Origin of the sequence: Herbaspirillum lusitanum (genome assembly GCF_046025995.1) — a bacterium.
Taxonomy (GTDB): domain Bacteria; phylum Pseudomonadota; class Gammaproteobacteria; order Burkholderiales; family Burkholderiaceae_D; genus Herbaspirillum; species Herbaspirillum lusitanum_A.
This window is the reverse complement of sequence record NZ_JAQQFM010000001.1, coordinates 1-227955: the sequence shown is the minus strand read 5'-3', so window position 1 is coordinate 227955 and position 227955 is coordinate 1. Positions and strand designations below refer to the sequence as shown.

The window sequence follows — 227955 nt, the reverse complement described above, 5'->3', positions numbered from 1 at the left end:
AAGGCGGCGGTCATGATTTCTGCACCCATGGCCGGATGCACGCCCGAGATCGGCGCGAACAACACCCCGGCCAGGGCCGCCAGACCGACGCCCAGCATCACGATGGCGGTCATGTAGGGTTGCAGCTTGATGCCGAGCACCGCCACCATGTCGGGTTTCTGTACGCCGGCGCGCACCACACGGCCGAACGAGGTCTTGTTGAGCAGCAGCCAGATCAGCGTGAGCGCGACGATCACCGCCACCAGCATCAGCAGGCGGTATTTGGAATACATGAAATCGCCGACCATGATCTGGCCCTTGAAGGCCGTGGGAATCGAGGCCGGCAGCGGCGAGGCGCCCCAGATGATGCGGATCACCTGCTCCGCCACCATGGCCAGACCGAAGGTCAGCAAGAGGCTGAGAATCGGATCGGCGGAATAGAATTTGCGCAGCAGAAAGCGCTCGAACAGAATGCCGAGCACCGCCACGATCAAAGGCGTGGCGATCAGCGCGCCGCCGAAGCCGAGATATTTGGTGATTTCCACCGCGAGGTAGGCGCCGATGGCATAGAAGGCGCCATGCGCCAGATTGACCACGCCGCCCAGACTGAAAATCAGCGACAGCCCGAGCGCAATCAGCAGGTAGTAACCGCCGACCAGCAGGCCGTTGAGAATTTGTTCCAACAGAAAAACGATTTGCATTGCTGCTCCGAAGTGCGGAAGGAGAGAGCTCAATAAACGCGAGCAGGAATAGTGGGGAAAGCGTAGCGAGCGCGCCAAGGTCGGTTCGAGAAGCGCAGCCGTACGAAAGTACGGCGAGCATCGCAGAGCCAAGATTGGCGCGCGCAGTAGCTTTTGCCGCTATTCCTAAAAGGTGCAGGCGTTCTCTTGCATGGTCGGCGCCAGCACTTCCAGCGACTCATTGGCGCCCGGCACCGAAGGGCCGAGCAGCATGAAATCCCACTTGTCCTTGATCTGCGCTTTCGGCTTGGGCGTGACGGTGTACATCTCTTGCAGCAACTGATGATCCCAGGCGCGGTAGACGCCCTTGCGGGTTTTCAGCACGTCGACTTCGGCGCCCTTTTCGAAGTAGTCGATCAGCTTGGCGGTATCCAGCGACTTGGTTTCGGTGACCGCCTGCACGATAGAGCGGAAGGCGACGTATTCGCCCCATGCCTGGTTCTCCGGCGGCTTGCCGAATTTCTTGATGAAGGCGGCGACGAAGGCCTTGGCCGACGGGGCATTGACGTCGTGATGCCAGGTGGTCGGCCAGGTGCCGGCGAAGTTGTCGGCGCCGGCGCCCCAGGCCACGGCGGTGTCGAAACCGAACCCGGCAATCGGATAAGGCAGGCCGAATTCCGCGTATTGCTTGATGAAGTTGGTGATCTGATTGCCGGCCAGATTGGAAATCACCAGGTCCGGTTTGGCCTGACGAATCTTCAGCAGGTAAGGGCTGAAATCGGTGGCGTCGGTCGGCACCAGTTCATCATTGGCGATGGTGCCGCCGCTGGCCGTGACGAAGGCCTTGGCCGCGCGCAGCAGGTCGTGGCCGAAGGCGTAATCGGCCGACAGCGCATACAGCTTCTTGCCCTTGATCAGATTGTTCTGCACCAGCGAGCGGCCGCAGGCTTTCACATACGTCGAGTTGGCAGCCTCGATGTGGAACATGTATTTGTTGCAGCTCTTGCCGCGCAGCTCATCGGAGTTGCAGCCGGTATTCATGAACAGCTTCTTGTTGCGTTGCGCGACCTGCGCAATGCCCAGCGCCGAAGCCGAGGAGATCTCGCCGATCAGCACCGCCGCGCCGTCGCGCTCCAGCAGACGCTGGGCCTTGGAGGACGCGGTAGGCGGATTGACCGAGTCTTCCGAAATCAGGGTCAGCTGACGTCCCAGCAGACCGCCGGCCTTGTTCTGTTCTTCCACGGCCAGCGTGATGCTCATCACCGCGTATTCGCCCAGCGGGCCGAGGAAGCCGGTGCGCGGCGTCAGGTGACCGATGATGATCTTGTCCGACTGCGCCGTGACGATGGCGGGGAAGCCCAGCGCCGATGCGCCGGCTGCAGCGGCGCCGGCTTTCAGGATAGTGCGGCGGGTAGGGGACAGAACCTTGCTGCTCTTGTCTTGCTCCATGGTGCAAACCTCCTAATGGTCCGGCGCAAGCCGGGTGTCTCGATTTCTGGAAAACCGCTTATTGGTGTGCGGTCTGTAGTTTTGGAAGCGGGTGCTGCTGTTGGTACTCGTTGCTGTTGATGTGATGCTGCAGCTGAATCGGCTTGCGGCAAAAGATGGATCGCCTGGCGAGCGTAGCGGAACAGGCGGCAACGCAGAGCGCTGCGACTGGTCGCGGGCTCTGTGCTGCGGTGAAGATGTCTCCGTTCTGCGGTCGCCGGCGTTGGAATAAAACATCATTCCTCTGCGGCAATCCATTTTTTGTGCGTGCATGTCATTTATTTGACATGTGATCAAATGTATTCGATAGAATTTGGACGTGTCAACCTGCTTCTGCAATAAAGCAGGGTAAAGAAGCTGAGGGGGAATGAGCGTTTTGCCCGACATCGGCTCTTAGCCTGCGCCGGTGAGCGGTAAAGCGCCGCCGTCGCGCATGATGTCCGGGCGGCAATAACGTGCCTGCATCGGCAGCAGCGTCGTCTGCAACTGAGTTTGCCGGCGCTTTGCGCTTTTCCCGCTGCTATAATCCGCGACAATTTTCCGCCACCACGCCCATGGATCAAACCTTACTCGCCGACCTTTCCAACATGCGCAAGATCAAGCATGCGACCTTGTCGGAGCGCGTCTATGAAGATCTGTGCGAACTGATCCAGGCCGGCCAGGTGCGGCCCGGACAAAAGCTCACGCTCAAGGGCTTGTCCGACGCGCTCGGCACCAGTCCGATGCCGGTGCGCGAAGCGGTGCGTCAGCTGGCCGCAGAAGGCGCGCTGGAAATCCTGCCCAATCGCGCCATGCGCGTGCCGCTGATGACCAAGGACAAATTCCGCGAGCTGCTGAAAATCCGGCTGGCGCTGGAAGGGCTGGCGGTGGAGCATGCGGCGTCGGCCATCAGCGCCGATGGCCTCAAGGATGTCTCCGATCTGCATGACAGTCTGTGCGTGGAGATGCATCGCAAGAAGCCCAACGTGGACATCATCATCCGGCTCAACAAGGAGTTGCATTTCGCTGCCTACCACGGCTCGGGCATGGCGACGCTGGTGGCGCTGATCGAAGGTCTGTGGCTGCAGGTGGGGCCGGTGATCAACCTCGATCTGCGTGCCGGTTCGCGGCGATTGTCGGAGGCGCCGGCGCTGTTTCATCACGGCGTGCTGCTCAAGGGCCTGCAGGAAGGCTCGGCCGACAAGGCGAGGGAAGGATTGAGCGGCGATCTGCTCAGTGCCGCGCAGATGATACTGGCGGGCGACGGTCTGCCGGATTGAGTTGCCCGGAATCGTCTGAATGCCGGTGCAGCGCGCGCTGCACCGGATCATTCGCCGTCGGTGTGGATGAAAATATCCCGCCGCAGCCGAGCGTTCTGATAATTTTCAGAATTGCGCCTCGTGCGAGGCCGCATCGCCTCATGCATCCCGGTTTTCAACATCGAAAGTTGCTTGCAGCAAGGCCTGCTTGCGGCGGTCTTGCTGACGACGCACCTTCTGCCGCGCCGCATTGCCGCGCATGCCCAGGCTCAGCGCCAGCAAGGCTGCAGTCAGCGGCAACAGCGCCACCGCGCCTGCCAGAATATCCATGTCCGCGCGTTGCAGCACCTCACGCAGCGCCCCGGAAAACACGCACACCACCAGCGTCAAGGCAAACAGCAAGGCCAGCTTCGGCAGTGCATCCAGATTCTTGTCCAGAAATTTCAGTAGTTTGCGTCGCATGATCAGCTCCATAGAATCGAGAAGGGAAGAAGACTTATGGTCGCGATCACGAAACCGAGCAGGCAGAATCCGCTATACACCACACAATCAAATTGGACCTGGCTCATTTCGTTCTCCTGATTTCGTCACCGCTTGAATCAGGTATCGGATCTTGGCCGCGTAACTTGCGTGGATTTTCCGTAAAGATCGGTAAGTTTGGGTTGGGAAATGTAGGTCGCGCAATGACGCTATGCATGCCTGTCAACGTTCATCCGAAATATCTGCTTCCAGCCAAACTGCGGGCGACATAAAAGCATGGCTGCCGCGTCGCAGCAAATTTACCGGGGAGCTCCATCCATATTGATACAATGCCCGTTTTAATGCGTGGCGGGGCTCATGGATATTCTCTTGTTTATGGTCGATTTCATCATTCATATCGACCGGCATCTGGCCGAACTGGCGGCGGCTTACGGACCGTGGTTGTTTCTGATTCTGTTCCTGATCATCTTTTGCGAGACCGGTCTGGTGGTGACGCCGATTCTGCCGGGCGATTCGCTGCTGTTCGTGACCGGCGCGATTGCGGCCACCGGCGCCTTCGATATTCACCTGATGGTGCTGACGCTGATCGTGGCGGCGATTCTGGGCGACAGCGTCAATTATCAGATCGGCAAGATGGTCGGCATCAAGGTGTTCGACAAGCCGAATTCGCGCATCTTCAAGAAGGAATATCTGGACAAGACCCACGCCTTTTTCGAAAAGCATGGCGGCAAGGCCATCATCATTGCGCGCTTCGCACCCATCGTGCGCACCTTCGCGCCTTTCGTGGCGGGCGTCGGCGCCATGACCTATCCCAAGTTCCTGACCTATAACGTGATTGGCGGCGTGGTGTGGGTGGCGGCGTTTGGCTATGCGGGTTATTTCTTCGGCAACCTGCCTATCGTGAAACAGAATCTGAGTCTCCTGATTGTGGCGATTGTGGTGCTGTCGATCTTGCCGGGCGTGATCGAATTCATTCGCCAGAAACGACGCGCGAGCTGATCAGGCCTCTTGTTTCGTCTTTGCCGTAAAAAAAGCCACCGGAATTCCCGGTGGCTTTTTTCATGGCGCTGCACAGCCACGAATATCCTGCGTGGCTGTTTTGTTCCTTCATCCCTTCATCCCTTCATCGCCGCATAACGCTGATACACCTGCGGCGGCGCATCGCGCCTGACCAGCAAGACCTCGAAGGCTGCGCGTGCGCCGGGCCGTTGCGCGTCTTCCATGCCGGGCGAGCCAAAGGGCATGCCCGGCACGGCGAGGCCGACCGCTTGCGGTTTTTCGCGCAGCAGGCGCTGGATGTCGGCGGCCGGCACATGGCCTTCCAGGGTGTAGCCGCCAACGCGCGCGGTATGGCAGGAACCGAGCGCATCGGCGATGCCGAAGCGGCGGCGGTAGACGCCGGTGTCATCGACATTGCTGCTGCTGACCTCGAAGCCGCTGGCTTGCAGATGCGCGACCCAGCCGCTGCAACAACCGCAATTGGCATCCTTGAAGACTTCCACGCGCGGGCCCTTCTTGATGGCTGCCTTGTTTTGCGCAAGCGCAGGGCGGATCAATACATCGGCCGCGCTCAGCGTCAGCAGCATCGCGCCGGCGCCGCGCAGAAATGTTCTCTTGTGCATGTGTTTTCCTTTCCTTTTGAGCCGATCGGATCAGTGACGATGAGCAGGCGCTGCCGTCACGCTGACGCTGCCTTTCATGCCGGCATCATAGTGGCCCGGCTGCAGGCAGGCGAAGTCGATGACGCCGTCGCGGCTGAATTGCCAGATCAGTTCACCCTGCTTGCCGCCGGCCAGCGTGAGCTGATTGTCGTCAGCGTGTTCCATGTCAGGATATTTCAGCATGGCGGCGTAGTGCGCCTTCAATTCCTGCGGGGTGCCCAGCACCATTTCGTGTTTGAGCTTGCCTTGATTGATGATGTCAAAACGCACGGTTTCGCCTTGTCTGACCTTGATGGTCGACGGCGTGAAACGCATATCGTCGCCCATCACGATGCGGAAAGTGCGGCTGACCTTTGCCGCATCGCCGGCCTGGCCGATGCTGCTGTCGTCTGCCTTGCCGGCGTGTTCCATCTTCATGCCGTCCATCTGATGCCCTGGCATCTCGTGCCCCTTGTGCATCTCCGCCATGCCGGCGGCGCTTGCAGTGGAGAGTGCGCCGCAAAGTGCGGCGGAGATGGCGATGGCGAGGGTGATGCGTTTGTTCATGCTCATGTCCTTGTGTAAGTGTTCGATTCAGATTATTCAGTTCGGATTGCCTGGACTTGCTTCAGTGATGTTCATGCCCGCCGCGCCGCATCACTTTGACCGGCGCGCTCTGGTCGGCGGGAATCTGCTGTGTATCGGGCGCGCGATGCAATTGCGGCTTGCCTTGCGCCACGTCAGCCTTGCCGCTTTCCGCAGCATCGCCTTTCCATTCCCAGGCCACGCTGCCGGTCGGCGCCTTGTACCAGCCGGGGTCACGATAGTCGTTGCGCGCCAGATTGCGGCGCACCTTGACCACGCTGAACATGCCGCCCATTTCTATCGGCCCGTAGGGGCCGCGTCCGGCCGTCATCGGCAGTGTGTTGTCGGGCAGCGGCATTTCCATGTCACCCATGGCGCCGCCCTTGTCGCCCATCACCATGTAGTCGGGAATCAGCTTGCCGATCTTGTCGGCCACGTCGGCCTGATCGACGCCTATCATGGTCGGCACGCTGTGGCCCATGGCGTTCATCGCATGGTGCGACTTGTGGCAATGCAAGGACCAGTCGCCTTCTTCGGTGGCGTCGAACTCAATCGCCCGCATCTGGCCGACCGCAATATCAGTGGTGACTTCCGGCCAGCGCGAGGCCGGCGGCGTCCAGCCGCCGTCGGTGCCGGTCACGGTGAATTCATGGCCGTGCAGATGAATCGGATGATTGGTCATGGTCAGGTTGCCGACCCGGATGCGCACACGGTCGTTCTGCCGCACCACCAGCGGATCGATGCCGGGGAAGGCGCGGCTGTTCCAGGTCCACAGATTGAAGTCGAGCATGGTGTTGACCTTGGGTGTGGCGGCGCCCGGCTCGATGTCGTAGGCGTTGAGCAGAAACACGAAATCGCGGTCCACGCGCATGAAGTCCGGGTTCTTCGGATGGGTGACCCAGAAGCCCATCATGCCCATCGCCATCTGCACCATTTCGTCGGCGTGCGGGTGATACATGAAGGTACCGGCGCGGCGCGCGGTGAATTCGTAGACAAAGGTCTTGCCGGGCGGGATGCCGGGCTGGGTCAGGCCGCTGATGCCGTCCATGCCGTTCGGCAAGCGCTGGCCGTGCCAGTGCACCGAGGTGTGTTCCGGCAAGCGATTGGTGACGAAGATGCGCACCCGGTCGCCTTCCACCACCTCGATGGTCGGGCCCGGACTCTGGCCGTTGTAGCCCCACAGATTGGCCTTCATGCCGGGCGCGATTTCTCGCACCACCGGCTCGGCCACCAGATGGAATTCCTTGACGCCGTTCTTCATGCGCCAGGGCAGCGTCCAGCCGTTGAGCGTGACCACCGGCTGATAGGGGCGACCGCTGCCCGGTGTCAGCGGCGGCTGGGTGTGCGGGCTGGCCTGATGCGCGGCATCGGGCAACGCCGCCAGCGCGACCTGGCTGACGGCGGCGCTGCCGACCGCCAAGGCCGAGCAGCGCAGAAAGGCGCGGCGCTTCATGCTGGTGTCCTGAGTCATGGTTGTGTTCCTTGTGGGTTTTGCCGGACGTGTTGATGGGCGCCGTGAGTCGAATGAGGCGAAGCTTGCGGCTGCGCGGGATTGATAGTCGCGTCTGCTGTGCTTGCAGGGCTTACCGGCCTCACAGGCGCGATGCCGCCCATCGCCATCTGCAACTCGCTGTCGGCAATCCAGAAATCGCGCGCGGCTTCGATGGCGGCGCTGACGGTGGACGCCTGCTCGCGCGCGTCGGCCAGCAGATCGAAGACGCTGATCAGCATGCCGTTGTAGCGCAGCAGGTTCTCTTCCGACATGCGCTTGCGCAGCGGTACGATCTGCTGCTGATAGCTGCGCGCCACCTGATAGGCGCTGCGCTGGCTCAGATAGGCGCTGCGCACTTGCGAACGGGCCTCGTGCGCCGCGGCCGCAAGTTTTTGCGCACTCTGCATGTAGATCGCCTCGGCCTTGGCCACGCGCGCCTGGCCCCAGTCGAACAGCGGAATTTCCAGACTGACTTGATAGCCGATCTCGGGCGCCTTGCCGCTTTCCGAATTGCGCAGATAGCCGAGGTCGAGCACATTGATCAGGCGCGTCGATCGGGTCAGCCCGAGCGAGTCCTGCAAGCCGCTTACTTCCAGTCTGGCCGCCTGCACATCCAGCCGCTGATCCAGCGCCAGTTGTTCAGCCTCGTTTTCTGAGGTGAACTGCGCCGACTGTGGCGGCAGCGCCGGCAATTGCTGTTGCAGTCTGAGGGGAGGCTGCTGATTGCCCGATACCTCGCCCGGCAGAGGGCCGAGTGCGCGCAGCAAGGCTTCCCGCTCCAGCCCGGCCTGCTTGCGGGCGCGCGCCAGCTGGGCCGAGCTTTCGGCGTAGAACAGCTGCTCGCGGCTGGCGTCGAGCTTGCTGAAGTTGCCGCGTTGCGCCATCTGCGCGGCCAGCTCGTGTGCGGCTTCGGCGGCCTGATTGACTTGCTGCAGATAGTGCAGGCTTTGCTCGGCGGCGACGGCGCGATACCAGGCCTCGCGCGTCTGCGCGGCGGTGCGCAGCATCTGATCCGTCAGTTGCAACCGGGTCTGGCGAAAACGTCGCTGCTCGATGGCGGAGGCGGCCGGCATGGTCAGCAGATTCATGATCGCCAGCGACAGGCTGCGATCGATCTTGATGTCGCCGCCGGCATGTGTGCGCGAAAACGAAAAGCCCGGATTCGGCAGACGTCCGGCCTGCACCAGATCGGCTTCGGCAATGCCGAGCGCGGCATAGGACGCTTGCAGCGTCGGATTGTTGAGCAGCGCAATCTGTACCGCATCGTCGGCGCCGAGGCCGGCTTCCTTGGTGTTTTTATCCTGTTGCAGCAGTTCGCGCACGCGTTGCGCCGCGCTGTCGGCATCGGCGTCCGAGCGTATCCAGCGCGCTTCCTTGTTGATGCGTTGTTGCGCCGTCTGGTTGACGGCATCGAAGCCGCCATCGGCGCTGAAAGAGGCGCAGCCTGCCAGCAGCAGCGTCGTGGCGCAGACGATGGCGCATGCGGCGCGCGTGGAGGGTGCGACATGCCGGCCGGCAAGCGCTCGTGGTTTGCCGCGCATGGGCCGCGCGGCGGGAAGTGCATGATTCATGAGTGGTCCTCGGGCAAACGGGCTGGCCCGGCGCGCTGCTCTGATGCTATCGCCCGAAGTCGGCGGCGTGGAATCAGATCAGCGGCGGGTAGTCAGGCCATGAGCGCGCCGGGTAGCTCTCAGATGAGTAGATACAGACGCCTGGTCGTGCAGTGCATGCAGCGACAAGCTTGTTGTTTCAGTCTGGAGAGCGGACGGCGGCGCGTTCAGGCCGATGGCCTTGCGGCAGGATCAGCCGAGGAGAGAGGGCGGGCGTTCCGGATTTTCCGGGGTATAGCCGACGAAGCCCTGCGCCGGCAGCGTCAGGTATTCACCGGCAGGGAAGTCGGGCGAGGGCATGATGTTGTCGGCCAGCGGCAAGACTGCGCCAACCGAACAGACGGCGCAGGAGCTGCAGGAAGAATGGGAGGCATCGTGCGAAGTCTGATGCGATGAAGATGCGCTCGCGGACTTGCTGCCGGCGTCGGCAGCAGCATCCGCGTGATGCATCTCATGCATTGCGTTCACTTCATGCATGCCGTGCATGGAATGATCCATGGCAGCCATGGACGCTTGCGCTGAAACTTCATGCGTCATCGCCGCTTGCTGCGCGCAGGCCGATTGCAAGGCCGCAGCGAATCCCTGCACCGGGAGCGCGAGAGCCAGTAGCCAAATCAGCAGGAATTTTGCACGCAGAATCATGGCGGCGAGTATAGCATCCGAAATCCGGGGGAGAAAAAAGGGCGGGCGTGCCGCCCTGCAAACGGGTTGCGGATTGAGCCCGGACTCATTTCGCCGGCAGCGCGCGCACCAGGCGCAAACCGTTGAACACCACCAGCAGGCTGGCGCCCATGTCGGCGAATACCGCCATCCACAGCGAGCTCATGCCGGCCAATGCCAGCACCATGAACACCGCCTTGATGCCGAGGGCGATGCCGATGTTTTGCGTCAGTACCGCATGCGTCTTGCGGCTCAGGCGGATGAAGTCCGGGATCTTGCGCAGGTCGTCATCCATCAGTGCGACGTCGGCGGTTTCCAGTGCGGTGTCGGTGCCGGCCGCGCCCATGGCGAAACCGATCTGGGCCTGCGCCAGCGCCGGCGCGTCGTTGATGCCGTCACCCACCATGCCGACGTCGCCATGTTGTCGGTTGAGGGTTTTGACTGCATCCAGTTTGTTTTCCGGCAACTGATCGCCGCGCGCATCCTCGATGGCGACTTCGGCGGCGATGGCTTGCGCGGTGTGCGGGTTGTCGCCGGTCAGCATCACGACATGCACGCCCAGCGCACGCAGATCGGCGACCGCTTCCTTGCTGGACGGACGCACCGTGTCGGCCACCGCGATCAACAGTTCGACGCGTTGATCGCGACACAGCAGGGTGGTGGTCTTGCCCTGTTTCTCGAGCACTTGCAGCCGCGCTTCCAGCTGCGGGCTGCACATGCCGAGTTCATGTACCAGCCGGTGATTGCCCAGATAAAAGTCCTGAGCGGCGATGCGGGCCTTGACGCCGCGTCCGCTCAGGGCTTCGAAGTCTTCGGCTTCCAGCGCTTTCGGTACTTGAATTGCAGCGGGCTGCTGCGTCTGCTGTGTTTGCTGTGTTTGCCAGTGCTGCGCAATCGCGCGCGACACCGGATGGTCGGAGCGGGTCGCCAGCGCAGCCGCCTGCGCCATCAGCAAAGCTTGTCCGGCGCTGTCGTGCCGGCCTTCATCCAGCACGATCAGATCGGTCACGACCGGTTTGCCGAAAGTCAGCGTGCCGGTCTTGTCGAGCGCCAGCGCCTTGAGCTTGCGACCCTGTTCCAGATAGACGCCACCCTTGATCAGAATGCCGTGCCGCGCCGCGGCCGCCAGACCGCTGACGATGGTCACCGGCGTCGAGATCACCAGCGCGCAAGGGCAGGCGATCACCAGCAGCACCAGCGCCTTGTACAGCCATGGGTAGAACGGCGCGCCGGCCAGCAGCGGCGGCAGGGCGGCCACCAGCAGCGCGATCAGCACCACCGCCGGAATGTAATAGCGCGCGAACTGATCGACGAAGCGCTGGGTCGGCGCGCGCTGGCCTTGCGCCTGCTGCACGCTTTTGACGATGCGCGCCAGCGTGGAATCGCCTTGCACCGCCGTCACACGGAATTCGAAGGCGCCCTGTTCGTTGATGGTGCCGGCAAAGACCTGATCCCCGGCCTGTTTGCTGACCGGAATGCTTTCACCGGTGATCGGCGCCTGATTGATGCTGGTGCTGCCGTTCAGGATGACGCCGTCAAGCGGCACGCGCTCGCCCGGCGCCACGCGCACTTCGGCGTCCAGCGGCACCTTGGCAGCCGGCATGCTGCTCCAGCCGCTGCCGTTGCTGCCGCTGCTGCCGCTTGGGTCACGCACCGTGGCGACGTCGGGCGACATCGCCATCAGGCCGGCAATCGCATTGCGGGCCTTGTCGAGCGACAAGGCTTCTATCATTTCCGCCAGCGTGAACAGCACGATCACCACCGCCGCTTCCGGCCACTGGCCGATCACGGCGGCCCCGATCACGGCCAGCGACATCAGGAAATTCATGTTGAGCGAAAAATTACGCAGCGCGATCCAGCCCTTTTTCAAGGTGCCGAGACCGCCCAGCGCAATCGCCAGCAAGGACAGCGCGATCACCGCCAGCGAGCGCTCGTCGCCGCTGCTCCAGGCGATCACTTCCGAGCCCAGCGCGGCAACGCCGGCCAGACCCAGCAGCACCCATTTGCGGGTGGGAATGCGGTAGGCTACCGCTTGCGCCGCAGCGCCGTCTGCGCCGCCGGCGCTGCTGTCGAGCGAGTCGGACTTGACTGCTGGCAGCATGTCCAGTGCCTTGAGCGTGGCGACGATGGGGGCGATCGACGGCAACTGATGCTGCACGGTCAGCTCGCGCTGGATCAGATTGAATTCCAGCGCGCCGATGCCGTTCATGTTGGTCAGCCGTTCGCGGATCAGTTTCTCTTCGGTCGGGCAATCCATCTTCTGGATGAAGAACACCGCTTCTTCGCTGGCGCCGCTCAGTCTGGCCTGCTTGCGCGATGTAGGCATGGCGATGGCGGACTGCAGCGCCTCATGCGCATGCTCATGGCCGCTGCAGCAGGCGTCGTGAGCAGGCGCTTCGGCTGCATGGCTGTGTCCGGCATGTTGATGTTCGTGATCGTGCGCATGCGCGTGGCTATGCGCATGGTCGTGCTGATGGCGATCTGACATAAGGCTCTCTCCTTGCGATGCGGATATCCGCTGTCTGAGGTATATTAAAAACCCTGAAGTGACTACAAGGTCAAGCCGCAATATGAAGTTTTGTCAAAGCGGCAAGGAGAAAGCATGGATAGCTTGAAAATTGGCGAACTGGCCTCGCGCGCGGATTGCCCGGTGGAAACTATTCGCTATTACGAGCGGGAAGATCTCTTGCCCGCACCGAATCGCTCGCAAGGCAATTACCGCCTGTATGGCGATGTGCATGTGGAGCGCCTGCAATTTATCCGGCATTGCCGTTCGCTGGACATGACGCTGGATGAGGTGCGCGAGCTGCTGCGCCTGCGCGATGCGCCCGAGCAGAATTGCGGTGAGGTGAATGCGCTGCTGGACAAGCACATGGGGCACGTGGCTCAGCGCATCGCACAGTTGACGAGCTTGCAGACGCAATTGCAGGCGCTGCGCGCGCAATGCGACGCGGATCAGCCGGCGCGTGATTGCGGCATCCTGCAAGGCCTGGCGAATTTGCCGGATGACAACAAGCCGGTCAATCTGGGCAGCCACGGCGGCGGTTGTCACTGACACTATCCCAGAGGTCGTCCGGCGTGGCCGGGTAGGTTCAGATACCCCGGGAGCGCTCCGGATCAGCTTCTCGCGTGATGCCGGCCCAGCCAGTCCATGGCGACTTCAATCACGAAGTCCGGCTGCTCGCGTTGCGGGAAATGGCCGGCGCCTTCCACCAGCACGCGCTTGTAGCCGGCGCCGAACAGACTTTCCTTGTTCTCTGAAGTGACCGGATGATTGGCGCCGTCTTCGGTGCCGTGCAGCAGCAGCGTCGGCACCATGATGCGCGGCGTTTCCGACAACTGGCGATCGAGCGCATCGTAAGTCGGATCAGCCGCCGCAAAGCCCCAGCGATGACGGTAGGAGTGCAGGCAGATATCAACCCAGTCCGGATTGTCGAAAGACGCCGCCGTGTTGTTGAATTCGCTGTCGCTGAAGCGCCATGAGGGCGACCAGGTCTGCCACATGAAACGCGCAAAGCCGCGCCGGTCGCTGCGCAATTCATCTTCGCCGCGCGGGGTGGCGAAAAACCAGTGATACCAATAATTGCGCGACTGTTGCAATGACAGTTTCTGATCCGGCGTATTGGTGCCCCAGCCCACAGAGATGGTCACGCAGCAGGCGATTTTTTCGGGCGCCTGCGAGGCCGCGATATACGCAGCGCGTGCGCCCCAGTCATGTCCGATGATGGAATAGCGTTGCAAGCCGAGTGCATCGGCAAAGGCCAGCAGGTCGGTCCCGAGCGCGCTCAGCTGGCCGCTGCGCGGAGTGTCATCATCCAGAAAGCGGGTCGGACCGTAGCCGCGCAGATAGGGGCGGATCACGCGGTAGCCGGCGTTGCGCAGAGGCTGCAGAAAATGATCCCAGGTGCGCACGTCGTCCGGCCAGCCATGCACCAGCAGCACCGTCGGCGCATCGGCCGGGCCGCTTTCTTCGTAAGCGATGCGCAGCTTGTCGGTATCGATATAACTGAGGTGATTGGACTGAGGCATGGCGCACGTTCTCCTGTTCCTGTTCATTAACGACGGATTTCGGGGCGAGGCTGAAGCGGGTGATCCAAGATCGTGATCTTGCACTATGGCATAGCCAGACGATGTTAGCCGGGCGGGGGAGAACGAGAGTTGAAGATTACTGGCGGTGAGTGAAAATAACTCAAGTATGCTGCAAAAAAATCCCCGATTCGCATTGCCGTTCCGTTAAGCACTGAACGGCGTTTTGTTTGTTCTGTTGAGTTTCAATTCCGTTCGCCCTGAGTAGCTGCACGGCAGCGTATCGAAGGGCCGGCAAGAGCGCTGAAGCTTGCAGGCTGGCTTCGATACGGTCCGGTTTAAAAACGCGCTGAACTGAACGGGCAGCCCCGATGCGCATTGTGGCAGGCCTTCTGTCGCAGCTCAGCCGGCTATTTTTCCCAGAATCCTGTCCAGCATCCAACTGGTGTGCGCTGCCGTTCTCCCTGACGAAGGATGTTGCACACCGCCAGCCAGATGCTCGCGCATGTTGCCAACGTGATAAAGCTGGATGTTCTCCGGATGGTCTATCTGCACTTCCTCCACGCCGGCTGCCGTCGTCAGGAGCAGCGGCCGTTCTTCGAATACTGAAAATGCGATCTTGCCCCGGCTGCCGACGATCTCCACCCGGTCGGCGCGTTCGAAGCTGCCGAAATTCCAGTTGCCGCTGCCGGTCACGCCGCTGCGATACAGCCAGCTGGCGGTCACTGCATCGTGCGCCGAATACAGGCCTTGCTGATTGAGCGAACTGCCGGCGGCTTCCACCACCTCGCCGAAGAAATGTGTAAACAGATCCAGGCCATGGCTGGCCAGATCGTCGAAATAGCCGCCCGCCGCAATGGCGGCATCGGTGCGCCATTGATAACTGCCGCTGAGATCGAGCGGCGAGGGGGTGCGGTTCAGCTGCCAGTGCACATGACGCGGGGTACCGATGCGGCCTTGCTGCAGCCATTGCCTGACGTGCGCGAAACGCGGCAGCGAACGCCGGTAGTACGCAACGAACAAGGGCAGGCCGCGCTGTTCGAAAGCTTCGCAGATCGCCATGCAATCGGCGTAGCCGGGCGCCATCGGTTTTTCGATGCAGCAAGGCTTGCCGGCCGCTGCAACTTTCAGTGCGTAGTGCCGATGCGTATCGGGCGGCGTGGCGATGTAGACGGCGTCGATGCCGGCATCGCCGATCAGGGCATCGGCATCGCTGAAATGGCGCGGCACGCCATGCCTTGCTGCATAGTCGGCTGCCTTGACCGCATCGCGTCGCATGACCGCCGCGAGTTCGAAGCCCGGTGTTTTTTGATACGCCGGGCCGCTCTTCTTTTCCGTGACGGCGCCGCAGCCGATGATGCCCCAGCGGATTGTTTGATCTCTCATGTCTCGGCTCAGCTCAGGAGTTGGAGTTGAATTGTGGCCTTCACCGGAAGCGCGTGATCGCCCATGTTCACGCGTTTGCATGCATGTCGCAGCATGCTGAAGCAGCGCCATCCTGTGCGCCCAGCGCATCGAGAATCGGGCAATCCGGCCGGTTGTCGCCGTGGCAATCGTGCGCCAGTTTTTCCAGCGTCGATTTCATTGCCTGCAGCTCGCGGATGCGTTCATCGAGTTCGCGGATGTGGGTGTCTGCCAGTTGCTTCACCTTGCGACTGGGGCGCGACTGATCCAGCCACAGACCGATCAGATCGGCGATCTGCTTCATTGAAAAGCCGAGCTGGCGCGCCTGTCTGATGAAGCGCAAGAGGTGCACATCCTTCTCGGTATAGAGGCGATAACCGGCATCGGTGCGCGCCACCCTGGGCGTCAGCCCGCTTTCCTCGTAGTGCCGGATCATCTTGGCCGACACGCCGGAGGCCGCCGCTGCATCGCCTATGTTCATGCTCATGATGTCTTCCTTTCGCTACCTTGGGCCTGCGGCTGATGGTGTTTGCTGCCGGCCGCCTTCCAGCGCCTCAGCAGCAGCGCATTGCTGACCACGCTGACGCTGGAAAACGCCATCGCCGCGCCCGCCAGCATGGGATTGAGCAGGCCGGAAACCGCCAGCGGAATGCCGATCAGGTTATAGATAAAGGCCCAGAACAGATTCTGTCTGATCTTGCTGTAAGTGCGTCGCGAGATGTCGATGGCGTCGGCCACCAGCGCCGGATCGCCGTGCATCAAGGTAATGCCGGCGGCCTGCATGGCGACATCGGTGCCGGTCGACATGGCGATGCCGACATCGGCTGCGGCCAGTGCCGGCGCATCGTTGATACCGTCGCCGACCATTGCGATCACGCGCGGCTTGCCAGATGCGTGTGTTCCCGCTTTGCCGACGCGCAGCGCTTCGATGGCGGCGGCTTTGTCGGCCGGCAGAATATTTGCGCGAAAATCATCGATGCCCAGTTGCAGCGCTACCTGCCGGGCGCTGCCCTGATTATCGCCGGTCAGCATCACCGTGCCGATGTTCAGTGCGCGCAGTGCGCGCATCGCTTCGGCCGCGCCGGGCTTGATGCTGTCGCCGAAGGCCAGCAGGCCGAGCAATTGCATAGCTTGCCGGCTGCCGTCCGGTGCCGTTTCGGCGCGCGCCAGCCAGGACAGGGTGTTGCCTTGCTGCTCCAGCTGCTGCGCCAGCGCTTCGAGTTGCGGCGAGCGCGCTTGCAGCTCTTTCATCCAGCGGCCGCTGCCGAGGTAGTGTTCGACGCCGGCGATGCTGCCCTCAATGCCGCGACCCGGCATGCTGCGCGCGTTATCGGCGTGCAGTGCCTTCAGGCCCTCGGTTTGTTCTGCCGCCGCCAATACGGCATGCGCCAGAGGATGTTCACTGTTGGCTTGCAATGCAGCCGCCAGCGTCAGCACTTCATTCCGTGTCGCAGCGTCGTCTGCCGGTGTGTGCAGCGCGCTCAGTCTGGGTTTGCCTGCGGTCAGCGTGCCAGTCTTGTCAAAGGCCGCCAGATTGATCTTGTGCGCGATCTCCAGCGCTTCGGCATCCTTGATCAGGATGCCGTGCCGCGCCGCCACGCCGGTGCCGGCCATGATCGCAGTCGGCGTCGCCAGACCCAGGGCGCAAGGGCAGGCGATCACCAGCACCGCCACTGCATTGAGCACGGCTTGCTGCCAGTCGCCGTTGGCCAAGCCCCAGCCCAGCAGCGTCGCCAGCGCAATCAGCAGCACCACCGGCACGAACACCGCGCTGACCTGATCCACCAGCCGCTGGATCGGCGCTTTCGCGGCCTGCGCCTGTTCCACCATGCGCACGATCTGCGCCAGCATGGTCTCGGCGCCGATGGCGGTGGTCTCGATCAGCAGCACACCGTCGGCATTGATGGCGCCGGCAGCCACCTTGTCGCCGGGCTGTTTTTCCAGCGGCAGACTTTCGCCGGTCAGCAGCGATTCATCCAGATGACTACTTCCTTCGCGCACCAGGCCGTCCACCGGCACCCGTTCGCCGGCGCGCAGCAGCACCAGATCGCCGATCTTCACCTCGGCCAGCGGCAGCATGCGTTCAACACCATCGCGCCGCACCCGCGCCTGATCCGGCCGCAGTGCATTGAGTGCGGCAATGGCGGCAGTGGTCTGGCGTTTGGCGCGGCTCTCCAGCCATTTGCCCAGCAGCACCAACGTGATCACCACCGCCGCGCTTTCAAAATACAGATGCGCAGCGTGCCGGCCACCGCCATCGCCATGCATCCACCATTGATACAGCGAGAGTCCGTAGGCCGCGCTGGTGCCCAGCGCCACCAGCAGATCCATGTTGCCGGTGCGGGCCTTCAGTGCGCTCCAGCCGGCGCGATAAAAGCGCCGTCCCAGCCAGAATTGCACCGGTGTCGCCAGCAGCCATTGCCACAGCGCCGGCAATTGCCATTCGATGCCGAAGGGCATCAGCAGCATGGGCGCGATCAGCGGCAGACTCAGCAATGCCGCCAGCGCCACCGGCCACCAGACCGGCAGGACCCTGGCCGGCGCAGTCGTGGCGCCGCTGCCCGGCTCCTGATGCACGCTGGCTTCATAGCCGGCGCGGGCGACGGCGGCGATCAGGGTTGGCGTGGGAATGTCGCCGAGCAGGGAAATGCTGGCTCGTTCAGTCGCCAGATTGACGCTCACCGCGCTCACGCCCGGCACTTTTTTCAGGGCTTTTTCGACGCGGCCGACGCAGGAGGCGCAGCTCATGCCGGTTATGTCGAGTTCGGCATGATGCGGCTTGACGCTGTAGCCGGCCTTTTCGACGGCGGCCACCAGTTGCGCCGGCAATACCTCGGCGGCGGCAAGCGTGGTGGCGTGCTCGGTCGCCAGATTGACGCTCACCGTGCTCACACCCGGTACTTTCTTCAAGGCTTTTTCGACACGGCCGACGCAGGAGGCGCAGCTCATGCCTTCGATGTCGAATTGCCATTCGCGTAGCCCGGATGCGGCTGAATTCAGTGGGGAGGAAGAGGTCGCAGTGCTCATGGCGAGTGTGTTCCTTAAGTGGTCATGCCCACATCATGATCCTTCCCATCATGGTAAGGTCAAGCCATGATTGTCTCATGGCGAGTGGAATCAAGGGCTTGACCTTGCCATGGAGGGAAGCTTTAAGCTTCTTTCATCACGAATTTATCGTTTCATTTTTGTTGTATTCACTTTGAAGGAGTTCAGCATGCCTGTATTCAACGTCAACGACATGACCTGCGGCCATTGCGCAGGAGTGATCACCAAAGCGGTCAAGGAAGTCGACGCCCATGCCAGGGTGGATATTCAGATTGCCGAGAAGCGCGTGGCGATCGAGAGTACGGTTGCCGCTCAGCGGTTTGCCGAGGCGATTGAGGAGGCGGGGTACACGCCGGTGGCGGTTTGATGATTTGAATTGTTTGGGCGTCAATGTGGTTGCGCCGCACCGTGGACTCGTCTTCGGGATTGCTATTGGTCAACTCATTACGTCTTGGTTTCAGCGGATGCCGCCTCCCGATTTTCATTCGACCTGCAAGCGGCAATGGTTTATTTGCTGAGCAGGCGCATCGCCCGTTCCAGTCCGTCAATGGTCAGCGGAAACATGCGCTCGCTCATCAATTGGCGGATCAGTGCAATCGATTGACGGTATTGCCACAGGCCTTCCGGTTCGGGATTGAGCCAGATGTGGCGCGGAAAAGTGCTGGTGAATCGCTGTAGCCAGACGGCGCCGGCTTCTTCGTTGTTGTATTCGACCGAGCCGCCCGCCTGGGCGATTTCGTAGGGGCTCATGGTGGCGTCGCCGACGATGATCAGTTTAGTGTCGGGCGTGTATTTGCGCAGCACGTCCCAGGTCGGGAAGCGTTCGGCGTGGCGGCGGCGGTTGTTTTTCCACAGATAGTCGTAGACGCAGTTGTGGAAGTAGAAGAACTCCATGTTCTTGAATTCGGTGCGTGAGGCCGAGAACAGTTCTTCGGTGCGCGCGACGTGATCGTCCATCGAGCCGCCGACGTCGAACAGCATCAGCACCTTGATATTGTTCTTGCGCTCCGGCTGCATGCGGATGTCGAGATAGCCGGCATTGCTGGCAGTGGCGCGGATGGTGTCGTCCAGCGCCAGTTCTTCTTCGTGGCCCTCGCGTGCGAATTTGCGCAGACGGCGCAGCGCGACCTTGATGTTGCGGGTGCCGAGTTCGCGCTCGCCGTCGTAGTCCTTGTATTCGCGCGCATCCCAGACCTTCACGGCACTGCGATTTTTGCTCTCGCCGCCTATGCGTATTCCTTCCGGGTTAGTGCCGCCGTGGCCGAAGGGCGAGACGCCGCCGGTGCCTATCCATTTGCTGCCGCCTTCGTGGCGCTCCTTCTGTTCCTCCAGCAACTGCCTGAGCCGGTCCATCAGCTTGTCGTAGCCGAATTTTTCGAGCGCGGCTTTCTGCTCCGGCGTCAGCTCGCGCTGCATGCGCTTGACCAGCCAGTCCAGCGGGATCTCCGGATTCTTTTCGAACAGGGTTTCTATGCCCTTGAAGTAGGCGCCGAAGGCCTTGTCGAACTTGTCGAAATGGGCCTCATCCTTGACCAGCGTGATGCGCGCCAGATAATAGAATTCATCGAGCGAGGGCGAGATGACCTGCTTCTGCATGGCTTCCAGCAGCATCAGGAATTCCTTGATCGAGACCGGCACGCCGGCGTCTTTCAGGGTGAAGAAAAAATCGATCAGCATAGTGTTTGTGCTTGTGGTGGGGCTCAGCGCCCCAGCTTGTATTGCAGATGGCGGCGCACCGAAGGCCATTCGGATTCGATGATGGAAAACACCACGGTGTCGCGCAGCGAGCCGTCCGGCATGCGCTGGTGATTGCGCAGGATGCCGTCCTGCTTGGCGCCGAGGCGAGCGATGGCGATGCGCGATGGCTGGTTCATCCAGTGCGTGCGGAACTCGACCGCGATGCAATGCAGGGTCTCGAAGGCATGGCTCAGCAGCATCAGCTTGCATTCGGTATTGATGCCGCTGCGCTGGGCGCTGGCGGCGTACCAGGTGGAACCGATCTCCAGCCGTTTATGCAGCGGATCGGCATTCATGTAAGTCGTCATGCCGCACAGCGCGCCGGTGTCGTGCCGCCGCACCACGAAGGGCAACATGCTGCCCTGGCTTTGCAGATGCAGGCGCCGCTCGATTTCGGCGCGCATGTTCTCCGGCTTGGGCACAGCGGTGTACCACAGCTTCCACAGTTTGCCGTCCGACACCGCCGCGATCAGCGCATCGTGATGGTCCAGCGATAGCGGTTCCAGATTGGCGAACTGCCCCTTGAGCGTAATCGGCGTCAGAAACTGCATGGAAGTTCTCCGTGGTCGGCACTGCGGTCGTCAGGCGAGATCAGTGCATTGATTCAGCGATGCGATTTGGACATGAACACCAGGCGCTCGAACAGATGCACGTCCTGCTCGTTCTTGAGCAGCGCGCCGTGCAGCGGCGGCACTACGGCCTTGCTGTCCTGGCTGCGCAGCGCCTCGGGTGGAATATCTTCCGCCATCAGCAGTTTGAGCCAGTCGATCAGTTCCGACGTGGATGGCTTCTTCTTCAGGCCCGGCACGTCGCGCACTTCGTAGAACGTTTGCAGCGCCTGCGCCAGCAGATCGCGTTTCAGGTGCGGGAAGTGGACGTCGACGATCTGCTGCATCGTGTCCTTGTCGGGGAACTTGATGTAGTGGAAAAAGCAACGGCGCAGAAATGCGTCCGGCAATTCCTTCTCATTGTTGGAAGTGATCACCACCAGCGGCCTATGCTTGGCGCGCACCATTTCGCGCGTTTCGTAGACGTAGAATTCCATGCGATCGATTTCGCGCAGCAGATCGTTAGGAAATTCGATGTCGGCCTTGTCGATTTCGTCGATCAGCAACACCACCGGCTCATCGGCGGTAAAGGCTTGCCACAGCACGCCCTTGACGATGTAGTTGTGAATGTCCTTGACGCGTTCTTCACCGAGTTGCGAATCGCGCAGACGCGATACGGCATCGTATTCATACAGGCCCTGTTGCGCCTTGGTGGTCGATTTGATGTGCCATTGCAGCAGCGGCCGGTTCAGAGCAGCCGCCACTTCTTCGGCCAGCATGGTCTTGCCGGTGCCGGGCTCGCCCTTGATCAGCAAGGGCCGTTGCAAGGTGAGGGCGGCGTTCACCGCCAGTTTCAGATCGTCGGTGGCGACGTAGTTTTCGGAGCCGGTAAAGCGAGCCTGCTCGCGAGCGTGTTGATCGGGCATGGTGCAATCCTTGGTGGCGGGTCTCTGGAATGTGGGGCGTCTGGCGGGCGCTGCTCAGCGCTTGTTTCTGTATTCGCTTGAATTCGGCATGTGTAAATCCGCGACAAATTGTCGCCTTGTCATTCGCACGAAAATTTGTTCGAGTATAAGGGAAAAGTCATGGCGGCTCAGTGTCGGCGGATTTTGCAGGTCGGGCGCGTTTTTAACGTCTGCGGCATTGAATTTTGTGTCTTCAGCCGTATATGGGGGTTTCATAATAAGCAGGAGACAGACATGCAAGACAGATTGCAGAAGCAGCTTGTTGAACAGGTGCAATATTCCCTCCCCGATCGCAATGTCCGCAGCTGTCAGACTGAATTTTTCAGCAAGCGCAACCGATTGTGATTTCCGCTATCCAAGTTCGCTGATCGCGCCGGACTCCCGGAAGAGGCGAGCGCTTTGCAGACGCGTTTGCCGTGCGCGGATGATGGTCACAACATGCAGTTCCGATTTCTCCTGTCAGGAGTAAAACCCCGCGCAAGATGGCGCGCACGCTAAGCGGCTGCGCTTGACAGCTGTGGCGCGATTTCTCCCGACATCCATGTAACAAGACACCATGAAATTTCTGTTTTTGAAGATGATGGTCATGTGGCGCCGGTTGCGCAATGGTGCGCAGGCGCGTTACGCCGACCATAACGATTACGCGCCGCAGCTGGAAAAGCTGCTGCGCCGGGTCAGCCCGGATCTGAGCTGGTATGAACGCGCCAACTGGATGATCGATCTGGCCGAATGGGTGCGCCATCAGCCCAAGGTTTCGCTGCTCGACAAGGAGGCCTGGAACCAGGTCAAGCGGCAGCGGCTGGAGTTCATGCTGAGCTGGCTGGATCTGCATCGCGATGTACGCCGCACGGTGCAGATTGCACTGCAGAAGACCTTGCGCGAATCGAGCGGGCACGAGCTGTTTTCCGCTACCGGCTTGCCGCATGAACCGGCCTTCTTTGCCGAACTGTCGGAGCGCATCGCGCGCATGATTCTGCCGCGCCATCTGTCGCCCACCGATCTGTCCAGCCTGTTTACCGCGATGTTTCCGCGTGCCGACGACGCCGAATGGCTGCTGGAACTGGATAACGAGGTGCTCGGCCGTCTGTGGAAACTGGCTGCCGACGACGGTATCTCGCACATGTACTGGCAGCAGATCGAAGAAGCGATTACCTATCTGACCACCACCGTGGTGGCCGATGGCATCAGCCCGGCATTCCGTCAGCGGCTGGAGCCCAAGATGCCCTTGCGCGCGACGCCCTTCATGTCCTTGCGGCGCGAGATGGAAGCTTATCTGCAAGGCCCTCCGCACAACGAAGGCGCAGTGCGCAGCGTGCGCATGCTGGTAGCCGTGTGCCGCGCTCAGACCGATCGCATCTATGAACACCTCGACGAGTACGGCGTGTCGGTGAGTCTGGTGTACCGGCTGGAGCGCATGCGCGCGCAACTCAAGCGCATTGCGCGTCTGCTCGATCTGCGCGCAGCCTTGCCGGGCATTGCCGCAGAGACCGGTGCCGGGCGCGTGCAATTGCTGCTGACTGATCTGATTTCGGCGCATCACAACCGCTCCTCGGTGCGCGGTCTGGTGCGTCGCAGTTTTGCGTTGCTGGCGCGCAAGATGGTGGAGCGCAACGCCGATCACGGTGAGCACTACATCGCGCGCGACGGCGCCAGCTATCGGGCCATGCTGAAGGCTGCGATGTACGGCGGCGTGATCACCGCCGGCACGGTGCTGGCCAAGGTGGCGCTGGCGCGGCTGGGCATGGCGCACTTTTTTGAAGGCATGCTGGCTTCGCTCAATTTCGCCATCAGCTTTCTCTTGATTGCCGCCGTCGGCGGTGTGCTCGCCACCAAGCAGCCGGCCGTGACGGCGCCGGCGCTGGCCTCCAAGATGGGCGAACTCAATACTGTGGAAGGCTTGCGCAGCCTGCTGGGCGAAGCGGCCATGCTGCTGCGCTCGCAGGCCGCCGCCATCTTCGGCAACGTGATGGCGGTGGTGCCGACCATGCTGGCGCTGGCGGCGCTGGGCTGGTATGCCTTCGGCGCGCAAATGATGACGCCGGAGAAGGCGCATGCCGCGCTCAAATCGCTCTCGCTGATCGGACCCACGCCTTTCTATGCAGCGCTGACCGGCGTACTGCTGTGGCTCTCCAGTCTGGCCGCCGGCCTCGCCGACAACTGGTTTGCGCTGCGCCGCATCCGCGAATCGGTGGCGCATCAGCGCCGCCTGGTGCATGTGCTGGGCCCGCTGCGCGCAGAACGCTGGGCCGCATGGCTGGAGCGCAATGTCTCGCTGATCGTCGGCAACGTCAGTCTTGGCGTGTTGCTCGGCATGACGCCGGTGCTGGCGGTGTTTTTCGGGCTGCCGCTGGATGTGCGCCACGTGACGCTGGCCAGCGGTACGGCGGCAGCGGCCGCTTTCAGCCTCGGCTGGCCGGCGCTGAGCACGCCGGAATTCTGGCTGGCGACGGGCGGTATTCTGATGACCGGCGTGTTGAACGTCAGCATCGCCTTTACCTGCGCCTTGACGCTGGCCTTACGCGCGCGCGATGTGCCGGCGCGGGTGCGGCGCATCGTGTTTCGCGCGGTGCTGCGCCGTTTCAGTACGGCGCCGGCGGCGTTCTTTTTTCCTGAACGCAAGAAGGCCGGCAAGCCGGTGGCGGCCGGCAGCACACGCGTCGCCGGCATGCCTGATCCCGACAGCGTCGATGATGTGGATGACGACGAAGACGTTCAGGAACATCATCGCAGCGCAGGTTCGCGGCGGCCCTCATCCTCCGGCACCCAAGGCCGGCCGGACAAACATCAGAAGCCGAGCAAGGCCGGCGGCGAACGGCAGCACGAATACGAAGACAGTTGATCGCTGATTGTTCCTGATGACTCCTGACGGCAAGGCGGCAGCGTTTTCCTGATATTGCCGCCTTGCCAATACTCTTCTGCGGCATCGTGAATTTTGGCCGCTGCGAGCGTATCGCATCAGGTCGCTCTCATAGCGCGCCACTTATATCCCTCATCACAATTCATTGCGCAGACGGTTGTCCGGGCTGTGGCGATGTTGCATCGCGATGGCGGCGCCTTCTCCCGGTTCATGCCTGTTACCGGCGAATTTTCCAGTTTTTGATCTTGAATCGGTCTGATCAGGTTGCGCTGCAGCAGCCGCAATCGCACTCCGGAGCTGTTGTTGGGCGTGTTGCTGGCGCTTGGAGAGGGGCCGGGAGTTAAGTTAGAATCAATCGTTTTTTGCGTACGCAGGGGGAGTGGACGGAGACGCTTAAACCGAAGTGGTTGAGCCATAGCAGAACAAGCCAAACCTGCCGAAACTAGTTAAAAAATTAGCATTCGATTTTCGTTTAAGTCCAATTACTTAACCTGCGACCATGAAAAAACTATTCGTGCTTCTCGCCTTTGCAGGCGTGGCCGGCTTCGGCTCTGCCTCGGCTGCAGAGATTGTCGGCAACGCCAAGGCCGCTGAAAACAAGGTGTCGATGTGCATCGGATGCCACGGCATCCCCGGCTACAAAGCTTCTTTCCCCGAGGTTTATCAGGTCCCCATGCTGGGCGGCCAGTCGGAAAAATACATAGAGAATGCCTTGCGCGCCTATCAGAAGGGCGACCGCAATCACCCGACCATGCGTGGAATCGCCGCCAGCCTGTCCGATCAGGACATCGCTGATCTGGCCGCCTACTACGCCAAGCAAAAATAAAGGGAAGCACGATATGAACAAGATGCTGACATGGGCTGCGGCTGTTGCTACCACCGCGTTCGCCTTCACCTTTTCGACCACTGCGCTGGCCGGCGGCGACGCTACGATCGGCAAGCAACTGGTAGGCAAATACAATTGTGCGCGCTGCCATGGCGCCGATTTCAATTCGCCGACCGAGGCCGCCTATCCCAAACTGGCCGGCCAGCATGAGGATTACATCAAGCATGCGCTGACGGCCTATCGTCGCGGCGGCAACGCCGCCAACGGCCGCAACAATGCGCTCATGGCGCCTGAAGTGAAGCCGCTGAGCGACAGCGATATCAATAATATCGCCGCCTATCTGCACAGCCTGCCGGGGACGCTGGTGGTGCGCAAGTAGGCGGTCTGAACGGATAGGCTTGCTTGCTCGAGCTGAAAATGAAAAGCCACGCTGAGCGTGGCTTTTTTCGTTCCGCTTGCTTCCGGGACTTTGCTATTGCAGGCGCAGAATCAATGCTGAGCCCGGCGCCGCACGCTGTCGATATAGACCGTGGCATCCGGCGGCATGCCGCTGCGCTGGGCATTCCAGATCATCTCGCCCAGGCATTCCATGATTTCGTGATGTGCTTCGTGCTCCGAGCCGCGCCTTTGCGCCAGCAATTGGAAGGCGCCGCGTATGCCCGGTGGCTGGTCGATGGAGATTTGTTCGGTGATCGACAGATGCATGGACAAGTGCAGAAAGGGATTGGTCTGGCCGCGCTCGACCGAGTAATCGGCTGCCAGCGCCTCCTCAACATCGCGCAAGGCCTCGTGGTATTCGGGATGTTCCATGATCCAGTCGCGCGCGATCGCCTCGAGCGGAGTGAGAATTTCATTGCCCTTGTGCTTGCGATAGGCTTCGCAAAAGAAACGGCGGACATCGTGCTGCGAGGGATTGAACATAGGTGAACCGGAATGCCTTTGCGGGTGCGGACTTTTTGGAGTCTTCCAAAATTGGTCCAGAACAAGAGCTCTATTTTACCGAAACTTGCCATTTCCTGTGTCGCGCCGGCGGCTGCGGATGACGGTGTGCCTAGTGTTTCCGGGGGGATTTCAGGCGTGTCCCTGAGCAATGAAAACCGGATCTTTCATGATAGGATGGCGCGATCTTATGGAGGCTGATTTGGAAACACAAGACTTGTGGCTGGAACTGACCAATGCTTATAAAAAGCGCATTGAGGCATTGCTGCAAATGCAACTCTGCGAATATGAGTTGCTGAACCTGAAGCTGGCGCAATGGAAACAAAATCCAGGCGACACCTGGCTGACGATGACTGATTATGAGCCCTGGCAATCTGCGCTGAAGTCGCTGGAAGTCGCACAGCGCGAGCTTGATTTGCACATCAGCACGCGCGTCGAATAAATTTCCGCTCGCATGCCATACAAGCCGGCCGCCTCCTCTTCACAGATGGACGCGGCCGGTTTTGTTTGGTCTCAGATCCTGATGTCAGCGCCGTCAAACGGCATCTCAATTTGCGCCTCAACCTGGGCAGGCCTTGCTTCAGGCACCGATTGCATGCGCTGGCTTCACACTGATGCCGTCTCGTTTTTCACACATCATTCAGTCGCCATCGCAAGTCATGCAACGGTCATCTGAATTCCCAAACGGAAATGGTATGGTGCAGTAAGATTGCTGCTATCAACAGGGGCCGTCGGCGCAAGCGGCCGGCCCGGTTGCAAAAATATAAAGAGGGGAGGGAAGTGAATGTCCATAGCAAGACTTCGTGCCAGCGCCCTTGTTTTATGCCTGGCAGCGCTGCTGAGTTTCATCTTTGCCGCAAAGCCATTTGCGGCGCCGGCAGTCAAATCCAAAAAGACCGAAGTTGCCGCTCAGGCTGTCGAGCCGGCCTCCGATGACGAAGCGCCTGCCGTGCTGATCGGCTTTGCCGGCCCGTTGTCGGGCTCTGCCGCCGGTGTCGGCAAGAGCATGCTGAACGCGGCGCAGCTCGCTGTCGATGAAGCAAACCAGCGCGGTTTCCGCATCAAGGGAAAAGCCTACGTCCTCAAGCTGGTGATGCAGGACGATCATGCCGATCCGCGCACTGCTGAATATGTGGCCGGTTATCTCTCCAGAATGGGTGTGGTGGGCGTGATCGGCCACTGGAACAGTGCGGCCAGTCTGGCAGCGGCGCCGGTCTACAACAAGGCCGGCGTGATTCAGATTTCCGGGGCGACCATGAGCACGGCCTTCACCGGTCAAGCCTTTCCTGCGGTGTTTCGCACGATAGGCAATAACGACGGCGCCGGCGCCTTTGCCGCAGACTATGCCGTGCGCGAATTGAAGGCGCAGAAAATTGCGCTGATCGATGATCGTACGCCTTTCGGTCGCGGTTTCGCCGAGCAGTTCGGCAAGACTGCGCAACAGGCGGGGGCGGAAGTGATCGGCACTTACTCGGTGAGCGACAAGACCTCGGATTTCAATCAGGCCTTGCTGGATATCAAAAAGAAAAATCCTGATGCGGTGTTTTTCGGCGGCCTCGACTGGCAGGCAGCGCTGATGGCAAAGGCGCTCAGACGCTTGAAGATCGAGGCCCGTCTGATCGTCGCCAGCGGCAGCGTCGGCTTGCCGTTCCTGATGTCCGCCGGCCCCGATGCGAATGGCACCGTGGTGCTGGAGCCGGGCTTGCCGCTGGAACAGATGCCGGGCTGGAAAGGCTTCCGCCAGCGCTACAACCAGAAGTTCGATACCAATATCGATCTGTACGCCACATTTGCCTATGATGCCGCGCAGGTGCTGATCGCAGCGATGCGTCAGGCCAATTCGGTGGAGGCGCCCGTGGTCGCACAGGAGTTGCACAAGATCCGCTTCAGCGGCGTCAGCGGCATGATCAGTTTCAACGCCGATGGCGATTTGCGCGATCCGCGTTTCAGCATCTATGAAGTGAAGAACCAGCAATGGGTACCGGTCAAGCTGATCGGCTCGGACAGCCGCTAGCGCAATGAGCGGAGTGGCGCGGCGTCTGTCGTGCCGTCAAACGCCTTTGCTGGGCAGAGGCGTCTTCTGCTTGAATTCACACAGATCTGCGATCACGCAATTCCAGCATTGCGGCTTGCGCGCGATGCAGGTGTAGCGGCCGTGCAGGATCAGCCAGTGATGGGCATCCTGCCGGAAATCCGGCGCCACGAATTTCATCAGCTTGCGTTCGACCTCATCCACATCCTTGCCCGGCGCCAGGCCGGTGCGATTGGAGACGCGGAAGATATGCGTGTCGACCGCAATGGTCGGATGGCCGAAGGCGGTGTTCAGCACAACGTTGGCGGTCTTGCGGCCTACGCCCGGCAGCGCTTCCAGCTCTTCGCGCGTTTCAGGCACTTCGCCGTCATGCAGCTCCAGCAGCATGCGGCAAGTCTCGATCGTATTCTTGGCCTTGGTGCGAAACAGGCCGATGGTCTGGATATACGGAATCAGACCATCCACGCCCAGCGCATAAATCTTGGCCGGCGTATTGGCCACCGGATACAGCTTGCGCGTGGCCTTGTTGACCGAGACGTCGGTGGCCTGCGCCGACAGCAATACCGCGATCAGCAGCTCGAAGGGCGTACGGTATTCCAGCTCGGTGGTCGGGGTCGGATTGGCCTTGCGCAGGCGTTCGAAGATTTCGCGGCGTTTTTCTGCGTTCATGCTGGTGATGATTTTCCTGTGGCGGACTGCGGCTGTTCAGGTTCTGCAAGCGGCGGCGCGACCCTTACTTCCTTGCGCCTGCGCTGTTCTTGTTGCTTGCCTTGTTCGTCTTGATCGTTTTGCAATTTCTTCAGGCGCGCGCGTTCGATGGCGGCTTGAATGATGGCTTTCTTGCGATCCTGCTCAGCTTGCAGCTGCGGCGATTGCGCCGCCAGCGCCTCGACTTCCTTTAGCTTGGCGGCTGCCTTGGCCGCCAGGCGCGCGTCGTTCTCGGCCTTCTCGCGCTGCAGACGGGCGCTGCGGAAATCATGCTGGCGACGCGCCGCATCGGCCTGTTGCTGCGACCACGCATCCCAACCGCTAAGCCCGGGCGTGACCTCCACCATGCTGATGCAATCGACCGGGCAGGGCGCTACACACAGATCGCAGCCGGTGCAGGCGTCTGCCAGGACGGTATGCATCTGCTTGGCCGCGCCGACGATGGCATCGACCGGACAGGCCTGGATGCACAGCGTACAGCCGATGCAAGCCTGTTCATCGATCAGCGCGCGCGTGCGCGGCCGTTCTATGCCGTGGTCAGGGTTGAGCGCGATGACGGGGCGGCCAAGCAGGTGCGCCAGCCTTTGCACGCCCTGCATGCCGCCCGGCGGACATTGATTGTAGGAGGCTGCGCCGCCGGCGATGGCCTCGGCGTATGGCCGGCAGCCCGTGAAACCGCATTTCGTGCATTGGGTTTGCGGCAGCAGATCTTCTATCTGATCGGCGAGAGTGTGATTGGCGGTTGGCGACACGGGGATGAGGTTTGCAGGCAATCTGGATGCGTAAATCGCTATTATCCGGGGAAATGCCCGGCAAGTCATGCTGGCGCAATGTGGACGCCGCACGACCGTCGCCCAGGCTAAGCCGCATGCTCGTATTTCTTTGAACTTTGCCGCGCTGAAGGCATCCATTTTTCATCTGGTTTTCATGCGATGCCGATGGCGAAAATGCAATGTCTCTTCGGATTTCGCTTGTACGCCGCTCATGCCAATCGCTGCACGGCATTCGATGGACGTCTGGTCTTGCACCGTCTTCCATCCCACAAATAACAACTTCAGATAACAATGCTTCAGCACGCGCCGGCATGTGCGGCAGGTATTGCCTTTTCTGAAAGATTGCCATGTCCAACGCGGCCGGTCGTTCCCTCGAAGTTGATTTCTTTCGCGGCGTGGTGCTGCTGATGATCGTGGTCGATCATATTTCCGGCAGCATGCTGGGCCAGTTCACGCTGCAGCGTTTCGCCATATTCGATGCCGCCGAAGTCTTTGTCTTCCTGGCCGGTTACGCCACTGCCGCGGCTTACACCGGGATCGCGGCGCGGCGCGGCAACAGCGCCGCGCGCTGGCGTTTTTTGCAGCGCGGCTGGGAGCTGTACCGTGCCTTTCTGCTGACGGTGGCGCTGATGCTGGGGCTGGGCTTGCTGTTCAGCGCGCTCAAGCTGCATACGCCGACGATTGAATACACCGACATCAGCACCTTCATTGATGAGCCGCTGCTGATTGCCGGCGAGATGATCAAGCTGGCGCGCCAGCCTTATCTGTCCAGCATCCTGCCGATGTACATGCTGTTCGCGCTGGCCGCGCCGCTGATCGTGCCCGGCGTGCGGCGGCGGCCGCGCCTGACGGTGCTCTTGAGCGTGCTGGTGTGGTCAGTCGCACCGTATCTCGGCAAGTTTCTGCCGACGGTATATCCCAATAACGGCTGGACCTTCAATCCCTTCGCCTGGCAGGTGATTTTCGTGCTGGGCACGGTGTGCCGGATACATTCCTTCAGCGCTTACCATGGTGAGGATGCGGACGCTGTGTTACGCCGGCGCCGGCTTACCCGCTGGGCGATATGTTCGGCGCTGGCGTTTGTCTGTGTGCGTCTGTACTTCGAGTATCAGCCGGTGTCGCCGGCCTTCAAGCAAAATCTTTCATCTTTGCGCATCGGCAGCTTCATGACCATGGTGTGGCTGGCCGCGATGATGGTGCGGCGCGGCTGGATTGCCCGACTGGCGGAAAAGCTTCCGCTGGTGGTGATCGTCGGCAAGCACGGGCTGGTGTGCTTTGTGGCCGGCACCATGATTTCGCTGCTGGCCGACATCCTCTTGTATCTCGCCACCCATGGCGATCCGGCGCGCTGGGCCGGCTTGCTGGCCGATCTGTCGGCCATTGCGTCGATGCTGCTGATCGGGCGTATGGCGCAGGCCTGGCAAGAACATCGACAGCGCAGCAGGCATGCTCATCCATCCATGCGGACTGGCTGAATACGGCGGGGAAGAATGAGGAGAAGCGTAGCCGGCGCGTAACGCCGAGGCGCAGATCCGCGAAGGCGGAATCAGGAGGGGAATTGCAACGCTGACCTCCGGCTCCAGGCATCCGATCATCTGATCGGGAAGCCGGAGCCGGACTTCACAGACTCAGCTTATTCCAAGCACCTTCAGGCGCTGGCCTTGATGAACTCAGTGATTTTGGGACAAACCACTTCGCGCCAGCGACGGCCGGAGAAAATGCCGTAGTGACCGCATTTGGGCGCCGTGAAGTGCTGCTTCTTGCCCTTGGCAATGCCGCTGCACAACTCTTGCGCCGCCTGGGTCTGACCGGAACCGGAGATATCGTCTAGTTCGCCTTCGATGGTCAGCAGGGCGACCGACTTGATGTCTTGCGGACGTACCGGCTTGCCCTCGATTTCCCAGGAGCCGCGCGCCAGATCGTAATCCTGAAACACGATCTTGATGGTTTCCAGATAAAACTCGGCCGGCATGTCCAGCACGGCGTTGTATTCATCGTAGAACTTGCGGTGCTCTTCGGCCGACTCGTCGTCGCCGTCGCGCAGGTGCATGTAGAAATCCCAATGGCTCTGAGCATGGCGGCGCGGGTTCATGGCGACGAAACCGGCGTGCTGCAGAAAGCCCGGATAGACCTTGCGGCCGAAACCGGGATAGTTGGCCGGCACCGGATAGATTACGGTGTTTTCGAACCATGAATACGGCTTTTCAGTCGCCAGATCGTTGACTGCAGTCGGTGATTTGCGCGCATCGATGGGGCCGCCCATCATTGTCATCGACTTCGGCAGCTTGGGATCGTTGGCGCTGGCCATCAGCGCAATGGCTGCCAGCACCGGCACCGTCGGCTGACAGACCGAAATCACGTGGACATCGGAGCCCAGCGTGCGGATGAAGTCCTGCACGTAATAGACGTAGTCATGCAGATGGAAGGCGCCTTGATCCAGCGGCACCATGCGTGCGTCGGTCCAGTCGGTGATGAAGACGTCATGCTGTTGCAGCAGGGCGCGTACGGTTTCACGCAGCAGCGTGGAGTGGTGTCCGGACAGCGGCGCCACCAGCAGCACGGTGGGCTGCTTGAGCGCCGAAAACTGACGCGCGCTCAGATCTTTCTTGAAATGGATCAGCCGGCAGAAGGGTTTGGTTTCGATGATCTCTTCGACGATGCCGACTTTCTTGCCGTCAACTTCGACTTCAGCGATCTGGAATTCAGGTTTTTCGTAATCCTTGCCGAGGCGGTACAGAAGTTCGTAACCGGCGGCGAGACGCTGGGAAAAAGGCGTGTGAGCGAGAGGTGAAACCGGATCCGAAAAGAGTTTGGCCGAGGTTTCCGCCCATTGCATCATCGGGTTCAGAAACGCGCGATTAAATTCATGCAGTTCATAAAGCATAGCTAACCTTTACGCAAATTGCTGGCTGGCAATCAATCGAAGAATGTTGCCGCCGCCACGCTTGTGACGCGGCAGCCAGTGGACAACAAACGCGCGGAGAGCCGGTCGCGATGACAGACACTGCCCGTATGAAAACTGTTTGTTGCGGCGCAATATTGTAGCATGTCAGGCCCGCGCCCCTGTCCGCTGGTCTGACCAAAGTGGTGCAGGGCAGATGAAAGTTTTGAATGTCCGCATGCTTCCGATATTTAGGCAAAATTCGGGTGGAGTTCTTGTCAATCAAGACCTTGCAAAGAGGTTAACGTCCGCGGCAGGTCCCAACTTTAATTCATGCGCTGGAGCAATTTTTCGCCATTTTGGTGAGCGCTGCCCAATGCGGGGCTCGCATGCTGCGATGGCATAAAACCGAATTGCACAAACCGGGCGGCCATGAAAAAAGCCCCTGCAAGCAGGGGCTTTCTTTGTTTTGCTGACGTGCGCGGCCATGATGCGGGCGCTGGACAGATTGCTGAGCTGATCAGTCGAACACCGGCGTTTCCACACCGAGGATCTTGTGCAGCTTGGGCGAGGTGGTGGTGTACTGCATGTGAATCTTCTTTTCCGGGAAGATGTAAGGCGCAGCGCCGAAAGCGGCCAGCGCGGCTTCGTGGAAGCCTGACAGAATCAGCTTCTTCTTGCCCGGATATGTGTTGATGTCGCCCACGGCGAAGATGCCGGGAACGTTGGTCTCGAACTTTTCAGTGTCGACAACCTTGAGCTGCTTGCGCTCGATGTCCAGACCCCATTCGGCGATCGGGCCCAGCTTCGGCGACAGGCCGAAGAACACCAGCAACATGTCCAGCGGCAGGCGGCGGGTCACGCCGTCGGGGCCGGTCACCTTGATTTCGCTGAGCTTGTCGTCCTTGGTTTCCATGCCGGTCACCTGGCCGACCAGGAATTGCATTTCATACTGTTCGCACAGATCTTTCATCTTGGCCACGGAAGCCGGCGCTGCACGGAATTCTTCGCGACGGTGCAGCAGCACCACCGATTCGGCCTTGCCGACGAAATTGAGCGCCCAGTCCAGCGCCGAGTCGCCGCCGCCGCAGATGACGATGTTCTTGCCTTCGAAGAGGGCAGGTTCCTTGACGCGGTAGAACACTTGCGTACCTTCGAAGCGATCAATGCCGTCGAACTTCAGCATGCGCGGCTGGAACGAGCCGACGCCGGCTGCGATGAAGATGGTCTTGGTGATGAACCTGGTGCCGGTCGAGGTTTCCAGATCGAAACGGCCGTCTTCGCGCTTTTGCACGACGGTGACTTCCTGGCCCAGATGGAAGGTCGGTTCAAACGGTTCGATCTGCTTGAGCAGATTGTCGGTCAGTTCCTGACCGGTGCACACGGGCACGGCCGGAATGTCGTAAATCGGCTTGTCCGGATACAGTTCCACGCACTGGCCGCCGACTACCGGCAGGGAATCGATGACGTGCGCCTTGATTTCCAGCAAACCGAGTTCGAACACCTGAAAAAGACCGACCGGGCCGGCGCCGATGATCACTGCATCGGTTTCGATCGTTCCCTGAGCGGCAGCAATCTTGACGTTGTTTTCCATAGATTTCTTCAAATTCCTGTTTCAGTTGAGGGGGCTTTCACACTCAATTGGCTAGAGGCCGGAGCCGGTTTGCTGTAGAGATTGGTCATGCTGCGGTATCAGCCCGTCCGGCGATCCGGCGCAAAGTCCGGCAAATTCGGAGGCAGGCAGTCAGCGACAGTGAAAAGTTTTGCCGGATGCGTCCGGCGCAAGCCCGGGCTACAGACTGCGCCGGCAGCATCCGGCAGATGTCGATTTCGTTTTGAATAAAACCGACCTGGGCTGCGCGACTCGCTGGGAGGACTGCGCTGAATCAGCGGTCAGTCCATGCCTGGCGCACGCGGCCCGAAACCATCAGCGCTGGAGAAACTCCAGCTTGTTCTTGGCGTCTTTCCATTCTTCCGCTTCAGCCAGCGGCGGTTTGGTCTTGGTGATCGACGGCCAGTTACGCGCCAGTTGCGCGTTCAGGTCGATAAATTCCTGTTGGTCGCCGGGTACGTCTTCTTCGGCGTAAATGGCGTTGACCGGGCATTCCGCAACGCACACCGCGCAGTCGATGCATTCGTCCGGGTCAATCGCGAGGAAATTCGGGCCTTCGCGGAAGCAATCAACCGGGCAAACATCCACGCAATCCGTATAGCGGCAACGGATGCAGGAATCGGTGACAACGTGGGTCATAACTGTCCTATCTGTAAATTTTCTTAAAACCGATGGCTAACTGCGCCGCAATTGATGGCAATATGGCACGGTTAAAATTTGCTTGCAGCCTGACAGACAAGCTTTTCCGAGGTGCTGCAATCGGGAAAAGGCCGGATCAGCGCATCAGCGCCGGATCCGATCCGCATGCCGGACTTGAGCGGGGAGCGCGGACCAAGCATCACTTGCTTGTGCACCGTCTTCGCGCATCATGCCGGACAGTTGCAAAGCAAATTCTCCCCTTCCCGGGAAGTTGCCGTGCAACCGGCTGCAAAGCCTTGTATTTTAAGGTAATTCAACTTTTCTCACAAATGAGGCTTATACAGATTGCGTATAAGTAAATATGGATATTGGTGCAATAAAGGTGCGGCCCCTGCTGCGGCCTCTCTTAAAAGATTAAAGGACTGCAAAGCGTGAACGTGGTACGAGTTATCCTGAAATCCTGCTGCAAACCTCTTTTGCTGTCCCTGGCCGGTCTGGCGCTTCCGTTGATGCTGACCTCCGGCGTTGCCAGTGCTGCGGGCAACGGCGGCAGCAATCCCGAAGGCGCCCCCGTCAATAGCATCCGCATCGGTGAAATCGACAGTCAGAACGGTCAGGCGCTCGCCGGGCAGGCTTATCGCAACGGTGTGGCGCTGGCGCTGGCCGAGCTGAACGGCGCCGGCGGCATTGACGGCCGCCCGCTGGAACTGGTGGTGCGGGCCGATGACGGCAGCCCCGACGACGCAGTGCGCAACGCGCGCGAGCTGATTCAGAAAGAAAAAGTGGATGTGCTGACCGGCTCCATGCTGTCCAATGTCGCCTTGGCGGTATCCAGGCTGGCGGCCTCGCAAAAAACGGTGTTTGTCGTGGGCGACGCGCTGTCGGACGCCATCACGCTGGATCGCGGCAACCGCTACACCTTCCGCGTGCGGCCTTCGACCTATATGCAGGCGGCGATGCTGGCCGAGCAGGCGGCCAAGCTGCCGGGCCGGCGCTGGGCCATCATCGCGCCCAATTATGAATATGGCCAGAGCGCGGTATCGAGCTTCAAGCTGCTGCTCAAACAGGCCCGCCCCGACGTTGAGTTCGTGGCCGAACAATGGCCGGCGCTGGGCAAGCTGAAGGCTGAGGATGCGGTGCGCCTGCTCAAGCAAAGCCGGCCGGATGCCATCTTCAATGCCACGTTCGGCGCTGATCTGCAGCAATTCGTCAATGAAGGAAGTCGCCAGCAACTGTTCGGCACTGTCCGCGTATTCTCCATGGCGTCGGCCGATGCACTGGGTGCCGCCGGACACGGTGATCTGATCCGCAACTGGATCGCCATCGGCTACCCGGCCGATCAGCTTGCGACCGCCGAGCATCAGCGCTTCGTCGGCGCCTATCAGAAACGCTACAACGAACAGCCGCGCCTGTCGGCCATCTTCGGATACACCAGCATGATGGCGATTGCCGCCGGTCTGAAAAAGGCCGGATCGACCGACAGCGAAGCCCTGATCGTCGCCATGCGCGGCATGACCATGGATACACCGCTGGGCCGCATCGCCTTCCGCAGCCTCGATCAGCAGGCATCCATGGGCGCCTTCATCGGCACGGTGTCAGAAAAAGACGGCCATGCCGTGATGAGCAACTGGCAATTTCTGGACGGCGCGCGCTACATGCCCAACGCGGTTTACGTTCGAGGACGGCGTCCGGCTTCGGCGATGAAGTAAGTCAAGCTGAGGCCCGGCCTGCTGCGCGGGCCGGCATCTCCGCATGGCATCCGGCCTGAAAGACACCCGCGCAATTCCCTCCGCGCGCGGCGCGCTTCAAGTGCCGCAGAGCAAATCCGATCCGGGGTAATATAGGCCCTTCGCGCGGTATTCGACAGCGGCTCCCTGAGTGGGCGATGCGACATGCGCAGCAGGGCGTCGAATACTGAAATTCACCGGATACCAGGGGTCCCGTCGGCGCCCGATTTTCATGATCATCACATCCCTACTCGACACCGATCTGTACAAATTCACGATGATGCAGGTGGTCTTGCATCATTTCCCCGGAGCGCAGGTCGAATATCGCTTCAAGTGCCGCAACGAGAACATCGACCTGACGCCTTATGTCGATGAGATCCGGGCCGAGATCGCTGCGCTGTGCCGGCTGCGTTTTCAGGAAGCCGAGCTGGAATACCTGCGCAGTCTGCGCTTCATCAAGAGCGACTTCGTCGATTTCCTTGAGCTGTTCCACCTCAACGAAAAATACATCAGCGTCACGCCTTCGCCCACGCATCAGGGCGAGATCGACATCAGCGTCAAAGGTCCATGGCTGCACACCATCATGTTCGAAGTGCCGGTGCTGGCGATCGTCAATGAAGTCTATTTCCGCGCCACCCAGCGCGCTCCCGATTACGAAGAAGGGCGTACGCGGCTGCGCGAGAAGATTGCGCTGATCGCCGACGACCCGGCGCTGGGCGGCTGCAACATCGCCGATTACGGCACCCGCCGCCGCTTTTCGCGCAGCTGGCACGCCGAAGTGATCTTGGCGATGAAAGACACCATGGGCACCCATTTCGCGGGCACCTCGAACGTGATGTTCGCGATGCAGCACGATCTGACCCCGCTGGGCACCATGGCGCACGAATATCTGCAGGCCTGCCAGGCGCTCGGCCCGCGTCTGCGCGATTCCCAGACCTTCGCCTTCGAAATGTGGGCGCGCGAATACCGCGGCGACCTCGGCATCACCTTGTCCGACGTCTACGGCATGGACGCCTTCCTGCGCGACTACGACATGTTCTTCTGCAAGCTGTTCGACGGTGCCCGCCACGATTCGGGCGACCCGTTTGAATGGGGCGAGCGCCTGATCCAGCACTATCGCGACAACCGTGTCGACCCGGCCGGCAAGGTGCTGGTGTTTTCGGATGGTCTGGATTTCGACAAGGTCGCCGCGCTCTACATGCGCTTCAAGGATCGCGCCCGCGTGGCCTTCGGCGTCGGCACCAACCTGACCAATGACCTCGGCTACACGCCGCTGCAGGTGGTGATGAAAATGGTGCGCTGTAACGGCCAGCCGGTCGCCAAGCTGTCCGACACGCCATCCAAGAACATGTGCGACGACGAAGCCTACCTGGCGTATTTGCGGCAGGTGTTTGAAATCAAGGGCTGAACTTGCTCATGAGCCTGTTTGTTCCTGTACGGGATGATGCCGGCAAGGCCTCGTTTCAGGGATGTCCGCCGTGAAAAAACCAATGCTGTTCCGCCAGATGCATGTGCAGCGCTTGCGCAGCAAAATGGAGCGCGGGGGCTTTCCGCGTCTTTTCATGTTGCTGCTGATTGCCGTCACCGGCGGTGTGGGCTTCATTGCTTCTGCCCTGATGTTGCGTGCCGGATTCGACATCATTTGGGCGCGTTATCTGTGCGCCTTGCTGCTGGCATATCTGGCATTCGTCGCAATGCTGTGGATCTGGCTCAAGACGAGTCGACGCTTGTTTCGGTATGCCAGTGATTTTCCGGACATTTTTCCAGGGGTACGTTCTTCAGGCGCGCATGAATCGGACAACTTCGGCGGCATCGGCGGCAGTCATCAGATGGCAGGACAGGGCGGTACCTTTGACGGCGGAGGCGCGAGTGCCTACTTTGATTCCGGAGGGGGCGGTAGCGTCATGCCTGACGCCGGCGCGACTACCGATGGCGGATTGTCCGGAGTGTCGGATTTCAAAGGCACAGGCGATGTTTTGTCTTCATTTTCCGGCACCGACGAGGCGGCCGTTCCGCTGATTGTAGTGTTGGTGCTGGGAGCGCTTTTTTTTAGCGTGTTCTTAGTCTCGTTCTCGCTTCTGTATTCCGCTCCTGCACTGTTTGCCGAGTTGCTATTCGACGGTCTGCTGGCTGCCGGACTATATCGTCGTATGCGCCACAAAGTCGGCCGGCACTGGCTGGAAACGGCTGTGCAACATACGATAAAACCGTTGTTGTGCCTCGCGGTATTCGTGGTGCTGTTCGGCCTGGTGATTCCCTTGCTGGTGCCCGGCGCCGATTCTCTTGCAGATGTCTTGAACGCACTGCGATAACAGTTGAAATATTTTTAAGGCAGCCCCGTTTCTGTCGAAGCATCCGACCTAGCTGCTATAGTGTGCGCTCGCTTTCGCTTCGCCAACTCTTCCGTCACCGGGATAGAAATTGTCAAAAAAAATCTTTGTGATCGCGGCCGCCTGTCTGGGCTTCGCCGGTCTTGCCTTTCCTGCACTTTCCTTCGCTGCTGATCTTGACGGTGCTCAGCTGTCGGCTTTGTGGAGCGTGCCTTTCGTCGGCATTCTGCTGTCGATCGCACTCGGCCCTTTGCTGTTTGAGCATTTCTGGCATCAGCATTTCGGCAAGATCGCAGCGGCCTGGTCGCTGGCCTTTCTGCTGCCGTTTGCTGTTACATATGGCGGCCACGCCGCTGCCGCCGGCGCGGTGCATGCCCTGCTGGCGGAATACATTCCCTTCATCGCCTTGCTGACCGCCTTGTTCGTAGTGGCCGGGGGCATTTGCGTTCGTGGCAACCTGCACGGTACACCGGCGCTCAATACCGGCTTGCTGGCGCTGGGCACTTTGCTGGCCAGCTTGATGGGAACCACCGGCGCGTCGATGTTGCTGATCCGGCCGCTGATTCGCGCCAATGACAATCGCAAGCATCAGGTGCATCTGGTCGTGTTCTTTATTTTTCTGGTGTCGAATGCCGGCGGCTCGCTGACGCCGCTGGGTGATCCGCCGCTGTTCCTCGGCTTCCTGAAAGGCGTGGATTTCTTCTGGACGACTACCCACATCCTGCCGGATACCTTGTTCATCTGTATTTCGCTGCTGGCGCTGTTCTATGTGGTTGATCGCCACTTCTACCTTAACAAGGAAGAGGAATTCGCTGCGCAAAAGGATCCGACGCCGGATTCGGGAATCAGCTTCGACGGCAAATTCAATTTCGTATTGCTGGGCGTCGTCATCGCACTGGTGCTGATGAGCGGCTTCTGGCGTCCGGGCATCGAGTTTTCGGTGATGGGTACGCCGGTTGAGTTGCAGAATCTGTTGCGCGATGTGTTATTGGTCGGGGTAATTCTGGCTTCATTGTGGCTGACGCCGAAAAGTGCACGTACCGGCAATGATTTCAACTGGTTGCCGATTGCGGAAGTGGCAAAACTGTTTGCCGGTATTTTCATCACCATCATTCCGGTCATCGCCATGCTGCGCGCCGGCGAGTCGGGGCCCTTCGGCGCCGTGGTGCGCGCGGTGACCGGGCCTGACGGTCAGCCCAACGACATCATGTATTTCTGGGTAACCGGTCTGTTGTCGTCCTTCCTCGATAACGCACCGACCTATCTGGTGTTCTTCAACACCGCCTCGGGCGACGCGCACACGCTGATGACCTCAATGGCCAGCACGCTGGCGGCGATCTCGGCCGGCGCCGTGTTCATGGGTGCCAACAGCTACATCGGCAATGCGCCGAACATGATGGTCAAGGCCATCGCCGAAGATCGCGGCATCAAGATGCCATCCTTCTTCGGTTACATGGTCTGGTCGTTTGGCATCCTGATGCCGTTGTTTGTCATCATGACCTTCCTTTTCATCTGATCAAAAACTAGAGACAAAAATGAAAGCCAAGATTTTCGTAGCGCGTGCAATTTTTCCGGAAGTGCTGGAGCGCCTGGCGCAGCACTTTGACGTCGAATCGAATCAGGAAGACCGTATCTACGGTGCCGACGAACTGCGCCAGAAGGCGCAAGGCAAGGATGGACTGTTCACTACGCCGAGCGAGCCTGTGAATGCCGCGTTGTTTGCCGCCAATCCGCAACTGAAGGCGGTGTGCAACATGGCGGTCGGTTATAACAACATCGATGTTGCCGCAGCAACTGCGGCCGGGGTGATGGCGACCAACACACCTGAGGTGCTCAATGAAACCACCGCCGATTTCGCCTGGGCGCTGATGATGGCGACCGCGCGTCGCATCACCGAATCCGAACACTGGCTGCGTGCCGGTCACTGGAAAAAATGGAGCTACGACAGCTTTACCGGCCCCGATGTCCATGGCGCCACGCTGGGCATCATCGGCATGGGGCGTATCGGTCAGGCGATTGCCCGCCGCTCCATGGGCTTTGACATGAACGTGATCTATCACAATCGCTCGCAATTGAAGCCCGAGCTGGAAGCCCGCGCCAACAACGCAAAGTATGTCGGCAAGGAAGAACTGCTGCGCCAGGCCGATCACGTCGTGCTGGTGCTGCCTTACTCCAAGGAATCGCATCACACCATTGCGGCGGCCGAGCTGGCCTTGATGAAGCCGACGGCCACGCTGACCAACATCGCGCGCGGCGGTATCGTCGATGATGCAGCGCTGATCCAGACCTTGCGCACCGGCGGCATCGCAGCGGCCGGGCTGGATGTATTCGAGAACGAGCCGGCCTTCAATCCCGAATTCCTGAAACTGTCGAACGTAGTGCTGACGCCGCACATCGCCAGCGCGTCGACGCCGACCCGGCTGGCCATGGCCAATTGCGCGGCCGACAACCTGATCGCGGCATTGGCCGGGCAGACGCCGCCGAACCTGCTGAATCCGGATGTGGCGCGCAAGGGCTGAATACTTGCGCAGGCCTTTGTGTTGCAGGCGCTATGAACATCTGCATAAACAATAAAAAACCCGCTGATGCGGGTTTTTTATTTGCTGCCGGTTCCTGAAGGGAGTGCTGCGAATCAGAATCAGCCCTTGAGGTCCTTGAACATATCGATGTACTGCTGCTGTGCCTGTTCCTGCGCAGTACCTTTCACGGCTGCCCATGCATCCCACTTGGCGCGGGCCACGAAATCAGTCATGCCAGGACGTTCGCCTTGTACGTCGCCGTTGCTGCCTTGCTTGTACAGACCGTACATTTTCAGCAGGGTCATGTTGTCGGGACGTTCCGGCAGGGTCTTGGACTCCGCCACTGCGGCTTCGAACTGTTCTTTCAGATTGCTCATGGGTAACTCTCTCCTTCAGTTGGATCAGACTGCCAGCAATTCAACTTCGAAAATCAGGGTAGCGTTCGGCGGAATCACGCCGCCGGCACCGCGCGCGCCATAGCCGAGTTCGGCCGGGATGGTCAGCTTGCGTACGCCGCCGATCTTCATGCCTTGCACACCTTCGTCCCAGCCCTTGATCACATGGCCGGCGCCCAGCGGGAAGGCGAACGGGTCGTTGCGGTCCTTGCTCGAATCAAACTTGCTGCCGGCGCTACCGTCGGCGTTCTGCAGCCAGCCTGTGTAATGCACGCTGACGTGGCTGCCGGCTTTTGCTTCATCGCCCGAACCAACTTGTACTTCTTCGTATTGCAGCCCGGAAGCTGTTGTAACTGTGGACATTTTTTGCCTTTCTGCTTTCTGGTTTGAGGGATAGAGAGATGCTAATTAATGGTGTCGAGCAGTCGGACCAAAAAGCCCCTGGCGTGCGGGCCTGCCGTCAAACATGCAAGGAACACAAGGCGGGCGGCGCTTGCATTCGCATCGCGACGGTGCCGACAACCGTTTTTGTCTGGGCTTGATGGCTTCTTCTTGGTCTCGACATCCGCTCTGGTACCGGGTCTTGGCCGGAATGGATGGCAGTGTAAACCAAATTTACAGATCGGCGCAGCTTCTGTCAGCCGGAATGCCCGCCCACGCGTTAAGGAGGGCAGGGCGTGCGTCATGCACGATGAGATTGCAGTTTTTTAGGTAAAGTTCGTCATGATGCGTCGATTCGCTCAATTTTTTTCCGTGTCCGTGTTGGCGGCGTCGGCAATTGCTTCTGTTTCCGCTCCGGCTCAGGCCAATGTGGTGGTGGTGCTGAATTCGGGCGATGCCACCATCTCGTTGCTGGATCAGACCACGCATCAGCCGATCAATACCTTTTCGGTCGGCAAGGAGCCGCATCACCTGATGGCGACCCCGGACAACAAGTCCCTGATCGTCGCCAGCGCTACCGGCAATCAACTGCTGTTTCTGGATCCGAAAACCGGCCAGGTGCAACGCCAGATCCGCAATATCGTCGATCCTTACCAAATCGGTTTTTCGCCTGACCAGAAATGGTTCGTGTCGACCGGCCTGCGCCTGGACCGCGTCGACATCTATACCTATAACGGCAACGATCTGACACTGAGCAAGCGCGTGCCGCTGGCCAAGACGCCGAGCCATATCGCTTTCGACGCCGGCAGCACCACCGCTTTCATTACCCAGCAGGGCAGCGACGAGATCAGCGCCATCGACCTCGCCACCCAGCAAGTCAAATGGACGCTGCCTGTGGGTAAATTGCCGGCCGGCATCATGATGACGCCGGACAATAAATATCTGCTGGTGGGCATCATGGGCAGCGATTATGTGCAGGTGATCGACTGGCGCACGCAAAAACTGGTCAAGCAGATCCGCACCGGTGTCGGCGCCCACAATTTCCGCGCGCTGGGCGACAAGCGCTTCGTGTATGTGTCCAACCGCGTCGCCAACACCATCAGCGTGGTCGACATGCAGACCCTGGAAAACGTCGGCACCATCAAGGTACCGGGCGGCCCGGACTGTATGGAAGTGACCGAAGACGGCAAGACCTTGTGGGTCACGCTGCGCTGGATCAAGAAAGTGGCGGTGATCGACATCGCCAGCAAGTCGGTGACCAAGGTGATTCCGGTGGGACGTTCGCCGCACGGCATCTACTTCTATAATCGTGCTCCTGACGCCTGATTCATCGGCGTGAATCATCGGCGTGATTCATCGGCCCGATTTATCGATTCATTGCTTCACCGACATGCATGATGCTTAAAATACCCCTGCAGCGCCTTTCTCTGATCGTGACTCTGTGCGCCGCCGGCATCGCGGCGCAAGCTTTTGGTGAAAGCGCGCAAGCTGCGCAGACCGATGCCGGGCAATGCAAGGGCAGGATCTATCTGACCTTCGACACCGGCAGCCAGTCGCAGGCCGAACTGATCGAGCAGACACTCCAGCGCCACCACATCAAGGCGACTTTTTTCCTGGCCAATGAAAAGACGGTGAACGGCGATTATTCGCTTGATCCGGCCTGGGCGCCGTTCTGGAAAAAGCTGGCCGCTGAAGGGCATGCTTTCGGCACACACACCTTCGACCACGTCTACGCGGTGCGCGATTTGCCCGCCGGGAACATCGAAGTCAAACCGCAATTCGGCGCCAACGCCGGCAAGAAACTGGACTGGACGCCGGCGCAATATTGCAGCGAGATGCAGCGCGTGGCCCAGCGTTTCAAGGAATTGACCGGCAAGCATCTCGACCCGCTGTGGCGTGCGCCCGGCGGCAAGCTGACGCCGAATCTGCTGAAGGCCGGGCAGGCGTGCGGCTACGCGCATGTACCGTGGGCGCCGGCCGGATTCTCCGGCGACGAACTGCCGAGCGATAAATGGCCTAACGAGCTGCTGCTGCGCAAGGCGCTGAACGGCTTGAAAGACGGCGACATCTTCCTGGCGCACATGGGCATCTGGTCGCGCAAGGATCCCTGGGCGCCGGCCGTGCTAGAGCCATTGATCAGCGGACTGGAGAAAAAAGGTTTCTGCTTCGCCACCTTGCGCGAGCATCCGGCCTACAGTACGGTGTTCGGGCAAACGGCTGAGCCCTGAAGCGAATGCCGGCAGCGGCATCAGGATAAACTCAGGAACATTCGCAGTGGGTGCCAGTCGAAGCGGCGCATATGATCTATCCGGCAGGCAGCCTTAGGCAACTGCATGCAGGCCGGCCGGGAGCCGGAAATCGTCAACATGCCGGTGGGGCCGGCAGCTTGAGCACGGGGCAAGAACGATAAGAGTATTCACATGATTCAAACCATTTCCGATCTGTTCGCAAGCGCCCAGGGCTGGCTCTTCGAAACCATCGTACAGCCGCTGGTGTTTTACGTCGGCCTCGGCGAATTCGTCGAAGAAGCGTTTACCGGAACCGAATGGTTTCTGGTCGGCGTATGCGAACTGGTACTGCTGTTCATCGTGCTGCGGCCGCTGGAGTCCATGATTCCGGTGCATGCCATTACCGACAAGCGCGCGCGCTGGAACGACTTCATCTACACCCTGCTGCAGCGGCTCGGCGTCATCCCGCTGCTGGCGTTTTTCATACTCGATCCGGCCCTGTCCTATGTTTCCGAAATGCTCCATCTGGAAGGCTGGGGAACGTTCAATCTGGACGGTATCTGGCCCGGCGTGACGGATCTGGCGCTGGTCAGCTTTCTGCTTTATCTGGTGGTGCTCGATCTGTGCGAATACGCGTATCACTGGGCACAGCACAACGTGCGCTGGATGTGGGCGCTGCACAGTCTCCATCACAGTCAGGAAAACATGAATCTGTGGAGCGATGATCGCAACCACGTGCTGGACGATCTGGTGCACGGCGTCTTCATCGGCCTGGTGGCGGTGTTGATCGGTGTCGAGCCGTCGCAATACATTCTGCTGGTGTCCTTGTCGCGCATTCTGCAAAGCCTGCAGCACGCCAATGTGCGTATCCATTTCGGCCGCATCGGCGATCTGCTGCTGGTGTCGCCGCGCTTCCACCGGCTGCATCACGCGATCGGCATCGGCCATGAAAGCCGTGGCCGCAACTCGCTTGGCGGGCATAATTTCGCGGTGCTGTTTCCGATCTGGGATGTGATCTTCCGCACTGCGCATTTCGGCAAGGGCTTCGCCATGACCGGCGTGCGCGACCAGCTGCCGCCGCCGGCCGGCAAGGGCCGCGACTACGGCCGCGGTTTCTGGGCGCAGCAATGGCTGGGCCTGAAGCGGTTGGTTGAGTTTTCCAAAAGGCCGGTTCGCTGATGGGCATGTTGCTGGCTTCTTTCGGCCGCGCCCTGATGTCGCAGCTGCACATCAGGATGCTGCTGCTGACCATTCTGCCATTCGTGTGTTCGGTGCTGATCTGGGGCGTGGCGCTGTGGCTGGGGCTGCAGCCCATGATCGACTGGCTGCAAAGCTATTTCCTTGATAACAATATTTTCGGCGTGGCCGGGACGGTACTCAACTGGTTCGGGATGGGGGCGCTGAAAACTGTGATCGTGCCGCTGATCGCCATGTGGACCTTGCTGCCGCTGATGATTCTGACGGCGCTGATATTCGTCGGCCTGTTCACGATTCCGGCGGTGGCGCGCCACATCGGAGGCCGTCATTACCCGACGCTGCAAAAGAAAGAAGGCGGCAACTGGCTGGGCAGCCTGTGGACCTCGCTCTGGTGTTTCGCCCTGTTCGTGGTGGCCTGGATCATCACCTTGCCGGTGTCGCTGATTCCGCCGCTGGCCTTCATCGTTCATCCTTTGCTGTGGGGCTGGCTGACCTATCGCGTGATGGCCTACGACACCCTGGCCGACTACGCCAGCGTCGATGAGCGCCGCATTCTGCTCAAACAGCATCGCTGGCCCTTGCTGGTGATCGGCACTGCCGCCGGCGCCATGGGTGCAGCGCCGACGCTGCTGTGGCTGGGCGGTGCGCTATCGGTGATTTTCTTTCCGCTGCTGGCAGCCGGCGCGATCTGGCTGTACGTGCTGGTGTTCGTCTTCACCGGCCTGTGGTTTGAATACTATTGCCTCGAAGCCCTCAAGCGGCACCGCGTGCAAACTCCTGCGACTGAGGATGTCGTGACCGACGCCAGGCCGGCCTCGCCATTCAGCCGCAACAGAGGCGATGCCGACATCATCGATGTCGAGCCGCATTGATTGCTCCGCATGTGACGGCGCTTACCGGGCAATCGGTCCCCTGAAAATGGCGGCTCCGTGCCGGCATGGAGTGAATCGGGCATAATCCCCGGAGTTTGACCAACCCAGAAACCAGGCGGAACAGACTCATGGCAATTGGACTGATTATCATCGGCGACGAAATTCTTTCCGGAAGGCGCGTCGACAAACACTTCCCCAAAGTGCTCGAACTGCTGACCCAGCGTGGTCTGCAACTGTCCTGGGCAGAATACGTGGGCGACGAGCGCGAACGCATCACGGCCACACTGAAACGCACCTTGTCGGGCAGCGACATCGTGTTCTGCACCGGCGGCATCGGCGCCACGCCCGACGACCACACCCGGCAATGCGCGGCTGCAGCGCTGGGCGTGCCCTTGCAGTTGCATCCCGAGGCCAAGGAAAAAATCCAGGAGCGGATCGGCGACACCGCGCGCGAAGCCGGCATCACGCCTGACTTCAATGCGCCGGAAAATCTGCATCGCCTGAAGATGGGCGAGTTCCCGCAGGGCGCGTCCATCATCCCGAATCCCTATAACAAGATCCCCGGCTTCTCGATCCAAAACACCAGCGGCGAAGGTGCTCACTACTTTGCGCCGGGCTTTCCGGTGATGGCCTGGCCGATGTTCGAGTGGGTGCTGGAAACCAAGTATGCGCATCTGTTCCATCGTCAGGCCTGGTCGGAAAAATCGGTGCTGGTGTTTGAAGCAGCCGAATCGACGCTGACGCCGATGATGGAAGCGATCGAAGCCGAATTCCCGCTGGTCAAGGTATTCAGCCTGCCGCATGTGGGCGACGACAAGACACGCCGGCATATCGACCTCGGCGTCAAGGGCGACCCCGATCAGGTGGAACAGGCTTTTGTGAAAATGCAGAATGGACTGAATGCGCTGAAGGCGGAGTTTCATCTCCCCTCGTGATTGCTGTCCGGGCGATCGGCCTGGCGGTAAAGTTGCAGCTGTAACCCCGGTCGGCCTTGCAGTTCAGGCGCCGGTCCAATAAAAAAGCCGGGTCGGACATCAGTCCGACCCGGCTTTGGCATTCCGCTCTTCCGGAATTACTTCTTGGTGGCGCGCGTCGCCTTGGCCGTCACCTGTGTGACCTGATCGACCGCGTTGCTCACATTGGCTTCGATCACTTCAGCCGCCTGCTTGGCGCTCTTGCTGAACTGCTCGTAACTGGCATTGAGATTGCTGAAGGTCGACTTCAGCATAGAAATGGCGTTTTCTGAACCCGGCGGCGCATTCTTTGCCGCCTCGTCAATCATCGCGATCACTTTGCGATTGCCTTCGGCGATCTGGGATTCGGCAGTCTTGGTCAGCTCGGCCTGGGTGCCGGAGATGATGCCGCTCAGATGACGGCCGTAGGCGATCGACTTCTCGACGGCCGGTTGCGCCTGGGCGCTGCTCAGCGTGAAAAATTCCTGCGGGTCTTTGGCCGCAAACAGTTTTTGCGCCGTCCCCTGACTTTCTTCCAGCGAAGATTTGACCGCTTTCAGATTCAGCTCGACCAGCTTCTCCATGCCTTCGAAGGCCTTGCTCGCGAACTGGGTGTACATCGCCAGTTGGGCGTCGAAACCTGCTTTGGTGACAGCAGAGAATTGTTCGTTATACGTCGTCATATTAAAAGTCCTCTAAGGGTAAGGTTGTTAATGGATGAGTGACGATTGCTTACGGCGTGATCTGAAGCGAAAGAAGTGATCTCCGATGAAATTTCTTATTTGAATTTGATGCGTTGCACAATCGATTCTAATTTAAAAACAATCAATGTCAATGATTTATCCCCATGAAATTGACCTGGCGCAAGGCCGCTTTGCGAGTGCTGCAATCCACAAGCCGCAGCGGCTTTGTGGCGGATCGTTCTCGGCATAAGTCATCGTACAAGCGAGCTCCTGATCGCCCTGAGGATGGGCGCGGCATGGCCGTAAAAAATTTCAAGCAACGATGCGCGACGTTCGCGGCCGGTGCTGCTAGCATGGCTGCCTTTGTTGGGGCGGATGTCCGGCGCCGTCTTTGCGTAGCTGCTTTGCGAGTCTGAATGCGCCGGCCATTGCGATGACGCCGGCGTCCGATGACACTTCAATCGGCCGTCCGCCCAGCCCTTGCCGACTATTCAGAGAGCCGTTTTTGAAAGCTTTTTACAGCGACCATTTTGTCCTGCCGCTGCCGCCCGGCCATCGCTTTCCGATGCAAAAGTATCGGATGATCCGCGAGGGCGCCGCGCTGGCCGTACCGGATATTGAATTTCACGAAGCCGTGGCCGCCACCGATGGGGTGCTGGCATTGGCCCATCATCCCGATTACATCGCCCGCGTCAGCGCCGGCAATCTGGATCCGGCCGAGCAGAAGGCCATCGGCTTTCCCTGGTCTGCAGAAATGGTGGAACGCTCGCGCCGTTCAGCCGGCGCCACCATTGCGGCCTGCCGCGCCGCGCTGGAGCAGGGCGTGGCCATCAATCTGGCCGGCGGCACGCATCACGCTTATGCCGACCACGGCGCCGGCTTTTGCGTATTCAATGACGCCGCGATCGCCGCGCGCCTGATGCAGGCCGAGCGTCGCGTGACGCGGGTGGCGGTGATCGATCTGGATGTACATCAGGGCAATGGCACGGCCTCGATTCTGGCCAGGGATGATTCGGTCTTCACCTTGTCGCTGCATGGCAGCAACAACTATCCCTTTGAAAAAGAGCAGAGCGATCTGGACGTGCCGCTGCCGGATGGCGTCGGCGACGCCGAGTATATGGATGCGCTGCAGGCCGCCTTGCAGCAGATGCTGCAGGCTTTTCAGCCGCAGTTGCTGATCTATCTGGCCGGCGCCGATCCGCATGAGGGCGATCGTCTGGGACGCATGAAGCTGACATTGGCCGGGCTGGCCGCACGCGATGAGGCGGTGTTCGCGTTTGCGCAGCAGCAGAAAATCCCGGTAGCGGTTACGATGGCGGGCGGTTACGGCAAGAACATAGAAGAAACCGTCGCCGTTCACCTACAAACTATAAAACTGGCCAGTCAGGCGATTCATCGTATTGCGGCAAGCAGACATGGCTGATCTTTGGCATGCCGCGCCGATCAGGCAGGCAATTGATCGCAAGCTCATGCCAGCGCTTGCACATGCAGACTGCGCGCGACGATGATGGCGACGGTATTTTTACCGTCTCTGATATAGGCCTGAGACCGATTCTGGAAAAACCATGATGCGCATGACCGCCGGCGACAGCCGGCACAAACAATTATTACTGAGCCTGGTGCCGTTCGCCTTCGTGCTGATCTGGAGCACCGGCTTCGTGGTGGCCAAATTCGGCCTGCCATTCGCGCCGCCGATGACCTTTCTGTTTCTGCGTTTCGTCGGCGTGCTGCTGGTCTTGCTGCCGCTGGTGCTGATATTCCGTGCACCCTGGCCGCGCGGCCGCATCCGTCATGTGGCAGTGGCCGGCATTCTGCTGCAGGCCGGTTATCTGGCGGGTGTCTGGAGTGCGATCAAGATGGGCATGCCGGCAGGTTTGTCGGCGCTGATCGTCGGCATGCAACCGATTCTGACGGCATTTGCGGCTCCTTTCCTCGGCGAATCGGTGCAGAAGCGTCAATGGCTGGGGCTGGGACTGGGTTTGTGCGGCGTCGGCCTGGTGGTGGCCAACAAGATTTCGCTGATCGGCCTGTCGCCGCTCAGTATCGGCCTGTGCGTATTCGCGCTGTTGTCGATCACGGTTGGTACCCTGTATCAGAAGCGCTATTGCGCACACTTCGATTTGCGCACCGGCACCATGGTGCAATTTGCTGCCTCGGCAGTGGTCTTGCTGCCGCTGGCAATCTGCTTCGAAGGGCTGGACTGGCGACTGAGCCAGGTTGAATGGACTCCCCACTTCATCGCCGCCATGCTGTGGTCGGTGTTCGCATTATCGATCGGCGCCATCTTTTTGCTGTTTGCGCTGATCCGGCAGAGCGCCGCCACGCGCGTCACCAGCCTGCTGTATCTGACGCCGCCGACTACCGCCGTCATGGCCTGGCTGATGTTCGGCGAGGCTTTCAGCATGATCGGCATGCTGGGCATGCTGATTTCGGTGATCGGCGTGGCGTTTGTAGTGCGACGCTGATTTGACCTTGGACTGCGCCTGATCGGCGCCAGTTTTCGTCAGTGTCGTGATCAACGGCTTTCAGTTCGTCTCATCCTCCGCCGCAATCGCGCCCGGCATCAGCGTGATCAGTTTCAGATCCGGGCGATTGGCGACACGGAAATTCACTTGCTGAAATAGCAGCTCTCCCTGTACCGGATGACGAAAGCGGCGCTCGCCGCCTTCGCGTTCCACCACGTCCTGCAAACTCCAGGCATGTTTGAACAGGGCATTGCCGGCTGACAGTTCCTCCACCATGCTGGCGATCTGCGGATCGTCCAGCATTTGCCCGCAATCGGCGCGAAACTCCGCCACCAGCCGTCGCGCGCGCTGTTCCCAGTTGTCGATCAGGCCTGGCGACGCTTCACTGAGGAACATGAAGTGCAGCAGATTGAGATTGCCGTTCTTCACATTCAGCCAGCCGCTGAACAGCTTGCGCGCAGCGCTGTTCCAGGCGATGGCATTCCAGTAACGATCCAGCAGATATGCCGGCGCGCGGATGTTGCGCACCACATCCATGATTTCCGGCGCCACCGTCTCGTCGTCATGTTCGGGCGATACCGGATCTTTCTTGCCGGCCAGTTCGAACAGATAGGCGCGTTTAGCGCGCGGCAGATGCAGGGCTTCGGCGATGCGCGCCAGCGATTGCGGCGACACCGAATCGCTGCGGCCTTGTTCTATCCAGGTGTACCAGGTCACGCTGATGCCGCACAGCTGCGCGATTTCCTCCCGGCGCAGACCGGGCGTACGGCGCCGGCCGCCATGCGAAAGATGACCGAGGCCGGCTTGCGAAGGGGCGGTCTGTTCACGTTGCGACTTGATGAAATCGCCTAGCGCCTTGCGGCGGATGAGCTCGTTGTCCATGGATGGTGTTGTCGGGTGGGGGGGATGCAGGCCTTGCTGCAAGCTGTCTTGAGCCGGCTTGCTGGATGTTGCCGGCGTCCTTGCCAGTGTCAAGGTATTGGCTTTGGTAATAGTATAAATAGATAACTTGTAACAGGATAAAAATTAATTAAACTGGGCTTCCCACATGAAATAAACAACCCTCGGAGTCCATAATGCGCAGCCACAGCCAGGTCGTTTCCCAGCAATTCGGCACTACCGCCGCTTCTTATCTCACCAGTGCAGTTCACGCCCAGGGCGCGGATCTGCAGGAGTTGGCGCAGATCGCCGCGCAGATCGATCAGGCGCAGGTGCTGGATCTGGGCTGCGGCGGCGGGCACGCCAGTTTCGCAGTGGCGCCGCACGCGAAGAAAGTGGTGGCTTACGATCTGTCGCCGGAAATGCTGGGCGTGGTCAGCACCGCAGCCGCCGAACGCGGGCTGGATAATCTGGTGGTGCGCCAGGGCAGCGCCGATAAGCTGGACTTTCCCGATGCCAGCTTCGACCTGATCTGTACCCGTTACAGCGTGCACCACTGGCGCAACCTGCCGCAGGCCTTGCGCGAAGTATTCCGCGTGCTCAAAGCGGGCGGCCGTTTCATCGTGATTGATACGGCGGCGCCGGCCGATGTGCTGGCCGACACCTATGTGCAGGCCATTGAGCTGCTGCGCGATACCTCCCACGTGCGCAACATCAGCCTCAGCTCCTGGCGCAAGCTGCTGGCTGAGGCCGGCTTCCGTCTCGCGTCCGACAAGACCTGGAAGCTGCGTCTGGAATTCACTTCCTGGGTGGCGCGCATGCGTACGCCGGCCGACAACATCACGGCCATCAAGGCACTGTGGAACAGCGCGCCGGGCGAGGTGAAGACGTATTTCGAGCTGGACGATCAGTATTCCTTCTCGATTGATGTCGCCATGCTGGATGCGCGCAAGGGCTGAAACGACATCGTGCGACATGAAAAGTGACTGAGGGATGGGCGGAGATCGCTGCAACAGCCGTGAATCTCCGCTATCCCGCATCTTCTTCCCTTGGGCTGAAGCTGACGCTCTTCGCGCTCATTCTCTCTATATAAGCAAAAAGCGGGGGAGGAGCTATCGGCTGCGAACATTTGTATCCGCCGTCAACGGCGTCGCCGCTTGCGTCGTTAATTCGCTCAGCTCTGTCGAATATTTTCTGTGTTCGGCCTCAGCGCCACTTGTATTGCAAGCACGGTCAGTTCGATGAGCACGCTTTCCTCATCCTCGAATCCCATCCCAATGCGATTATCTGGCGCCGGTATTTGCCTCTGTTAAGGCAATGCAGCGCATGGTGCCCGCTTTAGACTGGTATCATCCTGTGGGCTTAAATTTTGTTGTTGGAGTGTGGGCCGGCTGTAAATCGCAAAAAAACTGTTATCTAAAAATAAATTTGCCTGAGTATCTGGGGAATCAGGCGAAGAAATTAAGTAGAAAGTCGTTTAAATAATTACGCTAACTACCTAATTCTCTTGCGAATTTTCCGCATTTTGCTACACTGCCAACAGTTTCTTGAACGTATTGCTTGTAATAAATTGGGGGGAGGTCCACCGATGCTTAAATCAGCGCTAGCTATTTTTACTACGCTACTTTTCACTGTTTCCGGTATTTCTCCCGTACAAGCTCAAACAGCTTCTACAAATACTAAGAAAACTTCTTCGAAAAAAGCTCCGGTCAAAAAGGCCGTAGTTGCCAAACGTCCTGTCACGCACAGCCGCGTCACCAAAGCCTCGCTCGATAATCGCGAAAAGCTGGTTCGCAAAGTCACCGTTGTCAAAGGCAAGCGCCGCGTTGCCTATCAGCGCGTCTCGGCTGCGCCGTCCATGCCTGTGGTGCCGCCGGTCATGACCGCCGGTGATCTGGCTGGTCTGAACCTGACGCAAGATCCTCTGGCATTGAAATCGAATGTGGCGCTGGTGATCGACCAGGCCAATTCGCAGGTACTGTTTGAAAAGAACTCCACCGTAGCGCTGCCGATTGCCTCCGTCACCAAGCTGATGACCTCGCTGGTGGTGGTGGAAGCGCGCATGAACATGGAAGAAGTGCTGACCGTGACCGACGATGACGTCGACCGCGAAAAGCACAGCAGTTCACGCCTGCGCGTCGGCGCCCAATTGTCGCGTGACGACATGCTGCACATCGCGCTGATGAGTTCGGAAAACCGCGCAGCTTCGGCGCTCGGTCGCAACTATCCGGGCGGCTTGTCTTCCTTTGTCGCAGCCATGAACGCCAAGGCGCGTTCGCTGGGAATGATGGATACCCACTACGTCGATTCGACCGGCCTGTCGAGCCAGAACGTTGCCAGTGCGCGCGATCTGGCCAAGCTGGTGGTGGCGGCTTATCAATATCCCATCATTCGCCAGTATTCGACCGACTCCAAATATCAGGTCGAGCCCAGCGGCCACGCGCTGCAGTACAACAGCTCCAACCGTCTGACATCGAGCAAGGACTGGGACATCGGTCTGCAAAAGACCGGCTTCATCAACGAAGCCGGCCACTGCCTGGTCATGATGACGCGCATTGACGGTCGTCCTATCGTGATGGTGTTCCTGGACTCCAAGGGCCGCCTGTCGCACGTCGGCGATGCAACCCGCATGCGCAAGTGGCTCACCGAAGACGGCCAGCAGAATCTGACCCGCGTCAAGATGGTGCGTGCTGATCAAGGCTGAGTTTGATGTCTTCGCCGGAGTCTGAACGATCCGGGCAATAAAAAAAGCGAACCGACGGTTCGCTTTTTTTACGTTTGAGCCTGTGAATCAAACTGCCAGCAGTTCAGCACGGCGTCCTTCAACAAGCACTTCAAGCCTGCCGGTCGTCGAAGCCCAGCGCAGTCGAAATCTGATGTGCGGTCGAGACCAGATCCTCCACCCATTCTTCCTGCAGGCGATCGGCCGGCGCCGAGATCGACAAGCCTGCGACCAGTTTGCCACTATCGTCGCGAATCCCGGCTGCCATGCAGCGCACGCCCAGTTCCAGCTCTTCGTTGTCGCGCGCATAACCCAGCGTGCGCACCATGCTCAGCTCACGCTCCAGCTTGGTCAGATCGGTAATCGAATTCTTGTTGTGACCAGCCAGGCCGGTCCGCATCGCATACGCGCGCACTGCCTTGGGGTCGTCGATCGACAGAAACAGCTTGCCGGTCGAGGTCAGATGCAGAGGTGCGCGACCGCCGATGGCACGCACCACCTGCATGCCGGAACGCTCGGAAAACGATCGATCGATATACACGATTTCATCGCTCTGACGCACTGAAAGGTTGATGGTCTGATGTGTCTTGCGATGCAGGGCGCGCATGAAGTCGAGCGCGGCTTCGCGCACGCTGAGGCGGCTTTTGACGACATTGCCCAATTCCAGCAATCGCATGCCAAGTCTGTAGGTACCCGGTTCGACGCGGTCGACGAAGCGCTTCACCACCAGATCGTTGAGAATGCGGTGAGCAGTGGACGGATGCAGCCTGGTAACGGCAGAGAGCTCTTTCAGGCTGACCGGATCGGGATAGGCCGCCAAGGCGTCGAGCAGCGACACCATGCGCTCGATCACCTGGATGGAAATGCTCTCTGTCTCGCCTGCAGCTTCTTTTTTCATGTGCCGTTTCGTGTGCGGTGACGCGCCGAAGGGCGCGTTGGTGCGTTGCGGTAGGGAATCAGGTTATACCACATTGTGAAAAAAATCAAAAAACGAGGCGATGTGAGAACGACGACCACGCTTGGGCAGAGCTGGAATATGTGTCCTCTGGCTAGCCCCCCGCTATATCACCGCCAGCCATTCCTAAATAGTTTATTGATCTAAAAGCCGCGCTCTATATTCGGCCGCGCTGTTCTTGCATATCTGTTTTTCGCATAACTAGAGAAGAAAGTATTCGTTCTTTTTTTGCTGCCTGCTAATTAACCTGTGCTCTCCATAAGAACCGACACAAAACGGGAAGAGAAAAAATGCTGAAACACTTCGTCAAAACGGTAGTTGCCGCGCTGGTGCTGTCACAAGCTGCAAGCGTCGCGCACGCCGCCGACCTCTCGCTGCTGAACGTCTCTTACGACCCGACGCGCGAACTTTACGCAGACTACAACAAGGCCTTCGCCAAGTACTGGAAGGAAAAGACCGGCGACAACCTGACCATCAAGGCATCGCATGGCGGCTCCGGCAAACAGGGCCGCTCGGTCATCGACGGCATCGACGCCGATGTGGTGACCCTGGCGCTGGCCTACGACATTGACGAAATTTCCGAGAAGGCCAAGCTGCTGCCGGCCGACTGGCAAAAGCGCCTGCCGCACAACAGCTCGCCGTACACCTCGACTATCGTGTTCCTGGTGCGCAAGGGCAATCCAAAACACATCAAGGATTGGGACGACCTGATCAAGCCGGGCGTGTCTGTCATCACGCCGAATCCGAAAACCTCGGGCGGCGCCCGCTGGAATTATCTGGCGGCATGGGCCTACGCGCTGAAGAAGGGCGGCAATGATGCCGCTGCGCGCGACTATATCGGCAAACTGTTCAAGAACGTGCCGGTGCTGGATTCCGGCGCGCGCGGCGCCACCATCACTTTCGTTGAGCGCGGCATCGGCGACGTCCTGCTGGCGTGGGAAAACGAAGCCCTGATCTCGCTCAAGGAATGGGGGCCGGACAAGTTCGATATCGTTGCGCCGTCGATCTCTATCCTGACCGAGCCGCCAGTAGCGCTGGTCGACAAGGTGGCCGACCGCCGCGGCACGCGCAAGGTGGCGGAGGAATATCTGAAGTATCTCTATTCGGATGCCGGCCAGGAAATCATCGCCAAGAACTACTACCGCCCGATCAACGAAAAGATCGCTGCCAAGTATGCCTCGCAATATCCGAAGCTGAACCTGATCACCGTCGACAACACTTTCGGCGGCTGGCAGAAGGCGCAGAAGGATCACTTCTCCGACGGCGGTACCTTCGATCAGCTGTACGTGCCGACGCGCAAGTAATTGCAGGGAGCTTCATGCGGCAGCCGCGCTCAATCCAGTGATCGAGCGCGGCTGAAAAGTACTGTGGCGGCACGCAGGTATTCAAACGCAGCAAACGCAGCAAACGCAAAAAAAGAATCACCGGCGGCGCCCGCAGTCCTCTCACTCAGATTAGCGCGCCGCCTTCCTTGAAACAGAACAACGATCACACCGAAGCAGAAATCAGATGACTATCCTGTTGTTGGCCGGCAGCCCCTCGGCGCCATCGCGTTCCACCCGCCTGCTGCATCATGTCGGCGACAAGCTGGCCGCTCTGGGCCATCGCTATACCCGGCTCGATGTTCGCGATCTGCCTGGACAGGCGATTTTGCGCGCCGACTGGAACGATCCCGAGATCAAGGCCGCCCTGGCGCAGGTCGAAGCCGCTTCGGCGGTGGTAGTTGCCACCCCTGTCTACAAGGCTGCCTACAGCGGCGTGCTGAAAGCCTTTCTCGATCTGTTGCCGCAGTTCGGTCTGACCAACAAACTGGTGCTGCCGCTGGCCACCGGCGGTAGTCAATCGCACATGCTGGCGCTGGATTACGCCTTGCGTCCGGTGCTGTCTTCGCTGGGGCCGCGCCACGTTTTACCAAGTATTTATGCCACTGAAGCGCAGGTGCTGTGGAGCGAAGAAAACGGTCTGACGCTGGACGAACCCATCATCGCTCGCGTGCAGGAAGGCGTGGAGCAACTGTCGGCGAGTCTGCTGGCGCTCAAAGGACTTGATCCTCACGCCTTCAGCGATGTGCCGTTTTCGCAGGTGCAATGTAGCGTCTGACATCCGAACACGACGCCATTTTTTAGAGCAGCCAGGCCAGCCCGATAAACGATATGCATGCCCTCCGATGGAGCGGCAGGGCGGCTTGTACGCCGCGCTTCGGAAAAGGACTGCCATTCACGCACACAGGAGAATGATTTGAGCAAGGACAACAAGAAAAAACACAGCCAGGCGATTCAGGCGACGCCGGCCATTCAGCATGGTCGGCGCCGCAGCCTGGCGACGCTTTCCGCCCTCTCCGCGCTGACTCTGGCGGTCGCTATTGGCATGCCGAATCCGGCGCACGCGCAAAGCAAGGTCTTGCGCATCGGCTATCAGAAAGCCGCCAGCACGCTGGTGCTGCTGAAGGCACACGGCGCGCTGGAAAAACGACTGCAGGCGCAAGGCGTGGAAGTGAAGTGGGCTGAATTTGCGGCCGGTCCGCAATTGCTGGAAGCGCTCAATGTCGGCTCGGTCGACTTCGGCTACGTCGGCGAGGCGCCACCGGTATTCGCGCAGGCGGCCGGTGCCGATTTTGTCTACACCGCCTATGAAATTCCGACGCCTGACGCCGAGGGCCTGCTGGTGCAAAAGAACTCCGCGATCAAGAGCGTGGCCGAACTCAAGGGCAAGAAAATCGCCTTCAACAAAGGCTCCGACGTGCATTGGCTGGTGGTGGCTCTATTGAAAAAAGCCGGCCTGAACTACAGCGATATCCAGCCGGTGTATCTGGCGCCGGCCGATGCGCGCGCTGCATTTGAAAAGGGCGCGGTCGATGCCTGGGCCATCTGGGATCCGTTCCAGGCGGCTGCCGAAAAGCAGATCGGCGCACGCCGGCTGGCCAGCGGCGTGGGGGCTGTCAGTCATCACCAGTTTTTCCTGAGTGCGCGTCCTTTCGCATCCAAGAATCCGGAAGTGATCAAAGCGCTGCTGGAAGAAGTCAGCAAGGAAGGCCAGTGGATCCGCAGCAATATCAAGCAGGCCGCCGCCGAGCTGGCCCCGATTCAGGGTCTGGATACGGACGTCATCGAGATCGGTCTCAAGCGCTACGAACACATTTTCAAACCGGTCGATGCGCAAGTGCTGGCCGAGCAACAGAAGATCGCCGACGCCTTCTTTGAATTGAAACTGATTCCGAAAAAGCTGGACGTCAGCACTGCCGTATTGAAGTAAGCAAAGCCGATGTGCTTGCAGGCGCTGACGGCAACGTCGCACCCGCAGGCACATCGCAAAACATACGCAAACTGTAGCGAATACAACGCAGGGCCGCGGCACACGATGCATTTTCGCCGCGCCCGGATTGATCGAATGGAGCTGAATATGAACGTTTTCTGGTTTGTTCCTACCCACGGCGACAGCCGTTATCTGGGTACCGCCGAGGGTGCCCGGCTGGTCAGTCATGACTATCTGAAGCAAGTCGCGGTCGCGGCCGACACGCTCGGCTACGACGGCGTATTGCTGCCGACCGGGCGCTCCTGTGAGGATGCCTGGGTCACCGCATCGAGCCTGATCGACGCCACCCGCCAGCTGAAGTTTCTGGTGGCGGTGCGCCCCGGCCTGACTGCGCCGACCTTGTCCGCGCGCATGGCGGCGACCTTCGACCGCCTGTCCGGCGGACGGCTGCTGATCAACGTCGTCACCGGCGGTGATCCGGTCGAGCAAGAGAGCGACGGCATCTTCGGCACACACAAGGAACGCTACGAAATCTCCGACGAATTCATCAAGATCTGGCGTGAAGTATTGAGCAAGACCCACACCGGCGGCGAGACCGATTTCGACGGCAAGCATCTGCGCGTCAAGGGCGCCAAGGCCCTGTATCCGCCGATCCAGGCGCCGTATCCGCCGCTGTATTTCGGCGGCTCGTCGGATGAAGCCATCGATCTGGCGGCCGAGCAGATGGACGTCTATCTGACCTGGGGCGAACCACCGGCCGCCGTGGCCGAAAAGATCAAGCGCGTGCGCGAGCGCGCAGCCAAGGCCGGACGCACGCTGCGTTTCGGCATTCGTCTGCACGTGATCGTGCGCGAAACCAATGAAGCGGCATGGCGCGCCGCCGATGAACTGATCAGCCGTCTCGACGATGAAACCATCGCCAAGGCCCAGGCCAATTTCGCGCGCATGGATTCGGAAGGGCAGCGCCGCATGGCGGCACTGCACGGCGGCCGCCGCGACAAGCTGGAAGTCAGCCCCAATCTGTGGGCCGGCGTCGGTCTGGTGCGCGGCGGCGCCGGCACCGCGCTGGTCGGCGACGGTGAAACCGTGGCCGCGCGCATGAAGGAATATGCCGATCTCGGCATCGATACCTTCATCCTGTCCGGCTATCCGCATCTGGAAGAGTCTTACCGTTTTGCCGAGCATGTGTTCCCGCTGCTGCCGCGTCCGCAAAAGGCGACCTTGCCCGGTTTCAATCTGACCGGCCCGTTCGGCGAGATCGTCGGCAACACCTTGGTGCCCAAGGGCAGCGAAGCCAAGTCGGCAGAAGTCAAATGCAAAGCGAAAGCCAAGGCGAAGCCGAAAGCAGACGCCAAGCACGACTTGCGCGTGGCCGAAAGCTGAACCGGACATCTGTAACCTGAAGCGAGGATCAACATGAGCACAGCAAGCAGCACCGCCGGCGGCAACGACGCGCTGAGCGCCAATGGCAGCGGCAGCGCAGCGACAGGGAGTTCAGCGCGCAGCGTACGTGCCAGCAAGAAGGGCACGATCAAGAGCCTGACTTCCGGCCATGCCTGGGTCGGCTGGCTGTTGCCGCTGGCGCTGGTGGCGTGGTGGGAAATCGCGGCCCAGGCCGGCTGGTTGTCCAGCCGCATCCTGCCGGAGCCGTTCGCGGTTTTGAAGGCCACCTGGAACCTGTCTGCCTCGGGCGAGTTGTGGCGTCATCTGGCCGTCAGCGGCGGCCGTGCAGCTTCCGGCTTTGCCGTTGGCGCCGGTCTCGGGCTGGTGCTGGGTTTGCTCAGCGGCAGCCTGCGTCAGGCTGAACTGCTGCTCGATACCACCTTGCAGATGGTGCGCAATATTCCTGCGCTGGCGCTGATCCCGCTGGTGATTTTGTGGTTCGGTATCGACGAAACCGCCAAGCTGTTTCTGGTTTCGGTGGGCGTGTTCTTCCCGGTGTATCTGAATACCTTTCACGGCATTCGTTCGGTCGACAAGGGTCTGATCGAAATGGCCAAAAGTTACGGCCTGAACGGCTGGCCGCTGTATCGCGATGTGATCCTGCCGGGCGCCTTGCCATCGATTCTGGTGGGGCTGCGTTTCGCGCTGGGTCTGGTGTGGGTGCTGCTGATCGTGGCCGAAACCATCTCGGCGCAATCCGGCATCGGTTACATGACGATGAATGCGCGCGAATTCCTGCAGACCGACGTGGTGCTGGTCGGCATCCTGCTGTACGCGCTGCTGGGCAAGGCCGCCGATTCGCTGGCGCGTGCGCTGGAACGCTACTGGCTGCGCTGGCATCCGGGTTATCAGTAATCACCGCAGGCAATGAACCGAGGAATAACGATGCGCAACCATGTCGAAGAGAATCGCGAAGTGAAGCAGACGGCGCAGCAATCCGATACCGGCAGTCGCGGTATTGCGATCCGCGTGCAATCCCTGTCGAAGTCTTACGCCGGACGCGAGGTGCTGCACCAAGTGGATCTGCAGATCGAACCCGGCGAGTTCGTCGCCATCGTCGGCCGCAGCGGCTGCGGCAAGAGCACCTTGTTGCGCCTGGTGGCGCAGCTGGAACAAGCCAGCAGCGGCGACATCGTATTTGCCGCAACGACGCAAGCGACGCAGGCGGCAAACGAAATCCAGGATCCGGAAATCCGCATCATGTTCCAGGACTCGCGCCTGCTGCCGTGGAAGCGGGTGCTGGACAACGTGGCGCTGGGTCTGCCGAAACAGGCTGCACCCTCGGCCCTGCAATCGCTGCGTCAGGTCGGGCTGGAGCAACGCGCCGGCGAATGGCCGGCGGTCCTGTCCGGCGGCCAGCGGCAACGCGTGGCGCTAGCGCGCGCCCTGGTGCATGACCCGCAATTGCTGTTGCTGGACGAGCCGCTGGGCGCGCTGGATGCGCTGACCCGCATCGAGATGCAGCAATTGATTGAAGACCTGTGGCAGGAGCGCGGCTTCACGGCGCTGCTGGTCACGCACGACGTGCAGGAGGCGATTGCGTTGGCTGATCGCGTGCTGTTGATCGAGGACGGCCATATCGCTCTGGATCAGCGCATAGCACTGCCGCGACCGCGTTCACGCGGTCAGGCCTTGTTTGCGCAGCTGGAGGAATACATTCTGGCGCGCGTGCTGAAAAATCCAGGCAGCGCGCCGGATGCCGAGTTGGGCGATTTCTCGCTGCAACGCTCGGTGCGGCAGGTGCAGTGGGCGATTTAATCGGAGCAGGTTTTATCGCAAGGCCCTTTCAGATTTCAGGTTTCAGATTTTCGGGTTGCTAGTCACCCGGAAAATATTCAGTAAATACCCGGCTTCCACCGAAGCCATTTTTAATGCAATCACCCAAGGAGCAAAGCATGACCATTCAAGCCATCAACGTCCGTAATCAATTCCGCGGCAAAGTCAAAGCCATCATCGAAGGTTCCGTGGTCTCGGAAGTCGATGTCGAAACGCCGGCCGGCATCGTCACCTCGGTGATCACCACGCGTTCGGTCAAAGACCTCGGCCTGGTCATCGGCAGCGAAGTCGTGGCGCTGGTCAAGGCGACCGAAGTCTCGATCGCCAAGCTTTGATTCACACCGGCGCGGCCGCCTGACCGGGTCGCGCGCTTTCAAGAACATTGCAAGCTCACTGGAACTCACCGGATGAAATCTCAAGCACTCGATGCCTATCTGGCGCGCCTGAACGATTCGGTCAGGGAGCAATCAAGAGTCTGGCTCGACGAACAGGGGCGCGCGGTCGGCCGTTATTTCAACACCGCGCTGACTTCGGCTTTTCAGCCGGTGCGCGCGCATGGCAGCAGTGAGGCAACAACCGGCGCAAGCGGCGGCCAGATCGTCGCCTATGAAGCCTTCGCCCGCAGCTATTCCGAATTCGACAGTGGCTTGCATCTGTGGAAGCTGCTGGACCAGGCCGCCAGCGACGACGAATCGGTCGAGCTGGATCGCCTGTGCCGCATGCTGCACGCCATCAATTTCTATCGCCAGCCGCAGGCGGCTTATGCCGACCTGCATCTGAGCGTGCATGCGCGTTTGCTGGCGGCGGTCAACAGCAATCACGGCATTGCCTTCCGCCGCATTCTCAATCTGCTGGAACTGCCGCACGAACGCATCCTGCTGCAGTTGCCGGTGGTGACGCAAAACCAGAGCTGGCTGCTCAATTACGTGCTGGACAATTACCGCCGCAACGGCTTCAGGCTGGGCATCAGCGCGGCCGATCCGCGCGAGGCGCTGAGCTTGCTGGACAAGGTCAAGCCCGATCTGATCAAGGTCGATGCGCGCGAGCTGGGCGATCCCGACAGCGCCGGCCTGCTGCTGTTGCGCGCCGCCGAAAAGGGCGTGCAGATCAGCTTCAAGCGCGTGGAAAATCCGGCCGTGTTCGCGCAGTTGAATGCCTTCGGTGCGGCACTGGCACAGCCGATCTACGCACAAGGATATTTGTGGGATACCCCGGCTGCGGGTTTGCCGCTATCGACTCATGCGACGGAGCAGGCGGCCTGAGCGTGCACAAGCGGCGGGCCCATCATCCATCTGCGGCAAGCCCGCAGCGCTGAGTTTCGGGCGCGCCAGCCCTCTTTTCACTGTTCCATCTATATAAGGACGAGCGCACATGAATTCCCGGCCGGCTTCGCCCCGCAGTCAGCATCAGGCGCCGCGACTTTCGGATTTCCGGATACTCGTGGTGCCGGGTCTGCACGGCAGCGGTCCCGGGCATTGGCAATCGCGCTGGCAGCGGCTTTATCCGGCATTCGAGCGGGTTGAGCAGGAGCATTGGGATCAGCCGGATCTGCCGCGCTGGTCGCAGCGGCTGGATGAGCGCCTGCAGCAATCCGAGCGGCCGGTGGTGATCGTGGCGCATAGCTTTGGCTGCCTGACCACGGTGCATTGCACCGCGCGCGGCCATGCCGACGGCGCGCAAAACAAAATCGCCGCCGCCTTGCTGGTGGCGCCGGCCGACCCCGACAAATTTCAGGTTGCATCGCTGGTAGAGCGGGCCTTGCCGTTTCCGGCGCTGGTGGTCGGCAGCAGCAACGATCCCTGGATGACGGCGCCGCGCGCCGCACATTGGGCCGCGGTGTGGGGCGCCGATTTTCTCGACGCCGGTGCGCTCGGCCATATCAATGCCGAATCCGGTCTGGGTGATTGGGCAGCGGGGCAGAGCCTGCTGCAACAGCTGCTTGCCGGTTTGCCATTAGAGGCCGGCTATCCGCTGGATGGGGTGCGGCGCTGACGCTTGCCGATGTCTGCAGGCTTTCAGCGTGCGGTGTCGATACTTATCGAACGCATGATTTTGGCCAGGTGCTTGTTTTTAATCGATTTTCTCATGTGCTGCGTCCTTTTTTTGCAATCGCGCTTATACGAAAAACGACTAAAGGCATGCAAAAAATTTAGTTCTCTTTATAACCAAGCGATGCGAATATTGCCTTCCTATAGTCGCATTTGTAATAAAAAGAGAACGACGACATGTCTGCTTCCCCCGTTTCGCCCACTTCCAGCATTGCCAATACCGCTCTGAATGCCGCGCCGGTGGTTTCCGGACGCGGCTCCAAACGCGTGCTGCCGGGCTTTCATCTGTCGCTGGGATTCACGCTGTTCTATCTGGCGCTGATCGTCCTGATTCCGCTGTCGGCCGTGTTTTTGAAAACCTTCACGCTGACCTGGGACGGCTTTGTCGCAGCGGTGACTTCGCCGCGCGTGGTGGCCTCGTATCAACTGACGTTCGGGGCCTCATTGCTGGCCGCCTTGCTCAATGTGATCTTCGGCGGCATCGTGGCCTGGGTGCTGGTGCGCTACAAGTTTCCGGGCAAACGTCTGGTGGACGCGCTGGTCGATCTGCCGTTCGCCTTGCCGACTGCCGTCGCCGGCATCGCGCTGACGACTCTGTATGCGCCGAACGGCTGGCTCGGCCGCTGGCTGGAACCGCTGGGCATCAAGGTGGCGTTCACGCCGCTGGGCGTGCTGGTGGCGCTGACTTTCATCGGCCTGCCGTTCGTGGTGCGCACCGTGCAGCCGGTGCTGGAAGACGCCGAGCGCGAGCTGGAAGAAGCGGCCGCCAGCCTCGGCGCCAGTCGTCTGCAAACCTTCATCCGGGTGATTTTCCCCACCGTATTGCCGGCCTTGCTGACCGGCTTCGCGCTGTCCTTCGCCCGCGCCACCGGCGAATACGGTTCGGTGGTGTTCATTGCCGGCAACATGCCCATGGTCTCGGAAATCACGCCGCTATTCATCATCACCAAGCTGGAGCAATACGACTACGCCGGCGCCACCGCGATTGCGGTGGTGATGCTGGTGGTCTCCTTCATTCTGCTGCTGACCATCAATCTGCTGCAAGCCTGGACTCGCAAACGCGGTCGGGCGTAAAGCGTTTCCATTCCAGAATTCAAGAGCCCGATACGATATGAGCGCTGCCGCTTCCTCCATTGCCATCAATGCCGCCACGCCGCGTGGCGAACCTGCCTTCGAGCCCAATGTCACGCTGGAGCCGCTGTGGGTGCGTGCGCTGCTGATCGGCATCGCCTTCATCTTCCTGACGCTGTTCCTGTTCGTGCCGCTGGTGTCGGTGTTTTACGAAGCCATGAAAAAGGGCTGGGATGTGTATGTGGCCTCGATCATCGAGCCCGATGCCTGGTCGGCCATCAAATTGACCCTGATGACCGCGCTGATCGCGGTGCCGCTGAATCTGGTGTTCGGTGTGGCGGCCGCCTGGTGCATCGCCAAGTTCGAGTTTCGCGGCAAGAATCTGTTGCTGACCCTGATCGATCTGCCGTTTTCGGTGTCGCCGGTGATTTCCGGTCTGATCTATGTGCTGCTGTTCGGCATGCAAGGCTATTTCGGCCCGTGGCTGCGCGAGCATGACATCAAGATTCTGTTTGCGGTGCCGGGCATCGTGCTGGCGACCATCTTCGTGACCTTTCCCTTTGTGGCGCGTGAGCTGATTCCGCTGATGCAGTCGCAGGGCAGCGAAGAAGAAGAGGCGGCGCTGGTGCTCGGCGCTTCCGGCTGGCGGACCTTCTGGCATGTGACCTTGCCGAATATCAAATGGGGGCTGCTGTATGGCGTGATCCTGTGCAATGCACGCGCCATGGGCGAGTTCGGCGCGGTATCGGTGGTGTCCGGCCACATCCGCGGCGAGACCAATACGATTCCACTGCAGGTCGAGATTCTTTACAACGAATTCAATGTGGTCGGCGCCTTCGCGGTGGCCTCTCTGCTGGCTTTCCTGGCGCTGGTGACGCTGGCGATCAAGAGCTTCGTCGAGTGGCGCCTGCATACGCAGCAGGCGGCCGCGCTGCTGGATCAGACGCACTGAAGAGCAATACGGAACACAAAAACGCGGAACACGCGTCACACGCGTAACACGGTTAAAAGGCAGGAGTAGCCATGAGTATCGAAGTCAAGCACATCAACAAACGTTTCGGCGAATTCGTCGCGCTCAATAATGTGTCGGCGAATTTTCCGGCCGGCGAACTGACCGCCTTACTGGGCCCGTCCGGCTGCGGCAAGACCACGCTGCTGCGCATCATTGCCGGTCTGGAATCGCCTGACTCCGGCCAGGTGCTGCTGGATGGCGACGACGCCTCGGCGCGCAATGTGCGCGAGCGGCAGGTCGGCTTTGTGTTTCAGCATTACGCGCTGTTCAAGCACATGACGGTGTTCGAAAACATCGCCTTCGGTCTGCGTGTCAAACCGCGCAGCCAGCGTCCCTCGGAAGCGCAGATCCGCGAAAAGGTGAAAAGCCTGCTGGAGCTGGTGCAACTGGACTGGCTGGCCGATCGCTACCCGCCGCAGCTGTCGGGCGGCCAGCGTCAACGCATCGCCCTGGCGCGCGCACTGGCGGTGGAGCCGCGCGTGTTGCTGCTGGATGAGCCTTTCGGCGCGCTTGACGCCAAGGTGCGCAAGGAACTGCGCCGCTGGTTGCGGCGCCTGCACGATGAGTTGCACGTCACCAGTATCTTCGTCACCCACGATCAGGAAGAAGCGCTGGAAGTGGCCGATCAGGTGGTATTGATGAACAAGGGCAATGTGGAACAGATCGGCGCCCCCGGCGATGTCTACAATCATCCGGCTTCGCCATTCGTCTACGGTTTCCTCGGCAATGTGAATCTGTTCCACGGCCGCTTGCATGAAGGCGTGCTGGACACCGGCGGCGCGCGCTTCGACGCGCCAGATCATGCGCAGACGCGCGATGCCGCCGGCGTCGGCTATGTGCGTCCGCATGACATCGAAGTCGATCGCTATTCGCCCGGCGCCACCGGCATCGTGGTGCAACTGCGCCGCTCGCATGCCATCGGCCCGCTGGCGCAACTGGAACTGGAGCGCGACGACAACGCCGAGTTGATCGAAGCCGTGATTTCCAGCGACCGTTTCGAACAACTTAATCTCAAGAGCGGCGAGACCCTGGTGGTGCGTCCCAAGCGCCTGCATGTGTTTCCCGATCACGGCAGCAAGGGCGCAGCAGGAGGCGCCGCACAATGAATTTCCAACAATTGCGTTCCATCCGCGAAGCGGCGCGCTGCGGCTTCAATCTGACCGAGGTGGCGAACGTGCTGTTCACCTCGCAACCGGGCGTGAGCCGCCAGATTCGCGAACTGGAAGAAGAACTCGGCGTCGAAATTTTTGAACGCAACGGCAAGCGCCTGATCGGCCTGACCGAGCCGGGCAAGGGCATCCTTGGCATCATCGAGCGCCTGTTGCTGGAGTCCGAAAACCTGCGCCAGGCCAGCCGCGAATATGCCGGCGAGCAGAGCGGCACACTCAGCATCGCCACCACCCACACCCAGGCGCGCTACGTGCTGCCGAACGTGGTGCAGGCCTTTCGCGCCGCCTTCCCGCAGGTGCGTATCGCGCTGCAACAGAGCGCGCCTGAACACATCGCCGAATGGGTCATGTCGGGCAAGGCCGATATCGGCATTGCGACCGAAGGCCTGAGCCAGTTCAAGGAGCTGGTGTCTTTCCCCTGCTATACATGGAGCCACGTGGTGGTGGTGCCGCAGGGCCATCCGCTGCTGGCGCTGGGCGAAGTGTCGCTGAAGGATCTGGCCGCCTATCCGCTGATTACCTATGACGTCGGCTTCACCGGTCGCGGGCATATCGACGAAGCCTTCCGCAAGGCCGGGATTGAAAAGGACATCGTGCTGACGGCCATGGATTCGGACGTGATTCAGCAATACGTCGCGCTGGGACTGGGTGTAGGCATTGTCGCCTCGATGGCAGTGGGGCCGGGCAACAAGCATGACAGCCTGCAGCCGGTCAACGTCTCGCATCTGTTTGCGCCGAATATTGCGCGGCTGGCGGTGCGGCGCGGCGCTTATCTGCGCACCTACACCTACGACTTCATCCTGCAGTTCGCGCCGGACCTGAAGCGTGCGGATATCGTGGCGGCACTCAACGAGGCGAGCGCACAGTAAGATTCCTATCAAGCTTCAAACGCTCAAGGGCGCCGTAGAAAACTTCTGCGGCGCCCTTGAGCATTCTGCTTCATCCATTCACAACAGCTTGCGATACACCAGGAAGCCCGATTTATCGGCGACTGCATCATAGAGTTTCATCGCGGTGTGATTGGTCTCATGCGTCTGCCAATAGACGCGCGGCGAACCGGTCGCTGCGGCGCGCCGGTAGACTTCTTGGATCAGGGCGCGGCCTACGCCTTTGCCTCTGGCCTGCTCCGAGGTGAACAGATCCTGCATGTAGCAGTTCATGCCGATCTGGGTGGTGCTGCGGTGATACAGGAAGTGGGCCAGGCCGATCAGCTTGCCTTCGCTTTCCGCCACCAGCGCGTGCACCGGTTCCTGCGCGTCGAAGAAACGGCGCCAGGTTTCGGCGGTGATTTCAGCCGGCAATGCAGTCGTGCCGGCGCGGCCATAGAAACTGTTATAGCCATCCCACAGCACTTGCCATTGCGGCAGGTCTTCTTGTTTTACGTCCCTGATCACGAGCCCGGCCGTCATGTGTTGCTCCTTTATCTGTTTGGTTTTGGGGAAGCAGCAGTATAAGGCCGGGTGGGAGGGGACGAAGCAAAGACGCAGGCGAAAAAATACCCGGGCAGGCTTGCGCCCCCGGGTAATTTTGATTGCGGGCAAGGCTGCTTGCGCAGTCTGCCCTGGCGATCAGATCAGACCTGAGTCAGACTTTGGTATCAAGCCTTGCTGGTCGGATTGGGCGCGCTGGTCGACGTCGAGGTCGTGCTGGTATTGCCGGCCTGAGTCGGTGCATTGTTGCCGGCCGTCATGAGTTCGCTGACGGAAGGAAATGGCTTGGCCGGCTTCTTGGCCGCCTGAGCAGGCGGCGCGCTGGCGGCTGCCGTGGAAGTGCCGGAATGGATGGAGTTGATCGCCATGATATTCGTCCTCAAATAACGGTGAGCACCGGGCACATGCCCAGAATGAAATGTTGCCGGGCCAGTATAGGAGTGCAGGATGGCGATCCCGTGCTTTTTAACCCAAACTTACAGCTCTTTACGAGTGTCTGTGTCGCGTTTTCGATGCGGCTTCCGCGACATTCTTGGTCAGGTCTTGGTCTCGTTGCGGAACCGCCTTGCTTTTATTTTCAATCACTTGCGGCTGCGCGCCGCGCAGGATTCGCGCAGCGCTGCGTTTTCCGGCGCATCGTCCTTTTCTTCATCGTTGTCCGTGGCGGTGTTTGCATGCTGCGCTTGCTGCATGCAGCTGCGATACCCCGCGACGTAGCGCTCGAATTCGCGCGTGGCTTGTTGCGGCGGCAGTTTCACCAGCGTGCGGATGAAGTCGCGGCTGCCGATTTCAAAGTGCTGATAGTCGATCGGCTGTTTCCAGTTGCCGCCCCAGATCAGAAAGCCGTGGTCATAGAAAGCGCCGACCACATCTTCCGCCATGCCGGGCTGTGATGCGGAAGCTGCACGTTGCAGATAGCGCGGCGAGCTGGCCGCCGGCAACACCTGCGTCACTCCGCTTTTCGATTTGCTGACGTAGGGATTCTGCAGTGGATTGATATCGATGGCGACGCCGTAGGCATGTTTGGACCAGCTGCCGCCGCCGGTCATCGGGCGGCCGTTGAAGGCAGAGGTGTTATTGGCGGCCATCGATTTTTCATCGTCGCCATTGAAATCTTCCAGCGGCAGCGCCTGCTGAATCGGCGTCGAGCGCAGCAGCAATTCGCCGAACAGCGCTTCGACTTGCGGCGCGACGGCATCGAGCACGACTAGCGAGCCGCCGCTGCGGGCCGCCCCGTTGAAATCCATGTAATCGAAACGCACTGTCGCCAGACGTGAACAGGGCACCGGATTGTCCTTGCTCAGCACATGTGCAATGCGCATCTTTTCGCATTGCAGCTTTGATAAGGGAATGATCTCGGCACGCGCTGCAGGATGGGGCAGCAGTGTCGCCAGCAAGGCCGCCAGCAGAGCCGATTGCAGCGCGGATCGGGTTTTTGAAAAAAGAAGGGAGGGGCGCATGGGGAGCGATGATAAAGCCATTTTGAACTGCCGATAAGAGATTTTCGGTCTGCAATCCTTACATGAAGTCGGGATATTTTCTGACAGGCATGGGCGGCTTAAAAGGGAACAATCTGGCTCTGAAATATCTAAATTTCAGTAGGCACTCGTGATTAACAACTCTTAGGAGGCACAATATGATGGTACGCCACACAGTGTTAGCAGCGGCCGTGCTGGTCGCAGTTCTGGCAGGTTGCAACAAGCGCGACGAAGCTCCGGCAACGCCGCCGGCCGCCGCCCCTGAAACCAGTTCGCCGGCATCGCCGTCGATGGCAGCGCCAACTCCGGCGCCTTCTACCCCACCGGCAGCCGCACCGGCCGATTCGGGTAGCACAGCCGCGCCAGCCACACCGCCGGCCAACAATGACACCACCACGACTCCGCCTGCGAGCGGCGGCGGTCCTAACGACAAGAAGCCTTAAGGCCGAGACCAGAAGTCTGCGAGTCCGAACGCTTTACCGTTGAACGTATCCTCAAGAGACAAGCGCAGTTGTCCATTTTCAGATACGTTCATCCGTCAGCCTCGTGCTGAAGACGACGGATTCGCCAAGCAACATCAGGCAGTGGGAACAGCACTGCAGCACGCCGCAATGACTACCATTGCGGCGTTTTTTTATGCGCGTGTGCCAATGCGCCGGACTAGCCGGAGGCGGGAATCGAAAAAATCCGAACTTTCTCAAGAGGGCTGAATCGTACAAGTGGTTGAACTGTTCCTTCAACCTCCCTCTTGATAGGGAACTTGCCCGCGGTGTAGATGGCTGCGGGCTTTTTTTATTCAGACTACATGAAGCCTGTCGCTCACAGCGATTCAGGCTTCATGCAGCACATCGTCAACGCAGCGGTCTGGTGACTGCGATCATGGCGCCGAAGGGCGGGCCGATGTTGGCCTCCAGTGTCGGCACCATGCGCGACACATTTCCATCCAGATAAAGTGCATCCCTGCACTTGAGTTCATCCTTCAGGAACAGTGCGAAATCATAGAAGCTGATGGCGGTTCTTGCGATCGCCAGTATGACTTTGCGCTCGTCGTCGATGCAGGCGGCATTGCGCACCACGGCATTGGCCGAGTCCGGATCGAAGCGCGGATTGATCTTGCCGCCGCTGACCATGATCGGCCCCGATTGCGTAGCGTAGTGCGCGTGCGTCAGCCAGTAGTCGGCGTCGGCCGCGTAGTCGCTGGTCTCCACGATGAAGGCCTGCTTGTCGCCGAGCACGAATACGCCATTGGGCTGCAGGTAAAAATTGCCATAGGCGTTCTGGCGCGTATTGAGCTTGCGCAGCACTGCACCGTTTTCCACATACAGTCCGAGCGGCTGATACTGCTTGTCGTAGATGCCGGCATTGGTGGCACAGACGATTTCCTGTTTCTGCGTGCGCAGCCATTCGTCCAGGCGGGCGAAGGTGCCGAGCGTCTTGCCGCCTTCATCTTTCCAGTACATGCGTACCGTGTCGCTGCGCAGATCGATCTTGCAGGCGCTGATGAAGGCTTGCTTGTATTGATATTGCCGGAGTTCGGCTGCGTGCGCGGCAGGCATGTGCAGCGCGACCGCGATGCCGGCTGCGACCAGCAGCATGCCGGTGCGGGCAGTTGTGCGCACCGGGCGAATTGATTTAAGGAATGGTGAAAGCAGACTGAACATGAATTGAGCGAAGAAATGAATCGGGAAAGTCCGGCAACCACACTCTTGTCGCGATGCCGGCCCGAAAGAATAACAGCAAGCGCCAGCATGCACTTTGCTCGCCTCTCAGGGGCGTGCGCTGTTCATTTCTCCGCAGTCACTTCTTTGCCGCCGGCGGCAAGACCTTGCGCAGCACCGTCACCGCGTTCGCGCCGCAGCACTCACACCAGCGCATGAACTCGATGATGTCGATCTGGCGTTCGCCGCTTTCTATCTTGGAGACATAGGACTGCGTCTTGTCCAGCAGCTGTGCCAGTTGCGACTGCGTCAGGCCGGCGTCGGCGCGCGCCTTTTGTAATTGCTGTCTGAGGATGTCGTATTCGGTCATGGTTGGGCGGCAGCAAGAATTCTGAGTTCTACGGCAATGTTCAATGATAAAGCAGCCGTGTTTCGACCGTCGGGATCTGCATTTTCAATTGTGCTATATTGCTTCGGAATATTCCAAAATGGAATATTTCAAATAAAATAAAAACGCACGCCGAACCCGGCAATCAAGTGCAAATTCAATCGGACAGGCAAACCATCGCAGGGGATGAGGATGCAAACGGCAGGGTATTCATGCACATCGTTGCGTGCACCGGCTGCGGCCCGCATTGTAGACCGGCAGCAGGGTTTGCGCCGGCCTTCGGTGCTGTGCCGCAGCCGCCCGTGCTTATCGGATGGCTGCGGACTCTGCATGCCTGGCAAATAAACCGTCAACCAAATCAGCAAACAAATACAGGGGTAGGAAATCATGCAGTGGTTCTATGACTTGAAGATCGCCAAGAAGCTGTTTGTCTCGTTCATCGCGGTGCTGGCAATGACTGCGGTGCTGGGGCTGTTTTCTCTGCAGCAACTGGTGATGGTGAAGGACAGTGCGGCGTTCATCGCCGGCGAGTCGCTGCCGGGCGTGCGCATTGCGCTGGAAATGAAGAACACCCTGAACCGCATCCGCGTCGCCGAGCTGCAGAGCATTCTGTCCGACAACGTGTTCGATTCGGCCGACTATGAAGCGCGCACCGGCAAGGAAATGCAGACTTTCAAGAAATCGGGCGAGGAATATTCGCAGCGCAATCTGAGTGCCGAAGAACAGGCCCTGTATTCGCAGATGGTCAAGAATTTTGCCGGCTACATGGACGAAAGCCGCAAGGCCATCGGCCTGTCGCGCGAGAGCCGCAAGGAAGAGGCGCGCGATCTGATTCGCGGCGAATCGACGCGGCTGTTTGAGGCCATGAGCGTTCAACTGGACCGGGTCGGGCAGATTGCCCAGCAGGGCGCCATCGATGCCACCTCCAGGGCGCGCGCCAGCTTCCAGCGCTCGTTTGCGATCATCGTGGCCTTACTGGCCGGTGCGGTGGTCATCGGTCTGCTGCTGGCGGCATGGCTGTCGCGCATTGTGGCGCGGCCGCTGACGCGTGCGGTGCAGTTGGCGACCCAGGTGGCCGAGGGCGATCTGACGGCGCGCATCGATGCGCACTCGCGCGATGAAACCGGTCAGCTGATGCATGCGCTGCAGGGCATGAACGATGCCTTGATGTCTATCGTCGGCAAGGTGCGCGCCGGCACCGAAGCCATCAATGTTGCCTCGCGCGAAATTGCCAGCGGCAACATGGACCTGTCATTGCGCACCGAGCAGCAGGCTGGCGCGCTGGAAGAGAGCGCAGCCTCGGTCGAGCAACTGACTTCCACCGTGCGGCAAAACGCCGACAACGCCTTGCAGGCCAATCAACTGGCGCAATCGGCCTCGGCGATGGCGGGCAAGGGCGGTGCAGTGGTGGAGCAGGTGGTGGCGACCATGGGCGCCATCAATGCTTCATCGCGCAAGATCGTCGACATCATCGCGGTGATCGACGGCATCGCCTTCCAGACCAATATCCTGGCGTTGAATGCGGCGGTCGAAGCGGCGCGCGCCGGTGAACAGGGGCGCGGTTTCGCAGTAGTAGCGTCCGAGGTGCGCAATCTGGCGCAGCGTTCGGCAGCAGCGGCCAAGGAAATCAAGGGCCTGATCGGCGATTCGGTGGACAAGGTCGAATCCGGCAGCAAGCTGGTGGAGCAGGCCGGCATGACCATGAGCGAAGTGGTCGACAGCGTGCGCCGCGTGAGCGACATCGTGGCTGAGATTACCGCCGCCAGTCAGGAGCAGAGCTCGGGCATCGAGCAGGTGAATCAGGCCATCGCGCAGATGGATCAGGTCACGCAGCAGAATGCGGCGCTGGTGGAGCAGGCGGCCGCTGCGGCGCAATCGCTGCAGGATCAGGCCGGCAATCTGTCGCAGGTGGTCAGCGTATTCAAGATCGATGCTGCTCTTGCAGGCGCAACCGCAGCACCGCTGCACATTGCCGTACCGGCACATGCAAAGACTCCGCCTTTGAAGGAAAAGGATGTGACGCCGGCGTCGTCGCGCATCGAAGCCGGAGCCAGGCGCAAGCCTGCAGGTCTGCCTGCCTCTTCCGGGTCTGCCCATTCGGCCAATGCGCAGGAGGACTGGGAGCAGTTCTGATCGCTGATTTGCCGGCTGACGGACGCAGGGCAGGCGCAGGCAGATAGAGACAGTCAGGCCGATCCAGGCAATACACCGGAAGCTACTCGGAAAAAGCGCCGCCCTTTCAGCAAGAAGCGGCGGCGCTTTTGCTGAAGGGCACGCCACTCACAAGCTCAGCGCGCAAGTGGCGCGCCGCTGCGCAGCAGCAATAAACGGGATTCGGCAATTTTGTTATAAAACAAAAAAAGAACGGTCTGCATGAATAAAATATGCAAATCATCCGGGGGGAAAGTGAAAAAACGAAAGAAATGCTTGTTCTTCCAAAATTTTAATGCTGAATATTTCGATGATGTTACACTCTGCCCCCATGGCTCGAAAGGCAAGAAGAAACGAGGCCCAACGTGCGATTGCGCGCTATTGCGCATCGCTCTTTGTGATGAACAGCTAATGGAGAACCGTCGATGAATTCCCTCAACCGTCTGACCAAGATCGCTTTTGCAGTCGCCGCTTTTGCCGGCACCATGGGCGCAGCCCAGGCTGAAACCGTGAAGATCGCCATTGCCGGCCCGATGACCGGCGCCGTCGCCCAATATGGCGACATGGTGAAGGCCGGCGCGCTGACCGCAGTCGAGCAGATCAATGCTGCCGGCGGCGCCAACGGCAACAAGTTCGAAGTGGTGTTGATGGACGACGCCTGCGAACCGAAGCAAGCAGTGGCCGTGGCCAACAAGATCGTCAGCGACGGCATCAAATATGTGATCGGCCATGTGTGCTCGGGTTCGACCATTCCGGCCTCCGACATCTATGAAAACGAAGGCGTGGTGATGATTACGCCATCCGCCACTGCGCCGCAGCTGACCGAAGCCAAACCGCACAAATTCATTTTCCGTACCATCGGCCGCGACGACCAGCAAGGTCCTGCCGCGGCCCGTTATGTGATCGAAAAGCTGAAGCCGAAGAAGGCTGCCGTGCTGCACGACAAGCAATCCTACGGTCAGGGCGTGGCGACTTCGGTCAAGAACGCGCTGGACGCGGCCAAGATTCCGGTCGCCGTGTTTGAAGGCATCAATGCCGGCGACAGCGATTACTCGGCGGTCATCACCAAGCTCAAATCGCAAGGCGTGGACTTCGTCTACTTCGGCGGCTATCACCCGGAAATGGGTCTGATTATGCGCCAGGCGCGTGAGCAAGGCGTCAAGGCCGTGTTCATGGGCCCTGAAGGCGTCGGTAACAAGGACATCACCGCGATTGCCGGCCCGGCCTCCGAAGGCATGCTGGTGACATTGCCGGCCGACTTTGCCGCCGATCCTGCCAATGCCGCGCTGGTCAAGGCTTTCGCTGCGCAAAAGCGCGATCCTAACGGGCCGTTCCAGATGCCTGCCTATTCGGGCGTGAAGATCATCGCTGACGCCATCGCCGGCGCCAAGTCGACCGATCCGACCAAGGTCGCGGCGTATATCCATGCCAACAGCTTCAAGACCCCGATCGGCACCGTTGAATACGACAAGAAGGGCGATCTGAAATCCTTCAAGTTCGTGGTCTACACCTGGCACAAAGACGCCTCCAAGACCGAAGCCAAGTAATCCGCGCCTTGCGTGCGATTGCCTGAACCGAAGTCCCCGAGGAAACGCTCTCAGGCCTCCCACCAAATGCCCCATTGCAGTCCGGATGGGGCATTTGCACTTCTCTCAATGCTATGAATGAATTGCTCCCGCAACTGACCCAGCAGCTCGTCAACGGGCTGTCACTGGGCGCGATCTATGCGCTGATCGCCATCGGCTACACCATGGTCTACGGCATCATCGGCATGATCAATTTCGCCCACGGCGAGATCTACATGATTGCGTCTTACGTCGGCCTGGTGACGCTCACCGCCATCGGCGTGCAGAGCGGTTATCCGCTGCCGCTGCTGCTGGGCGGCGCGCTGATCGTCTCCGTGCTGGTCACCGGCCTGTACGGCTGGACCGTGGAGCGCGTGGCTTACCGGCCCTTGCGCGGCGGGCCGCGTCTGGTGCCGCTGATCTCGGCCATCGGCATGTCGATCTTCCTGCAGAACTATGTGCAGCTCGGTCAGGGCTCGCGCGACATGTCGGTGCCGGTGCTGATCTCCGGCGCCTTCGAGTTCCAGATGGGCAGCGACTTCACGGTCACCATTCCGTATTCGCGCATGATCATCGTCGGCGTCACGCTGGTGCTGATGGCGGCGCTGACGCTGTTCATCGCGCGCTCGCGCATGGGTCGTGCCTGCCGCGCCTGCGCCGAGGACATGGGCATGGCCAATCTGCTCGGCATCGACACCAATCGCGTGATCTCTTTCACCTTTGTGCTGGGCGCGATGCTGGCGGCGGTCGGCGGCGTGCTGATCGCGCTGACCATCGGCAAGCTCAATCCTTACATCGGCTTCATCGCCGGCATCAAGGCCTTCACGGCTGCGGTGCTGGGCGGCATCGGCAGCATTCCAGGCGCCATGCTGGGCGGCGTGCTGCTGGGACTGGCCGAAACCTTCGCCGCCGGTTATCTGCCGGCCGAATACAAGGATGTGGTGTCGTTCGGGCTGCTGGTGCTGATTCTGCTGTTCCGTCCGACCGGTCTGTTGGGCAAGCCCGACATTGAAAAAGTCTGAGCCACGGCAAGACGCCAAGCAAAAACGCACCGAGAGAATACAAGGATGCATATGCCTCTGAATCTGAAAAACGCCGTGGCGGCGGCGCTGGTAACCGCCATTCTGACCATTCCCATGCTGGGCCTGCAGCTCAAGCTGGAAGGCTATCGCGTGGTGCTGCAGGCGCACTGGACGCCGGTGCTGCTGGCGATGCTGGCGGTGTTCGTGTTCCAGCTGATCAAGCCTGCATTGTTGCGCACCAAAGCCGGCATTAAGTTGCCCGCCATGCCGCGCATGCAGCCGCGCCAGCAACGCGCCGGTCTGCTGCTGTTGCTGGTGGTGGCGCTGGTCTGGCCCTTCTTCGGCTCGCGCGGCTATGTCGACGTGATGACGCTGGCGCTGATCTACGTGGTGCTGGGTCTGGGCCTGAATATCGTGGTCGGCTTCGCCGGTCTGCTCGATCTCGGCTATGTCGGTTTTTATGCCGTGGGCGGCTACACCTACGCGCTGCTGAATCAATATTTCGGTTTCAGCTTCTGGGAATGCCTGCCGCTGGCGGCCGGCGCTTCGGCGCTGTTCGGCTTCCTGCTGGGCTTCCCGGTGCTGCGTCTGCGCGGCGATTATCTGGCCATCGTGACGCTGGGCTTCGGTGAAATCATCCGCCTGCTGCTCAACAACATGACCGGTCTGACCGGCGGCCCGGACGGCGTGTCGGGCATCCCCAAGCCGACCGTGTTCGGCATCGAAATGGCGCGCAGCGCCAGCGTCGAAGGCGGCACCACCTTCCATGAAATGCTGGGCCTGACATATCAGGGCGCGCACATGGTGATCTTCCTGTATTTCCTGGCGCTGCTGATGGTGCTGTTCACCTACTTCGTCACCAGCCGCCTGCTGCGCATGCCCATGGGGCGCGCCTGGGAAGCCTTGCGCGACGATGAAATCGCCTGCCGTTCGCTGGGCATCAACCCGACCCGCATCAAGCTCTCGGCCTTCACGCTGGGCGCCGCCTTCGCCGGTCTGGCCGGCGCCTTCTTCGCCGCACGCCAGGGGCTGGTGACGCCGGAATCCTTTACCTTCATCGAGTCGGCGCTGATTCTCGCCATCGTGGTGCTGGGCGGCATGGGTTCGCAGCTGGGCGTGATTCTGGCGGCAATCCTGTTGACCGTGCTGCCGGAAGTGGCGCGCAGTTTTGCAGAATACCGGATGCTGATTTTCGGTCTGGTGATGGTGCTGATGATGATGTGGCGGCCGCAAGGCCTGCTGCCGGCCAGCCGTCCGCATGTGGAGTTGCCGCAATGAGCCAAAACAATCAATCCTCTTCGCCGCGCTTGCTGGACGTCGCCGATCTGTCGATGCGCTTCGGCGGTCTGCTGGCGGTGGACGGCGTATCGCTGACCGTGCACGAGAAAGAAGTGTTCGCCATCATCGGTCCCAACGGCGCCGGCAAGACCACGGTGTTCAATTGCATCAGCGGTTTCTATCAGCCGAGCTCCGGCCAGATTCGTCTGCAGGATGTGTCGATTGCGCGCAAGCCCAGTCATGAAGTGGCTTTGCAGGGGCTGGTGCGCACTTTCCAGAACATCCGCCTGTTCAAGTCGCTGACGGTGCTGGAAAACCTGCTGGTGGCGCAGCATCGCCAGGTCAACACCAATCTGCTGTCCGGCCTGTTGAAGCTGCCTTCCTATCGCCGTTCCGAAAAGGAGGCGCTGCAACGCGCCGCCGAATGGCTGGAGCGACTGGGCCTGACCGCCTATGCCAATCGCGAAGCCGGCACCTTGTCTTACGGCATGCAGCGGCGCGTCGAAATCGCGCGCTGCATGATCACCAGGCCGCGCCTGTTGCTGCTGGATGAGCCGGCCGCCGGCCTCAATCCGCAAGAGAAGCAGGAACTGCAGCAACTGATCGATCGTCTGCGCCGGGAGCATGGCGTGGCGGTGCTGCTGATCGAACACGACATGAGCCTGATCATGGGCATTTCCGACCGCATTCTGGTGATGGAGCACGGCAAGCCCATCGTCACCGGCACACCGGAACAAGTGCGCAGCGATGAGCGCGTGATCAAGGCTTACCTGGGAGAAGAATGATGCTGCAGTTTGAACAGGTACATACCCACTACGGCGCCATCGAGGCGCTGCACGGCGTGTCCTTGAACGTGGAAAAGGGCGAGATCGTCACCCTGATCGGCGCCAACGGCGCCGGCAAGACGACACTGCTGATGACCTTGTGCGGCAAGCCGCGCGCCTCCAGCGGCCGCATCTTGTTTGAGGGCAAGGACATCACGCAGAGCGCCACGCATGAAATCATGCGCATGGGCATGGCGATTTCGCCGGAAGGGCGGCGCGTATTTCCCAGTCTGACCGTGCTGGAAAATCTCAAGATGGGCGCCTTCTTCGCCAGCAATGAAGAGATCGAGAAGGGCGTCGAGCATGTCTTCGGTCTGTTCCCGCGCCTCAAGGAAAGAGCGCACCAGCGCGCCGGCACCATGTCCGGCGGCGAGCAGCAGATGCTGGCCATCGGCCGCGCTCTGATGAGCAAGCCGCGCCTGCTGTTGCTGGACGAGCCCACGCTCGGTCTGGCGCCGCTGGTGATCGCGCAGATCTTCGAGATCATTCGCACCATCCGCGACAACGGCGTGACCGTATTCCTGGTCGAACAAAACGCCAACAAGGCGCTGGGCGTGGCCGACCGCGGCTACGTGCTGGAGAACGGCAATGTGGTGCTGGCCGACACCGGCGCCAATCTGCTGGCCAATGCCGATGTGCGCAAGGCTTATCTGGGGCATGCTTAGGCGCAAGGCTGAGTGCCTGAGCCGACACTGCATCTGATGGAAGCGGCTGACGGCGATGCGGTATTTTTGCTTCGCCTTCGACTGTTTCCATGTCGCGCCTATCTCCGCGCCAGCGGTCTTGTGCTTGCCCGCATGCCTGAGCCAGCCATCCAGCGCTTTGCCGCCTCATTCAAATCGGCTGTCCTGTTTCGGTACGGCTTGCCGCTTCATGATCTCTTGATCTTGCCTTGCGGGTTGTACATGCCTGAATTCTGATTTTGCGGCGGCGAGGGCGTGTAGCGGGTCTCCGATTTTTCCTTGCCGTCTTTTCCGTTCTTGTCCTTATCCTTTTCGTTGCCGTCAGTCTTGGCGCCGCCGGCGGCATCGGTCTTCTTTTGCGCCGCCTTTTTCAGTTCCAGATCCAGCTGTTTCTGCAGCTCGGCGATCTGCCGGTTGATCTGCTTGCGCATGGTGTCTGCCGTGGCTTTCGGGATTTTCGCACGGCTCACCTTGACCAGCTCGTTGCGCAAGGCAGCAATCCGCTTCTTGATGTTTTCCGGCTGATTCGCTTCCCTGGTCTGCTTGCGGATTTCTTCTCTGCTGGGCGGGCGCAACCCGCCGCCCGAGGTCAATAGCGTGCTTCTGGTTCGCATCTCCATCTCCGTTCTTGCGGTGGTAGATGGGATATCGAATGCGCGTGGAGATAACTGAGGGCTGACTCGAAATCAGCGATGAATATCGAAAGTTATTCGATATTGAGATCGATGGATGTGCGAGGTACGGACGACATGGCGATGTCGCGCAGCGCTGATGCCCTCAATGAAAAACGGCGCTCGCAGCAAGGCTGGAGCGCCGTCTTGTTTCAGGCATTGACCGGCGTTGGTTCGCGGTCGGGATGCAGGGCGAGTTCGTCGAAGATCTGACTGTTCGGATTGACATAGACGCCTTGTGCGCCCAGCCGTGCCGATAAATCCTGCGCCGCCGTCAGCAGCGTGGCGCGGATCAGATCGCTGTTGGACGGATCGAAGCGCTGCGACAAGCCGAAGATGGTCAATGAGCCGACGAAGGCATTGCCGGCGCCGAATACCGGCGCCGCCATCGACGACGACAGCAGATTGTTGATGCCGGTCGAAATGCAGACATAGCGGCCGTCCGATTTCGCATTGTTGCCCGGCACCGAAAAGAAACGCAGCACTTGCGAACTGGATGTTTTGTCGATGGCAAACAAGGAGCCGGTCTTGACCGTCGCCTTCACTGACTGGCCGGATTCCACCGCATACAGGCACAGGCGCATGTCTTGCTGCCTGATATAGAAGCAGGCGCTCTCGCCGGTTGCCTTCATCAGATTGTCGAGCGAGGGCAGGATGAAGTCGGCGTAGCTGAATTTTTCCTCGAAGGCCTTGCCCAGCTGGAAAGCGCGCGGCCCCAGCTGATACGAACTATCCTGTCTCTGCACCACATAGCCGTGCTTCACGAACGACAGCATGTAACGGCAGATTACACTCTTGAACAGGCCGGTCCGGTCTTCCAGTTCAGTCAGGCCCAGCGGGTCGGGGGCATCGATGAAGGCACTCAGAATCGCCAGGCTGCGTTCGGCGCCGAGCACGATGCGATCCGGTGCGGCTTCTTTCTCCGTCTTGTTAGTAGATGCTTTCTCTTTTTTCATAAATCGATGTCGAATTTCGGAATGAGCCGAGCGTACCATTTTTTAGACGCCGGTGCGGCGCACCAAAAGTCCGGCCGGATGCGCCCGTTTTGCACCTTCAAGTCGCAAGCGGTGCACCTTGCTGGTGATTTTGCACCGCATTGAAACGTGTTGTAAGTGCATGAAAATAAAAGGGAAATTATCCTTGTTTAAAAATCATAATGACATTATGATTTATTTCATGCAGTATTCGATGGTTCACAAACGAAAGGATGAAAAATGACTTTGGGGTTCAACATGAAGAAGCATCTGGGACTGGCTGCGGCCGTTCTTTCCTTCGCAGTTTGCTCGTCGGCGCATGCCGACCGTCTGGCCGACATCAAGGCGCGCGGCACCCTGATCTGTGCCACGTTGACCAGCAGTGAACCCCTGGGTTTTTCCGATCCTGAAACGCGTCAGGTGGTCGGTTTCGACGTCGACATGTGCGGCGCTGTCGCCAAGCAGCTGGGCGTCAAGCTGGAACACAAGGGCGTGTCGGTGGAAGCGCGTATTCCCGAGCTGACACTGGGTCGCGTCGATCTGGTTTCCGCAGCGCTGGGTTATACCAAAGAGCGCGCACAGCAGATCGAATTCACCTCGGCGCACTATCAGACCCCGATCAAGCTGATCGCGCACAGCGACGGCGGCTTCACCAAGACCGACGATCTGGCCGAAAAGCGCATCAGCGCCAACAAGGGTTCGACGCCTGAGCTGTATGCTCGCCGCGCGTTCCCGAAAGCCACCATCCTGACCTTCCAGGACACCCCGGCGGCCTTCCTGGCGCTGGCGCAGAACAAGGTGCAGGGCCTGGCGCTGTCGCAACCGTCGGGCGTACGTTTCGTCAATGAATCGGGCGGCAAGTACAAGTTCCTGGACGGCAGCCTGGCCTGGGAGCCGACTGCGCTGGGCGTGAAGAAGGATGAGCCGGCACTGCTGAAGGCCGTCAACGACGCGCTGGACAAGCTGGAAAAATCCGGCGAGATCGACGCGCTGTGGACCAAGTGGTTCGGCCCCAAGACCAAGTTCAACATCGTGCGTGAAAAGAAGCTGACACCGATCTCGGCCTTCCAGTCCTGATCTGCGCAGTCTGAAGTTTTGTTTTGAAGCGCAGCGATTCAATCCGGCTCTAGGTGCTGAATCGCTGCCGCAAGTCATTCTGATTCTGTCGTGCTGAATGCGTAGAGGCTGCGCCGGTCCGGCGCCAGGCCGGCTGTAACGCGGAATATGCGGAACACGCAGCGCCACGGCGAGCAGGGCAGGGCAGGGCCGCTTGGCCGCCTCCGTCTTCCTCTTCATCTTCATCTTTTACCTGTGCGAAAGCGACTTACATGCTCAATCTGGATTTCGGCGTTGTCCTGCACGGACAATACCTGAGCTGGCTGATCAACGGCGCCCTGACCACGATCTCGCTGTTCGCGGCGGCCTGGATCGCGGCCTTCGTGCTGGCGATCATGCTGGTGGCCCTGCGCGCGCTGGAACTGCGCCCGCTCGAATTCATCATCGCCGCCTATGTCAATTACCACCGCAATGTACCCGGCCTGGTGCAGATTTTCGTCTGGTACTTCGGCGTGCCGGAACTGTTGCCATCGTCGATTACCGGCTTCATCAACGACCACAACGGCGAATTCATCTTCGCGCTGATCGCGCTCTCGCTCAACTCGGCGGCCTACATGTCGGAAGACCTGCGTAGCGGTCTGCGCTCGGTGGCCGCCACCCAGATGGAAGCGGCGCGCGCACTCGGCCTGAGCTATGCGCAATCCATGCGCGACGTGCTGCTGCCGCAGGCCATCCGCATCTCGGTGCCGCCGCTGATCAATCAGTCGCTGAGTCTGTTCAAGTCCACCAGTCTGGCGATGGCCATCGGCGTGGCGGAAATGACCTACGCCAGCCGCCAGATCGAAAACGAAACCTATCGCACCTTCGAAACCTTTGCGCTGGCCTCGGCCTTCTATTTGCTGATGTCGTGGGGAATCATGGCGCTCGGCGCGTATTACAACGGCAGGCATCTGCAAGTGAAGGGGCGCTGACATGCTGGACATTCTCAACATTCTCAAAACCTATGGCGTGCAACTGCTGATCGGCGAATTTCCGCACGGTCCGCTGGGCGGCTTGTCGTTGACCCTGATTCTGGCGGTCAGCGGTCTGATCTGTTCTTTCCCGCTGGCAGTGCTGTTCGGCATCGCCCGCACCAGCACCATCCGCTGGATCGCGCTGCCGGCCGCCGCCATCGTGCATACCCTGCGCGGGCTGCCGGTGCTGATGCTGATTTTCTGGGCCTACTTCATCGTGCCGCTGATGATAGGCAAGACCATCTCCGGCACTACCACCGTGATCTGTGCACTGGTGGCCTATGAAACCGCCTTCCTCGGCGAAGTCATCAAGGCCGGCATCCAGGCAATTCCAAGCGGGCAGGTCGAAGCATCGCGTTCGCTCGGCATGGGCTACTTCCGCACGTTGCGCGAAGTGGTGCTGCCGCAGGCGCTGTTCAACATGATCCCCAGCATCCTGAATCAGCTGATTTCGCTGATCAAGAATACGTCGCTGGCTTACATCATCAGCGTCAACGAACTGACCTATGCCGCCTATCAGGTCAATTCCCAGTTGCTGACCAAGCCGTTCCAGGTTTATTTCCTGCTCGCGCTGATCTACTTCGCCATCTGCTACAGCCTCAGCTCGCTGGTCGGGCTGGTGGAAGGCAGAATCAAGAACAAACGTCAATTTAGGACCGTGTGATGATCCGATTCAATAATGTGAACAAGTGGTACGGCGAGTATCACGCCCTGCGCAACATCAATGAAGAAATCAAGCGCGGCGAAGTGGTGATCGTGTGCGGGCCGTCGGGCTCGGGCAAGTCGACGCTGATCCGCACCATCAATCGTCTGGAGCCGATCAACGACGGCCAGATCTATGTCGATGGCAAGGATATCTACGGCAATGGCGTCGATATCAACCAGCTGCGCAGCCGCATCGGTTTCGTATTCCAGTCCTTCAATCTGTTCCCGCACATGAGCGTGGTGCGTAACGTGATGCTGGCCACCATGCGGGTGCTCAAGCTCAACGACAAGCAGGCGCGCGATGCCGCCATGGTGTTGCTCGACAAGGTCGGTCTGGCCAACAAGGCCGAGGCCTATCCCGGTCAACTGTCGGGCGGCCAGCAGCAGCGCGTGGCGATTGCCCGTGCGCTGGCGATGAAGCCGCCGGTGATGCTGTTCGATGAACCGACCAGCGCGCTCGATCCGGAAATGGTGGGCGAAGTCCTGCAAGTCATGAAGCAGCTCGCCAGCGAAGGCATGACCATGATCTGCGTCACGCACGAAATGGGCTTTGCCCGCGAAGTGGCCGACCGTCTGATCTTCATGGCCGACGGCGAAGTGCTGGAACGCGCCACGCCTCAGGATTTCTTCGAGCGGCCGCAGCATCCGCGTGCGCAGAAATTCGTAGCCGATATTCGTCACGCCTGATTCAACGATCGAGGATTCATCAGACATTTTCATTCGCTAATTTTTCAAGCAAGCGCGCGTCATCACGAACAAGAGCGGCAGCCTGTAAGCAAAAGCCGGCCGGCGTGCACAGCATCATTCACACATAACGACATCTCACGAGATCATTTCATGGCCTTCCTTTCAGATTCGCTCGCCCGCATCAAACCATCCGCCACCATCGCTGTCAGCCAGAAGGCGCGTGAACTCAAGGCCGCCGGCCGCAACGTCATCGCACTCAGCTCCGGTCAGCCCGACTTCGACACGCCCGACAACATCAAGCGCGCCGCTTTCGAGGCCATCACCCGCGGCGAGACCAAGTACACCGCAGTTGCCGGCATCACCGAACTGCGCGAAGCCGTGGTCGGCAAGTTCAAGCGCGAGAACCAGCTCGACTACACCGTGGCCCAGACCATCGTCTCCAACGGCGGCAAGCAAGTCATCGCCAACGCGCTGATGGCCACCGTCAATCCCGGCGACGAAGTGATCGTGCCGGCGCCTTACTGGGTCTCCTATCCAGAGCTGGTCGCCCTGTGCGGCGGCAGCGTGGTGTATGCCAATACGTCGCGCGCCAACAATTACAAGCTGACTGCCGCCGAGCTGGAAGCTGCGATCACGCCGCGCACCAAATGGCTGATGTTCAATTCGCCATGCAATCCGACCGGCGCGGCTTACACCCGCGAAGAACTGCAATCGCTGGCTGCCGTGCTGGTGCGTCATCCGCACGTCTGGATTCTGAGCGACGATATCTACGAGCACCTGACCTACGGCGACTTCAAGTTCACCACGCCGGCACAGATTGCCCCCGAGCTGTATGAGCGCACGCTGACCATGAACGGCGTCTCCAAGGCCTATGCCATGACCGGCTGGCGCATCGGCTATGCCGCCGGCCCGCTGCAACTGATCAAGGCCATGGAAAAGGTGCAGGGCCAGACCACCTCAGGCGCCAGCTCGGTGTCGCAATGGGCGGCAGTGGAAGCCCTGACCGGCCCGCAGGATTATCTGGACATGAGCCGCAAGGTGTTCCAGGAGCGTCGTGATCTGGTGGTCGGCATGCTCAACGATGCCGAAGGCCTGGATTGCCCGGTGCCGGAAGGCGCGTTCTACGTGTTCCCGTCTTGCCAGAACCTGATCGGCAAGCGCACCGAAGGCGGTGCAGTGATTCAGACCGATGAAGATTTCGTGTCGGCATTGCTGCAGGCTGAAGGCGTGGCGCTGGTGCATGGCAGCGCCTTCGGCCAGGGCCCCAACTTCCGTTTGTCGTATGCCGCGGCGACCGAAGAACTGCGTGAAGCCTGCACCCGCGTGCAGCGTTTCTGCTCGACGCTGCGCTAAACAGCAGCAAGCGCAATGGACGAAACGGCGCAGCCGTTTTCGTCCGCACATGAACCAACCGACGGAGCAGCAACATGACAGCAGGATTCAGAATTCTGGAGCGTCAGCGCAAGGTCAGCGCTGAAGACGTAAAACTTTTTGCCGCCATTCCGGTGGCCAATATCAGCGACTCGATGTCGCGCATGACCGCAGCCGGTCCGCGTCTGCGTCCGCTGCACATCGGCGGCAAGCTGGCCGGCGCGGCGATCACCGTGAAGTCGCGTCCGGGCGACAACCTGATGGTGCACAAGGCGCTGGATCTGGCCGAGCCGGGCGATATCGTGGTGGTCGATGCGGGCGGCGACATGAACAATGCCATCATCGGCGAGCTGATGGTGGCGCATGCCATCCAGCGCGGTCTGGGCGGTATCGTGATCAATGGCGCGGTGCGCGATCTGGACGCCATTCAGTCCGGCACCTTCCCGGTGTTTGCGGCCGGCGTGACGCATCGCGGCCCTTATAAGGATGGCCCGGGCGAGATCAATGTGCCTATCGCCATTGACGGCATGGTGATTGCGCCGGGCGATCTGATCGTGGGCGACAGCGACGGTCTGTTGTGCGTGCCCTTCGACGATCTGCAGACTGTGTACGCCGCAGCCAAGAAAAAGAACGACGCCGAAGCCGAGCAGATGGCCAATATCGTTGCCGGCCGCAGCGACCGCAGCTGGGTCGATGCCTCGCTGCAAAAGCTCAATTGCCAGATCGTGACAGCGGTTCGTCCCGCGCATGGCTGATTCCAACGCCGCGGCGACCGGCCATTCGCCGCATCTTCACGTGCGTGAGGAATGGCTGGCGCTGCAGCGCGAAGAGGTGCTGGAGCCGCAGTTGCCCATCATCGACGCGCATCATCATCTGTGGGACCGGCCCACCGGCCGCTATCTGTTCGATGAACTGATGGCGGACATGCATGCCGGCCACAATGTGATCGCCACCATCTTCGTGCAATGCCGCTCCATGTATCGCAAGGACGGCCCGGAGGCGTTCAAACCGGTGGGCGAAGTCGAGTTTATCAATGGCGTCGCCGCGCAATCGGCCTCAGGCCTGTACGGTGAGGCGCGCGCCTGCGCCGTGATGGTCGGCTGCGCCGATCTGATGCTGGGCCAGCAGGTGGCGCCGGTACTGGAGAAGCTGCAGCAGGCCGGCGGCGATCGTCTGCGCGGTATCCGCAATTCGACGGCATGGCATGCCGACGCGCGCATCCGTTCCAATCCGATTCAGCCGCCGCCGGGCATGTTGTCCGACCCGCGCTTTCGCGTCGGCGCGGCGCAATTGCAGAAGGCCGGACTGTCGCTCGACGTCTGGGCTTATCACACGCAACTGGACGACGTGCTGGCGCTGGCGCAGGCCAATCCCGATCTCAGCATCATCCTGAACCACGCCGGCGGTCCGCTGGGCGCAGGGCCTTATGTCGGACAGCGCCAGCAGGTCATGCGGCTGTGGCAGGCATCGATGGTGCAGCTAGCGGCCTTGCCGAATGTGACGCTGAAAATCGGCGGTCTGGGCATGCCGGTCGGCGGCTGGGATTTCCATCTGCAGGACGCGCCTCCTTCGTCCGTGCAACTGGCGCAAGCCTGGCAACCGTATGTCGAGCGCTGTCTGGACATGTTCGGCCCGCAACGCTGCATGTTCGAAAGCAATTTCCCGGTGGACAAGGGCATGTTCAGCTATGTCAGTCTGTGGAATGCGTTCAAGCGTCTGTCGGCGGCGTATTCCGCAGACGAGCGGCGGGCGCTGTTCAGCGGCACCGCCGCCAGGGTGTACCGGATGGATGCGCAGATGCAAATCGGCGCCGAGTGATAGCATATTGCCCCACGTCATCTCCATGTGCGGCAACGCTGCCGCGAGCAAGTAGAAAGCAGACCAGTGCAAGCATCGATCAAAGAGGGCGTCGCCGACGCCGACGGACTTCCCAAAGACAAACGTATTCCGGCCATCATCACGGTAGTGCTGGCGGTAGCCATTGCGGTGATGGATGGCTCGATTGCCAATCTGGCGCTGCCGAGTATCGCGGTCGACATGCATGCCACCGGTTCGGAAGCGATCTGGATCATCAACAGTTATCAGATCGCGATGGCGGTTTGCCTGCTGCCGCTGGCGTCGCTGGGTGAGGTGATCGGCTACCGTCGCATTTATCTGATCGGGCTGGTGATGTTTACGGTGGCGTCGCTGGCCTGCGCGCTCAGCGACACCATGCTGCAGCTGAGTCTGGCGCGCGTGCTGCAGGGCATAGGCGCGGCCGGCATTCTGAGCGTCAATACGGCGCTGATCCGCTTCATTTATCCGAGCCGGCTGCTGGGGCGCGCCATCGGCTACAACGCGCTGGTCGCAGGTACCGCGACCGCGCTGGGGCCGACCATCGCCGGCGTGATTCTGCATTTCGCCTCCTGGCACTGGCTGTTTCTGATCAATATTCCGCTGGGGATCATTTCGCTGGCGATCGGCTACAACGCGCTGCCTTACAACACGCTGTCAGAGCGCAAATACGACAAGATGAGCGCCGCCTTGTGCATGCTGTTCGTCGGCCTGTTGCTGTACACGGTGGATGCGGTGGGCCACATGCAAGGCTGGGACATCGCGCTGATGTGCGGCGTGTTGACGGCGGTGGCGCTGACAGCGCTGCTGCGCCTGCAATCGAAAAGTGCGCCTATGCTGCCGCTGGATCTGCTGCGCATTCCGCTGTTTGCGCTGTCGATCGGCACTTCCTTCTGTTCGTTCGCGGCGCAGACCGCGACCTTCGTGATGCTGCCCTTCATGCTGCAGAATCACCTGGGCATGAGCGCGGCGCATTCCGGTCTGGTGCTGACGGCCTGGCCGATTGCAGTGGCGCTGACGGCAGTGTTTGCGGGCAAGTTGTCGGATAGGGTGTCGGCCGGTCTGCTCGGCGGTATCGGGCTGGGCATCATGACGCTGGGTTTGCTGGCCTTGCTCACAGTAGACAAGAGCACCGCCGATATCACCATGGCGCTGCAACTGGCGGTGTGCGGCATCGGTTTCGGCCTGTTCCAGTCGCCCAATAACCGCACCATGATCAGCGCCGCGCCGCGTTCGCGCACCGGTGCCGCCAGCGGCATGCTGGGCACCGGACGGCTGGTGGGTCAGACCGTCGGCGCCTCGGTGGTGGCGCTGGTGCTGGATCTGGCTGCAGCACCGTATACCGTGGTGTTGTGGTGCGCGATCGTGCTGGCCGGCATGGCCTGCATCGTCAGTCTCTCGCGCATTCGCTATCATCCGAAATAAATACTTGCAGAAGACTTTGTGCAAAAGAAGACAGCGAAAAAAAAAGCGATCCTGAGGATCGCTTTTTTCATGGACGCTGCGCGCTGCTGTGCCGCTGTTTTCAATGCGGTTGAAGTCGTGTCAGGCTTTGGTCAGCATCAGGCCGGCAATTGACATTCACCGCCATCAATGTGCATCGCCGAAAAAATTACGGTTGCGCAGATGGGCTGCATGGGTCGCCACCGACAGCGCCACGCTCAGGTAATTGTCCTGCTTGTGGAGCTTCTGCGCGTTCTCTTTTTCCAGCATGAAGATTTGCTGATACAGCGCGCGAATCTGCTGTTGCAGGATGCTGCGCTGCTGCTTGCCGTCCTTGTTGGCCGGGAACTGGTACAGCGACTGCGCCTGCTGCTGCAGGATCATGATGCGGCTGCTGAGCTGCGCAATCAGTTCGGAAGAATCCACATCGCTTGCCACGTTGGCTGACGCCAGATCGATCTCTGCAATTTCGGTGCTAACAGTCATCTTCAACTCCTTGCGCAAGCGCCTTGTTGTGTCTTGTGAGTTCTTTATCGGCAGCGTTCCGGATTCCTTGAATCGTAAAAAAATAATGCGCAGACGTAAAAAAAGCGGCGCCGCCCTGAAAGGCGTACGCCGCTTTTATTTGCACTTCCGGTCTTGCAGACCAGGCCGAAAGCCTTGATCCGAAAGGATTTAAAGCACCCCGCGCCGCATCTGATCGAGTTCGATGGACTCGAACAAGGCCTTGAAATTGCCTTCGCCGAAGCCGTCATTTCCCTTGCGCTGGATGATTTCGTAGAAGATCGGGCCGATCACATTCTGTGTAAAGATTTGTAAGAGCAGGCCCTGGCCGTCGGTCGGCGCGCCGTCGATCAGAATCTTCAGTTCGCGCAGCGCTTCCAGATCTTCGCCATGCTCAGGAATGCGGCGGTTCACCAGATCGTAATAGGTGTTGATGGTGTCCTGCAGCGGCACACCGCGCTCGCGCAGCGCACGCACGGTCTGATAGATATTGTCGGTACCCAGCGCGATGTGCTGTATGCCTTCGCCGTTGTATTGCTTGATGAATTCCTCAATCTGCGACTTGTCGTCGGCGCTTTCATTGATAGGAATGCGGATCTTGCCGCAAGGGCTGGTCATGGCGCGCGACTTGAGGCCGGTAACCTTGCCTTCGATGTCGAAGTATTTGATCTCGCGGAAATTGAACAGGCGTTCGTAAAACGATGACCATTTATCCATCGCGCCGCGCATCACGTTGTGGGTGAGGTGATCGATATAGGTCAGGCCGACGCCGGGCGGATTGCGCGGCACGTTGGGGAAGAATGCGAAATCGATGTCATAGATCGAGCCGCGCTCGTCGTAGCGATCCACCAGATACAGCAGCGAACCGCCGATGCCGCGGATGGCCGGGATGTTCAGCTCCATCGGCCCCAGCTTGGGCGCCACGCCCTCGGCGCCCAGTTCCAGCGCGCGCTTGTAGACGAAACCGGCGTCCTTGACGCGAAACGCCATGGCATTGGCCGAAGCCCCGTGCACCTGGGCGAAGGCGGCGGCATTGCTGTCCGGCTCGGCGTTGATGATGAAGTTGATCTTGCCCTGACGATACAGCGTGACCTTCTTGGAGCGGTGGCGCGCCACGGCCTCGAAACCCATCAGTTCCAGAATGGTGGAAATCGGCGCCGGGTCCAGCGCGGCGTATTCGACAAACTCGAAACCGTCGGTGCCCATGGGATTGTCGAACAGATCGCCGGGATTGCGTTTGCTGTCGGCGGCGGAATTGGCGGTGAATGTGCTGATGGAAGCGGTGGCCTGGCCCATGCTGGTCTCCTGAAGGGTGGATTGGATGCTGATGGCGCTTGGATGTTGTCGTTCAGGAAATGGCCGGAGAGCTCATGCGGCAAGGATGCGCCGCGTCTCTCTTTCTTATTCACTTTTATTCGCCACTGATTTCCTGCATGGGCTCAGTGTATTGCGTTGGAACTGCAATTTGTGATTGTTATTTGTATGAAAACGCGTTTAATATGCACAAATTAATCTTAATTATAAAATCTGGAGACAAAAATGAGCATGATCAATGTGGATCGCTACGATCTGGCCTTGCTGACCGAATTGCAGCGTGACGGCCACATCACCAACAGCGCGCTGGGCCAGAAGGTCCATTTGTCCACCTCGCAGATCAGCCGCCGCGTGCAGCGCCTGGAAGAGGCCCATGTGATCGAACGCTATACCGCCGTGCTGGATCCCGCGGTGGTCGGCCTCGGCGTGATCGCCTTCACCAGCGTGACCCTGGATCGCCAGGGCGAAACCCGCGGCGACCAGTTCGAACGCGCCGTCGAGGCGATGCCGGAAGTGCTGGAATGTTTCTCCGTCACGGGGGAGGCCGATTATATCCTGCGCATCGTGGCGCCCGACCTCGCCGCATTCTCCGAATTCATGATGAATGATCTGCTGCGCTTGCCGGGCGTGACCAACGTCAAATCCAATATCACGCTCAAGAAAATCAAGCATTCGCACGAACTGCCGCTGGAGCACGTGACCCAGCCGGCCAAGTCGCGTCAGCGCATCCGCTTTTCTCAGTAGCGCTTCCGCTCTCCGAATTCGAAAGCAAGCGGCGGAGTGCGCCGGCCCCGGGCAATTTGTAGACTGGCTCTGTCAAATCGTTCAGGGAGCGTCAAGATGGAAGCCAGCATGAGCAAAGCAAACAAAGCCGATAAGCGCGATAAAGTGGATAGCCTTGACAAGGCCACTCTGCCCGCAGCGGCGTCTGCCTCTGCCGCAGAGCTTCCGCAAACCGGATATGCCGACGACGCCGCGCGCTGGGCTGCGCTGCAGAACCGTGATCGTCAGGCCGACGGCCATTTTTATTATTCGGTGCGCACCACCGGCGTGTACTGCCGTCCTTCATGCACGGCGCGGCCGGCCCTGCGCAAGAACGTGGCTTTTCACGCGACCTGCGCCGATGCCGAGCGCGCCGGTTTTCGTCCCTGCCTGCGCTGCAAGCCGGATCAGCCCAGCCTGCAGGAACGGCAGGCCACCGCCATCGCTGCGGCCTGTCGCCTGATCGAAAACGCGGCCGCCGATGCGCCGCCCGATCTGGAGACGCTGGCGCAGGCGGCCGGCATGAGCCGTTTTCATTTTCATCGCATCTTCAAGGCGCACACCGGCGTCACCCCCAAGGCTTATGCCGACCAGCAGCGCGCCGAGCGCGCGCGGCGCGAATTGCCGGCCAGCGCCAGCGTGACCGCCGCCATGTACGACGCCGGTTTCAATTCCAGCGGACGTTTCTACGCCGCCTCGGCCGCCAACTTCGGCATGAAGCCCTCGGCGTATCGCGCCGGCGGCAGCGGTGAAAAAATCCGTTTCGCGGTGGCGCAATGCTGGCTGGGCGCCTTGCTGGTGGCCGCGACCGACAAGGGCGTGTGCGCCATCACATTAGGCGATGATGCCGGGCAACTGGTGCGCGATTTGCAGGATCAGTTTCCACGCGCCGAATTGCTGGGCGCCGAGCCCGGGTTTGACCGGCTGGTGGCGCAGGTCACCGCCTTCGTCGAGATGCCGGAGCGCGGCCTCGATCTGCCGCTGGACGTGCGCGGCACCGCGTTTCAGCAGCGCGTGTGGCAGGCGCTGCGCGATATTCCGCCCGGCGTCACCCTGAGCTATGCACAACTGGCGGCACGCATCGGCCAGCCGGCGGCAGTGCGCGCGGTGGCCGGCGCCTGCGCTTCCAATAGCATTGCACTGCTGATTCCCTGTCATCGCATCGTGCGCACCGATGGTTCCTTGTCCGGCTATCGCTGGGGCGTGGAACGCAAGCATGCCTTGCTGCTGCGCGAGCAGCAGGCCAACACCGTGGGTGAGTCGCATGCGATTGCCGGCTCCGAAAAAATTGCAGGCAGGAAAGCTTGAGAGGCGCGCCGGAATCCGTTTGATTGCAGGCATACAATGAAGCCTTGTTGATCGAAACGGATAAGCGCATGAGCATATTTGGCAAGCTGTTGATGGCATTCGGACTGTTGGTGCTGGTGCTTGGGGGGCTGATCGCCTGCTCGCCGCTGAGCGCGCTCAATGCTGTCACACCCGACTCCGGCTATAACAAAACAGCCGGCATCGCCTATGGCGCCAACCCGCGTCAGCAACTCGACATCTATGTGCCGCAGGCAGACAGCGCGGCCGCTCAGACAAATAAAGCCGGCAAGCCGGTGGTGGTGTTCTTTTACGGCGGCAGCTGGAACAGTGGCAGCCGCAAGGATTACGCCTTCGTCGGCGATGCGCTCAGCTCGCGCGGCTTCATTGCCGTGCTGCCCGATTACCGCGTCTACCCGGAAGTGCGTTATCCCGAGTTTGTGAAAGACAGTGCACAGGCGGTCGCCTGGACGCTGCAGCACATCAAGGAATATGGCGGCGATCTGTCGCGCGTGTTTGTGATGGGGCACAGCGCCGGCGCCTATAACGCGGCGATGGTGGCGCTCGATCCGCGCTGGCTGAAGGAGGCCGGCGCGGCGCCGCAGCAACTGCGCGGCTGGATCGGCCTGGCCGGCCCTTATGATTTTCTGCCGATTGAAAATCCGGACGTCAAACCGGTGTTCTGGTTTCCCGATTCGCCGCCGGATTCGCAGCCCGTCAATCATGTCAGCGACGCCGGCAATGGCGGCTTGCCGGCATTGCTGATCGCCTCGCACAAGGACAAGCTGGTGGAAGCACCGCGCAACACCGGCGGCCTGGCCAATCTCCTGCGCCAGCATCAGGTGCCGGTGCAGGAAGTGTATTTCGACAATACCTCGCATGCCTCGCTGGTGGTCAGCCTGTCGCGGCCGTTCCGCCATCTGGCGCCGACGCTGGATCAGGTGGCCGGCTTCATCGAAAATCCGCCGCAAAAGTAAGCAGCACGCACCTCTACGTTTTGCTTCACCACTTATGACCCAGGATCTGTTCGCCACATTGCCACGCACGCCGTCCGCCATCGCCATCGAGGAGGGGGTGAGTCTGTTGCAGGCCTTCATTGACGAGGCCGAAGCCGGTGCGCTGATGCAGGCTATCCATGGCGTCTTGCAGCAAGCGCCGCTGCGCCACATGCAGACACCGGGCGGCTATCGCATGTCGGTGGCGATGAGCAATTGCGGTGAGCTGGGCTGGGTCACCGATCGCAGCGGCTATCGCTATCAGGGCAGCGATCCGGTCTCCGGCCAGGCCTGGCCGGCGATGCCTGAAGTGTTCAGAGCATTGGCCGTGCGCGCCGCCGCTGCGGCCGGTTTTGCCGGCTTCATGCCGGATGCCTGCCTGATCAATCGCTACGAAGCCGGCGCCCGCATGGCGCTGCATCAGGACAAGGATGAGCAGGACATGCGCCAGCCCATTGTCTCGGTCTCGCTGGGGCTGCCTGCGACCTTCCTGTTCGGCGGCATGCAACGCGCCGGCCGGCCTTTGCGCATGCGTCTGGAAAGCGGCGACGTGGTGGTGTGGGGCGGGCCGGCGCGCTTGCGTTTTCATGGCGTCGATACGCTGGCCGACGGCGAGCACCCGCTGAGCGGACGCTGCCGTTTTAATCTGACTTTTCGGCGGGCACGCTGAACTTTTTCTTCGCTGCGCGGGTGCAAAAAGACAAGCCCGGCAAGAAGGAATAAAATCCGAAACTTGTGTAGCCGGCCCGGCATGGCGATTCTCCGAGTTCGCAGATTCCGCAAACTCCCACCATTCAGCCAATTCCGCCCATTCAGCGGATGCCGCCGAAGATAAAGACATCAATCCATATCGGCTGCAGAAGAGACCAGGGCTGGCCTCGGATTCATCCACTTGCAGTTAAAAAAATCAGGCGATAAAAATGGAGACAGCACTCAAGGACGTGCCGGACAGCGCACCGAATATTCCTTCCGGAAATGCGGCAGACGGCTCGGCAGCTTTACCTCAGACCACAGAAAAAACCGGATTTCGCGTACTCGGCGCGATCAGTTTTTCGCACTTTCTGAATGACATGATTCAATCGCTGCTGCTGGCGATCTATCCGCTGCTGAAGGGGAATTTTCATCTCAGCTTTGCCCAGATCGGCCTGATCACGCTGACCTTCCAGGTCACCGCATCGCTGCTGCAGCCGCTGGTCGGCCTGTACACCGACAAGCATCCCAAACCGTATTCGCTGGCCATCGGCATGGGCTCGACCCTGTGCGGACTGTTGCTGTTGTCGGTCGCGCCCAATTTCGGCGTGCTGCTGGTGGCCGCCGCTCTGGTCGGCACCGGGTCCTCGGTGTTTCACCCGGAAGCTTCGCGTGTCGCGCGCATGGCCTCCGGCGGGCGTCATGGTCTGGCGCAATCGCTGTTTCAGGTGGGCGGCAATGCCGGCAGCGCGATGGGACCATTGCTGGCGGCCTGGATCATCATCCCCGGCGGTCAGCACAGCATCGCCTGGTTTTCGATTGCGGCGCTGATCGCCATCGTCGTGCTGCGCCAGATCGGCCACTGGTATCAACGCCAGCAGACCGGCGCCAAAGCCAAGGGCAAGAAGAAGGGCCATGCCTACGTGCCGCTGCCGCGCAGCAAGGTCACGCAGGCAGTGTGCATCCTGCTGCTGCTGATCTTCTCCAAGTACTTTTACATGGCCAGCCTGTCCAGCTACTACACCTTCTACCTGATCAGCAAATTCAATCTGTCGGTGCAGGATGCGCAGATCCATCTGTTCGCCTTCCTGTTCGCGGTGGCGGTCGGCACCGTGGCCGGCGGCCCGATCGGCGACCGTCTCGGCCGCAAGCTGGTGATCTGGGTCTCGATTCTGGGCGTGGCGCCGTTCACCTTGCTGCTGCCGTATGCCAGTCTGTTCTGGACCGGCATCCTGACCGTGATCATCGGCCTGATTCTGGCGTCGGCATTCTCGGCGATTCTGGTGTTCGCGCAGGAGCTGATGCCGGGCAAGATCGGTACCGTCTCCGGCCTGTTCTTCGGTTTTGCCTTCGGCATGGGCGGTATCGGTGCGGCCTTGCTGGGCAAGCTGGCGGACATGACCGATATCAATTTCGTGTATCAGGTCTGTGCCTTCCTGCCTCTGATCGGTTTGCTGGCCGCCTTTCTGCCCAGGATGGAGAAGATCAGAGAGCCGGCTGCTGCCTGATCAAGCTCGGCCCGCCACTTTCGTAAAAAAGCCCGCCATCTGCATGGCGGGCTTTTTCATTGGCGGAGGGGCTTAAGTCCGGATGACGTCATGCAGTGCAGGGCGCATCCTCAGGCATGCGCAGTTCTGTGCGTCACCGCCGGTCGCGAGCCGCGTGCTTTGCCATTGCCGCCGGATTTATTTTTGTGCTGTTCCGCTTTGGGTTTATGGTGGTCGCCGTCGCGCATGTCTTCTTCGGCTTCGCTCAGGCGCTGCTGCAACAGCGCCAGCACCGCCGCTTCTTCCGCTGTCAGCGAGTGCAGTTCTTCGACCAGCTTGGTCTCGACCTGCTCCTTCAGGAATTGCGTGATGATGCCTTCCATGTAACTTTCCACCACGGCCGGGTGCACATAGCATTTGCGGCAGATCGACGGCGTATTGCCGAGTTTCTTGGCCACGCTTTCAATTGCACGCACCACGTTTTTCTTGGCCTGCGCTTCCGAATCGAATTGTTCGAACGCCTGCAGCGCCAGTGTCGCCAGCACGGTGCCGGCCCAGGTGCGGAAATCCTTGGCGGTGAAATCTTCTCCGCTCACATCGCGCAGATATGCGTTGACGTCGCCGGAATCGATGGTGTGCGTTTCGCCCTCGTCATCGAGGTACTGGAACAGCTCCTGGCCGGGCAGGTCGCGCATCTTGCGGATGATGCGCACCACATAGGGATCGTGCAGTTTGATCTCGTGCTGCACGCCGCTCTTGCCGCGAAACCGGAACATGACGTCGCTGCCGTCGATGCGTACGTGCCGGTTGCGCAGCGTGGTCAGGCCGAAGGATTTATTGGCGCGTGCATATTCATCATTGCCGACCCGCATCAGCGTGCTTTGCAAGAGATAGACCACCGAGGCGATGACCTTTTCGCGTTTCAGGCCCGGCTTGTGCAGGTCTTCGTCGACCGCGCGACGGATCGCCGGCAGTGCCTGGGCGAAGCTGATCATGCGTTCGTATTTGGCGTCGTCGCGCACCATGCGCCAGTGCGGGTGATAGCGGTACTGCTTGCGCTGTCGGGCGTCGCGGCCGGTGGCGAGAATGTGGCCGTTGGCGTGCGGGCTGATCCAGACTTCTTCCCATGCCGGCGGAATGGCCAGCGCCTGCAGGCGCGTGATCTCTTCGCGATCCTGAATCAGGCCGCCTTTTTCGTCGTGATAGGAAAATCCCTTGCCGTGGCGTACGCGGCTGATGCCGGGCATTTCGTCGGTGATGTAGCGCAAACCGTTCTGACGCGCGATGGCTTTGGCTTCGTCGTGCTGTAAATCCAGGGCTTGCACAGCTGCGGAGTGGTGTGAACCGTCCATGTTGTTCGGGCTCCCTTGTGGGCTTCCATGCAGCGTTCGATGCGGGAAGCTGTTATGTATCCGGAAACATTGCTGAAAAAGCGGAATGCATTGAAATAAAAAATGGGGCTGCACGGACTGGCCCGATCAGGGGGGAGGGCAGGTGCGGATCGGGTCAACAATTGGCTGGCGAGGCCGCCGAAAAAACGGCGGTAAATACGCGTGCGAAGCGCGGAGAGAAGAGTCCTGAACGATCCGGCAAGCGACAATTCATTATTGTCAAAAGCTGTCGTAAGGGCAGTCGGCGGCGTAGCGTAACTCTTGTAGGAATGCGCCTACGTAACTGCAAGGCTCATCTGCGGAAACTCAATGCGGATAAGGATCACCGCTGTGCGAGCATAACCGAATAATCATTTTGATAATGAAAAAAATGGCCGGGACACCCTGGATGTCCCGGCCAAACTAACTCTACTTACTTACTCACTTGTTGCTCATTTGCCATTAAAGCCACTACTGCTTGCTACGGGGAATACACCTTCACATTTTCAGCGCTGCGGCACCTGGCCGCGCTGAGCATCGCAGAGCATCAAGCCATGGCCGGCATGGGCGCGCCCTGATGCATATAACGTGCGACGGACAGATCGTCGGAAGCGATGGCGGGGCGCTTGCCGGAAATCAGATCCGACAGCAACTTGCCCGAACCGCAGGACATGGTCCAGCCCAGCGTGCCGTGGCCGGTATTGATGTAAAGATTCGATACCGGCGTGGCGCCGACGATAGGCGTGCCGTCCGGCGTCATCGGACGCAGCCCTGTCCAGAAGCTGGCCTGGCGGGTGTCGCCGGCGCCCGGGAACAGATCGTTGACCACCAGTTCCAGTGTGGCGCGGCGCTTGGGATTGAGATTCTTGTTGTAGCCGACGATCTCGGCCATGCCGCCGACGCGGATGCGGTCGTCAAAACGGGTCACGGCGATCTTGTAGGTTTCGTCGAGGATGGTGGAGACCGGCGCTGCGTCAGCATTGACGATGGGCACGGTGATTGAATAACCCTTGAGCGGATAAACCGGGATCGAAGGCAGGCCCGGAATCGTGCCCAGCAACTGCGGCGAATACGAACCCAGTGCCACTACGTAATTGTCGGCCTGCAGCAAATCCTTGCCGGAGACCACGCCGCTGATTGCGCCGCCGGCCATGGCCAGACCATCGATCGCCACGCCGTAACGGAATTTGACGCCGGCGGCTTCAGCCATCGCCGCCAGCCGCGTGGTGAACAACTGGCAGTCGCCGGTTTCGTCATTGGGCAGGCGCAGACCGCCGGCCAGTTTGTCGCGCACCTTGGCCAGGGCCGGTTCGGCACGGCTCAGTTGTTCGCTGTTCAGCAATTCGAAGGGCACGCCGGTCTGGCGCAGCACGGCGATGTCTTTTTCGGCGCCGTCCAGTTGCTCTTGCGTACGGAACAGTTGCAGCGTGCCTTGCTGGCGGCCTTCATAGCCGATGCCGGTATCGGCGCGCAGCTCCTTGAAGCAATCGCGGCTGTATTCAGCCAGGCGTACCATGCGCTCCTTGTTGACGGCGTAGCTGGCGGAATTGCAGTTGCGCAGCATCTGCCACATCCACTGCAACTGGCGCAGCGTGCCGTCCGGGCGGATCGCCAGCGGCGCATGTTCCTGGAACATCCATTTGAGCGCTTTGAGCGGAATGCCGGGCGCGGCCCACGGCGAGGCATAGCCCGGAGAAATCTGGCCGGCATTGCCGAAACTGGTTTCCAGCGCCGGGCCGGGCTGGCGATCCAGTACCGTGACATCGTGGCCGGCCTTGGCCAGATACCAGGCGCTGGTGACGCCGATGACGCCGCTTCCGAGAATAAGAACCCGCATGACATTCCCCCGCTGAGCAAAATAATGAGTCGCTGATGTGAGTCAGATCTGAACCCGCCAGCAGGCAATCTTTATGTTTTCGCGCAAGCAGGATATTCCGCTATGATATTGAGCAATAAGCAGTCTTTGTTCGTATATTTATATCGATATTTAGAAAAAAATATCGAAAATATGAAATAAGCGAGATCCCATGCGCGTCCAGCAACAATCCATCCGCACGCTCGATAAACTCGATCGCCGCATTCTTGCTGCGTTGCAAAAAGATGGCCGTATTTCGATGAAGGATCTGGGCGAGCAGGTAGGCCTGTCGATCACGCCCTGCATAGAACGCGTCAAGCGCATGGAGCGCGACGGCGTCATCACCGGCTATTACGCGCGCGTCAATCCGGAGTCGCTGGGTGCGACCTTGCTGGTGTTCGTCGAGATCTCGCTTACCCACAAATCCGGCAACATGTTCGAACAGTTCCGGCGCGAGGTGCTGCGTATCCCGGAAGTGCAGGAATGCCACCTGGTCTCGGGCGACTTCGACTATCTGATCAAGGCGCGCATTCGCGGCATGGCCGAGTACCGCAAGCTGCTGGGCGACATCCTGCTGCAACTGCCGGGCGCGGCGCAGTCCAAAAGTTATGTGGTGATGGAAGAAATCAAGGAAACGCTGGCGCTGCCGCTGGATGAGTGATCAGAGTGATCCGGCCGGGGCAGCCTCGCCCAGGATCAATGCAGAGGCAGGCTTGCCGCAATCTGATTGCGGCGCCGGTGGAAACTGAAGCGGCGCCCTCCGCTTTGCGTACCGTCTTTCTTTTTTCAGTTTTCAGCAGATTTCTTTGCAACTGTTGTATCGCCATCCCCATCCCGTTTCAAGGCTCACTTCCACCTTTCATCCCATTCCGTGTTTCCTGGTCGCGATGCTCATCGCACCATCGCGTGACATGGCGTTTCCTTTCTTCAGGCTTTCTTTCACGATGCGGCCGGTCGCGATTGCACCTCCACACTGATTGCAGCCAGACATTGCTGTCTGTGTTCCGATGCTTCGCGAAGTCGCCCCGATTTGGTGATGTTCGCCTGTTTTTGGGGCAGTGCAGCAATTGGTGTTACAAAATAACATTTTGCTTAATTCTGTTGAGGCTAGTCTAGAGAGGGGCTTTGAGGTGGTTGTCATCAAATTTCGCTTTGATGATTGAAATGACGTGATATAAACTAACAAAAAATTTAAAAAGCAGAGAACAAGTAACACGACGCTGCCCGCACGCACTGAAGACTGCACCCGATTGCATCGGCGCCGCAGGACTGATTGAGACGAGGGCAGACATTCGGCAAGGCCAGAATTTTTAACCCAGCAGACATGTTCAGGAGAGGGAAGATGACAGTGCGATCTTTTTTACCGTCGTTTAACAAGGGCAGGCGTTTGCTGTTCCGCCTATCGGCCGGCGCGGCGATGCTGGCGTCGCTCGGCCTGTCGCCGCTGGCGCAGGCAGCCGCAGGCGGCGTCGCCAATCTGGCGATGGTGGCCGAGCCGCAGACGCTCGACCCGATGGCATCGACCACCGATCTGGTGGCGACCATCATGCAGCACGTCTACGAACCGCTGTACACCTTCGACGCCAAGTGGAACATCCAGCCTATGCTGGCCGAGAGCCTGCCCAAAGTCAGCGCCGACGGCAAGACCGTCACCATTGAGTTGCGCAAGGGGGTCAAATTCCACAACGGCAAGGAGATGAAGGCGGACGACGTGCTGGCTTCGCTCAAGCGCTGGATGGAGATCGCGCCGCGCGGCAAGGCCGTCTCCAAAGAGATCAAGGGCATGGAGGCCAAGGGGCCTTATACCGTGGTGCTGAACATGCAGAACGCCTACGCGCCGCTGCTGGCGCATCTGGCGCTGCCATCCGGTTTCGCCGCGATCATGCCCAAGGAATCGGCCGCCAATAATCCGCTCAAGGATTTCATCGGCACCGGCCCTTATGAGTTCAAGGAGCGCAAGCCCGATCAGTACGTGCTGCTGACCCGTTTCGACGCCTACAGCGCGCGCAAGGAAGCGGCCAGCGGCTATGCCGGCAAGCGCGAAGCCCTGTTGTCCGAGCTGCGCTTCATTCCGGTGCCGAATCCGAATACCCGCGTCGAAGGATCGCTGTCCGGCCAGTATCAGTTCGCCGATCTGCTGCCGGCGGAAGCCTCGCCGCGTCTGGCCGGCAAGCCGAATGTGGTGCCGGTGATCACGGCGCCGTTCGGCTTTCCGTATGTGGTGCTGAACACGGTGCAGGGACCGTTGCAGAAGCAGGGCGTGCGTCAGGCGATTCAGGCCGCGCTCAACATGAAGGAAATCATGACCGCCGGTTTCGGCGATCCGAAGTTCTTCTCGGTGGAAGGCAATCACTTCCCCAAGGGCTCGACCTTCTATTCCACCGAAGGCACGGCTGCCTATAACCAGGCCAATCCGAGCAAGGCGCGCGACCTGGCGACCAAGGCCGGCTACAAGGGCGAGCCGATCAAGATCCTGACCAGCAAACAGTACGAGTTCCACTACCGCATGGCGCTGGTGATGGGCGAAGAACTGAAGCTGGCCGGCTTCAAGGTCGACATGCAGGTGGTCGACTGGGCCACGTTGATTCAGCGCCGCAACGACACTGCGCTGTGGGATATCTACATGACGCACTCGGCCTTCCTGCCGGAGCCGACGCTGTCGCCGCCGCAACTGAGCGACGGCGCGCCGGGCGGCTGGAAGAGCGCGGGCAAGGATGTTGCGGTCACCGTGTTCTCGCACGAAATGGATCCCTCGCATCGCGGTGCGCTGTGGGGCAAGGTGCAGAGCGTGGTGTACGACGAAGTGCCGTACATCCGCCTGGGCAGCTTCAACAGCCTGACGGCGAAGTCGGCCAAGCTGCAGGGCTACACGCCGATGCCATGGCCTTACTTCTGGAACACCAGGCTGGCCGACTGAAGCGCCGGCGCGGCGTACCGGAAATCCGAAGGATGTTTTCCATGCGTCGCGCCTAAGCATGTCGGTTGAGCCAGCGTCCGGCATTTCAGTTTGCATGCCGGCGATCTCATTGCGGCCGGCTTCATCCCCGATGAGGTCGCCGCAGTGGTTCCATTCTTCATCCCCTCACTGATTCCACGTCTATGCTCCGTTATCTTTCAGGGCGCTTCACCGGCATGGTGATCGTCATGCTGATCGTCGCCGTGCTGGTGTTCTTCATCACGCGTCTGGCGCCGGGCGACCCGGCCGCCATCATGCTGGGCGATCAGGCCACCGTGGCCGACATCGCCAAACTGCGCGCGCAATACGGCCTCGACCAGCCGCTGCTGGTGCAATTCGGTTTCTGGCTCAAGGAGCTGGCCCAGGGCAATCTCGGCCAATCCATCTTTCTGCAGATGCCGGTCACCGAGGCGCTGGCCTCGCGCGCCGAGCCGACCTTCTTTCTGACCATTTTTGCGGTGGCGCTGGCCTGCCTGATCGGCATTCCTTGCGGCATCGTCTCCGCCGTCTGGCGCGGGCGTGTGGTGGATCAGGTGTTCACCGGCATTGCGATGCTGGGCGCGAGTATTCCCAGCTTCTGGTTCGGCCTGATTCTGATGCAGATCTTCGCAGTCAAGATGGGCTGGTTTCCGGTGGCCGGTTACGGTGATCCGGGCGCGCCGCTGCTGGACCGGCTGCATCATCTGCTGCTGCCGGCGGTGGTGCTGGGGGTATTGAATTCGGCGCTGATCATCCGCTTCACGCGCGCCTCCATGCTTGACGTGCTGTCCGACGATTACGTGCGCACTGCGCGCGCCAAAGGCCTCAACGAACGCCGCGTGATTCTGCGTCACGCCTTGCGCAATGCGCTGATTCCGGTGGTTACCGTGATCGGTCTGACGGCAGCGCTGATGATAGGCGGCGCCGTGGTCACCGAGACCGTGTTCGGTTTGCCCGGTGTCGGCAATCTGGTGGTGTCGGCGGTGCAGCGGCGCGACTATCCGGTGATCCAGGGCGCCTTGCTGGCGATTGCCGTGATCTACGTGCTGATCAATCTCGCCATCGATCTGCTGTACACGCTGATCGATCCGCGCGTGCGCTATTGAACGCCTCTTGAACAGAATCCCGGGATTTTCCATGTTTGCTTTTCTTTCCAAATTCATGCGGCGCAAGCTGGTCATGTTCGGCGTCGTCAGCCTGGTGCTGTTGGCCGTGCTGGCTGTGATCGTGCCGCTGACTTCGCCGTACGATCCTTCCGCGCTGGACATCATGGCGCGCCTGCAGCCACCGTCGGCGGCGCACTGGTTCGGCACCGACGAATTCGGCCGCGATATCTTCACCCGCGTGCTGACCGGCGGCCGCTATTCGCTGACCATCGGTGCGCTGGTCGTGGTGGTGGCGCTGGTGGCCGGCGTGCTGATGGGTCTGTGCGCCGGTTTCTTCAAGCGCATGGATGCACCCATCATGCGCGTGGTGGACGCCATGATGTCCTTCCCCGACATCCTGCTGGCGATTGCGCTGGTGGCGATTCTCGGCTCCTCGCTGATCAATGTGGTGCTGGCGCTGGCCATCGTCTACACGCCGCGCGTGGCGCGCATCGTGCGCGCCTCGACGCTGGTGGTGCGCGAGCTGCTGTTCGTGGAAGCCGCACGGGCGCTGGGCGTGTCGACCTTGCGCATCGTGTTTTTCCACGTGCTGGGCAATATCCTGTCGCCGATTCTGGTGCAGGGCACCTTCATCTTTGCTTACGCGATTCTGGCCGAGGCCGGCTTGTCCTTCCTCGGCGTCGGTGTGCCGCCCGAGCTGCCGACCTGGGGCACCATGATTTCGTCCGGACAGGCCTATGCCGAGCAGGCGATCTGGCTGGTGGTGTTCCCCGGTATCGCCATCGTGCTGTCGGCGCTGTCGCTGCAGATGGTGGGCGACGGTCTGCGCGACATGCTCGATCCGCGCCTGCGCAAGAGCCTTTGAATTCTTCAGCGAAGAGAGTACAGATCATGCAAGAAAACTTAGTCCAAAAAGGGACGCCGCTGCTGGAAGTCGACAAACTGCAGACGCATTTTTTCACCGAGCAGGGCACGGTCAAATCGGTTGACGGCGTCAGCTTCACTGTCAACGCCGGCGAGACGTTGGCGGTGGTCGGCGAGTCCGGTTCCGGCAAGTCGGTGACCAGTCTGTCGATCATGGGCCTGATTCCGGCCGACGCCGGCCGCGTGGTCGGCGGCAGCATCCGCTTCAGGCGCCGCGATGGAGAAGTGGTCGATCTGACGCGCCTGCCGCAACGCAGTCTGCGTCAACTGCGCGGCAATGAAATCGCGATGGTGTTTCAGGAGCCCATGACCAGCCTGAACCCGGTCTTCACGCTGGGCGATCAGATCGCAGAAAGCGTGCGCCTGCATCTGGGCAAGAGCCACAAGGACGCCATGATCCACGCTCAGCGCATGCTGGAGCTGGTGGAAATTCCGGCCGCCGCGCGTCGTCTCTACGAATATCCGCATCAGTTGTCGGGCGGCATGCGTCAGCGCGTGATGATTGCGCTGGCCTTGTCCTGCAATCCCTCGCTGCTGATCGCCGACGAGCCGACCACCGCGCTGGACGTGACGATACAGGCGCAGATTCTGGCGCTGCTGCAAAAGCTGCAGCGCGAAACCGGCACCGGCATCTTGTTCATCACTCACAACCTCGGCGTGGTGGCGGAGATCGCCGACCGCGTCGCCGTGATGTACGCCGGCCGCATGGTGGAGCAGGGCAGCGTGCCGCAGATCTTTGACAAGCCGCAGCATCCTTATACCGCCGGCTTGCTCAATTGCCTGCCGGGGCGCAGCAAGAATCACGCGGTCGCCGGCCAGCGTCCGCGGCTGGCTGCGATTCCCGGTCAGGTGGCCAGCCCGCTGGCGCCGCCGCCGGGCTGTGCATTCGAGCCGCGTTGCGGCGAAGCGAGCGAGGCCTGCCGTCAGGCCATGCCTGCGCTCACGCTGGGTGAGGACGGCCACAATGTCCGTTGCATTTTGAGGAAGTCGGCATGAGTACTACCGTCAACACCACCAATATGGAGAGCGCCACGCCCTTGGTCGAGGTGCGCCATCTGAAGAAGTATTTCAGCGGCAAGAAAAAAGATGCGCCGGTGCGCGCCGTCGATGACGTCAGTTTCGCGATTGCACCGGGCGAGGTGCTCGGTCTGGTCGGCGAATCCGGCTCGGGCAAGAGCACGGTTGGCCGCACCTTGCTGCGCCTGATGGAAAGCAGCGGCGGCGAGATCCGCTATCAGGGCGAAGACATTTCGAACTTGCCGGCCGCGCGCATGCGCGCACTGCGGCGCGAGATGCAGATCATCTTCCAGGACCCCTATGCCAGTCTGAATCCGCGCCAGCGCGTGCGCGACATCATCGGCGAGGCGCTTGATACCCACGGCCTGCATCGCGGTGCCGCGCGCGCTGCGCGCATTGCCGAGCTGCTGCAGCTGGTCGGTCTGCGGGTTGAGCACGGCGCGCGCTATCCGCATGAGTTTTCCGGCGGCCAGCGCCAGCGCATCGGCATTGCCCGCGCCCTGGCGGTGGAGCCGCGCTTCATCGTGGCCGACGAGCCGGTGTCGGCGCTGGACGTGTCGATTCAGGCGCAGGTGATCAATCTGCTGCAGGATTTGCGTCAGCGTTTCAATCTGGCGATGTTGTTCATCTCGCACGATCTGGACGTGGTCGAATACATCTGCGACCGCGTGGTGGTGCTGTATCTGGGCAAGGTGATGGAAATCGCGCCGGCGGCAGCCCTGTTCGAGCGGCCGCTGCATCCGTATTCGCAAGCCTTGCTGGCGGCCTCGCCCAAGCCGGAGTCCGATGCGCGCGAGCAAGCCAGGCATCGTCTTCCCTTGCAGGGTGATCTGCCGAGCCCGGCCAATCCGCCGTCGGGCTGCGTGTTCCGCACACGCTGCCCGTATGCGCAGGAAATCTGCGCCGGGGCCGTGCCCGAGTTGCGTGAAGTGGCGCCGGGGCGCTGGCGTGCCTGCGTGCGCGAAGATGTGCTGCTGGACGTATTGCCCTAAGTCAATTCACTGCGGTTCTATTTTCGTCAGCATTGCGACAGCAATCGCAGTCCAATCGTCGCTAACGCGCCACTGTACTGCGATTGCCGTGCTGTACTCTGTGTTTCCGGCGCCGACTGTGCGTATCGGTGCAGCACTCTTGCCGTAGACTCCGTTTGATATAAATCATTGTGTTGGCGGAGAAAAAATGGGCAAACCGAAGATCGAGACCTACACCCAACCGGCCGGCGGTTGGGGCGCGCTGAAGTACGTCGCGCTCAATCTGGTCAAGGAGCACGTGGCCGACGGCAAGGGTTTGCGCACGCTGTTGTCGCAGAACCAGCCCGACGGTTTCGATTGCCCCGGTTGCGCCTGGCCCGACCGCGAACACACCTCCACCTTCGAATTCTGCGAAAACGGCGTCAAGGCGGTCGCCGCCGAAGCCACCAAGAAGCGCGTGACCAACGACTTCTTCGCACGCCACACCGTGACCGAGCTGATGCAGCAATCGGATTACGAGCTGGAAGATCATGGCCGCCTGACCGAGCCCATGGTCTACGACGCCGTCAGCGACAAGTACGTGCCGATCGCCTGGCCGCAGGCCTTCGATCTGATCGGCCGCCATCTGAACGCGTTGCCCGATCCGGACATGGCCGACTTCTATGTCTCCGGTCGTGCCAGCAATGAGGCCGCCTTCCTGTTCCAGCTGTTCGTGCGCCAGTACGGCACCAACAATTTCCCCGACTGTTCCAACATGTGTCACGAGCCGACCAGCGTCGGCCTGCCGGGCACGGTCGGCGTCGGTAAGGGCACGGTGCTGCTGGACGACTTCGACCTGTGCGACACCTTGCTGCTGTTCGGACAAAACCCCGCCACCAATCACCCGCGCATGATGGGCGAGCTGCGTCACGCCTCCAAGCGAGGCGCCACCATCGTCGCCATCAATCCGCTCAAGGAACGCGGCCTGGAGCGCTTCGCCGATCCGCAAAGCAAGATGGAGATGCTGACCATGGGCAGCACCACCATCAGCTCCATGTTCATCCATCCGAAACTGGGCGGCGATCTGGCGCTGATCAAGGGCGTCATCAAGCGCACCATCGAGCTGGACGACGAGGCGCAGGCCAAGGGCACGGAACGCATTCTGGATACACAATTCATCGCTGAACACACGGCCGGCTTTGAAGAATTTGCCGCCGATTCGCGTGCCGAAAACTGGGACAACATCATCGGCGAGTCGGGCGTGTCGCGTGACGACATCGAAAAGCTGACCCAGGTCTACGTCAATGGCAAGGCCGTGATCGCCACCTGGGGCATGGGCCTGACGCAGCACAAGCACGCCGTCGGCACGATACAGCTGCTGTCCAACATGATGATGTTGCGCGGGAATATCGGCCGTCCCGGCGCCGGTCTGTGCCCGGTGCGCGGCCACTCCAACGTGCAGGGCGACCGCACCGTCGGCATCGATGAAAAACCGACGGCAGCTTTCCTCGACCGTCTGGAGCAAGTCTTCGAATTCAAGGCGCCGCGTCATCACGGCAACGACACCGTCGGTTCGGTGATGGCCATGCTGGAAGGCCGCACCAAGGTCTTCATCGGCCTCGGCGGCAACTTCGCCATGGCCACGCCGGATACGCCGCGTACTTTCGACGCCATGCGCTCCTGCAATCTGACCGTACACATCACCACCAAGCTCAACCGCAGCCATCTGGTGCACGGCAAGGACGCGCTGATCCTGCCGACGCTGGGCCGTACCGAGATCGATGTGCAGAAGGCCGGTCCGCAAGGTGTGACGGTGGAAGATTCAATGAGCATGGTGCACGTCTCCTACGGCATCAACAAGCCGGCGTCGCCGCAATGCATGTCGGAAACCGCCATCGTCGCGCACATCGCCGAAGCCACCATGAAGCATCGCAGCAACGGCAAGAAGATAGACTGGCTGTGGTACGCCGAAGACTATTCGCGCATCCGCGACGCCATCGAAAAGGTCTACGACGCCTTCAAGGATTACAACCAGCGCATCACCAATCCGGGCGGCTTTCACCTCGGCGTTGCTTCGCGTGAGCGCGTCTGGAAGACCGATACCGCAAAGGCCAACTTCATCGTGCATGCGATCCCGCTGGATACGCCTATCCATCGTGCGCGCCGCCAGTACGGCAAGAAGCTGATGACCTTGATGACGACCCGTTCGCACGATCAGTACAACACCACCATCTACGGCATGGACGACCGCTATCGCGGCGTGTTCGGCCAGCGTCGCGTGGTGTTCATCAATCCGCTGGATCTGGCCTTGCTGGGTCTGAAAAACGGCGAATGGGTCGATCTGGTCAGCGTCTGGGACGACGGCATAGAGCGTCGCGCCGACGGCTTCCTGCTGGTCGAGTACGACATCCCGCGCGGTTGCCTCGGCAGCTACTATCCGGAAACCAATCCGCTGGTGCCGCTGGAAAGCTTCGCCGACAAGGCGCGCACGCCGACCTCGAAATCGATCCCGGTGCTGCTGCATCGTTCGCAGGTGCAGAAGGCGGCGGCCTGATCATGTCGGAGCAGGCTTCGGATTCGGTTCCCGCAGAAGAAGCACCCGGAGCGCCCGGCGATCTGCCGCCGGAAGTCTTGCTGATTCTGGGAGAGCTGCAGGCCGAGTTCGAACGCAGCCAGGCGCCGCTGTCGCTGGCGCGCCTGAGCAAACGCACGCAATTGCGCATGAGCACGCTGCGTCGTTTTCTGTCCGCGCTGGAAGAGGCCGGCGTGGTGCGGGTCGAACTGAATGAGGACGGGACGGGCAGCGCGGTGCTGGTGGTCTGAGGTTTTTCGGCTGTCGTTCAGCTAGCGTCTGCAGTTCTTCTTGATGAGCGCCTTCGACAAGGCGCTTTTTTTGCACAGAGGCTCAGCATGCTTACGCTGAGTCCATCAACTCCTGCACCAGTTTCCCCACCAGTTTCAACGCCTGCTCAATTTCCTTCGACCACGTATAACTGTAGTTGAGGCGGATGAAATGGCTATAGCGATTGGTGGCGGCAAAAATGCGGCCAGGCGCAATCGTGATGCCCAGCGCCAGACAACGGCGGTACAACTCCATCGCATCCACGCCGGCCGGCAACTCCACCCACAGCACATAACCGCCTTGGGGTTCCGACACCTGCGTGCCTTCCGGGAAAAAGCGCAGCACGAAGTGGCGCATCAGGTCGCGTTGTTGGGTAAAGATGCGCCGCACCCGGCGCAGATGGCGTTCGTAGCCGCCCTGGGTCAGGTATTCGGCAATCGCCCGCTGCGGCACGGTCGGCGTCGCCAGCGTGTTCAGAAACTTCAGCTTTTCCACCTGCGCCCGATAGCGTCCCGGCATGGCCCAGCCGATGCGGTAGGCCGAAGTCAGACTCTTGGAGAATGAAGAACAATGCAGCACCAGCCCCTGTTCGCCGGGCCGATCATAAGTCTTGAGGGAGGTCGGATGTGCATTGCCATAATGCAGCTCACCGTAGACGCCGTTTTCGATCAGCGGCATGTCATGCTCGCGCGCCAGTTGCACCAATCTTTGTTTGGCCGTATCCGGCATCTGAAAGCCGAGCGGATTCTGGAAGTTGGGCATGACCATGCAGGCCGACACTTTTTGCGTCTTGATGGCATGTTCCAGCGCATCGACATCGATGCCGAATTGCGGATCGGTAGGAATCTCCAGCGCGCGCATGCCCAGCCGCTCAATCGCGTGCAGCATGGCGTAGAAGGTCGGCGTTTCAACCGCCACGGTGTCGCCCGGTCTGGCGACTGCCTGCAGGCACAGGTTGATGGCTTCGGTGGCGCCCACGGTGACCACGATATCGGCCGGATCGACCTTGAGGCCATTTTCCAGATAGCGCCGCGCGATCTGGCGCAGCAGGTCGGGGTGGCCCGGCGGCAGATCGTCGAATACGCTGGACTGGCTGGCGTTGCGCGTGATGCGCGCGGTGTATTGCGTAATTCTTTGCGACGGGAACAAGGCCGGATTCGGATACGGCGAGCCCAGCGGCACGGTGCCGTCCTGCTGGATGGTCTTGAGCGTGGCCAGCACCAGACGGCTGACGTCGACTTCGGTCGATTGCTGATAGGCCGGATTGTCGATATACGCCGGCGCTGATGCGACCCGCGCGGCCGGCGCCTGGTCGGCCAGGGCCTGCTTGCGCACGAAATAGCCGGACTGCGGATGGCTTTCGATGACGCCGCGACTCTCCAGTAATTCGTAAGCGCGCACCACCGTGGTCACGCTGAGCTTGTGCTGCTGGCTGGCCAGACGCACCGATGCGATCTTTTCGCCCGGTTGCAGCACGCCGGCGCTGATCGAGGCGGCCAGTTGCTCGGCGAATTGCTTGTAGAGGGGAATTTCTGCCATCTGGGTGTTTGCTGTTAGAGTTGTCGGTCGCATTTTACAGAAAGGCAGGAGTCCATGATCACCGTGCATCACCTGAATAATTCGCGCTCGCAGCGCGTGCTGTGGCTATTGGAAGAATTGGGCCTGGAATACGAGATCAAGTTCTACCAGCGCGATCCCAAGACCATGCTGGCGCCCAAGGAGCTGATGCTGGTGCATCCGCTGGGCAAGTCGCCGGTGATTACCGACGGCGACATTACCGTGGCCGAATCCGGCGCCATCGTCGAATACCTGGTCGAGCGCTACGGCGCCGGCCGTCTGCAGCCTGCCGCCGGCACTCCAGAGCGCCTGCGTTATCGCTACTGGCTGCACTATGCCGAAGGCTCGGCCATGCCCTTGCTGTTATTGCAACTGATTTTCGCTCGTTTGCCGAAGGCGGTGCCGGCCCTGATCCGGCCGATTGCGAATCTGATCGCCGGCGGCTTCCGGCAGAAATTCATCGGTCCGCAACTGAGCCGCCATTTGCAATATCTGGAAAGCGAACTCGGTCGCAGCAACTGGTTCGCCGGCAATGAATTCAGTGCCGCCGATATCCAGATGAGCTTTCCGGTAGAGGGCTTGCGCTCACGCGGCGGACTGGATGGCCGTTACCCGAATCTGCTCAAATATCTGGAAGCCATCCATGCGCGGCCGGCGTATGTGCGCGCGCTGGAGCGCGGCGGTCCTTACGATTTGCTGCGCTGAGGCTGCGAGCTGCCTGACGCGGCCGTATCGTGGGTTCTTCATTCTAATTTTTGAGTTCAACTTACCCGAATCGCCGTGGCGCCGTCTGCGGCGATTTTTTTATGCCAGAGCAGTGTATGCCAGAGCAGAGATCGCTGCGTTGATTGTCGTCACATCGGCGTCATGCCGGCGCCGCCTTCAATGCGGACATCAGCCGCAAACAGATAGCCATCGCCCCAGATGGTCTTGAGCAGGCTGGGGCGGCGCGGATCGGGTTCCAGTTTCTTGCGCAGGCGGCTGACTTGGCTATCGATGCTGCGATCAAAGGATTGTGCATCGCTGCCGGCCGTCAGATCGAGCAAACGGTCGCGGCTCAGTACTGTGCGCGGATGTTCTGCCAGCACGCGCAGCAGACGATATTCCACGCTGCTGAGCATCACCGGCCGGCCATGACGGCCACGCAGTTCGCGCTTGGTCAGATCGAAGGTCCATTCATCGAACGCATAGTTGCGCGCCTGCCGCGTGGGGCGCAGGCGCTCCGTGTCTGCATGCTCTGGCGGCGGTGCCGGTGCGCGATGCCAGCGGCGCAGCACCGAGCGTATGCGTGCCGCCAGTTCGCAGGGATCGACGGGTTTGACGATGCAGTCGTCGGCGCCGCTGTCCAGCGCGGCGACCTTGCCGGCCGAACCGTTCATGGCGGTCAGCAAGATCACCGGCGAGCGGTATTCCTCCACGATACGACGGCACAAAGCAAGGCCGTCTTCTTGCGGCGTCAACAGATCCAGCACGACCAGATCGAAATGCCGTTCTTGCATCTGGCCTTGCGCATCGGCGGCATCCGCGGCGACGCTGACTTGCAGGTTCTGGCGCTTCATATAGTCGGCAATCACGTCTCGAATGGCGGAGTGTCTTTCAATCAGCAGAATATGTTTGTGGACAGGCATTGCGGCTTGTTTTCTTTCGGGAGAATGGCAGGGGGCATGGCTGAAAGCGGATGACCTGAACCTGGCCGGAGGTGTATTCGGCTGATTGTCGCAAGCGGATTTTTGTCCGTCTGATCGCCGATGTCGACCCAGTTCGCTTGCCACACTTTGACAAACTTTTGCAAAGTCTAGATGCATATAATTCTCATCTGCACTTTTCCTTTTTAACAAAACCCGCTTTCAAAAAGACTTCGTGGGCCATCTCGTGATCGGCTTAAAGGGGGAGTCTTGCGCGCTCCATTTTGACGAGCCGAAAAGAACAGCAGAGCGGCATTCACATCACGGGGTAGTAGCGATGCACAAGCCGAAGCAAAAGAATGCAAGACCAACGCCGCAAGAAGATGGCCAGGAACATAAGCCAGAACATAGGCAAAAGCCCACACAAAAAATCTCGTGCAAAAACCAGCAGCGCATTGCCAATGCGAAGAGCGATTTTTCAAGCATGTTTTCGCCGCGCCGACTGCACTTTGCGATAGCTCTTGCGTTGGCGCTCGGTGCTTTCTCTCATGCTGCACAGGCTGAGAAAGCCGACGCAAATCAAGGTTTGAAAGAAGTGGTCGTTACCGCTGCCGGTTTTGAACAGCAGATCGTGGATGCGCCGGCCAGCATCAGCGTCATCACGCGGGAAGAGCTGAGCAAGAAAGCCTTTCGCGATCTCACCGATGCGCTCGGCAGCACCGAAGGCGTGGCGATTACCGGGGTGGCCGGCGCCCAGGATATTTTCATTCGCGGTTTGCCCGGCAGCTATACCCTGATCCTGGTCGACGGCAAACGTCAGAGCACACGCGAGGCACGGCCGAATGGCAACTCGGGTTTCGAGCAGAGTTTCATCCCGCCGCTGGATGCGATAGAACGTATCGAGGTCGTGCGCGGCCCGATGTCGTCGCTCTATGGTTCGGATGCGATGGGCGGGGTGATCAACATCATCACGAAAAAGGTCGCGGCCAACTGGGGCGGATCTCTCACCGTCGATAGCATCATTCAACAGCATCGCGATTCCGGCGACAGCTATCAGGGACAGTTCTATCTCAACGGGCCGATCAAATCCGAGGTACTCGGATTGCAGATGTGGGGCAAGGTGTACAAGCGTCAGGAGGACCGCATTCTCGACGGTAACGACAAGGCACTCGACACCGATTTCACCACGCGCCTGTCGCTCACGCCGAACAAGGATCACGACATTCTGATGGAGCTGGGCACCAGCAATGCGCGGCGTGACAATGCCTCTTCACACACGCTGGGGCCGACTGATCAGGACACCTACAACGAGAATCTGCGCGATCATTTTTCGTTGTCGCACACAGGGCGCTGGGGCTGGGCGACCTCCGATGTCTCCTTGTCATTCGAAAAGGGACAGCGCAAGAACTATCTGGAAACCCCGTTCGGAAGTGAACGCTTCATCCAGAATCCGCGCGCGCCCAAGATCGAGAACACGGTGCTGGATGCCAAGCTGAGCATGCCGCTGGGAGCGCATTGGCTGGTGGCGGGGCTGCAATGGAGCGAGGGCAAGCTGAGCGATCAGAATCCGGGGCTGCGCACCGGGCGCAACGAGCTCTTCAGCGTGACGCAAAAGGCCTTGTTCGTGGAGGATGAATGGAAGCTGAGCGAGGCCTGGTCGCTGACCGGCGGTCTGCGTCTGGACCATCACCAGATCTACGGCAAACACTGGAGCCCGCGCCTCTATTCGGTCTGGCATGCGAACGACAATCTGACGCTCAAGGGCGGCGTTTCGCGCGGCTTCCGGGCGCCGGAAATCCGTGCAGTCTCGCCTGGCTATGCCTATCGCACCGGCGGCGCCGGTTGCAGCTATTCGCCCAGCGGTACCTGCGGCGTCATCCTCGGCGATCCCAATATCAAACCGGAAACCAGCACCAGTTATGAACTGGGGGCCCTGTGGGACAACAAGGCCGGCCTGTCGGGTGGAGTCACGCTGTTCTACACCGAATTCAAGGACAAGGTCAGCAATGCGCTGGTGTACAACGCCAATGGTTCGATTGCGCGCTGGTCGCAGGATCGCAATTACCGGCTCTGGTACAGCTACAACATCGACAATGCCGTCATTCGCGGCGTCGAGCTGAATACGCGCTGGCAGGCCGACAGCCGGCTGTTGCTGAAATCAAATTACACCTTTACCGATTCCAGACAGAAGGGCGGCAGCTATAACGGCTATCCGCTTGCGCGCACCCCCAGAAACATGTTCAACATCCGTGCCGACTGGGCGCAATCGGATGCGTGGACGCTGTGGGCGGCGCTCAACTATCACGGCAAGGAAATCAACGCGGGTTTGCGAGTCGGAACCGCAGGCAAGAAGATCGCCAACAATGTCCAGGAGTATCAAGGCTATACCTTGCTCGACATCGGCACCTCGTATGTGCTCAGCAAGTCGACTACGCTCAATGCTGCGATCTACAACCTCGGCGACAAGCGTCTGGATGAGCAGACCTTCAACACCGTGGGTGATGGCCGTCGTCTGTGGATGAGTGTGAATACCCGTTTCTGATGAACTGCAGGGCGTTGATGCAAGCCAGGCGGTTCGGCATTCAGCTAGGCAAGTGCGGATGTTTCGGCACTTCGAGAGAATGGCCAGGCGACCGACTTCGGCTGCTGCTGAACGATGCCCTGAGAAGAGCGTGGCATGCCTGCCATCCCAAAAAGCGTGCTTTGTTTCCCAATGTTTCTTTCTATGTCCATGTGTAAATGCAGATGCAATACGAAACAAAGCACCGCCTCAATAAAGTTATAATTGAGAATTATTATTATTTGAGCGGCATGGTTTTCATGCCGTTGCCTGCAGATCATGAGGGATGCCGCCATCGCCAGCAAGATGCCAGACCAGAAACGCCGGTCGTTCTGGCTCAAGCATTTGCATCAATGGCACTGGATCAGTTCCGCCATCTGTCTCATTGCCATGCTGCTGTTTGCCGCCACCGGCCTGACGCTGAATCATTCCGCGCAGATCGAAGCCAAGCCTCAGGTCAGCACTCATCGCGCCAACTTGCCGCCGGTGTTGCTGGATCAGCTCAGGCAGCGTGCCGGGCAGGAGGCATCGGCCGGCAAAAATGACAAGCACGACAAGCGCGACCAGAGTCTGCCGCCAGCCTTGCGCAACTGGGCTGCGGCACAACTCACCGCCAGCGTCGGCGAGCAGGTGGCCGAATGGTCGCAAGACGAAGTCTACGTTGCGCTGCCAAGGCCAGGCGGCGATGCCTGGCTCAAGTTCGATCTGAGCGATGGCCAGGCCGAGTACGAGAAAACCGATCGCGGCTGGGTCTCCTACTTCAACGATCTGCACAAGGGCCGCAATACCGGCAACGCCTGGAGCTGGTTCATCGATATTTTTGCTGTCGCATGTCTGGTGTTTTGCATCACCGGGTTGTTTCTGCTGCAACTGCATGCCGGCAATCGTCCTGCGACCTGGCCGATTGTCATGTTCGGCCTGGTGGTTCCGCTGCTACTGGCGATTCTGTTCATTCACTGATGTTCATCACTGGCATGCAGCGGCATGTTGAAGACGAAGTAGCACTCAGGCCGTCATGCAACCTGCAGCAGGCGTGCCGGCATCGATAAAACAGAAGCATCTGATCTATTCGCCGTACTTATTCGCCGTACTTATTCGTCGTATTTATTGGTCGTATTCATTCGTCTTACCCGATTCATTCAAGTAAAAGTCCTATTCACAACATCTATTTCACGAGGTCTGTTTCATGACGCAAAGGAAAGCACTCACCTTCCCATCGTTGCGCCCGACGGTAATGGCGCTGGCTATGTCCGCACTGTTTGCGGCAGCTGTTCCGGCGCACGCCGCCGAAATGAATCTGAAGATCGAAGTGCCGCGTCTGACCGTGGCCGAATATCACCGTCCTTATCTGGCGGCCTGGATCGAGCGCGCCGATCAGAGTGTGGCGGCCAACCTCGCGGTCTGGTACGACCTCAAGAAGAAGGACAAGGAAGGCGAGAAGTGGCTCAAGGACATGCGTCAATGGTGGCGTCGTGCCGGCCGTGATCTGCAGATGCCGCTGGACGGCGTCAGCGGCGCGACGCGCGCGCCGGGCGAGCAGCAACTCAATTTCGGTTCGGGCAAGGGGGCACTGGCCGATCTGGCGCCCGGCGAATACGTGCTGATGGTTGAGGCTGCGCGCGAGGTGGGCGGCCGCGAGCTGGTCAAACTGCCGTTCCAATGGCCGCCGAAATCGGCGCAGAACGCCAAGGCGCAAGGTCAGAGCGAGCTCGGCGCGGTGTCGCTGGATCTGAAACCCTGAGTTTCCGGCTCGCCTGTCGACGGGTGTCACGAGACATCGCGACCGGCAGCCACATCACTATAAAACTTCAACAAGTCGGGAGTCGATATGAAATTTTCCTTCAAGGGCGTCGTTCTGGCGCTGAGCATCTGCCTGCCGTTGTCGGCCAATGCGCACCGCACCTGGATGCTGCCCTCGGCCACCGTGCTGTCGGGCAACGATCCATGGGTGACGGTGGATGCGGCGGTGTCCAACGACCTGTTCTTCTTCGAACATTTCCCGTTGAGGCTGGATGGCCTGGTCGTGACCGGTCCGGACGGCAAATTCGTGCAGGCTGCGAATGCCGCCACCGGCAAATATCGCAGCACCTTCGACGTCCATCTGGAGCAAGCCGGCACCTACAAGCTGGCGCTGGTCAACAATGCTCTGTTCGCCAGCTACAAGATCAACGGCCAGCAAAAACGCTGGCGCGGCAATGCCGAGTCCTTCGCCAAGGAAGTGCCGGCCGACGCGCAGGATCTGAAAGTGACGCAGTCGCAAGGCCGCATCGAGACCTTTGTCACTGCAGGCAAGCCGAGCAAGACCGCGCTGGAAATCAAGGGCGCCGGTCTGGAGCTGCAGCCGATCACCCACCCCAACGACCTGTTCGTGGGCGACAGCGCCAGCTTCCGTCTGCTGCTGGATGGCAAGCCTGCCGCCAATGTTGAAGTCGAAGTGGTGCCGGGCGGCATCCGCTATCGCGACAAGCTGCTCGATACCAAGGTCAATACTGATGCCGACGGCAAGTTCAGCGTCAAGTGGGCGTCGCCGGGCATGTATTGGATAGAAGCGACTGTGACCGATCAGAAAACCAGCATTCCACAAGCCGGGGAACGTCGTTCCAGCTATGTGGCAACACTGGAAGTGCTGCCGCAGTAAGACGTTGATGATCCGACGTCGTCAGCAGTTGCATCAGGCGCGATCCGGGTTAGGGCCGGATCGCGCGCTGCGCAAGAACACAGGCATCCGGCAGCGGATGCCGTTTTCGTTTTTGCGTGCGCTGCCAGCGGCCATTTTTTGCAAGCAATTACTTCCATGTCCTTATGAACCGTGTGTTGATTCCCGCCGATCTGAGCCAGCCGCCGATGCTCCCGGCCGGCGTGCAAGCCGAGATGTTGTCCGGCGCCACCATGGGCACCAGCTGGCGCGTCAATGTCATGCGCGCGCCGCATCTGACGCGCGCTCAGTTACAGGCCGCTATCGAGGCACAACTCGAGCTGGTGATCGCGCAGATGAGCACCTGGGCCGAAGACTCTCTGCTGACGCGCTACAACCGGGCGCAGGCCGGCAGCTGGCATGCCTTGCCTCCCGCGTTTTTCGATGTGCTGGACTGTGCGCTGAGCATGGCCTTCGACAGCGACGGCGCCTACGACCCCAGCGTCGGCCCGCTGGTGAACTTGTGGGGCTTCGGCCCTGATGGTGATCGCAGCGCCGCTTTCGGCCAGGTGCCGGATGCTGCCGAACTGGAGCTGCAAGGCGCCCGCTGCGGCTGGCAACGCATCGCATTCGACCGTGCGCAGCGGCGCGTGCAGCAACCGGGGGGGGCCTATCTGGACTTTTCCGGCATCGCCAAGGGTTATGCGGTGGATCTGGTTGCAAGCTGTTTGCACGATCTGGGCTGCCCCGGCTATCTGGTGGAAATCGGCGGCGAGCTGCGCGGTTTCGGCACCAAGGCCGACCGGCAACCCTGGTGGGTGGCGCTGGAAAGACCGCCTGGCGATCAGCATGAATCAGCGATCGTGGCCGCCTTGCATGGTTTGTCGATTGCCAGCTCCGGCGACTATCGCAGGCATTTCGATATCAATGGCGGCCGCTACGCCCACACCATCGACCCGCGCAGCGGACGACCGGTGCAAAACGATGTTGCCTCGGTGACGGTGTTGCATCCGCAATGCATGGTGGCCGATGCGCTGGCGACGGTGCTCACGGTACTGGGCGAACCGGCGGGCATGGCCTTCGCGCGCGAACGCAATATCGCCGCCTTGTTCATTTGCAATCCCGAGGACAGCAAGGGACGCTTCATCGAAAGCATGACGCCGGCCTTTGCGGCGATGCTGGATTAAGTGCTGACCTGCCGGCGATCGGCGCCGGCATGGTCTCCGAGAGATGAAGTGAAAGACCGAGCAATAGACGAAGCCACAGATGAAGAAAAAAACGCCGCTCTCCCCATGCGCCGTATCCCGCTTGTCGTCCTGGCGCACGCCGGTTGCAGTGTTTGCGGCCGTACTTGCCACCTGGAGCCTGCTGCATTCGCCGCTGCTCGATAGCCGCAACGGCCGCTGGATCATCGCGGCGCTGATCGTTTTGTTCTACCTGGTGTTTTGCCTGACCACCGCGCTTACGCACAAGCGCCGCCAGCGTGAAATGGAGCTGGCCTGGAATATTGCGCCTGCCGCCCCTGAAGGCCGCTCGGCAAGCGAGGCGCGTGAGGCACGTGAGGGCGATGCAGTCACCTTGCTGGCCTTCGCCAGCCAGACCGGTTTTGCCGAACAGCTGGCACTGCGCAGCGCCGACAGCTTACGGGCCGGCGGCATGGCGGTGCGCGTCGTCCCGCTGGGGAGATTGAAGCATGAAGACCTGGGCGCCTTGGCGCCCGGCTCGCGGGCGCTGTTCATCGTCAGCACCACCGGCGAAGGCGATGCGCCGGACAGCGCCGCCGGATTCGCGCGGCGCATGAGGGCTTCCGATTCTGCCGGCTCATCCCCCGGCGCACTGAATTCATTGAGTTATGGTCTGCTGGCGCTGGGCGACCGCAGCTATGCGCATTACTGCTCTTTCGGCCACGCGCTGGATCATTGGCTGCGCCAGCAACATGCGCAGCCCTTGTTCGATATCGTGGAAGTCGATAATGCCGATGAAGGCGCCTTGCGCCACTGGCAGCATCAGCTGGGCGTACTCAGCGGCAATCGCGCGCTGGCCGACTGGAGCGCGCCGCATTACGAAAAATGGATACTGAACGAGCGCCGTCTGCTCAACCCCGGCAGTGCCGGCGGTGCGGCATTTCATCTCGGTTTGCGTGCGGTTTCGGGGGCGATAGACACGGCGGCCTGGCAGGCCGGCGACATCGCCGAAATCGGCCCACGCCATGCGCCGACCGTGGTTGAAGAATGGCTGCAGAAAATGCATTTGGATGGAGCGCAGCCGGTCGTCGATGGCGATTTAGCCGGCCCGGCCGCCGACCGCCCGGATCCGCAGCATTGCACGCTGGCGCAGGCGCTCGCCAGCCGCTGCTTGCCGCACTCGGCCGGCGAGCAGGCTGTCTTGCAAGGCTTGCCGCCGCAGCAGCTTTTGCAACAGCTACACCAATTGCCGCATCGCGAATATTCGATCGCTTCGCTGCCGCAGGACGGGGCGCTGGAATTGCTGGTACGCCAGATGACGCAAGCCGACGGCCGCCTCGGGCTGGGCTCAGGCTGGCTGACCGAATACGCGCACCTGGGTGGAGAAATTGCCTTGCGCGTGCGCGCCAACAGCGGTTTTCACACGCCGCCCGATGCCCGCCCGCTGATCCTGATCGGCAACGGCACCGGCCTGGCCGGCCTGCGCGCCCACATCAAGGCGCGTGCTCTGGCCGGCCGGCATCGCAACTGGCTGCTGTTCGGCGAACGCACCCGCGCCGGCGATTTCTTCCACCAGGAAGAAATCGAGGCCTGGCATGCCAAGGGGATTTTGCAACGCGTCGATCTGGCGTTCTCGCGCGATCAGCCGCAGCGCATCTATGTGCAGGATCGCCTGCGCGAAGCCGCCGAAGAACTGCAGACCTGGGTCGCACAAGGTGCCGCCGTCTACGTTTGCGGCAGCCTGCAGGGCATGGCGACCGGCGTCAATGCCGCACTGGAAGACATCCTCGGCGAAGACCGGCTGATCGCAATGGCGGAGCAGGGTTTGTATCGGCGCGATGTCTATTGAGGGAGGCGACTGCAGCGGCATTGTCGCCTGGCTGTTGTTTTTCCTCGGATGCATTTTTCAAACCGGGCTTCCTGCGCCTGCAGCCTGTCCTCGATTTCGCCCCTGTACCTCGATGTGAGGCGCAATCGCATTCCAGGGATACCATCCTTTTACGCAAGTAAATCCGGCGCCAAGCCTTATCGGGGAAGGGATAGCCGCCACGGCATGTTCGTCTGGAAAACGCTTGCCCGCCCAGGCTGATTTGCGTTTTACCCTCGTTGCGCGAGAGAATAAGGAATCAAATCAAAGAGATAAGAAAAAAATGAGCATTTTTGTCAGCCTGTTATTAATCCTTCTGCTGATCGTCATCAGCGCCTTTCTCTCCTGCGCCGAAATCTCGATTGCCGCCGCGCGCAAGATCCGTCTGGAGATGATGTCCAAGGAAGGGGAGCAGAATGCCGATCGCGTGCTGGCGCTGCAGGCGCAGCCCGGCAACTTCTTCACGGTGGTGCAGATTGGCCTGAATGCGGTAGCGATTCTGGGCGGTGTGGTCGGCGAGCCGGCACTGACGCCGCATATTCGTGGCGTGCTGGAAAACTTCTATCAGGGCGCCTGGCTGGAGAACATCAGTTTCGCCGGCTCCTTCCTGATCGTGACGTCGGTGTTCATTCTGTTCGCCGACCTCATGCCCAAGCGTCTGGCGATGGCGGCGCCCGAGCGTGCCGCCGTGTTTCTGGTCAAGCCCATGCTGGTGCTGGAGAATCTGTTCCGGCCGCTGGTCTGGTTTTTCAACGGCTTGTCCAAGGCCTTTTTCACGCTGCTGGGCTTGCCGCAGGTGCGGACTGAAGTGATCACACCCAGTGAAATCCACGCCATGATGGATGCCGGCGCCCAAGCCGGGGTGCTGCTGCATCAGGAGCATCATCTGATCGAAAACGTGTTCGAGCTGGAAACCCGCTACGTACCGTCCGCCATGACGCCGCGCGAAAGCATCGTCTACTTTCTGATGAACGACAGCGAAGAAACCATACGCCAGAAGATCATCGATCATCCCCATTCGCGCTTCCTGGTATGCGACGGCCACATCGACGCCGTGCTTGGCTATATCGACAGCAAGGACGTGCTCAAGCGCCTGCTCAAGGGCGAGCGTTTTTCACTCAATGACAAGGGGCTGGTGCACAGCCCGCTGTCGATTCCGGACAGCCTGAATCTGTGGGAAGTGCTGGAGCGCATGAAGGCCATGGATGAAGACCTGGCGATCGTGGTCAATGAATATGCGCTGGTGGTCGGCATCATCAGCATTACCGACGTCACCGGTGTGCTGATGGGCAATCTGCTGAGCATGCCGGATGAGGAGCAGCAGATCGTGCGGCGCGATGAAAATTCATGGCTGATGGACGGCCTCACGCCGCTGGGCGAAGTAATGAATGAACTCGACATCGAGGAGTATCCCAACCCGGTCGGCTATGAAACGCTGGCCGGCTTCATCATGTACATGCTGCGCAAGATTCCGAAGAAAACCGATTTTGTCCTGTTTTCGGATTTCAAATTCGAGGCGGTCGATATCGAGGGCAATAAAATCAATCAACTGCTGGTGACACGATTCAAGCAGGATAAATCGGACGCACCGGCCAAAAAAGAAAAGCCGGGCGAACACTAACCCGGGCATCGGCATGCTGATGCCCATTCTTTCAGGGCGGGAAGAAATGGAAAAGCATGTTTGTCCTTCGCCGCTTCAGGGCTGTTCTGCCCAGGCTCTTTCTTCTTCCGGTAGCGCTGATGTGGCGCATGCTTTCCTGCATGCGCTGCCGGGCGTCTGATTTTTCATGTGCTTGTTTCATCCTTTCACGGACTGGCTTGCGCGCTGTCTGCCCAGGTTTGAGATGTCATCAGGACGTGCCACCAAGCCCGCGTCCGGCTTCCCCTTTGCCGCGCAAGGCTCCGGGCCGGACGCCGGCCCACAAGCCTGATGCAGCCTCTTTCCCAAGCTCGGTCAACTTGCCGGTTTCCGCCGCGCGCCGGCAGACATTGAAGCGTCTGCCGCTTTCAGCACTTTCCTGGTCCCTGGCATCGCTCGCGCTGATGCGCGCGTCGCCGGTCTTTTCCGCAAGCCGGCCGCCTCTGATGCTGGCCAACCCTTATCGCAAGGGTATTCCTCTGTCGGATTACTGGGTCAGCGAAAAATACGATGGCGTGCGCGGCTATTGGAACGGGCATCGCTTGCTGACCCGCGGCGGCGAAGAGATTCATGCGCCCGAATGGTTCACGCGCGGCTGGCCGTCGCAGCCTCTGGACGGCGAATTATGGGCCGGCCGCGGCCGTTTCGAATTCGCCGTATCGGCAGTGCGGCGCGACAAGCCCGACGATGCCGCCTGGCGTCAGATTTCATTCATGCTGTTTGATCTGCCCGGCAGTGAAGAAGTGTTTGATCGCCGCCAGCTGCTCTTGATCGAACTGGCGGCGGCCCTGAAGCAGCCGTGGATGAAGGTCGTGCCGCAGCACCGGGTGGCGGATCATGCAGCACTGGCACGCATGCTGGACGCGCTTGAAAAACAGGGCGGTGAAGGCCTGATGCTGCATCGCGGCGGCTCCTTGTATCGCGCCGAGCGCAACGACGATTTGCTCAAGTTCAAGCCGCAGGACGACGCGGAAGCGCGGGTGGTGGCGCATTTGCCGGGCAAGGGGAAATATCAGGGCATGCTGGGCGCGCTGCTGGTGGAAACGCTTGAGGGCGTGCGCTTCAAACTGGGTAGCGGCCTCAGCGATGCCTTGCGCCGCAATCCGCCGGAAATCGGCAGCATCGTGACGTATCGCTATCGCGGCAGGCACGCCGGCGGCATCCCGCGTTTTGCCACGTATCTGCGGATTCGCGGAGACTGATACAGGCCTTGGCGCAAATCAGGACGGGCCAGATCAATATCGAATAATTTCGATATTTTCCTCATAAATCTTTCTAAATCTACTGCTGATCGGCGAAGTGGGGAATACTCGGCCTCATCGATTTTTCATCAAACAATTTTGAGATTTTTCTGATTTCGGAGCCGTTTCGAACCGTTCAGAATGTCTGCATCGATGTGGCGCTTTGAGTTGAAATCAGAATGTTAAAGCTTGACTCAATAGCGTGACGAGAAAGAGGTAGTCGGGGGAGCAGCAAGCAGTAGATGTAATGGCAGTGGGGAAGCCCGCCTTCGAAAGAGGGCGGGCTTTTTTTATCTTCTTTATCCGTGTTTTATCGTCGGTTCATCTGTGGTGCAACAGCCTCTCAATTGCTGCCGCGCGTGCCGTGGTTGCGTTCCGAAATCTGCGAATTCAAAGTCCAGAAATCGTAAAGCACGCCCAGCAGGAAAATGCCGCCGGTGCACAGATACAGAATGCCGCTCAGCCATTTGCCGAGATACATGCGATGCAGGCCGAAAATGCCGAGGAAGGTCAACAGCAGCCAAGCCACGGAATAATTTGCTTCGCCGCCGACGAAGCGCTGATCCGCCTGGCGATCCATGGAGGGGATCAGAAACAGATCGATGATCCAGCCTATGCCGAACAGGCCCAGCGTGAAAAACCAGATGGTGCCGGTGACCGGCTTGCCATAGTAGAAACGATGCGAGCCGGTAAAGCCGAAAATCCAGAGCAGGTAGCCGAGGGTCTTGCTATGCGTGTCATTGTTGTTTGTCATCGGAGCTCCGCGAGTTGAAAAAGGTCGCGCCGTTCTTGATTGAGCGGCGCGACCTTGCATTGAGCCGAAATGCCCGGCTTGGTTCCTGTTCCTTGAAGCGCAAATGCCGGAGTCCGGCCTCGCCGGCGCCCTCAGGAAAGGGCGCCGCCGGATCTGCGCGCTCAGATTTCAGGGATGCAATTTCAATCCTTTCAATGCCTTGTCGATCTGCGAAGCGCCGCCGGTTACGCCGAAGCCGGCCAGATTGAGCGCATCGGTGCGGATGGCGGCAATCGCCGCGCGGTTGTCGAGATCGTTGCCGGTGGCGAACAGCTCGTCGGCAAAGAGGGCCATCTTCAGATCGCGTTCCAGCGCACGGCCGAACACGCGGCGCATGTCCTCGGCGCTGGCGCCGTAGACCACCACGGGCTGCGCGAACATCGGGAAATAATTGCGGCCGTCGGCGTCGACATACTTGTCGCCGACTAGCGGTTCGTCGCAGGCTGCGATGCCGCTGGACAGAAAAGCGGTGACATTGAGTTTCTTCCAGACCGGCAGGTCGTCGCGGATCACCAGCGCGATGCGCGTGCGGATCGGTGCGGGGTTTTCCGCTGCGGTTTGCGCGGCGGCATTATCGGAATGGGTTGAATGATTCATGGGCGTTTCCTGATCGATACACGGGCGGCCAGCTTAGCCCTCGGATCGCGCCGCAGTCTTGAACGATTGTGCAGTTTTCCATCGCGTGCAGGTCGGGACTGAGCGTGGCCTGCCGCGCTGTCGATCAGGCATTCGCTTCAGCGCGCGGCCGTGCGCTGTATCCGCAGCCAGCGCGCCGGCGGCAGACCGAAGGCCTGGCCAAACTGGCGCGTCATGTGGCTCTGGTCGGCAAAGCCGGCATTCGCCGCGACCTCGGCCAGCGGCTGCCCTTGCAGCATCAGGCGTCGCGCCAGATCGAGGCGGCGCATGGTCAGGTAACGGTAGGGGCTGGTGCCGAAATAGCTGCGGAAGTCGCGCGTCAGCGCCCAGCGATCGCGGCCGGCAACTGCCGCCAGTCGATCCAGACTGATGCTGTGTTCCAACTGGTCGTGCAGATATTCGCGGGCCAGTTGCGCGGCACGGAAATCGCCGCTTTTTCCGGGACGGCTGCGCGTGCCGCCGACCGCTTGCAGGGCCAGCGCCAGATCGAGCAGGGCATCGTCCTGCTCCAGCGGTGCGAGCGGATGCTGCATGCCGCGCAGCAGCGTCTGGCTGGCGGCGAACAGGCGTGGATCGGTCGACAAGCCATCGGCCACGAAGGGCAGGGCGCTGCCGCCCAGCGCCTGCTGCAGCAGCGCCGGCTGGATGTAGACCATGCGATAGCGGATGCCTTCATCGGTGCTGGCGCGGCCGTCATGCAGCTCGTCCGGATGCAGCACGATGGTGTAGCCGGGCAGGCTGTGCCGCACATTGCGCCGGTACGAGAATGACTGCACGCCGGCCAGCGTGCGGCCGATGGCGTAGGTATCGTGGCGGTGCGGCGCGTAACCGTGGCCGTGAAAGAAGGCTTCGATGCGTTCCACGCTGCCTTGCTGCGGGGAGCGGCTGATCCAGTCGCCGGCGGCGGCATTGCGTTCGACACTGCCGCGCCTGTCCTCGCTGCTTTGCGGCGACGGACAGGCGACTTGCATGGCGGGTTCAGACGATTTGCGCAGCATCGTGGATGAGCATAGCGGGGAAGGTTCAGGCAGCTATTCTAGCGTCGGCCTTCGCCTGACGCAGAACCTGCCCTCAGACCGCGCCCGCGCGCGACCCGAACAGCGGCCGTTGCACCATCTGCGTCAGCAGCACGCCGGCCAGCGCCACGCCGCCGCCGATCAGATGGTAGGCCTGCATGCTTTCATGCAGCCACAGGATGGCGAACACCGCCGTCAGCACCGGCAACAGATTGATGAAAATGCTGCAGCGGGTCGGGCCCAGTTTCTTGACGCCTTCTATCCACAGGAAGGACAACAGGATAGAGGAGCCGATGCCGGAATAGCCGATCAGCGGCAAGGTGCGCGCATCCAGCGCGGCGCTCCCGGCCGGCAGCAGCAGGAACTGCGGCAGCATGAACACCAGCGCTGCGATGGCTTGCATGTAGACCGCCTGCCATACCGGAATGCTGAGCTTCCAGTGACGCAGCAACACGCCGTACAGCGCATACGAAGCGGCCGCCAGCAGCATCAGCAGATCGCCCATGTGCACGCCCTCGCGCAGGATGGCGCCGGGATCGCCGCGTCCCACCAGATACAGCAATCCGGCAAAGGACAGCAGACCGCCGCCGGCCATGCCCAGGGTTACCGCCTCGCCCAGCACGATCACGCTCAGCAGCGCCGTCAGCAACGGGATCAGCGCGGTCACGATCGCCATGTTGGTGGCGGTGGTGCTTTCGGCGGCGCGATACGACAGACTTTGAAACAGGGCCATCGCCAGCAGCCCGGACAGGGCCAGTTGCCACCAGTGGCGGCGAATCTGCGCGCGATTGCGCCACAGCGGACGCAGCATGAAGGGGCTCATCAGTATCAGCACCAGAATCAGGCGGTAAAAGGTGATCGCGGTCGGCGCGATGGCCGAAGCGGCGAGTTTGGAAACAATCACGTTCCCGGCCCACAGCACGATGGCGAGGAAGGGGTAAAGGTAAGAGCTGAACGGCATGCGAAATCCCGATAAAGAAGTGGATAGGGGGCGATGAATGCGCCGGTCGCTGGCGCAGGCCGCGCTTCTCGAGCGGCCCGGGCGGACGCGATGCAAGGCGAGCAGAGACGATCTTGCCGGATTGTCGCCAGTCCTTCTCGTGCTAAGATGCCTCGTTCTGTTGCAAAAGTGACAGAGTGCCTGCGCTATCGCTGAATGGCGCTTGTCGGCGCTGTGCGCCGCGCCGGCTGCAAGTTGCCGATTCACTTGCCATGGCGCAGTGAGTCCAGGCCCGCGGATTCCGATCCCGGCGCTCACCTCAAACGGTGGTCTGTTCGGCCAGCCCCGCAACGGCCATTCAGATATTCAAAAACGACAACTCTGAGAGGAGACCCGGCATGACTGCCATCTTGAAAATTTCCGATTACATCGCGGCCTTCCCGAGCTTGCTGCCCTCGCTGGCCGACGCCTTGCCCTGGGAGCTGACGACCAACGCGATTGAGCACGTGCGCGCGCTGCAGGCCAGTCTGCCGGAGGCCGACTACCTGATCCGCGGCGATGTGGCGGTGCACCGCAGCAGCGAGGTGGAAGCGGGCGCCATCGTCAAGGGACCGGCCATCATCGGCCCCGGTTGTTTTGTCGGCGCCGGTTCGCTGCTGCGCGGCGGTATCTGGCTGGAAGGCGATTGCATCATCGGCCAGGGCGCGGAACTCAAATCCAGCTTCATGCTGGCCGGCTCCAAGCTGGCTCACTTCAACTTCGTGGGCGACTCGCTGATCGGACGCGACGTCAATCTGGAGGCCGGCAGCGTGGTGGCGAATTACCGTAACGAACGCGCCGACAAGGAGATCATCGTGCGCATCGGCAAGGAACTGGTGCGTACCGGCTGCAACAAGTTCGGCGCCGTGCTGGGCGACGGCAGCCGCGTTGGCGCCAACGCTGTGCTGGCGCCGGGCGCCTTGCTGGCAGCGGGCGGCATCGTGATGCGGCTGAGCCTGCTGGATCAGGAACGCGATTGAGTCGCTGATCCAGTCGTATCTTCCAGTCCTATCTCAAGGAAAAACACACTGCACGAGGCGCACTGATCCGCGACATGGATACCCGCAACTATCACCATCTGATCGACGCCAACGCGCCCGCTGCGGCGCTGGCCATCGACTATCCGCACGGGCATGTGATCGAGGCGCATCGCCATGCTTACGCGCAATTGCTGTATGCGATCGAAGGCGTGCTGACGGTGGAAACCGCCGACGGCCGCTGGGTGGTGCCGCCGACGCGCGGCGTCTGGCTGCAGCCGGAAGTCGATCATCAGGTGCGCATGCGCGGCGACGTCAAGATGCGGACGGTATTCGTCAATGCCGGGCCGGTCGGAGCGTCCCCGGGCTGGCCCGGCCTGCCGCAGCAGAGCTGCGTGCTGGAGATACATCCTCTGCTGCGCGAGCTGATCGTTGCGGCAGTCGGCATCGGCCCTGAGCTGGAAGCTGATTCGCGCGACTGGCATTTGCTGCGGCTGCTGGTGCATGAGCTGCGTTCGGTGCCGGTGCTGCCGCTGTATCTGCCGTTGCCGGCCGATGCCGGCCTGCGTGCGATCTGTTCGACGCTGATGGCGCAACCCGATGAGCCGACCACGGTGGGCATGCATGCCGCCCAGCTCGGCATTGCCACGCGCACCTTCCATCGCATGTTTCTGCGTCAGACCGGCATGCGATTCGGCCACTGGCGCCAGCAGGCGCGGCTGCTGCTGGCGCTGGAGCAGCTGGCGCGCGGCGACAAGGTGATCGACGTCGCGCTGGCCCACGGCTACAACAGCCAGAGTGCATTCACGGCGATGTTCCGCCGGCATTTCGGCATCGTGCCGAGCCGCTTTTTCGACTGAAGAAACGAGCGGTGTGCGCTCGATGCGCACTGCTTGCAACAAGAGCAACTACGTATCGCATCCGCAACATGATGCGCTCGCAGTTGCGCCAGATTCCCAATGAATGGGAAGCGGGCGGGCCGCGGCGGGCAGGAAACGGGCAAGTGGTGTAAACTTTGATGCCTTCGGAGCAGCATGCTCCACTTCCAAGCGCTGCATCGTGCCTCCCTCACTGTTAGTCCCGCTTATAGTCGGTTGTGCCTTGTTCATGGAAAACATGGACGCCACCGTACTCGCCACCGCCTTGCCCGCTCTCGCGCGCGACCTCAACCAGGATCCGATTACGCTCAAACTGGCGCTGACCGCCTATGTTGCCGCGCTCGGCGTGTTCATTCCGGTGTCCGGCTGGATGGCCGACAAGCTGGGCGCACGCACCATCTTTCGTTCGGCGATGCTGGTGTTCATGGGCGGCTCGATTCTGTGCGCCTTGTCCAATTCGCTGTTCACCTTCGTCGCCGCGCGTTTTCTGCAGGGCATAGGCGGCGCCATGATGGTGCCGGTGGGGCGCGTGATCATCGCGCGTTCGGTAACCAAAGCAGAGCTGGTGAAAGCGGTCAGCTATCTGACCCTGCCGGCGCTGGTCGGCCCCGTAGTCGGGCCGCCGCTGGGCGGTTTCATCACCACCTATTTCCACTGGCGCTGGATTTTCCTGATCAATATTCCCTTCTGCATGCTCGGCCTGTATCTGGCCGGCCGCTTCATCGAGAATTTCGTCGAGCCGGATGCCGCGCCGCTGGACGTCAAGGGCTTCATCCTGACTTCGGTCGGCGCTGCCTTGATCATGCTCGGCCTGTCGTTGTTCGGCGGCCATCTGGTGCCGCAGTCGGTGCCGATTCTGATGTGCGTGATCGGCGCCATTGCGCTGGCGATGTACTGGCGGCATGCGGCGCGCGTGCCTCATCCGCTGCTGGATTTCCGGCTGCTGAAGATTCCCACCTTGCATGCCAGCGTGATGGGCGGTTCGCTGTTCCGCATCGGTCTGGGCGCCGTGCCTTTCCTGCTGCCGCTGGCCTTGCAGGAGGGGCTGGGCATGACTGCTTTCGAAGCCGGCACGATTACCTGCGCCTCCGCCTTCGGTTCGCTGTTCATGCGGCTGATCGCCACCTCGGTGCTGCGCCGTTACGGCTTCCGCACCACGCTGATGGTCAATGCGGTGTTTGCCGGTTTCGCGCTGGCGGCTTACGGCATCTTCAGCGCGCATACGCCGTATCTGCTGATCGCCGCCATCGTGCTGATGGGCGGTGTGTTCCCAGCGCTGCAATTCACCTGCCTCAACTCCATCGCCTATGCTGACATCGACAGCCGCGATGCCGGCCGCGTCACCAGTCTGGCCAGCGTGATCCAGCAATTGTCGCTGGGCATGGGCGTGACTATCGCTGGTCTGGTGCTGCAGGCCTCAAACTATATTCAGGGCCATGCCACTATCGTCGAGGCCGATTTCTGGCCGGCCTTCGTGGTGATCGGTCTGTTCTCCATCGCCTCGGTGCCGGTCAGCGGCAAGCTGCCGCGCAACGCCGGCCTGGAACTGACGCGCGGCCACGCAGGCTAAGCGCACATGGATTGCAGTGAATGAAAAGACGCCGCTTGCGGCGTTTTTTCATTCCTGCTTCCGGAATTTTCTTGATCCAAGCTGCATGCCGTCGGAGATTTGTCCCGCGCTCAGGGCAAATCAGGAAGCGCATCGTCCGGCGCGCTATCATGCGTGCTTTCCCATCCGATTTCTGGAGTAGCAATGAGCTTCCGTTTGCGCCGCCTGACTTTGAAAACCCTGATCGCCGCTTCCGGCACCGCCATGTTCGGCGCCAGCCTGCTGAGCATCAGCTCGCGCAGCTATGCATTTTCGCTGTCCGACATCAGCAATCAGGACGCCACCAGCGGTCTCAAGGCCGCGCTGGAGAAGGGCGCATCGGTCGCCGTGTCCAAACTAGGCAAGCAGGACGGCTTTCTCGCCAACGATCAGGTCAAGATCAAGTTGCCTGGTGCGCTGGAGCAGGCCATGCCGCTGCTGCGCATGACCGGCCAGGGCCAGAAGGTCGATGAGCTGGTCGTATCGATGAACCGCGCCGCCGAGTCGGCCGTGCCGATGGCCAAACCGCTGCTGCTGGATGCCGTGAAGTCGATGTCGGTGAGCGACGCCAAGAACATCCTGAGCGGCGGCGAGACCTCGGTCACCGATTTCTTCCGCCAGAAAACTTCTTCGCAGCTCAGCAGCAAATTCCTGCCCATCGTCAAGGGCGTCACCGATCGCAACGGCCTGTCCGCCAAATACAACGCCACCATGGGGCAGGTCGCCAAGACCGGTCTGGTGTCCGGCGATCAGGCCACCGTCGAAACCTATGTCACCCAGCGCGCGCTGGACGGCCTCTTCTTCATGATCGGCGAAGAGGAAAAGAGCATCCGCCGCGACCCTGTCGGCGCCGGCAGCGCCATCATCGGCAAGGTGTTCGGCGCGATGAAGTGATGCGCAGGCGGCTGCGTCGGGCTTGAAATCCCGCTCCGGCTAGCCACACAATCAAGGCAGATCGAAATAGCCTGCAACGGATGACGTTGCGGGCTTTTTTACGTGAAGATCAGCAATCGAGTGAAGCGACGGGAATTAATTGACGGATGAGCAGTCCCAAAGGCCTTGGCGGCTACGGCAGAGCTTGCCGGCAACTTGTCGAACAGTAAATTTCAGCGAGCTCGGACAAGCGCATGCACAGTAAGGGCGATTCGCCGCGATCGCGCATGAGCCCTAGAATTCCGCCGAACTTGGCTTCTTAAGACTTGGATATTATGACAAGTCATTTCTACATAGCTGGACATCATAAGGAGATTGTTTTATACTATCGCTTCTCTCAATGAGATAACTTCTTCAACAAGACTGGCAATTCCAACCTGTAGTTTTCGACGCCCCGGCGTCGCTTCAATTACGGGTTATCAAATTTTCCGGCAGCCACGCGATCCACGATCGGCCAGCTCGTCCGGTATGCACCATCTTCGAAAGTCACTTTCGATTTCCATGTCGCTACGGCGGCCTTCGGTTCGTATCCAAATGATTCGCCCTCAGAGGGCAGCGAACCATCATAAATAGTTAAAAACCCGTTGCCACGATTTGCTTCGTGTCGGCCATTAAGGGGGTATTTCATGACGCGCACCCGCAACGTCATCATTGGCACAGCCGCATTCGCGCTGGCCATTGCCGGACTGATCCACTGGATCGGCCTCGATGTCATTCGCCAATATCGCGGTGACCTGGTTTATTACACGATTCGCCATCTGCAGCTGGTTGCCGCATCGATGGCGCTGGCGCTGCTGCTCGGCATTCCTGCCGGCGTGCTGCTGAGCCGGCCGGGCATGGCGCGCCGCGCCGAGTCCTTCATCCAGATCTTCAACATCGGCAACACGATCCCATCGATTGCGGTGCTGGCGCTGGCGCTGGCCTTTTTCGGCATCGGCAACTGGCCGACCATTCTCGCGCTGTGGCTGGCTTCGCTGCTGCCCATCGTGCGCAATACCTTCGAAGGTCTGCGTAACGTGCCGGCCTCGCTGCGCGAAGCGGCCAAGGGCATAGGCATGAAGCCTTACCAGATTCTGTTCCGCGTCGAATTGCCGAATGCCTTGCCGATCATCGTCGGCGGTGTGCGTACTGCGCTGGCGATCAATGTCGGTACTGCGCCGCTGTCGATGCTGATTGGCGGCGAAAGCCTGGGCGGCCTGATCTTCCCCGGCATCTATCTGAACAATCAGGGGCAGTTATTGCTGGGCGCCGCTGCCACCGCCTTGCTGCTGGATGCGCTGGTCACGCTGCTGAGTTCGATCTATCTGTCGCGCCGCGGTTTGCGCACCTGATTGCGCAACAAGGTCGGCCGCACAGGCCGGCTCTCGCTTCATCCTCGACGTCAACGCCGGCGTGATTTTTTCAGGGGCCGGCTGCAGCGATCACAACAATACGGAGGAATCTGCATGAAAAGTTCTTACCTCGCCTGTGCACTGGCGCTCGCCGCGACCATGTTCGCGGCCTCGGCCACGCAGGCCGCAAATCTGGTAGTGGGCGGCAAAAACTTCACCGAACAGCTGCTGCTGTCCAACATGACTGCGCAATATCTGCGCGCCAAGGGTTATGAAGTCGAGCTGAAAAACGGTCTCGGCACCACGCTGATGCGCTCGGCGCAAGAGAGCGGCCAGCTCGACATCGTCTGGGATTACACCGGCACCTCGCTGATCGTCTACAACCACGTGGAAGAAAAGCTCGATCCTGAACAGACCTATCAGCGCGTCAAGGAACTCGACGCGCAAAAGGGCCTGACCTGGCTCAACGAATCGGCGCTCAACAACACCTACGCCTTTGCCATGCCGCGCAAGACTGCCGATGAACTGGGCATCAACACGCTGCAGGATCTGGCCGACAAGATCAATCAGGACGAACAGGAAGACAAGAAGAAGCGCCACCTGGTCGGCGTCGACTACGAATTCGCCTCGCGCCCGGACGGTCTCGGCCCGATGCAGGATCTCTACGGATTTTCATTGCAGCGTAGTGAAGTCAAACAGATGGATCCCGGTCTGGTCTATACCGCGCTGCGCAACGATCAGCTGTTTGCCGGCCTGACCTATTCCTCCGACGGCCGCATCAAGGGTTTCGATCTGAAACTGCTGGAGGATGACAAGAGCTATTTCGCCGCCTACAAGGCAACGCCGGTGGTGCGCCAGGATGTGCTGGACAAGAACCCGCAACTGGCCGAGCAACTGAACGCGCTGGCGGCCCAGATCGATACCGAAAAGATGACCGAGCTGAACAAGCGCGTGGACATCGATCAGGAGCCGGTGAGCAAGGTCGCCGCCGATTTCCTGAAACAAGCCGGCCTGCTGTGAGGAGCCTCTGATGAATCTGTTTGACTATCTGCAAAGCGACTGGCACAACATTCTCAATCTGGCGATCCAGCACATGAAGCTGGTCGGCATCGCGGTCGGCCTGGCGATCCTGTTTGGCGTGCCGCTCGGCATTCTGATGGTGCGTGTGCGCTGGCTGGCGACACCGCTGATGGCGCTGGCCACCATTGTGCTGACGCTGCCTTCGATCGCGCTGTTCGGTCTGATGATTCCGGTGTTTTCCAAGTTCGGGCAGGGCATAGGCCCGCTGCCGGCGATCACCGCCGTATTCCTGTATTCGCTGCTGCCGATTCTGCGCAACACCTTCCTCGCGCTCGACAACATCGAAGCCGGCATCAAGGAAGCCGGCATCGGCATTGGCATGACCTTCTGGCAGCGTCTGCGCATGGTCGATCTGCCCTTGGCGGTGCCGGTGATTCTGGGCGGCGTGCGCACTGCGGTGGTGATGAACATCGGCGTGATGGCGATTGCCGCGATCATCGGCGCCGGCGGACTGGGCGTGCTGATCCTGCAAGCGATCAGCCAGAGCAACATGCAAAAACTGGTGATCGGCGCGGTATTGATCAGCCTGCTGGCGATCATCGCCGATCTGCTGCTGCAAAGACTGCAGCGAATTCTGACACCGAAAGGACTGCAAAAATGATAGAACTCGACCAACTCAGCAAGACCTATACCCAGAAAGACGGCGCGCAAGTCAAGGCCGTCGACACGGTCAGCCTGAAAGTGGCGGAAGGCGAAATCTGCGTTTTTCTCGGCCCGTCCGGCTGCGGCAAGAGCACCACGCTGAAGATGATCAACCGCCTGATCGCGCCGACTTCCGGCCGTGTCCTGCTCAATGGCGAAGATACTTCGTCCATCGATGAAGTCAGCCTGCGTCGCCACATCGGCTATGTGATTCAGCAGATTGGCCTGTTCCCCAACATGAGCATCGAGGAGAACATCACCATCGTGCCGCGGCTGCTGGGCTGGGACAAGAAGCGCTGCCGCGAGCGCGTGATGGAGCTGATGGCCATGGTGGCGATGGATCCCAAGAAATTCCTGAAGCGCTATCCGCGCGAACTGTCGGGCGGCCAGCAGCAGCGTATCGGCGTGATCCGCGCACTGGCGGCGGATGCGCCGGTGCTGCTGATGGATGAACCCTTCGGCGCGGTCGATCCTATCAATCGCGAATCCATCCAGAATGAATTCTTCCAGATGCAGCGGCAGCTGAAGAAGACCGTGATCATGGTCAGCCACGACATCGACGAAGCCATCAAGCTGGGCGATCAGGTGGCGATTTTCCGTGCCGGCAAGCTGGTGCAGTTCGATCACCCGGATGCCTTGCTGGCGCGTCCCAAGGATGAGTTTGTCGGCGCCTTCGTCGGCCAGGATCACACCCTCAAGCGCCTGTTGCTGGTGCGTGCCGGCGACGCCGCCACCACGCCGACCACGGCGCGTCCGGACGTTTCGCTGGATCAGGCGCTGACGCTGATGGACGATCAGGACACGCGATATCTGACCATCACCGATGCCGACAATCGCGCCGTCGGTTATGTCACCCGGCGCGAAATTCGCGGCTTGTCCGGCGGCGCTGCCAGCGACAAGGTGCGGCCGTTCACCATCAATGCCGCGCCCGATGAAAATCTGCGCGTGGTGCTGTCGAAGATGTACAAGCACAGCACCAGCTGGATGCCGGTGATCGATGCGGACGGCGCCTATCTGGGCGAAGTCACGCAGGATTCGATTGCCAGTTATCTGAGCTCGGGACGTTCGCGCGGCATGGCGCTGGCGGCCTGACAAACTGTAGTTTCAACAGACTCAGGCTGTAAAGGAAACGCCCGGCATCGCCGGGCGTTTCTGCATTTCAGCTGCGTTTCGCAATTTACGGCGCGCCGCGTTCCGCCGCAATCGCAAACTTGATCAGCTCGCTGCGGCCTTCGATATTGAGCTTGCGCTTGATGTTGAGGCAGTGCGTTTCCACCGTGCGCACGCTCAGCGCCAGCGCCTCGGCGATCTTGCGGTTGGAGGCGCCCTGGCCTATGTGCTGCAGCACCTGCTGCTCGCGCAGGGTCAGGGCTTCTTCCTGCGGACGCGGTTGCGCAATCGACTTGGCCAGCGCGGCGCTGTAATAGATGCCGCCCGACAGCACGGTGTCGATGGCGCGCAGAATATCCTGGCCCGGCGCATCCTTGAGCACATAGCCGCGCGCGCCGGCGCGTATCGATTGCATCACGTATTCGGCCTTGTCGTGCATGCTCAGGATCAGCACTGCGATATCGGGGAACATCGCCTGAAATTTCATCGTCAACTCGATGCCGTTGACGCCGCGCATATTGATGTCCATCAGCACCAGATCGATCTCGTGCTGCGCGGCTTTTTCCAGCGCCTCTTCGGCGCCGCCGGCTTCCGCCACTACGCACAGATTGGCGACGCTTTCCAGGCGTGCGCGCAGGCCGTCGCGCACCAGCGGATGATCGTCCACCAGCATGATATGGGTGAGCGCAGTCGGGTTGGGTTCAGTCATGGTCTTAGCCTTCTGAATGAGGCACTCGGGATGCGTCCAGTGGGATGCGGGCCTGCACCAGCGTGCCGAGCGCGGAAGATGAAATCAGGAATTCGCCGCCGACCGCTTCCAGTCGCTCGGCCATGTTACGCAGGCCGATGCCGCGCCGCGGGTGGTTGGCGATGCGGCCGGTGTCGAAGCCCTTGCCGTCGTCGCGAATGCTGAGCGTAGTCTGGCGCTTGTCGCTGCTTAGCTGCATCTCGACCATACCCGCCTGGGCATGGCGGCGCACGTTGTTGAGCGCCTCCTGCGCGACGCGAAACAGCACGGTATTGGCAACATCGGAGAGGGCATCGGCGCGGCCTTCGGCGTGGAATTCGATATGCAGGCCGCAATGCGCCGCCCATTCTTCGCACAGATGTTGCAGGGCGCTGCTCAGGCCCAGATCGTCCAGAATCGCCGGCCGCAGATCGTGTGAGATATGCCGGATCTCGCCCAGTAAATCATTCATCTGCCCCAGCGTCTTTTCGAACGCGGCGTGCGCCCGCTGCGCCTGCTCAGGCGAACCCTCCAGCCTGATCAGCGCCGCCTCGGTCTGCAGCCGGATCGACACCAGACGCTGGCTGACGCCGTCATGCAGATCGCGCGACAGCCGCGCGCGTTCTTCTTCCTGGGTGTGCACCACGCGCTGCGCCAATTGCTTGAGCTTGGCGTCGGCCACACGATGTTCGCTGACATTGAGCACGAGCCCGAAACAGGCGATCACCAGCACGCTCAGAATCGCGATCACGGCGATCAGCAGCATGGTTTCGCGGATGTGGCCCGAGACCTGATTATCGATCTGTGCCAGCGCTGCATCGACATCGTCCAGATACAGGCCGGTGCCGATGATCCAGCCCCATTTCGGCAGCGCCACCACGTACGCCAGCTTGGGCGCGACGGTGTTGCTGGAGGGCTTCTGCCACAGATAGCGTTCGAAGCCGCCGCCGTTCTGCGCCCGTGCGATCAGCTTGCGGATGGTGTGCGTGCCGTCGACGTTTTCCCAGTTCCACATATTTCGTCCGACCAGTTCCGGCTGACGCGGATGCACCAGGGTATTGGCGTCGTAATCGTAGACGAAGAAGTAGCCGTCGTCGCCGTAATCCATTTGCGTGAGGATGCGCATGGCGGCGTTGCGCGTGGCTTCATCGTTCTTGCCGGATTCATACAGATGCATCACGGCATGCGTGGCGATATCGACGTAGTGGCGCAGTTCTGCGTCCTTGCTGCTCAGATAGGCCGTCTCGATGGTGGCGCGCTGCTGCTGGCCGAGGCTCACGCTCTGATAACGCACCACCAGCGCGATCAGGCACAGCGCCAGCAACAGCGGCGTGGCAGCGAAGAAAATCAGTTTGTGTCTCAGTTTCATTCTTGTGCGTGGCGCGCTGATCTGGTCTGCGTCTGTGCCGGTCTCATTCGGATTGGCGGCGGATGTGCTGCCGATTTTTCAGGTCGCGCTTGCGGCTATCTGCGTGTTCCCAAGTGCACCTACGTGTTCCTACGTAGGTCGTCTGCGTGGTTGCCCGCTTGTGGCTCGCCGCGGAAATCCGAATACTACGCCACATTAGAAATGGCATAAAAATAATTTCAAATACATGCCGACAGCCCGGAGACAGGCCTGCCATCTGCCTTGCAGCAGTTTCCGGATTGAAACATCCTGCGCTGACATGCGCCCGCGCGATACGCCGCTGCGGTCGTTAAAGCGCCGAGAGGAGACCATGAGCAAGCGCATAGCCAAGATCATCGATATCCGTTTTCACGATCCGGGCAGGCATAGCGCCGCCGGCCGCACGCCCGCACATTGCGCTGCATTGTCGCGCGCCGCTGCGGCTGCCTGCGGGTTTGTCGCTCGGGCTGATCTTGATGGCTAGCCTCGTTCCATAGCATCTGCACCACCGAATTTGCATCGTCGCATCTGTTTCATCAAGTCCCAATTACATCAACAATCAGGAGATTGCATGTCCCAGCACCACGACCCCAAGTCAGGCGAGGAGGCCGCAGCCAAGCGGCCCTATCTGTACGTTTTGCTGTTGCTGCCTTTCATCGCGCTGCTATGGGTGCCGTTCTATAACGGCACCGGCCCCTCGCTCATGGGCTTCCCCTTTTTCTACTGGTATCAACTGGCCTGGGTGCCGCTGACCTCGCTGATCATCTGGATCGTCTACAAGGGGAACGAATAATGCCGACCACGCTGAACGTCACCGCGCTGGCGGTGTTCCTGGCTTTTTTTGCACTGGTCACCGTGATCGGCTTTCTGGCCTCGCGCTGGAAGTCGGGTGACCTTAACGAACTGCATGAATGGGGTCTGGGCGGGCGCCAGTTCGGCACGCTGATCACCTGGTTTCTGGTGGGCGGCGACTTCTATACCGCCTATACCGTGATCGCGGTGCCGGCGCTGGTCTACGCCGTCGGCGCCTATGGCTTCTTCGCCTTGCCGTACACCATCATCGTGTATCCCTTTGTGTTCATGGTCATGCCGCGTTTGTGGAAGGCCTGCCACCGCGGCAATCACATCACCGCCGCCGACTACGTGCAGGGTGAATACGGCGGCAAGTGGTTCGCCGCCGCTATCGCCGTCACCGGCATCGTGGCCACCATGCCTTACATCGCCTTGCAACTGATCGGCATGCAGGTGGTGATCAAGAGCATGGGCGTGTCGGGCGAGATTCCGCTGACCGTCGCTTTCCTGATTCTGGCCTTCTATACCTACGCCAGCGGCATCCGCGCGCCGGCCATGATCGCCTTCGTCAAGGACATCATGATTTACATCGTGGTGATCGTGGCGGTATGCATGATCCCGAGCAAGCTGGGTGGTTACGCTTCGGTATTCGACGCCGCCGGCAGCGTGTTTGCGCAGAAGGGCGGCGCCACCGGCCTGACGCTGCAACCGACGCAGATCTTCGCCTACGCTTCGCTGGCGCTGGGTTCGGCGCTGGCGGCCTTCATGTATCCGCATACCATGACGGCGATCCTGAGTTCGTCCAGTGAAAAGACCATCAAGAAGAATGCGATTCTGTTGCCGGCCTATTCGCTGCTGCTGGGTCTGATCGCGCTGATGGGTTACATGGCGATTGCCGCCGGCGTCAAGGTCAGCAACAACACCGAAGTGGTGCCGGCCCTGTTTGCGCAATTGTTCCCGTCTTGGTTCATCGGCTTCGCCGCCGCTGCGATTGCCATCAGTGCGCTGGTGCCGGCTGCGATCATGTCGATCGGCGCCGCCAATCTGTTCACGCGCAATCTGTGGAAGCCGCTGGTCAATCCGAATATCACGCCCAAGCAGGAAAGCCAGAATGCCAAGCTGATCTCGCTGGTGGTGAAGTTCGGCGCACTGATTTTTATCGTGGTGCTGCCGACCAAGTTCGCCATCGACCTGCAATTGCTGGGCGGCGTCTGGATTCTGCAAACCTTGCCGGCCATCGTCGTCACGCTGTACACCCGCCGCATGAAACTGCCGGCGCTGTTCATCGGCTGGCTGGTCGGCATCGTGCTGGGCACTTCGCTGGTGTTCATGCAAGGTCTCAAGCCGATCTACGCGCTGAGCATCGGCGGGCAGAGCTATCCGATCTACATCGGCCTGATCGCGCTGGCCTGCAATCTGCTGATCGCCAGCGTGCTGTCCTTCCTGCTCCAGTTGCGCGCCAAGCCGGTGGCGCTGGCAGCCGGCCGCTGAGTTGACTCCGTAACAAGAAAAAAGCCCGCATCTTCAGGATGCGGGCTTTTTTTACGGCCTCGCCTTCATGCTGCATGTGCCGGATCTCGTTCAGAGTTGCAGCGATTTCAGGTCTTCCAGAAACGAGGCGACGATGGGCGAGTCCGCCGTGTTGCGATTGGTGACCACGCTGATGCCGACTTCATACGACAGCTTGGACCGATTGAGCGCGCGCATCTCGCCGCGCGCCACATATTGGCGGCCCATTTCTTCCGGCAGATAGCCCAGATGCTGGCCGGACAGAATCAGAATCGACATCGCCTCCATATTGCCGGTCACCGCCATGATGTTGCGCCGGTGGATCGGTACATGCCCCGGCGGCACCGGATAGTCGCGCCAGGCCCAGGTATGGCCGGCGGCCTGTTCCGGCTCGATTTCGCCTTCCTGAGCGAACAGCGGATGCGGCGGCGCGCAATATGCCAGTTGCCGTTCCAGCATCAGTTGCGTGTATTGCAAGGCCGTCACGCGGCGCCAGAAATAGCCGATGGCGATCTGGATGCTGCCGTTGAGCAGCATTTCCTCCAGCTCGCTGGGCGTGCGCACCAGCAACTCGATGCGCACCGCTTCATCGCGCTGGCGAAAGCGCCGGATCACTTCCGACAGGCGGGTGTTGTGATGCGCCGGCGTGTGGCCGATCAGGCCGATGCTGAGCGTACCGACCAGTTTCTTGTCCAGATTGCGCGCTTCCATGCCGAACTCCGACAGCGCTTCCATCATGCGCCGCGCCGAGTCGGCGAACTTTTCACCCTTGGCGGTCAGGCTGAATCCGGCGCGTCCGCGTTCGCACAGGCGAAAGCCGAGCCGCGTTTCCAGCGCCGTCAATTGCGCGCTGATGGTGGACTGGCCGACATTGAGTTTGGCTTGTGCGGCGGAAACGCCATGCGAATCGGCCACCGCCAGAAAAACCCGTATCAGTCGCAGGTCGAGATCGTAGACGTTGTTGAGCATGGTCAATAGAGAGAAGAGGGCGTTGCTGGAATCAGTCTGATTTTATACATCGATCCAGATCGATGTAAACGTCGTCAGAAGAATATATTTTTATAAATATTCCGTCGCTACAATGGGTAAAACAGAGCTGCCATACAAGGATGGATATCGATGGAACATGCACTATATCAGCCACTGGGTGGCAATCAGATGCCCCGTTTTGGTGGGATCGCGACCATGATGCGTTTGCCCTACGTCGAAGATCCGGCCGGTCTGGATGTCGGATTCGTCGGCGTGCCGCTGGATCTGGGCACATCCAATCGTTCCGGCACGCGTTTCGGGCCGCGTCAGATTCGCACCGAATCGGTGCTTCTGCGTCCTTACAACATGGCCACGCGCGCCGCGCCCTTCGATTCGCTCAAGGTGGCCGACATCGGCGACGTCGCGCTCAATCCGTATAGCTTGCTGGATTCGGTGCGCATGATCGAAGAAGGCTACGACCGCATTTTCGCCACCGGCTGCAAGACCATCAGCATGGGCGGCGACCACACCATGACGCTGCCCATCCTGCGCTCGCTGTTCAAGACGCGCGGCCCGGTCGGCCTGATTCACGTTGATGCGCACGCTGACGTCAACGACACCATGAACGGTGAAAAGATTGCGCACGGCACGCCGTTCCGCCGCGCCTTCGAAGAAGGCCTGCTTGATCCGCAGCGGGTGGTGCAGATCGGTCTGCGCGGCACCGGCTATCACGCAGATGATTTCGACTGGTGCCGGGCCCAGGGTTTTCGCGTGGTGCAGGCCGAAGAGTGCTGGAACAAGTCGCTGGCGCCGCTGATGGCGGAAGTACGGGCCCAGATGGGCGACGGTCCGGTGTATCTGACCTTCGATATCGACGGTCTCGATCCGGCCTTCGCGCCCGGCACCGGCACCCCTGAAATCGGTGGCCTGACAGTGCAGCAGGGCATGGAAATCATCCGTGGCTGCAAGGGCCTGGATATTGCTTCTTCCGACATCGTGGAAGTCTCGCCGCCTTATGATCAGTCCGGTACTACGGCGCTGGTGGCGGCCAATCTGGCTTACGAGATGTTGTGCATTTTCCCGGGCGTGAAGTATCGTGCCTGAGTCAGAGCGCAGGGGGGATGGTGCGGCGAAGCAAACGCTGTAGATCGGCATGAACAAGAACAACGATGAACGCCGCAGCGACGGCATGCGGCGCATCGGAAATGACAGAGAAGGATGGCAAGCATGAGTGAAACCCGGCTGTGGGGGGCGCGTTTTCGTTCGGCGCCCGATGAGGCTTTGATGAACCTTTCGCGCGGCGGCATGGAGCATTTCCGGCTGACGCACTACGACGCCTTGTCGTCGCAGGCGCACGCGCGCGAGCTGCTGCGCGCCGGCGTACTCAACGCGGAGGAATGCGAGGCCATCGTCAGCAAGCTGGCCGAGATCGATCAGGCCTTCGCGCGCGGTGAAATTGAGCCATCGCCGGGCGATGAAGATGTGCACACCTTCATGGAGCGTGTGCTGATGGCCGAGCTGGGCACGACCGGCGCCAAGCTGCGCGCCGGCCGCTCGCGCAACGATCAGGCCGCCAACAATCTCAAGCTGTATCTGCGCGACGAAAGCCGCAGCATTGCCGGCCTGTTGCTGGATGTGCAGGACGCGCTGATGCTGCAAGCCGGCCAGCATCTGAATACGCTGGCGCCGGGTTTCACGCATTTGCAGGCGGCGCAACCGATCGTCTTTGCTCATCAGTTGCTGGCGCATGCGCAGACCTTCAGCCGCGACATCTCGCGTCTGATGGACTGGCGCCGCCGCAGCGCCGGTTCGCCGCTGGGGGCTGCCGCCATGGCCGGTTCGGCGATTGCCTTGCAGCCGGAACTGTCGGCTGTCGATCTGGGGTATGACGCGCCTTGCGAAAACTCCATCGATGCCGTCGGCAGCCGCGACCACGTGGCCGAATTCCTGTTCGTCGCGGCCATGCTGGGCGTGCATCTGTCGCGCCTGTCGGAAGAGATCACCTTGTGGGCCTCGCGCCAGTTCCGCTGGGTCGATCTGGACGACTCCTTTTCCACCGGCAGCTCGATCATGCCGCAGAAGAAGAACCCCGATATCGCCGAACTGACGCGTGGCCGCGCGGCCCGTCTGATCGGCATGCTGACCACCATGCTGGTGGCGCTCAAGGGATTGCCGTTTTCCTACAATCGGGATCTGGCGGAAGACAAGTTCGCCGCCTTCGAAGCGGTGGATGTCTTGCACAAGGTGCTGCCGGCGATGGCCGGCATGCTGCGCACCATGCGCGTCGACGTTGAGGCCATGCGGCGCCACGCCACGCAAGGTTTCACGCTGGCGACCGAAGTGGCGGACTGGCTGTCGCGGCGCGGCGTGCCCTTCGTTACCGCGCACGAAATCACCGGCGCCATGGTGCGCATGTGCGAAGATCAGGGCCTTGAGCTGCACGAACTGAGTGATGCCGACATGGCTTCGATCAGTCCCGAATTGCTGCCGGAAGTGCGCAGCGTGCTGACGCCGGAAGCAGCGGTCGCCGCGCGCAGCGGCTACGGCGGCACGGCGCCGCAGCAAGTCGCAGCCCAGCTCGAGCGCCTGCGCGCCACGGTTGCTGCGCAGCGTAACTGGAGTAACGCCGGTGCAGGACCTGCCACAGGAGAGCCAGCATGAGTCAGCCTTCTTCAGCAACATCGCCGTTTGCGGTCGATCATCTGAAAATCGTGCCGCGCCGGTTTTACGGCCGCTGGCTGTCGGCAGCGCTGATCTTGCTGATTCTGGCCTTCATCGTGAATGCCTTTGCGCACGGCCAGATCGAGTGGAAAGTGGTGGCGCAGTTCATGACCGCCAAGGTCATCATGCACGGCCTGCTCAACACCATTCTGATGACCATCTACGCGATGACCATGGGCATCGTGCTGGGCGTGATCTTTGCGGTGATGGTGATGTCGCCCAATCCTATGCTGCGCGGGGTCGCCGGTTTCTACATCTGGTTCTTCCGCGGCACGCCGCTGCTGTTGCAGATGCTGCTGTGGTTCAACCTGGCGCTGGTGTTTCCGATGATGGGCATTCCGGGCGTGTTCGAAGCGCGCACGGTGGATCTCATCACGCCTTTCATCGCCAGCTTGCTGGGTCTGGGCATCGGTCAGGGCGCGTACACCGCCGAGGTGGTGCGCAGCGGCATCCTGTCGGTCGACAACGGCCAGACCGAAGCCGCCAAGGCGATCGGCATGACGCGTCTGACCGCCTTGCGCCGCATCATCCTGCCGCAGGCGATGCGCGTGATCATTCCGCCGGTCGGCAATGAAGTGATCAGCATGATCAAGCTGACCTCGGTGGCCAGCGTGATCCAGTTTTCGGAAATCCTGCACAACGCTCAGACCATCTACTTCGCCAATGCCCGCGTGATCGAATTGCTGATCGTGGCAACGGTCTGGTATCTGGCGGTGGTGACGGTGTTCTCCATCGGTCAGTATTTCCTGGAGAAGGTGTTTGCACGTGAGCAGCGCCGCGTGGTCCGGCAGCGTCCGGCCGTCAGCAAGCAAGGAGCAGGCGCATGAATGCATCGCAAATGGTGGTGGCGCACGAGGTGCACAAATATTACGGCGGCTTTCACGCGCTCAAGGGCGTGAGCCTGCAAGTGGCGGCGGGCGAGGTGACCTGTATCGTCGGGCCTTCCGGTTCCGGCAAGAGCACCTTCCTGCGCTGCATCAATCAACTGGAAAAAACGGACGGCGGCGCCATCTGGCTGGGCGGCGATCTGCTCGGTTACCGGCGCAAGGGCGATGAGCTGCGCGAGCTGAGCGACGCCGATATCGCACGCCAGCGTCTGGCCAGCGGCATGGTGTTTCAGCGCTTCAATCTGTTCGGTCACATGACCGCGCTGCAAAACATCATGGAAGGCCCGGTAGTGGTACAGAAGCGCAAGCGCGCCGAAGTGCGCGTCGAAGCTGAGGCCTTGCTGGAGCGTGTCGGCCTGGCCGGCAAGGCGAATGCCTATCCCTCGGAATTGTCGGGCGGCCAGCAGCAGCGCGTGGCGATTGCGCGTGCGCTGGCGATGAAGCCCAAACTCATGCTGTTCGATGAGCCGACCTCGGCGCTCGATCCGGAGCTGGTCGGCGAAGTGCTGGCGGTGATGAAGAATCTGGCGCAGTCCGGCATGACCATGATCGTGGTGACGCACGAACTGGGTTTTGCGCGTGAAGTGTCGAACCGCGTGGTGTTCATGGATCAGGGCCAGATCATCGAAGCCGGCACGCCGGCCGAGGTGCTGTCGACGCCGCAGCACCCGCGCACCCGTGAATTCATCGCGGCGATTCTGGCGTAGTTTTCTGATTGAGTTTTTTTGTAGTGCTCCGGGCTCAGTCCATATGATGTGGTCGTTTTTAACCTGAAGGGGAATCTCGTGAAATTGATGAAAAAAACCTTGTTCTGTCTCAGCGCGATTGCCTTCGCTGCCACTACCCTCAGCGCCGGCGCCGCCGATCTGCCGGAACGCATCAAGAAGGCCGGCAAGCTGGTGATCGCCTCGCAGGCCAACTATCCGCCGATCGCCTACAAGGATCCCGCCACCGGCGAGCTGATGGGCCTGGACATCGAACTCGGTGCGGCCATCGCCAAGGAGCTGGGCCTGAAGGTCGAGTATCAGGAAACCGCATTTGCGCAGGTCTTCAGTTCGCTGACCACCGGCCGCGCCGATATCGCCATGGTCGCCATCAGCGATACTGCCGAACGTCAGAAGGTAGTTGATTTCATCGACTACATGAAGACCGGTCCGCAGTTCTTCACACTGCAGGCCAATGCCGCCAGGATCAAGACGATTGCCGATGTATGCGGCACCAAGGTCGGCGCCAGTCGCAACACCAACTGGCCGACCCAGATTGCCGGCTGGAGCAAGGACAATTGCGAAGCCAAGGGCAAGCCTGCGATCACCGTAATCGGCACTGAAGGTTCGGTGGATGCACGCACGCAACTGAAGACCGGCCGTATCGACGTGGCGGTGCAGGGCAGCGAAACCCTGCCTTACTTCCAGACCATGGAAGCCAATACTTACGTGCTGCTGGGTCAGCCGCTGTTCGCACAGGAAACCGGCATCCCGGTCTCCAAGAACGAACCGGCGCTGCGTGATGCGGTCCTGAATGCACTCAAGAACCTGCAACGCAACGGTGTCTACGACAAGTTGCTGGCCAAGTACAAGCTGCAGGAAAGCACCATGCCTGCTGCACTCAATCAGGGTAAATAAGCATCATGACCAGGCTAGCTACGGCGCAAGCCGCCGCACAGGCTGAGCAAGCAGACAGCGCTGCCCGCGCGCTGGGCCTGAGCGGCGCCGACAGCAGCGAATGGCAGACCCGTTGCGAACTGGCGGCGCTGTATCGGCTGGCCGCGCATTTCCGCATGACCGACATGATCGATACGCATATTTCGGCGCGCTTGCCGGAGCATGAAGATCAGTTCCTGATCAATCGTTACGGCGTGCTGTTTCATGAAATGCGCGCCTCCGATCTGGTCAAGGTCGATTACGCCGGGCAAGCCCTGCATACCGGCATCGGCGCACCGCCGGCGCAGCGTGTCAACAAGGCCGGCTTCACGATTCACTCGGCAGTGCACCAGGCGCGGCCCGACCTGCATGTGGTGATGCATACGCACACCACGGCCGGCATTGCGGTGGCGGCGCAGGAGCAGGGCTTGCTGCCGATCAGTCAGCATGCGCTGAAGTTTTACGGCAAGCTCAGCTATCACGACTATGAAGGCATCGCGCTCGATCTGGATGAGCGTGAACGCCTGGTCGCTGCGCTCGGCAGCAACAAGGCCATGATCCTGCGCAATCATGGCCTGCTGGCCGCCGGCAGCAGCGTGGCGGACGCCTTCCATGAAATCTATTTTCTGGAGCGCGCCTGTCAGGCGCAGGTGGCGGCGCAGGCCGGCGGTGCGAAGCTGAATCTGCCGTCGGAGGCTGTGTGTTTGCGCACGGCCGCTCAGTTTGACGGCGACGGCGCCAGCGGCATCATCAATCTGGCGTGGGAAGCTGCCTTGCGCATGATAGAAGGCGACTTGCCGGACTATCGCAGTTAGTTTGATCGGCGAGATAGGTCGTGTCGCAGTCTCGTTGCGCTCAAAAGAAAAACGCCCGCAGATGCGGGCGTTTTTTCAGCTTCTTCTCTCAGGTCTGAGCCGAGAGAGGGCAAGCGTCAGGCTTGCTCATCCAGCGCGCGATGCATGAACATCGCCTTGCCGGTTTCCGGTTTCAGTTCATACGCCATGAAACCGCAGCGCTGATACAGCGAGCGCGCCACCGTATTGCCTTCCAGGACTTCCAGCGTGAGCTTGCAGCAGCCGAGTTCACGCGCCGCCTGTTCGACCCGCGCCAGCAATTGCTTGCCGATGCCGAGTCCGCGATATTGCGGGATCACCGCCAGATCGTGGATATTGAGCAGCGGTTTGCAGGCGAAGCTGGAAAAGCCTTCGATGCAATTGGCGAGGCCGGCCGGCTGACCTTCAACGAAGGCCAAGAACACGTGCACGCTAGGCCGGCGTTGCAGTTCGCGCGCCAGATTCTCGCGCACAAAGGGCGACAATGCTTCGCCGCCGCCGGTGATGTCGGTGGCGTAGGCATTCAAGGTTTCCAGCAATGCCGCTGCGTGCAGCGGATTGTCGAGATCGGCTTTGACGATGTCGGCGCGCATGGCTTACTTGCCCCGATTGCCCTGATATTGGCCGCCGCCGCCATTGCCGCCGCCGTTACCGCGCGGTGCCGATTGCGACGAGCGATTGCCATGCGTCAGTGCCGATGGCTTGCCGGCAGCCGCATTGCGGCGCTGGCCTTGGCCCTGAGCCTGACCGGACGGGCCTGCATTCGGACCGGCATTTTGCACCGGACGCGGCGCCTGGCCGTTCTGTGGACGTGGCTTAGGGCCACCGGCATTCGCGCCGGCTTGCTGTGGCGCGTTCGGCTTGGCTGCACGTGGGTGTTGACCGTTGCCGCTACGCTGACCGCCGCCATTGCCACCACCGCCACCGTTACCGGCGCTGCGTGGCGCAGCGTTACGCTGGCGATTGCCCTGATTCTGGTTGCGTCCGCCGCCACCGCCGCCGCTGCGCAGCTGGATAGGTTGCGGTTTGGCAGTCGGATCCGGTTCGAAACCGGGGATCACTTCCACCGGGATTTCGCGCTTGATGAAGCGTTCGATGTCATGCAGCATGTCGCGCTCGTCGACGCAGACCAGCGACACGGCTTCGCCGGTGGCGCCGGCGCGGCCGGTACGGCCGATGCGGTGAACATAATCTTCAGGCACGTTAGGCAGATCGTAGTTGACCACGTGCGGCAACTGGTCGATATCGATACCGCGCGCGGCGATGTCGGTGGCGATCAGCGCAGTCAGCTTGCCGTCCTTGAACTCGGCCAGCGCCTTGGTGCGCGCCGACTGGCTCTTGTTGCCGTGGATCGCCATCGAGCTGATGCCGTCGCGTTCCAGTTGCTCGACCAGCTTGTTGGCGCCGTGCTTGGTGCGGGTGAAGACCAGCACTTGCGACCACGAGTGCGTCTTGATCAGATGCGCCAGCATAGGATGCTTCTTGTCGCGATCAACCGGGTGCAGCTTTTGCGAGATCACTTCAACGGTGGAGTTGCGGCGCGTCACTTCGATCAGCGCCGGCGAATTCAGCAGGCCATCGGCCAGCTTCTTGATTTCGTCCGAGAAGGTCGCCGAGAACAGCAGGTTCTGGCGCTGCTTTGGCAGCGCAGCCAGCACCTTGCGGATGTCGCGGATGAAGCCCATGTCGAGCATGCGGTCGGCTTCGTCCAGCACCAGGATCTGAACGTTGCGCAGATCGACGGTGTTTTGCTGCATGTGGTCGAGCAGACGGCCCGGGGTCGCCACCAGGATATCGACGCCGCGCTTGAGCAATGTGATTTGCGGGTTGATGCCGACACCGCCGAAGATGCACGCGGAAGTCAGTTGCAGATATTTGCCGTACAGGCGCACGCTTTCTTCAACCTGGGCAGCGAGTTCGCGCGTCGGTGTCAGGATCAGCGCGCGGATCGGTACATGGTTGTTGATCTTGTTGCGCGGGACCGACGACAGGCGTTGCAGCAGCGGCAGGGTGAAACCTGCGGTCTTGCCGGTGCCGGTCTGGGCGCCGGCCAGCAGATCGCCGCCGGAGAGCACTGCCGGAACGGCCTGAGTCTGAATCGGAGTAGGTGTGGTATAGCCTTGTTCGGTAACAGCACGAACGATTTCGTCGGACAAGCCGAGCGCAGAAAATGACATGTAGATTTTGGAGAATTGTATCGGCCTGTCGCCTATTGAAAGGCGCCAGTCGCAGGCAAACGGGTTTGAGTGAAACTCGGAAGAGTGCGGACTTGACTGGAGATGTGCCGCACGGCGTGCAGTATAGCAGTTGCATGCTGCACCGCAGATAAATATTTGGGCCGCGGAAACGGTGTGGTTTTCTTGCTGTTCATGCGCTCGATTGCGCTGCCGACGCAGTGCTTCGTCTTACCTCAAAGCGCCGCTTGCCGTCCCAGAAAATCCAGCACCGGCGGCAGCACCAGTACGCTTTGCATCAGTCCGCCGAAATGCGTCACGCCGGGCAGGCTCACGAACTCTCCCTGCGCCAGCAGTTCGGCGCAGCGCTGCACGGCCGCATGCCGGGCGTCGGCGTCGCCGCAAAACAGCAGGCAGGGCATCTGCATCTGCGGCAGCAAGTCTTCCTGCGAGGGGCGTGGCTGTTTGGCGGCAGCTGCCAGGGCCACCAGGTCGTTGGCGCGGATCAGCATCTTCACTTGAGGCGTGATGGCTTCGTTGAGCAGGGTTTCGAAGGCGGCCAGAAAGGCTTCAGGATCGCTGCCGTCGATCTCCTTGAAGCCGTCCCAGCTGAGGTCGGCGTAAGGATGGGCGGCACCCAGAATCAGGCTGGCCAGACGCTGCGGCGCGTGACGCACCATGCCGTAGCCGACCCAGCCGCCCATCGAATAGCCGAAGAAATGGGCGCGTTCTATGCCCAGCTCGTCCAGCACGGCCGTGACGTCGCGGCAGCGCTGCTCCTGTGCGTAGGCGCCGGTATCGTGCGGCTTGTCGCTCAGGCCGTGACCCAGCGCATCCAGCATGATCACTTTGTAGCGTGCGCGCAGCGCCGGCGCGAAGCCGAAGAAGCGCCAGGCTTCCAGGCTGCTGGTAAAGCCGTGATGCAGCAGCAGCGGCGGCCCTTCACCCTCGACCTGATAGTGAATGCGGCGTCCGGCGCGGTTGGCAAAAGGCATGGATGAATTCCAGAATGAGCGATGAGCTGGTGAACGGACTGCAGCTCAGCCGCAGCGTTTGAGAAAGTTCTGCGAGCGGCGGCAGATCTCTTCGGTGCTGAGATCTTCCAGATGTGTGGCGATCGACCACACATGACCGAAAGGATCGCGCAGCATGCCGGAGCGGTCGCCGTAGAACTGGTCCTGCACCGCGCGCAATTGCATGGCGCCGGCGGCCAGCGCCTGCGCGAAGATCTGATCGACCTTGTCGACATACACCAGCAGACTGACGCCCGAGCCGCCCAGAGTCTGCGGACTGGTGAAGCCCATTTCGGGATACTCGTCGGCCAGCATGACGCGGGCGTTGCCGATCTGTATTTCCGCATGCCACAGTTTGCCGTGCGGCCCGGGCAGGCGCATCACTTCTTCTGCGCCGAAAGCCTGGCGATAGAAGTCGATGGCGGCGCTGGCGCCGTTGACGATCAGATAGGGAGTGACGCTGTGATAGCCGGGCGCGGTGAGACTGGCGGGAACCGTTGCGGAGGTGGGGACAGCATCTGAAGCTGAAGCGGAGCCGGCGTCGGGCGTAGTGCTGGACATGGTGTCTCCTGGTCAGGACCGATGGCATTGTCTGATCTGATGTCGCCTTGTCGGTTTGCTACTTTTTCACAGCCCGCCGGCGCAAATCAATTGCGCCGGCGGGCTGCGCGGACAGACAGTTTATGCAAATTCCGACAGCAGGTTAACCTGTTGCGAGAAGATTTTCGGGCTGCCGGCCAGCACATCGCCCTTGTAGAGGTAGTCGGAATCGCCCTTGAAGGTGCCGACCAGGCCGCCAGCTTCCGTCACCAGCAGCGAGCCGGCGGCGATGTCCCAGGGCTTCAGGCCTTTTTCGAAGAAGCCGTCGAGACGACCGGCGGCGACGTAGGCCAGATCCAGCGCAGCCGCGCCCGGACGGCGCAGACCGGCGCAGTTCTCGGTCATGATCTTGAACATCTTCATGTATTCGTTCAGGCCTTCCATGTCGCGGAAGGGGAAGCCGGTGCCGATCAGGGCATCGGCGATCTTGTCGCGCTTGCCCACGCGAATGCGCTTTTCGTTCAGATAAGCGCCGGCGCCCTTGGAGGCGGTGAACAAGTCATTGCGGGTAGGATCGTAGACTACGGCTTGCGTGATGATGCCGCGCTGTTGCAGCGCGATCGAGACGCAATATTGCGGGAAGCCGTGGATGAAGTTGGTGGTGCCGTCGAGTGGATCGATGATCCAGACATTTTCATTTTCATCATGCAAATTATCGGAAGCGCCGGACTCTTCCGCCAGGATCGCGTGATCCGGGTAAGCGGTCTTCAGGACTTCGATGATCGCGTCCTCCGCTGCCTTGTCGACTTCTGTGACGAAGTCGTTATGCTGCTTCTTGGTGACCTTCAGCAGCGACACGTCGAAGGACGCGCGGTTGATGACGGTGGCGGCGCGGCGAGCAGCTTTGATCGCCGTATTGAGCATGGGAGGAATGAGCATTCCGAGGGTTCCGTTAAAATTGCGTTAATGACGTATCTTGTTCCTGCCATCGCCGCCGCCGAAATCTTTCCAATCTTGCAAGGGAGAGGACGATTTCTGACGACGCTGGTGCGCAGCAATGAAGTTGGCCGAGGCCAGACCATCGCTGCGGATGAGAGCGAAACAATCACGACAATGAAATTAATGAGCGATGCGCCGAGTCTGCCGGGTTTCCCATCTTGCAGACTGGACAATGGTTTGCGAGGCGTTTCCGGATTTTTCGGGACGCATGGCTGCCACTGTCGGGAGGCGCGAATCCCGCTATTTTAAATGAACACACAAACAATCGACAATTCAGTTTTCAAACGGCTGCGCTTCGTCATGGTCAATACCAGCAGTCCGGGCAACATCGGCTCGGCTGCGCGCGCCATCAAAACCATGGGCTTTTCCGAGCTGGTGCTGGTCAATCCGCGCTTTCCGGATGCGGTGCACGCCGACGAGGCGATCGCTTTTGCCAGCGGCGCACTCGATGTGTTGCAAAATGCACGCATCGTCGGCAGCGTCGAAGAAGCATTGCAGGACTGCAACTTTGCCGCCGCCGTCAGCGCCCGCTTGCGCGAGTTTTCGCCGCCGGTGGTGACGCCGCGCCAACTGGCCGCGCAGATCGCGCGGGACGATGGCCTGAACGCCGCGCTGATTTTCGGCAACGAGCGCTTCGGCCTGCCCAACGAGGTGGTGCAGAAATGTCAGGCCTTGATCAATATTCCAGCCAATCCCGATTATTCTTCGCTCAATCTGTCGCAGGCGGTGCAAGTGCTGGCGTATGAATGCCGCATGACGGCGCTTGAGCACACTGGTCAGATGCGGCATACCAGCGGCGATGCGCGGGCGCCGGAAGAGGTCGGGTTCCAGGGCCAGGCGGCCAGCGTGGCCGAGATCGAAGGCATGTTCGCGCACCTGGAGCAGGCGCTGGTGGCGATCGAGTTTCTCAATCCGGATAACCCGAAGAAGCTGATGCCGCGCCTCAAGCGTCTGTTTTCACGCGCGCAGCTGGAGACCGAAGAGGTCAATATCCTGCGCGGCGTGGCGCGTCAGATTCTGGAGCCTAAGCAGGGCCTGCGTCAGGCCGGCACGGGCGAACATAAGGACGCTGCAGCACCCATCATTCATCATCCCAAGGAATAAGCAGGCAGCATGAGCAAACTGAGTCTGGACCGTATTTTGCAATCGCAGGGCTTCGGCTCGCGCAAGTATTGCCGTTCGTTGATTGAAGACGGCGAAGTCGCCGTCAATGGTGAGATCGTCACCGATTACAAACTGATTCCCGACACCGCCGGTCTGGTCTTGCATCTGTTCGATGAAGACTGGGAATACCGGGAGCATCTCTACATCGCGCTCAACAAGCCGGCCAATTTTGAATGTTCGCGCAAGCCCAGCCATCATCCCGGCGTGCTGACGATCCTGCCGGAACAGTTCAGCTGGCGCGACGTGCAGCCGGTCGGCCGGCTCGACCACGACACCACCGGCCTGCTGCTGATGTCGGACGACGGCGCCTTCATTCACGCGCAATCGTCACCCAAGCGCCACGTGCCGAAGGTGTATGCGGCGACCACGCACGATGCCGTCACCGATGAGTTGATCGCGCAATTGCTGGGCGGTGTGCAGTTGCACGATGAGCCTGCGCCGCTGGCGGCTTCCACCTGCCGCAAGCTGGATACGCATCTGCTGGAGATCGTGCTGGAGCAGGGCAAGTACCACCAGGTCAAGCGCATGCTGGCGGCCGCCGGCAATCACTGCAGCGCCTTGCGCCGCGTCGCCATCGGTGGCCTGCAGCTAGCCAGTCTGGAGTTGGAAGAAGGCGAATGGTGTTATCTGGACGCCGGGCAACTGGCCTTGCTGGCGCCGCAGACGGAATAAATTGCGCGATGTATTTTTTGCGGTGCCTGAGCCGTTGCTTTTGGTGCTGAGCGTAAAAAAGGGAATCCATGGGATTCCCTTTTTCATACTTGCGGTTTTGCGTTGACCGGCTTTGCTGCAGTCCTTACTTAAGGCTGACGGCTGCAAAGATCAATGCCGGATTTGCGCCAGTGCTTCGGTATCGGCCACGACATCGCTGGCGAACAACTGCGCGCAATCGATGGCGTCGAACTCGTAATGCTGGCCGCAGAAATCGCAATCGACGGACATCTTGTCCATCTGCGTCAGCGCGTCTTCAACTTCTTCCTTGCCCAGCATCTTGAGCATGCTGCCAACCTTTTCACGCGAGCAGGCGCAGTGGAATTGCGGATGCGCCGGTTCGAACACGCGTATGGTTTCTTCCCAGAACAGGCGATGAATCAAGGTGCTGATATCGGTGCTCAGCAGTTCTTCCTGACGCAGGGTATTGCCCAGCATCACGAAGCGGTTCCAGGTTTCCAGATCGTCGCCTTCGGCCTGTGCGGTCGGCGCCTTCAGGGCTTCAGTACCGCCTGTCGACGGCAGTTTTTGCAGCAGCATGCCGCGCGAGACCTTGCCGTCGGCCGCCAGCCAGAGCTTGGTGTCGAGCTGTTCCGAACGCAGCATGTAGTTCTCGATCACGGTCGCAACATCATCGCCGTCCAGCGGCACAATGCCCTGATAGGCTTGTTGCCCGGGCAGCTTGTCCTTGGGGTCGAGCGTGATCACAAAGCGCCCCTGGCCGCGGGCGTTGACCAGTTCGTTCAGACCGGCGTCGTCGGCCACGATCTGATCTTCTCCGATCTTGGCGGTGGCGCGCAGTTGCAGCGCGGAATCGCATTCCACCACCAGCAGCTTGACCGGGCCGTCGCCATGAATCTGCATCACGATCACGCCGTTGAACTTGAGGTTGGCCGACAGCAGCGCTGCCGCCGCCAGCATCTGCCCGAGCAGCGTCTTGACCGGCGCCGGATACTCGCGGCGCGCCAGCACTTGTTGCCAGGTGTCGGAGATTTCAACCAGTTCGCCGCGCACCGGTGCGTTGTCGACGATGAATTTTTGCAGCGTGTCTTTCATTCTTTCCTTCCAGGCAAGGCCTTCACCTTGCCTCTTTCTTTACGTAATTACGTCGCCTTCAGTCAGCCTCATGCAATGCGCTTGAGGCTGGTTTTGAACAATTGCGCGCGTTCGACATAGCTGGCAGTGCCGGCGTGCATGCCTGCGATCTGTTCTTCGCTGAGCGTGCGCACCGCTTTGGCAGGGGTGCCGATGATCAGCGAGTTATCCGGGAATTCTTTACCCTCGGTGACCAGCGCGCCGGCGCCGACCAGGCAGTTCTTGCCGATCTTTGCGCCATTGAGCACCACCGCCTGAATCCCGATCAGCGCACCATCGCCGATGGTGCAGCCATGCAGCATGGCCTGATGGCCAATGGTGACATTCTTGCCGATATCCATGGGATAGCCGACGTCGGTATGCAGCACGGCGCCTTCCTGTACATTGCTGTTTTCGCCTATGGTGACCAGCTCGTTGTCGCCACGAATGGTGACGTTGAACCAGACGCTGGTATGCGCTTCCATCTTGACCTTGCCAACCACGGTCGACGATTCGGCGACGAATGCAGTGTCGTGGATTTCAGGGGTGTCTTTGTCTAATTGGTAGATGGCCATAATAAAATTGTCTCCTCGATGAGCGGGAGCGCAGCCTTACCGATATGGGGATGGGGCGCGCGCTATCAACCGCGTATTTTACCGCTGCTTGGCGGGATTCACTGCTGGAACACCAATTGCACTCTCTTGAAAATGATTCATCTGCAGAATGGCCAACATTGCCTGAGCTACGCGGCCGAGCCTTGCATTGGCTGCTGGCAACAATGCCGCAGGCCAAATGCGCAGGCGTAGCTGCGCTGTATGCAGCTTGGGGCGCCGGCCAGCTTGCGCTGGACGTGCAGGCTGGGCTAAGCGCACCCGCGAACCTGGCTTTGCCCGGACGGCCCCAGCATCCTGAACTGGTGTCGCCACGGCAAGTCAAGCCGCGCTCGATGCGTACGCCGGAAGGCCGGGCGATTCTGATTCACGCGCTGGCACACATCGAATTCAATGCCATCAATCTGGCCTTGGACGCGATCTGGCGTTTTCCCGACATGCCGCGTGCCTACTATGAAGACTGGCTGCAGGTGGCGGCGGAAGAGGCTTATCACTTCTCGCTGCTGGCCGCGCATCTGCAGACGATGGGGTTCGACTATGGCGATTTCCCTGCGCATAACAGTTTGTGGGACATGGCTGAAAAGACGCAGGGCGACGTCCTGGCGCGCATCGCACTGGTGCCACGCACGATGGAAGCGCGTGGGCTGGATGCTGCACCGCCGGTGCGCGCCAAGCTGGCGCAGGCCGGCGATCAGGCTGCGGCCGAGATTCTCGACATCATCATGCGCGATGAGATCGGCCACGTCGCCATCGGCAATCGCTGGTTCGGCTGGCTATGCGAGCAGCGTGCGCTCGATCCCATTGCCACCTTTGCCGAGCTGGCGCAACAGCACAAGGCGCCGGTGATGCGCGGCCCCTTCAACCTCCCGGCGCGCCGTGCAGCTGGTTTTAGCGAGGCGGAGCTGGCTTTGTTTGTCGACGTCGTCGGCGGCGCTTAAGTGCAGGTGCAGGGCGCAGATCAGCTTGCGCGCGCAGCAAAATTCGGTGCTGGATCAATATATTTGTTGGAAAGTGTTTCCGATTGCAGTAGAACGGAGTCGACGACTGTCGAATTATTGATTTTGTTGAATTGATGTTGTTGCACATGTGGCTTCGTAATGCGAATGTGCTAACTTTTTGCGCGGCCGGAATGGCGTTTTTGAGACGAGCCGGCGCTTGAGATGCTGAGCAATTGCGCTGTTGCGAGTCTCCTGATTTTCTTGAAAGGGTGAACAAATGAAATTTTCAAAACTGATCGTTGCCGCCGTCGCTGTCGGTGCAGGTGCAGCCTTGCTGGCCGCATGCCAGAAAAAGGAAGAGGGCCCGGCCGAAGCCATGGGTAAAAAGATCGACAGCGCGGTCAAGGATGCAGGCTCTCAACTGAGCGAAGCGGCCGACAAGGCGAAGGCTGACGCGCAGGTCGCGATGGAAAAGGCCAAGGAAGGCGCCAAGGACTTGTCGCAAAAGACCGGCGAAAAAGTGGAAGAGGCCGGCCAAAAGATTCAGGACTCTGCAAAGAAGTAAGGTCGCCTTAGTTTTCTTTGACTGAAATGTTTTGCTTGTAGAAAAGCCTCCCTTGCGGAGGCTTTTCTCATTGTGAGGCGTGTGTAGTCGCGGATGAACCCGGGTCGCTCAGCCGCGCTGTTTGCGCAGCAGCTTGGAGGTCGCCTGCAAGACGTCGTGCTGGGCTTTGTGAATTTCTTCGATGACCATGTGTTGAACGCCTGGATCGAGCGCCAGTGCCACGTGGCCGATGCCGTCGAGAGCGATATTGTTCGCGCCCTCCAGTTTTGCCGAGATTTGCGGCGTGATGATGTTGTCGTGCAGCGAGTAGATCGACACGAGGCAGGACAGCTTTTGCGCATCTTCGGTGGCCGCCAGCGCTTGCAGCCATTCGCTGCTGGTGCCTTCTTCGGCGCGGCCCAGCCAGTTCATCTCACCGCAATTGATGCCCACGCCGAAGTTGGCGACGGCGGTGCCGTGATGCGGCGAACCCAGCGTGATGACGCGCGCCACGTGTTCCGTGCCGTGGTCGCGCAGATAAGCGCGCGCCGCCAGACCGCCCATGCTGTGCGCCAGCAGCACGATCTTGTCTTGCCCGGTTTCTGCGATCACGCGCTGCAGCGCTTCGTGAATCAGCGGTGCATAGCCGTCGATGCTGCCGAACACCGGTTCCATATCCAGCGCATAGTGGGTGATGTGGGCCTCCTGCAGCGCGCGGCTCATCCAGTGCCAATAGCCGCTGTTGCAGCCGTAGCCGTGCACCAGCAGCACCGGCAGCGCGGTCGAATCTTCATACACGCGCTGGTCGAAGCGCTTGAAGGGCATGCCCCAGGAGGAGCACACCATGGTTGCGGCGAATTCTCCGGCGAACAGGCGCCCGATGGCGGGCCAGGTCAGCGTCGAAGGATTGGAGCTGCGGCCGCGATAGGGCCAGGTCAGGGCGAAGCTGTTGACCGTGATCATGGCGCGCAGCAACAGCACCAGCAGCACGCAGGCCAAGAAGCATAGCGGAGCGGGCAAAGGCGTGAGACGGGTCAGCAGGAGGTAAAACAGAAGGGCGATGCCGCACTGAGTCAGCAGCAGGGTTCTGGCGATGCGTGAAATCATGCAGGCAATGGCTTTGATCGGGTTGGTCTTAGGGCTGGGTGTCCCTGGCTCGGCCCGAGCATAGCAGAGGATTGTTACATCCGATCTCGAATGGCGCGCGGCGCCTGAGGCGCCAGGAATGCATCTGGCGCTGTACATGTGTTTGAGGCAGAGCCGAGCTCACTGAGCATTTTTGCTTGAGGCGGTTCACTTCCGGGCTTGGCCCTGAACGGTTTTGGCTTTGACTTTCACCGGCGGAATGGCTGCATTGACCAGGCGTGTGCCGGCCAGCCGGTCGTGCAGGAACTGACGCTGTGGATCGAGGAGAATGGTCAGTGCCCACAGAATGAGATTTGCCGTCGGCAAAGCCACCAGCGCCCAGTGCTGGCTGCCGGCCAGCGAGGCCAGCGCCAGACCGGGAATCAGCCACAACCAGGCCAGCAGGAAGCGCAAGGCGGCGCGCCAGTAGGGCACGGCGCTGCCATCCTTGCTGATGACGCGAAAGCGCCAGGTTTTCATGGCCAGCGTCTGCCCGCCATGCGTCCAGAACCAGACGAAGTAAGCCGCCAGCACCAGAAACAGCCAGGCTTCCAGTGCATGGCGCAGATACAGGGCGTGGCGTTGCTGCAGCAAGGTGGAAAACAGCCAGCCCGAAATGAACAGGACGCCGAACAAGAGCATCGATTCGTAGAGCATGCTGCTGAGGCGGCGGCGCAGGGAGGGCGTGGCTGGCAATTCCAAAGTGGTGTCTCGCTCGGTCGGGATTTTGATTGTCATCGGGATCTGTTGATCGATCTCTGGTCGTGGCATGCGCGGGCGGCTTTGTGATCTGCGGCTAAGTTGCCGCCGGTGCATGCCGCACGTGATGGTAATGCAATCGCCGGAGCTTGCCTATATCGGGCGGGTCAGCTTGCGTTATTGAATGGTTTGATTGAGGTGCGGTCGAGGCAGGCTGGCCTTGTGCTTGCTCTCCATGTGCGCGCGTCGGCCGTGGCAGTGCGGCAGGATGCGAGTGTGCTCGCTTGGCTGGATATCTGAGTGACACAGGCACGCCGCTCCGGTATCGGCACCAGAAAGACAAAAGGCTCCGGTGCAGATGCAGCCGGAGCCTTTTGTTTGCGGAAAGTGCAGCTCTACTTACTTGCTTTCGACCTGCACCGCTGCTGCTGGTGTGATCACGCCGCTGTTGACCGGGGGAGCAATGCCGCCGGGTGCCAGAGACTGTTCCAGCGCCTCGGGAGGCAACTGGATCGCAGGGGCTGCTTTGCTTGGCGCGGTCGGCAGCTTGGCAACTCGTTTTGGCAATTTGGCTTGCGCCAACTTCTTTTTTTGCTCTTCCGAGAGTTGCTGGTACTTATTCCATTGTTCGTTTTTCTTCTCGGCGTCGAGCTGTTTGGCGCGGGTGAAGCTTTCGCGCGCGGCTCGGCGTTGAGCAGGGGTGAGCTTGACCCAGTCGCGCATGCGGTCATGCAGACGCTGCTGTTCTTCCGGGTTCATCTTCGCGTACTTCTTGCTGATCGCCAGCCATTTCTCTTTTTGCAGGTCACTCATTTTCGACCACTCGCCAACCAGCGGGTCGAGGGCTTGCTGCTGTGCTGCCGGCAGGCTGCCCCAGGGCTTGAACTCACCCTTTTTCACGACTTTGGGTGCAGGCTTGACCGGTGGCAATGCCGTGCTCTTTGCGGGCGCTGGTGTCGATGACGCCGGTGTTGCAGGCGCCGCCGATGGCGTCGCCGGAGCAGATGTCACGGTCGGAGCGCTCTGTGCCAGAGCCCAGGCGCAGGACAAGCCGCCAATCAGCATCAGAACCGCTGCAGCGCCGCGCGCGCCTGCAGGTTTGCGCGATGCAGTGCTTGGTGTTGACGCTGGGATCCGGGAAACGCGCTCGGTCATTGCTTATTCGCCTCGCTCAGCAAGAAAGGCATTGAAGCCGTGATCCAGATAGGCGGACAAAGGCAGTTCATCGGACAGCACGGCGGCATCGATATCGGCCAGTTCGTTGACGCGCTGGCTGTGTTCATGCTGATACAAGCTGGCGAACAGCAATACGCCGGCCAGCAGCGGCACAGCGACGCCAAGGCGGCTCAGCCATGAAGGCGTTTGCGGCTGCGACAGATTGCCGCCGCCGATGGCATTGGCCAGCGAATATTGCTGAACTTTCACCGTCGCGCCTTTTTTCTTGCGCGCCAAGGCCACGCGGCGAGCTGCTGCCAGGCGTTGGGTGGTGTCGTCAGGCAAGGCATCCAGGCTTGCATCAAGCGCGTGCCTTACCTTGTAGGCAAACTGTAGTTCTTTATTATTCATAGTGTGATTCCTTTGGCTCGGAGAGCTTGAGCCAGTGCGTGAGTTGCACGGGAGCAATGCGTTTTGACGCTGCCTTCCGAGCAGCCCATCGCTGCCGCGGTTTCAGCCACGTCCATGTCCTGCCAGTAACGCATCAGAAAGGCTTCCCGTTGACGCGTCGGAAGTTTTTGTACTTCGGCGTCAATCTGGGCCAGGGTCTGGTCCCGCTCGACCTTGTCGGCACTGGATTCAGCGGCTTCGGTGCCTTCCTCGGCCTCGAAGCTTTCCAGCAGGTCGAAGTCGTCCTGCGATTCGCTGTCGCGCCCGCCCATGCTGGAAAACAGGCTGACCCAGGTGTTGCGGACCTTTTCGCGGCGGAAGAAATCGTGGATGGTATTTTGCAGAATGCGCTGAAACAGCATCGGCAGCTCATCGGCCGGCTTGTCGCCGTATTTCTCGGCGAGCTTGATCATCGCATCCTGAACAATATCCAGCGCGGCTTCGTCCTTGCGCACCGCATAGACCGCCTGTTTGAAGGCGCGGCGTTCGACATTCTCGAGGAAATCGGATAATTCTTTGTCAGTTGCCATGCAGTACGGCCCCGGTTGAAAGAGGGCCAGAAATTAAGGAGCGCAAAGGTGACCGCAATTCGATATCAAAAATTTCAGAAATATTACGGTTTTGCGAAAAAACAGAGCGAATCCTAGCAAAAAAGCCCTTGTCTGTGGTGTTGTTTCTCCCAAAACGCGAGTTGCCACGGCGATTTCCAAGGAATTCGCTTGACCAAAATGAAGCGAGACATTACCGTAGCAGTCCGCCTCACAAACATGGGGCGTCCAATGTTCTTTATCGGTGCTTCCCATAACGTTGTCGCCGTTTCAAAAGACCGCGCTTTTAATAAAGCTTGTTTGTTCTAACCCGCGCCACAAGCGCGAGAAGTCCGTAAGGGTACATCTGTACAAAGGCTGAACGAGTCGCGTTGAGCGGCATTTCAAACCTCACTACGGTTGAGGCGCAGAAATGGCGTGACCGCACAAAAAAGGGACGCCAGCGTTAAGTTGACCTGCGAGGATTTCGCCAGGAGAGAACATCCGATCAATTTCCAATGGACCTTGAAAGGAAGCAGTATGAGTTCAGAACCGATTACCGGCGCGGAGATACTCGTCCGTTGCCTGGCTGAAGAAGGCGTCGAACACGTGTTCGGCTATCCCGGCGGCGCAGTGCTGTATATCTACGACGCGATCTTCAAACAAGACAAATTCCAACACATTCTGGTACGACACGAGCAGGCTGCCGTGCATGCAGCCGATGCGTATTCGCGCAGCTCGGAAAAAGTCGGCGTCTGCATCGTTACGTCCGGGCCGGGCGTTACCAATGCAGTGACCGGCCTGGCGACCGCCTATATGGACTCGATTCCTATGGTGATCATCTCGGGCCAGGTGCCGTCGACTGCCATCGGCCAGGATGCCTTCCAGGAGTGCGATACCGTCGGTATCACACGTCCCTGCGTGAAGCACAATTTCCTCGTCAAGGACGTCAAGGATCTTGCTGCCACCATGAAGAAGGCCTTCTTTATCGCTACCACCGGCCGTCCAGGTCCGGTGCTGGTCGATATTCCGAAGGACATCACCATGCATACCTGCGCTTTCGATTATCCGAAGGCGGTGGAAATGCGTTCCTACAAGCCGGTCGACAAGGGCCACTCGGGTCAGATCCGCAAGGCGCTGCAACTACTGCTGGCAGCAGAGCGCCCGATGATCTATACCGGCGGCGGCATCATTCTCGCGAATGCGGCGCCGGAGCTCAACAAGCTGGTTGATCGTCTCGGGTTCCCCTGCACCAATACGCTGATGGGGCTGGGCGCCTATCGCTCGTCGAGCGACAAGTTCGTCGGCATGCCGGGCATGCACGGTACTTACGAAGCCAACATGGCGATGCAGCACTCCGACGTGCTGATTGCCATCGGTGCGCGCTTCGACGACCGTGTGATCGGCAATCCCAAGCACTTCGCCTCCAATGCGCGCAAGATTATTCACATCGACATCGACCCGTCGTCGATCTCGAAGCGCGTGAAGGTCGATATTCCCATCGTCGGTAACGTCAAGGATGTGCTGCAGGAGTTGCTGTCGCAGCTCGACAGCGCCGAGACCAAGCCGAATTCGGCGGCGCTGGCCAACTGGTGGCAGCAGATCAACAAGTGGCGCGAGCGCGATTGCCTCAAGTTCGCCAAGTCGGATGAATTCATCAAGCCGCAGGCGGTGATCCAGAACGTCTGGGAAGTCACCAAGGGCGATGCATTCATTACGTCCGACGTCGGTCAGCACCAGATGTGGGCCGCGCAATATTATGGTTTCGACAAGCCGCGCCGCTGGATCAATTCCGGCGGTCTGGGCACCATGGGGGTCGGCCTGCCGTACGCCATGGGCGTGCAGAAGGCCAATCCGGATGCGACCGTCGCCTGCATCACCGGCGAAGCCTCGATCCAGATGTGCATCCAGGAGCTGGCGACCTGCAAGCAATATCACCTCACGCCGAAGATCATTCTGCTCAACAACCGTTTCCTCGGCATGGTTCGCCAGTGGCAGCAGATCGATTACGGTTCGCGTTACTCCGAGTCCTACATGGATTCTCTGCCTGATTTCACCAAGCTGGCCGAGTCCTATGGCCACGTCGGCATGAAGATCGAAAAGCCGGGCGACGTCGACGGCGCGCTGAAAGAAGCCTTCGCGATGAAGGACCGTCTGGTGTTCATGAACTTCATTACCGATCAAACCGAAAACGTCTGGCCGATGGTCAAGGCGGGCAAGGGCTTGACTGAAATGCTGCTCGGTTCGGAGGATCTGTAATCATGCGCCATATAGTTTCTGTACTGCTGGAAAACGAAGCCGGCGCCTTGTCGCGTGTCGTGGGACTGTTCTCCGCGCGCGGCTACAACATCGAAACCCTGACCGTTGCCCCGACCGAAGACTCGACCCTGTCACGCATGACCATTGTGACCAGCGGCTCGGATGATGTGATCGAACAGATCACCAAACACCTGAACCGCCTGATCGAGGTGGTGAAGGTTGTCGATCTGACTGAAGGCGCGCATATCGAGCGCGAGCTGATGCTGATCAAGGTACGTGCGGTAGGCAAGGAACGTGAAGAAATGAAGCGTACTGCGGACATCTTCCGCGGTCGCATCATCGACGTCACGGAAAAGACCTACACCATCGAACTGACCGGAAACAAGAGCAAGCTGGATGCGTTCATCGACTCGATAGACCGCACCGCGATTCTTGAAACGGTTCGTACCGGCGGGTCCGGCATTGGCCGCGGTGAACGGATCCTGAAGATCTGATTCACCGTACCTCAGCCTTTATTCGAATACTTAAATACGCAATATCTTCAAATTTAGCCAAGGAAAAATCATGAAAGTTTTTTACGACAAAGACGCCGACCTGTCCCTGATCAAGAACAAGAACGTGACCATCATCGGTTACGGTTCGCAAGGCCACGCGCACGCGCAAAACCTGAAGGACTCGGGCTGCAAGGTGACCGTCGGTCTGCGCAAGGACGGCGCATCGTGGAACAAGGCCAAGAACGCCGGCTTGAACGTGGCTGAAGTCAACGACGCGGTCAAAGAAGCCGACGTCATCATGATTCTGCTGCCGGACGAAAACATCGGCCAGGTCTATGCAGAAAACGTCGCGCCGTTCGCCAAGCAAGGCGCGACCGTTGCGTTCGCGCACGGCTTCAACATCCACTACGGCCAGGTCGTGCCGCGCGCCGATCTGGACATCATCATGATCGCGCCTAAGGCTCCCGGCCACACCGTGCGTTCGACCTACACCCAGGGCGGCGGCGTGCCGCACCTGATCGCCGTGCATCAGGACAAGTCCGGCACCGCTCGTGACGTCGCCCTGTCGTACGCCACCGCCAACGGCGGCGGCCGCGCCGGCATCATCGAAACCAACTTCCGCGAAGAAACCGAAACCGACCTGTTCGGCGAACAAGCCGTGCTGTGCGGCGGCACCGTGGAACTGATCAAGGCTGGTTTCGAAACTCTGGTCGAAGCAGGCTACGCGCCTGAAATGGCCTACTTCGAATGCCTGCACGAACTGAAACTGATCGTTGACCTGATCTACGAAGGCGGCATCGCCAACATGAATTACTCGATCTCGAACAACGCGGAATACGGCGAATACGTCACCGGCCCGCGCATCATCAACGAAGAGAGCAAGCAAGTCATGAAGAAGGTGCTGGCGGACATCCAGACCGGCGAATACGCCAAGAGCTTCATCCTGGAAAGCAAGGCCGGCGCGCCGACCCTGCTGTCGCGTCGTCGCATCAATGCTGAGCACCAGATCGAAGTCGTGGGTGAGAAGCTGCGCGCCATGATGCCTTGGATCAAAGCCAATAAGCTGGTCGATCAGTCGAAGAACTAATCGACAATTCACTCCGCAATTGATGAGCGCAAGCGAGTCAACGCAGATTGAACAGAGAGCAGGGCGATGCAGATGCATCGCCCTGTTTTCGTTTGGAGGTGAATTTATGTATGGTGCAAAGAGGCACTTCTACGGAAGGCGGTCTATGTCATCCGTGCCGCCTGATTTAGTGCGTGGCGCTGAACCGAAGGCACTCGGTGTTAAATGATGATTGATCTTGTCACGCTTTAACACCGGATCGCTCTTACTCACAATGAGCGGCGCTCAATGCACGGTCTCGCGTGTATCTGCGCTTAGGACGTCGCAAGCAGCCAACCCAACAATGCGTGAACCAAATCAAAAAATGATTTCAGATATCTCTCGTCATTTTCAATATTCCACGCCGCCCCCTTACATCTGGAAATACTCGTTTCAACTTGCAGCAAATTCATGCCGAACTTAGCAGTGGCACCTACGTCCAATCGCCGCATGATGAAAATCGCTTATAGCGCGTGGGGCTCCGGGGAGCGGCGAAGGCGATGGATCATCTCGCAAGAGTGCGGTGCTGCGCAAACATGGCGAAGCTTACTGTGGTTGCCGCCGCCGCTCTTTATTTCAATACAGACCGCTTCAAATCGCGGTCAATATTTTCGGGAGTTTTTTTATGTCCATGTCACGCAATCTGATGCTCGCCTCCGTGCTTGTTTCCGCCTCCGCCGCCGTCCATGCGCAATCGGCACTCACCAATGGCGCTGAAGTGGTAGTGCCGGCCACCGGCGAAATGAGCGTGCCGAATGACGAGGCCCACGCCACTTTGCAAGTCGAAGAACAGGACAAGGACAAGGCCGTCGCAGCCTCGCGCGTCAACCAGAAGATGAAGCAGGGTATGGAAATCCTCAAGAGGCAGGATCCTCAGGCCGTGCTCAAGAGCTATGGTTATTACACCTATGCGGTCTATGCCAACGAGCCGGCGACGCCGTCGCGTAATCCGAAGGCGCGGCAGATCGTCGGCTGGCGGGTCGGGCAGTACGTGGAAATGATCACCGGCAATCTGGCGACCCTGCCCAAGACCATCGCCTCGGTACAGAGCACGCTCGGGCTGAACGGTCTGCACTTTGGATTGAGTCCGGCTACCAGCAAGAAGCTGGATGCTTCTCTGATTGAGCTGACCTACAAGAATCTCGACGAGCGTATTGGCTTTATCGCACGTGCGATGCATCGTTCGCCTTCAGAGGCCGTGGTAACGACCGTCGATTTTGAAGGTTCGGGCAACTATGTTTCCGAACAAGTCGGTGCCGCGCCGAAAGCGGCAAGGATGAACGCGATGGCGGACTACGCGCCTAGCGAACAAGTTGTGTCGGAGCCGAGTTTTGAGCCGGGGGAATCGACCGTGACCATGCGTATGGTCGGCAAGATCAGATTCAAGTAATGGATTTGAATTGATTCAGCTGCATGCCTGGATGATTCCGGCTTAGCCGAATCAGTTTGCGAAGGCGGGCGTATTGCGAGGAAAGTCTCGGCAATACGCCCGTTTTTGTTCTCCACAGGTTTTCCTATACCTTGCCTCGACCAAAAGGAATGGCTCAAGGCTGAGAGCAGGCATTGAAAACGAAATAGCGGATCATCGCAAAAACGGCCGGCTATCGGCCGGCATATTCTCCAAATTCCCTCCCATCTGCCAGGCCAATCGTCTGAGCCGTTAAAATAGAACGCAGTAGCGCCAATTTGCAGACCGCACAAAAATAATCTTGCCCGGCTTCTCCGATTTGCAGTTGCGTCATGCAAAGCCTGCTTTCAGCGCGTGCGGGCAGCGACATTTTCTTTCTCTCGTATGAAATCCGACCCGTGCGGCGGCGGTTTTCAGTTTGCTGCAGTGCGCCTCAAATGCGGGTAACCCGCAATAAACCGTGATGGTGTGCGTGCTTGCGCGGTTCTTGATGTTTGTTAAACGGCAATCCCGCAGGTTACATTTGGGCGTCGCTCGTCTAGAATAAGCACGCTTTTACTTTTTGAATATTTCAGCCCTCCGGAGCAACATTGAATAACAACCACTATCCTCACCCCATCATTGCCCGTGAAGGCTGGCCATTCCTGACGATTGCCATCGTCGTCGCAGTAGTGATCACCATGATCGGCGGCGCCTGGTCGATTCCGTTCTGGATCATTGCGCTGTTCGTGCTGCAGTTTTTCCGCGATCCTCCACGCACCATTCCGCAGCAGGCCAATGCCGTGCTGTCGCCGGCCGATGGCCGTATCGTCGTGGTGGCGCGCGCCCACGATCCTTACACCGACCGTGAAGCGCTCAAGATCAGCGTCTTCATGAACGTGTTCAATGTCCACTCGAACCGTTCTCCCGTTGATGGCCGTATCGAGACCGTGCAATATTTCCCCGGCAAGTTCGTCAACGCCGACCTCGACAAGGCTTCGCTCGAAAACGAACGCAATGCGCTGGCGATCACCACCGCCAGTGGCCACAGCGTGACTTGCGTGCAGGTCGCCGGTCTGATTGCGCGCCGTATTCTGTGCTACGTCAAACCGGGCGATGCGCTGGCGCGCGGTCAGCGTTATGGCTTCATCCGCTTCGGTTCGCGGGTGGACGTTTATCTGCCGCTGACGGCTGTGCCCAAGGTCAGCGTCGGTGAAAAAGTGTCGGCGACTGAAACCATTCTGGCCGAACTCTGATCAGACCTTGAAGCGGCGCCGTGGCAGCGATGCCCGGCGCACAGCTGACAGCCTGGTTTTCACCTGTTTCAAGTGTTGATTCGCGACCGGCAAGCTCAGGCCGCAGAAGCAAAACTCTGACAACCCCAAGCACTATCAAAAAATAAAGCATACATGGCAACTTTCCGACGTCGCAAAGCCAAATCCGGCATCCCGTTTCCCAAGTCCCTGCGCGGACCCAAGACCTATTCCGCGCAACTGGATAGCGACGGCGAACCGGTAGTGCGCCGCCGTTCTCGCGGAATCTATCTGTTGCCGAATGCTTTTACCACTGCAGCGCTGTTCTGCGGTTTTTACGCCATCGTGATGGCGATGAATCTCAAGTTCGACTACGCCTCCATCGCGATCTTCGTCGCCATGGTGCTGGATAGTCTGGATGGCCGCGTAGCGCGCATGACCAATACCCAGAGCGAATTCGGTGCGCAATACGACAGCCTGTCGGACATGGTGTCTTTCGGCGCGGCGCCGGCATTGGTGGTCTACGAGTGGTCCCTGCGCGGCATGGGCAAGCTGGGCTGGCTGGCCGCTTTCGTGTATTGCGCCGGCGGCGCCCTGCGCCTGGCACGCTTCAACACCAACATCGCAGTCGTCGACAAACGTTATTTCCAGGGTTTGCCCAGCCCGGCGGCAGCGGCGCTGGTCGCCGGCTTCGTCTGGCTGATGGACGACCTGCGCTTTGCCGGCACCGATCTGAGCTGGGCTTCATGGGTGATCACGCTGTACGCAGGTATCACCATGGTGACCAATGTACCGTTCTACAGTTTCAAGGACGTCAACTTCCGCAAGCCAGTGCCCTTCATCGCTGCCTTGCTGGTGGTGGTGCTGCTGGTACTGATTTCCAGCGATCCGTCCAAGGTCTTGTTCGGTCTGTTTTGCGTCTATGGTTTGTCCGGCTACGGCGTTTATCTGTGGCGCCGGGTCAAGGGGCAGCCGGTCAGCATCGTGCAGACCGAGCCCGAAGACGAGGGCGGCAAGCATTGAAGACATGTTGCTTGTTGTAAATGAAATGCCCGGCTGGACGAAAAGTTCAGCCGGGCATTTTTTATGGGCGGTCGCTCCGCATGAGACGCATCGCTCAGGTTAAAGGGGAGTTCGCACTGCTTATTACCGTAAGCCGCGAGGGCGTCCCAGGGCAAAATAGAGACGTCTGAAATACTGCCGGCTTTTTGCTATAGTTGTTCGCAAACGGAAGCAGGCCTCGGCATACCAATCCTGAAAGCAGTCGGCAGCAACATGGCAATCGATATCTCAAGCGCAAATCTGAATTCGCTGGCGGCCTATACCAATACCGCCAGCCTGGGCACGGGTTTGTCGTCTGCTGCCAGTACAAATTCCAGCGGCAGCACCGGCAGCAGCGCGGTGACGGCATCGAACAACACTGCGGCGCTGCAGTCTGCGGTATCGCTGGCTTCGGATGCTTCGGTAATCGTCAGCCTCGGCGCCAACTCCGGCATCAAGCTGCAAACCTACACTGCCGCCGGCTTGTTCAACGAATTCGTCAATGCCGGCAGCAGCGCGGACACCTCAGACGACCTCACTGCCGATCAGGCCACCCAAAATCTGTATCAGGGCATCTTGTCGGGCATCACCAGCGAGCCCGGCGTCAGCGGCATCTATGACGGCTCCGGCAGCTTCAGCAGCCTCAGCAGCGGCATTTCTTCCGATCTGAGCACTCTGCTCAAATCCAATCCCGATCTGACCTCAGCCATCGTCGGCGATGTGGTCGCGCGCGGTATTGTCGGCAATCTGATTTCAACTACCGCCTAGCAGGCAGCCGCAGATCAGTTGTTGTGCCTGATGCAACTAATGCCCGATTCAAGCGGGCATTTTTGTTTTTTTGGGCAAGCCCGCAGGTGCGGATCATCCGCCGCATTCAAATTGCAGGCAGGAAATTCTGATGCAAGAATCCACAACATCCGTTTGCATTCTGTCTATCCCAGATGCGATAAATCCCACATACCAAGCTCAGCAGGAGGAACACGGGCGCTGGCCGCCGGTCACTTTAATATCGTCGCTGCGTTCGCTGTTGACCACCGGACAACATCGAGGCGGAGAACATTGCATCAAAGCAAGCGGGGCAGCGCGACGGCCGGTTTATTGACAAACCTTATTGCAAACCCCCGCCGGGATGCGTGTTCGCATAGCAGTTCCAGATGCAGCGCAGACAGAGTCGATGGTGACTCGTCCGGCGACTTCATGCGGATGGTACGACAATGGCAATCAGCGCAATCACAGGCCTTAATCCCCTGGTAGTGGCCTATACCAACCCGATCAACCAGACTACGCTCAACAACAGCAGCACGACGTCCAGCACGGCAGTGGTGATCGCGAGCACGGCGACCAATCCGGCTTCGGCGGTCAGCCAGAGTGCGCAAGTGCAGACGGCGGTGGCGCTTGCGTCCAATGCCTCAGTCGTCGTCAACCTGGGCAATAACCCGGTGCAACTGCAGACCTATAACGCCGCCGGGCTGCTCAGCAACGCGCTCAATACACTGAATGCAGCCAACGACACCAGCAATAGCGACAATCTGAGCCTGAGCGCAGAGCTGGCGCGTCAAAGCCTTAACGCAGGTCTGTTGACCAGCCTGACCGCCAGTCTGAACAACAGCACGCTCAATGCCAATCTCAACGCGGGGCTGAACAGCACCGACCTGTTGAATTACAACCCGGTCGTGTCCCTGGCAGTGGCGGATTTCTACAATCAGAACCCGGACGTCACGTCCACGCTCTCCGATAATCTGCTGAGCACGGCGGTCATCAATAATCTGCTCAATACAACCACCACCATTTGATCGGCGGCTTGAATTGGCAGTGCAGGCGGAGTGAGAGTGGGGGCTGCGCCACCGAGGCCGTCAGGCCTCAGCCATGATGGCGCGCGCGATGAGCAGCCGTAATGCGCTATCGCTTTGTGTCTTTTCGCTGACGCGATGATCGGTATCGGGCAAGTCCATGATGCGGCAGAAGCGTGCCGCAAGGGCGCGCTGTGCGATCAGGTTCGCAATCTCGGCTGGGATCACCGCGTCATTTGCTGCGCGTATCAGCGTGATGCCGCCGCGATAGCCTGCGATCATGTCCAAGGTCGCTGCGTTATGCCAGCTTTCAGGCCGGCGCAAGGCGGCAGAAAAATGCGGGCCGAAAGGAAGTTCGAAGGCAGCATGGTCATAGACCGCGCCGACGATAGTGACCAGATGGCTGATCTGCAGGGCAGGATCGCAAGCCAGGCGCATCGCGATCTCGCCGCTCATGCTGGTGCCAACCACCGTGCGTTGCGAAGGCCGCAGCAAGCTCAGCGCTTGCCTGGCCTCGTCCCATCTTTTCTTCAGGGAGTTTGGCGTGCGGGCGCTGCTCTCGCCGTGACCTGAAAAGTCAAAGCCTGCACTACCGCAGCCTTGTTGCGCCAAAGTGTTGCGCAAGGCGCGTTGGCGCTGCCGCGAACTCTGGCCTGCGCCGTGCAGCAGCAGGGTAGAGATTTCAGCGTCGGGACTGGGTGCCAGAATCTCGCCGATCAGCGTTTCAGCGGCGGTTTCCAGCCGGAACGCCCGTTCGAACGGGGCGGAACCCATCTCATCACTCATGCTTTGTCTGGATACGCTCTTGGGATCAGGCCGGCGCCTGGCGGCGTTCATTGCCGGGGATGTTGGCGTAATACTCGCGCTTGGCATCGTACATGCCGGCGTCGGCGCGTTGAACGGTAGTTTCCAGGCGCTCGCCGGCTTCGCTGGTAGCCGCGCCCATCGACAGGCTGAGCGGCTGGCTGGAGTAATACTGATTGTTGATGTCGATCATCTTGCGTACGTTTTCCATCACCAGCAGCGCACCGCGTTCATCGGTGGACGGCATCAGAATCGCGAACTCGTCGCCGCCTATGCGCGACACGCTGGAAGGCCGATCCACTGCCTTGCCCAGCACTTCGCCGACACGGCGCAGCAGCGCATCGCCGGCGGCGTGGCCGAGATCGTCGTTGACTTCTTTCAGACCGTTGAGGTCGGCCATGATCACGCTCACCGGGAACGGCCCCTTGCGTTCCAGCCGGTTCAACTCTTCCACCATGAAGGCGCGATTGTGCAGCTTGGTCAGTTCATCGTGCTTGCCGAGGAATTCCAGATACGCTTCGGCTTTCTTGCGCGCCGTGATATCGGTCAGCGCTACCAGCACCAGACCCCAGTTATCTTCGTAGCCGGGGAACACCGAAAACTGCAGATGCACATGCAACTGATCGCCGGTCAGCGAGTAGTTGACCACTTCGCGCTGGTGAAACAGATTGCCTTGCCACAGCTCGATCAGTTGTTCGTTGAAATGCGGCCGCATGTCGTCGCGGAACACATCGCCCAGACGCGACAGCAGCATGTTCTTGTCGGTCGCGCCGAACATGGTCAGGGTTTGCAGATTGACGTCCACCACGCGGATTTCCTGCATGCAGCGCTCCACGAATTCCGGATGGACGTCGGTAAACGTCCTGAAGTCGGTGATGCCGACCCGCCGTACATCGTCAAACAGGCGCTTGACCGCGCTGAAATCTTCCACCCATAACGAAATCGGCGAGTACTCGAACAGTCCGCGCGCATAGTTCTCGCTCTTGGAGAGTTTCTTGCGCGCGCTTTCGCGCTCGGTCACATTTTCAATCGCCAGCAGGATGCGGTCCCAGCTCGCTTCGCTGCCCGGCAGGATGCGCGCATTGAGCTGCACGTCGAGACGCTTGCCGCTCAGCGTGTAATTCACGGTATGGCTTTTGAAGACGGTCTGGCCGTCCCACAGTTGCACCAGCTCATCGATGTGCGTGGCCAGCATGTCGTCGCGGAATACCTTGCCCAGATTTTCGGTCAGGTGCGCAAAATCCTGCGCCTCGTAGAGTTCCAGCGTGCGCTGGTTGACCTTCAGGACGCCGATCTGCTGCGAGCACATATGTACGCGTGAGGCATCTTCTTGCAGAAATGCGCGCAAATCGGCGATGCCGGCCTGGCGCCATGTATCGAACTGGCGTTTCACGCCGCTGAAGTCTTCCAGCCACAGTGAAATGGGCGCCAGTTCAAACGTTTCTTGCTCGGCGGCGGTGAGTTGTTGCGATGATTCGGAGGGAGTTGCGGCGCCCGCGAGGCTTTCTTTCGACATAGCACTGGTTCAAAAATGTGATGCCCAAGTGTAATGTCTTTGGCCTGGCGGGGAGAAAAAATTTGAATCTGTTTTGATGTGTTTGACTGGCTTTTTCTCTTGATCAGCGGGAAAAATGCACGTTCGCTCATCTTTCTCTCGCTCATCCCGGCGCCGGCGAAAGCGGCCGGGAGTCTGCTTCTGCCGCAGATAATCTGGGCGCGATGATGGCGAGCGCCTATCTCTGGCGCATCGCCTGTTCTGACGCAAGCCAGACCGGATCAGCGTTTGCCGGCCAGCCGGCTCCAGTCGCCCGGCAACATGCTGCGCAGCCGCTCCAGCAGCGACAGCGCAGGCGCCGCATGGCAGATCACTTCGGCATCTGCATCGGCATGCAGGCTGACCCAGCCGCTGCGCGCGATCAGGTGCCCCTGACCGTCGTTAAGCACGGTCTCGGCACGCAGCATGTGTTGCGCAAGCCACTGCGGGCTTTCCTGAATCCGCACGCGACGCGACTGGCACAGCAGTGCGCTGTCGCGCGCCAGCCAGATCTGCAGCGTCTCGCCGGCGCGCAGTTTCAGGTGTGTCGCGACGGGTGCTTGCGGCAATGCTGATGCGCTTGCCGGCGCCGTTGTATTAAGTTGCTCATTGAGTTGCTCAAGCTGGGCGATCTGAGCGGGCAGGGCGGCGAACTGCGATGCGCGGGTCTTGGCCATTGCGTTTCCTCGGTGGTGAATATGCAGCCAGTCTAGGGAGGAGCAGGGAGCCGCAACAGGCACAGGAAAATCCGATCTGACGCGAAACAGTCGTAGTTTTTTGAATCTGTTATTGTCCTTTTTCGATTGCTCTGTATCTGTTGCGGTTTTCATCGAAAGAACATGATGTCTCATGGACACGACCCGGACCCTGCTTGCGACCCCTGCGGCGCCATCGGCGCCTTTTTCCCGTTCTCCCATGGCTGAGACGGCCGAGCCAGAATTATTGCGCGAGCTGCCGTCCGGTGCGTCGGCATTGGCCTCGGCGCCTGGGCCTGGTCCGCTCTACAAGCGCATGGCCGAGCATTATCTGGAGGCGATTCAGGCAGGCACCTTGCGCACCGGCGACCGCATGCCCTCGGTACGGGAGCTGATGCGAAGGCATCAGGTCAGTCTGTCTACCGCCTTGCAGACCTTGCGCCACCTGGAAGAAGCCGGCTGGCTGGAGGCGCGCCCGCGCTCCGGTTATTTCGTGCGGCAACCGCGCCGCTCTTCCATCCTGCCGGTGCAGGAGCCGCGCAGCTTGCTGGCCATCGACCCGGCGCACTATGTCGGGATTCACGAGAAGGTCTCCAATTTCATTGCGCGCCGGCAAAGCAGCATGCCGCAGCTCGACCTCAGCGGCATGACCTGCGCGCCCGAGCTGTATGCGGTGGACGCCTTGAAGCAGGCCGCGATCCGCGCCTTGCGCGAACGCCCGGACTTATTGACCAGTGCCATGCCGCACAACGGCAATATGGGATTCCGGCAGGTGGTGGCGCGCCGTGCGCTCAATGCCGGCATTCGCATCAGCGCCGACGAAGTGGTCGTTACACACGGCTGCATCGAGGCCCTCAATCTGGTCTTGCGCGCCGTGGCGCAGCCGGGCGACACCATTGCGGTGGAGTCGCCCACCTATTTCGGCCTGTTGCAGACCCTGGAAAATCTCGGCATGCGCGCGCTGGAAATTCCGACCAGCCCGCACACCGGCATTTCGGTCGAGGCGCTGGAACTGGCGATCCAGACTTACGGCAACATCAAGGCGGTGGTGGTGGTGCCCAACCTGCAGAATCCCCTCGGTTGCATCATGCCCGAGGCGCACAAGGACGCGCTGGTCAAACTATGCCGGCAGGCACGCCTGCCGCTGATCGAGGACGATGCCTATACCGAACTGGCGGATGGCAGCGTGACGCCATCTTCGCTCAAGAGTCGCGATACCGACGGCAACGTCATTTATTGCGTGTCGCTCAACAAGGTGCTGGCGCCCGGCATGCGGCTCGGCTGGGTGAATGGCGGGCGCTGGCATGAACGCATCAAGATGCTCAAGTTTGCGCATACCCGCGCCAATGAGGAGTGGACCCAGGTCACCGCTGCCGATTTCATGGCCGGTACCGGCTACGACCGTCATTTGCGCCGTCTGCGCGAAATTCTCAGGGAACAGCGCGAACAGATGGCGGAATCGATTGCCGCCTATTTCCCCGAAGGCACACGTCTGAACGTGCCCAATGGCGGTGTCGGCCTGTGGGTCGAGTTGCCGGGCGAGTTGTCATCGCAGCAGGTGTTCGAGGCTGCACTGGCCGAGGGCATAGGCATTTCGCCGGGAGCGATTTTCTCCAATTCCGATCGTTATGAACATTTCCTGCGCATGTGCTGCGGTCATCCCTTCACGCGTGAACTGGATCAGGGCTTGCGGCAACTGGGGCGTATCTGCAAGGGGATGATGGAGTGAGTTCAAGATAGCCGGCCTGCCTTGTGCAAGCGCGCAAGGCAGCTGAGTTGTAGTCAATGTTGCCTTGCCTGAGCGCCCGATGCAGCATCAGACCGCGCAATAAAAGACGCCGCCCGGAGTGCGATATTCCGGGCGGCGTTTTCGCGTCTGAGCCTGGTAAAAGGATCCCTTTCTGGCGCGTGCTGATTGAGCTTGATTGGCCAGGCTTTTCTGATCCTTAGCCTCAATTACCCCGCCTATAAGAAAATTTATTAAAAAACTTGAAAGAATTGTCCATCGTCCGACGACTAAATTTCAGTTCCATATGTAAAGAAATTGTAAAGAATGTACACTGGCAGCGCTTCTGGCGCCCGGCAGTACGGCTTTGGACCTGACGTCCTCGGATCGGAGACCTCTTTTATGCAATCGCTGCACTCAATGCAATCGACAACTGAAAACCAAGCCGTCCTGCAGGCGACGCTGCAGCGCGGCATTGACGCCCACCTGGCCGGCCAACTGGAGCAGGCGGCGCAAATCTATCGCGACGTGCTGGATCGGGACCCGATCGAGCCGGTCGCGCTGCACTATCTCGGCATCTATCTGCATCAGATCGGCGAGCACGACGAAGCGCTGGAAAAACTGGTGCTGTCCACCGCGCTGGAATCGGACAACGCCGGCTGGCACAACGATCTGGGTAATGTGTTGTTCGCCTTGCAGCGTTTTGAGGATGCCGCACAATCCTATGCCGATGCGCTGGCGATCACGCCGGACGATCACAGCATCTGGAATAACCTGGGCGCGGTGCACCTGCAACTGGCGGAAAAGCAAGAGGCGATTGCCGCCTTCAAGCGCGCAGTCGAGCTGGCGCCGGAGTTCGTGCCGGCGCTCACGCATCTGGGCAGCATCTATCAGGCCGACGGCAACAAGATGGAAGCTTCGCACTATCAATGCCGGGCCTTTGTGGTGCCGCCGCTGGAGGGCAAGTCCAAGGAAATGCTGGGCATTTCCTTTTATTTTCTGGGGCGTCTGGCTGAAGCGGCAGAGATCTATCGCGCCTGGTTGCAAGAAGAGCCGGGTCATCCCATCGCCGCCCACCTGATGGCGGCTTGCTCGCAGAGCGACGTGCCGGAACGCGCCTCCGACAGCTATATTGAATTCCACTTCGATCGCTACGCCGAAACCTTCGACGCCAATCTGCTCAACAGCCTGGCCTATCGCGGCCCGCAGCTGATCGGTCTGGGGCTGGAGCTGGTCGGCGCGCCGGCGCACCAGTTCGAGGTGATCGACATCGGATGCGGCACCGGCCTGTGCGGTCCTTTTCTGGCGCCATTCTCGAAGCACATCGTCGGCGTCGACCTGGCCGGCAAGATGCTGGGCAAGGCGCGCAGCGGCGGCCACTACACGCAGTTGGAAAAAGCCGAGATCGGCGACTATCTGAGCCGCAATCCGGGTTCATGCGATCTGGTAACGGCGGCCGATACCATGATTTATTTCGGCGACCTCGGCCCGGTGTTCGGCAAGGTCGCCAAGTCGCTGCGCGACGATGGCTATTTCATCTTCACCATCGAAGTGGTGACGGCGACCGATCAGGCGCCCGGCGGCTATTGTCTGCACGCCAGCGGCCGCTATCGGCACGGGCTGGACTACGTGACGCATCATCTGCGCAGCAACGGCCTGCAGTTGTTGCATCACAGTGAGCAGATTCTGCGCGAGGAGATTCGCCAGTCGGTGGCCGGGCTGCTGTTTGTGGCGCGCCGGCTACCCTCTTAAGCGGCTTGTTCGGCCGCGTGCAAGGCCGCCAGCACCTGCGCACGCGAGGGGATCGGTTCGACCGCGCCGTAACCGGTGGTTGACAGCGCCGCCGCCACATTGGCGTAGCGCGCCGCCTCGAAGGGATTCTTGCCCTCCACCAATTGCGCGATAAAAGCGCCGCCGAAGCAATCGCCGGCGCCGGTCGCATCCAGCGCCTCGACCGGGTAGGGCGCCACCATGCGGCGCTCCTGCGGCGTCGCTACATAGCAGCCTTCGTGGCCCAGCTTGAAGGCCACCAGACGAATTCCGTACGACAGCAATTGATCGACGATGGCGTCGCGATCTTCCAGTCCGGTCAACAGGTTGACGTCCTCCCAGCTCGGCAGGCAGATGTCGGTCAGCCTGAAGGCTTCGATCATCTTTTCGCGGGCGCGCTCCAGCGGCCACAACCGCAGACGCAGATTGGTGTCGAGCGAGGTCCAGGTGTCGTTGGCGCGGGCCTGGCGCATGGCTTCCAGGCCGCTGTCGCAGGCACTTTCGCTGATCGCCAGACTGATGCCCGACAAGTGCAATACCTTGGCCTGTGCGATGGCCTCGCGCGGCAACTGCTGTGGCGTGTAGAGGCTCGCGGCGGAGCCGGCGCGGCGGTAATGAAAGTGATGGCCTTGCGCGTCATGGGTGACGAAGTAGATGCCGGTGGCCGTGTTTTCGATCACGCCGGTATGTGTGATATCGACGCCTTCGCTGCGCCACAGATCGAGCAGGCTGCGCCCGAAATGATCGTCGCCGACGGCGCTGACGTACCCGGTCTGAGCACCCTGACGCGCGGCGGCGATACAGAAGTTGGAGGTGTCGCCGCCGAAGCCTTCAAGATAGTGGCGGTGGTTGGCTATGCTCTGGTTGAACTCCACCATGGCTTCGCCGTAAGCGAGGATCTTGCTGTTCATGAGTCTGCTGCCTTTGTTGCCTTGCGCAGCCCGGGGCTGCGGAAAAGAAAGCGGCGCCGCGCGGCCTTATTGCCGCGCGGGCGCCGGGTCATCAATTAAAAGCCTGCATCAAACCAGGCCTCAGAAGTAGGTCTGCACCACATCAATCACGTTGAAGCTATTGTCCAGCACCGGCAGGTGACGCCATTTGTCGAAGGTCAGGCAAGGGTGGGAGATGTCGAAGGCGATCATGTCGCCGACGCGGATGTCGTCGCCGGCCTGAATCTTCAGGTAGGCGTGCTGATCCATCATGCCGGTGATTTCCCAGTGCGCCGGGCTGGCGAGCGGGGTCTGATCCTGTTCCGGACGGAAGCGCAAGACCGGCAGCGGCAGGCCGGCATCGAAGGCGGCATCGCGCTTGCCGAGTGCCACGATGGCCTTGTCGGCTTCCGGAATCGATTGCACGTAGGCCCACAATTGCAGCGCCGGCTGCAACTGGCTGCGCATCTGATGCGCCACCGGATTGCGCACCTGAATCTGCGCCTGCGCGGCACGGTAGATGCCGACGTCATGCGTCAGATAGCAGCCCGGGCGCAGCACCACGTCCAGCGGTTGTCCGATGTCGGCCTGCGCGAACTCTTCCGCCACCACGTCGTACCAGGCCGAGCCGGCGCCGGTCAGTACCGCCGGGCCGTGCGCCAGACGCTTGCTCAATTGACCTTGTTGCGCCAAATCCTTGATACATTGCACGGCGCGTTGCAGGAAGGCGCGGATATCGGCTTCTTCCTTCAGCACGCCTTCATAGACTTCTACGCCGGCCAGCGCGATGCTGTCGGGCCAGCGCTTGATGGCCTCCAGCACGGCCGCCTGTTGTTGTTCATTGCGCACGCCGGTGCGGCCGCCGGCGGGGCCCAATTCCAGCAGCACATTCAGGGTTTGCTTGCGCGCGGCGTAGAAACGGCCGAGCTGATCGACCAGATCGGCCGAGTCCACCAGGCAGAAGAACTCAAAATCGGGGTCTTGCAGCAATTGCGAAATGATCGCCATATTCTGCTTGCCGACCAGTTGATTGGCCATGATCACGCGGCGCACGCCATGCGCATAGCCGGCCAGCGTCTGATGCGCGGTCGCCAGCGTGATGCCCCAGGCGCCGGTCGCCAGTTGGCGCGCAAACAGCTTGGGCGCCATGGTGGTCTTGCCGTGCGGCGCCAGTTTCACGCCGTATTCACCGACGAACTTTTGCATCCAGTCGAGGTTGTGCGCCAGCTTCTCTTCATACAGCACGGCGGCCGGCAGGCTCAATTCTTCCTTCAGCAAATTCCATTTCACCTGGCCGGCCTGATCCGGCGCCAGCGGCTGCGGCAAATCGCCCAGACCTTTGTTCAGGGCATCGATGATGCCAGCCTGATAAGTGATTTGGTAATTTGTATCATTCATTTTTAATTGGCCCTTAAAATTTGGATTGACGTAATAATACCCTTGAATTTACTATGCGTAAAACGTGTTAGTAAATAACATGGTGTTGTTCTGCGGAGTTGGTTTCGGTCTTTTTTGAGCGCCGTGAAACTGCTGTGGCGTGCGCATAGTCAACTGAAGGCGACTTGGTTCAGATATGCCGCCGGATGGGTGGTTCTGGCCGTCGCTTTATCTGGAATGAAGCGCTTGCCGCGCGGCAGAAAGTCATGCGCAGACATAAGCAAAATCGGCACCAGCCGGCAAAACAGGTGGGACGGCATTCACATCATGGGCGGCATGGCAGCCATCTCCGCAGTTTCCGTGCAGGTGCAACTGGCATAGCCTCGATTGCACCTCAAACCGCGGGCGATGCGCAAGCAAATTAACACCGGGCCGGTTTCGGCTGCTTCGGTTTCTTCAGTTTTCAGGACAGGCGATGGCGCAGGCATTCGATATCATTTCCCGCATCACCGAGCGCAGCGGTCAGTTGCGGCTGGCCGAACAAAAGGTGGCGGAAGCCATTCTGAGCGATCTGTCCTTCGCCGCCAGCGCCAGCATCGGCGATCTGGCTGGCAAGGCCGACGTCAGCGTCGCCAGCGTCACGCGTTTCGCCAAGGCCATGGGTTGCCGCGATGTGCGCCAGTTCAAGTTCATGCTGGCGCAGGCGGTGGCGGTGGGACAGCGCTTCTTCGACGGCGGCGACCAGACGGCCACCCAGCCGCCCGAGCTGGCCGATGTGGTCTACAACGATATTCATGCGGTGCTGGAGCTGAACCGCGCCTTGCTCAATCCGGACGCGCTGCTGCGCGCCGGCCAGTTGCTGCGCGATGCCCGCATGATTTATTCCTTCGGCATGGGCGGCGGCTCCACCATGATGGCGGACGAGGCGCGTTATCGGCTGGTGCGCCTGGGGCGCCCGGTGGCGACTTATCACGACGCCTTGCTGCAAAAGATGGTGGCGGCGACGCTGGACAAGAACGACGTGCTGCTGGTGTTTTCCACCACCGGCAATGTGCCTGAGCTGCTCGCCAGTTGCGAGATCGCGCGCGAATATGGGGTCAGCATCGTGGCCATCACCGCGCTGGGCTCCAAACTGGCGGGCATGGTGGACGTGCTGCTGCCGATCAAGACCCTGGAAACCGACCTGATTTTCAAGCCATCGTCCTCGCGCTACGCCATGATGATGATTCTCGACATGCTGGTACTGGAGCTGGCGCTGCTGACGAAGGATCGCAGCCAGGAGCGTCTGCGCCGTCTCAAATACACACTGGATACGCATCGCGGCGGCAATGATCGCCAGCCGCTGGGAGATTGATATGAGCCATTCCGAAACCCGCACTGCCGCGTCTGCCGATACAGCTTCGGCGGCGGCTTCCGCATCGACGCAGTGCGACATCCTGTTCCGCAATGCCTTTGTGATTGACGGTTCCGGCGCTGATCCGGTACCCGCCGATGTCGCCGTGCGCGGCGGCCGGATTGCCGCCGTCGGCGATCTGGCAGCATGGCAGGCCGGCCACGTCGTGGACGCTAGCGGCAAGGTGCTGAGCCCCGGCTTCATCGACGTGCACACGCATGACGACACCAATGTGATCCGTACGCCGGACATGTTTCCCAAGCTGTCGCAGGGCGTGACCACGGTGGTGGTCGGCAACTGCGGCATCAGCGCCGCGCCGGTCAGCCTCAGGGGCGAGCCGCCCGATCCCATGAACCTGCTGGGCAAGACCGAGGCGTTCAGCTACCCCACCTTCGCCAGCTATGTCGAGGCCGTGAATGCCGCCAGGCCGGCCATCAATGTGGCGGCGCTGGTCGGCCACACCGCGCTGCGCAACAATCACATGGATCGCCTGGATCGCGCCGCCAGCACCGAAGAAATCGACGGCATGCGCGCCCAGTTGCGCGAGTCGCTGGAGCATGGCGCGCTGGGCCTTTCCACCGGTCTGGCCTATGGCAACGCGATCAATGCGCCGACCGCAGAGGTGCTGGCGCTGTCCGAGCCGCTAGCCGAATTCGGCGGCATGTATGCGACCCATCTGCGTAGTGAATTCGCCGATATTCTGGACGCGATGGATGAGGCCTTCCGCATCGGCAAGCATGCGCGCGTGCCGGTGGTGATTTCCCACCTCAAGTGCGCCGGCGTCGAAAACTGGGGCCGCAGCGCCGAGGTGCTGAAGGCGCTGGAACTGGCGAGCCAGCATCAGCATGTCGGTTGCGATTGCTATCCCTATACCGCCAGTTCATCCACCCTCGATCTCAAGCAAGTCACCGATACCTACGACATTCAGGTCACCTGGTCCGAGCCGCATCCGGAGCAGGGCGGCAAGATGCTGGCGGCCATCGCCGGCGAGTGGCAGGTCGATCTGCATGAAGCTGCGCGCCGTCTGATGCCGGCCGGCGCGGTGTATCACTGCATGTCGGACGATGATGTGAATCGCATCCTGAGTCACCCGGCCAGCGTGGTCGGTTCGGACGGCCTGCCCAACGATCCTTTGCCGCATCCGCGCCTGTGGGGCGCTTTCCCGCGTGTACTGGGGTATTACAGCCGAGAACAAAAGCTGTTTTCAATGGCGGTCGCCGTGCGCAAGATGACCGGTTTGTCGGCCGAGCGTTTCGGCCTGCATCAGCGCGGTTTTGTGCGCGCCGGCTACTGGGCCGATCTGGTGCTGTTCGATGCGGCCACGGTGCGTGACGCCGCCAGCTTCACCGATCCCATGCAGCCCGCGCATGGCATCGAGCAGGTCTGGGTCAACGGCGTGCTGGCGTATCGCGGCGGTGAGCTCAAGCAGGCCACCGGCGAACGCGCCGGGCGTTTCCTGGCGCGACCAAAGTCAGAGCCGAAGGCGGCCTGATTTCAGCGCGCCCGGATTCGGCTCAAATGAATTCAAGCGGTGAGCATTAACAATATGAACTGATTCAGTCATATCGCAGTACGCGGTCACCGCCAGTCGGCCACGCAGTTAAGCTGCTCATTCGGCTGGCAAGCCGGGATACATCGGCCATGCAAGTGCAAGTGCAGGTGCAGGGTGGGGCGATATGGCATGCGAAGGAGCGGAGGCCCTGCCGTTGGCGGGGCATTCAAATTTTGTTTTGGTAAAGGAGCATTAATGAGCATTCAACGATTTGGTGTCGACGGCGGCACCGGTACCGGCGGTCAGCATCTGCCATTCGCCCGCGCAGTGGCAGCCGACGGCTGGCTGTATGTGTCGGGCCAGGTGGCGATGGAAAACGGCGAAGTGATCGACGGCGGCATCGTGGCCCAGTCGCACAAGGCGATCCAGAACGTGATCGCCATCCTCAAGGAAGCCGGCTACGGCCCTGAACATGTGGTGCGTTGCGGCGTCTGGCTGGACGACGCACGCGACTTCCAGTCCTTCAACAAGGTCTTCAAGGAGTACTTTGGCGCCAATCCGCCGGCGCGCGCCTGCGTGGTGTCGAGCATGGTGGTGGACTGCAAGGTTGAAGTCGACTGCGTGGCTTTCAAGCGCTGATTCAGATATCCGTCTGAACCGTTTATCGATCGGGTTTGCGCCATAGCAGCGCAAGCCCGATGTTTCACCTTCTGGAGAGGAGATACTCATGGAGGCTGTACAAGGTAGTGCGCTGCTGATCTATGCATTGGTAGCCGTGATCGCACTGATCGTGCTGATCGCAAAATTCAAACTGAATCCCTTTATCGTTCTGATCGTGGTGTCGCTGGTGCTGGGGCTCTCGGTCGGCATGCCGATGGGCAATATCGTCAAGGCCTTTGAAACCGGCGTCGGCAACACGCTGGGGCACATCGCGCTGGTGGTCGGCCTGGGCACCATGCTGGGCAAGATGATGGCCGAGTCGGGTGGAGCGGAACGCATCGCCACCACCATGATCAAGGCCTTCGGCGAAAAGAACGTGCACTGGGCCATGATGACGGTGGCCTTCATCGTCGGTCTGCCGGTGTTCTTCGAAGTCGGTTTCGTGCTGCTGATTCCGATTGCCTTCAACGTTGCCAAGCGCACCGGCACCTCGATGGTGCTGGTCGGGATTCCGATGGTGGCCGGTCTGTCGGTGGTACACGGCCTGATTCCGCCGCACCCTGCGGCCTTGCTGGCGGTAACGGCATATAACGCCGACATCGGTCGCACCATCATGTATGCGCTCGCCGTCGGCATTCCGACCGCGATCATCGCCGGCCCGCTGATGGGCAAGCTGATGGCCAAAGTGGTGATTCCCAATCCGGATAATCCGCTGATCGGTCAGTTCGTCGATGCCGGCAAGGACCAGCGCGAGCTGCCTGGCTTCGGCATCACGCTGTTCACGATTCTGCTGCCGGTGGTGCTGATGTTGCTGGGCAGCTGGGCCGATCTGTTCTTTACGCCCAAGACCTTTGCCAACGACTTCCTGCGTCTGATCGGCAACTCCGTGATTGCGCTGCTGATTGCGACGCTGGTGAGTTTCTACACCTTCGGCAAAAAGCGCGGCTTCAATCGCGACCAGATCCTCAAGTTCACCAATGAATGTCTGGGGCCGATTGCCAGCATTACGCTGGTGGTGGGCGCCGGCGCCGGCTTCGGCCGCATCCTGATGGAAAGCGGCGTGTCCAAGGCGATCGTCGAAATCGCCACCAGCGCGCATCTGTCGCCCTTGCTGCTGGGCTGGTTCGTGGCGGCGCTGATTCGCGTGGCGACCGGTTCTGCGACGGTGGCGATGACCACCGCCTGCGGCATCGTTGCGCCTATCGTGTCGACCGTCGGCGGCGTGCGTCCGGAGCTGATGGTGCTGGCCACCGGCGCCGGCTCGCTGATCCTGTCGCACGTCAACGACGGCGGTTTCTGGCTGGTCAAGGAATACTTCAACATGACCGTGCCGCAAACCTTCAAGACCTGGACCGTGTGCGAAACCGTGATCTCGGTGGTGGCCTTGCTGCTGACACTGGGGCTGGCGACCATCGTCTGATCCGGCTCTAAGCATTGGCTGACAATGAAAAATGCCGCAGACTTCTGCGGCATTTTTTTATGCGCTCCGGCTTTTCAAGCGGAGCAAATCCAGATTCAGAATCGGAAGCGCGAATCGTCAAAGCGCGGATCGGGCCCGTTTTCAACTTTGCGCACCACGCCCTGATCGTCGAAGTAGACCGTCATTTCCGAATTCCACACGCCGCTTTCCTTGAAGCCGTAATTCCAGGCTTCGAAGGGAATACGCGCATAACGCGTGACTTCAGTCGGGCGGCCGACTTGTTTCAGAACATCGGCCTTGGTGTCCTGATTCACCTTGATGGCCTGGAATCTTTGCAGGGTCCAGACTTGCTCGTAGGAAATCAGGCGCTGGTCGGGGCCGATGCGCGCCATGTAGCTGTATTGGCCGAAGGCGCCGGGTGCATATTCGAACAGCCTGGTGTTGCCGTCCGGATAAACATTGGTCGGCGGGCCGAGGCGGGCCAGCACCTGTGCTTCGGAATCGCCGGCCGCCGGCGGCGGCGCGAACATCGAAGCGCAGCCGCTCAGTGCCGCCGCGCTCAGCAACACAGCCACCATGGCGGCGCGCGGTTTGAACGAGCACAGGGAGAGGCGTGACCGGGGTGATGAAAAGTGTAGTTTCATGTCTTGTCGTCCTGATATTTTTGTAGGGCATCTGCGGCGTTAAGGCTGCCCGCCGTTCATTGCGTAATTTGCGTAATTGCGTATTGTCGCCGATGTCTGCCATGTTGGCATGCAGGTGTCTCTGCGAGCGGCCCGTGCGGGCCGCTCTGATCGTATCCAGCGGGAAACTTGCCGGTTCGGCATCGTGCTCCTTGGGGCGCTTTTGCGTCTTTACCTACAGGCTCTGCCTAAGTATTTGAATCGCCTGATTTTTTGCTATATACTTCCGCGTCTGGCCATTTAGGCCGGATTCATTTTTTTAGTCACGGTATGCAAGGGTTGAAACTGACTCCGCACACCGCTTGTGAAAGGTAATTAGTATGTCGATCAATAAAGAAGGCAAAGCTGCCATTATCACTGATAATGCACGCGGTACAAACGATACAGGTTCTCCTGAAGTGCAAGTCGCTCTGCTGACAGCACGCATCAACGACCTGAACGGTCACTTCAAAGCACACAGCAAGGATCACCACTCGCGTCGTGGTCTGATCAAGATGGTTAACCGTCGTAAAAGCCTGCTGTCCTACCTCAAGGGCAAGGATGCCGACCGTTACCGCGCACTGATCGAAAAACTCGGTCTGCGTAAGTAATTTTGATCCCACGTCCAAATCATCAGGTCGAGGGTTCATAGCCAGAATGCCTGCGTCATCACTGACGCGGGCATTTTGTTTTTTGCGATTCCGTATTCATGAGCTTGCGGTCGGCGCAGCCCGATAGCCGGGCCTGAACGGATGCTGTTTTCCTTGCCGGGCATGGCGTCGGCGGATTCGCAAATAAGCAGATACGCAGACACGCACTGCAGAAACATCAGCAATACCAGCAATACCAGCATTACCCGCAATACAAGCAATAGCAGCGACATTCACACTATTCGTAAGCCGGCGTCCATGTGGCGGCGGCTGTGGTGAGGTGAACGACAGCGCCTGAAAATCTGTCGGTAAAAAGAAGTACCCGCGACGCACAGCCGGGGCTTCAATAAAGAAAGGAAATACCGTGTTCAATAAAGTTACCAAAACCTTCCAGTACGGCCAGCATCAAGTCACTCTGGAAACCGGCGAAATCGCTCGCCAGGCATCCGGCGCCGTCGTGGTGTCGGTGGAAGACACCGTCATTCTGGCAACTGTCGTGGCCCGCAAGGATGCCAAGCCAGGTCAGGACTTCTTCCCGCTGACGGTTGATTACATTGAAAAGACTTACGCTGCAGGCCGCATCCCAGGCGGTTTCTTCAAGCGCGAAGGCAAGCCTTCGGAAAAGGAAACACTGACTTCGCGTCTGATCGATCGTCCGATCCGCCCGCTGTTTCCGGAAGGTTATCTGAACGAAGTTCAGGTCATCATTCACGTGCTGTCGGTCAACCCTGAAATCGATCCTGACATCCCGGCGATGATCGGCGCTTCGGCAGCACTGTCGATCGCAGGCATTCCGTTCAGCGGCCCGGTCGGCGCTGCGCGCGTCGGTTACATCGACGGTCAGTACGTACTGAACCCGACAGCATCGCAACTGAAGACCTCGCAACTGGATCTGGTGGTGGCCGGTACTGAAACCGCCGTGCTGATGGTCGAGTCGGAAGCGAAACAATTGTCGGAAGAAGTGATGCTGGGCGCGGTGGTGTTCGGTCACGAGCAATCGAAGGCCGTCATCGACGCCATCCACGAACTGGTGCGCGACGGCGGCAAGCCTGAAGTGCAATGGGCGCCGGCGCCAAAGAACGAAGCGCTGATCGCACGCGTGACCGAGCTGGCCGAAGGCAAGCTGCGCGAAGCCTATCAGACCAAGGACAAGCAAGCGCGTACCGAAAAGCTCAAGACCGTGACTTCGCAAGTCAACGAAGCGCTGGTGGCTGACGCTGCCAACGGCGGCGCTGCTGCGGATTCGTCGGAAGTCGGCGGCATTCTGTTCGACCTGGAAGCCAAGATCGTGCGTTCGCAGATCCTGGACGGCGAGCCACGCATCGACGGCCGCGATACACGCACCGTGCGTCCGATCTCGATCCGTACCGGCGTGCTGCCACGCACCCACGGTTCAGCACTGTTCACCCGCGGTGAAACGCAGGCGCTGGTGGTTGCCACTCTGGGCACTGCACGCGACGAACAAAAGATCGATGCGCTGATGGGTGAGTACACCGACCGCTTCATGCTGCACTACAACATGCCTCCGTTCGCGACCGGCGAAACCGGCCGCGTCGGTACGCCGAAGCGTCGTGAAATCGGTCACGGCCGTCTGGCCAAGCGCGCACTGATCGCCGCGCTGCCGGCAGCTGACGAGTTCAGCTACTCGGTGCGTCTGGTGTCGGAAATCACTGAATCCAACGGTTCCTCGTCGATGGCTTCGGTCTGCGGCGGCTGCCTGGCGCTGATGGATGCCGGCGTGCCGATGCAAGCGCACGTGGCAGGTATCGCCATGGGTCTGATCAAGGACGGCAGCAAGTTCGCTGTCCTGACCGACATCCTGGGCGACGAAGATCACCTGGGCGACATGGACTTCAAGGTGGCGGGTACCTCCAACGGTATCACCGCGCTGCAGATGGACATCAAGATTCAGGGCATCACCAAGGAAATCATGCAGGTCGCGCTGGAACAGGCCAAGGAAGGCCGTCAGCACATCCTGGAGAAGATGCAGGAAGCCGTGCCGGCCGGTCGTACCGAGCTGTCCGATTTCGCACCGCGTCTGATCACTATCAAGATCAATCCTGAAAAGATCCGTGACGTGATCGGCAAGGGCGGCGCAGTGATTCGCGCGCTGACCGAAGAAACCGGCACCCAGATCGACATCAGCGACGAAGGCGTGGTCACCATCGCTTCCGTCGATGCCTCCGCAGGTCAGGAAGCCAAGCGCCGCATTGAAGAACTGACTGCTTCGGTTGAAGTGGGCAAGGTCTACGAAGGCACCGTGCTGAAGCTGCTGGACTTCGGCGCCATCGTTCAGGTTCTGCCGGGCAAGGATGGTCTGCTGCACATCAGCCAGATCGCCAACGAGCGCGTCAACGCCGTTGCCGATTACCTGAAGGAAGGCCAGCAAGTTCGCGTCAAGGTTCTGGAAACCGACGACCGCGGCCGCCTGAAACTGTCGATGAAGGCAGCTCAGGAAGGGTCTGATGCACCTGCTTCGCAAGAAGTATCGCAATAAGCTGAACCGAGCGAGGCCTGTCGCGCCTGGCCGCATCATCGGAATCATTGATGCGGCGAGTGCGGCGGCAGGCTGAAGCGATCGGCCTGATCTGCGTTGAAAAGTCCCCCGGAATCTCTGGTTCCGGGGGATTTTTCTTTTGGAATTTAGCAGATAGTTTGTTGCCATCTTTGCTCGCGGCTTCGCGATTTTTGAGCGGCACAAGACGGTTTCGAACCAATTACGTACAATCCTGTCTGGTTTGATATGGATCAAGGTCTGGCAGTTTGTCTGCAAGGGTCTTGCAAGCAATGAATGCAATGCCGGCAAGGCGCTGAAAAATACAAGCACGGTCCATGGCAAGCTGCCTGAAGAGAAGAAGGGGACATAACCCGTCGCGGGATCAGAAGTTGGACATCAGCTTCGGAGATCAACGGTATTGCGGCAACGCACACCGGCGCGGGAGCGAACAAGAAAATCCACTCTCGAAAGGAATGCAATGCATCACGTCGTCATCATCGGATGTGGTTTTGGCGGGCTCGCCGCCGCCAGAGAACTGGCTCGGGCGGACGTCCGCATCACGCTGATCGATCGCAGCAATCACCACCTGTTCCAGCCCCTGCTGTATCAGGTGGCGACTGCCGGTTTATCGGCGCCGGCGATCAGCGCTCCGATCCGCAGCATCCTCGCCGATCAGCGCAATCTGACCAGCCTGATGGCCGCCGTCACCGACATCGACGTCAACGGCAAGGCCGTTACGCTGGAAGACGGCACCCGCATCGACTACGACTATCTGGTGGTTGCCGCCGGCTCCACCCACAGTTATTTCGGCCACGACGAATGGGCGCCGCTGGCGCCCGGCCTGAAAACGCTGGAAGACGCCTTCGACATCCGTCGCCGCATCCTGATGGCCTTCGAATATGCCGAGCGCGAGACCGATCCCGCCAAGCGCGCCGAATGGCTGACCTTCACCGTGATCGGCGCCGGCGCCACCGGCGTTGAAATGGCCGGCACCCTGATCGAAATCGCACGCCACACGCTGAGCGGCGAGTTCCGCAAGATCGATCCGCATGCCGCGCGCGTGGTGCTGCTGGAAGGCTCCGAACGCGTGCTGGGCGCTTATCCCGCCGACCTCTCCGAAAAGGCCAGGCTGCAATTGCAAAAGCTGGGCGTGGACGTGCGCACCAGCAGCCGCGTGACCGATATCGATGCCGAATGCGTGCGCTACACCGACGCCGCCGGCGAACAGCGGCTGGCGTCGCGCACTGTGATCTGGTCGGCCGGCGTCGCCGCTTCGCCGCTGGGCAAGGCGCTGGGCGTACCGCTGGATCGCGCCGGGCGGGTGCAGGTCAGCCCCGAGCTGACGATTGCCGGCCATCCTGAAGTGTTCGTGATCGGCGATCTGGCGGCTGCCATCTCCGATGGCAAACCGGTGCCGGGCGTGTCGCCGGCCGCCAAGCAGATGGGCCGCGTGGCCGGTCGCAATATCCTGCATCGCATCGCCGGCACGGCGCTGGAAAGCTTCCAGTATCGCGACTACGGTTCGCTCGCGACCATCGGCCGCAAGGCAGCGATTGCGATGGTCGGCAAGTTCAAGTTTTCGGGGTATGCGGCCTGGCTGTTCTGGCTGTTTGTGCACGTCTACTTCCTGATCGGATTCCGCAACCGGATGCTGGTGATGAGCGACTGGGCCTGGGCGTACATGACTTTCAAACGCAGCGCACGCGTGATCTCGACGCTGGTGCCGGATCATCCGGTCGATGCCAATGGCGAGCGCAAGCCGGTTGAGGCGGCGCGCGACTGATTTGCCAGTGGGCCCGATGCTGGCCGCAGCAGGCCGGCGTCACCAGATGAAAGAGGCCGCATATGCGGCCTCTTTTTTTGTCAAAGTTTAAATGGGAGCCCATTCCGTGCAGGCCCGGATTGCTGCGCGCAGCCCACGGATCATGGTCTCAAGCGCGATGCTAGGCGGAGCATTCCCAGTCCCGGCATGCGCGACCTGCTGCGGCAAATAAGGCAGGTGGATGAAGCCGGCGCGCACGCGATCCGGTTCGCCGTGCAGATCGAGATGATGCATCAGTCCGTAGAACAGATGATTGCAGACGAAGGTGCCGGCGCTGTTGGAGATGGCGGCCGGAATGTCTTCTTCGCGCAGCGCTTGCTCAATGCGGCGCAGCGGCAGAGTCGAAAAATAGGCTGCCGGGCCGTCGCTGCGGATGATGCTATCGCGCGGTTGATGGCCGGCGTTGTCGGGGATATCGGCATCGTCGATATTGATCGCGACGCGTTCGAGTTGAATGCCGCTGCTGCCGCCTGCCTGACCCACACAAATGATCAGCGCAGGCCGATGCTGGCTGACGGCGCGGACGATTTCATCGACCGCCATGCCGAACACGCAACTCAGCTTCAGCGTCTGCACCTGCGTGTGGCCGCAGCGCCAGTCTTGCAGACGCTGCACGGCTTCCCACGATGGATTGATGCGCTCATTGCCGAAAGGCTCAAAGCCGGTCAGCAGTGCGGTTTGCGTCAATGCAGGGAGCAATTTGCCGGCGCCGCCAGCGGCTGATGCTTGAGGCTTGCGGTTCATGAGGCCATCCTATGTGAATAAAAAAGCGGCATTATCGCCGTCCGCAGACGATGATAATGCCGCAAGGACACTACTTCCAGGGAGTGTTGCTGTGCGGCGCCGACAGGCGCCGATTCCTTTCACGGTTGACGGCCGGCTCGGTCAATCGTCCGAGTCGGCCGTTTGCCTCACGACTTACTTCGGGGTGCCATAACCACCGCCGCCCGGCGTTTCGATCACGAAGATTTCACCGGCCTGCATTTCGGTGCTGGCGACAAAGCTGAGCTCCTGTTGCGTGCCATCGTTGCGGATCACCAGATTGCGGCCGCACTTTCCGCTGCCGCCGCCGGCCGCGCCGAAAGGCGGGACGATGCGGTTATTGGAAAGAATCGACGCCGTCATCGGCTCCAGGAAGCGGATCTTGCGGATGCCGCCGTTGCCGCCATGCCATTCACCCTTGCCGCCCGAACCCGGATTGATTTCATAGCTTTCCAGCCGTACCGGATAACGCCACTCCAGAATTTCCGGATCGGTCAGGCGCGAGTTGGTCATGTGCGTCTGGACCACATCGGTGCCGTTGAAACCGTTGCCGGCGCCGGAGCCGCCGGAGATGGTCTCGTAGTACTGATGCTCGCCGTTGCCGAAGGTGAAGTTGTTCATCGTGCCGGGCGCCGATGCCATCACGCCGAGCGCGCCATACAAGGCGTTGGTGATGCAGCTTGAGGTCTCCACATTGCCCGACACCACCGCCGCCGGGTAATGCGGATTGAGCATCGAGCCTTCCGGAATGATCACGTTCAGCGGCTTGAGGCAGCCGGCGTTCAGCGGAATCTCATCGTCCACCAGCGTGCGGAACACATACAGCACCGCCGCCATGCAAATCGCGCTGGGGGCGTTGAAGTTGTTGTTCAGCTGCGGCGAAGTGCCGGTGAAGTCGATGTCGGCGGTGCGTTCGGCATGGTTCACGCGGATCGCCACCTTGATCACCGCGCCGTTGTCGAGCGGGTATTCATAGGTGCTGTCCTTGACCAGCGTGATTACGCGGCGCACTGCTTCTTCAGCGTTGTCCTGCACGTACGCCATGTAGGCTTGCACCACTTCCAGGCTGAAGTGATCGACCATCTTCAGCAACTCATCCACCCCCTTCTGATTGGCGGCGATCTGCGCCTGCAGGTCGGCCAGATTCTGCGGAATATTGCGCGCAGGGTAGGGGCCGGAACCGAGCAGGGCGATGGTTTCCTGTTCCAGGAAACGACCGGCGCTGACCAGCTGGAAGTTGTTGATCAGAATGCCTTCTTCTTCCACCACCGTGCTGTCGGCCGGCATCGAGCCCGGCGTGATGCCGCCGATGTCGGCATGGTGGCCGCGCGAGCCGACGTAGAACAGAATGTCCTTGCCGTGCTTGTCGAAGGCCGGCGTGATCACGGTGATGTCCGGCAAATGGGTGCCGCCGTGATACGGATCGTTGAGCATGAAGACATCGCCCGGCTGCATCTTGCCGGTGTTCTCGCGGATGATGGTGCGGATGCTTTCGCCCATGGAGCCGAGGTGCACCGGAATGTGCGGCGCGTTGGCGATCAGATTGCCCTGCGCATCGAACAGCGCGCAAGAGAAGTCCAGCCGCTCCTTGATGTTGACTGAGAAGGCGGTGTTCTGCAGACGCAGGCCCATCTGCTCGGCGATGCTCATGAACAGATTGTTGAACACTTCCAGCATCACCGGATCGGCGGTGGTGCCGATCGCCTTGCGTTGCACGCGCGCCTGATAGCGCTGCAGCACCAGATGGTTGAGCGTGGTGACTTCCGCCAGCCAGCCCGGTTCGACGATGTTGGTGGCATTCTTTTCGGCGATGATGGCCGGGCCGTGCACCACGTCGCCGGGACGCATGTCTTCGCGGCGATATAGCGCAGTATCGTGCCATTGGCCGCCCGAAAACAGCTTCACGGTTTCGGTGGCGTGCAATGCGCCGTCGCGCGGCGGCAATTGTTCGACCTTTTCTTCGCGGTCGCTGGAGACGCCGATGGCTTCCACCGAGATGGCTTCAATCACCATCATTTTTTCCGGCATCAGGAAGGAGTAGCGTTTCTTGTAGGCGCTCTCGAACTGCGCCACCATGTCGTCCAGACTGGCGAAGGACACCACGATCACCGAGTCGGTGCCGTCGTAGCGCAGGTGGACGCGGCGCAGTACGTCGATCTGCGTCGCGCTCACGCCTTGCGACAGCAGATCTTCCGACGCCAGTGTAGCCAGCGCCTGCAATTGCTGTTCCAGCGGCTGGATGGAGCCGGCCGTGAGCGGCAGTTCCATGGCCTGTTCGCGCATCGCGGTCTGATCCGCCAGACCCATGCCGTAGGCCGACAGCACGCCCGCGAACGGATGGGCAAACACGCGTGTCATGCCCAGCGCATCCGCCACCAGGCAAGCGTGCTGGCCGCCGGCGCCGCCGAAGGTGGTCAGGGTGTAATCGGTGACATCATGGCCGCGTTGCACCGAGATGAACTTGATCGCATTGGCCATGTTGCCGACCGCGATTTCGATGAAGCCTTCCGCTACTTCTTCCGGTGTGCGGCGGTTGCCGGTTTCCGTGAAGATGCGCTCAGCCAGCTCGGTGAATTTCTGCACCACGGCATCGCGGTCCAGCGCTTCATCAGCGGCAGGGCCGAACACCTTCGGGAAGTAGGCCGGCTGAATCTTGCCCAGCATGACGTTACAGTCGGTGACGGCCAACTGGCCGCCGCGCCGATAGCTGGTCGGACCGGGATTGGCGCCGGCGCTGTCGGGGCCGACGCGATAACGCGTGCCGTCGAAATGCAGGATGGAGCCGCCGCCCGCAGCCACGGTATGGATGCTCATCATCGGTGCGCGCATGCGCACGCCGGCCACCTGGGTTTCAAACTCGCGCTCGAATTCGCCGGCGTAGTGCGAGACGTCGGTCGAAGTGCCGCCCATGTCGAAGCCGATGATCTTGTCGAAGCCGGCGGTTTCCGCGGTGCGCACCATGCCGACGATGCCGCCGGCCGGGCCGGACAGGATCGAATCCTTGCCCTGGAAGCGATGCGCGTCGGTCAGGCCGCCATTGCTTTGCATGAATAGCAGACGCACGCCATCCATCTCGCTCGCGACCTGATCCACATAGCGGCGCAGGATGGGCGACAAATAGGCATCGACCACCGTGGTGTCGCCGCGCGACACCAGCTTCATCATCGGGCTGACTTCATGCGACACCGAGATTTGCGTATAGCCGATCTCAGCCGCAATCTCGGCCAGCTTTTCTTCATGCGCGGTAAAACGGTAGCCGTGCATCAGCACAATTGCCGCCGAGCGATAGCCTTCCTTATAGAGCGCGCTCAGTTGCTCGCGCGCCGAGCTGGCGTCCAGCTCTTGCACCACGTCGCCGTGGGCGCCGAGGCGTTCGTCCACCTCGATCACTTTTTCAAACAGCAGTTCGGGCAGCACGATATTGCGATCGAACAGGCGCGGACGATTCTGATAAGCGATGCGGAGGGCATCGCGGAAACCGCGGGTAATCAGCAGCACAGTCGGATCGCCCTTGCGTTCCAGCAGGGCGTTGGTGGCGACGGTGGTGCCCATCTTGACCGCCTCAACCTGCGCCGGCGAAATCTTCTCTTCCGGCTTCAGGCCCAGCAAGCGCTTGATGCCAGCAACCGCCGCATCCTTATATTGTTCGGGATTTTCCGAGAGCAGCTTATGGGTAAGCAGGCTACCGTCCGGCTTGCGTGCCACGATGTCGGTAAAAGTGCCTCCCCGATCGATCCAGAATTGCCAGCGTTGATCACCGTGCTCGGTCTGTTGCTGATCCATGATGCATTGCCTTTCCTGATAAGAGCTTATTAAGGTGCATTTCATTTATAAATTATCGACGTTTTGCACATGTAACGTGCGACATAAACCAAATTCTGAGTTGGGGAAATTCAAAGTGTCCTGCTGAATCCCCCGCAAAGCCTTGCTGTTACGCGTTTCTTACTTATTTGATGAACTGGCGAAAATTCAGGCACGCGATTTGCTTAGTAAAACATCGATGATTTGGCGATCATTTGTTTTTTTAAACGTTAATAATTTATTGACATATTATCGATGAAAAGTTTAGGATTCAAGAAAAAAATAAAGGAGATGGAAATGGAATTCGAATTAATTAAGTGAGATGAAGCGTTGCGGCAACGTGCTCCATCACCATTTTCGGATGCCGGTCCGGGCGCGCATGCATGCGTAGCCTGGACGGACATCCAGTTTGTATCTTTTCAAATCCTTTGCATGTAAGTCGATAGTTCGCAACATCGTTGTTGAGGCCGGAGCGGAGAGCCGGCTATGAATAAGCAGCTTGGTCATGAGCCGCTTGGTCATGAGCAGCTTAGTGGCAGTGCGGCAATTTGCCAGGTTTGAAAATGCCGGATCGCAGTCCGGATAACAACGATGATGCGGAAATATGTATTGCGTATTCGCCCAGGACGGTTTTCGTGGAAAACTTCCAGGGAGGGATTGTTGCAAGCTGCGTTTTGGTCGGGTTGGGGAGGCCCGCAAAATCTGACGACAGCAAGGCTTGCAGGGTAGTCGGCAGCTTTGGCTTGCTCCCGCTTGCCGCGGTATGCAGTATGCAGTGGGGGAATTTATCTTGTGTCATTACAAAAGGAGCGTCTCATCATGTTAGGTCACGTTTTCAAACGCGCTGCCCAGGTCGGCCTGGCCCTGTCTTTCTGTATCTCTGCCTATGCGCAGCAGCAGGAAATCAAGATCGGTGTCATCTATCCATTGAGCGGCGCCGCCGCATCGACCGGCGCTGAAATGAAGGACGCGCTTGAGCTGGCGGCCGATATCATCAATAACGGCGCCAAGGGCATTCCCAATCTGCCGTTCTCGGCCGGTGGCGGTCTGCCGAATCTGAAGGGCGCCAAGATCAAACTGGTGTTTGCCGACTCGCAAGGCAATCCGCAAGTCGGCGCGACCGAAGCCGAACGCCTGATTACCCAGGAAAAAGTCGTCGCCGTGGTGGGCGCCTATTTCAGCAACGTGACCGCGACCACCAGCCAGGTGGCCGAGCGCTACAAGGTGCCTTATCTGAACCCGGAATCGTCCTCGGCCTCGCTGACGCAACGCGGCTTCAAGTGGTTCTTCCGCACCACCGCGCACGACGATCTGTTTGTGACCAACTTCTATGAGTTCTTCAAGGAGCTGGAAGCCAAGAAGGGCATCAAGATCAGCAAGCTGGGCGCCTTCAACGAAAACACCCTGTGGGGAAACGAGACCACCAAGCTGGAAACCAAGCTGTCCAAGGACCGTGGCTACGATCTGGTGAAGACCATCGTCTATCCGGCCAAGAGCACCCAGCTGACTTCCGAAGTGCAGTTGCTCAAGGCCGCCGCACCGCAGGTGGTGCTGCAGTCCTCATATCTGGGCGACGCCATCCTGTCGATGAAGACCTACAAGGAACTGGGCTTCACGCCTGACATGATTCTGGCCAACGACGCCGGCTTCATCGATACCGAGTTCGTCAAGACCCTGGGTAAAGACGCCGACTACATCATCACGCGCGACGTCTGGTCACTCGATCTGGCCGCCAAGAATCCGCTGATCAAGCAAGTCAACGATCTGTTCAACAGCCGCTACAAGATCAACTTCACCGGCAACTCGTCACGCACCTTCACCGGTCTGATGACGCTGGCCGATGCGATCAACCGCGCTGCGTCGACCGATCCTGAAGCCATCCGCAAGGCGCTGGCCGAGACCAACATCCCGGGCAACAAGCTGATCATGCCGTGGAAAGGCATCAAGTTCGATGCACAGGGCCAGAACGAATACGGCTCGGGCATTCTGCTGCAAATCATCAATGGCAAGTACTACACCGTATGGCCGTTCGATATGGCGACACGCGACATCGTGTGGCCGATGCCGAAGTGGGATCAACGCAAGTAAGGCGTCGGCAGCGGTAGTTATTTAGGCGGCAGGAAGCTTGCCGTCCGCATCGAAGTTCATGGTCTGCACCGCCGGTCATTGCCGGCGGAGCAGAGCAGCAGCGGGCGGCACGCTTTCTCACTGAGCAATTTTCATCGCAGGCGGCTGGTTGGCGGTGCGTGAATAGTTCGTTAGAGGGAATACATATGTCTTGGGATATTCTGGTGCAGACCCTGGCGTCCGGCTTGTTGATCGGACTGATTTATGCGCTCGTAGCAATCGGCCTGACCCTGATCTTCGGTGTCATGGACATCGTCAATTTTTCGCACGGCGAATTTCTGATGTTCGGGATGTACTCGAGCTTCTGGCTGTTCGCGCTGTATGCGCTTGATCCAATTTTCACCTTGCCGCTGACGGCGCTGTTCCTGTTCGCGCTGGGTGCACTGCTTTACAAACTGGTGATCCGCAAGATCACCAATGCGCCGATGGTGTCGCAGATCTTCACCACTTTCGGCCTGATGATTCTGTTTCGCGGCATTGCGCAGTTCTTCTGGAAAGCCGATTTCCGCACTGTCGAAAACTCGATGGTCAGCGGCCAGGTGTCGCTTGCCGGCATCCAGATCGGCATGCCGCAACTGACCGCCGGCATCGGCGCCATCGTCGTCACCACCGTGATCTATCTGTTCCTCACGAAGACCCGTCTCGGCGCTGCGCTGGAGGCGACCGCCGCCGACAAGGAAGCGGCGCAGCTCATGGGCATCGACTCGCAGAAGATGTTTGCGCTGGCCTGGGGCGTCGGTGCCGCCTGCGCCGGTGTGGCGGGCGCCTTGCTCTCGACCTTCTTCCCGATCTTCCCTGAAGTCGGCGCCAACTTCATCCTGATCGCTTTCGTGGTGGTCAATCTGGGCGGCTTCGGCAGCGTGGTCGGCGCCCTGATTGCCGGCGTGCTGGTCGGCGTGATCGAGGTGATGGGCGGTTTCTTTCTGGGGCCGCAATACAAGATGCTCATCGTGCTGGCGCTGTTCCTGGCGGTACTGATGTTCCGTCCGCAAGGTCTGATGGGCAAGGCCTGATCCGGCCGCAATCAAGAAGAGGATAGACATGCTCAAGAATTCATCCAGCCTGCCGCTTAGCGGCCCCGCAGGCGCCAAGGGTTTCAACAAGGTTCAATTACTGCTGCTGGCATTGCTGCTGCTGGCGCTGGCCTTGCCGCTGTACGTTACCGGTCCTACCCATCTGAATCTGGCGATTCTGATTCTGATGGCGGCGCAGATCGGCGTGTCGTGGAATATCGTGGGCGGCTACGCCGGTCAGGTATCGCTGGGCCACGTCGCCTTTTACGGTATCGGCGCTTACACCTCGGCCATTCTGTTTTCGATCTACCACGTCAATCCGTGGATCGCGATGCTGGTCGGCGGCGTGATCGCCTCGCTGGTCAGCCTGGTGATCGGCTGGTCCTGCTTCCGTCTCAAGGGCCACTATTTTGCGATGGCCACCATCGCCGTGGCCGAGATCATCCAGATCATCTTCACCAACTGGGACTTCGCCGGCGCCGCTGTCGGCCTGACGATTCCGATGGCCGAAGAGGGCTGGAGCAAGATGATCTTCGCCGGCAAGGAGCCTTATTACTACATCGCGCTGGGTTTGCTGCTGCTGACGCTGCTGGCCAACTTCATCATCGAGCGCAGCTATCTGGGCTACTACTTCCGCGCCATCAAGGATGAGCCGGACGCAGCGCGCAGTCTGGGCGTGAGCCTCAGCAAGTACAAGCAGATCGCGTTTGCCGTGAGCAGTTTCTTCACGGCCATGGGCGGCAGTCTGTATGCGCAGAAAGAGTTGTACATCGATCCGACCTCGGTACTGGGCACCGGCATTTCGATCAAGATGGCGCTGGTCTCGATTCTGGGCGGCATCGGCACCTTGTTCGGCCCGCTGGTCGGCGCCGGTCTGCTGACCGCGATTGAAGAAGGCACCCGCACCTTCTTCGGTGGTACCGGTCGCGGTACCGATCTGATCATCTATGCAGCGCTGATCATTGTCATTGCGGTGTACTACCCGAACGGTATTCTGGGTTACATCAAGAGCATGTTTGCCCGTCGTGAAGCGATCAAGGCGCAAGCGAACCACGCTGATAAGGAGGCCGGCAAATGAGTCTGCTACGGGTTGAAAACGTCTACAAGAAATTCGGCGGGCTGACCGCCAACCAGGATATTTCCTTCACGGTGCAGGCCGGTGAAATCGTTGGCCTGATCGGCCCCAACGGCGCCGGCAAGACCACCATGTTCAACTGTATCGCCGGCTACTCGCCGCCGACCACCGGCGACATCTGGCTGGAGGATATGAAGATTTCCGGCATGACGCCGGAGCAGTGCGCGCGCGTCGGCATCGGCCGCACCTTTCAGGTGGCGCGCACCTTTACCAGCATGACTGCGCTGGAAAACGTGATGGTCGGCGCCTTTCTGAACGAGCACAGCGTGCCGGCGGCGCGCCGCACTGCGCAGGAGTTGCTGGACTTCGTCAACCTCGGCCGCTTCAGCGACAAGCCGGCCGGCAGCATGACCATCAGCGAACAGCGCCGTCTCGCGGTGGCGCGCGCATTGGCGGTCAAGCCCAAGCTGCTGCTGATGGATGAAGTGATGGCCGGGCTCAACCCGACCGAAGTGCGCGAGACCGTGGACGTGGTGCTGAAGATTCGCGACCAGGGCACCTCCTGCCTGATCGTCGAGCACGTGCTGGAAGGCATCATGCCGATTGCCAATCAGATCGTGGTGCTGGACTACGGCAAGAAAATCGCCGACGGTTCGCCGCAGGATGTATCCAACGATCCGCATGTGATCGCCGCTTATCTGGGAGATGAATGATGTTGCAGGTGACAAATCTACGCGCCAGCTACGACGGTGTGCTGGCGCTTTCCAAGGTCGATATCGAAGTCAAGACCGGCAGCATCGTGGCGCTGGTGGGCGGCAACGGCAACGGCAAGTCGACCACGCTGCGCGCCATCGCCGGCCTCAACAAGCCGGATGAAGGCAAGATCATGTTCGACCAGAAGGACATCGGCAAGGTGCCGGCCTTCGACCGCGTCGGCCTGGGCCTGTCGCTGGTGCCGGAAGGGCGCCGCATCTTTGCGCGTCTGAGCGTGCAGCGCAATCTGGAGCTGGGCGCCTACACGCGCAGCAGCAAGGAAGAAGTCGCGGCCTCCATCGATGAGATGTATGCGCTGTTCCCCATCATCAAGGAGCGCCGCAGCCAGCTGGCCGGCACCATGAGCGGCGGCGAGCAGCAGATGCTGGCCATCGCCCGCGGTCTGATGGCCAAGCCGCGCCTGCTGTTGCTGGATGAGCCTTCGTGGGGCATCGCGCCCAAGTTCGTGACCAAGGTGCTGGACACGATTCAACTGGTCAATTCCAAAGGCGTATCGATCTTGCTGGTGGAACAGAACCTGCACAAGGCGCTGGCGATTGCCGATTATGGCTACGTGATCCAGACCGGGCGTATCGTGATGCAGGGCAGCGGCGATGAATTACTGAACAACGAAGATATCAAGAAAGCCTATCTGGGAGGTCTTTGACATGAGTTCACGCGCTCATTCCGGTATGCCAGCCGCAGCGTCGTTCGCGCCAGCCACACCGTCCTTGATGATTCCGCTGTTTGCCACGCCGACCATATCGACGGCGGCCGGCTTGCATCAGGCGGTGGCCGGCGCGATGTTCGTCACCGACCAGTTCCCGCCATGAGCCGTTCCATGTCTTAACTCCACTCACTGAATCTGCTTTGCAGCGGTCTGCGCAGACCGTCTGCGAAGCAGGGGATGGCTTCAGTCGGCCTGAGGCCGCCAGTTCAGATTTCCCGCGACGAGCCTGACTCGTCATGACCCGAGGATGATTTTATGTTGACGCATAAATCCCTGTTGGAGGCGTACGTCTATGCAAAAGACAAATGCTGTCCTTCACTGATCGATGACATCTATGAACCGAATGCGGTGCTGAGCATTTCGGTGGCCGGCGACGCCGTGAGTTTTCCGCCGCTGGTGGTCGGCGCGCAAGGGATTGCGCAGACGCTGGTGACCGACTTCGCCACCCGTTTTACCGAATGCCGCACCTATTACGTCTGCGGCCATCCGCCCGATCAGGGGGCAAGCATCAGCGGCTTGCCGTGGCTGGTGCTGATGCGCGACATCCAGAGCTCTGCGCTGCGCATCGGGCGCGGACATTACGACTGGTCCTTGAATCGCTCCGAGGAAAAGAACTGGCGTGCGACTGAAATGCATATTCGCATCGACCGCATGGATGTCATCGAAGACGCCACCGGCAATCTGCTGCCGACGCTGCAGGAGGTGCTGCCGTATCCCTGGCTGTCGCCGCATTTGCTGGACTCGGCCTTTTCCGGTCTGGCCGATCGCAACCGCGTGTTTTCCTTTCTGCGTGAATTCTGTCCGGGCCGTTTCGGCACGACGGCGAATGAGCGCGCCGAGGTGGGCGCAGAGCCAATCCGGGCATGAAGCCGGTCTGCGTTTTCGCAGATGACGCACTGTATTGAACACCGCATGGAGCACGACGCCGTTGTGCAGGACCGGGAGGGCGGCTCCATGAACCAGCAAATTCTCTTTGTCGGCGCCGAGGCAAAAGGCCAATTGTTGAGGCGGCGATAAAGAGCAGGCGCGTATCGGTCGGGGGAGGGGCGCCCGCGAGCCTGGACGGTACGCAGTTTTTACTGCGGTTTCTGCAGCAGTTTTTGCTGCAGTTTCTACCGCAGTTTCTACATCTATCTAACGGGGAATCACAATGAAACACAAAACCTTGGTTGCGGCGCTTCTGGCCGCAGCCGGTATGCAAGGGCTTCCGGCCCTGGCGCAATCGTCGGTGACCATTTACGGTCTGATCGATACCGGCATCGTGTTTGAAAACGGCGGTTCGGCCGGCAGCGTCACCAAGCTCACCAGCGGTATCAGCGGCGGTTCGCGCATCGGTTTCAAGGGGACGGAAGATCTGGGCGGCGGCATGTCGGCCGTGTTTCTGCTGGAAACCGGCTTCCAGAACGACACCGGCGCACTGGGACAAGGCGGTCTGCTGTTCGGCCGTCAGAGCTATGTCGGCCTGAACGGCGGCTATGGTTCCATCACCGCCGGCCGTCAATACACGCCGCAATATCTTACCTTGTCGATGGTGGATCCCTTCGGCACCGGCTACGCCGGCGATGCCGCCAACCTGATGCCCAATACCGGCAACGGCGCCAGCCGCATGGACAACACCGTGAAGTACACCTCGCCCAAGCTCGCCGGCTTCACCGGCGAACTGGCTTACGGTTTCGGTGAAGTTGCAGGCAGCACCAAGGCCAGCAGCCAGCTCGGCGCAGCGCTGGGCTATTCGAATGGTCCGCTCAATGTGCGTCTCGGTTATCACGGTCGCAACAACGATACCGTGACCACCTCGACCAGCACCGGTCGCAGCACCTTGCTCGGCGCGACCTATGACTTCGGTCCGGTCAAGCTGCATGCCGCCTATGGCATCAACAAGGGCGTCAACAGTTCGCCGCTGCGCACTGCGGGCAATCCGTATGGCACGGCGATTGCTCCGGTAGCGTCGACCGACAGCGCCGACATGCTGATCGGCGTGACGGTGCCGTTCGGCGGTGTGCATACCTTCCTGGCGTCTTACATCCGCAAGGATGACAAGACCTCGTTCAACCAGGATGCGGATCAGTTTGCCGTCGGCTATCGCTATGCCTTGTCCAAGCGTACCGATCTGTACGCCATGTACGCGCATATCAACAACAAAAACAATGCCGGTTACACCGTCGGCAGTTCGATTGAATCAGGTAGCGGGAGCAGCGCCTGGAACCTTGGCATCCGCCATACGTTCTAGGACCAATCTGCGAGGCGATACCTGAGGGCGTGACGGGGAGCGGGCCCTGGAAAACCGCTCTCCGTCGCTTCTGCGCCTCGCAGGCCTGATTGCCGGAGGTTCTGATCTTGAGGGGAACCGCCGGCCAGGTGCATCAGCTGAGACCGCCGCGATTGTCTTTGTATCTTGAGCATCGAAGGGGTAGGGAAATGAAGAAATTGACTGGGCTGAAAATCGGGCAACGTCTCGGCGTTGGATTCGGGGTGGTCATCCTGTTGATGATTGCGTTGACGATCATCGGCGTGGTGCGGCTGAATCAGATCAACGGCAATATCCGCAGCATTGCCAACGAATATTATCCCCGCACGGTAATGGCCAATTCGGTCAAGAGCGCGCTGGACGAAACCGCGCGCAGCATGCGCAATCTGCTGTTCATGAGCACGGTCGATGAGATCAAGGGCGAAATGGAAGCCATCGATCGCGCCGGCAAGACCATCGACGACACGCTCAAGCAGTTTGCACGCGATACGCATTCCGAGCAGGGCCGGAAATTGCTGGCGGAAGTGAATGCAGCACGCGAAAAGTACGCGCCGGTGCTGAAGAATTTTCTGGCGGCGGTCAAGGACGGCCAGGTCGAGCAGGCACGCGATCTGATCCTGCCTGAGATCGCTCCCTACCAGGCTGCCTACTTCAAGGCGCTCGACAATCTGATCGCCTTCCTGGCGCAGCAGATGGAGCAAGGCGGACATGAGGCCGAGCAACTGTCGCACGGCGCCAGCGCGCTGATGATAGGCATGGCGGCCATCGCCACCTTGCTGGCGATGATCGTCGGCTATTCGGTGATGCGCAGCATCACGCGGCCGCTCAACGCCGCCATCGGTATCGCCGAGCGCGTGGCTGACGGCGATCTGACGGTGCGCGTGGAAACCGGCGCCACCGATGAAACCGGCAAGCTGCTGCAGGCGCTGCAAAACATGCGCGACGGCCTGGTGCACGCGGTGACGCAGGTGCGCAACGGCTCCGATGAAATATCGGTAGCCGCACGCGAAATTGCCCACGGCAATGCCGATCTGTCGGCGCGCACCGAATCGCAGGCCAGCGCGCTGGAAGAAACCACCAGCTCAATGGTGGAGCTGACCGGCGCGGTCAACCAGAATGCCGAGAATGCGCGCGAAGCCAACAAGCTGGTGGTGAGCGCATCGCAGGTGGCGATGCAGGGCGGCGCGGTGGTGTCGCAGGTGGTCGATACCATGAAGGAAATCAAGAACAGTTCGCGCCAGATCGTGGAGATCATCAGCGTGATCGACGGCATTGCGTTCCAGACCAATATCCTGGCCTTGAATGCCGCAGTCGAAGCAGCGCGCGCCGGTGAGCAGGGCCGCGGCTTTGCGGTGGTAGCCTCTGAAGTGCGGGCCCTGGCGCAACGCAGCGCCTCGGCCGCCAAGGAAATCACCAGCCTGATCCAGAACTCGGTGAAGAAGGTGGACGCCGGCAGCGCGCTGGTTGACGATGCCGGCAAGACCATGGAAAACATTGTCACCAGCGTCAAGCATGTGGCCGATATCATGGTCGAGATCACTGCCGCCAGCGACGAGCAGAGTGCCGGCATCCAGCAGGTGAATCGCGCCATCGGCCAGATCGATGAAATGACGCAGCAGAATTCGGCCTTGGTGGAGCAAGCCGCTGCCGCCGCGCAGAGCATGCAGGATCAATCGCTGGCGCTGGGGCGTGCGGTGTCGATCTTCAAGGTTGAGGCCGGCTTGGCGAGCGGCGCCGGCAGCATGGATGTGATGCCGCCGTCAACGGAAGTTCAGCCGCCGCTGCTGCGCGAGGCTACGCCGCGACGCTTGGGTAGTCGCACTGCTGCGCGCTGGTTGCGCGGCTGAGTCGGCGATCGGAAAAATTCGGAGGAGACGCCGCCAGGCTTCGCTAAAACAGTGCGCAAGCTGCGATCGGAAGTCAGGCAAGTATTCAATTCAGAGTCGTCATTTCAAATCAGCAGGGCATACTTTCAGGGAGCAGGCCATGCATCAATTTTCATTACGTTCGTTAACATCCCGCGTCTTTCAACTTCAGCGCGGAGTAGCGCGATTCACCATTCCAGCGCGCATCGCCAGACTGGCGCTGCTGAGCGCCGTACCGCTGGCATTGCTGCAGGCCGGCATGGCGCAGGCACAGACTTCTGCCACGCCGGCACTGCGACTGATCAATGAATATCCGGCAACGTCGGTGACGGCCGCAGCCGATCTTAAATTCGCCGAAGAGGTGCGCAGCCTGTCGGCCGGCAGCCTCGCCGTCACGACCTTGCAGGAATCCGCCAATACCTTCAAGGGCAAGGATCAGGTGGCGGCGGTGAGCGAGCGTCGCGTCGAGATGGGCACCTTGTTTGCCGGCATACTGGGCACCAGCGATCCCTTCTTTTTATTGTCTTCGCTGCCCTTCGTGGTCAAGGACTTCGCCCAGGCCGAGGCGCTCTTCAAATGCGCGCGGCCCGAGCTGGAGCAGCATCTGGCGAGCCTGAACCTGCATCTGCTATATGTCACGCCCTGGCCGCCGTCGGGCATCTGGTCGGCGCAGCCGGTCACCGATCTGGCCAGCCTCAGGGCGCTGCGGATTCGCACCTACGACGATAACAGTCGCGGCTCCTTTGCGCGCCTGGGCGCCTTCAGTGTGAACCTGCCGTTTTCGGCGGTCGGTCCGAGACTGGCTTCGGGCGATCTGAATGCGGTCTTGTCTTCCGGTGACGGCGGCGCCGGCAACAAGCTGTGGGAGCATCTGCCCAATTTCACGGCGGTCAACTACGCGATTCCGCTCAGCTACACCCTCATCAACAATGATGCCTGGAAGGCCTTGAGCCCTCAGCAGCAAGGCATTCTGAGTCAGGCTGCAGCGCGCATCGACGCCAACGGCTGGAAGACGGTGAAGGATCGCATTGAGGTCAATTACGCGCGCATGCGCGAACATGGCATGCGGCTGAACCTGGCGCCGGCCGAAAGCGTGACGCGCGGCTTGCGCCAGGCCGGCAATGCGCAAACGGATTCCTGGTGGCAGCAGAATGACGGCGCGGGGATTCGGGCGCGTTGCCTGAAATGAGGCGGGCGCGCAATGCATGAGCCGCAGGCGAGATGGCATTTGCGTATGCCGCTAGCTCGCGAAATGCGATGAAATCGGGTCTAATAGCGCATTGCTTGCGCATAACGCATTTGCGCTGACGATTTCACTGAATAATCCGCCGTCTGGAGTTTGAACATGCCCAATGAGAAAAGTCGCCCCAAGGCAACTTTTGCCCAGCCCAACATGCCTGCATCGCCCAAGGTGCCCATCGTTTCTTCGCTGCATCTGGCATCCGGTCGCAGTGCCGAACTGAGCGAATTCGAATTCGGCCTGATCATCGCCAGCAATGCCTTCAACCGCTGGATGGTGCGTTGTATCTCGGCCGCCGGCATGAAGGACATGACCGCCACCGACGTGCTGGTGCTGCACCATATCAATCATCGCGCGCGCGAAAAGAAGCTGGCGGACATCGCTTTCATTCTGAATATCGAAGACACCCACATCGTCAATTATTCGCTGAAGAAATTGCATTCGCTGGGCCTGGTCAATACCGAGCGGCGCGGCAAGGAAGTGCTGTATTCGACCAATGAAGCGGGGCAGGCCATCTGCAAGCGCTATTACGAAATCCGCGAACAGGTGCTGGTGTCCGGCCTGACCGGCGACGGCACCGAGAGTTTTGAGCTGGAAGAGCTGGCGCGCTTCCTGCGCTTGCTGTCCGGTTTGTATGAGCAGGCAGCTCGTTCCGCCACTTCGATGTAACATTCTCCCCATACCACTTGACGCCGCTGCGGTCTGATCGCTGCGCGGCTTCTTCTATCATGGCCGGTTGTGCTGCAGACGTTTTCGATGACGTCGTGCCGGCAAACGCGGCCATTCACTTTTTCGGATGGAGAACTCATGCGTGCTATCGAAATTTCCCAATACGGCGGACCCGAGGTGCTGGTGTCGTGCGAGCGGCCTGTGCCGCAACTGAAGGCCGGTGAAATCCTGATCAAGGTGCATGCAGCTGGCGTCAATCGTCCTGATGTGTTCCAGCGCATGGGCAATTATCCGGTGCCGCCGGGTGCTTCCGATTTGCCTGGGCTGGAAGTGGCGGGCGAGATCGTCGACGGCGAGCTGAGCGGCAGTATTTTCAAGAAGGGCGATCTTGTCTGTGCGCTGGTGCAGGGCGGCGGCTATGCCGAATACTGTGCGGCGCCGCTGGCGCAATGCCTGCCGGTGCCGAAGGGCCTGAGTCTGCTGCAGGCGGCAGCGCTGCCCGAGAATTACTTCACGGTGTGGAGCAATGTGTTCGATCGCGGCGCCTTGTCGGAAGGCGAGAGTTTGCTGGTGCAGGGCGGCTCATCGGGCATCGGCGTGACGGCGATCCAGATTGCGCATGCGCTCGGCCACAAGGTATTTGCCACGGCCGGCAGCGACGAGAAATGCCGCAGCTGTGAAGATCTGGGCGCGGATCGCGCGATCAATTACCGTACTGAGGATTTCGAAGCGGTGATCAAGGAGGCGACCGGCGGTCAGGGCGTCAACGTGATTCTGGACATGGTGGGCGGCGATTATCTGCCGCGCGAAATCAAGTCGCTGGCCGACGACGGCCGGCTGGTGTTCATTGCGCAACTCGGCGGTAGCAAGGGCCAGCTCGACATGGGACAGGTGATGCGGCGCCGGCTGACGATTACCGGCTCCACGCTGCGCCCGCGTCCGGTGGCCTTCAAGGCGGCGATCGCGGCGCAATTGCAGCAGCGCGTCTGGCCCTTGCTGGAGGCCGGCAAGGTGCGGCCGGTGATCCACCAGACTTTTCCGCTGGCGCAGGCGGCGCAGGCGCACGCCATGATGGAGTCGAGCTCGCACACCGGCAAGATCATGCTGGAGATCTGAGACTGTTGCCTGTCTGGGGAGCTGAATCTTCAGTTGCGATACGACAAGTATCGCTATCGCAAATGGGCGCGGAGATGCGCGGGCTGGCTGCCTGATGCTTTATGGCAATGGGACGGGGCGGCTGAATTGATCCGGCCGCATCGTGGCTTGCACAGACTGTGCGGGACTCTGGTTTGACCGCGTTTGGCCCGAGCGGCTACAATGTGAGGTTATCCAAATTATTAGAGACCGCTTAAATCCTATGCGCCGCAAACTTGTAGCAGGTAACTGGAAGATGAATGGCAGCCTGGCTGCCAATTCGGCATTGATCGCCGGAATCAAGGCGGGTCTGCCGGCTGATGTCTGCGACGTCGCGGTGTGCGTGCCGGCGCCTTATCTGGCGCAGGTTCAGGGTGAGGTGGCCGGTTCTGCAATCGGTCTGGGCGCGCAGGATATCTCTGCGTTCGCATCGGGCGCCTACACAGGTGAAGTGTCGGCCGCCATGCTGAATGAATTTGCTTGTCGTTATGTCATCATCGGTCACTCCGAGCGTCGCGCCTATCATGGCGAATCGGATGATTCCGTCGCCCTGAAGACGCGGGTTGCGCTGCAGGCCGGTCTGATCCCGATTGTGTGTGTCGGCGAATCGCTGGCTGAGCGCGAAGCGGCGCAGACCAATGCAGTTGTTGGTGGTCAGCTGGATGTCGTGCTGGCAGCATTGAACGCCGAAGATGTGGCGAAGATCGTGGTGGCTTACGAGCCGGTCTGGGCCATCGGCACCGGCAAGACCGCGACGCCGGAAATGGCGCAGGACGTGCACGCAATGCTGCGCGCCAAGCTGGCGGCCAAGAGTGCCGAGGCTGCGGCCAAGGTCTGTATTTTGTACGGCGGCAGCATGAAGCCGGACAATGCCAAAGAATTGCTGGGCATGCCGGATATCGACGGCGGCCTGATTGGCGGTGCGGCGCTCAAGCCGGCCGATTTTCTGGCGATCATCCAGGCAGCCTGAGTTGCCTGCGATGTGAAGCAATGGATGTAAGAGATGCAAGTGAAGTAGTGGTGTAGTGGTCGAGCGAAATATCTAAACTGGAATGTGGAAATGAATACTTTGTTTTTGGCGGTTGTTGTAGTTCAGGTGCTGGCGGCGCTGACTATTATTGGTCTGGTTCTGTTGCAGCACGGTAAAGGCGCAGACATGGGTGCAGCCTTCGGTTCGGGCGCTTCCGGCAGCCTGTTCGGTGCGACCGGTTCGTCGAACTTCCTGTCGAAGTCGACAGCGGTTGCTGCTGCCGTGTTCTTCGTGTCGACCCTGGGTCTGGCCTTCATCGGCAATCATCATGTGTCGCAAACCGGCGGCGTGATGGAGAACGTGCAGGCGCCTGCTGCTGCATCGGTGCCATCGTCGGCTCCTGCTGCACCGGCAGCACCTGCTGAAGTTGCCAAGCCGGGCGACTCATCGAATCAGATTCCAAAATAGTCTTTTACCGATTCTGAGATAATCGAGAAAAGCACTAGAAGATTGTTAGTATTCAGCGGATTGTGCATTGAACAAGAGTAACAAACCAAGGTACAATTGCAGTCTCAAGCCGACGTGGTGAAATTGGTAGACACGCTATCTTGAGGGGGTAGTGGCGAAAGCTGTACGAGTTCGAGTCTCGTCGTCGGCACCATGAATGAAAAATGAAAGCCAGCAAAGGTCTGAGTGCCTGAGCTGGCTTTTTGTCGAGGAAGTTTCTGATTGATATTGAGAATCATTCCCACCGATTAAATCAACAAATCTGCGACCAATCGTGAACCTCGAAAATTATTTTCCCGTCCTTCTGTTTATCCTCGTCGGCATCGGTGTCGGCGTTGCTCCTCAACTCTTAGGTCGTCTGCTCGGTCCGCATAAGCCGGATGCGCAAAAGACGTCTCCTTACGAGTGCGGTTTCGAAGCATTCGAAGACGCGCGCATGAAGTTCGATGTGCGCTATTACCTGATTGCGATTCTTTTTATTCTGTTCGACCTGGAAACCGCGTTCTTCTTTCCGTGGGGCGTATCCATGCGCGAACTCGGATGGCCTGGTTTCATCACGATGATGGTTTTCATCGCTGAATTTGCGGTCGGATTTTGGTACATCTGGAAAAAGGGTGCCCTGGATTGGGAGTGAGCCATGTCTATTGAAGGCGTATTGAATGAGGGGTTCGTCACCACCTCGCTGGATAAAGTAATCAACTGGACCCGTACCGGATCCCTGTGGCCCATGACCTTCGGTCTGGCCTGCTGCGCGGTTGAAATGATGCACGTCGGCGCTTCGCGCTACGACCTGGATCGCTTCGGTGCGGTGTTCCGTCCGTCGCCGCGTCAGTCCGATCTGATGATCGTGGCCGGCACGCTGTGCAACAAGATGGCGCCGGCGCTGCGCAAGGTGTACGACCAGATGGCCGAACCGCGCTGGGTCATCTCCATGGGCTCCTGTGCCAATGGTGGCGGCTACTATCACTATTCCTATTCGGTGGTGCGCGGTTGCGATCGTATCGTTCCGGTCGACGTGTATGTGCCGGGATGTCCGCCGACAGCTGAAGCGCTGCTGTACGGTGTGATCCAGCTGCAAAACAAGATCAAGCGCACCAATACCATTGCGCGCTAAGAGGGCAGTATGACAACAAAATTGGAAACTCTCGAAGCAGCCCTGCGCAACGCGCTTGGAGGGTATCTTCAGAATCTGACGGTGGCGCTGGGTGAGGTCACTGTGGTGGTCAAGGCCGCTGACTATCTGTCCGCCATGCGCGTGCTGCGCGACCATGCCGATACCCGTTTTGAAGAGCTGATCGATCTGTGCGGCGTCGACTATTCGACTTACGGCGACGGTGCCTGGGATGGCGCGCGTTTCGCCGTTGTCTCGCATCTGCTGTCGATCACGCATAACTGGCGTGTTCGCGTGCGCGTGTTTGCGCCGGATGACGAACTGCCTATCGTCGCTTCGCTCATGAACATCTGGAGCGCCGCAAACTGGTACGAGCGCGAAGCATTCGACTTCTACGGCATCCTGTTTGAAGGTCACAACGACTTGCGTCGCATCCTGACCGACTACGGTTTCATCGGTCACCCGTTCCGCAAGGACTTCCCGGTGTCGGGTTACGTCGAAATGCGTTACGACGCCGAGCAGAAGCGCGTCATCTATCAACCCGTAACGATTGAGCCGCGCGAGATTACTCCGCGCGTGATTCGTGAAGATAACTACGGGATCAAATAATGGCTGAGATTAAAAACTACACGCTGAACTTCGGTCCTCAGCACCCGGCCGCACACGGTGTGTTGCGTCTGGTGCTTGAGCTGGACGGTGAAGTCATTCAGCGTGCCGACCCGCACATCGGTCTGCTGCATCGCGCGACCGAAAAGCTGGCGGAGCAAAAGACTTACCTGCAGTCCGTGCCTTACATGGATAGACTCGACTATGTGTCGATGATGTGTAATGAGCACGCCTATGTGATGGCCATCGAAAAAATGCTCGGCATCGAAGTGCCGCTGCGTGCGCAATATATTCGCGTGATGTTCGATGAGATCACCCGTCTGCTGAATCACCTGATGTGGATCGGCGCTCACGCGCTGGACGTCGGCGCGATGGGCGTGCTGCTGTATGCCTTCCGCGAACGCGAAGATCTGATGGATTGCTACGAGGCGGTATCCGGCGCGCGCATGCACGCTGCCTACTACCGTCCGGGTGGCGTCTATCGCGATCTGCCCGACACCATGCCGCAGTACAAGGCATCGATCGTGCGCAACGACAAGGCCATCCGCGCTCTGAACGAAAATCGTCAGGGCTCGATGCTGGACTTCATCGAAGACTTCACCAATCGTTTTCCGACCTACGTCGATGAATACGAAACCCTGCTGACCGACAACCGGATCTGGAAACAGCGTCTGGTCGGTGTCGGCGTGGTCTCGCCGGAACGTGCACTGGCAATGGGCTTCACCGGCCCGATGCTGCGCGGTTCGGGCATTGCCTGGGATCTGCGCAAGAAGCAGCCGTATGAAGTCTACGATCTGATGGATTTCGACATTCCTGTCGGCACCAACGGTGATTGCTATGATCGCTATCTGGTGCGCGTCGCTGAAATGCGCCAGTCCAACCGCATCATCAAGCAATGCGTCGAATGGCTGCGCAACAACCAGGGCCCGGTGATCATCGATAATCACAAGATCGCACCGCCGCCACGCGTGGACATGAAGTCCAACATGGAAGATCTGATTCACCACTTCAAACTGTTCACCGAAGGCTTCCACGTGCCGCCGGGTGAAACGTATGCAGCGGTTGAGCATCCGAAGGGCGAGTTCGGCATCTATCTGGTGTCCGATGGCGCCAACAAGCCGTACCGCATGAAGATCCGCGCGCCGGGTTATGCGCACCTGCAGAGCCTGAATGAAATGGCCACAGGTCACATGATTGCCGACGCCGTGACCATCATCGGTACGCAAGACATCGTGTTCGGGGAAATCGACCGCTGATGTCGACTGAAGGCGGGCTCCAGAAGGGCCTGTCAGGTTTGGGGAATATCCAATAAAACCGCGCAGAGTGATGCGCATGGATGGCCAACGATATGCTGTTAAGTCAAGAAGCTCTTAAGAAAATCGATCGCGAACTCGCGAAGTATCCTGCGGATCAGCGTCAGTCCGCAGTCATGTCTGCGCTGCGCATCGCTCAGGTGGAACACGGCTGGCTCCCGGGCGAGCTGCAGCAGGAGATTGCCGACTATATCGGCATGCCGGCAGTGGCGGTGCAGGAAGTCGCGACCTTCTACAACATGTTCAATACCAGCCCGGTGGGCAAGCACAAGATCACGGTCTGTACCAATCTGCCGTGCTTGCTGTCGGGTGGCGAGCGCGCTGCCCATCACCTCAAGCACAAGCTGGGTGTGGGTTACAAAGAAACGACCGCGGATGGCCAGTTCACCGTGATGGAAGGCGAATGCATGGGCGCTTGCGGCGATGCGCCTGTCATGCTGGTCAATAATCACCGCATGTGCAGCTGGATGTCGAACGACAAGATCGACGCGCTGCTGGAGGAACTGAAGAAATGACTTGCCTGCACGATCGCCACATCAAACCGCTGATCCTGGCCGACCTGGACGGCAAGAACTGGCATCTTGACGATTACGTCAAGCGCGGCGGCTACGAGTCGCTCAAGCGCATCATCAACGAAAACATGCCGCCCGAGCAGGTCATCGCCGAGCTCAAGGCGTCCGGCCTGCGCGGCCGCGGCGGTGCGGGTTTCCCGACCGGCCTGAAGTGGAGCTTCATGCCGCGCCAGTTCCCGGGCCAGAAATACCTCGTCTGCAATACCGATGAAGGCGAGCCGGGCACATTCAAGGACCGCGACATCATTCGCTACAACCCGCACGCGCTGATCGAAGGCATGATCATCGGCGGCTACGCAATGGGCATCACGGTCGGCTACAACTATATCCACGGCGAAATCTTCGATGCGTATCTGATCTTCGAAGAAGCGCTGGAAGAGGCGCGCGCTGCCGGATTCCTGGGCGACAACATCCTCGGCACCAATTTCAGCTTCCAGTTGCACGGCCACCATGGTTATGGCGCCTACATCTGCGGCGAAGAAACTGCGCTGCTGGAGTCGCTCGAAGGCAAGAAGGGCCAGCCGCGCTTCAAGCCGCCTTTCCCTGCAAGCTTCGGCCTGTACGGCAAGCCGACCACGATCAACAACACCGAGACCTTCGCGGCTGTGCCATTCATCTTCAAGGTGGGCGCGCAAGCGTACGCCGAGATGGGCAAGCCGAACAACGGCGGCACCAAGATCTTCTCGATCTCGGGCGACGTCGAGCGTCCGGGCAACTACGAAATTCCGCTGGGCACACCGTTCTCCACCTTGCTGGAACTGGCAGGCGGCATGCGCGGCGGCAAGAAGATCAAGGCTGTGATCCCAGGCGGATCGTCGGCGCCGGTGATTCGCGGCGACGTGATGATGGAAACCAGCATGGACTACGACGCCATTGCCAAGGCCGGTTCGATGCTGGGTTCGGGCGCGGTGATCGTGATGGATGAAACCCGCTGCATGGTGAAGTCGCTGCTGCGCCTGTCCTACTTCTACTTTGAAGAATCCTGCGGTCAGTGCACCCCTTGCCGCGAAGGCACAGGCTGGATGTATCGCATGGTCGAGCGTATCGAAAGCGGTCACGGCAAGCTGGAAGATCTGGACGTGCTCAACTCGGTGGCCGACAACATTCAGGGTCGCACCATCTGCGCGCTGGGCGATGCGGCGGCGATGCCGGTTCGCGCCTTCATCAAGAATTTCCGCGAAGAGTTTGAGTACCACATCGAGCACAAGCACTGCTTGGTGCCAGCTTACATTTAAGCAGGGTACAGGGCTTCCGGCCATTGCCGCCATGCGCGGCGCAGCCGGAAGTCGTTAAGGTAAAAAGAATACTTAGCTTGGGCAAATAGCCATGGTTGAAATCGAAATAGACGGCAAGAAGGTAGAAGTGCAAGAGGGCAGCATGGTCATGGACGCTGCCAACAAGCTCGGCACTTACATCCCTCACTTTTGCTATCACAAGAAACTCTCCATTGCGGCCAACTGCCGCATGTGCCTGGTCGACGTCGAAAAGGCGCCGAAGCCGCTGCCTGCCTGCGCGACTCCGGTCACCGCCGGAATGATCGTGCGCACCGCCAGCGACAAGGCGGTCAAGGCGCAAAAGGGCGTGATGGAATTCCTGCTGATCAATCACCCGCTGGATTGCCCGATCTGCGATCAGGGCGGTGAGTGTCAGTTGCAGGATCTGGCGGTAGGTTACGGCGGTTCGGCTTCGCGCTACGAAGAAGAAAAGCGCGTCGTGATTCCGAAGGACGTCGGCCCGCTGATCTCCATGAAGGAAATGAATCGCTGCATCCATTGCACACGTTGCGTGCGTTTCGGCCAGGAAGTGGCCGGCGTGATGGAACTGGGCATGCTGGGCCGCGGTGAGCATTCCGAAATTACTACCTTCGTCGGCAAGACCGTCGACTCCGAACTGTCCGGCAACATGATCGATCTGTGCCCGGTCGGCGCACTGACATCCAAGCCGTTCCGCTACAGCGCCCGTACCTGGGAACTGTCGCGTCGCAAGTCGGTGAGCCCGCACGACAGCATCGGCGCCAACCTGATCGTTCAGGTCAAGGGCGGCAAAGTGATGCGCGTGTTGCCGCTGGAAAACGAAGAAGTCAATGAATGCTGGATCTCGGACAAGGATCGCTTCTCCTATGAAGCGCTGGACAGCGAAGAGCGTCTGACCAAGCCGATGCTCAAGCAAGACGGCAAGTGGCAGGAAGTGGACTGGCAGACTGCGCTGGAATACGTTGCCCACGGTCTGCGCAACATCCGTCACGAACACGGCGCTGACGCCATCGCAGCACTTGGCACCGCCTATTCGACCGTGGAAGAGCTGAGCCTGCTGCAGAAGGTCGCACGCGGCCTGGGCACCGACAACGTCGATTTCCGTCTGCGTCAGTCGGACTTCGCACTGGACGGCAAGGTCACGCCATGGCTGGGCATGTCCATCGTCGAATTCTCGGAACTGAATCGCGTGTTCGTCATCGGTTCGTTCCTGCGCAAGGATCATCCGCTGCTGACGGCGCGTCTGCGTCAGTCGGTCAAGAGCGGCGCCAAGATCAGCGTTCTGCATGCGACCGACGACGATCTGCTGATGCCGATCGCCAACAAGATCATCAAGGCGCCGTCGGCATGGCTGGCCGCGCTGAGCGAAATCATCGCTGCCGTGGCGGAAGCCAAGGGCGTTGCCGTACCGGCCGGTTTCGAAGCCGTGCAAGCCTCGGCCGAAGCCAAGCAAACGGCGGCAAGCCTGCTGTCGGGCAATGCCAAAGGCGTGTTCCTGGGCAACGCAGCGGTGCAACATCCGCAAGCGGCCCAACTGCACGCAGCGGCACAATGGATTGCAGAACAGACCGGCGCCAAGCTGGGCTACCTGACCGAAGCCGGCAACACCGTCGGCGGTTATGTCGCCAACGCCGTTCCCGCTGCCGGCAAGGGTTTCAACGCAGCACAGGCATTTGCTCAGCCGCGCAAGGCTTACCTGCTGCTGAACGCTGAACCGGAACTGGACAGCTTCGACCCGCAAGCCGCACGCACTGCGCTGGACAAGGCTGAAATGGTCGTCGTCATGTCCGCTTACAAGCACGGCGCCGAATACGCCGACGTGCTGCTGCCGATCGCACCGTTCACCGAAACCTCGGGTACTTTCGTCAACGCCGAAGGCCGTGCACAAAGCTTCAACGGCACCGTCAAGCCGCTGGGCGATGCGCGTCCGGGCTGGAAGGTGCTGCGCGTACTGGGCAATCTGCTGGGGCTGGAAAACTTCGACTACGAAACATCCGAAGCGATTCGCGATGAATTGCTGGGCAAGGAGACCAATCTGGCTGCACGTCTGAACAACGTCGCTGCGCTGCCGCTGCAAGCTGCCGCGTCGGCCGCCGATGGCGCGCTGGAGCGCGTGGCCGATGTGCCTATCTACTTTGCCGATGCGATCGCCCGTCGTTCGCCGCCGCTGCTGCAGACTGTCGACGGCCAGGCGCCCAAGGCATGGCTGTCGGCCGCGCTGGCTGAAAAGCTGGGCATCGCCGCCGGCGACCGGGTGAATGTAAAACAAGGGCAGGGCAGCGCATCGCTGACCGCAGCCATCGATAAGAAACTGCCGGAAAACGTAGTGCGTGTCGCTGCTGCACACGCCTCGACCGCAGTGCTGGGCAGCATGTTCGGTGCAATCGTTGTGGAGAAAGCGTAATGGATCAGGTGCTAGCCAACATCAATGCCGTTGGTCCAGGCTATCTGGGCGCGGCTTGGCCTTACGTGTTCACGTTCGTGTGGTCGCTGATCAAGATTCTGGTGGTGATGGTGCCGCTGCTCTTGTGCGTCGCCTACCTGACCTACTGGGAACGCAAGCTGATCGGCTGGATGCACGTGCGTCTGGGCCCGAACCGCGTCGGTCCTGCCGGTCTGCTGCAGCCTATCGCCGATGCCGTCAAGCTGATCTTCAAGGAAGTCACCACACCGGCGCGCGCCAACAAGGTGCTGTTCTTCATCGCGCCGATCATGGTCATCATGCCGGCGCTGGCCGCCTGGGCGGTGGTGCCCTTCGGTCCTGAAACAGTATTGGCTAACGTCAACGCCGGTCTGCTGTACATCATGGCGATCACTTCGATGGAAGTCTACGGCGTGATCATCGCCGGCTGGGCATCCAACTCCAAGTACGCCTTCCTCGGCGCGATGCGTGCGTCGGCGCAGATGGTGTCCTACGAAATCTCCATGGGCTTCTGCCTGGTGGTGGTGCTGATGGTCAGCGGCAGTCTGAACATGACCGACATCGTCATGACGCAGAGCAAGGGTTTCTTCGCCGATCACGGCGTCGGCCTGCTGTCCTGGAACTGGCTGCCGCTGCTGCCTATCTTCGTGATCTATCTGGTCTCGGGTATTGCGGAAACCAACCGCCACCCGTTCGACGTGGTGGAAGGCGAATCGGAAATCGTGGCCGGCCACATGATCGAATACTCGGGCATGTCGTTCGCGATGTTCTTCCTGGCCGAATACGCCAACATGATTTTGATTTCGATGCTGACCACGCTGCTGTTCCTGGGCGGCTGGGCATCGCCGCTGCAGATTCTGGACTTCATCCCAGGCTGGATCTGGCTCGGCCTGAAGACCTTCTTCGTGGTGTCGGTATTCGTCTGGGTGCGTGCATCGTTCCCGCGCTACCGTTATGACCAGATCATGCGTCTGGGCTGGAAAGTGTTCATCCCGCTGACCCTGGTCTGGCTGGTGGTGGTGGCGATATGGATCCAGTCGCCGTGGAATATCTGGAAATAAAGTTTAAGGCTGAGGCAAAACATGGAAGCTATTAAGGATTTTTTCGGCAGCCTGATGCTCCGGGAACTGTTCAAGGGCCTGGCCCTGACAGGACGCTATCTGTTCGCGCGCAAGATCACGGTGCAGTTTCCGGAAGAGAAGACGCCGCAGTCGCCGCGTTTCCGCGGTCTGCATGCGTTGCGCCGCTATCCCAACGGCGAAGAGCGCTGCATCGCCTGCAAACTGTGCGAAGCAGTCTGCCCGGCGATGGCCATCACCATCGAATCGGAACAGCGCGACGACGGTTCGCGCCGCACCACCCGTTATGACATCGACCTGACCAAGTGCATCTTCTGCGGCTTCTGCGAAGAATCCTGCCCGGTTGACTCGATCGTCGAAACACACATTCTGGAATACCACGGTGAAAAGCGGGGCGACCTGTACTACACCAAGGAAATGCTGCTGGCTGTGGGCGACCGCTACGAAAACGAAATCGCGGCAGCCCGTACCGCAGATGCGGCTTATCGCTGATCTGGCAATGCCTGTCTGATTGCGGTCACGTCTTCAGGCAGGCGCGCAGCAATGCGCTGGGTGCGAGTCCGTCTCGTATGGATTTGTGGTTGAGGAGTGCGATGGAGCGCCGCTGGCGGCTTGCTCCGGTGCTGATTGAACCAACTTTTGGTTGATTATGGAATTTAAAACTGTCTTGTTCTACGTGTTCTCGGTGATCCTTGTGCTCGCCGCAGTCCGCGTCATTACTGCTCGCAACCCTGTGCATGCGGCCCTGTTCCTGGTGTTGTCGTTCTTCTCGGCGGCCGGCATCTGGATGCTGCTCAAAGCGGAATTCCTGTCCATCGTGCTGGTGCTGGTATATGTCGGCGCGGTCATGGTGCTGTTCCTGTTCGTGGTCATGATGCTCGACATCAACCTCGACAAGATGCGTGAAGGTTTCTGGGGCTACTTCCCCTTGGCGGCCACCATCGGCGTGGTCATCGTCCTGGAAATGGCGGCGGTCCTGCTGCGCAGCTTCTGGAGCTCGGACGCACAGATCCCCGCAGCTTCTGACACCATCGGTCAGACCAAGCCGCTGGGCAAACTGATCTATACCGAATACGTGTATGCCTTCGAAATCGCCGCAGTGATTCTGCTGGTGGCGATCATCGCCGCCGTCGCGCTGACTCTGCGCAAGCGCAAGGACAGCAAGTACTTCGATCCGGCCGATGCGGTCAAGGTCAAGTCTACCGACCGCGTGCGCCTGGTCAAGATGAAGGCTGAACCACGCGCCAACGACAATGGCAACGGCAACGGCACGGCGGGCGATGCGCCGGCAGCCGGTCCACAATCTTAAAAAGGGCGGAGAAGAATCATGGCAATTACGCTCTCGCATTATCTGATCCTCGGCGCGATTCTGTTCGCGATCTCGATCGTCGGTATTTTCCTCAATCGCAAGAACATCATCGTGCTGCTGATGGCGATCGAACTGATGCTGCTGGCGGTGAACATGAATTTCATTGCTTTCTCGCATTACCTCGGTGACGCGGGCGGCCAGATTTTCGTTTTCTTCATCCTGACCGTGGCGGCGGCTGAATCCGCCATCGGTCTGGCGATTCTGGTGGTGCTGTTCCGCAATCTGGACACCATCAACGTAGAAGATCTGGATAGCCTCAAGGGTTAATGCAGGTTCCGATTTAAATTTCATTTAAAGATGGGAGGCCCCGAAGCAAAACTCGGGGTCGCCACTAGCGATAAGGTTCATCATGGCGGGGCAACTTAACCCACATCTTCTTCTGGCCGTACCACTGGCGCCCTTGGCCGGTTCCGCAATTGCGGGCCTGCTCGGCACCCGGTTCTTCGGCAATGTCGTCGGCCGCAAGGTCTCGCACACAGCGACCATCCTGGGCGTGCTGATCGCCCTCATCATCTCGGTTCAGACACTGCTCGCAGTGCTCGACGGCGCCAGCTACAACGGTACGCTGTACACCTGGATGACCGTCGCCGGCCTGAAGCTGGAAGTCGGTTTCATGATCGACAGCCTGACCGCGATGATGATGTGCGTGGTGACCTTCGTCTCGCTCATGGTGCACATCTACACCATCGGCTACATGAAGGATGATGACGGCTACAACCGCTTCTTCTCGTACATCTCGCTGTTCACGTTCTCGATGCTGATGCTGGTCATGAGCAACAACTTCCTGCAGCTGTTCTTCGGCTGGGAAGCGGTGGGTCTGGTTTCCTACCTGCTGATCGGTTTCTGGTACACCCGTCCGACTGCGATCAAGGCCAACATGAAGGCCTTCCTGGTCAACCGCGTCGGCGACTTCGGCTTCATTCTGGGTATCGGTCTGCTGCTGGCTTATGCCGGTTCGATGAACTACACCGAAGTGTTCGCCAAGCGCGCCGAACTGGCGACGCTGACGCTGCCGGGCACCGACTGGATGTTGCTGACCGTGGCGTGTATCTGCCTGTTCGTGGGCGCCATGGGTAAGTCGGCTCAGTTTCCGCTGCACGTCTGGCTGCCTGACTCGATGGAAGGTCCGACCCCCATTTCCGCGCTGATTCACGCAGCGACCATGGTGACCGCCGGTATCTTCATGGTGTCGCGCATGTCGCCGCTGTTCGAACTGTCGGACACCGCCTTGTCGGTGATTCTGGTGATCGGTGCGATTACCGCGCTGTTCATGGGTTTCCTCGGCACCATGCAAACCGACATCAAGCGCGTGGTCGCGTACTCGACCCTGTCGCAGCTCGGCTACATGACCGTCGCACTGGGCGCTTCGGCCTACTCGGTTGCGGTGTTCCACCTGATGACGCACGCGTTCTTTAAGGCGCTGCTGTTCCTTGGCGCCGGCTCGGTCATCATCGGCATGCACCATGATCAGGACATGCGCAACATGGGCGGCCTGCGCAAGTACATGCCGATTACCTGGATCACCTCGCTGCTGGGTTCGCTGGCGCTGATCGGTACCCCGTTCTTCTCCGGTTTCTATTCGAAGGACAGCATCATCGAAGCCGCTGCCGAGTCGCATCTGGCAGGCTCCGGTTTTGCCTACTTCGCCGTGCTGGCCAGCGTCTTCGTGACTGCGTTCTATTCCTTCCGCATGTACTTCATGGTGTTCCATGGCGAAGAGCGTTTCGGCAAGGCTGATGCGCATGGCCATGACGACCATCATGCGCCTGCTGCTGCCCACGCAGCGCACGATGCCCATGGCCATGATGCGCACGGTCACGACGATCATGCCGCACATGATGACCATGCACACGACGATCACGCCCATCACGGTCTGGCCCCGGGTCAGAAGCCGCACGAATCGCCGCTGGTGGTCACATTGCCGCTGATTCTGCTGGCTATCCCTTCGGTTATCGTCGGTTTCTTCGCCATCTCGCCGATGCTGTACGGCGACTTCTTCAAGGGCGTCCTGTTCTTCGGTGAAAACCACAAGGGCATGGAAGAACTGGCCCATGAATACCATGGCCCGGTTGCCATGGTGATCCATGCCTTCTCGACTCTGCCGCTGTGGCTGGCGATTGCCGGTGTAGCCGTGGCTTACTACTGCTACATGATCAATCCGCGCGTGCCGGCCTGGTTCAAGGAAAAGTTCAGCATCATCTACACCATCCTGGACAACAAGTACTACATGGACAAGTTCAACGAAGTCGTGTTCGCCGGTGGCGCGCGCATGTTGGGCGGCGGCCTGTGGGCAATCGGCGACCGCGGCATCATCGATGGTCTGATCGTCAACGGCAGCGCCAAAGTGGTCGGCTGGTTCTCGAAATTTACGCGCCTCTGGCAATCCGGTTACATCTATCACTATGCATTCGTGATGATCATCGGGGTGCTGGGTTTCCTGGTTTGGTTCCTGCCGTTTCCGTTTGCCAAATAAGTTGGCGGAGTTAAGTAAATAACAACCATGATGCAGTCAACTTTTCCTATTCTGAGCCTTGCGATCTGGGTACCGATCGTCTTCGGCATCCTCGTTCTGGCAATCGGCCGCGATGAAAATCCCGGCGTCGCTCGGTGGCTCGCGCTGCTGGGTTCGATCGTCAGCCTGATCATCACGATCCCGCTGCTGACGCATTTCGACTCGGCCGCGCACGGCTTCCAGTTCGTCGAAAAGACGCCCTGGATCGACCGTTTCAGTATCAGCTACTTCCTCGGCCTGGACGGTATTTCGCTGTGGTTCGTGCCGCTGACCGCCTTCATCACCGTCATCGTGGTGCTGGCCGGCTGGCAAGTGATCGAGAAGCGCGTCGGCCAGTACATGGGCGCCTTCCTGATTCTGTCGGGCCTGATGATCGGCGTCTTTACCGCGCTGGACGGCATGCTGTTCTATGTCTTCTTCGAAGCCACACTGATCCCGATGTTCATCATCGTCGGTGTGTGGGGCGGCGACAACCGCGTCTACGCGGCCTTCAAGTTCTTCCTGTACACCTTGCTCGGCTCGCTGCTGATGCTGGTGGCGCTGATCTACCTGTACTTTGTGTCGGGCGGCAGCTTCGATATTCCGACCTGGCACCAGGTGCCGCTGTCGATGCTGGAGCAGAAGCTGCTGTTCTTCGCCTTCCTGATGGCCTTTGCGGTCAAGGTGCCGATGTGGCCGGTGCACACCTGGTTGCCCGACGCTCACGTGCAGGCGCCGACCGGCGGCTCCATCGTGCTGGCGGCCATCATGCTGAAGCTGGGCGCATACGGTTTCCTGCGTTTCTCCCTGCCGATCGCACCTGACGCCAGCCATGCGCTGTCGGGCTTCATGATCACGCTGTCGCTGGTCGCCGTGATCTATATCGGTCTGGTTGCGCTGGTGCAGCAGGATATGAAAAAGCTGGTGGCGTATTCGTCGATTGCACACATGGGCTTCGTCACACTGGGCTTCTTCATGTTCAACGACATGGCAGTGCAGGGCGCGATTGCTCAGATGATTTCGCACGGCTTCGTGTCCGGCGCGATGTTCATGTCGATCGGCGTGCTGTACGACCGCATGCATACCCGTGAAATTTCGCAGTACGGCGGCGTCGTCAACAAGATGCCGCGTTTCGCAGCCTTCTTCATTCTGTTCTCGCTGGCCAACTGCGGCCTGCCGGCCACTTCCGGTTTCGTCGGCGAATTCATGGTGATCCTGGGCGCGGTCAAGTTCAACTTCTGGATCGGTCTGCTGGCGGCAACGGCGCTGATTCTGGGTGCGGCTTACTCGCTGTGGCTGGCCAAACGCGTGATCTTCGGCGCCGTGACCAACCATCACGTGGAAGAGCTGACCGACGTCAACGGTCGTGAATTCTTCATCCTCGGTCTGCTGGCGATCGCCGTTCTGGTGATGGGCCTGTACCCGGCGGTGGTGACCGACACGATGCAGACTTCGGTGGCCGACCTGCTCAAGCATGTCGCGATCTCCAAGATCAACTGATGCAAGCATGAAGGGCGGGGCGCCCGGCGCGCCGCCCGTTGTAGTGAACGCGGTCAAGTCGTTTCAGGCAATGCGCAACAGCAGCAGGCGCAGTGAGCTTCGGCAAGTGCAGCAGGCATGACCAGGATGACAAGCAGGAATGCGACAAGACGGCGGCGTTTCAGAGTGGTTCGAAACGCTTGCTCGAACTGGCAAGCGGACTGAAAACAGACTACCTACGCAGACGAAACAAGCTGACGAATATAAGCGGTAACTAAATGAACAACATGAATCTGATCCCTGTTTATCCGGAAATATTTCTGCTGATTGCGGCCTCCGCAATTCTGCTGATCGATATGTTCTTGCCGGATGCCAAACGCTTCGTCACCTATGTGCTGTCTCTGCTGACGCTGGTCGTTCTGGCGCTGTTGACGCTCAACGATTACCACAGCGGCGCCACGGTCTACACCTTCAACAACATGTTCGTCTCCGATCCGCTGGCGAATCTGCTCAAGCTGTTCTCCTATCTGGCAGTCGGCATGACGCTGGTCTACGGCCGCAAGTACAACAGCGACCGCGGCATCGTCAGCGGTCATCTGGGCGGCGAATACTACGTGCTGGCACTGTTCGCGCTGCTGGGTCAGATGGTGATGATCTCGGGTAACAGCTTCCTGAGCATCTACCTCGGTCTGGAACTGATGTCGCTGTCGCTGTACGCGCTGGTTGCTCTGCGCCGCGACAACGTCAGCGCTACTGAAGCTGCGATGAAGTACTTCATCCTGGGCGCGCTGGCTTCCGGTTTCCTGTTGTACGGTATCTCCATGCTGTACGGCGCCACCGGCGGTTCGCTGGAGCTGAACGAAGTCTTCCGCGCCATCGTCTCGGGCACCGTTGACCGCACCGTGCTGGTGTTCGGCATCGTGTTCATCGTGGCCGGTCTGGCCTTCAAGCTGGGCGCCGTTCCCTTCCACATGTGGGTGCCGGACGTCTATCAGGGCGCACCGACTCCCGTCACCTTGCTGCTGGGCGGCGCACCGAAGCTGGCGGCATTTGCCATCACCTTCCGTCTGCTGGTCGAAGGCATGCTGCCGCTGGCAGTGGACTGGCAACAGATGCTGATGGTGCTGGCAGTCTTGTCGATCATCATCGGTAACGTCACCGCGATTGCGCAAACCAATATCAAGCGCATGCTGGCTTACTCGACCATTTCGCACATGGGCTTCATGCTCCTGGGCATGATGTCGGGCGTGGTCGACGGCAATCTGTTTTCGGCCGTGAACGCCTACAGCTCCTCGCTGTTCTATGCGATCACTTACGTCATTACTACGCTGGGTACTTTCGGCATCATCATTCTGCTGTCGCGTCAGGGTTTCGAAGCCGACAATCTGGACGACTTCAAGGGCCTGAGCAAGCGCAGCCCGTGGTTTGCCGCCGTGATGATGGTGCTGATGTTCTCGCTGGCCGGCATTCCTCCGATGGTCGGTTTCTACGCCAAGCTGTCGGTGCTGCAAGCGGTGCTGGGCACCGGCCAGATCTGGCTGACCGTGCTGGCCGTGATGTTCTCCCTGATCGGCGCCTTCTACTATCTGCGCGTGGTCAAGGTCATGTACTTCGATGAGCCGACCGACACCAGCAAGATCGAAGCGCCGCTGGACATGCGCATCGTGCTGAGCCTGAACGGTATCTCTGCACTGGCGCTGGGCATGTGGCCAGGCCATCTGATGGATGCCAGCACCAATGCGCTGGTGACCACGCTGGCGACCTTCCTCAGCAAAGTCATTTCCTGAACCGAGGGACGGCTTGAACGTTTCCCTGTTTAGCTGGGTTGTCATCCTGTTGGCCGTGATCGCGGCCAACTTGCCTTTCTTCAACCAGCAGTTGTTCGCGCTGGTACCGCTCAACAAAGCGGACAAATACATCAAGCCGATCTGGATACGCCTGCTCGAACTGCTGGTGCTGTATTTCCTGGTCGGCCTGATCGCATATTTTCTCGAAACCAGTATCGGCAATGCCTTCCCGCAAGGCTGGCAGTTTTACGCCATCACAGCTTGTCTGTTTCTGGTGCTGGCGTATCCCGGCTATGTGCTGCGCTATCTGCGCAAGCGCCACGGCTGATTGCTGGCTGAATGCAGGCCTGATGTTTGCTTGCAGACATTGTGGTCGCCGGTCTCCCTGATACTGCAAGCCTGAGCCGCATCATTTCATTGTTATCTGATTGCCTCTTCGCCAGCCCGGACTCCAGGCGCCTCAAGCTGGATTCCTGCTGCGCGTATGCCGCACGATTTCTTTCAAACGCTTCGTATCATTAACCTATCGAGATAGCCGCCCATGGATGCCCATCTGAGAGAAACCCTGAAAGATACCCAGCAAGTCTACGACGGCAGTTTTCTGAAAGTGCAACGCGACGTCGTTACGCTGCCCGACGGCAAGGAAGCGGTGCGCGAGTACATCAAACATCCCGGCGCGGTGGCCGTGCTGCCGATGTTCGATGACGGCACAGTGCTGATGGAGCGCCAGTTCCGCTATCCGCTGCATAGGGTGTTCATCGAATTCCCGGCCGGCAAGCTGGATCCGAATGAAGATCCGCTGGAATGCGCCAAGCGCGAGCTGAAGGAAGAAACCGGCTACACCGCCACCGAATGGCAATTCGTCTGCACCATCCACAACGCCATCGCCTATGCCGACGAACATCTCGATCTGTATCTCGCGCGCGGTTTGAAAGAAGGCGAGCGCAAATTGGATGAAGGCGAATTCCTCGACATCTATAAGGTGCCGCTGACGGAACTGCAGGAACAGGTGCGCAAGGGCGAAATCACCGATGTCAAAACAGTGATCGGCGTGTTCTGGCTGGAAAAGATTCTGAGCGGCGAGTGGACGCTGCCGGGCTGATTCAAGGCCTCGGCCACGGTAATGAGCGGAGCACCGCAAGCAGAAAAGCCGGGCATGCGCAATTGCACATGCCCGGCTTTTTCATTGATGCAGCATTGATGCAGATAGGCAGTGCTGTCGCCTGAGCGGGGTTCAGCGCGGCGTCACTTGCTTCAGAAACTCGCCCACCTGCGGCGCATAAAACTTCGCCGAGGCCGTGGTGCTGTGGCCGCGTGTTTCAGTGCTGGCAGGAATCAGCAGAAGCCGGGCGCGTGTCAGTTGTTTCAATGCCTCGACCAGGGTGCCGGTTTCTGGCGGATTGCGTTCATCGTCAGCAGAATTGATTGCCAGCAGCGGCGCCTTGATGCGCGACAGATTCGGCATGGCGTTGTAGTCGCCCGATGAACTCCACTGATAAATGAAGTCATTGGCGTCAGCCGTCACCGGCGCATTCAGTCGTTCATCGACGATCTTGTCGGCCAGCGCGCGGGTCGGCGCCTGGTTCTGATACGCCAGCGTGCCGCCGCTGGTGGCGATGCCGAACATGGTGTTGGCCAGACGCAGCGAAGGCGGCTGAGTCGTATAGTTGCCGTTGTTCCAGGCCGGATCCTGCTTGATCGATTCCACCAGCATGCGGCGCATCATCCAGTTGCGGCTTGCCATTTCAACCGGCTGCGAAGCCATCGGCACCAGCGCATCCATCATGTCGGGATAAGTCTCGCCCCACAGCCAGGTCTGCATGCCGCCCATGGAATTACCCATCACCAGCTTCAGGTGTTTCACGCCCAGGCCTTCGGTCACCAGCCGGTATTGCGCCAGCACCATGTCCGCATAGTTGTATTGCGGGAAACGCATGCGCAGGCCGTCGGACGGCTTGGACGACTTCGCCACGCCGATTGCATCCGGCATGATGACGTAATGCTTGCTCGCATCCAGCGGCTGGCCCGGGCCGAACATCAGACCGCCGAAATCCTTGCCCAGAAACGCCGCGCCGCTGCCATAAGTGCCATGCAACAGCAGCACCGCCGGCTGCGAAGGATCGCCTACGGTGGCGTAATGCAGGCGCAGATTATCAATGGATTCACCGGTATGAAAAGTGAATTTCGGAGCGATCCAGTCGGCTTCCTTGCGGTTGGGGTAATCGGCGCTTTGCGCCAGCGCGGCAGTAGATATGGTCATGGCGGCAAACAGGAGCGGCGAAATCAGTCTGGAGGTGAGTCTCCGAATCATGGTGTCCTCTATAGGGGGCTTGGAGTGGATGCCCATACTAATGGAAATCAACAGCCTGCGTCCTGCTTGCGCCTTCGGAACATCAAACTTCCTCCAGGAATTTTTGCTGAAGACCCGTTGCGACGGCTTATCTTGCCTGTAAAAAATGGTTAAGATATCCGCGCAATTAAAATTCAAAAACGGGGAATCCAATGTTAAAAAATATCTGCGCCATGGCAGCCATTGCCATCGGGCTGGTGGGGTGCGCCGCGCCTGCTCACATTCCGCTCAGCGAAGAAAATGCCAAGAAAATTCAGGTCGTCAATGTTCGCAGCATGGTGGTTCAGGATGAAGTAATCGCCAGAGCCGATCCATCGAATATCTCTGCCGGCATGGGAGGAGGGCTGATCCCGGCCCTGATCGATGCATCGGTCACGGCGTCGCGGCAGGAAAAACTGCAAACCGCAATGGAGTCATTTTATGAGTCCATCGACGACTATGATTTCCGCAGCATTTACTGGTCCGAGCTGAGCACCGAATTGCGTGAGCGTTATCCGCTCAAGATCAAGACCATCGTCACCACGCCGCGCGGCATGAGCTACCGGCAGGAGCAGGCGCTGGCGCCGACCCTGAACGACAATGAAGGAGAAATGCTGATGGCGACCATTTATTTCCTGTCGCCGGATTTGCGTACGCTGACCGTTTCAACGCGGGCCCGCTTGCTGATGAAAGGGGCTCTGGACCCTGTCTACAAGAATACCTTTACGTATCAGTCTTCGATCGTCGGTACCGGCGGCGAGCAATCCGCCAAATCCTGGTCGGAAGGGGGCGGCAAGCCGTTTCTGGAGAAGCTGCGCGAAGGCGTGCACGAGACGCTGGCGATGCTGACGATCGACATGAAAAATAATGCGCCGGTCCCGGCCAACGCGGAAAAAGTGACGGCCAAATATAACTTCGGCGAGATCAGCTCCGGCGACCGCAACAGCGTCAAGGGCAGCCTGGTTGAAAAACATGGTGATCGCATCGTCCTGCGCAATGACGCAGGTGAACTGTTTTCAGTATTGCCTTGATCACCAATGGAGAACAATAAAATGAATAAAACATCAATCCGCATGATCATGCTGGTTCTCGCCGCAGCCGCCGGCTTTCAGGTGCAGGCGCAAACGGCGCCGGCAGCGCCTGCCGGCGATCAGCCGCTCAGCATGAAATATGATGCCGTCGCCAACGACATTCCATTTGCGCCGCTCAAGAATGCATGTGCGATTCGCATGTTGCCGGTCGTCGACGCCCGTCCCAACAAGGAAACCCTGGGCGCCAACTTCGGGGCAGCTCTGCTGAGTGGCGACGCGGCCGCATGGTCGGCGGATGCCTTGCAGAACCTGAGTCAGTTCGGTTTCAAGGTCGAAACCATCAAGGTCGCCGATGGCCGACCCGGCCTGACACTCTTGCCGCAGATCACGCGGGCCTACACCTGGCAGATCGGCGTCAAGCTGTTCGGTACCGTGGTCGTGAAAGTTGACTATCTGAAGCCGGACGGCAGCGTGGAGAGCAAGACTTACCGCGCTTCCGGGAACAAGATCAATATGTGGGGCGCAGACTATGAGTTCATGACCACGCTGAATTACGCCTTCAACAATCTGCTGCGCACGATGGCATCCGATGTTGAAAAGCGCTGCGCAAAACAGGCATAGCACAAGGTAAAGGCTGGGCCTGAAATGGCTCTGGTGCTCTGATGTGCGGCTCTGATACGAATGCCGAGCCATAAAAAACGGCGCTTCAAAGAAGCGCCGTTTTCATTTTCAATTGCAGTTTCAATCCTGCCGCCAGCCGGTCACATATTCGAGTAATTCGGCCCGCCGCCG

217 protein-coding genes and 1 tRNA gene (1 of these 218 only partly in view) are annotated in these 227955 nt (G+C 60.1%); 147 read left to right on the top strand and 71 right to left on the bottom strand.

What is annotated here, in order from left to right:
- Positions 1 to 680 carry the 5' portion of a branched-chain amino acid ABC transporter permease gene (locus tag PQR62_RS01090; RefSeq protein WP_408153901.1) on the bottom strand. Its footprint begins 196 nt before the window's first position, so only the first 680 of its 876 coding nucleotides appear in the window; its start codon is at positions 678 to 680; the stop codon falls past the left edge of the window.
- Positions 681 to 845: 165 nt separating this feature from the next.
- Positions 846 to 2108: an ABC transporter substrate-binding protein gene (locus PQR62_RS01085; RefSeq protein WP_408153899.1), complete on the bottom strand. Its 1263-nt coding sequence runs from the start codon at positions 2106 to 2108 to the stop codon at positions 846 to 848.
- A gap of 593 nt (positions 2109 to 2701) precedes the next feature.
- Here PQR62_RS01085 and PQR62_RS01080 point away from each other — a divergent pair.
- Positions 2702 to 3406 (top strand): GntR family transcriptional regulator, encoded by a 705-nt coding sequence (locus PQR62_RS01080; RefSeq protein ID WP_408153897.1) that lies wholly within the window; start codon positions 2702 to 2704, stop codon positions 3404 to 3406.
- 138 nt (positions 3407 to 3544) lie between these two features.
- On the opposite strand, the gene PQR62_RS01075 is transcribed toward PQR62_RS01080, so the two are convergent.
- Positions 3545 to 3847, bottom strand: coding sequence for a hypothetical protein (locus PQR62_RS01075; protein WP_408153895.1), 303 nt, complete (start codon positions 3845 to 3847; stop codon positions 3545 to 3547).
- A 375-nt stretch (positions 3848 to 4222) separates the two neighbouring features.
- Between PQR62_RS01075 and PQR62_RS01070 the strand changes: the two genes are divergently transcribed.
- Positions 4223 to 4864 (top strand): DedA family protein, encoded by a 642-nt coding sequence (locus PQR62_RS01070; protein WP_408153893.1) that lies wholly within the window; start codon positions 4223 to 4225, stop codon positions 4862 to 4864.
- Between the two features lie 116 nt (positions 4865 to 4980).
- Here the strand turns inward: PQR62_RS01070 and PQR62_RS01065 are convergent, their stop codons facing one another.
- The 6 genes from PQR62_RS01065 to PQR62_RS01040 all read right to left on the bottom strand — a co-directional run bounded on the left by PQR62_RS01065 (position 4981) and on the right by PQR62_RS01040 (position 12340).
- The gene (locus PQR62_RS01065) at positions 4981 to 5487 is read right to left on the bottom strand and encodes a DUF411 domain-containing protein (RefSeq protein ID WP_408153891.1); all 507 of its coding nucleotides are present in this window, start codon (positions 5485 to 5487) and stop codon (positions 4981 to 4983) included.
- 30 nt (positions 5488 to 5517) lie between these two features.
- A complete protein-coding gene (locus PQR62_RS01060) occupies positions 5518 to 6072 on the bottom strand; it encodes a cupredoxin domain-containing protein (protein ID WP_408153889.1) in 555 nt (184 codons plus the stop codon).
- A gap of 61 nt (positions 6073 to 6133) precedes the next feature.
- Positions 6134 to 7561 carry a multicopper oxidase family protein gene (locus PQR62_RS01055; RefSeq protein ID WP_408153887.1) on the bottom strand — a complete coding sequence of 476 codons (1428 nt, stop codon included), beginning with the start codon at positions 7559 to 7561 and terminating at the stop codon, positions 6134 to 6136.
- Positions 7558 to 9123 carry a TolC family protein gene (locus PQR62_RS01050; protein ID WP_408154679.1) on the bottom strand — a complete coding sequence of 522 codons (1566 nt, stop codon included), beginning with the start codon at positions 9121 to 9123 and terminating at the stop codon, positions 7558 to 7560. The genes PQR62_RS01055 and PQR62_RS01050 overlap by 4 nt, the downstream gene beginning before the upstream one ends.
- Before the next feature lie 261 nt (positions 9124 to 9384).
- Entirely contained in the window at positions 9385 to 9699 is a 315-nt protein-coding gene (locus PQR62_RS01045; RefSeq protein ID WP_408153885.1) for a hypothetical protein, read from the bottom strand.
- A 220-nt stretch (positions 9700 to 9919) separates the two neighbouring features.
- Positions 9920 to 12340, bottom strand: a complete 2421-nt coding sequence (locus PQR62_RS01040; protein WP_408153883.1) for a heavy metal translocating P-type ATPase — start codon at positions 12338 to 12340, stop codon at positions 9920 to 9922.
- 114 nt (positions 12341 to 12454) lie between these two features.
- On the opposite strand from PQR62_RS01040, the gene cadR reads away from it, so the two are divergent.
- Complete coding sequence (gene cadR / locus PQR62_RS01035) at positions 12455 to 12907, top strand: Cd(II)/Pb(II)-responsive transcriptional regulator (RefSeq protein WP_408153881.1); 453 nt, start codon at positions 12455 to 12457, stop codon at positions 12905 to 12907.
- A gap of 62 nt (positions 12908 to 12969) precedes the next feature.
- Here the strand turns inward: cadR and PQR62_RS01030 are convergent, their stop codons facing one another.
- From PQR62_RS01030 to PQR62_RS01015, 4 genes are all read right to left on the bottom strand, one after another.
- Entirely contained in the window at positions 12970 to 13881 is a 912-nt protein-coding gene (locus tag PQR62_RS01030) for an alpha/beta fold hydrolase (RefSeq protein ID WP_408153879.1), read from the bottom strand.
- Positions 13882 to 14280: 399 nt separating this feature from the next.
- The gene (locus PQR62_RS01025; RefSeq protein WP_408153877.1) at positions 14281 to 15264 is read right to left on the bottom strand and encodes a Gfo/Idh/MocA family protein; all 984 of its coding nucleotides are present in this window, start codon (positions 15262 to 15264) and stop codon (positions 14281 to 14283) included.
- Between the two features lie 67 nt (positions 15265 to 15331).
- Positions 15332 to 15763, bottom strand: a complete 432-nt coding sequence (cueR, locus tag PQR62_RS01020) for a Cu(I)-responsive transcriptional regulator (protein WP_408154677.1) — start codon at positions 15761 to 15763, stop codon at positions 15332 to 15334.
- Between the two features lie 2 nt (positions 15764 to 15765).
- Positions 15766 to 18309, bottom strand: a complete 2544-nt coding sequence (locus PQR62_RS01015; protein WP_408153875.1) for a heavy metal translocating P-type ATPase — start codon at positions 18307 to 18309, stop codon at positions 15766 to 15768.
- 187 nt (positions 18310 to 18496) lie between these two features.
- On the opposite strand from PQR62_RS01015, the gene PQR62_RS01010 reads away from it, so the two are divergent.
- Positions 18497 to 18694, top strand: coding sequence for a heavy-metal-associated domain-containing protein (locus tag PQR62_RS01010; RefSeq protein WP_408153873.1), 198 nt, complete (start codon positions 18497 to 18499; stop codon positions 18692 to 18694).
- A 140-nt stretch (positions 18695 to 18834) separates the two neighbouring features.
- Here PQR62_RS01010 and PQR62_RS01005 read toward each other — a convergent pair whose 3' ends face one another.
- The 3 genes from PQR62_RS01005 to PQR62_RS00995 are packed head-to-tail and all read right to left on the bottom strand — an operon-like array spanning position 18835 to position 21538.
- A complete protein-coding gene (locus PQR62_RS01005) occupies positions 18835 to 20004 on the bottom strand; it encodes a vWA domain-containing protein (RefSeq protein WP_408153870.1) in 1170 nt (389 codons plus the stop codon).
- 23 nt (positions 20005 to 20027) lie between these two features.
- Positions 20028 to 20615 (bottom strand): GNAT family N-acetyltransferase, encoded by a 588-nt coding sequence (locus tag PQR62_RS01000; RefSeq protein ID WP_408153867.1) that lies wholly within the window; start codon positions 20613 to 20615, stop codon positions 20028 to 20030.
- A 53-nt stretch (positions 20616 to 20668) separates the two neighbouring features.
- Complete coding sequence (locus tag PQR62_RS00995; RefSeq protein WP_408153864.1) at positions 20669 to 21538, bottom strand: AAA family ATPase; 870 nt, start codon at positions 21536 to 21538, stop codon at positions 20669 to 20671.
- 595 nt (positions 21539 to 22133) lie between these two features.
- Between PQR62_RS00995 and PQR62_RS00990 the strand changes: the two genes are divergently transcribed.
- From PQR62_RS00990 to PQR62_RS00980, 3 genes are all read left to right on the top strand, one after another.
- The gene (locus PQR62_RS00990; protein WP_408153863.1) at positions 22134 to 24416 is read left to right on the top strand and encodes a site-specific recombinase; all 2283 of its coding nucleotides are present in this window, start codon (positions 22134 to 22136) and stop codon (positions 24414 to 24416) included.
- A gap of 517 nt (positions 24417 to 24933) precedes the next feature.
- A complete protein-coding gene (locus PQR62_RS00985) occupies positions 24934 to 25260 on the top strand; it encodes a c-type cytochrome (protein ID WP_408153861.1) in 327 nt (108 codons plus the stop codon).
- A 13-nt stretch (positions 25261 to 25273) separates the two neighbouring features.
- Positions 25274 to 25639, top strand: a complete 366-nt coding sequence (locus PQR62_RS00980; RefSeq protein ID WP_408153859.1) for a c-type cytochrome — start codon at positions 25274 to 25276, stop codon at positions 25637 to 25639.
- 110 nt (positions 25640 to 25749) lie between these two features.
- Here the strand turns inward: PQR62_RS00980 and PQR62_RS00975 are convergent, their stop codons facing one another.
- Positions 25750 to 26181: a DUF1841 family protein gene (locus PQR62_RS00975; protein ID WP_408153857.1), complete on the bottom strand. Its 432-nt coding sequence runs from the start codon at positions 26179 to 26181 to the stop codon at positions 25750 to 25752.
- Positions 26182 to 26350: 169 nt separating this feature from the next.
- Between PQR62_RS00975 and PQR62_RS00970 the strand changes: the two genes are divergently transcribed.
- Positions 26351 to 26641, top strand: coding sequence for a hypothetical protein (locus tag PQR62_RS00970; protein WP_408153855.1), 291 nt, complete (start codon positions 26351 to 26353; stop codon positions 26639 to 26641).
- 342 nt (positions 26642 to 26983) lie between these two features.
- Positions 26984 to 28213 carry a branched-chain amino acid ABC transporter substrate-binding protein gene (locus PQR62_RS00965; RefSeq protein ID WP_408153852.1) on the top strand — a complete coding sequence of 410 codons (1230 nt, stop codon included), beginning with the start codon at positions 26984 to 26986 and terminating at the stop codon, positions 28211 to 28213.
- A gap of 36 nt (positions 28214 to 28249) precedes the next feature.
- Here the strand turns inward: PQR62_RS00965 and nth are convergent, their stop codons facing one another.
- A complete protein-coding gene (gene nth, locus PQR62_RS00960; RefSeq protein WP_408153849.1) occupies positions 28250 to 28900 on the bottom strand; it encodes an endonuclease III in 651 nt (216 codons plus the stop codon).
- On the bottom strand, positions 28897 to 29691 hold the full coding sequence (rsxB, locus tag PQR62_RS00955; RefSeq protein WP_408153847.1) for an electron transport complex subunit RsxB: 795 nt from the start codon (positions 29689 to 29691) through the stop codon (positions 28897 to 28899). The genes nth and rsxB overlap by 4 nt, the downstream gene beginning before the upstream one ends.
- A gap of 368 nt (positions 29692 to 30059) precedes the next feature.
- Between rsxB and PQR62_RS00950 the strand changes: the two genes are divergently transcribed.
- Positions 30060 to 31187: an OpgC domain-containing protein gene (locus tag PQR62_RS00950; protein WP_408153845.1), complete on the top strand. Its 1128-nt coding sequence runs from the start codon at positions 30060 to 30062 to the stop codon at positions 31185 to 31187.
- Positions 31188 to 31360: 173 nt separating this feature from the next.
- On the opposite strand, the gene PQR62_RS00945 is transcribed toward PQR62_RS00950, so the two are convergent.
- The 3 genes from PQR62_RS00945 to fdxA form a co-directional block, all read right to left on the bottom strand.
- Complete coding sequence (locus PQR62_RS00945; RefSeq protein WP_408153843.1) at positions 31361 to 32596, bottom strand: polyhydroxyalkanoate depolymerase; 1236 nt, start codon at positions 32594 to 32596, stop codon at positions 31361 to 31363.
- Positions 32597 to 33113: 517 nt separating this feature from the next.
- Entirely contained in the window at positions 33114 to 34187 is a 1074-nt protein-coding gene (locus PQR62_RS00940) for an NAD(P)/FAD-dependent oxidoreductase (protein WP_408153841.1), read from the bottom strand.
- Between the two features lie 333 nt (positions 34188 to 34520).
- Positions 34521 to 34844, bottom strand: coding sequence for a ferredoxin FdxA (gene fdxA, locus PQR62_RS00935; protein WP_408153840.1), 324 nt, complete (start codon positions 34842 to 34844; stop codon positions 34521 to 34523).
- 509 nt (positions 34845 to 35353) lie between these two features.
- On the opposite strand from fdxA, the gene PQR62_RS00930 reads away from it, so the two are divergent.
- From PQR62_RS00930 to PQR62_RS00910, 5 genes are all read left to right on the top strand, one after another.
- Complete coding sequence (locus PQR62_RS00930; RefSeq protein ID WP_408154675.1) at positions 35354 to 36553, top strand: ABC transporter substrate-binding protein; 1200 nt, start codon at positions 35354 to 35356, stop codon at positions 36551 to 36553.
- Between the two features lie 250 nt (positions 36554 to 36803).
- Entirely contained in the window at positions 36804 to 37979 is a 1176-nt protein-coding gene (gene pncB / locus PQR62_RS00925; RefSeq protein WP_408153839.1) for a nicotinate phosphoribosyltransferase, read from the top strand.
- Between the two features lie 70 nt (positions 37980 to 38049).
- Entirely contained in the window at positions 38050 to 38883 is an 834-nt protein-coding gene (locus PQR62_RS00920) for a hypothetical protein (RefSeq protein ID WP_408153838.1), read from the top strand.
- 109 nt (positions 38884 to 38992) lie between these two features.
- Entirely contained in the window at positions 38993 to 40417 is a 1425-nt protein-coding gene (locus tag PQR62_RS00915; protein ID WP_408153836.1) for a sodium:proton antiporter, read from the top strand.
- Between the two features lie 19 nt (positions 40418 to 40436).
- Positions 40437 to 41420 carry a 2-hydroxyacid dehydrogenase gene (locus PQR62_RS00910; RefSeq protein WP_408153834.1) on the top strand — a complete coding sequence of 328 codons (984 nt, stop codon included), beginning with the start codon at positions 40437 to 40439 and terminating at the stop codon, positions 41418 to 41420.
- Between the two features lie 119 nt (positions 41421 to 41539).
- Here PQR62_RS00910 and PQR62_RS00905 read toward each other — a convergent pair whose 3' ends face one another.
- Both PQR62_RS00905 and PQR62_RS00900 read right to left on the bottom strand, forming a co-directional pair.
- Positions 41540 to 41797: an acyl-CoA-binding protein gene (locus PQR62_RS00905; protein WP_408153832.1), complete on the bottom strand. Its 258-nt coding sequence runs from the start codon at positions 41795 to 41797 to the stop codon at positions 41540 to 41542.
- Positions 41798 to 41821: 24 nt separating this feature from the next.
- The gene (locus PQR62_RS00900) at positions 41822 to 42178 is read right to left on the bottom strand and encodes an FKBP-type peptidyl-prolyl cis-trans isomerase (RefSeq protein ID WP_408153830.1); all 357 of its coding nucleotides are present in this window, start codon (positions 42176 to 42178) and stop codon (positions 41822 to 41824) included.
- Between the two features lie 360 nt (positions 42179 to 42538).
- Between PQR62_RS00900 and PQR62_RS00895 the strand changes: the two genes are divergently transcribed.
- From PQR62_RS00895 to PQR62_RS00875, 5 genes are all read left to right on the top strand, one after another.
- Positions 42539 to 43522 carry a YVTN family beta-propeller repeat protein gene (locus tag PQR62_RS00895; RefSeq protein ID WP_408153828.1) on the top strand — a complete coding sequence of 328 codons (984 nt, stop codon included), beginning with the start codon at positions 42539 to 42541 and terminating at the stop codon, positions 43520 to 43522.
- Positions 43523 to 43593: 71 nt separating this feature from the next.
- Positions 43594 to 44424, top strand: a complete 831-nt coding sequence (locus tag PQR62_RS00890) for a polysaccharide deacetylase family protein (protein WP_408154673.1) — start codon at positions 43594 to 43596, stop codon at positions 44422 to 44424.
- Between the two features lie 192 nt (positions 44425 to 44616).
- Positions 44617 to 45603 (top strand): sterol desaturase family protein, encoded by a 987-nt coding sequence (locus PQR62_RS00885; protein WP_408153826.1) that lies wholly within the window; start codon positions 44617 to 44619, stop codon positions 45601 to 45603.
- Positions 45603 to 46493 carry an EI24 domain-containing protein gene (locus PQR62_RS00880; protein WP_408153824.1) on the top strand — a complete coding sequence of 297 codons (891 nt, stop codon included), beginning with the start codon at positions 45603 to 45605 and terminating at the stop codon, positions 46491 to 46493. The genes PQR62_RS00885 and PQR62_RS00880 overlap by 1 nt, the downstream gene beginning before the upstream one ends.
- A 128-nt stretch (positions 46494 to 46621) precedes the next feature.
- Positions 46622 to 47428, top strand: coding sequence for a competence/damage-inducible protein A (locus PQR62_RS00875; protein ID WP_408153822.1), 807 nt, complete (start codon positions 46622 to 46624; stop codon positions 47426 to 47428).
- A 137-nt stretch (positions 47429 to 47565) separates the two neighbouring features.
- Here the strand turns inward: PQR62_RS00875 and PQR62_RS00870 are convergent, their stop codons facing one another.
- On the bottom strand, positions 47566 to 48129 hold the full coding sequence (locus PQR62_RS00870; RefSeq protein WP_408153820.1) for a phasin family protein: 564 nt from the start codon (positions 48127 to 48129) through the stop codon (positions 47566 to 47568).
- A gap of 505 nt (positions 48130 to 48634) precedes the next feature.
- Here PQR62_RS00870 and PQR62_RS00865 point away from each other — a divergent pair.
- On the top strand, positions 48635 to 49552 hold the full coding sequence (locus PQR62_RS00865; RefSeq protein ID WP_408153818.1) for a histone deacetylase family protein: 918 nt from the start codon (positions 48635 to 48637) through the stop codon (positions 49550 to 49552).
- A 142-nt stretch (positions 49553 to 49694) separates the two neighbouring features.
- Positions 49695 to 50594, top strand: coding sequence for a DMT family transporter (locus tag PQR62_RS00860; protein ID WP_408153816.1), 900 nt, complete (start codon positions 49695 to 49697; stop codon positions 50592 to 50594).
- Between the two features lie 60 nt (positions 50595 to 50654).
- Here the strand turns inward: PQR62_RS00860 and PQR62_RS00855 are convergent, their stop codons facing one another.
- Positions 50655 to 51476 (bottom strand): helix-turn-helix transcriptional regulator, encoded by an 822-nt coding sequence (locus PQR62_RS00855; protein WP_408153814.1) that lies wholly within the window; start codon positions 51474 to 51476, stop codon positions 50655 to 50657.
- A gap of 194 nt (positions 51477 to 51670) precedes the next feature.
- On the opposite strand from PQR62_RS00855, the gene PQR62_RS00850 reads away from it, so the two are divergent.
- Both PQR62_RS00850 and pbpG read left to right on the top strand, forming a co-directional pair.
- Positions 51671 to 52432, top strand: coding sequence for a class I SAM-dependent methyltransferase (locus tag PQR62_RS00850; RefSeq protein ID WP_408153812.1), 762 nt, complete (start codon positions 51671 to 51673; stop codon positions 52430 to 52432).
- Positions 52433 to 53061: 629 nt separating this feature from the next.
- Positions 53062 to 54177, top strand: a complete 1116-nt coding sequence (pbpG, locus tag PQR62_RS00845) for a D-alanyl-D-alanine endopeptidase (RefSeq protein WP_408153810.1) — start codon at positions 53062 to 53064, stop codon at positions 54175 to 54177.
- A 130-nt stretch (positions 54178 to 54307) separates the two neighbouring features.
- Here the strand turns inward: pbpG and PQR62_RS00840 are convergent, their stop codons facing one another.
- Positions 54308 to 55093 carry an IclR family transcriptional regulator gene (locus PQR62_RS00840; protein ID WP_408153808.1) on the bottom strand — a complete coding sequence of 262 codons (786 nt, stop codon included), beginning with the start codon at positions 55091 to 55093 and terminating at the stop codon, positions 54308 to 54310.
- Between the two features lie 347 nt (positions 55094 to 55440).
- Here PQR62_RS00840 and PQR62_RS00835 point away from each other — a divergent pair, with 347 nt between their 5' ends.
- The 13 genes from PQR62_RS00835 (at position 55441) to PQR62_RS00775 (ending at position 67790) form a co-directional block, all read left to right on the top strand.
- Positions 55441 to 56454 carry a sulfate ABC transporter substrate-binding protein gene (locus tag PQR62_RS00835; protein ID WP_408153806.1) on the top strand — a complete coding sequence of 338 codons (1014 nt, stop codon included), beginning with the start codon at positions 55441 to 55443 and terminating at the stop codon, positions 56452 to 56454.
- Between the two features lie 205 nt (positions 56455 to 56659).
- Positions 56660 to 57250, top strand: coding sequence for an NADPH-dependent FMN reductase (gene ssuE, locus PQR62_RS00830; RefSeq protein ID WP_408153804.1), 591 nt, complete (start codon positions 56660 to 56662; stop codon positions 57248 to 57250).
- Between the two features lie 174 nt (positions 57251 to 57424).
- Positions 57425 to 58402 (top strand): sulfonate ABC transporter substrate-binding protein, encoded by a 978-nt coding sequence (locus PQR62_RS00825; RefSeq protein WP_408154671.1) that lies wholly within the window; start codon positions 57425 to 57427, stop codon positions 58400 to 58402.
- A 147-nt stretch (positions 58403 to 58549) separates the two neighbouring features.
- The gene (gene ssuD / locus PQR62_RS00820; protein ID WP_408153802.1) at positions 58550 to 59785 is read left to right on the top strand and encodes an FMNH2-dependent alkanesulfonate monooxygenase; all 1236 of its coding nucleotides are present in this window, start codon (positions 58550 to 58552) and stop codon (positions 59783 to 59785) included.
- A gap of 33 nt (positions 59786 to 59818) precedes the next feature.
- Positions 59819 to 60700, top strand: a complete 882-nt coding sequence (gene ssuC / locus PQR62_RS00815) for an aliphatic sulfonate ABC transporter permease SsuC (RefSeq protein ID WP_408153800.1) — start codon at positions 59819 to 59821, stop codon at positions 60698 to 60700.
- A gap of 30 nt (positions 60701 to 60730) precedes the next feature.
- A complete protein-coding gene (locus PQR62_RS00810) occupies positions 60731 to 61603 on the top strand; it encodes an ATP-binding cassette domain-containing protein (protein WP_408153798.1) in 873 nt (290 codons plus the stop codon).
- A 137-nt stretch (positions 61604 to 61740) separates the two neighbouring features.
- Positions 61741 to 61956, top strand: a complete 216-nt coding sequence (locus PQR62_RS00805) for a TOBE domain-containing protein (protein WP_408153796.1) — start codon at positions 61741 to 61743, stop codon at positions 61954 to 61956.
- 72 nt (positions 61957 to 62028) lie between these two features.
- A complete protein-coding gene (locus tag PQR62_RS00800; protein WP_408153794.1) occupies positions 62029 to 62883 on the top strand; it encodes an EAL domain-containing protein in 855 nt (284 codons plus the stop codon).
- Positions 62884 to 62992: 109 nt separating this feature from the next.
- Positions 62993 to 63613 (top strand): RBBP9/YdeN family alpha/beta hydrolase, encoded by a 621-nt coding sequence (locus PQR62_RS00795; protein ID WP_408153792.1) that lies wholly within the window; start codon positions 62993 to 62995, stop codon positions 63611 to 63613.
- A gap of 233 nt (positions 63614 to 63846) precedes the next feature.
- A complete protein-coding gene (gene cysT, locus PQR62_RS00790) occupies positions 63847 to 64743 on the top strand; it encodes a sulfate ABC transporter permease subunit CysT (RefSeq protein WP_408153790.1) in 897 nt (298 codons plus the stop codon).
- A 37-nt stretch (positions 64744 to 64780) separates the two neighbouring features.
- A complete protein-coding gene (gene cysW, locus PQR62_RS00785) occupies positions 64781 to 65692 on the top strand; it encodes a sulfate ABC transporter permease subunit CysW (RefSeq protein ID WP_408153788.1) in 912 nt (303 codons plus the stop codon).
- 71 nt (positions 65693 to 65763) lie between these two features.
- A complete protein-coding gene (locus tag PQR62_RS00780; protein WP_408153786.1) occupies positions 65764 to 66858 on the top strand; it encodes a sulfate/molybdate ABC transporter ATP-binding protein in 1095 nt (364 codons plus the stop codon).
- Positions 66855 to 67790 (top strand): CysB family HTH-type transcriptional regulator, encoded by a 936-nt coding sequence (locus PQR62_RS00775; protein ID WP_408153784.1) that lies wholly within the window; start codon positions 66855 to 66857, stop codon positions 67788 to 67790. The genes PQR62_RS00780 and PQR62_RS00775 overlap by 4 nt, the downstream gene beginning before the upstream one ends.
- Before the next feature lie 78 nt (positions 67791 to 67868).
- Here the strand turns inward: PQR62_RS00775 and PQR62_RS00770 are convergent, their stop codons facing one another.
- From PQR62_RS00770 to PQR62_RS00760, 3 genes are all read right to left on the bottom strand, one after another.
- Positions 67869 to 68330: a GNAT family N-acetyltransferase gene (locus PQR62_RS00770; protein WP_408153782.1), complete on the bottom strand. Its 462-nt coding sequence runs from the start codon at positions 68328 to 68330 to the stop codon at positions 67869 to 67871.
- Between the two features lie 188 nt (positions 68331 to 68518).
- Entirely contained in the window at positions 68519 to 68719 is a 201-nt protein-coding gene (locus PQR62_RS00765; RefSeq protein ID WP_408153780.1) for a hypothetical protein, read from the bottom strand.
- A 213-nt stretch (positions 68720 to 68932) separates the two neighbouring features.
- On the bottom strand, positions 68933 to 69811 hold the full coding sequence (locus PQR62_RS00760; protein WP_408153778.1) for a M15 family metallopeptidase: 879 nt from the start codon (positions 69809 to 69811) through the stop codon (positions 68933 to 68935).
- 176 nt (positions 69812 to 69987) lie between these two features.
- Here PQR62_RS00760 and PQR62_RS00755 point away from each other — a divergent pair, with 176 nt between their 5' ends.
- Positions 69988 to 70272, top strand: a complete 285-nt coding sequence (locus PQR62_RS00755; protein ID WP_408153776.1) for a hypothetical protein — start codon at positions 69988 to 69990, stop codon at positions 70270 to 70272.
- A gap of 408 nt (positions 70273 to 70680) precedes the next feature.
- On the opposite strand, the gene PQR62_RS00750 is transcribed toward PQR62_RS00755, so the two are convergent.
- Both PQR62_RS00750 and PQR62_RS00745 read right to left on the bottom strand, forming a co-directional pair.
- Complete coding sequence (locus tag PQR62_RS00750; RefSeq protein WP_408153774.1) at positions 70681 to 71448, bottom strand: phosphodiester glycosidase family protein; 768 nt, start codon at positions 71446 to 71448, stop codon at positions 70681 to 70683.
- 178 nt (positions 71449 to 71626) lie between these two features.
- Positions 71627 to 71857, bottom strand: a complete 231-nt coding sequence (locus PQR62_RS00745; RefSeq protein ID WP_408153772.1) for a helix-turn-helix domain-containing protein — start codon at positions 71855 to 71857, stop codon at positions 71627 to 71629.
- Positions 71858 to 72262: 405 nt separating this feature from the next.
- On the opposite strand from PQR62_RS00745, the gene PQR62_RS00740 reads away from it, so the two are divergent.
- Positions 72263 to 74008, top strand: a complete 1746-nt coding sequence (locus PQR62_RS00740) for a methyl-accepting chemotaxis protein (RefSeq protein ID WP_408153770.1) — start codon at positions 72263 to 72265, stop codon at positions 74006 to 74008.
- 155 nt (positions 74009 to 74163) lie between these two features.
- On the opposite strand, the gene PQR62_RS00735 is transcribed toward PQR62_RS00740, so the two are convergent.
- Positions 74164 to 74415: a hypothetical protein gene (locus PQR62_RS00735; RefSeq protein WP_408153768.1), complete on the bottom strand. Its 252-nt coding sequence runs from the start codon at positions 74413 to 74415 to the stop codon at positions 74164 to 74166.
- A gap of 36 nt (positions 74416 to 74451) precedes the next feature.
- On the opposite strand from PQR62_RS00735, the gene PQR62_RS00730 reads away from it, so the two are divergent.
- The 5 genes from PQR62_RS00730 (at position 74452) to PQR62_RS00710 (ending at position 79380) form a co-directional block, all read left to right on the top strand.
- Positions 74452 to 75573, top strand: coding sequence for a branched-chain amino acid ABC transporter substrate-binding protein (locus PQR62_RS00730; RefSeq protein WP_408153766.1), 1122 nt, complete (start codon positions 74452 to 74454; stop codon positions 75571 to 75573).
- Positions 75574 to 75686: 113 nt separating this feature from the next.
- Positions 75687 to 76613: a high-affinity branched-chain amino acid ABC transporter permease LivH gene (gene livH / locus PQR62_RS00725; RefSeq protein WP_408153764.1), complete on the top strand. Its 927-nt coding sequence runs from the start codon at positions 75687 to 75689 to the stop codon at positions 76611 to 76613.
- 51 nt (positions 76614 to 76664) lie between these two features.
- Positions 76665 to 77891 (top strand): high-affinity branched-chain amino acid ABC transporter permease LivM, encoded by a 1227-nt coding sequence (locus PQR62_RS00720; RefSeq protein ID WP_408154669.1) that lies wholly within the window; start codon positions 76665 to 76667, stop codon positions 77889 to 77891.
- On the top strand, positions 77888 to 78676 hold the full coding sequence (livG, locus tag PQR62_RS00715) for a high-affinity branched-chain amino acid ABC transporter ATP-binding protein LivG (protein WP_408153762.1): 789 nt from the start codon (positions 77888 to 77890) through the stop codon (positions 78674 to 78676). Before PQR62_RS00720 ends, livG begins: the two co-directional genes overlap by 4 nt.
- Entirely contained in the window at positions 78676 to 79380 is a 705-nt protein-coding gene (locus PQR62_RS00710) for an ABC transporter ATP-binding protein (protein WP_408154667.1), read from the top strand. Before livG ends, PQR62_RS00710 begins: the two co-directional genes overlap by 1 nt.
- Positions 79381 to 79586: 206 nt before the next feature.
- Here PQR62_RS00710 and PQR62_RS00705 read toward each other — a convergent pair whose 3' ends face one another.
- Positions 79587 to 80012 (bottom strand): hypothetical protein, encoded by a 426-nt coding sequence (locus PQR62_RS00705; RefSeq protein WP_408153760.1) that lies wholly within the window; start codon positions 80010 to 80012, stop codon positions 79587 to 79589.
- A 209-nt stretch (positions 80013 to 80221) separates the two neighbouring features.
- Positions 80222 to 81025 carry an IclR family transcriptional regulator gene (locus PQR62_RS00700; RefSeq protein ID WP_408153758.1) on the bottom strand — a complete coding sequence of 268 codons (804 nt, stop codon included), beginning with the start codon at positions 81023 to 81025 and terminating at the stop codon, positions 80222 to 80224.
- A gap of 258 nt (positions 81026 to 81283) precedes the next feature.
- Here PQR62_RS00700 and PQR62_RS00695 point away from each other — a divergent pair, with 258 nt between their 5' ends.
- From PQR62_RS00695 to PQR62_RS00655, 9 genes are all read left to right on the top strand, one after another.
- Entirely contained in the window at positions 81284 to 82120 is an 837-nt protein-coding gene (locus PQR62_RS00695) for an ABC transporter substrate-binding protein (RefSeq protein WP_408153756.1), read from the top strand.
- Positions 82121 to 82371: 251 nt separating this feature from the next.
- Positions 82372 to 83070, top strand: coding sequence for an amino acid ABC transporter permease (locus PQR62_RS00690; protein WP_408153754.1), 699 nt, complete (start codon positions 82372 to 82374; stop codon positions 83068 to 83070).
- A gap of 1 nt (position 83071) precedes the next feature.
- The gene (locus PQR62_RS00685; RefSeq protein ID WP_408153752.1) at positions 83072 to 83776 is read left to right on the top strand and encodes an amino acid ABC transporter permease; all 705 of its coding nucleotides are present in this window, start codon (positions 83072 to 83074) and stop codon (positions 83774 to 83776) included.
- Positions 83776 to 84504, top strand: coding sequence for an amino acid ABC transporter ATP-binding protein (locus tag PQR62_RS00680; RefSeq protein WP_408153750.1), 729 nt, complete (start codon positions 83776 to 83778; stop codon positions 84502 to 84504). Before PQR62_RS00685 ends, PQR62_RS00680 begins: the two co-directional genes overlap by 1 nt.
- Positions 84505 to 84654: 150 nt before the next feature.
- On the top strand, positions 84655 to 85857 hold the full coding sequence (locus tag PQR62_RS00675; protein WP_408153748.1) for a pyridoxal phosphate-dependent aminotransferase: 1203 nt from the start codon (positions 84655 to 84657) through the stop codon (positions 85855 to 85857).
- 74 nt (positions 85858 to 85931) lie between these two features.
- Positions 85932 to 86630, top strand: coding sequence for an RraA family protein (locus PQR62_RS00670; RefSeq protein ID WP_408153746.1), 699 nt, complete (start codon positions 85932 to 85934; stop codon positions 86628 to 86630).
- Complete coding sequence (locus PQR62_RS00665) at positions 86623 to 87693, top strand: amidohydrolase family protein (RefSeq protein ID WP_408153744.1); 1071 nt, start codon at positions 86623 to 86625, stop codon at positions 87691 to 87693. The genes PQR62_RS00670 and PQR62_RS00665 overlap by 8 nt, the downstream gene beginning before the upstream one ends.
- Before the next feature lie 66 nt (positions 87694 to 87759).
- The gene (locus PQR62_RS00660) at positions 87760 to 89133 is read left to right on the top strand and encodes an MFS transporter (protein WP_408153742.1); all 1374 of its coding nucleotides are present in this window, start codon (positions 87760 to 87762) and stop codon (positions 89131 to 89133) included.
- A gap of 18 nt (positions 89134 to 89151) precedes the next feature.
- Positions 89152 to 89286, top strand: a complete 135-nt coding sequence (locus PQR62_RS00655) for a hypothetical protein (RefSeq protein WP_408153740.1) — start codon at positions 89152 to 89154, stop codon at positions 89284 to 89286.
- A 12-nt stretch (positions 89287 to 89298) separates the two neighbouring features.
- Here the strand turns inward: PQR62_RS00655 and PQR62_RS00650 are convergent, their stop codons facing one another.
- Both PQR62_RS00650 and hppD read right to left on the bottom strand, forming a co-directional pair.
- The gene (locus tag PQR62_RS00650) at positions 89299 to 89637 is read right to left on the bottom strand and encodes a hypothetical protein (protein ID WP_408153738.1); all 339 of its coding nucleotides are present in this window, start codon (positions 89635 to 89637) and stop codon (positions 89299 to 89301) included.
- Between the two features lie 189 nt (positions 89638 to 89826).
- Positions 89827 to 90951, bottom strand: coding sequence for a 4-hydroxyphenylpyruvate dioxygenase (hppD, locus tag PQR62_RS00645; protein ID WP_408153736.1), 1125 nt, complete (start codon positions 90949 to 90951; stop codon positions 89827 to 89829).
- A 243-nt stretch (positions 90952 to 91194) separates the two neighbouring features.
- Between hppD and PQR62_RS00640 the strand changes: the two genes are divergently transcribed.
- The 5 genes from PQR62_RS00640 (at position 91195) to PQR62_RS00620 (ending at position 96229) form a co-directional block, all read left to right on the top strand.
- Positions 91195 to 91713 (top strand): Lrp/AsnC family transcriptional regulator, encoded by a 519-nt coding sequence (locus tag PQR62_RS00640; RefSeq protein ID WP_408153734.1) that lies wholly within the window; start codon positions 91195 to 91197, stop codon positions 91711 to 91713.
- Between the two features lie 108 nt (positions 91714 to 91821).
- Positions 91822 to 93039 (top strand): bifunctional DNA-binding transcriptional regulator/O6-methylguanine-DNA methyltransferase Ada, encoded by a 1218-nt coding sequence (gene ada, locus PQR62_RS00635; protein WP_408153732.1) that lies wholly within the window; start codon positions 91822 to 91824, stop codon positions 93037 to 93039.
- Positions 93040 to 93107: 68 nt separating this feature from the next.
- Complete coding sequence (locus PQR62_RS00630) at positions 93108 to 94013, top strand: alpha/beta hydrolase (RefSeq protein WP_408153730.1); 906 nt, start codon at positions 93108 to 93110, stop codon at positions 94011 to 94013.
- A 34-nt stretch (positions 94014 to 94047) separates the two neighbouring features.
- Positions 94048 to 94701 (top strand): DNA oxidative demethylase AlkB, encoded by a 654-nt coding sequence (gene alkB, locus PQR62_RS00625; RefSeq protein WP_408153728.1) that lies wholly within the window; start codon positions 94048 to 94050, stop codon positions 94699 to 94701.
- Between the two features lie 250 nt (positions 94702 to 94951).
- Entirely contained in the window at positions 94952 to 96229 is a 1278-nt protein-coding gene (locus PQR62_RS00620; protein ID WP_408153726.1) for an MFS transporter, read from the top strand.
- 110 nt (positions 96230 to 96339) lie between these two features.
- Here the strand turns inward: PQR62_RS00620 and PQR62_RS00615 are convergent, their stop codons facing one another.
- Both PQR62_RS00615 and PQR62_RS00610 read right to left on the bottom strand, forming a co-directional pair.
- Positions 96340 to 97560, bottom strand: a complete 1221-nt coding sequence (locus PQR62_RS00615) for a DNA topoisomerase IB (protein ID WP_408153724.1) — start codon at positions 97558 to 97560, stop codon at positions 96340 to 96342.
- 565 nt (positions 97561 to 98125) lie between these two features.
- Positions 98126 to 99415 (bottom strand): D-amino acid dehydrogenase, encoded by a 1290-nt coding sequence (locus tag PQR62_RS00610; RefSeq protein WP_408153722.1) that lies wholly within the window; start codon positions 99413 to 99415, stop codon positions 98126 to 98128.
- Between the two features lie 190 nt (positions 99416 to 99605).
- Between PQR62_RS00610 and PQR62_RS00605 the strand changes: the two genes are divergently transcribed.
- From PQR62_RS00605 to PQR62_RS00570, 8 genes are all read left to right on the top strand, one after another.
- On the top strand, positions 99606 to 100094 hold the full coding sequence (locus PQR62_RS00605; protein WP_408153720.1) for an Lrp/AsnC ligand binding domain-containing protein: 489 nt from the start codon (positions 99606 to 99608) through the stop codon (positions 100092 to 100094).
- A gap of 681 nt (positions 100095 to 100775) precedes the next feature.
- A complete protein-coding gene (locus PQR62_RS00600; RefSeq protein WP_408153718.1) occupies positions 100776 to 102350 on the top strand; it encodes an ABC transporter substrate-binding protein in 1575 nt (524 codons plus the stop codon).
- A 182-nt stretch (positions 102351 to 102532) separates the two neighbouring features.
- On the top strand, positions 102533 to 103474 hold the full coding sequence (locus tag PQR62_RS00595; protein WP_408153716.1) for an ABC transporter permease: 942 nt from the start codon (positions 102533 to 102535) through the stop codon (positions 103472 to 103474).
- A 31-nt stretch (positions 103475 to 103505) separates the two neighbouring features.
- The gene (locus tag PQR62_RS00590) at positions 103506 to 104339 is read left to right on the top strand and encodes an ABC transporter permease (protein ID WP_408153714.1); all 834 of its coding nucleotides are present in this window, start codon (positions 103506 to 103508) and stop codon (positions 104337 to 104339) included.
- 26 nt (positions 104340 to 104365) lie between these two features.
- The gene (locus PQR62_RS00585; RefSeq protein WP_408153712.1) at positions 104366 to 105394 is read left to right on the top strand and encodes an ABC transporter ATP-binding protein; all 1029 of its coding nucleotides are present in this window, start codon (positions 104366 to 104368) and stop codon (positions 105392 to 105394) included.
- Positions 105395 to 105417: 23 nt separating this feature from the next.
- Positions 105418 to 106407 carry an ABC transporter ATP-binding protein gene (locus tag PQR62_RS00580; protein ID WP_408154665.1) on the top strand — a complete coding sequence of 330 codons (990 nt, stop codon included), beginning with the start codon at positions 105418 to 105420 and terminating at the stop codon, positions 106405 to 106407.
- Between the two features lie 187 nt (positions 106408 to 106594).
- The gene (locus PQR62_RS00575; protein ID WP_408153710.1) at positions 106595 to 108919 is read left to right on the top strand and encodes an FdhF/YdeP family oxidoreductase; all 2325 of its coding nucleotides are present in this window, start codon (positions 106595 to 106597) and stop codon (positions 108917 to 108919) included.
- A gap of 2 nt (positions 108920 to 108921) precedes the next feature.
- Positions 108922 to 109188 (top strand): helix-turn-helix domain-containing protein, encoded by a 267-nt coding sequence (locus tag PQR62_RS00570; protein WP_408153708.1) that lies wholly within the window; start codon positions 108922 to 108924, stop codon positions 109186 to 109188.
- Between the two features lie 91 nt (positions 109189 to 109279).
- Here PQR62_RS00570 and PQR62_RS00565 read toward each other — a convergent pair whose 3' ends face one another.
- Complete coding sequence (locus PQR62_RS00565) at positions 109280 to 110746, bottom strand: aminotransferase-like domain-containing protein (RefSeq protein ID WP_408153706.1); 1467 nt, start codon at positions 110744 to 110746, stop codon at positions 109280 to 109282.
- A 54-nt stretch (positions 110747 to 110800) separates the two neighbouring features.
- On the opposite strand from PQR62_RS00565, the gene PQR62_RS00560 reads away from it, so the two are divergent.
- Positions 110801 to 111469, top strand: coding sequence for a glutathione S-transferase (locus tag PQR62_RS00560; protein WP_408153704.1), 669 nt, complete (start codon positions 110801 to 110803; stop codon positions 111467 to 111469).
- A gap of 149 nt (positions 111470 to 111618) precedes the next feature.
- Here the strand turns inward: PQR62_RS00560 and PQR62_RS00555 are convergent, their stop codons facing one another.
- Entirely contained in the window at positions 111619 to 112392 is a 774-nt protein-coding gene (locus PQR62_RS00555; RefSeq protein ID WP_408153702.1) for a response regulator, read from the bottom strand.
- 592 nt (positions 112393 to 112984) lie between these two features.
- Between PQR62_RS00555 and PQR62_RS00550 the strand changes: the two genes are divergently transcribed.
- The 9 genes from PQR62_RS00550 to PQR62_RS00510 all read left to right on the top strand — a co-directional run bounded on the left by PQR62_RS00550 (position 112985) and on the right by PQR62_RS00510 (position 123476).
- Positions 112985 to 114931: a TonB-dependent receptor domain-containing protein gene (locus tag PQR62_RS00550; RefSeq protein WP_408154663.1), complete on the top strand. Its 1947-nt coding sequence runs from the start codon at positions 112985 to 112987 to the stop codon at positions 114929 to 114931.
- 297 nt (positions 114932 to 115228) lie between these two features.
- The gene (locus PQR62_RS00545) at positions 115229 to 115909 is read left to right on the top strand and encodes a PepSY-associated TM helix domain-containing protein (RefSeq protein ID WP_408153700.1); all 681 of its coding nucleotides are present in this window, start codon (positions 115229 to 115231) and stop codon (positions 115907 to 115909) included.
- Positions 115910 to 116195: 286 nt separating this feature from the next.
- Entirely contained in the window at positions 116196 to 116690 is a 495-nt protein-coding gene (locus tag PQR62_RS00540) for a DUF2271 domain-containing protein (protein ID WP_408153698.1), read from the top strand.
- Positions 116691 to 116777: 87 nt separating this feature from the next.
- A complete protein-coding gene (locus tag PQR62_RS00535) occupies positions 116778 to 117587 on the top strand; it encodes a DUF4198 domain-containing protein (RefSeq protein WP_408153696.1) in 810 nt (269 codons plus the stop codon).
- Positions 117588 to 117751: 164 nt separating this feature from the next.
- Positions 117752 to 118771, top strand: coding sequence for an FAD:protein FMN transferase (locus PQR62_RS00530; protein WP_408153694.1), 1020 nt, complete (start codon positions 117752 to 117754; stop codon positions 118769 to 118771).
- 79 nt (positions 118772 to 118850) lie between these two features.
- Positions 118851 to 120617, top strand: coding sequence for a sulfite reductase subunit alpha (locus PQR62_RS00525; protein ID WP_408153692.1), 1767 nt, complete (start codon positions 118851 to 118853; stop codon positions 120615 to 120617).
- Between the two features lie 301 nt (positions 120618 to 120918).
- On the top strand, positions 120919 to 122256 hold the full coding sequence (gene paeA, locus PQR62_RS00520) for a polyamine export protein PaeA (protein WP_408153689.1): 1338 nt from the start codon (positions 120919 to 120921) through the stop codon (positions 122254 to 122256).
- 13 nt (positions 122257 to 122269) lie between these two features.
- Positions 122270 to 122416 (top strand): hypothetical protein, encoded by a 147-nt coding sequence (locus tag PQR62_RS00515; RefSeq protein WP_408153687.1) that lies wholly within the window; start codon positions 122270 to 122272, stop codon positions 122414 to 122416.
- A gap of 244 nt (positions 122417 to 122660) precedes the next feature.
- Complete coding sequence (locus tag PQR62_RS00510; RefSeq protein WP_408154661.1) at positions 122661 to 123476, top strand: DNA ligase; 816 nt, start codon at positions 122661 to 122663, stop codon at positions 123474 to 123476.
- A gap of 382 nt (positions 123477 to 123858) precedes the next feature.
- On the opposite strand, the gene PQR62_RS00505 is transcribed toward PQR62_RS00510, so the two are convergent.
- The 4 genes from PQR62_RS00505 to PQR62_RS00490 all read right to left on the bottom strand — a co-directional run bounded on the left by PQR62_RS00505 (position 123859) and on the right by PQR62_RS00490 (position 126921).
- Positions 123859 to 124269 (bottom strand): NINE protein, encoded by a 411-nt coding sequence (locus PQR62_RS00505; RefSeq protein ID WP_408153685.1) that lies wholly within the window; start codon positions 124267 to 124269, stop codon positions 123859 to 123861.
- Between the two features lie 168 nt (positions 124270 to 124437).
- Positions 124438 to 124905, bottom strand: a complete 468-nt coding sequence (locus PQR62_RS00500; RefSeq protein WP_408153683.1) for a DUF2000 family protein — start codon at positions 124903 to 124905, stop codon at positions 124438 to 124440.
- A 137-nt stretch (positions 124906 to 125042) separates the two neighbouring features.
- A complete protein-coding gene (locus PQR62_RS00495; protein ID WP_408153681.1) occupies positions 125043 to 125915 on the bottom strand; it encodes an AraC family transcriptional regulator in 873 nt (290 codons plus the stop codon).
- Between the two features lie 100 nt (positions 125916 to 126015).
- Positions 126016 to 126921 (bottom strand): DMT family transporter, encoded by a 906-nt coding sequence (locus PQR62_RS00490; protein WP_408153679.1) that lies wholly within the window; start codon positions 126919 to 126921, stop codon positions 126016 to 126018.
- 377 nt (positions 126922 to 127298) lie between these two features.
- Here PQR62_RS00490 and PQR62_RS00485 point away from each other — a divergent pair, with 377 nt between their 5' ends.
- The 4 genes from PQR62_RS00485 (at position 127299) to PQR62_RS00470 (ending at position 131276) form a co-directional block, all read left to right on the top strand.
- Complete coding sequence (locus PQR62_RS00485) at positions 127299 to 127919, top strand: DapH/DapD/GlmU-related protein (protein ID WP_408153677.1); 621 nt, start codon at positions 127299 to 127301, stop codon at positions 127917 to 127919.
- 74 nt (positions 127920 to 127993) lie between these two features.
- Positions 127994 to 128776 (top strand): AraC family transcriptional regulator, encoded by a 783-nt coding sequence (locus PQR62_RS00480; RefSeq protein WP_408153675.1) that lies wholly within the window; start codon positions 127994 to 127996, stop codon positions 128774 to 128776.
- A 247-nt stretch (positions 128777 to 129023) separates the two neighbouring features.
- Positions 129024 to 130364, top strand: coding sequence for an MFS transporter (locus tag PQR62_RS00475; protein WP_408153672.1), 1341 nt, complete (start codon positions 129024 to 129026; stop codon positions 130362 to 130364).
- Positions 130365 to 130607: 243 nt separating this feature from the next.
- Positions 130608 to 131276: a DUF4197 domain-containing protein gene (locus PQR62_RS00470; protein WP_408154659.1), complete on the top strand. Its 669-nt coding sequence runs from the start codon at positions 130608 to 130610 to the stop codon at positions 131274 to 131276.
- Positions 131277 to 131724: 448 nt separating this feature from the next.
- Here PQR62_RS00470 and PQR62_RS00465 read toward each other — a convergent pair whose 3' ends face one another.
- Positions 131725 to 131943 carry a hypothetical protein gene (locus tag PQR62_RS00465; RefSeq protein WP_408153670.1) on the bottom strand — a complete coding sequence of 73 codons (219 nt, stop codon included), beginning with the start codon at positions 131941 to 131943 and terminating at the stop codon, positions 131725 to 131727.
- Here PQR62_RS00465 and PQR62_RS00460 point away from each other — a divergent pair.
- From PQR62_RS00460 to PQR62_RS00445, 4 genes are all read left to right on the top strand, one after another.
- A complete protein-coding gene (locus PQR62_RS00460) occupies positions 131942 to 132646 on the top strand; it encodes an ABC transporter permease (RefSeq protein WP_408153668.1) in 705 nt (234 codons plus the stop codon). The genes PQR62_RS00465 and PQR62_RS00460 overlap by 2 nt on opposite strands.
- A gap of 114 nt (positions 132647 to 132760) precedes the next feature.
- Positions 132761 to 133666, top strand: a complete 906-nt coding sequence (locus PQR62_RS00455; RefSeq protein WP_408153665.1) for a glycine betaine ABC transporter substrate-binding protein — start codon at positions 132761 to 132763, stop codon at positions 133664 to 133666.
- A 10-nt stretch (positions 133667 to 133676) separates the two neighbouring features.
- A complete protein-coding gene (locus PQR62_RS00450) occupies positions 133677 to 134327 on the top strand; it encodes an ABC transporter permease (RefSeq protein WP_408153663.1) in 651 nt (216 codons plus the stop codon).
- Positions 134324 to 135460 carry an osmoprotectant ABC transporter ATP-binding protein OsmV gene (locus tag PQR62_RS00445; protein ID WP_408153661.1) on the top strand — a complete coding sequence of 379 codons (1137 nt, stop codon included), beginning with the start codon at positions 134324 to 134326 and terminating at the stop codon, positions 135458 to 135460. Before PQR62_RS00450 ends, PQR62_RS00445 begins: the two co-directional genes overlap by 4 nt.
- An 85-nt stretch (positions 135461 to 135545) precedes the next feature.
- Here the strand turns inward: PQR62_RS00445 and PQR62_RS00440 are convergent, their stop codons facing one another.
- Positions 135546 to 136187, bottom strand: coding sequence for a response regulator transcription factor (locus PQR62_RS00440; RefSeq protein WP_408153659.1), 642 nt, complete (start codon positions 136185 to 136187; stop codon positions 135546 to 135548).
- A 4-nt stretch (positions 136188 to 136191) separates the two neighbouring features.
- Complete coding sequence (locus tag PQR62_RS00435; RefSeq protein ID WP_408153657.1) at positions 136192 to 137574, bottom strand: cache domain-containing protein; 1383 nt, start codon at positions 137572 to 137574, stop codon at positions 136192 to 136194.
- A gap of 646 nt (positions 137575 to 138220) precedes the next feature.
- On the opposite strand from PQR62_RS00435, the gene PQR62_RS00430 reads away from it, so the two are divergent.
- On the top strand, positions 138221 to 138385 hold the full coding sequence (locus tag PQR62_RS00430; protein WP_408154657.1) for a DUF3311 domain-containing protein: 165 nt from the start codon (positions 138221 to 138223) through the stop codon (positions 138383 to 138385).
- On the top strand, positions 138385 to 139875 hold the full coding sequence (mctP, locus tag PQR62_RS00425) for a monocarboxylate uptake permease MctP (RefSeq protein WP_408153655.1): 1491 nt from the start codon (positions 138385 to 138387) through the stop codon (positions 139873 to 139875). Before PQR62_RS00430 ends, mctP begins: the two co-directional genes overlap by 1 nt.
- A gap of 90 nt (positions 139876 to 139965) precedes the next feature.
- Here mctP and PQR62_RS00420 read toward each other — a convergent pair whose 3' ends face one another.
- Entirely contained in the window at positions 139966 to 140862 is an 897-nt protein-coding gene (locus PQR62_RS00420; protein WP_408153653.1) for a LysR family transcriptional regulator, read from the bottom strand.
- A 150-nt stretch (positions 140863 to 141012) separates the two neighbouring features.
- Here PQR62_RS00420 and speB point away from each other — a divergent pair, with 150 nt between their 5' ends.
- The 6 genes from speB to PQR62_RS00390 all read left to right on the top strand — a co-directional run bounded on the left by speB (position 141013) and on the right by PQR62_RS00390 (position 146925).
- Positions 141013 to 141966 carry an agmatinase gene (speB, locus tag PQR62_RS00415; RefSeq protein ID WP_408153651.1) on the top strand — a complete coding sequence of 318 codons (954 nt, stop codon included), beginning with the start codon at positions 141013 to 141015 and terminating at the stop codon, positions 141964 to 141966.
- A 123-nt stretch (positions 141967 to 142089) separates the two neighbouring features.
- Positions 142090 to 143523: an argininosuccinate lyase gene (gene argH / locus PQR62_RS00410; protein WP_408153649.1), complete on the top strand. Its 1434-nt coding sequence runs from the start codon at positions 142090 to 142092 to the stop codon at positions 143521 to 143523.
- On the top strand, positions 143520 to 144410 hold the full coding sequence (locus tag PQR62_RS00405) for an amino acid ABC transporter permease (protein WP_408153647.1): 891 nt from the start codon (positions 143520 to 143522) through the stop codon (positions 144408 to 144410). Before argH ends, PQR62_RS00405 begins: the two co-directional genes overlap by 4 nt.
- Positions 144407 to 145177, top strand: coding sequence for an amino acid ABC transporter ATP-binding protein (locus PQR62_RS00400; RefSeq protein WP_408153645.1), 771 nt, complete (start codon positions 144407 to 144409; stop codon positions 145175 to 145177). Before PQR62_RS00405 ends, PQR62_RS00400 begins: the two co-directional genes overlap by 4 nt.
- Before the next feature lie 87 nt (positions 145178 to 145264).
- Complete coding sequence (locus tag PQR62_RS00395; protein WP_408154655.1) at positions 145265 to 146092, top strand: ABC transporter substrate-binding protein; 828 nt, start codon at positions 145265 to 145267, stop codon at positions 146090 to 146092.
- A gap of 5 nt (positions 146093 to 146097) precedes the next feature.
- Positions 146098 to 146925 carry a class II aldolase/adducin family protein gene (locus PQR62_RS00390; RefSeq protein ID WP_408153644.1) on the top strand — a complete coding sequence of 276 codons (828 nt, stop codon included), beginning with the start codon at positions 146098 to 146100 and terminating at the stop codon, positions 146923 to 146925.
- Between the two features lie 116 nt (positions 146926 to 147041).
- On the opposite strand, the gene PQR62_RS00385 is transcribed toward PQR62_RS00390, so the two are convergent.
- From PQR62_RS00385 to PQR62_RS00365, 5 genes are all read right to left on the bottom strand, one after another.
- On the bottom strand, positions 147042 to 147536 hold the full coding sequence (locus PQR62_RS00385) for a GNAT family N-acetyltransferase (protein WP_408153643.1): 495 nt from the start codon (positions 147534 to 147536) through the stop codon (positions 147042 to 147044).
- Positions 147537 to 147539: 3 nt separating this feature from the next.
- Positions 147540 to 149120: a DEAD/DEAH box helicase gene (locus tag PQR62_RS00380; RefSeq protein WP_408153642.1), complete on the bottom strand. Its 1581-nt coding sequence runs from the start codon at positions 149118 to 149120 to the stop codon at positions 147540 to 147542.
- Between the two features lie 233 nt (positions 149121 to 149353).
- Complete coding sequence (locus PQR62_RS00375; RefSeq protein ID WP_408153640.1) at positions 149354 to 150112, bottom strand: alpha/beta fold hydrolase; 759 nt, start codon at positions 150110 to 150112, stop codon at positions 149354 to 149356.
- A gap of 45 nt (positions 150113 to 150157) precedes the next feature.
- Positions 150158 to 150691 carry a VOC family protein gene (locus tag PQR62_RS00370; protein ID WP_408153638.1) on the bottom strand — a complete coding sequence of 178 codons (534 nt, stop codon included), beginning with the start codon at positions 150689 to 150691 and terminating at the stop codon, positions 150158 to 150160.
- Between the two features lie 120 nt (positions 150692 to 150811).
- A complete protein-coding gene (locus tag PQR62_RS00365; RefSeq protein ID WP_408153635.1) occupies positions 150812 to 151609 on the bottom strand; it encodes an inositol monophosphatase family protein in 798 nt (265 codons plus the stop codon).
- Between the two features lie 309 nt (positions 151610 to 151918).
- Here PQR62_RS00365 and PQR62_RS00360 point away from each other — a divergent pair, with 309 nt between their 5' ends.
- Together PQR62_RS00360 and PQR62_RS00355 are read left to right on the top strand one after the other, a co-directional pair.
- A complete protein-coding gene (locus tag PQR62_RS00360) occupies positions 151919 to 152773 on the top strand; it encodes an RNA methyltransferase (RefSeq protein ID WP_408153633.1) in 855 nt (284 codons plus the stop codon).
- 9 nt (positions 152774 to 152782) lie between these two features.
- Positions 152783 to 153505, top strand: a complete 723-nt coding sequence (locus tag PQR62_RS00355) for a pseudouridine synthase (RefSeq protein ID WP_408153631.1) — start codon at positions 152783 to 152785, stop codon at positions 153503 to 153505.
- 150 nt (positions 153506 to 153655) lie between these two features.
- On the opposite strand, the gene hslO is transcribed toward PQR62_RS00355, so the two are convergent.
- A complete protein-coding gene (gene hslO / locus PQR62_RS00350; protein ID WP_408153629.1) occupies positions 153656 to 154600 on the bottom strand; it encodes an Hsp33 family molecular chaperone HslO in 945 nt (314 codons plus the stop codon).
- A gap of 68 nt (positions 154601 to 154668) precedes the next feature.
- Positions 154669 to 155193, bottom strand: a complete 525-nt coding sequence (locus PQR62_RS00345) for a gamma carbonic anhydrase family protein (protein WP_408153627.1) — start codon at positions 155191 to 155193, stop codon at positions 154669 to 154671.
- 203 nt (positions 155194 to 155396) lie between these two features.
- Here PQR62_RS00345 and PQR62_RS00340 point away from each other — a divergent pair, with 203 nt between their 5' ends.
- Complete coding sequence (locus tag PQR62_RS00340; protein WP_408153625.1) at positions 155397 to 156167, top strand: ferritin-like domain-containing protein; 771 nt, start codon at positions 155397 to 155399, stop codon at positions 156165 to 156167.
- Between the two features lie 277 nt (positions 156168 to 156444).
- Positions 156445 to 156732, top strand: coding sequence for a hypothetical protein (locus PQR62_RS00335; RefSeq protein WP_408153623.1), 288 nt, complete (start codon positions 156445 to 156447; stop codon positions 156730 to 156732).
- Positions 156733 to 156840: 108 nt separating this feature from the next.
- Here PQR62_RS00335 and PQR62_RS00330 read toward each other — a convergent pair whose 3' ends face one another.
- The 5 genes from PQR62_RS00330 to PQR62_RS00310 form a co-directional block, all read right to left on the bottom strand.
- Positions 156841 to 157818 carry an alpha/beta fold hydrolase gene (locus tag PQR62_RS00330; RefSeq protein ID WP_408153621.1) on the bottom strand — a complete coding sequence of 326 codons (978 nt, stop codon included), beginning with the start codon at positions 157816 to 157818 and terminating at the stop codon, positions 156841 to 156843.
- Positions 157819 to 158004: 186 nt separating this feature from the next.
- The gene (locus PQR62_RS00325; protein WP_408153619.1) at positions 158005 to 158574 is read right to left on the bottom strand and encodes an RDD family protein; all 570 of its coding nucleotides are present in this window, start codon (positions 158572 to 158574) and stop codon (positions 158005 to 158007) included.
- 360 nt (positions 158575 to 158934) lie between these two features.
- Positions 158935 to 159690: a DUF3106 domain-containing protein gene (locus PQR62_RS00320; protein WP_408153617.1), complete on the bottom strand. Its 756-nt coding sequence runs from the start codon at positions 159688 to 159690 to the stop codon at positions 158935 to 158937.
- A gap of 3 nt (positions 159691 to 159693) precedes the next feature.
- Positions 159694 to 160101, bottom strand: a complete 408-nt coding sequence (locus PQR62_RS00315; RefSeq protein ID WP_408153615.1) for a DUF3619 family protein — start codon at positions 160099 to 160101, stop codon at positions 159694 to 159696.
- Complete coding sequence (locus PQR62_RS00310) at positions 160098 to 160670, bottom strand: RNA polymerase sigma factor (RefSeq protein ID WP_408153613.1); 573 nt, start codon at positions 160668 to 160670, stop codon at positions 160098 to 160100. Before PQR62_RS00310 ends, PQR62_RS00315 begins: the two co-directional genes overlap by 4 nt.
- A gap of 537 nt (positions 160671 to 161207) precedes the next feature.
- Here PQR62_RS00310 and PQR62_RS00305 point away from each other — a divergent pair.
- From PQR62_RS00305 to PQR62_RS00270, 8 genes are all read left to right on the top strand, one after another.
- Positions 161208 to 162926, top strand: coding sequence for an acetolactate synthase 3 catalytic subunit (locus PQR62_RS00305; protein WP_408153611.1), 1719 nt, complete (start codon positions 161208 to 161210; stop codon positions 162924 to 162926).
- A gap of 2 nt (positions 162927 to 162928) precedes the next feature.
- Positions 162929 to 163420: an acetolactate synthase small subunit gene (ilvN, locus tag PQR62_RS00300; protein WP_408153609.1), complete on the top strand. Its 492-nt coding sequence runs from the start codon at positions 162929 to 162931 to the stop codon at positions 163418 to 163420.
- 70 nt (positions 163421 to 163490) lie between these two features.
- On the top strand, positions 163491 to 164507 hold the full coding sequence (gene ilvC / locus PQR62_RS00295) for a ketol-acid reductoisomerase (protein ID WP_408153607.1): 1017 nt from the start codon (positions 163491 to 163493) through the stop codon (positions 164505 to 164507).
- 643 nt (positions 164508 to 165150) lie between these two features.
- Positions 165151 to 165915 carry an SIMPL domain-containing protein gene (locus PQR62_RS00290; protein WP_408153605.1) on the top strand — a complete coding sequence of 255 codons (765 nt, stop codon included), beginning with the start codon at positions 165151 to 165153 and terminating at the stop codon, positions 165913 to 165915.
- Between the two features lie 608 nt (positions 165916 to 166523).
- Positions 166524 to 167168: a phosphatidylserine decarboxylase gene (locus tag PQR62_RS00285; RefSeq protein ID WP_408153603.1), complete on the top strand. Its 645-nt coding sequence runs from the start codon at positions 166524 to 166526 to the stop codon at positions 167166 to 167168.
- A 153-nt stretch (positions 167169 to 167321) separates the two neighbouring features.
- Positions 167322 to 168188, top strand: coding sequence for a CDP-diacylglycerol--serine O-phosphatidyltransferase (gene pssA, locus PQR62_RS00280; RefSeq protein WP_408153601.1), 867 nt, complete (start codon positions 167322 to 167324; stop codon positions 168186 to 168188).
- Positions 168189 to 168440: 252 nt separating this feature from the next.
- Entirely contained in the window at positions 168441 to 168974 is a 534-nt protein-coding gene (locus tag PQR62_RS00275; RefSeq protein WP_408153599.1) for a hypothetical protein, read from the top strand.
- A 446-nt stretch (positions 168975 to 169420) separates the two neighbouring features.
- Entirely contained in the window at positions 169421 to 169999 is a 579-nt protein-coding gene (locus tag PQR62_RS00270; protein WP_408153597.1) for a hypothetical protein, read from the top strand.
- 60 nt (positions 170000 to 170059) lie between these two features.
- On the opposite strand, the gene PQR62_RS00265 is transcribed toward PQR62_RS00270, so the two are convergent.
- The 3 genes from PQR62_RS00265 to PQR62_RS00255 all read right to left on the bottom strand — a co-directional run bounded on the left by PQR62_RS00265 (position 170060) and on the right by PQR62_RS00255 (position 173011).
- Complete coding sequence (locus tag PQR62_RS00265) at positions 170060 to 170770, bottom strand: alpha/beta fold hydrolase (protein WP_408153595.1); 711 nt, start codon at positions 170768 to 170770, stop codon at positions 170060 to 170062.
- A 37-nt stretch (positions 170771 to 170807) separates the two neighbouring features.
- Positions 170808 to 172316 (bottom strand): sensor domain-containing diguanylate cyclase, encoded by a 1509-nt coding sequence (locus PQR62_RS00260; RefSeq protein WP_408153593.1) that lies wholly within the window; start codon positions 172314 to 172316, stop codon positions 170808 to 170810.
- 260 nt (positions 172317 to 172576) lie between these two features.
- Positions 172577 to 173011, bottom strand: coding sequence for a hypothetical protein (locus tag PQR62_RS00255; RefSeq protein WP_408153591.1), 435 nt, complete (start codon positions 173009 to 173011; stop codon positions 172577 to 172579).
- A gap of 238 nt (positions 173012 to 173249) precedes the next feature.
- Here PQR62_RS00255 and PQR62_RS00250 point away from each other — a divergent pair, with 238 nt between their 5' ends.
- Positions 173250 to 174758, top strand: coding sequence for an aminotransferase-like domain-containing protein (locus PQR62_RS00250; RefSeq protein WP_408154653.1), 1509 nt, complete (start codon positions 173250 to 173252; stop codon positions 174756 to 174758).
- A 417-nt stretch (positions 174759 to 175175) separates the two neighbouring features.
- Positions 175176 to 176507: a tetratricopeptide repeat protein gene (locus tag PQR62_RS00245; RefSeq protein ID WP_408153589.1), complete on the top strand. Its 1332-nt coding sequence runs from the start codon at positions 175176 to 175178 to the stop codon at positions 176505 to 176507.
- On the opposite strand, the gene PQR62_RS00240 is transcribed toward PQR62_RS00245, so the two are convergent.
- Both PQR62_RS00240 and PQR62_RS00235 read right to left on the bottom strand, forming a co-directional pair.
- Complete coding sequence (locus PQR62_RS00240) at positions 176504 to 177436, bottom strand: sugar kinase (protein ID WP_408153587.1); 933 nt, start codon at positions 177434 to 177436, stop codon at positions 176504 to 176506. The two genes, PQR62_RS00245 and PQR62_RS00240, sit on opposite strands and share 4 nt — an antisense overlap.
- Positions 177437 to 177556: 120 nt before the next feature.
- Positions 177557 to 178852, bottom strand: a complete 1296-nt coding sequence (locus tag PQR62_RS00235; RefSeq protein WP_408153585.1) for an amino acid deaminase — start codon at positions 178850 to 178852, stop codon at positions 177557 to 177559.
- Between the two features lie 123 nt (positions 178853 to 178975).
- On the opposite strand from PQR62_RS00235, the gene PQR62_RS00230 reads away from it, so the two are divergent.
- The 5 genes from PQR62_RS00230 to PQR62_RS00210 all read left to right on the top strand — a co-directional run bounded on the left by PQR62_RS00230 (position 178976) and on the right by PQR62_RS00210 (position 183796).
- Complete coding sequence (locus PQR62_RS00230; protein WP_408153583.1) at positions 178976 to 179212, top strand: hypothetical protein; 237 nt, start codon at positions 178976 to 178978, stop codon at positions 179210 to 179212.
- A 94-nt stretch (positions 179213 to 179306) separates the two neighbouring features.
- Positions 179307 to 180185 (top strand): MurR/RpiR family transcriptional regulator, encoded by an 879-nt coding sequence (locus tag PQR62_RS00225; protein WP_408153581.1) that lies wholly within the window; start codon positions 179307 to 179309, stop codon positions 180183 to 180185.
- A gap of 1 nt (position 180186) precedes the next feature.
- Entirely contained in the window at positions 180187 to 181716 is a 1530-nt protein-coding gene (locus PQR62_RS00220) for an N-acyl-D-amino-acid deacylase family protein (protein ID WP_408153579.1), read from the top strand.
- Between the two features lie 255 nt (positions 181717 to 181971).
- On the top strand, positions 181972 to 182355 hold the full coding sequence (locus PQR62_RS00215) for a RidA family protein (RefSeq protein ID WP_050465396.1): 384 nt from the start codon (positions 181972 to 181974) through the stop codon (positions 182353 to 182355).
- A gap of 88 nt (positions 182356 to 182443) precedes the next feature.
- Positions 182444 to 183796, top strand: coding sequence for a GntP family permease (locus PQR62_RS00210; protein ID WP_408153577.1), 1353 nt, complete (start codon positions 182444 to 182446; stop codon positions 183794 to 183796).
- A gap of 95 nt (positions 183797 to 183891) precedes the next feature.
- Here the strand turns inward: PQR62_RS00210 and PQR62_RS00205 are convergent, their stop codons facing one another.
- Positions 183892 to 184374: a hypothetical protein gene (locus PQR62_RS00205; RefSeq protein WP_408154651.1), complete on the bottom strand. Its 483-nt coding sequence runs from the start codon at positions 184372 to 184374 to the stop codon at positions 183892 to 183894.
- A 425-nt stretch (positions 184375 to 184799) separates the two neighbouring features.
- On the opposite strand from PQR62_RS00205, the gene rpsO reads away from it, so the two are divergent.
- The gene (rpsO, locus tag PQR62_RS00200) at positions 184800 to 185069 is read left to right on the top strand and encodes a 30S ribosomal protein S15 (protein WP_408153575.1); all 270 of its coding nucleotides are present in this window, start codon (positions 184800 to 184802) and stop codon (positions 185067 to 185069) included.
- Between the two features lie 35 nt (positions 185070 to 185104).
- Here the strand turns inward: rpsO and PQR62_RS00195 are convergent, their stop codons facing one another.
- Positions 185105 to 185341 (bottom strand): hypothetical protein, encoded by a 237-nt coding sequence (locus PQR62_RS00195; protein WP_408153573.1) that lies wholly within the window; start codon positions 185339 to 185341, stop codon positions 185105 to 185107.
- Between the two features lie 131 nt (positions 185342 to 185472).
- Here PQR62_RS00195 and pnp point away from each other — a divergent pair, with 131 nt between their 5' ends.
- Together pnp and PQR62_RS00185 are read left to right on the top strand one after the other, a co-directional pair.
- Entirely contained in the window at positions 185473 to 187605 is a 2133-nt protein-coding gene (gene pnp, locus PQR62_RS00190; RefSeq protein ID WP_408153571.1) for a polyribonucleotide nucleotidyltransferase, read from the top strand.
- Positions 187606 to 188083: 478 nt separating this feature from the next.
- Positions 188084 to 189388 carry an NAD(P)/FAD-dependent oxidoreductase gene (locus tag PQR62_RS00185; RefSeq protein WP_408153569.1) on the top strand — a complete coding sequence of 435 codons (1305 nt, stop codon included), beginning with the start codon at positions 188084 to 188086 and terminating at the stop codon, positions 189386 to 189388.
- A gap of 87 nt (positions 189389 to 189475) precedes the next feature.
- On the opposite strand, the gene pcp is transcribed toward PQR62_RS00185, so the two are convergent.
- Both pcp and PQR62_RS00175 read right to left on the bottom strand, forming a co-directional pair.
- Positions 189476 to 190171 carry a pyroglutamyl-peptidase I gene (pcp, locus tag PQR62_RS00180; RefSeq protein ID WP_408153567.1) on the bottom strand — a complete coding sequence of 232 codons (696 nt, stop codon included), beginning with the start codon at positions 190169 to 190171 and terminating at the stop codon, positions 189476 to 189478.
- A 174-nt stretch (positions 190172 to 190345) separates the two neighbouring features.
- Positions 190346 to 193972 (bottom strand): hydantoinase B/oxoprolinase family protein, encoded by a 3627-nt coding sequence (locus tag PQR62_RS00175; protein WP_408153565.1) that lies wholly within the window; start codon positions 193970 to 193972, stop codon positions 190346 to 190348.
- 837 nt (positions 193973 to 194809) lie between these two features.
- Here PQR62_RS00175 and PQR62_RS00170 point away from each other — a divergent pair.
- The 31 genes from PQR62_RS00170 (at position 194810) to PQR62_RS00020 (ending at position 224905) form a co-directional block, all read left to right on the top strand.
- Positions 194810 to 196078 (top strand): ABC transporter substrate-binding protein, encoded by a 1269-nt coding sequence (locus PQR62_RS00170; RefSeq protein WP_408153563.1) that lies wholly within the window; start codon positions 194810 to 194812, stop codon positions 196076 to 196078.
- A gap of 185 nt (positions 196079 to 196263) precedes the next feature.
- Positions 196264 to 197130: a branched-chain amino acid ABC transporter permease gene (locus PQR62_RS00165; protein WP_408153561.1), complete on the top strand. Its 867-nt coding sequence runs from the start codon at positions 196264 to 196266 to the stop codon at positions 197128 to 197130.
- A gap of 28 nt (positions 197131 to 197158) precedes the next feature.
- Complete coding sequence (locus tag PQR62_RS00160; protein ID WP_408153559.1) at positions 197159 to 198208, top strand: branched-chain amino acid ABC transporter permease; 1050 nt, start codon at positions 197159 to 197161, stop codon at positions 198206 to 198208.
- Positions 198205 to 198918, top strand: a complete 714-nt coding sequence (locus PQR62_RS00155) for an ABC transporter ATP-binding protein (RefSeq protein WP_408153557.1) — start codon at positions 198205 to 198207, stop codon at positions 198916 to 198918. Before PQR62_RS00160 ends, PQR62_RS00155 begins: the two co-directional genes overlap by 4 nt.
- Positions 198918 to 199625, top strand: coding sequence for an ABC transporter ATP-binding protein (locus PQR62_RS00150; protein ID WP_408153555.1), 708 nt, complete (start codon positions 198918 to 198920; stop codon positions 199623 to 199625). Before PQR62_RS00155 ends, PQR62_RS00150 begins: the two co-directional genes overlap by 1 nt.
- Before the next feature lies 1 nt (position 199626).
- A complete protein-coding gene (locus PQR62_RS00145; RefSeq protein WP_408153553.1) occupies positions 199627 to 199791 on the top strand; it encodes a hypothetical protein in 165 nt (54 codons plus the stop codon).
- 152 nt (positions 199792 to 199943) lie between these two features.
- On the top strand, positions 199944 to 200555 hold the full coding sequence (locus PQR62_RS00140) for a hypothetical protein (RefSeq protein ID WP_408153551.1): 612 nt from the start codon (positions 199944 to 199946) through the stop codon (positions 200553 to 200555).
- A gap of 283 nt (positions 200556 to 200838) precedes the next feature.
- Positions 200839 to 201918, top strand: coding sequence for a porin (locus PQR62_RS00135; RefSeq protein WP_408153549.1), 1080 nt, complete (start codon positions 200839 to 200841; stop codon positions 201916 to 201918).
- A 188-nt stretch (positions 201919 to 202106) separates the two neighbouring features.
- The gene (locus PQR62_RS00130; RefSeq protein WP_408153547.1) at positions 202107 to 203783 is read left to right on the top strand and encodes a methyl-accepting chemotaxis protein; all 1677 of its coding nucleotides are present in this window, start codon (positions 202107 to 202109) and stop codon (positions 203781 to 203783) included.
- 139 nt (positions 203784 to 203922) lie between these two features.
- Positions 203923 to 204990, top strand: coding sequence for a TRAP transporter substrate-binding protein (locus tag PQR62_RS00125; protein ID WP_408153545.1), 1068 nt, complete (start codon positions 203923 to 203925; stop codon positions 204988 to 204990).
- Between the two features lie 156 nt (positions 204991 to 205146).
- A complete protein-coding gene (locus PQR62_RS00120) occupies positions 205147 to 205710 on the top strand; it encodes a winged helix DNA-binding protein (protein ID WP_408153543.1) in 564 nt (187 codons plus the stop codon).
- A 138-nt stretch (positions 205711 to 205848) separates the two neighbouring features.
- On the top strand, positions 205849 to 206826 hold the full coding sequence (locus tag PQR62_RS00115) for an NAD(P)H-quinone oxidoreductase (protein ID WP_408153541.1): 978 nt from the start codon (positions 205849 to 205851) through the stop codon (positions 206824 to 206826).
- A gap of 241 nt (positions 206827 to 207067) precedes the next feature.
- Positions 207068 to 207814 carry a triose-phosphate isomerase gene (gene tpiA, locus PQR62_RS00110; RefSeq protein WP_408153539.1) on the top strand — a complete coding sequence of 249 codons (747 nt, stop codon included), beginning with the start codon at positions 207068 to 207070 and terminating at the stop codon, positions 207812 to 207814.
- A gap of 90 nt (positions 207815 to 207904) precedes the next feature.
- Positions 207905 to 208282, top strand: coding sequence for a preprotein translocase subunit SecG (gene secG / locus PQR62_RS00105; protein WP_408153537.1), 378 nt, complete (start codon positions 207905 to 207907; stop codon positions 208280 to 208282).
- A gap of 108 nt (positions 208283 to 208390) precedes the next feature.
- Positions 208391 to 208475: transfer RNA gene (locus PQR62_RS00100), tRNA-Leu, on the top strand.
- Between the two features lie 120 nt (positions 208476 to 208595).
- Entirely contained in the window at positions 208596 to 208955 is a 360-nt protein-coding gene (locus PQR62_RS00095) for an NADH-quinone oxidoreductase subunit A (protein WP_408153535.1), read from the top strand.
- 3 nt (positions 208956 to 208958) lie between these two features.
- Complete coding sequence (locus tag PQR62_RS00090; RefSeq protein WP_408153533.1) at positions 208959 to 209435, top strand: NuoB/complex I 20 kDa subunit family protein; 477 nt, start codon at positions 208959 to 208961, stop codon at positions 209433 to 209435.
- A gap of 9 nt (positions 209436 to 209444) precedes the next feature.
- Positions 209445 to 210041 (top strand): NADH-quinone oxidoreductase subunit C, encoded by a 597-nt coding sequence (locus PQR62_RS00085; protein WP_408153531.1) that lies wholly within the window; start codon positions 209445 to 209447, stop codon positions 210039 to 210041.
- Positions 210041 to 211294, top strand: a complete 1254-nt coding sequence (locus PQR62_RS00080) for an NADH-quinone oxidoreductase subunit D (protein WP_408153529.1) — start codon at positions 210041 to 210043, stop codon at positions 211292 to 211294. Before PQR62_RS00085 ends, PQR62_RS00080 begins: the two co-directional genes overlap by 1 nt.
- An 80-nt stretch (positions 211295 to 211374) precedes the next feature.
- A complete protein-coding gene (nuoE, locus tag PQR62_RS00075) occupies positions 211375 to 211866 on the top strand; it encodes an NADH-quinone oxidoreductase subunit NuoE (RefSeq protein WP_408153527.1) in 492 nt (163 codons plus the stop codon).
- Positions 211863 to 213158 carry an NADH-quinone oxidoreductase subunit NuoF gene (nuoF, locus tag PQR62_RS00070; protein ID WP_408153525.1) on the top strand — a complete coding sequence of 432 codons (1296 nt, stop codon included), beginning with the start codon at positions 211863 to 211865 and terminating at the stop codon, positions 213156 to 213158. The genes nuoE and nuoF overlap by 4 nt, the downstream gene beginning before the upstream one ends.
- 91 nt (positions 213159 to 213249) lie before the next feature.
- Positions 213250 to 215580: an NADH-quinone oxidoreductase subunit NuoG gene (gene nuoG / locus PQR62_RS00065; protein ID WP_408153523.1), complete on the top strand. Its 2331-nt coding sequence runs from the start codon at positions 213250 to 213252 to the stop codon at positions 215578 to 215580.
- Positions 215580 to 216659, top strand: a complete 1080-nt coding sequence (gene nuoH, locus PQR62_RS00060) for an NADH-quinone oxidoreductase subunit NuoH (RefSeq protein WP_408153521.1) — start codon at positions 215580 to 215582, stop codon at positions 216657 to 216659. Before nuoG ends, nuoH begins: the two co-directional genes overlap by 1 nt.
- 21 nt (positions 216660 to 216680) lie before the next feature.
- Entirely contained in the window at positions 216681 to 217169 is a 489-nt protein-coding gene (nuoI, locus tag PQR62_RS00055; RefSeq protein ID WP_408153519.1) for an NADH-quinone oxidoreductase subunit NuoI, read from the top strand.
- Positions 217170 to 217326: 157 nt separating this feature from the next.
- Positions 217327 to 217986: an NADH-quinone oxidoreductase subunit J gene (locus PQR62_RS00050; RefSeq protein WP_408153517.1), complete on the top strand. Its 660-nt coding sequence runs from the start codon at positions 217327 to 217329 to the stop codon at positions 217984 to 217986.
- Between the two features lie 18 nt (positions 217987 to 218004).
- Complete coding sequence (gene nuoK, locus PQR62_RS00045) at positions 218005 to 218313, top strand: NADH-quinone oxidoreductase subunit NuoK (RefSeq protein ID WP_408153515.1); 309 nt, start codon at positions 218005 to 218007, stop codon at positions 218311 to 218313.
- Between the two features lie 82 nt (positions 218314 to 218395).
- Positions 218396 to 220519, top strand: a complete 2124-nt coding sequence (gene nuoL, locus PQR62_RS00040) for an NADH-quinone oxidoreductase subunit L (protein WP_408153513.1) — start codon at positions 218396 to 218398, stop codon at positions 220517 to 220519.
- Between the two features lie 27 nt (positions 220520 to 220546).
- Complete coding sequence (locus PQR62_RS00035; RefSeq protein WP_408153511.1) at positions 220547 to 222037, top strand: NADH-quinone oxidoreductase subunit M; 1491 nt, start codon at positions 220547 to 220549, stop codon at positions 222035 to 222037.
- A gap of 257 nt (positions 222038 to 222294) precedes the next feature.
- On the top strand, positions 222295 to 223803 hold the full coding sequence (gene nuoN, locus PQR62_RS00030; protein WP_408153509.1) for an NADH-quinone oxidoreductase subunit NuoN: 1509 nt from the start codon (positions 222295 to 222297) through the stop codon (positions 223801 to 223803).
- A gap of 13 nt (positions 223804 to 223816) precedes the next feature.
- The gene (locus PQR62_RS00025) at positions 223817 to 224131 is read left to right on the top strand and encodes a DUF2818 family protein (RefSeq protein ID WP_408153507.1); all 315 of its coding nucleotides are present in this window, start codon (positions 223817 to 223819) and stop codon (positions 224129 to 224131) included.
- A gap of 213 nt (positions 224132 to 224344) precedes the next feature.
- Positions 224345 to 224905 carry an NUDIX domain-containing protein gene (locus PQR62_RS00020; protein ID WP_408153505.1) on the top strand — a complete coding sequence of 187 codons (561 nt, stop codon included), beginning with the start codon at positions 224345 to 224347 and terminating at the stop codon, positions 224903 to 224905.
- A gap of 132 nt (positions 224906 to 225037) precedes the next feature.
- On the opposite strand, the gene PQR62_RS00015 is transcribed toward PQR62_RS00020, so the two are convergent.
- Positions 225038 to 226114, bottom strand: a complete 1077-nt coding sequence (locus PQR62_RS00015; RefSeq protein WP_408153503.1) for an alpha/beta fold hydrolase — start codon at positions 226112 to 226114, stop codon at positions 225038 to 225040.
- Between the two features lie 191 nt (positions 226115 to 226305).
- On the opposite strand from PQR62_RS00015, the gene PQR62_RS00010 reads away from it, so the two are divergent.
- Both PQR62_RS00010 and PQR62_RS00005 read left to right on the top strand, forming a co-directional pair.
- Positions 226306 to 227163 (top strand): hypothetical protein, encoded by an 858-nt coding sequence (locus PQR62_RS00010; protein ID WP_408153501.1) that lies wholly within the window; start codon positions 226306 to 226308, stop codon positions 227161 to 227163.
- 21 nt (positions 227164 to 227184) lie between these two features.
- A complete protein-coding gene (locus tag PQR62_RS00005; protein WP_408153499.1) occupies positions 227185 to 227784 on the top strand; it encodes a hypothetical protein in 600 nt (199 codons plus the stop codon).
- Positions 227785 to 227955: the final 171 nt, after the last annotated feature.

Bases quoted from the DNA above. Each gene is read 5' to 3' on its own strand.
- PQR62_RS01085 (WP_408153899.1), bottom strand. From the start codon at position 2,108: ATGGAGCAAGACAAGAGCAGCAAGGTTCTGTCCCCTACCCGCCGCACT.
- PQR62_RS01080 (WP_408153897.1), top strand. From the start codon at position 2,702: ATGGATCAAACCTTACTCGCCGACCTTTCCAACATGCGCAAGATCAAG.
- PQR62_RS01075 (WP_408153895.1), bottom strand. From the start codon at position 3,847: ATGCGACGCAAACTACTGAAATTTCTGGACAAGAATCTGGATGCACTG.
- PQR62_RS01070 (WP_408153893.1), top strand. From the start codon at position 4,223: ATGGATATTCTCTTGTTTATGGTCGATTTCATCATTCATATCGACCGG.
- PQR62_RS01065 (WP_408153891.1), bottom strand. From the start codon at position 5,487: ATGCACAAGAGAACATTTCTGCGCGGCGCCGGCGCGATGCTGCTGACG.
- PQR62_RS01060 (WP_408153889.1), bottom strand. From the start codon at position 6,072: ATGAACAAACGCATCACCCTCGCCATCGCCATCTCCGCCGCACTTTGC.
- PQR62_RS01055 (WP_408153887.1), bottom strand. From the start codon at position 7,561: ATGACTCAGGACACCAGCATGAAGCGCCGCGCCTTTCTGCGCTGCTCG.
- PQR62_RS01050 (WP_408154679.1), bottom strand. From the start codon at position 9,123: ATGCGCGGCAAACCACGAGCGCTTGCCGGCCGGCATGTCGCACCCTCC.
- PQR62_RS01045 (WP_408153885.1), bottom strand. From the start codon at position 9,699: ATGGCTGCCATGGATCATTCCATGCACGGCATGCATGAAGTGAACGCA.
- PQR62_RS01040 (WP_408153883.1), bottom strand. From the start codon at position 12,340: ATGTCAGATCGCCATCAGCACGACCATGCGCATAGCCACGCGCATGCG.
- cadR (WP_408153881.1), top strand. From the start codon at position 12,455: ATGGATAGCTTGAAAATTGGCGAACTGGCCTCGCGCGCGGATTGCCCG.
- PQR62_RS01030 (WP_408153879.1), bottom strand. From the start codon at position 13,881: ATGCCTCAGTCCAATCACCTCAGTTATATCGATACCGACAAGCTGCGC.
- PQR62_RS01025 (WP_408153877.1), bottom strand. From the start codon at position 15,264: ATGAGAGATCAAACAATCCGCTGGGGCATCATCGGCTGCGGCGCCGTC.
- cueR (WP_408154677.1), bottom strand. From the start codon at position 15,763: ATGAACATAGGCGATGCAGCGGCGGCCTCCGGCGTGTCGGCCAAGATG.
- PQR62_RS01015 (WP_408153875.1), bottom strand. From the start codon at position 18,309: ATGAGCACTGCGACCTCTTCCTCCCCACTGAATTCAGCCGCATCCGGG.
- PQR62_RS01010 (WP_408153873.1), top strand. From the start codon at position 18,497: ATGCCTGTATTCAACGTCAACGACATGACCTGCGGCCATTGCGCAGGA.
- PQR62_RS01005 (WP_408153870.1), bottom strand. From the start codon at position 20,004: ATGCTGATCGATTTTTTCTTCACCCTGAAAGACGCCGGCGTGCCGGTC.
- PQR62_RS01000 (WP_408153867.1), bottom strand. From the start codon at position 20,615: ATGCAGTTTCTGACGCCGATTACGCTCAAGGGGCAGTTCGCCAATCTG.
- PQR62_RS00995 (WP_408153864.1), bottom strand. From the start codon at position 21,538: ATGCCCGATCAACACGCTCGCGAGCAGGCTCGCTTTACCGGCTCCGAA.
- PQR62_RS00990 (WP_408153863.1), top strand. From the start codon at position 22,134: ATGAAATTTCTGTTTTTGAAGATGATGGTCATGTGGCGCCGGTTGCGC.
- PQR62_RS00985 (WP_408153861.1), top strand. From the start codon at position 24,934: ATGAAAAAACTATTCGTGCTTCTCGCCTTTGCAGGCGTGGCCGGCTTC.
- PQR62_RS00980 (WP_408153859.1), top strand. From the start codon at position 25,274: ATGAACAAGATGCTGACATGGGCTGCGGCTGTTGCTACCACCGCGTTC.
- PQR62_RS00975 (WP_408153857.1), bottom strand. From the start codon at position 26,181: ATGTTCAATCCCTCGCAGCACGATGTCCGCCGTTTCTTTTGCGAAGCC.
- PQR62_RS00970 (WP_408153855.1), top strand. From the start codon at position 26,351: ATGAAAACCGGATCTTTCATGATAGGATGGCGCGATCTTATGGAGGCT.
- PQR62_RS00965 (WP_408153852.1), top strand. From the start codon at position 26,984: ATGTCCATAGCAAGACTTCGTGCCAGCGCCCTTGTTTTATGCCTGGCA.
- nth (WP_408153849.1), bottom strand. From the start codon at position 28,900: ATGAACGCAGAAAAACGCCGCGAAATCTTCGAACGCCTGCGCAAGGCC.
- PQR62_RS00950 (WP_408153845.1), top strand. From the start codon at position 30,060: ATGTCCAACGCGGCCGGTCGTTCCCTCGAAGTTGATTTCTTTCGCGGC.
- PQR62_RS00945 (WP_408153843.1), bottom strand. From the start codon at position 32,596: ATGCTTTATGAACTGCATGAATTTAATCGCGCGTTTCTGAACCCGATG.
- PQR62_RS00940 (WP_408153841.1), bottom strand. From the start codon at position 34,187: ATGGAAAACAACGTCAAGATTGCTGCCGCTCAGGGAACGATCGAAACC.
- fdxA (WP_408153840.1), bottom strand. From the start codon at position 34,844: ATGACCCACGTTGTCACCGATTCCTGCATCCGTTGCCGCTATACGGAT.
- PQR62_RS00930 (WP_408154675.1), top strand. From the start codon at position 35,354: ATGCTGACCTCCGGCGTTGCCAGTGCTGCGGGCAACGGCGGCAGCAAT.
- pncB (WP_408153839.1), top strand. From the start codon at position 36,804: ATGATCATCACATCCCTACTCGACACCGATCTGTACAAATTCACGATG.
- PQR62_RS00910 (WP_408153834.1), top strand. From the start codon at position 40,437: ATGAAAGCCAAGATTTTCGTAGCGCGTGCAATTTTTCCGGAAGTGCTG.
- PQR62_RS00905 (WP_408153832.1), bottom strand. From the start codon at position 41,797: ATGAGCAATCTGAAAGAACAGTTCGAAGCCGCAGTGGCGGAGTCCAAG.
- PQR62_RS00900 (WP_408153830.1), bottom strand. From the start codon at position 42,178: ATGTCCACAGTTACAACAGCTTCCGGGCTGCAATACGAAGAAGTACAA.
- PQR62_RS00895 (WP_408153828.1), top strand. From the start codon at position 42,539: ATGATGCGTCGATTCGCTCAATTTTTTTCCGTGTCCGTGTTGGCGGCG.
- PQR62_RS00890 (WP_408154673.1), top strand. From the start codon at position 43,594: ATGCTTAAAATACCCCTGCAGCGCCTTTCTCTGATCGTGACTCTGTGC.
- PQR62_RS00885 (WP_408153826.1), top strand. From the start codon at position 44,617: ATGATTCAAACCATTTCCGATCTGTTCGCAAGCGCCCAGGGCTGGCTC.
- PQR62_RS00880 (WP_408153824.1), top strand. From the start codon at position 45,603: ATGGGCATGTTGCTGGCTTCTTTCGGCCGCGCCCTGATGTCGCAGCTG.
- PQR62_RS00875 (WP_408153822.1), top strand. From the start codon at position 46,622: ATGGCAATTGGACTGATTATCATCGGCGACGAAATTCTTTCCGGAAGG.
- PQR62_RS00870 (WP_408153820.1), bottom strand. From the start codon at position 48,129: ATGACGACGTATAACGAACAATTCTCTGCTGTCACCAAAGCAGGTTTC.
- PQR62_RS00860 (WP_408153816.1), top strand. From the start codon at position 49,695: ATGATGCGCATGACCGCCGGCGACAGCCGGCACAAACAATTATTACTG.
- PQR62_RS00855 (WP_408153814.1), bottom strand. From the start codon at position 51,476: ATGGACAACGAGCTCATCCGCCGCAAGGCGCTAGGCGATTTCATCAAG.
- PQR62_RS00850 (WP_408153812.1), top strand. From the start codon at position 51,671: ATGCGCAGCCACAGCCAGGTCGTTTCCCAGCAATTCGGCACTACCGCC.
- pbpG (WP_408153810.1), top strand. From the start codon at position 53,062: ATGCTTAAATCAGCGCTAGCTATTTTTACTACGCTACTTTTCACTGTT.
- PQR62_RS00840 (WP_408153808.1), bottom strand. From the start codon at position 55,093: ATGAAAAAAGAAGCTGCAGGCGAGACAGAGAGCATTTCCATCCAGGTG.
- PQR62_RS00835 (WP_408153806.1), top strand. From the start codon at position 55,441: ATGCTGAAACACTTCGTCAAAACGGTAGTTGCCGCGCTGGTGCTGTCA.
- ssuE (WP_408153804.1), top strand. From the start codon at position 56,660: ATGACTATCCTGTTGTTGGCCGGCAGCCCCTCGGCGCCATCGCGTTCC.
- ssuD (WP_408153802.1), top strand. From the start codon at position 58,550: ATGAACGTTTTCTGGTTTGTTCCTACCCACGGCGACAGCCGTTATCTG.
- ssuC (WP_408153800.1), top strand. From the start codon at position 59,819: ATGAGCACAGCAAGCAGCACCGCCGGCGGCAACGACGCGCTGAGCGCC.
- PQR62_RS00810 (WP_408153798.1), top strand. From the start codon at position 60,731: ATGCGCAACCATGTCGAAGAGAATCGCGAAGTGAAGCAGACGGCGCAG.
- PQR62_RS00805 (WP_408153796.1), top strand. From the start codon at position 61,741: ATGACCATTCAAGCCATCAACGTCCGTAATCAATTCCGCGGCAAAGTC.
- PQR62_RS00800 (WP_408153794.1), top strand. From the start codon at position 62,029: ATGAAATCTCAAGCACTCGATGCCTATCTGGCGCGCCTGAACGATTCG.
- PQR62_RS00795 (WP_408153792.1), top strand. From the start codon at position 62,993: ATGAATTCCCGGCCGGCTTCGCCCCGCAGTCAGCATCAGGCGCCGCGA.
- cysT (WP_408153790.1), top strand. From the start codon at position 63,847: ATGTCTGCTTCCCCCGTTTCGCCCACTTCCAGCATTGCCAATACCGCT.
- cysW (WP_408153788.1), top strand. From the start codon at position 64,781: ATGAGCGCTGCCGCTTCCTCCATTGCCATCAATGCCGCCACGCCGCGT.
- PQR62_RS00780 (WP_408153786.1), top strand. From the start codon at position 65,764: ATGAGTATCGAAGTCAAGCACATCAACAAACGTTTCGGCGAATTCGTC.
- PQR62_RS00775 (WP_408153784.1), top strand. From the start codon at position 66,855: ATGAATTTCCAACAATTGCGTTCCATCCGCGAAGCGGCGCGCTGCGGC.
- PQR62_RS00770 (WP_408153782.1), bottom strand. From the start codon at position 68,330: ATGACGGCCGGGCTCGTGATCAGGGACGTAAAACAAGAAGACCTGCCG.
- PQR62_RS00765 (WP_408153780.1), bottom strand. From the start codon at position 68,719: ATGGCGATCAACTCCATCCATTCCGGCACTTCCACGGCAGCCGCCAGC.
- PQR62_RS00760 (WP_408153778.1), bottom strand. From the start codon at position 69,811: ATGCGCCCCTCCCTTCTTTTTTCAAAAACCCGATCCGCGCTGCAATCG.
- PQR62_RS00755 (WP_408153776.1), top strand. From the start codon at position 69,988: ATGATGGTACGCCACACAGTGTTAGCAGCGGCCGTGCTGGTCGCAGTT.
- PQR62_RS00745 (WP_408153772.1), bottom strand. From the start codon at position 71,857: ATGACCGAATACGACATCCTCAGACAGCAATTACAAAAGGCGCGCGCC.
- PQR62_RS00740 (WP_408153770.1), top strand. From the start codon at position 72,263: ATGCAGTGGTTCTATGACTTGAAGATCGCCAAGAAGCTGTTTGTCTCG.
- PQR62_RS00735 (WP_408153768.1), bottom strand. From the start codon at position 74,415: ATGCGCAATAGCGCGCAATCGCACGTTGGGCCTCGTTTCTTCTTGCCT.
- PQR62_RS00730 (WP_408153766.1), top strand. From the start codon at position 74,452: ATGAATTCCCTCAACCGTCTGACCAAGATCGCTTTTGCAGTCGCCGCT.
- livH (WP_408153764.1), top strand. From the start codon at position 75,687: ATGAATGAATTGCTCCCGCAACTGACCCAGCAGCTCGTCAACGGGCTG.
- PQR62_RS00720 (WP_408154669.1), top strand. From the start codon at position 76,665: ATGCCTCTGAATCTGAAAAACGCCGTGGCGGCGGCGCTGGTAACCGCC.
- livG (WP_408153762.1), top strand. From the start codon at position 77,888: ATGAGCCAAAACAATCAATCCTCTTCGCCGCGCTTGCTGGACGTCGCC.
- PQR62_RS00710 (WP_408154667.1), top strand. From the start codon at position 78,676: ATGCTGCAGTTTGAACAGGTACATACCCACTACGGCGCCATCGAGGCG.
- PQR62_RS00705 (WP_408153760.1), bottom strand. From the start codon at position 80,012: ATGCGAACCAGAAGCACGCTATTGACCTCGGGCGGCGGGTTGCGCCCG.
- PQR62_RS00700 (WP_408153758.1), bottom strand. From the start codon at position 81,025: ATGAAAAAAGAGAAAGCATCTACTAACAAGACGGAGAAAGAAGCCGCA.
- PQR62_RS00695 (WP_408153756.1), top strand. From the start codon at position 81,284: ATGACTTTGGGGTTCAACATGAAGAAGCATCTGGGACTGGCTGCGGCC.
- PQR62_RS00690 (WP_408153754.1), top strand. From the start codon at position 82,372: ATGCTCAATCTGGATTTCGGCGTTGTCCTGCACGGACAATACCTGAGC.
- PQR62_RS00685 (WP_408153752.1), top strand. From the start codon at position 83,072: ATGCTGGACATTCTCAACATTCTCAAAACCTATGGCGTGCAACTGCTG.
- PQR62_RS00680 (WP_408153750.1), top strand. From the start codon at position 83,776: ATGATCCGATTCAATAATGTGAACAAGTGGTACGGCGAGTATCACGCC.
- PQR62_RS00675 (WP_408153748.1), top strand. From the start codon at position 84,655: ATGGCCTTCCTTTCAGATTCGCTCGCCCGCATCAAACCATCCGCCACC.
- PQR62_RS00670 (WP_408153746.1), top strand. From the start codon at position 85,932: ATGACAGCAGGATTCAGAATTCTGGAGCGTCAGCGCAAGGTCAGCGCT.
- PQR62_RS00665 (WP_408153744.1), top strand. From the start codon at position 86,623: ATGGCTGATTCCAACGCCGCGGCGACCGGCCATTCGCCGCATCTTCAC.
- PQR62_RS00650 (WP_408153738.1), bottom strand. From the start codon at position 89,637: ATGACTGTTAGCACCGAAATTGCAGAGATCGATCTGGCGTCAGCCAAC.
- hppD (WP_408153736.1), bottom strand. From the start codon at position 90,951: ATGGGCCAGGCCACCGCTTCCATCAGCACATTCACCGCCAATTCCGCC.
- PQR62_RS00640 (WP_408153734.1), top strand. From the start codon at position 91,195: ATGAGCATGATCAATGTGGATCGCTACGATCTGGCCTTGCTGACCGAA.
- ada (WP_408153732.1), top strand. From the start codon at position 91,822: ATGAGCAAAGCAAACAAAGCCGATAAGCGCGATAAAGTGGATAGCCTT.
- PQR62_RS00630 (WP_408153730.1), top strand. From the start codon at position 93,108: ATGAGCATATTTGGCAAGCTGTTGATGGCATTCGGACTGTTGGTGCTG.
- alkB (WP_408153728.1), top strand. From the start codon at position 94,048: ATGACCCAGGATCTGTTCGCCACATTGCCACGCACGCCGTCCGCCATC.
- PQR62_RS00620 (WP_408153726.1), top strand. From the start codon at position 94,952: ATGGAGACAGCACTCAAGGACGTGCCGGACAGCGCACCGAATATTCCT.
- PQR62_RS00615 (WP_408153724.1), bottom strand. From the start codon at position 97,560: ATGGACGGTTCACACCACTCCGCAGCTGTGCAAGCCCTGGATTTACAG.
- PQR62_RS00610 (WP_408153722.1), bottom strand. From the start codon at position 99,415: ATGCGGGTTCTTATTCTCGGAAGCGGCGTCATCGGCGTCACCAGCGCC.
- PQR62_RS00605 (WP_408153720.1), top strand. From the start codon at position 99,606: ATGCGCGTCCAGCAACAATCCATCCGCACGCTCGATAAACTCGATCGC.
- PQR62_RS00600 (WP_408153718.1), top strand. From the start codon at position 100,776: ATGACAGTGCGATCTTTTTTACCGTCGTTTAACAAGGGCAGGCGTTTG.
- PQR62_RS00595 (WP_408153716.1), top strand. From the start codon at position 102,533: ATGCTCCGTTATCTTTCAGGGCGCTTCACCGGCATGGTGATCGTCATG.
- PQR62_RS00590 (WP_408153714.1), top strand. From the start codon at position 103,506: ATGTTTGCTTTTCTTTCCAAATTCATGCGGCGCAAGCTGGTCATGTTC.
- PQR62_RS00585 (WP_408153712.1), top strand. From the start codon at position 104,366: ATGCAAGAAAACTTAGTCCAAAAAGGGACGCCGCTGCTGGAAGTCGAC.
- PQR62_RS00580 (WP_408154665.1), top strand. From the start codon at position 105,418: ATGGAGAGCGCCACGCCCTTGGTCGAGGTGCGCCATCTGAAGAAGTAT.
- PQR62_RS00575 (WP_408153710.1), top strand. From the start codon at position 106,595: ATGGGCAAACCGAAGATCGAGACCTACACCCAACCGGCCGGCGGTTGG.
- PQR62_RS00570 (WP_408153708.1), top strand. From the start codon at position 108,922: ATGTCGGAGCAGGCTTCGGATTCGGTTCCCGCAGAAGAAGCACCCGGA.
- PQR62_RS00565 (WP_408153706.1), bottom strand. From the start codon at position 110,746: ATGGCAGAAATTCCCCTCTACAAGCAATTCGCCGAGCAACTGGCCGCC.
- PQR62_RS00560 (WP_408153704.1), top strand. From the start codon at position 110,801: ATGATCACCGTGCATCACCTGAATAATTCGCGCTCGCAGCGCGTGCTG.
- PQR62_RS00555 (WP_408153702.1), bottom strand. From the start codon at position 112,392: ATGCCTGTCCACAAACATATTCTGCTGATTGAAAGACACTCCGCCATT.
- PQR62_RS00545 (WP_408153700.1), top strand. From the start codon at position 115,229: ATGAGGGATGCCGCCATCGCCAGCAAGATGCCAGACCAGAAACGCCGG.
- PQR62_RS00540 (WP_408153698.1), top strand. From the start codon at position 116,196: ATGTCCGCACTGTTTGCGGCAGCTGTTCCGGCGCACGCCGCCGAAATG.
- PQR62_RS00535 (WP_408153696.1), top strand. From the start codon at position 116,778: ATGAAATTTTCCTTCAAGGGCGTCGTTCTGGCGCTGAGCATCTGCCTG.
- PQR62_RS00530 (WP_408153694.1), top strand. From the start codon at position 117,752: ATGAACCGTGTGTTGATTCCCGCCGATCTGAGCCAGCCGCCGATGCTC.
- PQR62_RS00525 (WP_408153692.1), top strand. From the start codon at position 118,851: ATGAAGAAAAAAACGCCGCTCTCCCCATGCGCCGTATCCCGCTTGTCG.
- paeA (WP_408153689.1), top strand. From the start codon at position 120,919: ATGAGCATTTTTGTCAGCCTGTTATTAATCCTTCTGCTGATCGTCATC.
- PQR62_RS00515 (WP_408153687.1), top strand. From the start codon at position 122,270: ATGCTGATGCCCATTCTTTCAGGGCGGGAAGAAATGGAAAAGCATGTT.
- PQR62_RS00505 (WP_408153685.1), bottom strand. From the start codon at position 124,269: ATGACAAACAACAATGACACGCATAGCAAGACCCTCGGCTACCTGCTC.
- PQR62_RS00500 (WP_408153683.1), bottom strand. From the start codon at position 124,905: ATGAATCATTCAACCCATTCCGATAATGCCGCCGCGCAAACCGCAGCG.
- PQR62_RS00495 (WP_408153681.1), bottom strand. From the start codon at position 125,915: ATGCAAGTCGCCTGTCCGTCGCCGCAAAGCAGCGAGGACAGGCGCGGC.
- PQR62_RS00490 (WP_408153679.1), bottom strand. From the start codon at position 126,921: ATGCCGTTCAGCTCTTACCTTTACCCCTTCCTCGCCATCGTGCTGTGG.
- PQR62_RS00485 (WP_408153677.1), top strand. From the start codon at position 127,299: ATGACTGCCATCTTGAAAATTTCCGATTACATCGCGGCCTTCCCGAGC.
- PQR62_RS00480 (WP_408153675.1), top strand. From the start codon at position 127,994: ATGGATACCCGCAACTATCACCATCTGATCGACGCCAACGCGCCCGCT.
- PQR62_RS00475 (WP_408153672.1), top strand. From the start codon at position 129,024: ATGGAAAACATGGACGCCACCGTACTCGCCACCGCCTTGCCCGCTCTC.
- PQR62_RS00470 (WP_408154659.1), top strand. From the start codon at position 130,608: ATGTTCGGCGCCAGCCTGCTGAGCATCAGCTCGCGCAGCTATGCATTT.
- PQR62_RS00460 (WP_408153668.1), top strand. From the start codon at position 131,942: ATGACGCGCACCCGCAACGTCATCATTGGCACAGCCGCATTCGCGCTG.
- PQR62_RS00465 (WP_408153670.1), bottom strand. From the start codon at position 131,943: ATGAAATACCCCCTTAATGGCCGACACGAAGCAAATCGTGGCAACGGG.
- PQR62_RS00455 (WP_408153665.1), top strand. From the start codon at position 132,761: ATGAAAAGTTCTTACCTCGCCTGTGCACTGGCGCTCGCCGCGACCATG.
- PQR62_RS00450 (WP_408153663.1), top strand. From the start codon at position 133,677: ATGAATCTGTTTGACTATCTGCAAAGCGACTGGCACAACATTCTCAAT.
- PQR62_RS00445 (WP_408153661.1), top strand. From the start codon at position 134,324: ATGATAGAACTCGACCAACTCAGCAAGACCTATACCCAGAAAGACGGC.
- PQR62_RS00440 (WP_408153659.1), bottom strand. From the start codon at position 136,187: ATGACTGAACCCAACCCGACTGCGCTCACCCATATCATGCTGGTGGAC.
- PQR62_RS00435 (WP_408153657.1), bottom strand. From the start codon at position 137,574: ATGAAACTGAGACACAAACTGATTTTCTTCGCTGCCACGCCGCTGTTG.
- mctP (WP_408153655.1), top strand. From the start codon at position 138,385: ATGCCGACCACGCTGAACGTCACCGCGCTGGCGGTGTTCCTGGCTTTT.
- PQR62_RS00420 (WP_408153653.1), bottom strand. From the start codon at position 140,862: ATGCTCAACAACGTCTACGATCTCGACCTGCGACTGATACGGGTTTTT.
- speB (WP_408153651.1), top strand. From the start codon at position 141,013: ATGGAACATGCACTATATCAGCCACTGGGTGGCAATCAGATGCCCCGT.
- argH (WP_408153649.1), top strand. From the start codon at position 142,090: ATGAGTGAAACCCGGCTGTGGGGGGCGCGTTTTCGTTCGGCGCCCGAT.
- PQR62_RS00405 (WP_408153647.1), top strand. From the start codon at position 143,520: ATGAGTCAGCCTTCTTCAGCAACATCGCCGTTTGCGGTCGATCATCTG.
- PQR62_RS00400 (WP_408153645.1), top strand. From the start codon at position 144,407: ATGAATGCATCGCAAATGGTGGTGGCGCACGAGGTGCACAAATATTAC.
- PQR62_RS00395 (WP_408154655.1), top strand. From the start codon at position 145,265: ATGAAAAAAACCTTGTTCTGTCTCAGCGCGATTGCCTTCGCTGCCACT.
- PQR62_RS00390 (WP_408153644.1), top strand. From the start codon at position 146,098: ATGACCAGGCTAGCTACGGCGCAAGCCGCCGCACAGGCTGAGCAAGCA.
- PQR62_RS00385 (WP_408153643.1), bottom strand. From the start codon at position 147,536: ATGCGCGCCGACATCGTCAAAGCCGATCTCGACAATCCGCTGCACGCA.
- PQR62_RS00380 (WP_408153642.1), bottom strand. From the start codon at position 149,120: ATGTCATTTTCTGCGCTCGGCTTGTCCGACGAAATCGTTCGTGCTGTT.
- PQR62_RS00375 (WP_408153640.1), bottom strand. From the start codon at position 150,112: ATGCCTTTTGCCAACCGCGCCGGACGCCGCATTCACTATCAGGTCGAG.
- PQR62_RS00370 (WP_408153638.1), bottom strand. From the start codon at position 150,691: ATGTCCAGCACTACGCCCGACGCCGGCTCCGCTTCAGCTTCAGATGCT.
- PQR62_RS00365 (WP_408153635.1), bottom strand. From the start codon at position 151,609: ATGCTCATTCCTCCCATGCTCAATACGGCGATCAAAGCTGCTCGCCGC.
- PQR62_RS00360 (WP_408153633.1), top strand. From the start codon at position 151,919: ATGAACACACAAACAATCGACAATTCAGTTTTCAAACGGCTGCGCTTC.
- PQR62_RS00355 (WP_408153631.1), top strand. From the start codon at position 152,783: ATGAGCAAACTGAGTCTGGACCGTATTTTGCAATCGCAGGGCTTCGGC.
- hslO (WP_408153629.1), bottom strand. From the start codon at position 154,600: ATGAAAGACACGCTGCAAAAATTCATCGTCGACAACGCACCGGTGCGC.
- PQR62_RS00345 (WP_408153627.1), bottom strand. From the start codon at position 155,193: ATGGCCATCTACCAATTAGACAAAGACACCCCTGAAATCCACGACACT.
- PQR62_RS00340 (WP_408153625.1), top strand. From the start codon at position 155,397: ATGCCGCAGGCCAAATGCGCAGGCGTAGCTGCGCTGTATGCAGCTTGG.
- PQR62_RS00335 (WP_408153623.1), top strand. From the start codon at position 156,445: ATGAAATTTTCAAAACTGATCGTTGCCGCCGTCGCTGTCGGTGCAGGT.
- PQR62_RS00330 (WP_408153621.1), bottom strand. From the start codon at position 157,818: ATGATTTCACGCATCGCCAGAACCCTGCTGCTGACTCAGTGCGGCATC.
- PQR62_RS00325 (WP_408153619.1), bottom strand. From the start codon at position 158,574: ATGACAATCAAAATCCCGACCGAGCGAGACACCACTTTGGAATTGCCA.
- PQR62_RS00320 (WP_408153617.1), bottom strand. From the start codon at position 159,690: ATGACCGAGCGCGTTTCCCGGATCCCAGCGTCAACACCAAGCACTGCA.
- PQR62_RS00315 (WP_408153615.1), bottom strand. From the start codon at position 160,101: ATGAATAATAAAGAACTACAGTTTGCCTACAAGGTAAGGCACGCGCTT.
- PQR62_RS00310 (WP_408153613.1), bottom strand. From the start codon at position 160,670: ATGGCAACTGACAAAGAATTATCCGATTTCCTCGAGAATGTCGAACGC.
- PQR62_RS00305 (WP_408153611.1), top strand. From the start codon at position 161,208: ATGAGTTCAGAACCGATTACCGGCGCGGAGATACTCGTCCGTTGCCTG.
- ilvN (WP_408153609.1), top strand. From the start codon at position 162,929: ATGCGCCATATAGTTTCTGTACTGCTGGAAAACGAAGCCGGCGCCTTG.
- ilvC (WP_408153607.1), top strand. From the start codon at position 163,491: ATGAAAGTTTTTTACGACAAAGACGCCGACCTGTCCCTGATCAAGAAC.
- PQR62_RS00290 (WP_408153605.1), top strand. From the start codon at position 165,151: ATGTCCATGTCACGCAATCTGATGCTCGCCTCCGTGCTTGTTTCCGCC.
- pssA (WP_408153601.1), top strand. From the start codon at position 167,322: ATGGCAACTTTCCGACGTCGCAAAGCCAAATCCGGCATCCCGTTTCCC.
- PQR62_RS00275 (WP_408153599.1), top strand. From the start codon at position 168,441: ATGGCAATCGATATCTCAAGCGCAAATCTGAATTCGCTGGCGGCCTAT.
- PQR62_RS00270 (WP_408153597.1), top strand. From the start codon at position 169,421: ATGGCAATCAGCGCAATCACAGGCCTTAATCCCCTGGTAGTGGCCTAT.
- PQR62_RS00265 (WP_408153595.1), bottom strand. From the start codon at position 170,770: ATGGGTTCCGCCCCGTTCGAACGGGCGTTCCGGCTGGAAACCGCCGCT.
- PQR62_RS00260 (WP_408153593.1), bottom strand. From the start codon at position 172,316: ATGTCGAAAGAAAGCCTCGCGGGCGCCGCAACTCCCTCCGAATCATCG.
- PQR62_RS00255 (WP_408153591.1), bottom strand. From the start codon at position 173,011: ATGGCCAAGACCCGCGCATCGCAGTTCGCCGCCCTGCCCGCTCAGATC.
- PQR62_RS00250 (WP_408154653.1), top strand. From the start codon at position 173,250: ATGGCTGAGACGGCCGAGCCAGAATTATTGCGCGAGCTGCCGTCCGGT.
- PQR62_RS00245 (WP_408153589.1), top strand. From the start codon at position 175,176: ATGCAATCGACAACTGAAAACCAAGCCGTCCTGCAGGCGACGCTGCAG.
- PQR62_RS00240 (WP_408153587.1), bottom strand. From the start codon at position 177,436: ATGAACAGCAAGATCCTCGCTTACGGCGAAGCCATGGTGGAGTTCAAC.
- PQR62_RS00235 (WP_408153585.1), bottom strand. From the start codon at position 178,852: ATGAATGATACAAATTACCAAATCACTTATCAGGCTGGCATCATCGAT.
- PQR62_RS00225 (WP_408153581.1), top strand. From the start codon at position 179,307: ATGGCGCAGGCATTCGATATCATTTCCCGCATCACCGAGCGCAGCGGT.
- PQR62_RS00220 (WP_408153579.1), top strand. From the start codon at position 180,187: ATGAGCCATTCCGAAACCCGCACTGCCGCGTCTGCCGATACAGCTTCG.
- PQR62_RS00215 (WP_050465396.1), top strand. From the start codon at position 181,972: ATGAGCATTCAACGATTTGGTGTCGACGGCGGCACCGGTACCGGCGGT.
- PQR62_RS00210 (WP_408153577.1), top strand. From the start codon at position 182,444: ATGGAGGCTGTACAAGGTAGTGCGCTGCTGATCTATGCATTGGTAGCC.
- PQR62_RS00205 (WP_408154651.1), bottom strand. From the start codon at position 184,374: ATGGTGGCTGTGTTGCTGAGCGCGGCGGCACTGAGCGGCTGCGCTTCG.
- rpsO (WP_408153575.1), top strand. From the start codon at position 184,800: ATGTCGATCAATAAAGAAGGCAAAGCTGCCATTATCACTGATAATGCA.
- PQR62_RS00195 (WP_408153573.1), bottom strand. From the start codon at position 185,341: ATGTCGCTGCTATTGCTTGTATTGCGGGTAATGCTGGTATTGCTGGTA.
- PQR62_RS00185 (WP_408153569.1), top strand. From the start codon at position 188,084: ATGCATCACGTCGTCATCATCGGATGTGGTTTTGGCGGGCTCGCCGCC.
- pcp (WP_408153567.1), bottom strand. From the start codon at position 190,171: ATGAACCGCAAGCCTCAAGCATCAGCCGCTGGCGGCGCCGGCAAATTG.
- PQR62_RS00175 (WP_408153565.1), bottom strand. From the start codon at position 193,972: ATGGATCAGCAACAGACCGAGCACGGTGATCAACGCTGGCAATTCTGG.
- PQR62_RS00170 (WP_408153563.1), top strand. From the start codon at position 194,810: ATGTTAGGTCACGTTTTCAAACGCGCTGCCCAGGTCGGCCTGGCCCTG.
- PQR62_RS00165 (WP_408153561.1), top strand. From the start codon at position 196,264: ATGTCTTGGGATATTCTGGTGCAGACCCTGGCGTCCGGCTTGTTGATC.
- PQR62_RS00160 (WP_408153559.1), top strand. From the start codon at position 197,159: ATGCTCAAGAATTCATCCAGCCTGCCGCTTAGCGGCCCCGCAGGCGCC.
- PQR62_RS00155 (WP_408153557.1), top strand. From the start codon at position 198,205: ATGAGTCTGCTACGGGTTGAAAACGTCTACAAGAAATTCGGCGGGCTG.
- PQR62_RS00150 (WP_408153555.1), top strand. From the start codon at position 198,918: ATGTTGCAGGTGACAAATCTACGCGCCAGCTACGACGGTGTGCTGGCG.
- PQR62_RS00145 (WP_408153553.1), top strand. From the start codon at position 199,627: ATGAGTTCACGCGCTCATTCCGGTATGCCAGCCGCAGCGTCGTTCGCG.
- PQR62_RS00140 (WP_408153551.1), top strand. From the start codon at position 199,944: ATGTTGACGCATAAATCCCTGTTGGAGGCGTACGTCTATGCAAAAGAC.
- PQR62_RS00135 (WP_408153549.1), top strand. From the start codon at position 200,839: ATGAAACACAAAACCTTGGTTGCGGCGCTTCTGGCCGCAGCCGGTATG.
- PQR62_RS00130 (WP_408153547.1), top strand. From the start codon at position 202,107: ATGAAGAAATTGACTGGGCTGAAAATCGGGCAACGTCTCGGCGTTGGA.
- PQR62_RS00125 (WP_408153545.1), top strand. From the start codon at position 203,923: ATGCATCAATTTTCATTACGTTCGTTAACATCCCGCGTCTTTCAACTT.
- PQR62_RS00120 (WP_408153543.1), top strand. From the start codon at position 205,147: ATGCCCAATGAGAAAAGTCGCCCCAAGGCAACTTTTGCCCAGCCCAAC.
- PQR62_RS00115 (WP_408153541.1), top strand. From the start codon at position 205,849: ATGCGTGCTATCGAAATTTCCCAATACGGCGGACCCGAGGTGCTGGTG.
- tpiA (WP_408153539.1), top strand. From the start codon at position 207,068: ATGCGCCGCAAACTTGTAGCAGGTAACTGGAAGATGAATGGCAGCCTG.
- secG (WP_408153537.1), top strand. From the start codon at position 207,905: ATGAATACTTTGTTTTTGGCGGTTGTTGTAGTTCAGGTGCTGGCGGCG.
- PQR62_RS00090 (WP_408153533.1), top strand. From the start codon at position 208,959: ATGTCTATTGAAGGCGTATTGAATGAGGGGTTCGTCACCACCTCGCTG.
- PQR62_RS00085 (WP_408153531.1), top strand. From the start codon at position 209,445: ATGACAACAAAATTGGAAACTCTCGAAGCAGCCCTGCGCAACGCGCTT.
- PQR62_RS00080 (WP_408153529.1), top strand. From the start codon at position 210,041: ATGGCTGAGATTAAAAACTACACGCTGAACTTCGGTCCTCAGCACCCG.
- nuoE (WP_408153527.1), top strand. From the start codon at position 211,375: ATGGCCAACGATATGCTGTTAAGTCAAGAAGCTCTTAAGAAAATCGAT.
- nuoF (WP_408153525.1), top strand. From the start codon at position 211,863: ATGACTTGCCTGCACGATCGCCACATCAAACCGCTGATCCTGGCCGAC.
- nuoG (WP_408153523.1), top strand. From the start codon at position 213,250: ATGGTTGAAATCGAAATAGACGGCAAGAAGGTAGAAGTGCAAGAGGGC.
- nuoH (WP_408153521.1), top strand. From the start codon at position 215,580: ATGGATCAGGTGCTAGCCAACATCAATGCCGTTGGTCCAGGCTATCTG.
- nuoI (WP_408153519.1), top strand. From the start codon at position 216,681: ATGGAAGCTATTAAGGATTTTTTCGGCAGCCTGATGCTCCGGGAACTG.
- PQR62_RS00050 (WP_408153517.1), top strand. From the start codon at position 217,327: ATGGAATTTAAAACTGTCTTGTTCTACGTGTTCTCGGTGATCCTTGTG.
- nuoK (WP_408153515.1), top strand. From the start codon at position 218,005: ATGGCAATTACGCTCTCGCATTATCTGATCCTCGGCGCGATTCTGTTC.
- nuoL (WP_408153513.1), top strand. From the start codon at position 218,396: ATGGCGGGGCAACTTAACCCACATCTTCTTCTGGCCGTACCACTGGCG.
- PQR62_RS00035 (WP_408153511.1), top strand. From the start codon at position 220,547: ATGATGCAGTCAACTTTTCCTATTCTGAGCCTTGCGATCTGGGTACCG.
- nuoN (WP_408153509.1), top strand. From the start codon at position 222,295: ATGAACAACATGAATCTGATCCCTGTTTATCCGGAAATATTTCTGCTG.
- PQR62_RS00020 (WP_408153505.1), top strand. From the start codon at position 224,345: ATGGATGCCCATCTGAGAGAAACCCTGAAAGATACCCAGCAAGTCTAC.
- PQR62_RS00015 (WP_408153503.1), bottom strand. From the start codon at position 226,114: ATGATTCGGAGACTCACCTCCAGACTGATTTCGCCGCTCCTGTTTGCC.
- PQR62_RS00010 (WP_408153501.1), top strand. From the start codon at position 226,306: ATGTTAAAAAATATCTGCGCCATGGCAGCCATTGCCATCGGGCTGGTG.
- PQR62_RS00005 (WP_408153499.1), top strand. From the start codon at position 227,185: ATGAATAAAACATCAATCCGCATGATCATGCTGGTTCTCGCCGCAGCC.